At 45.4% G+C, this 230,686-nt stretch carries 235 protein-coding genes, 1 tRNA gene and 1 riboswitch (2 of these 237 running past the window's edge); of the genes, 174 read left to right on the plus strand and 62 right to left on the minus strand.

The genetic code is table 11. From position 1 onward, the window contains the following. The 5 genes from kdpB to BN6539_RS04805 form a co-directional block, all read left to right on the plus strand. Positions 1-1,526, plus strand: the 3' portion of a protein-coding gene (gene kdpB / locus BN6539_RS04785) for a potassium-transporting ATPase subunit KdpB (protein WP_067534479.1). 544 nt of this gene lie to the left of the window's left edge; only the last 1,526 of its 2,070 coding nucleotides appear in the window; its start codon lies off the left edge, out of view; it ends in the stop codon at positions 1,524-1,526. A gap of 26 nt (positions 1,527-1,552) precedes the next feature. Beyond that, positions 1,553-2,158 carry a potassium-transporting ATPase subunit KdpC gene (gene kdpC / locus BN6539_RS04790; protein ID WP_067534483.1) on the plus strand — a complete coding sequence of 202 codons (606 nt, stop codon included), beginning with the start codon at positions 1,553-1,555 and terminating at the stop codon, positions 2,156-2,158. A gap of 111 nt (positions 2,159-2,269) precedes the next feature. Continuing rightward, a complete protein-coding gene (locus tag BN6539_RS04795) occupies positions 2,270-4,969 on the plus strand; it encodes a sensor histidine kinase (protein ID WP_067534486.1) in 2,700 nt (899 codons plus the stop codon). Further along, the gene (locus BN6539_RS04800; protein WP_067534489.1) at positions 4,962-5,660 is read left to right on the plus strand and encodes a response regulator; all 699 of its coding nucleotides are present in this window, start codon (positions 4,962-4,964) and stop codon (positions 5,658-5,660) included. Before BN6539_RS04795 ends, BN6539_RS04800 begins: the two co-directional genes overlap by 8 nt. 162 nt (positions 5,661-5,822) lie before the next feature. Beyond that, a complete protein-coding gene (locus tag BN6539_RS04805; protein ID WP_067534492.1) occupies positions 5,823-7,112 on the plus strand; it encodes an ATP-binding protein in 1,290 nt (429 codons plus the stop codon). A gap of 246 nt (positions 7,113-7,358) precedes the next feature. Here BN6539_RS04805 and BN6539_RS04810 read toward each other — a convergent pair whose 3' ends face one another. The 8 genes from BN6539_RS04810 to BN6539_RS04845 all read right to left on the minus strand — a co-directional run bounded on the left by BN6539_RS04810 (position 7,359) and on the right by BN6539_RS04845 (position 13,994). After that, entirely contained in the window at positions 7,359-7,775 is a 417-nt protein-coding gene (locus BN6539_RS04810) for an aspartate carbamoyltransferase regulatory subunit (RefSeq protein ID WP_067534495.1), read from the minus strand. 28 nt (positions 7,776-7,803) lie between these two features. Beyond that, positions 7,804-8,733 carry an aspartate carbamoyltransferase gene (gene pyrB / locus BN6539_RS04815; RefSeq protein ID WP_067534498.1) on the minus strand — a complete coding sequence of 310 codons (930 nt, stop codon included), beginning with the start codon at positions 8,731-8,733 and terminating at the stop codon, positions 7,804-7,806. After that, positions 8,734-9,372 carry an orotate phosphoribosyltransferase gene (gene pyrE, locus BN6539_RS04820; protein ID WP_067534500.1) on the minus strand — a complete coding sequence of 213 codons (639 nt, stop codon included), beginning with the start codon at positions 9,370-9,372 and terminating at the stop codon, positions 8,734-8,736. A 19-nt stretch (positions 9,373-9,391) separates the two neighbouring features. Continuing rightward, positions 9,392-10,090, minus strand: a complete 699-nt coding sequence (gene pyrF / locus BN6539_RS04825; protein ID WP_067534502.1) for an orotidine-5'-phosphate decarboxylase — start codon at positions 10,088-10,090, stop codon at positions 9,392-9,394. A 160-nt stretch (positions 10,091-10,250) separates the two neighbouring features. After that, entirely contained in the window at positions 10,251-11,162 is a 912-nt protein-coding gene (locus tag BN6539_RS04830) for a dihydroorotate dehydrogenase (protein WP_067534505.1), read from the minus strand. Continuing rightward, complete coding sequence (locus tag BN6539_RS04835) at positions 11,156-11,884, minus strand: dihydroorotate dehydrogenase electron transfer subunit (protein WP_067534508.1); 729 nt, start codon at positions 11,882-11,884, stop codon at positions 11,156-11,158. The genes BN6539_RS04830 and BN6539_RS04835 overlap by 7 nt, the downstream gene beginning before the upstream one ends. Continuing rightward, positions 11,865-13,145: a dihydroorotase gene (locus BN6539_RS04840; RefSeq protein ID WP_067534511.1), complete on the minus strand. Its 1,281-nt coding sequence runs from the start codon at positions 13,143-13,145 to the stop codon at positions 11,865-11,867. The genes BN6539_RS04835 and BN6539_RS04840 overlap by 20 nt, the downstream gene beginning before the upstream one ends. 393 nt (positions 13,146-13,538) lie before the next feature. Then, positions 13,539-13,994: a PadR family transcriptional regulator gene (locus tag BN6539_RS04845; RefSeq protein WP_067534514.1), complete on the minus strand. Its 456-nt coding sequence runs from the start codon at positions 13,992-13,994 to the stop codon at positions 13,539-13,541. 256 nt (positions 13,995-14,250) lie between these two features. Here BN6539_RS04845 and BN6539_RS04850 point away from each other — a divergent pair, with 256 nt between their 5' ends. Both BN6539_RS04850 and BN6539_RS04855 read left to right on the plus strand, forming a co-directional pair. Continuing rightward, entirely contained in the window at positions 14,251-15,291 is a 1,041-nt protein-coding gene (locus BN6539_RS04850) for an amidase domain-containing protein (RefSeq protein ID WP_182435572.1), read from the plus strand. A gap of 35 nt (positions 15,292-15,326) precedes the next feature. Beyond that, a complete protein-coding gene (locus tag BN6539_RS04855) occupies positions 15,327-15,788 on the plus strand; it encodes a hypothetical protein (RefSeq protein ID WP_067534520.1) in 462 nt (153 codons plus the stop codon). 104 nt (positions 15,789-15,892) lie between these two features. On the opposite strand, the gene BN6539_RS04860 is transcribed toward BN6539_RS04855, so the two are convergent. Genes BN6539_RS04860 through BN6539_RS04870 form a run of 3 tightly spaced genes read right to left on the minus strand, consistent with a single transcriptional unit; the run spans position 15,893 to position 17,410 of the window. Then, on the minus strand, positions 15,893-16,165 hold the full coding sequence (locus BN6539_RS04860) for a type II toxin-antitoxin system Phd/YefM family antitoxin (protein ID WP_067534523.1): 273 nt from the start codon (positions 16,163-16,165) through the stop codon (positions 15,893-15,895). 23 nt (positions 16,166-16,188) lie between these two features. Then, the gene (locus BN6539_RS04865; protein WP_067534526.1) at positions 16,189-16,740 is read right to left on the minus strand and encodes a GNAT family N-acetyltransferase; all 552 of its coding nucleotides are present in this window, start codon (positions 16,738-16,740) and stop codon (positions 16,189-16,191) included. 13 nt (positions 16,741-16,753) lie between these two features. Then, positions 16,754-17,410 (minus strand): CvpA family protein, encoded by a 657-nt coding sequence (locus BN6539_RS04870; protein WP_067534529.1) that lies wholly within the window; start codon positions 17,408-17,410, stop codon positions 16,754-16,756. Positions 17,411-17,502: 92 nt separating this feature from the next. On the opposite strand from BN6539_RS04870, the gene BN6539_RS04875 reads away from it, so the two are divergent. The 6 genes from BN6539_RS04875 to BN6539_RS04900 all read left to right on the plus strand — a co-directional run bounded on the left by BN6539_RS04875 (position 17,503) and on the right by BN6539_RS04900 (position 22,308). Continuing rightward, positions 17,503-18,345 (plus strand): hypothetical protein, encoded by an 843-nt coding sequence (locus tag BN6539_RS04875; RefSeq protein ID WP_067534532.1) that lies wholly within the window; start codon positions 17,503-17,505, stop codon positions 18,343-18,345. A 66-nt stretch (positions 18,346-18,411) separates the two neighbouring features. Then, a complete protein-coding gene (gene tadA / locus BN6539_RS04880; protein WP_227142417.1) occupies positions 18,412-18,882 on the plus strand; it encodes a tRNA adenosine(34) deaminase TadA in 471 nt (156 codons plus the stop codon). 3 nt (positions 18,883-18,885) lie between these two features. Then, positions 18,886-19,761 carry an Ig-like domain-containing protein gene (locus BN6539_RS04885; RefSeq protein WP_067534535.1) on the plus strand — a complete coding sequence of 292 codons (876 nt, stop codon included), beginning with the start codon at positions 18,886-18,888 and terminating at the stop codon, positions 19,759-19,761. A 63-nt stretch (positions 19,762-19,824) separates the two neighbouring features. Continuing rightward, positions 19,825-20,769, plus strand: coding sequence for a 4-(cytidine 5'-diphospho)-2-C-methyl-D-erythritol kinase (locus tag BN6539_RS04890; RefSeq protein WP_067534538.1), 945 nt, complete (start codon positions 19,825-19,827; stop codon positions 20,767-20,769). Positions 20,770-20,782: 13 nt separating this feature from the next. After that, complete coding sequence (locus BN6539_RS04895; protein WP_067534541.1) at positions 20,783-21,457, plus strand: GntR family transcriptional regulator; 675 nt, start codon at positions 20,783-20,785, stop codon at positions 21,455-21,457. Positions 21,458-21,909: 452 nt separating this feature from the next. Continuing rightward, on the plus strand, positions 21,910-22,308 hold the full coding sequence (locus BN6539_RS04900) for a hypothetical protein (protein ID WP_067534544.1): 399 nt from the start codon (positions 21,910-21,912) through the stop codon (positions 22,306-22,308). Between the two features lie 371 nt (positions 22,309-22,679). Here BN6539_RS04900 and BN6539_RS04905 read toward each other — a convergent pair whose 3' ends face one another. From BN6539_RS04905 to BN6539_RS04920, 4 genes are all read right to left on the minus strand, one after another. Continuing rightward, positions 22,680-24,557 (minus strand): extracellular solute-binding protein, encoded by a 1,878-nt coding sequence (locus tag BN6539_RS04905; protein ID WP_067534547.1) that lies wholly within the window; start codon positions 24,555-24,557, stop codon positions 22,680-22,682. Continuing rightward, positions 24,544-26,997, minus strand: a complete 2,454-nt coding sequence (locus BN6539_RS04910) for a hybrid sensor histidine kinase/response regulator (protein WP_242869374.1) — start codon at positions 26,995-26,997, stop codon at positions 24,544-24,546. The genes BN6539_RS04905 and BN6539_RS04910 overlap by 14 nt, the downstream gene beginning before the upstream one ends. 253 nt (positions 26,998-27,250) lie before the next feature. Continuing rightward, entirely contained in the window at positions 27,251-27,613 is a 363-nt protein-coding gene (locus BN6539_RS04915; protein ID WP_067534553.1) for a helix-turn-helix domain-containing protein, read from the minus strand. 267 nt (positions 27,614-27,880) lie between these two features. Next, entirely contained in the window at positions 27,881-28,243 is a 363-nt protein-coding gene (locus BN6539_RS04920) for a helix-turn-helix domain-containing protein (protein WP_067534556.1), read from the minus strand. 203 nt (positions 28,244-28,446) lie between these two features. Between BN6539_RS04920 and BN6539_RS04925 the strand changes: the two genes are divergently transcribed. Further along, the gene (locus BN6539_RS04925; RefSeq protein ID WP_067534559.1) at positions 28,447-30,078 is read left to right on the plus strand and encodes a LysM peptidoglycan-binding domain-containing protein; all 1,632 of its coding nucleotides are present in this window, start codon (positions 28,447-28,449) and stop codon (positions 30,076-30,078) included. Positions 30,079-30,196: 118 nt separating this feature from the next. After that, positions 30,197-30,745, plus strand: coding sequence for a stage II sporulation protein R (spoIIR, locus tag BN6539_RS04930; protein WP_182435573.1), 549 nt, complete (start codon positions 30,197-30,199; stop codon positions 30,743-30,745). A 49-nt stretch (positions 30,746-30,794) separates the two neighbouring features. Here spoIIR and BN6539_RS04935 read toward each other — a convergent pair whose 3' ends face one another. Further along, complete coding sequence (locus BN6539_RS04935; RefSeq protein ID WP_082907358.1) at positions 30,795-32,381, minus strand: PucR family transcriptional regulator; 1,587 nt, start codon at positions 32,379-32,381, stop codon at positions 30,795-30,797. Positions 32,382-32,557: 176 nt separating this feature from the next. Between BN6539_RS04935 and BN6539_RS04940 the strand changes: the two genes are divergently transcribed. The 4 genes from BN6539_RS04940 (at position 32,558) to BN6539_RS04955 (ending at position 36,550) form a co-directional block, all read left to right on the plus strand. Further along, positions 32,558-33,844 carry a cytosine permease gene (locus tag BN6539_RS04940; RefSeq protein ID WP_067534568.1) on the plus strand — a complete coding sequence of 429 codons (1,287 nt, stop codon included), beginning with the start codon at positions 32,558-32,560 and terminating at the stop codon, positions 33,842-33,844. Then, positions 33,841-34,950, plus strand: coding sequence for a DUF917 domain-containing protein (locus BN6539_RS04945; RefSeq protein ID WP_067534571.1), 1,110 nt, complete (start codon positions 33,841-33,843; stop codon positions 34,948-34,950). Before BN6539_RS04940 ends, BN6539_RS04945 begins: the two co-directional genes overlap by 4 nt. A gap of 9 nt (positions 34,951-34,959) precedes the next feature. Next, positions 34,960-36,219 (plus strand): Sapep family Mn(2+)-dependent dipeptidase, encoded by a 1,260-nt coding sequence (locus tag BN6539_RS04950; RefSeq protein ID WP_067534574.1) that lies wholly within the window; start codon positions 34,960-34,962, stop codon positions 36,217-36,219. A gap of 70 nt (positions 36,220-36,289) precedes the next feature. After that, positions 36,290-36,550: a thioredoxin family protein gene (locus tag BN6539_RS04955; RefSeq protein WP_067534577.1), complete on the plus strand. Its 261-nt coding sequence runs from the start codon at positions 36,290-36,292 to the stop codon at positions 36,548-36,550. Between the two features lie 53 nt (positions 36,551-36,603). On the opposite strand, the gene BN6539_RS04960 is transcribed toward BN6539_RS04955, so the two are convergent. The 8 genes from BN6539_RS04960 to BN6539_RS04995 all read right to left on the minus strand — a co-directional run bounded on the left by BN6539_RS04960 (position 36,604) and on the right by BN6539_RS04995 (position 46,132). Next, positions 36,604-38,004: an NYN domain-containing protein gene (locus BN6539_RS04960; RefSeq protein ID WP_067534580.1), complete on the minus strand. Its 1,401-nt coding sequence runs from the start codon at positions 38,002-38,004 to the stop codon at positions 36,604-36,606. 242 nt (positions 38,005-38,246) lie between these two features. Continuing rightward, on the minus strand, positions 38,247-38,990 hold the full coding sequence (locus tag BN6539_RS04965; RefSeq protein ID WP_067534583.1) for a D-alanyl-D-alanine carboxypeptidase family protein: 744 nt from the start codon (positions 38,988-38,990) through the stop codon (positions 38,247-38,249). Positions 38,991-38,992: 2 nt separating this feature from the next. Then, complete coding sequence (vanG, locus tag BN6539_RS04970) at positions 38,993-40,036, minus strand: D-alanine--D-serine ligase VanG (protein WP_067534586.1); 1,044 nt, start codon at positions 40,034-40,036, stop codon at positions 38,993-38,995. A 4-nt stretch (positions 40,037-40,040) separates the two neighbouring features. Continuing rightward, positions 40,041-40,862 carry a glycopeptide resistance accessory protein VanW gene (gene vanW / locus BN6539_RS04975; RefSeq protein ID WP_067534589.1) on the minus strand — a complete coding sequence of 274 codons (822 nt, stop codon included), beginning with the start codon at positions 40,860-40,862 and terminating at the stop codon, positions 40,041-40,043. A 157-nt stretch (positions 40,863-41,019) separates the two neighbouring features. Continuing rightward, positions 41,020-42,111, minus strand: a complete 1,092-nt coding sequence (locus BN6539_RS04980; RefSeq protein WP_227142418.1) for a sensor histidine kinase — start codon at positions 42,109-42,111, stop codon at positions 41,020-41,022. Then, the gene (vanR, locus tag BN6539_RS04985; RefSeq protein WP_067534595.1) at positions 42,101-42,796 is read right to left on the minus strand and encodes a VanR-ABDEGLN family response regulator transcription factor; all 696 of its coding nucleotides are present in this window, start codon (positions 42,794-42,796) and stop codon (positions 42,101-42,103) included. Before vanR ends, BN6539_RS04980 begins: the two co-directional genes overlap by 11 nt. A gap of 591 nt (positions 42,797-43,387) precedes the next feature. Then, positions 43,388-44,581 (minus strand): dicarboxylate/amino acid:cation symporter, encoded by a 1,194-nt coding sequence (locus BN6539_RS04990; RefSeq protein WP_067534598.1) that lies wholly within the window; start codon positions 44,579-44,581, stop codon positions 43,388-43,390. A gap of 327 nt (positions 44,582-44,908) precedes the next feature. Next, a complete protein-coding gene (locus tag BN6539_RS04995; RefSeq protein WP_082907359.1) occupies positions 44,909-46,132 on the minus strand; it encodes a S1C family serine protease in 1,224 nt (407 codons plus the stop codon). Between the two features lie 159 nt (positions 46,133-46,291). On the opposite strand from BN6539_RS04995, the gene hslO reads away from it, so the two are divergent. From hslO to BN6539_RS05025, 6 genes are all read left to right on the plus strand, one after another. Next, positions 46,292-47,206, plus strand: coding sequence for an Hsp33 family molecular chaperone HslO (gene hslO / locus BN6539_RS05000; RefSeq protein ID WP_067534601.1), 915 nt, complete (start codon positions 46,292-46,294; stop codon positions 47,204-47,206). A gap of 60 nt (positions 47,207-47,266) precedes the next feature. Then, positions 47,267-48,298, plus strand: a complete 1,032-nt coding sequence (locus BN6539_RS05005) for a D-alanine--D-alanine ligase family protein (protein WP_067534604.1) — start codon at positions 47,267-47,269, stop codon at positions 48,296-48,298. Continuing rightward, positions 48,279-48,695, plus strand: coding sequence for a DUF1934 domain-containing protein (locus BN6539_RS05010; protein WP_207645077.1), 417 nt, complete (start codon positions 48,279-48,281; stop codon positions 48,693-48,695). The genes BN6539_RS05005 and BN6539_RS05010 overlap by 20 nt, the downstream gene beginning before the upstream one ends. Before the next feature lie 157 nt (positions 48,696-48,852). Beyond that, on the plus strand, positions 48,853-50,364 hold the full coding sequence (locus BN6539_RS05015) for a DUF1846 domain-containing protein (protein ID WP_067538085.1): 1,512 nt from the start codon (positions 48,853-48,855) through the stop codon (positions 50,362-50,364). 6 nt (positions 50,365-50,370) lie between these two features. Beyond that, positions 50,371-51,936, plus strand: a complete 1,566-nt coding sequence (locus tag BN6539_RS05020; protein WP_067534610.1) for a ClC family H(+)/Cl(-) exchange transporter — start codon at positions 50,371-50,373, stop codon at positions 51,934-51,936. 547 nt (positions 51,937-52,483) lie between these two features. Beyond that, positions 52,484-53,344, plus strand: a complete 861-nt coding sequence (locus BN6539_RS05025) for a hypothetical protein (RefSeq protein ID WP_067534613.1) — start codon at positions 52,484-52,486, stop codon at positions 53,342-53,344. Positions 53,345-53,430: 86 nt separating this feature from the next. Here the strand turns inward: BN6539_RS05025 and BN6539_RS05030 are convergent, their stop codons facing one another. Beyond that, complete coding sequence (locus tag BN6539_RS05030) at positions 53,431-53,823, minus strand: helix-turn-helix domain-containing protein (RefSeq protein WP_067534616.1); 393 nt, start codon at positions 53,821-53,823, stop codon at positions 53,431-53,433. 233 nt (positions 53,824-54,056) lie between these two features. Here BN6539_RS05030 and BN6539_RS05035 point away from each other — a divergent pair, with 233 nt between their 5' ends. From BN6539_RS05035 to BN6539_RS05045, 3 genes are read left to right on the plus strand one after another with little or no spacing between them, the layout of a single operon-like run. Next, complete coding sequence (locus tag BN6539_RS05035; protein WP_067534619.1) at positions 54,057-54,428, plus strand: helix-turn-helix domain-containing protein; 372 nt, start codon at positions 54,057-54,059, stop codon at positions 54,426-54,428. Further along, positions 54,425-54,988, plus strand: a complete 564-nt coding sequence (locus BN6539_RS05040) for an RNA polymerase sigma factor (RefSeq protein ID WP_067534621.1) — start codon at positions 54,425-54,427, stop codon at positions 54,986-54,988. Before BN6539_RS05035 ends, BN6539_RS05040 begins: the two co-directional genes overlap by 4 nt. After that, positions 54,966-55,688 (plus strand): hypothetical protein, encoded by a 723-nt coding sequence (locus tag BN6539_RS05045; protein WP_067534623.1) that lies wholly within the window; start codon positions 54,966-54,968, stop codon positions 55,686-55,688. Before BN6539_RS05040 ends, BN6539_RS05045 begins: the two co-directional genes overlap by 23 nt. Positions 55,689-55,717: 29 nt before the next feature. Here BN6539_RS05045 and BN6539_RS05050 read toward each other — a convergent pair whose 3' ends face one another. After that, a complete protein-coding gene (locus BN6539_RS05050) occupies positions 55,718-56,146 on the minus strand; it encodes a hypothetical protein (RefSeq protein WP_067534626.1) in 429 nt (142 codons plus the stop codon). Positions 56,147-56,866: 720 nt separating this feature from the next. Further along, positions 56,867-57,295 (minus strand): hypothetical protein, encoded by a 429-nt coding sequence (locus BN6539_RS05055; protein ID WP_067534629.1) that lies wholly within the window; start codon positions 57,293-57,295, stop codon positions 56,867-56,869. 349 nt (positions 57,296-57,644) lie between these two features. Here BN6539_RS05055 and BN6539_RS05060 point away from each other — a divergent pair, with 349 nt between their 5' ends. The 21 genes from BN6539_RS05060 (at position 57,645) to BN6539_RS05160 (ending at position 79,916) form a co-directional block, all read left to right on the plus strand. Next, entirely contained in the window at positions 57,645-58,745 is a 1,101-nt protein-coding gene (locus BN6539_RS05060) for a glucose-6-phosphate isomerase (RefSeq protein WP_067534632.1), read from the plus strand. A 111-nt stretch (positions 58,746-58,856) separates the two neighbouring features. Beyond that, on the plus strand, positions 58,857-59,705 hold the full coding sequence (locus tag BN6539_RS05065) for a 3-hydroxybutyryl-CoA dehydrogenase (protein ID WP_067534635.1): 849 nt from the start codon (positions 58,857-58,859) through the stop codon (positions 59,703-59,705). A 167-nt stretch (positions 59,706-59,872) separates the two neighbouring features. After that, a complete protein-coding gene (locus tag BN6539_RS05070) occupies positions 59,873-60,463 on the plus strand; it encodes a MarR family winged helix-turn-helix transcriptional regulator (protein ID WP_067534638.1) in 591 nt (196 codons plus the stop codon). After that, entirely contained in the window at positions 60,453-61,115 is a 663-nt protein-coding gene (locus BN6539_RS05075) for a TMEM175 family protein (protein ID WP_067534641.1), read from the plus strand. Before BN6539_RS05070 ends, BN6539_RS05075 begins: the two co-directional genes overlap by 11 nt. A gap of 64 nt (positions 61,116-61,179) precedes the next feature. Continuing rightward, positions 61,180-61,695 (plus strand): ferritin, encoded by a 516-nt coding sequence (locus tag BN6539_RS05080; RefSeq protein WP_067534644.1) that lies wholly within the window; start codon positions 61,180-61,182, stop codon positions 61,693-61,695. Between the two features lie 356 nt (positions 61,696-62,051). Next, positions 62,052-63,008 carry a PD-(D/E)XK nuclease family transposase gene (locus BN6539_RS05085; protein WP_067534647.1) on the plus strand — a complete coding sequence of 319 codons (957 nt, stop codon included), beginning with the start codon at positions 62,052-62,054 and terminating at the stop codon, positions 63,006-63,008. A 57-nt stretch (positions 63,009-63,065) separates the two neighbouring features. Further along, a complete protein-coding gene (locus tag BN6539_RS05090; RefSeq protein WP_067534650.1) occupies positions 63,066-63,779 on the plus strand; it encodes a LytR/AlgR family response regulator transcription factor in 714 nt (237 codons plus the stop codon). Next, positions 63,779-65,065 carry a sensor histidine kinase gene (locus BN6539_RS05095; protein WP_067534653.1) on the plus strand — a complete coding sequence of 429 codons (1,287 nt, stop codon included), beginning with the start codon at positions 63,779-63,781 and terminating at the stop codon, positions 65,063-65,065. Before BN6539_RS05090 ends, BN6539_RS05095 begins: the two co-directional genes overlap by 1 nt. 84 nt (positions 65,066-65,149) lie before the next feature. Beyond that, positions 65,150-65,917 (plus strand): hypothetical protein, encoded by a 768-nt coding sequence (locus tag BN6539_RS05100; RefSeq protein ID WP_067534656.1) that lies wholly within the window; start codon positions 65,150-65,152, stop codon positions 65,915-65,917. Between the two features lie 217 nt (positions 65,918-66,134). Then, complete coding sequence (rho, locus tag BN6539_RS05105) at positions 66,135-67,412, plus strand: transcription termination factor Rho (protein WP_074038100.1); 1,278 nt, start codon at positions 66,135-66,137, stop codon at positions 67,410-67,412. A 9-nt stretch (positions 67,413-67,421) separates the two neighbouring features. Then, positions 67,422-68,459: a DUF1385 domain-containing protein gene (locus BN6539_RS05110; RefSeq protein WP_067534659.1), complete on the plus strand. Its 1,038-nt coding sequence runs from the start codon at positions 67,422-67,424 to the stop codon at positions 68,457-68,459. Beyond that, positions 68,460-69,371 carry a peptide chain release factor N(5)-glutamine methyltransferase gene (gene prmC, locus BN6539_RS05115; protein WP_067534662.1) on the plus strand — a complete coding sequence of 304 codons (912 nt, stop codon included), beginning with the start codon at positions 68,460-68,462 and terminating at the stop codon, positions 69,369-69,371. A 9-nt stretch (positions 69,372-69,380) separates the two neighbouring features. Further along, positions 69,381-70,712, plus strand: coding sequence for a hypothetical protein (locus BN6539_RS05120; protein WP_067534665.1), 1,332 nt, complete (start codon positions 69,381-69,383; stop codon positions 70,710-70,712). 133 nt (positions 70,713-70,845) lie between these two features. Then, on the plus strand, positions 70,846-71,046 hold the full coding sequence (gene rpmE / locus BN6539_RS05125; protein WP_067534668.1) for a 50S ribosomal protein L31: 201 nt from the start codon (positions 70,846-70,848) through the stop codon (positions 71,044-71,046). 168 nt (positions 71,047-71,214) lie between these two features. Next, complete coding sequence (gene prfA / locus BN6539_RS05130; RefSeq protein ID WP_067534671.1) at positions 71,215-72,279, plus strand: peptide chain release factor 1; 1,065 nt, start codon at positions 71,215-71,217, stop codon at positions 72,277-72,279. Positions 72,280-72,450: 171 nt separating this feature from the next. Continuing rightward, complete coding sequence (locus tag BN6539_RS05135; protein ID WP_067534674.1) at positions 72,451-73,455, plus strand: L-threonylcarbamoyladenylate synthase; 1,005 nt, start codon at positions 72,451-72,453, stop codon at positions 73,453-73,455. Between the two features lie 12 nt (positions 73,456-73,467). Beyond that, positions 73,468-73,899 (plus strand): ribose 5-phosphate isomerase B, encoded by a 432-nt coding sequence (gene rpiB / locus BN6539_RS05140; RefSeq protein ID WP_067534677.1) that lies wholly within the window; start codon positions 73,468-73,470, stop codon positions 73,897-73,899. 19 nt (positions 73,900-73,918) lie between these two features. After that, the gene (gene upp, locus BN6539_RS05145) at positions 73,919-74,548 is read left to right on the plus strand and encodes a uracil phosphoribosyltransferase (RefSeq protein WP_067534680.1); all 630 of its coding nucleotides are present in this window, start codon (positions 73,919-73,921) and stop codon (positions 74,546-74,548) included. Positions 74,549-74,791: 243 nt separating this feature from the next. Then, positions 74,792-76,120: a tyrosine--tRNA ligase gene (gene tyrS, locus BN6539_RS05150; protein WP_067534683.1), complete on the plus strand. Its 1,329-nt coding sequence runs from the start codon at positions 74,792-74,794 to the stop codon at positions 76,118-76,120. A gap of 190 nt (positions 76,121-76,310) precedes the next feature. After that, positions 76,311-78,650, plus strand: coding sequence for an HAD-IC family P-type ATPase (locus BN6539_RS05155; protein ID WP_148484453.1), 2,340 nt, complete (start codon positions 76,311-76,313; stop codon positions 78,648-78,650). A gap of 375 nt (positions 78,651-79,025) precedes the next feature. After that, positions 79,026-79,916 (plus strand): YitT family protein, encoded by an 891-nt coding sequence (locus BN6539_RS05160; protein ID WP_067534686.1) that lies wholly within the window; start codon positions 79,026-79,028, stop codon positions 79,914-79,916. Between the two features lie 66 nt (positions 79,917-79,982). Here BN6539_RS05160 and BN6539_RS05165 read toward each other — a convergent pair whose 3' ends face one another. Both BN6539_RS05165 and BN6539_RS05170 read right to left on the minus strand, forming a co-directional pair. Then, the gene (locus BN6539_RS05165) at positions 79,983-80,687 is read right to left on the minus strand and encodes a queuosine precursor transporter (protein ID WP_067534689.1); all 705 of its coding nucleotides are present in this window, start codon (positions 80,685-80,687) and stop codon (positions 79,983-79,985) included. Beyond that, a complete protein-coding gene (locus tag BN6539_RS05170) occupies positions 80,680-81,393 on the minus strand; it encodes a radical SAM protein (protein ID WP_067534692.1) in 714 nt (237 codons plus the stop codon). Before BN6539_RS05170 ends, BN6539_RS05165 begins: the two co-directional genes overlap by 8 nt. Before the next feature lie 248 nt (positions 81,394-81,641). On the opposite strand from BN6539_RS05170, the gene cysK reads away from it, so the two are divergent. The 4 genes from cysK (at position 81,642) to BN6539_RS05190 (ending at position 85,498) form a co-directional block, all read left to right on the plus strand. Next, positions 81,642-82,568: a cysteine synthase A gene (gene cysK / locus BN6539_RS05175; protein ID WP_067534695.1), complete on the plus strand. Its 927-nt coding sequence runs from the start codon at positions 81,642-81,644 to the stop codon at positions 82,566-82,568. Positions 82,569-82,806: 238 nt separating this feature from the next. After that, positions 82,807-83,235: a 50S ribosomal protein L13 gene (gene rplM, locus BN6539_RS05180; RefSeq protein ID WP_067534698.1), complete on the plus strand. Its 429-nt coding sequence runs from the start codon at positions 82,807-82,809 to the stop codon at positions 83,233-83,235. 19 nt (positions 83,236-83,254) lie between these two features. Beyond that, a complete protein-coding gene (rpsI, locus tag BN6539_RS05185; RefSeq protein ID WP_067534701.1) occupies positions 83,255-83,650 on the plus strand; it encodes a 30S ribosomal protein S9 in 396 nt (131 codons plus the stop codon). A 732-nt stretch (positions 83,651-84,382) separates the two neighbouring features. Then, positions 84,383-85,498 carry a hypothetical protein gene (locus BN6539_RS05190; RefSeq protein WP_207645078.1) on the plus strand — a complete coding sequence of 372 codons (1,116 nt, stop codon included), beginning with the start codon at positions 84,383-84,385 and terminating at the stop codon, positions 85,496-85,498. 593 nt (positions 85,499-86,091) lie between these two features. Here BN6539_RS05190 and BN6539_RS05200 read toward each other — a convergent pair. Continuing rightward, complete coding sequence (locus BN6539_RS05200; protein ID WP_067534709.1) at positions 86,092-86,439, minus strand: aspartate dehydrogenase domain-containing protein; 348 nt, start codon at positions 86,437-86,439, stop codon at positions 86,092-86,094. Between the two features lie 1,041 nt (positions 86,440-87,480). Here BN6539_RS05200 and BN6539_RS05205 point away from each other — a divergent pair. The 11 genes from BN6539_RS05205 (at position 87,481) to BN6539_RS05255 (ending at position 96,162) form a co-directional block, all read left to right on the plus strand. Continuing rightward, a complete protein-coding gene (locus BN6539_RS05205; RefSeq protein WP_067534712.1) occupies positions 87,481-87,783 on the plus strand; it encodes a hypothetical protein in 303 nt (100 codons plus the stop codon). Positions 87,784-88,210: 427 nt separating this feature from the next. Next, positions 88,211-89,539, plus strand: a complete 1,329-nt coding sequence (locus BN6539_RS05210) for a sensor histidine kinase (protein WP_067534715.1) — start codon at positions 88,211-88,213, stop codon at positions 89,537-89,539. Next, a complete protein-coding gene (locus BN6539_RS05215) occupies positions 89,540-90,283 on the plus strand; it encodes a LytR/AlgR family response regulator transcription factor (protein ID WP_067534718.1) in 744 nt (247 codons plus the stop codon). It begins immediately after the preceding gene. A 110-nt stretch (positions 90,284-90,393) separates the two neighbouring features. After that, positions 90,394-91,245 carry an ABC transporter ATP-binding protein gene (locus tag BN6539_RS05220; protein WP_067534721.1) on the plus strand — a complete coding sequence of 284 codons (852 nt, stop codon included), beginning with the start codon at positions 90,394-90,396 and terminating at the stop codon, positions 91,243-91,245. Next, positions 91,242-91,988: an ABC transporter permease gene (locus tag BN6539_RS05225; protein WP_067534724.1), complete on the plus strand. Its 747-nt coding sequence runs from the start codon at positions 91,242-91,244 to the stop codon at positions 91,986-91,988. Before BN6539_RS05220 ends, BN6539_RS05225 begins: the two co-directional genes overlap by 4 nt. Before the next feature lie 16 nt (positions 91,989-92,004). Next, the gene (locus BN6539_RS05230) at positions 92,005-92,274 is read left to right on the plus strand and encodes a hypothetical protein (protein ID WP_067534727.1); all 270 of its coding nucleotides are present in this window, start codon (positions 92,005-92,007) and stop codon (positions 92,272-92,274) included. 169 nt (positions 92,275-92,443) lie between these two features. Further along, the gene (locus BN6539_RS05235; protein WP_082907361.1) at positions 92,444-92,908 is read left to right on the plus strand and encodes a hypothetical protein; all 465 of its coding nucleotides are present in this window, start codon (positions 92,444-92,446) and stop codon (positions 92,906-92,908) included. A gap of 235 nt (positions 92,909-93,143) precedes the next feature. Next, on the plus strand, positions 93,144-93,641 hold the full coding sequence (locus tag BN6539_RS05240) for a pyridoxamine 5'-phosphate oxidase family protein (RefSeq protein WP_067534730.1): 498 nt from the start codon (positions 93,144-93,146) through the stop codon (positions 93,639-93,641). A gap of 12 nt (positions 93,642-93,653) precedes the next feature. Then, on the plus strand, positions 93,654-94,328 hold the full coding sequence (locus tag BN6539_RS05245; protein ID WP_067534733.1) for a FadR/GntR family transcriptional regulator: 675 nt from the start codon (positions 93,654-93,656) through the stop codon (positions 94,326-94,328). Between the two features lie 88 nt (positions 94,329-94,416). Continuing rightward, complete coding sequence (locus BN6539_RS05250) at positions 94,417-95,082, plus strand: CatA-like O-acetyltransferase (protein WP_330385054.1); 666 nt, start codon at positions 94,417-94,419, stop codon at positions 95,080-95,082. A gap of 165 nt (positions 95,083-95,247) precedes the next feature. Beyond that, positions 95,248-96,162, plus strand: a complete 915-nt coding sequence (locus BN6539_RS05255; RefSeq protein WP_067534739.1) for a precorrin-6B methylase — start codon at positions 95,248-95,250, stop codon at positions 96,160-96,162. A gap of 199 nt (positions 96,163-96,361) precedes the next feature. On the opposite strand, the gene BN6539_RS05265 is transcribed toward BN6539_RS05255, so the two are convergent. After that, a complete protein-coding gene (locus BN6539_RS05265; RefSeq protein WP_067534745.1) occupies positions 96,362-98,749 on the minus strand; it encodes a hypothetical protein in 2,388 nt (795 codons plus the stop codon). 250 nt (positions 98,750-98,999) lie between these two features. Between BN6539_RS05265 and BN6539_RS05270 the strand changes: the two genes are divergently transcribed. Then, positions 99,000-99,602 (plus strand): recombinase family protein, encoded by a 603-nt coding sequence (locus BN6539_RS05270; protein ID WP_067534748.1) that lies wholly within the window; start codon positions 99,000-99,002, stop codon positions 99,600-99,602. A gap of 157 nt (positions 99,603-99,759) precedes the next feature. Here BN6539_RS05270 and BN6539_RS05275 read toward each other — a convergent pair whose 3' ends face one another. From BN6539_RS05275 to BN6539_RS05285, 3 genes are all read right to left on the minus strand, one after another. Next, positions 99,760-100,086, minus strand: coding sequence for a TfoX/Sxy family protein (locus BN6539_RS05275; RefSeq protein ID WP_067538091.1), 327 nt, complete (start codon positions 100,084-100,086; stop codon positions 99,760-99,762). Positions 100,087-100,095: 9 nt separating this feature from the next. Beyond that, the gene (locus tag BN6539_RS05280) at positions 100,096-100,359 is read right to left on the minus strand and encodes a DUF3795 domain-containing protein (RefSeq protein ID WP_330385055.1); all 264 of its coding nucleotides are present in this window, start codon (positions 100,357-100,359) and stop codon (positions 100,096-100,098) included. 98 nt (positions 100,360-100,457) lie between these two features. After that, a complete protein-coding gene (locus BN6539_RS05285) occupies positions 100,458-101,363 on the minus strand; it encodes a helix-turn-helix transcriptional regulator (RefSeq protein ID WP_067534751.1) in 906 nt (301 codons plus the stop codon). 383 nt (positions 101,364-101,746) lie between these two features. Between BN6539_RS05285 and BN6539_RS05290 the strand changes: the two genes are divergently transcribed. The 5 genes from BN6539_RS05290 to BN6539_RS05310 all read left to right on the plus strand — a co-directional run bounded on the left by BN6539_RS05290 (position 101,747) and on the right by BN6539_RS05310 (position 109,728). Then, positions 101,747-103,129 carry an MATE family efflux transporter gene (locus BN6539_RS05290; protein WP_067534754.1) on the plus strand — a complete coding sequence of 461 codons (1,383 nt, stop codon included), beginning with the start codon at positions 101,747-101,749 and terminating at the stop codon, positions 103,127-103,129. 77 nt (positions 103,130-103,206) lie between these two features. Further along, entirely contained in the window at positions 103,207-103,866 is a 660-nt protein-coding gene (locus tag BN6539_RS05295) for a DUF1638 domain-containing protein (protein WP_067534757.1), read from the plus strand. After that, positions 103,863-104,300: an Rrf2 family transcriptional regulator gene (locus tag BN6539_RS05300; RefSeq protein ID WP_074038067.1), complete on the plus strand. Its 438-nt coding sequence runs from the start codon at positions 103,863-103,865 to the stop codon at positions 104,298-104,300. Before BN6539_RS05295 ends, BN6539_RS05300 begins: the two co-directional genes overlap by 4 nt. Positions 104,301-104,508: 208 nt before the next feature. Continuing rightward, positions 104,509-108,006, plus strand: coding sequence for a M14 family zinc carboxypeptidase (locus BN6539_RS05305; protein ID WP_067534760.1), 3,498 nt, complete (start codon positions 104,509-104,511; stop codon positions 108,004-108,006). 315 nt (positions 108,007-108,321) lie between these two features. Further along, positions 108,322-109,728, plus strand: a complete 1,407-nt coding sequence (locus BN6539_RS05310) for an alanine/glycine:cation symporter family protein (protein WP_067534764.1) — start codon at positions 108,322-108,324, stop codon at positions 109,726-109,728. An 84-nt stretch (positions 109,729-109,812) separates the two neighbouring features. Here the strand turns inward: BN6539_RS05310 and BN6539_RS05315 are convergent, their stop codons facing one another. Both BN6539_RS05315 and BN6539_RS05320 read right to left on the minus strand, forming a co-directional pair. Then, entirely contained in the window at positions 109,813-110,004 is a 192-nt protein-coding gene (locus tag BN6539_RS05315) for a hypothetical protein (RefSeq protein WP_067534767.1), read from the minus strand. Continuing rightward, complete coding sequence (locus BN6539_RS05320) at positions 110,001-111,446, minus strand: pyridoxal phosphate-dependent decarboxylase family protein (RefSeq protein ID WP_067534770.1); 1,446 nt, start codon at positions 111,444-111,446, stop codon at positions 110,001-110,003. Before BN6539_RS05320 ends, BN6539_RS05315 begins: the two co-directional genes overlap by 4 nt. 121 nt (positions 111,447-111,567) lie before the next feature. Between BN6539_RS05320 and BN6539_RS05325 the strand changes: the two genes are divergently transcribed. The 19 genes from BN6539_RS05325 to BN6539_RS05410 all read left to right on the plus strand — a co-directional run bounded on the left by BN6539_RS05325 (position 111,568) and on the right by BN6539_RS05410 (position 130,410). Then, positions 111,568-112,476 carry a LysR family transcriptional regulator gene (locus BN6539_RS05325; protein WP_242869375.1) on the plus strand — a complete coding sequence of 303 codons (909 nt, stop codon included), beginning with the start codon at positions 111,568-111,570 and terminating at the stop codon, positions 112,474-112,476. Between the two features lie 68 nt (positions 112,477-112,544). After that, entirely contained in the window at positions 112,545-113,108 is a 564-nt protein-coding gene (locus BN6539_RS05330; protein WP_067534776.1) for a cysteine hydrolase family protein, read from the plus strand. A gap of 237 nt (positions 113,109-113,345) precedes the next feature. Beyond that, positions 113,346-113,543 carry a hypothetical protein gene (locus tag BN6539_RS22700; protein WP_067534779.1) on the plus strand — a complete coding sequence of 66 codons (198 nt, stop codon included), beginning with the start codon at positions 113,346-113,348 and terminating at the stop codon, positions 113,541-113,543. A 137-nt stretch (positions 113,544-113,680) separates the two neighbouring features. Then, positions 113,681-113,790, plus strand: a riboswitch (TPP riboswitch). Positions 113,791-113,910: 120 nt separating this feature from the next. Continuing rightward, positions 113,911-114,732: a hydroxyethylthiazole kinase gene (gene thiM / locus BN6539_RS05340; RefSeq protein ID WP_067534782.1), complete on the plus strand. Its 822-nt coding sequence runs from the start codon at positions 113,911-113,913 to the stop codon at positions 114,730-114,732. Then, a complete protein-coding gene (thiE, locus tag BN6539_RS05345) occupies positions 114,719-115,366 on the plus strand; it encodes a thiamine phosphate synthase (RefSeq protein WP_067534785.1) in 648 nt (215 codons plus the stop codon). Before thiM ends, thiE begins: the two co-directional genes overlap by 14 nt. Next, positions 115,363-116,004, plus strand: a complete 642-nt coding sequence (locus BN6539_RS05350; protein ID WP_067534788.1) for an HAD family hydrolase — start codon at positions 115,363-115,365, stop codon at positions 116,002-116,004. Before thiE ends, BN6539_RS05350 begins: the two co-directional genes overlap by 4 nt. 189 nt (positions 116,005-116,193) lie before the next feature. Beyond that, a complete protein-coding gene (gene thiD / locus BN6539_RS05355) occupies positions 116,194-117,003 on the plus strand; it encodes a bifunctional hydroxymethylpyrimidine kinase/phosphomethylpyrimidine kinase (RefSeq protein WP_330385056.1) in 810 nt (269 codons plus the stop codon). Beyond that, complete coding sequence (gene cytX / locus BN6539_RS05360; RefSeq protein ID WP_067538101.1) at positions 116,996-118,201, plus strand: putative hydroxymethylpyrimidine transporter CytX; 1,206 nt, start codon at positions 116,996-116,998, stop codon at positions 118,199-118,201. The genes thiD and cytX overlap by 8 nt, the downstream gene beginning before the upstream one ends. 83 nt (positions 118,202-118,284) lie before the next feature. Next, complete coding sequence (locus tag BN6539_RS05365) at positions 118,285-118,818, plus strand: nitroreductase family protein (protein ID WP_227142425.1); 534 nt, start codon at positions 118,285-118,287, stop codon at positions 118,816-118,818. A 133-nt stretch (positions 118,819-118,951) separates the two neighbouring features. Beyond that, positions 118,952-119,095 (plus strand): hypothetical protein, encoded by a 144-nt coding sequence (locus tag BN6539_RS22705; protein WP_207645079.1) that lies wholly within the window; start codon positions 118,952-118,954, stop codon positions 119,093-119,095. A 165-nt stretch (positions 119,096-119,260) separates the two neighbouring features. Then, a complete protein-coding gene (locus tag BN6539_RS05370; protein ID WP_067534794.1) occupies positions 119,261-120,493 on the plus strand; it encodes an MFS transporter in 1,233 nt (410 codons plus the stop codon). A gap of 178 nt (positions 120,494-120,671) precedes the next feature. Next, positions 120,672-121,550, plus strand: a complete 879-nt coding sequence (locus tag BN6539_RS05375) for a hypothetical protein (protein ID WP_067534797.1) — start codon at positions 120,672-120,674, stop codon at positions 121,548-121,550. Positions 121,551-121,559: 9 nt separating this feature from the next. Further along, positions 121,560-121,787, plus strand: a complete 228-nt coding sequence (locus BN6539_RS05380) for a helix-turn-helix domain-containing protein (RefSeq protein WP_067534800.1) — start codon at positions 121,560-121,562, stop codon at positions 121,785-121,787. Then, a complete protein-coding gene (locus tag BN6539_RS05385) occupies positions 121,780-122,583 on the plus strand; it encodes a hypothetical protein (protein ID WP_067534803.1) in 804 nt (267 codons plus the stop codon). Before BN6539_RS05380 ends, BN6539_RS05385 begins: the two co-directional genes overlap by 8 nt. A 208-nt stretch (positions 122,584-122,791) precedes the next feature. Then, entirely contained in the window at positions 122,792-124,144 is a 1,353-nt protein-coding gene (locus BN6539_RS05390) for an MATE family efflux transporter (protein ID WP_082907464.1), read from the plus strand. Positions 124,145-124,221: 77 nt separating this feature from the next. After that, positions 124,222-125,592 carry a PhoH family protein gene (locus tag BN6539_RS05395; RefSeq protein WP_067534809.1) on the plus strand — a complete coding sequence of 457 codons (1,371 nt, stop codon included), beginning with the start codon at positions 124,222-124,224 and terminating at the stop codon, positions 125,590-125,592. 545 nt (positions 125,593-126,137) lie between these two features. Beyond that, entirely contained in the window at positions 126,138-127,544 is a 1,407-nt protein-coding gene (locus BN6539_RS05400; protein WP_067534812.1) for a hypothetical protein, read from the plus strand. An 8-nt stretch (positions 127,545-127,552) separates the two neighbouring features. Then, entirely contained in the window at positions 127,553-128,419 is an 867-nt protein-coding gene (locus tag BN6539_RS05405; protein WP_067534815.1) for an ABC transporter ATP-binding protein, read from the plus strand. Positions 128,420-128,421: 2 nt separating this feature from the next. After that, the gene (locus tag BN6539_RS05410) at positions 128,422-130,410 is read left to right on the plus strand and encodes a flagellar export protein FliJ (RefSeq protein WP_067534818.1); all 1,989 of its coding nucleotides are present in this window, start codon (positions 128,422-128,424) and stop codon (positions 130,408-130,410) included. Between the two features lie 9 nt (positions 130,411-130,419). On the opposite strand, the gene BN6539_RS05415 is transcribed toward BN6539_RS05410, so the two are convergent. The 4 genes from BN6539_RS05415 to BN6539_RS05430 form a co-directional block, all read right to left on the minus strand. Further along, positions 130,420-130,902, minus strand: a complete 483-nt coding sequence (locus BN6539_RS05415) for a GNAT family N-acetyltransferase (RefSeq protein ID WP_067534821.1) — start codon at positions 130,900-130,902, stop codon at positions 130,420-130,422. Between the two features lie 2 nt (positions 130,903-130,904). Then, positions 130,905-131,510: a lactate utilization protein gene (locus BN6539_RS05420; RefSeq protein ID WP_067534824.1), complete on the minus strand. Its 606-nt coding sequence runs from the start codon at positions 131,508-131,510 to the stop codon at positions 130,905-130,907. An 84-nt stretch (positions 131,511-131,594) separates the two neighbouring features. Beyond that, positions 131,595-132,890, minus strand: a complete 1,296-nt coding sequence (locus BN6539_RS05425) for a YjiH family protein (RefSeq protein ID WP_067534827.1) — start codon at positions 132,888-132,890, stop codon at positions 131,595-131,597. A gap of 36 nt (positions 132,891-132,926) precedes the next feature. Next, a complete protein-coding gene (locus tag BN6539_RS05430; RefSeq protein WP_067534830.1) occupies positions 132,927-134,300 on the minus strand; it encodes an FAD-dependent oxidoreductase in 1,374 nt (457 codons plus the stop codon). A 154-nt stretch (positions 134,301-134,454) separates the two neighbouring features. On the opposite strand from BN6539_RS05430, the gene BN6539_RS05435 reads away from it, so the two are divergent. After that, positions 134,455-135,339 carry a LysR family transcriptional regulator gene (locus BN6539_RS05435; protein WP_067534832.1) on the plus strand — a complete coding sequence of 295 codons (885 nt, stop codon included), beginning with the start codon at positions 134,455-134,457 and terminating at the stop codon, positions 135,337-135,339. A 14-nt stretch (positions 135,340-135,353) separates the two neighbouring features. Here the strand turns inward: BN6539_RS05435 and BN6539_RS05440 are convergent, their stop codons facing one another. Next, positions 135,354-136,154 carry an EcsC family protein gene (locus BN6539_RS05440; RefSeq protein ID WP_242869376.1) on the minus strand — a complete coding sequence of 267 codons (801 nt, stop codon included), beginning with the start codon at positions 136,152-136,154 and terminating at the stop codon, positions 135,354-135,356. Positions 136,155-136,267: 113 nt separating this feature from the next. Between BN6539_RS05440 and BN6539_RS05445 the strand changes: the two genes are divergently transcribed. The 10 genes from BN6539_RS05445 (at position 136,268) to BN6539_RS05490 (ending at position 145,633) form a co-directional block, all read left to right on the plus strand. After that, the gene (locus BN6539_RS05445) at positions 136,268-136,630 is read left to right on the plus strand and encodes a VOC family protein (RefSeq protein ID WP_067534839.1); all 363 of its coding nucleotides are present in this window, start codon (positions 136,268-136,270) and stop codon (positions 136,628-136,630) included. Positions 136,631-137,377: 747 nt separating this feature from the next. Further along, positions 137,378-137,755 (plus strand): GntR family transcriptional regulator, encoded by a 378-nt coding sequence (locus BN6539_RS05450; protein ID WP_067534842.1) that lies wholly within the window; start codon positions 137,378-137,380, stop codon positions 137,753-137,755. A gap of 86 nt (positions 137,756-137,841) precedes the next feature. Continuing rightward, positions 137,842-138,696, plus strand: coding sequence for an ABC transporter ATP-binding protein (locus tag BN6539_RS05455; RefSeq protein WP_067534845.1), 855 nt, complete (start codon positions 137,842-137,844; stop codon positions 138,694-138,696). A gap of 1 nt (position 138,697) precedes the next feature. Then, positions 138,698-139,309 carry an ABC-2 transporter permease gene (locus tag BN6539_RS05460; protein WP_067534846.1) on the plus strand — a complete coding sequence of 204 codons (612 nt, stop codon included), beginning with the start codon at positions 138,698-138,700 and terminating at the stop codon, positions 139,307-139,309. A 137-nt stretch (positions 139,310-139,446) separates the two neighbouring features. Then, positions 139,447-140,145: a response regulator transcription factor gene (locus BN6539_RS05465; protein ID WP_067534850.1), complete on the plus strand. Its 699-nt coding sequence runs from the start codon at positions 139,447-139,449 to the stop codon at positions 140,143-140,145. Beyond that, entirely contained in the window at positions 140,138-141,580 is a 1,443-nt protein-coding gene (locus BN6539_RS05470; RefSeq protein WP_067534851.1) for a HAMP domain-containing sensor histidine kinase, read from the plus strand. The genes BN6539_RS05465 and BN6539_RS05470 overlap by 8 nt, the downstream gene beginning before the upstream one ends. Beyond that, positions 141,580-142,065, plus strand: coding sequence for a DUF4358 domain-containing protein (locus tag BN6539_RS05475; RefSeq protein WP_067534856.1), 486 nt, complete (start codon positions 141,580-141,582; stop codon positions 142,063-142,065). The genes BN6539_RS05470 and BN6539_RS05475 overlap by 1 nt, the downstream gene beginning before the upstream one ends. A 13-nt stretch (positions 142,066-142,078) precedes the next feature. Continuing rightward, positions 142,079-143,077, plus strand: a complete 999-nt coding sequence (locus BN6539_RS05480; RefSeq protein ID WP_067534857.1) for a transglutaminase domain-containing protein — start codon at positions 142,079-142,081, stop codon at positions 143,075-143,077. Beyond that, on the plus strand, positions 143,064-144,473 hold the full coding sequence (locus BN6539_RS05485; protein ID WP_067534864.1) for an MBOAT family O-acyltransferase: 1,410 nt from the start codon (positions 143,064-143,066) through the stop codon (positions 144,471-144,473). The genes BN6539_RS05480 and BN6539_RS05485 overlap by 14 nt, the downstream gene beginning before the upstream one ends. Before the next feature lie 8 nt (positions 144,474-144,481). Then, positions 144,482-145,633: a DHHW family protein gene (locus tag BN6539_RS05490; RefSeq protein WP_082907364.1), complete on the plus strand. Its 1,152-nt coding sequence runs from the start codon at positions 144,482-144,484 to the stop codon at positions 145,631-145,633. Positions 145,634-145,716: 83 nt separating this feature from the next. Here BN6539_RS05490 and BN6539_RS05495 read toward each other — a convergent pair whose 3' ends face one another. Both BN6539_RS05495 and BN6539_RS05500 read right to left on the minus strand, forming a co-directional pair. Next, positions 145,717-146,892, minus strand: coding sequence for a cation diffusion facilitator family transporter (locus BN6539_RS05495; RefSeq protein ID WP_067534869.1), 1,176 nt, complete (start codon positions 146,890-146,892; stop codon positions 145,717-145,719). After that, positions 146,885-147,136 carry a TIGR03905 family TSCPD domain-containing protein gene (locus BN6539_RS05500; RefSeq protein ID WP_067534872.1) on the minus strand — a complete coding sequence of 84 codons (252 nt, stop codon included), beginning with the start codon at positions 147,134-147,136 and terminating at the stop codon, positions 146,885-146,887. The genes BN6539_RS05495 and BN6539_RS05500 overlap by 8 nt, the downstream gene beginning before the upstream one ends. A gap of 147 nt (positions 147,137-147,283) precedes the next feature. On the opposite strand from BN6539_RS05500, the gene BN6539_RS05505 reads away from it, so the two are divergent. The 14 genes from BN6539_RS05505 to BN6539_RS05570 all read left to right on the plus strand — a co-directional run bounded on the left by BN6539_RS05505 (position 147,284) and on the right by BN6539_RS05570 (position 159,067). Continuing rightward, complete coding sequence (locus BN6539_RS05505) at positions 147,284-148,012, plus strand: beta/alpha barrel domain-containing protein (RefSeq protein ID WP_067534877.1); 729 nt, start codon at positions 147,284-147,286, stop codon at positions 148,010-148,012. Between the two features lie 196 nt (positions 148,013-148,208). Then, positions 148,209-149,390, plus strand: a complete 1,182-nt coding sequence (locus BN6539_RS05510) for a M20 family metallopeptidase (RefSeq protein WP_067534880.1) — start codon at positions 148,209-148,211, stop codon at positions 149,388-149,390. A gap of 195 nt (positions 149,391-149,585) precedes the next feature. Next, positions 149,586-149,661, plus strand: a tRNA-Lys gene (locus BN6539_RS05515). Positions 149,662-150,052: 391 nt separating this feature from the next. Beyond that, complete coding sequence (locus BN6539_RS05520; protein WP_187375457.1) at positions 150,053-150,625, plus strand: TetR/AcrR family transcriptional regulator; 573 nt, start codon at positions 150,053-150,055, stop codon at positions 150,623-150,625. A 168-nt stretch (positions 150,626-150,793) separates the two neighbouring features. After that, complete coding sequence (locus BN6539_RS05525) at positions 150,794-151,720, plus strand: DAPG hydrolase family protein (protein ID WP_067534886.1); 927 nt, start codon at positions 150,794-150,796, stop codon at positions 151,718-151,720. Positions 151,721-151,738: 18 nt separating this feature from the next. Continuing rightward, on the plus strand, positions 151,739-152,587 hold the full coding sequence (locus tag BN6539_RS05530) for a BKACE family enzyme (RefSeq protein WP_067534889.1): 849 nt from the start codon (positions 151,739-151,741) through the stop codon (positions 152,585-152,587). Positions 152,588-152,652: 65 nt separating this feature from the next. Next, positions 152,653-153,282, plus strand: coding sequence for a GntT/GntP/DsdX family permease (locus BN6539_RS05535; protein WP_067534890.1), 630 nt, complete (start codon positions 152,653-152,655; stop codon positions 153,280-153,282). A gap of 4 nt (positions 153,283-153,286) precedes the next feature. Then, positions 153,287-153,541, plus strand: coding sequence for a hypothetical protein (locus tag BN6539_RS05540; protein WP_067534894.1), 255 nt, complete (start codon positions 153,287-153,289; stop codon positions 153,539-153,541). Between the two features lie 11 nt (positions 153,542-153,552). Next, positions 153,553-154,017 (plus strand): hypothetical protein, encoded by a 465-nt coding sequence (locus BN6539_RS05545; protein WP_067534897.1) that lies wholly within the window; start codon positions 153,553-153,555, stop codon positions 154,015-154,017. Between the two features lie 345 nt (positions 154,018-154,362). Further along, the gene (locus BN6539_RS05550; protein WP_067534900.1) at positions 154,363-154,962 is read left to right on the plus strand and encodes a hypothetical protein; all 600 of its coding nucleotides are present in this window, start codon (positions 154,363-154,365) and stop codon (positions 154,960-154,962) included. A gap of 281 nt (positions 154,963-155,243) precedes the next feature. Beyond that, positions 155,244-156,158, plus strand: a complete 915-nt coding sequence (locus BN6539_RS05555; RefSeq protein ID WP_067534902.1) for a helix-turn-helix domain-containing protein — start codon at positions 155,244-155,246, stop codon at positions 156,156-156,158. Positions 156,159-156,499: 341 nt separating this feature from the next. After that, the gene (locus BN6539_RS05560; protein WP_067534906.1) at positions 156,500-157,093 is read left to right on the plus strand and encodes a recombinase family protein; all 594 of its coding nucleotides are present in this window, start codon (positions 156,500-156,502) and stop codon (positions 157,091-157,093) included. A gap of 151 nt (positions 157,094-157,244) precedes the next feature. Then, positions 157,245-157,493, plus strand: coding sequence for a hypothetical protein (locus BN6539_RS05565; protein WP_067534908.1), 249 nt, complete (start codon positions 157,245-157,247; stop codon positions 157,491-157,493). A gap of 143 nt (positions 157,494-157,636) precedes the next feature. Continuing rightward, positions 157,637-159,067 (plus strand): MFS transporter, encoded by a 1,431-nt coding sequence (locus BN6539_RS05570; RefSeq protein WP_067534910.1) that lies wholly within the window; start codon positions 157,637-157,639, stop codon positions 159,065-159,067. Here BN6539_RS05570 and BN6539_RS05575 read toward each other — a convergent pair. Both BN6539_RS05575 and BN6539_RS05580 read right to left on the minus strand, forming a co-directional pair. Continuing rightward, complete coding sequence (locus BN6539_RS05575) at positions 159,042-159,473, minus strand: MarR family winged helix-turn-helix transcriptional regulator (protein ID WP_067534912.1); 432 nt, start codon at positions 159,471-159,473, stop codon at positions 159,042-159,044. The genes BN6539_RS05570 and BN6539_RS05575 overlap by 26 nt on opposite strands. Before the next feature lie 18 nt (positions 159,474-159,491). After that, positions 159,492-160,418, minus strand: coding sequence for a cation diffusion facilitator family transporter (locus BN6539_RS05580; RefSeq protein WP_067534915.1), 927 nt, complete (start codon positions 160,416-160,418; stop codon positions 159,492-159,494). Between the two features lie 212 nt (positions 160,419-160,630). On the opposite strand from BN6539_RS05580, the gene BN6539_RS05585 reads away from it, so the two are divergent. The 7 genes from BN6539_RS05585 (at position 160,631) to BN6539_RS05615 (ending at position 165,519) form a co-directional block, all read left to right on the plus strand. Further along, positions 160,631-161,752, plus strand: coding sequence for a helix-turn-helix domain-containing protein (locus BN6539_RS05585; RefSeq protein ID WP_067534919.1), 1,122 nt, complete (start codon positions 160,631-160,633; stop codon positions 161,750-161,752). Further along, positions 161,749-161,952: a PLDc N-terminal domain-containing protein gene (locus BN6539_RS05590; protein WP_067534923.1), complete on the plus strand. Its 204-nt coding sequence runs from the start codon at positions 161,749-161,751 to the stop codon at positions 161,950-161,952. Before BN6539_RS05585 ends, BN6539_RS05590 begins: the two co-directional genes overlap by 4 nt. Then, entirely contained in the window at positions 161,949-162,860 is a 912-nt protein-coding gene (locus BN6539_RS05595; RefSeq protein WP_067534927.1) for an ABC transporter ATP-binding protein, read from the plus strand. Before BN6539_RS05590 ends, BN6539_RS05595 begins: the two co-directional genes overlap by 4 nt. Then, a complete protein-coding gene (locus BN6539_RS05600) occupies positions 162,857-163,621 on the plus strand; it encodes an ABC transporter permease (RefSeq protein WP_067534929.1) in 765 nt (254 codons plus the stop codon). Before BN6539_RS05595 ends, BN6539_RS05600 begins: the two co-directional genes overlap by 4 nt. A 129-nt stretch (positions 163,622-163,750) precedes the next feature. Further along, positions 163,751-164,263 carry an NUDIX hydrolase gene (locus tag BN6539_RS05605; RefSeq protein WP_067534933.1) on the plus strand — a complete coding sequence of 171 codons (513 nt, stop codon included), beginning with the start codon at positions 163,751-163,753 and terminating at the stop codon, positions 164,261-164,263. 77 nt (positions 164,264-164,340) lie between these two features. Beyond that, complete coding sequence (locus tag BN6539_RS05610) at positions 164,341-164,793, plus strand: helix-turn-helix transcriptional regulator (RefSeq protein ID WP_067534935.1); 453 nt, start codon at positions 164,341-164,343, stop codon at positions 164,791-164,793. A gap of 63 nt (positions 164,794-164,856) precedes the next feature. Beyond that, positions 164,857-165,519: a hypothetical protein gene (locus BN6539_RS05615; RefSeq protein WP_242869377.1), complete on the plus strand. Its 663-nt coding sequence runs from the start codon at positions 164,857-164,859 to the stop codon at positions 165,517-165,519. Here BN6539_RS05615 and BN6539_RS05620 read toward each other — a convergent pair. Then, the gene (locus tag BN6539_RS05620) at positions 165,507-166,454 is read right to left on the minus strand and encodes an AEC family transporter (protein WP_067534941.1); all 948 of its coding nucleotides are present in this window, start codon (positions 166,452-166,454) and stop codon (positions 165,507-165,509) included. The genes BN6539_RS05615 and BN6539_RS05620 overlap by 13 nt on opposite strands. 163 nt (positions 166,455-166,617) lie before the next feature. On the opposite strand from BN6539_RS05620, the gene BN6539_RS23095 reads away from it, so the two are divergent. The 9 genes from BN6539_RS23095 (at position 166,618) to BN6539_RS05660 (ending at position 178,841) form a co-directional block, all read left to right on the plus strand. Beyond that, a complete protein-coding gene (locus BN6539_RS23095) occupies positions 166,618-166,746 on the plus strand; it encodes a hypothetical protein (protein WP_264473524.1) in 129 nt (42 codons plus the stop codon). A gap of 180 nt (positions 166,747-166,926) precedes the next feature. Continuing rightward, on the plus strand, positions 166,927-167,508 hold the full coding sequence (locus BN6539_RS05625; RefSeq protein ID WP_067534943.1) for a hypothetical protein: 582 nt from the start codon (positions 166,927-166,929) through the stop codon (positions 167,506-167,508). A gap of 20 nt (positions 167,509-167,528) precedes the next feature. Then, positions 167,529-169,130 (plus strand): zinc ribbon domain-containing protein, encoded by a 1,602-nt coding sequence (locus BN6539_RS05630; RefSeq protein ID WP_067534946.1) that lies wholly within the window; start codon positions 167,529-167,531, stop codon positions 169,128-169,130. A gap of 12 nt (positions 169,131-169,142) precedes the next feature. Next, positions 169,143-171,992, plus strand: coding sequence for a UPF0182 family membrane protein (locus BN6539_RS05635; protein ID WP_067534949.1), 2,850 nt, complete (start codon positions 169,143-169,145; stop codon positions 171,990-171,992). An 83-nt stretch (positions 171,993-172,075) separates the two neighbouring features. Beyond that, entirely contained in the window at positions 172,076-173,995 is a 1,920-nt protein-coding gene (locus tag BN6539_RS05640; RefSeq protein WP_067534952.1) for a type I glutamate--ammonia ligase, read from the plus strand. A 16-nt stretch (positions 173,996-174,011) separates the two neighbouring features. After that, the gene (gene serS / locus BN6539_RS05645) at positions 174,012-175,283 is read left to right on the plus strand and encodes a serine--tRNA ligase (protein WP_067534954.1); all 1,272 of its coding nucleotides are present in this window, start codon (positions 174,012-174,014) and stop codon (positions 175,281-175,283) included. An 18-nt stretch (positions 175,284-175,301) separates the two neighbouring features. Further along, a complete protein-coding gene (locus BN6539_RS05650; RefSeq protein WP_067534957.1) occupies positions 175,302-176,393 on the plus strand; it encodes a putative NPN-dependent ornithine cyclodeaminase in 1,092 nt (363 codons plus the stop codon). A 31-nt stretch (positions 176,394-176,424) separates the two neighbouring features. After that, positions 176,425-177,960 (plus strand): cardiolipin synthase, encoded by a 1,536-nt coding sequence (gene cls / locus BN6539_RS05655; RefSeq protein ID WP_067534960.1) that lies wholly within the window; start codon positions 176,425-176,427, stop codon positions 177,958-177,960. 53 nt (positions 177,961-178,013) lie between these two features. Further along, complete coding sequence (locus BN6539_RS05660) at positions 178,014-178,841, plus strand: methyltransferase domain-containing protein (protein ID WP_067534963.1); 828 nt, start codon at positions 178,014-178,016, stop codon at positions 178,839-178,841. 62 nt (positions 178,842-178,903) lie between these two features. Here the strand turns inward: BN6539_RS05660 and BN6539_RS05665 are convergent, their stop codons facing one another. Further along, complete coding sequence (locus tag BN6539_RS05665) at positions 178,904-179,842, minus strand: LysR family transcriptional regulator (RefSeq protein ID WP_067534966.1); 939 nt, start codon at positions 179,840-179,842, stop codon at positions 178,904-178,906. A gap of 210 nt (positions 179,843-180,052) precedes the next feature. Between BN6539_RS05665 and BN6539_RS05670 the strand changes: the two genes are divergently transcribed. The 10 genes from BN6539_RS05670 (at position 180,053) to BN6539_RS05710 (ending at position 189,957) form a co-directional block, all read left to right on the plus strand. Continuing rightward, entirely contained in the window at positions 180,053-182,101 is a 2,049-nt protein-coding gene (locus BN6539_RS05670; protein ID WP_082907367.1) for a hydantoinase/oxoprolinase family protein, read from the plus strand. A 3-nt stretch (positions 182,102-182,104) separates the two neighbouring features. Next, a complete protein-coding gene (locus BN6539_RS05675; RefSeq protein ID WP_067534972.1) occupies positions 182,105-183,763 on the plus strand; it encodes a hydantoinase B/oxoprolinase family protein in 1,659 nt (552 codons plus the stop codon). 28 nt (positions 183,764-183,791) lie between these two features. Beyond that, positions 183,792-185,219 carry a Na+/H+ antiporter NhaC gene (gene nhaC, locus BN6539_RS05680; protein WP_067534975.1) on the plus strand — a complete coding sequence of 476 codons (1,428 nt, stop codon included), beginning with the start codon at positions 183,792-183,794 and terminating at the stop codon, positions 185,217-185,219. Between the two features lie 206 nt (positions 185,220-185,425). Continuing rightward, entirely contained in the window at positions 185,426-185,665 is a 240-nt protein-coding gene (locus BN6539_RS22270) for a hypothetical protein (protein ID WP_147363164.1), read from the plus strand. Continuing rightward, a complete protein-coding gene (locus BN6539_RS05685) occupies positions 185,625-186,023 on the plus strand; it encodes an Rpn family recombination-promoting nuclease/putative transposase (protein WP_147363165.1) in 399 nt (132 codons plus the stop codon). The genes BN6539_RS22270 and BN6539_RS05685 overlap by 41 nt, the downstream gene beginning before the upstream one ends. A gap of 65 nt (positions 186,024-186,088) precedes the next feature. Continuing rightward, complete coding sequence (locus BN6539_RS05690; protein WP_148484454.1) at positions 186,089-186,328, plus strand: hypothetical protein; 240 nt, start codon at positions 186,089-186,091, stop codon at positions 186,326-186,328. 208 nt (positions 186,329-186,536) lie between these two features. Then, positions 186,537-186,800 (plus strand): CD3324 family protein, encoded by a 264-nt coding sequence (locus BN6539_RS05695; protein WP_067534984.1) that lies wholly within the window; start codon positions 186,537-186,539, stop codon positions 186,798-186,800. A gap of 219 nt (positions 186,801-187,019) precedes the next feature. After that, the gene (locus BN6539_RS05700) at positions 187,020-188,354 is read left to right on the plus strand and encodes a hypothetical protein (RefSeq protein ID WP_067534986.1); all 1,335 of its coding nucleotides are present in this window, start codon (positions 187,020-187,022) and stop codon (positions 188,352-188,354) included. Beyond that, positions 188,351-188,965, plus strand: a complete 615-nt coding sequence (locus BN6539_RS05705; RefSeq protein ID WP_067534988.1) for a CatB-related O-acetyltransferase — start codon at positions 188,351-188,353, stop codon at positions 188,963-188,965. The genes BN6539_RS05700 and BN6539_RS05705 overlap by 4 nt, the downstream gene beginning before the upstream one ends. Before the next feature lie 119 nt (positions 188,966-189,084). Next, positions 189,085-189,957 (plus strand): Rpn family recombination-promoting nuclease/putative transposase, encoded by an 873-nt coding sequence (locus BN6539_RS05710; RefSeq protein WP_207645080.1) that lies wholly within the window; start codon positions 189,085-189,087, stop codon positions 189,955-189,957. Positions 189,958-190,101: 144 nt separating this feature from the next. On the opposite strand, the gene BN6539_RS05715 is transcribed toward BN6539_RS05710, so the two are convergent. The 3 genes from BN6539_RS05715 to BN6539_RS05725 form a co-directional block, all read right to left on the minus strand. Further along, positions 190,102-191,640, minus strand: a complete 1,539-nt coding sequence (locus BN6539_RS05715) for a sodium/proline symporter (protein ID WP_067534994.1) — start codon at positions 191,638-191,640, stop codon at positions 190,102-190,104. A 152-nt stretch (positions 191,641-191,792) separates the two neighbouring features. Beyond that, complete coding sequence (locus tag BN6539_RS05720) at positions 191,793-192,254, minus strand: GyrI-like domain-containing protein (RefSeq protein ID WP_067534999.1); 462 nt, start codon at positions 192,252-192,254, stop codon at positions 191,793-191,795. A 65-nt stretch (positions 192,255-192,319) separates the two neighbouring features. Beyond that, positions 192,320-193,228: a helix-turn-helix transcriptional regulator gene (locus tag BN6539_RS05725; protein ID WP_067535002.1), complete on the minus strand. Its 909-nt coding sequence runs from the start codon at positions 193,226-193,228 to the stop codon at positions 192,320-192,322. Positions 193,229-193,480: 252 nt separating this feature from the next. Between BN6539_RS05725 and BN6539_RS05730 the strand changes: the two genes are divergently transcribed. Next, positions 193,481-194,314, plus strand: a complete 834-nt coding sequence (locus BN6539_RS05730) for a helix-turn-helix transcriptional regulator (protein ID WP_067535005.1) — start codon at positions 193,481-193,483, stop codon at positions 194,312-194,314. Positions 194,315-194,397: 83 nt separating this feature from the next. Then, a complete protein-coding gene (locus tag BN6539_RS05735; protein WP_067535006.1) occupies positions 194,398-194,865 on the plus strand; it encodes a VOC family protein in 468 nt (155 codons plus the stop codon). 73 nt (positions 194,866-194,938) lie between these two features. Here the strand turns inward: BN6539_RS05735 and BN6539_RS05740 are convergent, their stop codons facing one another. After that, on the minus strand, positions 194,939-195,532 hold the full coding sequence (locus BN6539_RS05740) for a TetR/AcrR family transcriptional regulator (RefSeq protein WP_067535008.1): 594 nt from the start codon (positions 195,530-195,532) through the stop codon (positions 194,939-194,941). Positions 195,533-195,547: 15 nt separating this feature from the next. After that, positions 195,548-196,429: an SPL family radical SAM protein gene (locus BN6539_RS05745; protein ID WP_067535011.1), complete on the minus strand. Its 882-nt coding sequence runs from the start codon at positions 196,427-196,429 to the stop codon at positions 195,548-195,550. Positions 196,430-196,508: 79 nt separating this feature from the next. Here BN6539_RS05745 and BN6539_RS05750 point away from each other — a divergent pair, with 79 nt between their 5' ends. The 5 genes from BN6539_RS05750 (at position 196,509) to BN6539_RS05770 (ending at position 200,358) form a co-directional block, all read left to right on the plus strand. Further along, on the plus strand, positions 196,509-197,930 hold the full coding sequence (locus BN6539_RS05750) for an aminotransferase class I/II-fold pyridoxal phosphate-dependent enzyme (RefSeq protein ID WP_067535013.1): 1,422 nt from the start codon (positions 196,509-196,511) through the stop codon (positions 197,928-197,930). Further along, the gene (locus BN6539_RS05755) at positions 197,930-198,289 is read left to right on the plus strand and encodes a DUF6054 family protein (protein WP_067535016.1); all 360 of its coding nucleotides are present in this window, start codon (positions 197,930-197,932) and stop codon (positions 198,287-198,289) included. Before BN6539_RS05750 ends, BN6539_RS05755 begins: the two co-directional genes overlap by 1 nt. Positions 198,290-198,420: 131 nt before the next feature. Further along, entirely contained in the window at positions 198,421-198,783 is a 363-nt protein-coding gene (locus BN6539_RS05760; RefSeq protein WP_067535019.1) for a DUF6054 family protein, read from the plus strand. After that, the gene (locus BN6539_RS05765) at positions 198,784-199,443 is read left to right on the plus strand and encodes a hypothetical protein (RefSeq protein WP_067535022.1); all 660 of its coding nucleotides are present in this window, start codon (positions 198,784-198,786) and stop codon (positions 199,441-199,443) included. It abuts the gene before it with no gap. 21 nt (positions 199,444-199,464) lie between these two features. Further along, on the plus strand, positions 199,465-200,358 hold the full coding sequence (locus tag BN6539_RS05770) for a tetratricopeptide repeat protein (protein WP_067535025.1): 894 nt from the start codon (positions 199,465-199,467) through the stop codon (positions 200,356-200,358). 69 nt (positions 200,359-200,427) lie between these two features. Here BN6539_RS05770 and BN6539_RS22890 read toward each other — a convergent pair whose 3' ends face one another. Then, positions 200,428-202,008 carry a hypothetical protein gene (locus BN6539_RS22890; RefSeq protein ID WP_067535028.1) on the minus strand — a complete coding sequence of 527 codons (1,581 nt, stop codon included), beginning with the start codon at positions 202,006-202,008 and terminating at the stop codon, positions 200,428-200,430. Beyond that, entirely contained in the window at positions 202,001-202,708 is a 708-nt protein-coding gene (locus BN6539_RS05780; RefSeq protein ID WP_067535031.1) for an ABC transporter ATP-binding protein, read from the minus strand. Before BN6539_RS05780 ends, BN6539_RS22890 begins: the two co-directional genes overlap by 8 nt. Positions 202,709-202,885: 177 nt before the next feature. Here BN6539_RS05780 and BN6539_RS05785 point away from each other — a divergent pair, with 177 nt between their 5' ends. From BN6539_RS05785 to BN6539_RS05805, 5 genes are all read left to right on the plus strand, one after another. Beyond that, on the plus strand, positions 202,886-203,470 hold the full coding sequence (locus BN6539_RS05785) for a TetR/AcrR family transcriptional regulator (protein ID WP_067535034.1): 585 nt from the start codon (positions 202,886-202,888) through the stop codon (positions 203,468-203,470). Between the two features lie 30 nt (positions 203,471-203,500). Continuing rightward, positions 203,501-204,151: a nitroreductase family protein gene (locus BN6539_RS05790; RefSeq protein WP_067535038.1), complete on the plus strand. Its 651-nt coding sequence runs from the start codon at positions 203,501-203,503 to the stop codon at positions 204,149-204,151. Positions 204,152-204,356: 205 nt separating this feature from the next. Then, positions 204,357-204,851: a MarR family winged helix-turn-helix transcriptional regulator gene (locus BN6539_RS05795; protein WP_067535041.1), complete on the plus strand. Its 495-nt coding sequence runs from the start codon at positions 204,357-204,359 to the stop codon at positions 204,849-204,851. 29 nt (positions 204,852-204,880) lie between these two features. Continuing rightward, positions 204,881-206,314: an MDR family MFS transporter gene (locus BN6539_RS05800; RefSeq protein WP_197492873.1), complete on the plus strand. Its 1,434-nt coding sequence runs from the start codon at positions 204,881-204,883 to the stop codon at positions 206,312-206,314. 11 nt (positions 206,315-206,325) lie between these two features. Next, entirely contained in the window at positions 206,326-206,826 is a 501-nt protein-coding gene (locus tag BN6539_RS05805) for a CBS domain-containing protein (RefSeq protein WP_067535046.1), read from the plus strand. A 57-nt stretch (positions 206,827-206,883) separates the two neighbouring features. On the opposite strand, the gene BN6539_RS05810 is transcribed toward BN6539_RS05805, so the two are convergent. From BN6539_RS05810 to BN6539_RS05820, 3 genes are all read right to left on the minus strand, one after another. Continuing rightward, positions 206,884-208,710, minus strand: coding sequence for a heavy metal translocating P-type ATPase (locus BN6539_RS05810; RefSeq protein ID WP_067535049.1), 1,827 nt, complete (start codon positions 208,708-208,710; stop codon positions 206,884-206,886). 146 nt (positions 208,711-208,856) lie between these two features. Further along, the gene (locus BN6539_RS05815) at positions 208,857-209,075 is read right to left on the minus strand and encodes a cation transporter (protein WP_067535051.1); all 219 of its coding nucleotides are present in this window, start codon (positions 209,073-209,075) and stop codon (positions 208,857-208,859) included. Positions 209,076-209,077: 2 nt separating this feature from the next. Next, positions 209,078-209,443: an ArsR/SmtB family transcription factor gene (locus BN6539_RS05820; RefSeq protein WP_067535053.1), complete on the minus strand. Its 366-nt coding sequence runs from the start codon at positions 209,441-209,443 to the stop codon at positions 209,078-209,080. Positions 209,444-210,021: 578 nt separating this feature from the next. Between BN6539_RS05820 and relB the strand changes: the two genes are divergently transcribed. Further along, the gene (gene relB, locus BN6539_RS05830; protein WP_067535057.1) at positions 210,022-210,243 is read left to right on the plus strand and encodes a type II toxin-antitoxin system RelB family antitoxin; all 222 of its coding nucleotides are present in this window, start codon (positions 210,022-210,024) and stop codon (positions 210,241-210,243) included. Between the two features lie 73 nt (positions 210,244-210,316). Then, entirely contained in the window at positions 210,317-210,508 is a 192-nt protein-coding gene (locus BN6539_RS21790) for a type II toxin-antitoxin system RelE family toxin (RefSeq protein ID WP_408606571.1), read from the plus strand. Between the two features lie 91 nt (positions 210,509-210,599). Here BN6539_RS21790 and BN6539_RS05835 read toward each other — a convergent pair whose 3' ends face one another. Then, on the minus strand, positions 210,600-210,974 hold the full coding sequence (locus BN6539_RS05835; protein ID WP_330385057.1) for a winged helix-turn-helix transcriptional regulator: 375 nt from the start codon (positions 210,972-210,974) through the stop codon (positions 210,600-210,602). Positions 210,975-211,222: 248 nt separating this feature from the next. Here BN6539_RS05835 and rsxC point away from each other — a divergent pair, with 248 nt between their 5' ends. The 11 genes from rsxC to BN6539_RS05885 all read left to right on the plus strand — a co-directional run bounded on the left by rsxC (position 211,223) and on the right by BN6539_RS05885 (position 218,599). Then, entirely contained in the window at positions 211,223-212,539 is a 1,317-nt protein-coding gene (gene rsxC / locus BN6539_RS05840) for an electron transport complex subunit RsxC (protein WP_067535063.1), read from the plus strand. Next, positions 212,539-213,519, plus strand: a complete 981-nt coding sequence (locus BN6539_RS05845; RefSeq protein ID WP_067535067.1) for an RnfABCDGE type electron transport complex subunit D — start codon at positions 212,539-212,541, stop codon at positions 213,517-213,519. The genes rsxC and BN6539_RS05845 overlap by 1 nt, the downstream gene beginning before the upstream one ends. Next, a complete protein-coding gene (locus tag BN6539_RS05850) occupies positions 213,516-214,088 on the plus strand; it encodes an FMN-binding protein (RefSeq protein ID WP_067535070.1) in 573 nt (190 codons plus the stop codon). Before BN6539_RS05845 ends, BN6539_RS05850 begins: the two co-directional genes overlap by 4 nt. After that, a complete protein-coding gene (gene rsxE, locus BN6539_RS05855; RefSeq protein ID WP_067535073.1) occupies positions 214,088-214,789 on the plus strand; it encodes an electron transport complex subunit RsxE in 702 nt (233 codons plus the stop codon). Before BN6539_RS05850 ends, rsxE begins: the two co-directional genes overlap by 1 nt. Beyond that, on the plus strand, positions 214,783-215,358 hold the full coding sequence (locus tag BN6539_RS05860; protein ID WP_067535075.1) for an electron transport complex protein RnfA: 576 nt from the start codon (positions 214,783-214,785) through the stop codon (positions 215,356-215,358). Before rsxE ends, BN6539_RS05860 begins: the two co-directional genes overlap by 7 nt. Positions 215,359-215,373: 15 nt before the next feature. Continuing rightward, positions 215,374-216,216 (plus strand): RnfABCDGE type electron transport complex subunit B, encoded by an 843-nt coding sequence (locus BN6539_RS05865; RefSeq protein WP_067535078.1) that lies wholly within the window; start codon positions 215,374-215,376, stop codon positions 216,214-216,216. 306 nt (positions 216,217-216,522) lie between these two features. After that, positions 216,523-216,663 (plus strand): hypothetical protein, encoded by a 141-nt coding sequence (locus BN6539_RS22710; protein WP_207645081.1) that lies wholly within the window; start codon positions 216,523-216,525, stop codon positions 216,661-216,663. Further along, positions 216,656-217,075 (plus strand): hypothetical protein, encoded by a 420-nt coding sequence (locus tag BN6539_RS05870; RefSeq protein ID WP_207645082.1) that lies wholly within the window; start codon positions 216,656-216,658, stop codon positions 217,073-217,075. Before BN6539_RS22710 ends, BN6539_RS05870 begins: the two co-directional genes overlap by 8 nt. 13 nt (positions 217,076-217,088) lie before the next feature. Further along, positions 217,089-217,379 carry a DUF2089 family protein gene (locus BN6539_RS05875; RefSeq protein ID WP_067535082.1) on the plus strand — a complete coding sequence of 97 codons (291 nt, stop codon included), beginning with the start codon at positions 217,089-217,091 and terminating at the stop codon, positions 217,377-217,379. 1 nt (position 217,380) lies between these two features. Beyond that, on the plus strand, positions 217,381-217,947 hold the full coding sequence (locus BN6539_RS05880) for a hypothetical protein (protein ID WP_067535084.1): 567 nt from the start codon (positions 217,381-217,383) through the stop codon (positions 217,945-217,947). Between the two features lie 13 nt (positions 217,948-217,960). Continuing rightward, positions 217,961-218,599 carry a hypothetical protein gene (locus BN6539_RS05885; RefSeq protein WP_067535087.1) on the plus strand — a complete coding sequence of 213 codons (639 nt, stop codon included), beginning with the start codon at positions 217,961-217,963 and terminating at the stop codon, positions 218,597-218,599. A gap of 188 nt (positions 218,600-218,787) precedes the next feature. Here BN6539_RS05885 and BN6539_RS05890 read toward each other — a convergent pair whose 3' ends face one another. After that, a complete protein-coding gene (locus tag BN6539_RS05890; protein ID WP_067535089.1) occupies positions 218,788-220,458 on the minus strand; it encodes a helix-turn-helix domain-containing protein in 1,671 nt (556 codons plus the stop codon). A gap of 197 nt (positions 220,459-220,655) precedes the next feature. Between BN6539_RS05890 and BN6539_RS05895 the strand changes: the two genes are divergently transcribed. Genes BN6539_RS05895 through BN6539_RS05905 form a run of 3 tightly spaced genes read left to right on the plus strand, consistent with a single transcriptional unit; the run spans position 220,656 to position 223,948 of the window. Further along, positions 220,656-221,705: a M29 family metallopeptidase gene (locus tag BN6539_RS05895; RefSeq protein WP_067535092.1), complete on the plus strand. Its 1,050-nt coding sequence runs from the start codon at positions 220,656-220,658 to the stop codon at positions 221,703-221,705. 20 nt (positions 221,706-221,725) lie between these two features. Next, positions 221,726-222,613, plus strand: a complete 888-nt coding sequence (gene pepI / locus BN6539_RS05900; protein WP_067535095.1) for a proline iminopeptidase — start codon at positions 221,726-221,728, stop codon at positions 222,611-222,613. Between the two features lie 30 nt (positions 222,614-222,643). Next, positions 222,644-223,948 carry a cytosine permease gene (locus BN6539_RS05905; protein WP_067535097.1) on the plus strand — a complete coding sequence of 435 codons (1,305 nt, stop codon included), beginning with the start codon at positions 222,644-222,646 and terminating at the stop codon, positions 223,946-223,948. 70 nt (positions 223,949-224,018) lie between these two features. Here the strand turns inward: BN6539_RS05905 and BN6539_RS05910 are convergent, their stop codons facing one another. The 3 genes from BN6539_RS05910 to abc-f form a co-directional block, all read right to left on the minus strand. Continuing rightward, complete coding sequence (locus tag BN6539_RS05910) at positions 224,019-225,287, minus strand: alkyl/aryl-sulfatase (RefSeq protein WP_067535100.1); 1,269 nt, start codon at positions 225,285-225,287, stop codon at positions 224,019-224,021. Between the two features lie 36 nt (positions 225,288-225,323). Then, a complete protein-coding gene (locus tag BN6539_RS05915; RefSeq protein ID WP_067535103.1) occupies positions 225,324-225,875 on the minus strand; it encodes a zinc dependent phospholipase C family protein in 552 nt (183 codons plus the stop codon). 116 nt (positions 225,876-225,991) lie between these two features. Continuing rightward, positions 225,992-227,476, minus strand: a complete 1,485-nt coding sequence (gene abc-f, locus BN6539_RS05920) for a ribosomal protection-like ABC-F family protein (RefSeq protein WP_067535106.1) — start codon at positions 227,474-227,476, stop codon at positions 225,992-225,994. A gap of 583 nt (positions 227,477-228,059) precedes the next feature. On the opposite strand from abc-f, the gene BN6539_RS05925 reads away from it, so the two are divergent. The 6 genes in view from BN6539_RS05925 to BN6539_RS05950 are tightly spaced (at most 5 nt apart) and all read left to right on the plus strand, a layout consistent with a single transcriptional unit that may run on beyond the window. Further along, positions 228,060-228,620 (plus strand): DUF3990 domain-containing protein, encoded by a 561-nt coding sequence (locus tag BN6539_RS05925; protein WP_242869378.1) that lies wholly within the window; start codon positions 228,060-228,062, stop codon positions 228,618-228,620. Next, entirely contained in the window at positions 228,621-228,860 is a 240-nt protein-coding gene (locus BN6539_RS05930; protein ID WP_067535112.1) for a hypothetical protein, read from the plus strand. Between the two features lie 5 nt (positions 228,861-228,865). Continuing rightward, positions 228,866-229,081 (plus strand): DUF3791 domain-containing protein, encoded by a 216-nt coding sequence (locus BN6539_RS05935; protein WP_067535114.1) that lies wholly within the window; start codon positions 228,866-228,868, stop codon positions 229,079-229,081. Then, positions 229,071-229,772 carry a 5'-methylthioadenosine/adenosylhomocysteine nucleosidase gene (locus BN6539_RS05940; RefSeq protein WP_067535117.1) on the plus strand — a complete coding sequence of 234 codons (702 nt, stop codon included), beginning with the start codon at positions 229,071-229,073 and terminating at the stop codon, positions 229,770-229,772. The genes BN6539_RS05935 and BN6539_RS05940 overlap by 11 nt, the downstream gene beginning before the upstream one ends. A gap of 4 nt (positions 229,773-229,776) precedes the next feature. After that, the gene (locus tag BN6539_RS05945) at positions 229,777-230,193 is read left to right on the plus strand and encodes a regulatory YrvL family protein (protein WP_082907370.1); all 417 of its coding nucleotides are present in this window, start codon (positions 229,777-229,779) and stop codon (positions 230,191-230,193) included. A 5-nt stretch (positions 230,194-230,198) separates the two neighbouring features. Then, positions 230,199-230,686, plus strand: partial view of a GNAT family N-acetyltransferase gene (locus BN6539_RS05950; RefSeq protein ID WP_067535120.1) — the 5' portion only. It continues 37 nt past the right edge of the window; the window shows 488 of its 525 coding nt (coding positions 1-488); the start codon lies at positions 230,199-230,201; its stop codon lies beyond the right edge, outside the window.

Raw genomic sequence — 230,686 nt, forward strand, 5'->3', positions numbered from 1 at the left:
AGGTTTTGTCAGACTGGATCATTTTCAGAGTGACCAGTGAACCGGGACAGAGCTTTATGGATAAGATGATCGCTATGGTCGAAGGCGCGTCCAGAAAGAAGACGCCCAACGAATTAGCCCTGCAGATTTTCCTGGTGGCGCTTTCTATCATATTTATTCTGGTTACGCTGTCACTGTATACCTATTCCCTTTTCTCTGCAAGGCAGGCGGGAATCGACAATCCGACATCTGTAACCACCTTGGTTGCGCTGCTGGTCTGCCTGGCGCCTACAACCATTGGAGCCCTGCTCTCTGCTATTGGTATTGCCGGCATGAGCAGGCTGAATCAGGCCAACGTTTTGGCCATGAGCGGCCGTGCCATTGAAGCGGCCGGCGATGTGGACATTTTGATGCTGGATAAGACCGGAACCATTACCTTGGGCAACAGACAGGCGGATACCTTTGTGCCGGTGGACGGCACGTCAGAAGAAGAGCTGGCTGATGCAGCCCAGCTGTCCTCTTTGCCTGATGAAACGCCGGAGGGCAGGAGTATCGTAGTTCTGGCAAAGGAGAAATTCGGCATCAGAGAGAGAAATCTCAGCGACAAGAAGTTTACCTTTATTCCCTTCACTGCCAAGACTAGAATGAGTGGTGTGGATTATGACGATCATGAAATTCGCAAAGGGGCGGCTGATGCGATTCGAGACTACATAATAGCCAGAGGCGGCACTTACAGCAAGGAATGTGAGGAGGTGGTTACAAAGATTGCCGAACAGGGAGGCACGCCCCTTGTTGTCAGCAAGAACCATAAAATTCTTGGCGTCATCCACCTGAAAGATATCATCAAAAAAGGCGTGAGAGATAAATTTGCAGATCTGCGCAAGATGGGCATCAAGACCATTATGATTACAGGTGATAATCCTTTGACGGCAGCGGCCATAGCGGCAGAAGCCGGCGTAGATGACTTTCTGGCAGAAGCTACGCCAGAGAGTAAGCTGAATATGATTCGCGACTATCAGACCAAAGGCCATCTGGTAGCCATGACCGGTGACGGCACCAACGACGCCCCGGCCTTGGCGCAGGCTGACGTGGCCGTAGCGATGAACACAGGTACACAGGCGGCAAAGGAAGCAGGCAACATGGTTGACCTGGATTCCTCTCCCACGAAGCTAATCGATATCGTTCGTATCGGTAAACAGCTTTTGATGACGAGAGGGAGCCTGACCACTTTTTCCATTGCCAACGATGTTGCGAAGTACTTTGCAATTATCCCGGCTCTGTTCATGGGACTGTACCCGGGACTGTCAGCCTTAAACATCATGGGGCTGGAATCTCCATTGAGCGCAGTATTGGCTGCAATCATCTACAACGCGCTAGTCATTATCGCTCTGATTCCACTGGCGTTAAAGGGTGTAGCATATCGGGAAGTGTCCGCTGGCAAATTGCTGACCAGAAACCTGTTGATTTACGGACTTGGGGGTATCGTCACGCCGTTCATCTGTATCAAGCTGATCGATATGCTGCTGGCGGCTCTGGGATTAATATAAGTAATACCATTAGGGAGGAATTAATTATGAAAACTTTCAAATCAGTATTACCAAAGGCCGCGATGATTTTCATCATATTTTCTGTGGTCTGTGGTATCGTGTATACAGGAGTCGTCACGGGTCTTGCACAACTGCTTTTCCCTGATAAAGCCAACGGGAGCATTATCGAGGTCAACGGCGTAAAGTATGGGTCTGAGCTGTTAGCGCAGCAGTACAGCGATGAAAAGTACATGTGGGGACGAATCATGAACGTGGACGTATCCACCTATACGGACAAAGACGGCAACCGCCTGATGTATGCGGCGCCATCTAATAAAAGTCCTGCCAGCGATGCGTATGAACAGATGGTAGCGGAAAGGGTAAACAAGATTCGCGCAGCCAACCCGAAAATGCAGGACACGCCGATTCCTGTAGACCTGGTAACCTGTTCAGGAAGTGGTCTTGATCCAGGCATTTCACCGGCAGCAGCAGAATATCAGATTCCGAGACTTGCAGAAGAGAATAAGATGACAGAAGAGCAGGTGCAGACGATAATTGATAAATGCTCTGAGGGTAAGTTCTTAGGTATTTTTGGCGAGAAGACCGTCAACGTATTAAAAGTCAATTTAATGCTGGACGGGATTTTAAAATAGATTCTTGAAGAGGGACATATGGAGCCGGTATTCTAGGCGAGAGTGACTTAGAAATACCGATTGCACGTGGCTCTCTTCGTGGTATACTATAAACGTCTGGAGGAGGCACATATGGAAGAAATAAGGGTAAACCCGGATAAACTATTAGAAACCATAAGAAGAGAAGACGAGAAACAGCAGTCTGGGCACTTGAAAATATTCTTTGGATATGCCGCTGGCGTAGGAAAGACTTATACCATGTTAAAGGCTGCCCAGGCGGCAAAGAATCGAGGTATTGACGTTATTGCAGGGTATGTTGAACCTCATGCCCGGCCGGAGACTCTGGAACTGATGAAAGGTTTGGAATCCCTGCCAACTCTTGAAATTAAACACAAAAACATGACTCTGCGAGAATTTGATCTGGATCAGGCATTAGCAAGGAACCCTCAACTCATTCTCGTAGATGAACTGGCTCATACCAATGCCGACGGCTGCAGACACGAAAAACGATATAAAGATATAGAAGAGCTGTTGAAAGCGGGGATCGACGTTTATACGACGGTCAACGTGCAGCACATCGAAAGCCTCAACGATTTGGTGGCGGCTATTACCGGAGTTTCGGTGCAGGAAAGGATTCCTGATTCCGTCTTTGATGAGGCGGACCAAGTGGAACTAGTGGATATTGAACCGGAGGATTTAATTAACCGCCTCAATGCAGGGAAAATCTATAGAGATGAACAAGCTCAACGAGCTTTGATAAACTTTTTCAGTATAGAGAACCTTACGTCTCTGCGTGAAATTGCATTGCGCCGGTGCGCAGACCGAATGAACAAGCTGGCGGAGCGAGTTAGGAATGTGACCAATGCCGAGTACTACAACGACGAGCACATTTTGGTCTGCCTCTCAGCCTCGCCGTCCAATAAAAAAATTATCCGCACAGCGGCCAGAATGGCCAGTGCCTTCAAAGGGACGCTGACAGCCCTCTTCGTTGAAACACCAGGATTTTCGGCTGTCAATGAAGAGGATAAAAAACGCTTGCGGGACCATATTCGTTTGGCGACACAGCTTGGAGCAAAAGTCGAGACAGTGTATGGAGACGACATTTCTCTGCAGATTGCGGAGTTTGCCCGTTTGTCAGGCGTTTCTAAGATCGTTATGGGCAGATATAGCGCGAAGAAGAAATATTTATTCAGCAAGCAAACTCTGACGGACAAACTCATAGAGGCTGCACCCGGCTTGGAAATCTATGTAATTCCGGATAAAGACGCGCCTTACTATAAACCGCAGAGGCCGGCGCGGCGTTCAGGTAAATTTATTCTTCCTGATACACTGAAGAGCCTGGCTATTTTAGCGGCTTCTACCCTGCTGGGATTTGCTTTCTACGATATGGGATTCAGTGAAGCCAATATCATCATGATCTATATTTTAGGGGTCGTGTTTACCTCCCTGTTTACAAGCAGCAAAGGCTATAGCCTGGTCAGTTCTGTGGTCAGCGTATTGATTTTTAACTTTTTCTTTACCAATCCCAGGTTTACTTTTACTGCCTATGATAACGGCTATCCCGTAACGTTTTTGGTCATGCTGATTACTGCGTTTATCACCAGCACTTTAGTAGTGAAGCTTAAACAGTATGCGAGACAGGCGGTGAGGACGGCCTATCGCACCAAAATCCTGTTGGAGACAAATCAGATGCTGCAGAGCAACAAACCGAGAAGAGAGATTGTAGAGATTATTTCAACCCAGTTGACAAAATTGCTGAAGCGGGATATCGTTTTCTATTTGGCTGGGGAGGAGAAACTGGGGGAACCTGTGGCCTTTCTGGCGGAAGATAGTGACGACGAAGAAGACAAAAGTTTTCTCAGCGATAACGAAAAGGCTGTCGCTGCCTGGACATTTAAGAATAACAAGCATGCGGGGGCGACGACGGACACTTTGAGCAGTGCAAAATGTCTCTATCTGGCGGTGCGTATCAACAGCAAGGTGTACGGTGTGGTGGGGATTGCGATTGATGGAAAACCTTTAGATCCCTTTGAGAACAACATCACCCTTTCCATCCTGGGAGAATGTGCCATGGCGCTGGAAAACGAACGAGTCATGAGGGAAAAAGCGGAGGCGGATCTTCTGGCAAAGAACGAGAAGTTACGAGCAAATCTGCTCAGATCCATCTCTCACGACCTGCGCACACCGCTGACCTCTATTTCTGGTAACGCTGGTATTCTTATGACCAATTATCACACCATCTGCGAAGAGAAGAAACTTACATTATATACGGCAATCTATGACGACTCTATGTGGCTGATTAATCTGGTGGAAAACCTATTGTCGGTGACCAGACTGGAGGATGGCTCCATGCAGCTCAATACCAATGCGGAGCTGATTGACGAAGTGATAGATGAGGCGCTGCAGCATATAGACCGCAAAAGTGTGCTGCACAAAATCACCGTCAACAGACCGGATGAGTTTCTCATGGCAAAGATGGACGCCAGACTGATTATACAGGTAATCATCAACGTTGTGGACAATGCGATCAAGTATACCCCGGAGGGTTCTGAAATTGACATTACCACGGCAAAGAGCGGCGGTGACATCGTGGTCAGTATTGCAGACAATGGCAAAGGTATTGCTGACGACGCCAAGAAAAGAATCTTTGATATGTTTTATACTGCTAATATGGAAATTGCTGACAGTCACAGAAGCTTGGGGCTGGGCCTGGCTCTATGCAAATCTATTATTAACGCCCACGGCGGAGAAATTACCGTATTAGATAACAAGCCGAAAGGTGCGATTTTCCGATTCACGCTTCCGGCAGAGGAGGTAACCTTACATGAATAAACCTTTGATCTTGGTCGTAGAAGACGATGCGGCTATTCGAAATTTAATTACGACGACTTTGGAAACCCACGATTACAGGTACCATGTCGCGCCAAATGGGGAGTCGGCCATTTTGGAGGCTTCCTCATATAATCCTGACGTGGTGCTGCTGGATTTGGGACTGCCTGATGTAGACGGCATTGAAATTATTAAAAAAATCAGGGGATGGTCGCTGATGCCGATTATTGTAATCAGTGCCAGGTCCGAAGATATGGATAAAATAGTAGCGCTGGATGCGGGGGCCGACGACTATCTGACAAAGCCTTTTTCTGTGGAAGAACTGCTGGCAAGACTGAGGGTGACTTTGAGACGATTAAATTACGTTCGCGGAAACCAAGAGGTGCAGAATGCCGTCTTTGTAAATGGTGATCTGAAAATTGACTATGCGGCGGGCTGTGTTTATCTGGGGAAGGAGGAGCTGCATCTGACCCCGATAGAATATAAGCTGCTCTGTCTGCTCTCTAGGAATGTGGGCAAGGTTCTCACCCATACATTTATCACAAAAGAGATATGGGGAAGCGCTTGGGATAACGACGTGGCTTCCCTGCGCGTTTTTATGGCAACGCTGCGAAAAAAGTTAGAGAAAAACCCGTCTTCGCCTCAATATATTCAGACTCATGTAGGCGTGGGTTATCGAATGCTGCGGGTGTGAAAAGTGGTGAAAAGCATTTAAAACTGCATCGTATTAATGAATATATCTGTCTGGTTAGGCTATAATGTTCAATAGAAACTTGATTATCAGATTTTGATGATGTATAATTAGTGAATATAAAAGCCTTTATGGGCGGAAATTTTCAATGAATGGGTGATTGAGATGAATATTAAACGTGACAGTTATTTACAGCAGCTGATTTCCTATCGCTTTGATGGATTGGTAAAGGTCATAACCGGTATCCGCCGCTGTGGCAAGTCATATCTTTTAAAAAACATATACCGAGATTATCTGATTGGAGACGGAGTTAAAGAGGGACAGATTATTTCTATAGAACTTGATCTTGCAAAAGATATAAAGTATCGTAATCCCCTGGAGCTCGCTTCCTATGTAAGAAGCAGAGTGGAAGGAAAGAAAGAGGAATACTATCTCTTTGTAGATGAAATTCAAATGTCAGATAAGGTGGCGAACCCTTACAATAAAGATGGAGAGAAGATTACATTTTATGATGCGTTAAATGATCTTCGCAGTCTGTCTAATTTAGACGTTTATGTAACGGGCAGTAACTCCAAAATGTTGTCAAGCGATATATTGACGGAGTTTAGAGGGCGAAGTGATGAAATACGTGTTCATCCGTTAAGCTTTTCTGAATACTATTCGACAGTTGGAGGCGATAAGAATGAAGCATTTGATGATTATGCTTTTTATGGAGGCATGCCTCTAATTCTTTCACGACCAAATGACGCGGCAAAGATGAACTATCTGAAATCACTATTTACGGAAGTGTACATTAAAGATATTGTAGAGAGAAAACACATTGAGAGACAGGACGTATTGGAGCAGATTTTAGATTTACTCTGTTCTTCTATCGGCTCGCTGACAAATCCTGCTAAGATAGCAGATACGCTGCAGTCAAAACAGACGAAAGGTGCTTCGTCAAACACAATTCGCGCTTATATCGGACATTTAGAGGACGCCTTTTTATTCTCTGAAAGTAAGAGATATGATGTAAAGGGGAAATCTTATTTTGACTCACCAAATAAATATTATTGCGAAGATTTGGGACTGCGAAACGCTCGTATTGGCTTTCGCCAACAGGAGATGACACATATCATGGAGAATATCATCTACAACGAATTGATAAATCGTCAATTCTCCGTTGATGTTGGAGTGGTATATGCAAGAAGTGTTAATGAGAATGGCAATTCCGTTCGTACGCCGAGAGAGATAGACTTTGTTGTCAATTCCGGCGGCAAGAGAACTTATATCCAATCAGCTTATGCAATGGTCACGGAAGATAAAGCAGAAATAGAACTTCGTCCGTTTGCACTTACGGGGGATTCATTCCCGAAGATGGTAGTGAGAAAAGATATCGGAAAACGGTGGTATGATGATAAGGGAATCTTGAACATCAGTCTGATCGACTTCCTGTTAGATAAATCAGTTATTTAGGCGGAGGCTGGTTAACATCTTCAGATGAAAGTGTTAAAAACTACTTGGATATAATGGTGTTGATTCGCCAACCATACACATGAAATCAAAAGGGAATCAAGTTATAAAAGCTGATAGCGAGTTATTGAATGCTGCGGGTGTGAAAAGTGGTTTAAAAAATCGGATGATAAGTTTTTGCAACAATAATAGTCAAACATTTTTAGAGAGGCCTGGAAAATTCCTGGCCTCTCAATCATTTATCTATATTTATTTATGTTCTGCATCGCAATATGCGCATCTGTAGACTTTCTTGTCCTTATTGACCAGTTTAAATTTCTGAACGATTTCCTGTTCAATGGAAGTGATACATCTCGGGTTCTTACATTTGATGACGTTTGTCAGCGTTTCTGGCAGTTCAAGGCGCTTTTTCTCATAGAGTTTTCCGTCTTTGACGATATTGACTGTGATATTGCTGTCGATGTACCCTAGGACGTCCAGATCCAGGTCGATGAGCTGGTCGATTTTGATGATGTCCTTTTTGCCGTATTTTGAGCTGTCTGCGTTCTGAATGACAGCGACACAGTTATTCAGCTTTTCCAGTTTCAGCAGCTCGTAAATCTGCATGCTTTTTCCTGCCTTGATGTGGTCTAAAACGATACCGGTGCTTACTCCATCTATATTCATATTCAATCCTCACTTTCTAATTATTCGTTTACGCTTCTCTTTTGATTCCCAGTAAGTTCAGAATCAATGCCATTCTGATGTGTTTTCCGCAGAGAGCCTGGAAGAAATAGCATGCTCTCGGATCGTCGTCCACTTCTACAGAAATTTCATTTACTCGAGGCAGCGGGTGCATGATGGTCAGGTCTTCCTTCGCGGCCTGCAGCTTTTCCAGGTCTAGTATGTAGCTGTCCTTCAGTCTTACATAATCTTCTTCGTTGAAGAATCGTTCTCTCTGTACTCTGGTCATGTAGAGGATATCCAGCTCTTCCATTGCGTCTTCCAGTCTTTCGACTTCTTTCCACTCAGCTCCGGCAGCGTCCATCTTCTCTTTTACATAAGCGGGAACCTGCAGTTCGTTTGGTGAAATCAGGACGAACTTGACGTTTTCATATCTGAGCATTGCTTCAATGAGCGAGTGAACGGTTCTGCCGAACTTCAGGTCTCCGCAGAGTCCTACTGTCATGTCAGAGAGTCTTCCCTTTTTCCTTTTGATGGTCAGAAGGTCGGTCAAGGTTTGTGTCGGATGGAAGTGCCCGCCGTCGCCGCCGTTGATGATCGGTACTGTTGTTTTCTGAGAGGCGACCACTGGCGCGCCTTCTTTTGGATGTCTCATGGCGATGATATCTGCGTAGCAGCCTACAGTTCTGATTGTGTCGCTTACGCTTTCGCCTTTTGCGGCAGAACTGGAGCTGGCTTCAGAGAATCCGAGGACGCTTCCGCCCAGTTCCAGCATTGCAGCTTCGAAGCTGAGTCTGGTTCTGGTGCTCGGCTCAAAGAAGAGGGTGGCTAATTTCTTGTGAGCGCAGATGTCCTCATAGGCAGCATGGTTTTCTACGATATCGTCTGCAACTTTAATTAAATCGTCGATTTCTTCTACTGACAGGTCAGTAATGTTGATTAGATTTCTGATTTCACTCATTTATTTATCTCCCTTCATCCATCCTTCATCTGAAGGATTGTTTCTAAACTTGATAATTCTTTCTTTGTCTTCTGCTTTGATGTAGCCGGTTTCTGCAGCGACTTCTACCAGAGCGTCCAGGTCGCAGAGGCTGACATTTTTTACGCTGGCTGCGGCAAAGCGGTCCAGGCCTTTCTGCATGCCGTATGTAAAGATGCTGGCAATGCCCAGAACCTCAGCGCCGGCTGCCCGCAGGACTTCTACGGTGTCGATGGCCGATCCGCCAGTGGAAATCAGATCCTCGATGACGACGACCTTCTGGCCAGGCAGCAGTTTTCCTTCAATCTGATTGGTGCGGCCGTGATCTTTAGCGGAACCTCTCACATAACCCATAGGAATACCCATCAGGTGTCCTACGATAGCTGCGTGAGCGATGCCCGCCGTGCTGGTGCCCATGACGACCTCGCATGCCGGATAATGCTCTTTGATGGTTTCTACCAGGCTGTTTTCCACCAGGGTTCTCACCTCTGGCGCTGTCAGGGTCAATCTGTTGTCACAGTAAATCGGGCTTTTGATGCCGCTGGCCCAAGTAAAGGGCTCTTCCGGTCTCAAGAAGACTGCCTCGATGGACAGAAGACCTTTTGCAATTTCCGTTTTCATCTTCTCTACCTCGCTATTTCTATCCTAAAAATTCGTTTAAACATCTTTCGTATGCGCTGACCGGGTCGTCAGCTTTGGTAATCGGCCTTCCCACTACGATGTAGTCGGAGCCGATTTTTTTCGCGCCTTCCGGCGTGGTGATGCGTACCTGATCGTCTTTGGCCGCATCGGCAAAACGGACACCCGGCGTTACAGTTAAGAATTCGCCGCCGCAGGCTTCGTGGATTTTGCCGGCTTCCAGAGGGGAGCAGACGACGCCGTCCAGACCCGCTTCTTTTGCGTTCTGTGCGTATTTGATGACCACTTTGTCCAGGTCTTCATTGATCAAAAGCTCCTCTTGCATTCTCTCCTGGCTGGTGGAGGTCAGCTGAGTGACGGCGATCAAAAGGGGTCTCGTGCCGTCTTCTCTTGTCAGACCGCGAAGGGCGGCTTCCATCATCTCCTTTGTACCGGCGGCGTGGAGGTTGCACATATCCACATCCAGCTTGGAGAGGGCGGCCATGGCCTTTTCTACGGTGTTGGGAATGTCGTGAAGCTTCAAATCGAGGAAGATCTGATGGCCTCTCTCTTTGATTTCTCTTACGATGGCAGGCCCTTCGCTGTAAAACAGCTCCATGCCGATCTTCACGTAGGGCTTTCTGCCAGTGAATTTGTCTAAAAATTGCAGTGTGGCTTCCTTAGAAGGGAAGTCGCAGGCTATGATGACGTCTTTGCTCATTATATGTATCCTCCTTTGCTTGTCTTTTTCGTCGATAGCTGTGTTGCGCGGCATGTCTGCGATTCATGCACTCCGAGTACATTCCGCCTCTCGCCATGCCGTGCGCTTTGCTCTCGGCGAAAAATCCTGCGTAATATATTTATATAAACTAACGATTTGTCTATTTTATGATTCCAATCATGTCACTCAGTTTTTCGATGCCCAGTTCTTCACATACCCTCGGTAGGTCTTCGATAATTTCTTTGCATGCGTAGGGATTGACCAGGTTTGCCGCGCCGATCTGTACGGCAGTGGCGCCTGCCATCATCATCTCGATGACATCTCTGGCAGAGCTGACGCCGCCCATGCCGATGACGGGAATTTTGACCGCATTGGCAACCTGATAGACCATTCTTACGGCTACCGGGAAGATTGCTGGGCCGGAAAAGCCGCCCATCTTGTTTGCAATCACCGGTTTTCTCGTTTTGATGTCGATGCGCATGCCCAAAATGGTATTGATCAGGCTGATGCCGTCGGCTCCTGCATCTTCGCAGGCTTTGGCGATTTCCACGATATCTGTCACATTGGGGCTCAGCTTGATGTAGACCGGTTTTGTTGTCACCGCTTTGACTGCGCGGGTGACTTCGGCTGCGCTCTCTGCACAGACACCGTAAGCCATGCCGCCGTTGTGGACATTGGGACAGCTGACGTTGACCTCCAGAATGCCCACTTGTGATTCTTTGTCCATGGCTCTGGCGCATGCCGTATACTCTTCGATGGAAAAGCCGCTGATATTGGCGATCAGTGGTTTCTTGTAGATCTTTGCCAGGTTGGGAAGTTCTTCTTTGCAGACAGCTTCCACGCCCGGATTCTGCAGCCCCACGGAGTTGATGAGTCCGCCGGTACATTCTGCAATCCTTGGCAGAGGATTGCCCAGGCGGGCGTCTTTGGTGGTTCCCTTAAAGGAGATGGATCCCAGTATATTGATATCGTAGATTTCAGCAAATTCTCTGCCGTATCCAAAGGTACCGCTGGCAGGGATTACCGGATTATCCAGGGTGATACCGCTTAAAGTTACTTTTGTATCTACCATTTTATTTCCTCCTTATATAGAACCGGTCCGTCTTTGCAAATTCGCTTGTAGCCATATTTCGTCTCACAGGTACAGCCCATGCAGGCGCCGAATCCGCAGGCCATTCTCGCTTCAAAGCTGAACTGGCCGTCTGGCGCGGCATCGTAAACCGCTTTCAGCATCGGTTCTGGTCCGCAGGTGTAGACGTAGTCAAAGGTCATGTCCCGCATGGCGTCAGTGACAAAGCCTTTGATTCCAGCAGATCCATCCACGGTGGTGATGACTGGCTCAATTCCTAGTACCTGAAATTCTTTGGTCAGAATGATGTCATCTTTTCCGTTGAACCCGGTGACGACCTGGGGAATGATTCCTCTGTCAACCAGGTTTTCTGCCAAGCCGTAAAGGGGAGGCACGCCGATGCCGCCGCCGACCAAAAGAGGCTGCTTGCCGCCTTTTGTCGTGTCAAAACCGTTTCCCAGGGGCATTAAAACGTCCAGAAATTCACCTCTCTGCATCTCGGCCAGCGCTTTCGTCCCTTCGCCCACCACCTTGAAGATGATGGTGAGGAAATCAGGACCGAAGCTGTAAATGGAAATCGGTCTGCGCAGATAAAAGCCGTCCAGCTTGATGTTGATGAACTGTCCTGGTGCGCTGATTTCACTGCAGTCACCTGTCAGGGTCATGGCGAAAATGGCGTTTTGAATTTTCTTTAAGTGATCTATTTTAAGCAGTTGTCTCTTCATATCTAATCTCTCCTTCTACCAGGGTCATGATGATGCGTCCGTCCACTTCCCAGCCGGTAAATGGCGTCGACTTGCCCATGCTGGCGAACTCCGCCGGATCTATAGTGTAATGTCTTGTCAGGTCGATTACTGTCAGATCTGCAGGCTGTCCGTCTTCAATGGTGCCGCCAGAAAGGCCGAAACGCCTGCGCGGATTTACCGACATGAGTTCAATCAGTTTTTCCAGGGAAATGATGCCCTTCTTCACAAGATAGGTGTAGAGGATTGGGAAGCTGGTTTCCAGGCCGACGATGCCGAAAGCGCTTTTTTCCAGGCCCCTTGCCTTTTCTTCTGCACTGTGGGGGGCGTGGTCTGTGGCGATCATGTCTATAGTACCGTCCTGAATGCCGGCGATCAAAGCGTCGCGGTCTTTCGCATCTCTCAGTGGCGGGTTCATCTTGAACCGCCCGTCTTCTTGCAGGTCTGCATCGGATAGAACCAGGTAGTGCGGTCCTGTCTCGCAGGTGACGTCGATGCCTTTTGCCTTGGCGCGTCGGATAATGTCAACCGTCTCTTTTGTTGAAATGTGACAAACGTGATAACCGGCACCAGTCTTTTCGGCAAGCTCTACGTCCCGTTCCACCTGTTTCCATTCGCTTTCGGAGCAGATACCCTTGTGGCCGTGTTCCCTGGCGTAAGTGCCATCGTGGATATAGCCGCCGTCCAGGAGACTTTCGTCCTCGCAGTGGGCGACGATCAGCTTGTTCAGCTTCTTTGCCCGCTCCATAGCAGATTCCATCAAGTCGCCTGTCTGTACACCTTTGCCGTCGTCGGAAAAGGCGCAGACGTGGGGCTCTAGTTCTTCCATATCTGCGAGGGCGCTGCGTCCGTTCTGTTCCATGGTGATGGTGCCATAAGGAATGACCTTGACCTTTGCATTGTCTTTGATGAGGTCTAGCTGAATTTGCAGAGCTTCCAAGGTGGAAGGGACTGGATTCAGATTGGGCATCGGGCAGATGCAGGTGTAGCCCCCCCGGGCTGCCGCCGCTGTACCTGTGGCAATGGTCTCTTTATAAAAAAAGCCAGGTTCACGCAAATGCACATGTACATCTGTGAAACCCGGCACAATGACCTTGCCAGTGCAGTCAACGACGCTGTCTGCACTTTCGATATTTAAAGAGCTTAAGGAATTAACAAAAACTTTACCGTCAGAGACAAAAACGTCTCTCTTTTCGAATCCTCTTGGTGTAAAAACAGTACCATTTTTGAATAAAGTTGTCATGGATTTCCGGCTCCTTTCTTCATATTAAAATTATTTTTGCTCAAATCTTCAATATTTTAGCATGGATTTGCAGTTGTGTCAATAGGATTAAGGAAAGTTTCCAAAAATGTCTCCGAAGGGTGCATGCCGCACGCCACCGCGTGTCTGTCAAAAACTCCGTGATGAGGGCGAAGGAAAGGGCTGTGGTGCTGCGTTTACCCGTCATTTTATGAAATAAGCCCAAAAACGCCTAAACATTCCGGCAGATGAGAGCCTGTGACGGCAGCCTGGGCAGGAACTGCGACGAAGTTTCAACGGTTACAGCAGGCGTTGCAGGTACTCTCCCTTTGCAGCCCGCAGTTTTTGTCTTGGCCTTTGTCGTGGTGGAGAATGTCTGTATAGTTATACGGCATCTCAGGACTCTTCAAAGTGGATGATTATGCCCCCCCAGGCACAGTCTGGCTTCAGCTTGATATACTCTTTTATGGATTCTTCTGAATACTTGATGAATATCCGCGCTTCTCCCTCCGTAAAATCAAGATCGCTGGGGAGTATCCGTTCGATGCCTACGGTAATCTCATGATAGTCTTTCAGCAAACCTGCTAGACGTTCCTTGCCTGCATCCTCAAGATGATAATAGACGCAGACACGGCGTTTGTCGATGGACATCGCCCTGTCGGAAGTGTAGCTATTCTTGAACAACTTGTAAAAAGTAGGGTACAGCGTGCTCTCTGTTACAATCACATTGTCGCGGGATTGTTTTTTAATCAGGGTGGTCAATTGATAGCCGTACAGGTCTTGGTTTTGTAAAAGAAACAGGACCATCATCTCAACTGTTTCTATTTTGAAATTATTTCGGCTTCGTGCCATTTTTGGCGCCTCTGATTTATATATACATAATATATTATAAAGGAATATATATTGCATATTGACAAAAAAGTATGAATACTGTAAAATATAGAAAAATGGGAAAATTGCAAAAGCATTAATGGGAGGGATGTGTATGATTGTACATAAAAAGAGTTTTTCAAAAATAATGCAGTGATTAGGACCCACGATGACATGTATTTAAGAAAAACTCTCATGATAATTGTAACATAAATAAGCAATGAAAGGGCAAAAGAAAATGAAAAAATTTATAACGTGTATAATAACCGTTGTAATGGTTCTGGCGACTGCATTTCCAATTTACGCAACGGATGTAAAAGAAGAAAAAGAAGTATCGTTCAGAGAAATTCAGGCAACGATTGAAGATTATTTTATTAAAAATGACATTAACATGAGCGTTGAGTCTAAGGAATTCTATGACTATGCGGTAGAAGAACTATTAGGCGTCGGGGACGTGGGCATTAAAGAATTAGACACCTACAACTTAATCCTTGAATATATGGCGGAATTCAAGAATGTGTATGGGGATTACTTAATCTGTGAGAGTATTTTGTCACAAGAAGAGGCCGATAAAGAGTTAATCGCTGATATACTAAATAGCAATGATTGTCTCTCTTACAATATGCAAAATGGTCAAATTACCTTTGGTTTAACGGAACGCTTTAAGGAGACCACCATTGGTGATATTATTGTGAGAAATATGATTGCGGCATATGAGACAGATAAGGTAAATATCACACCTATGGCAATAAATTCATATACGCCGTCAAAAGCTGCTACATATGCCAGGCTACATGCAAACGGACAAAATGTACTTTACCCATACTATGCAGGACAAGATTGCACCAATTTTGTGTCTCAGTGTTTAAGCGCGGGGGGATTGCCAATGGCAGGTACAAACACTAGAACTGGTGTTTATAGTTCTACTTCCAATTGGTATTGCAAATGTACAGAATCATCTAGTTATGATCCTGATAAAGGAAGAAAATATGCAGTAACTACATCATGGATAAGAGTTGCTGATTTTAATACTTATTTTACTGGGAAAGCTAAGTCTAAGACAAAGAAAACAACAGCTTCGGCATTAAATAGTAGTTGCGCAGTAGGTGATGTGGTTCAAGTTTTAAGTGCAGCGGGTACTCCAGAACACACTGTAATAATCAGTAAAAAAACAAATGGAGCGGCATATTACTGTGGACACTCTAACAGTGCGACAGATAAGGCTGTAAGTAACCTTTTCTCAGGTGGTAAAAAGGTTTTACTGTTTGATTTAACATGAACGATATTTAAAATGATAAAAGAGGAGTGCAGGCAATGAATAGTAGTAAGACTTACAAAAATAAAATGACTGAAAGCTCTTTTAAGTTAGTATTTATTTTGATGATACTTTCTACACTACTACCGTGGTTTGAAAGAGGTGACTATGCTTCATATTTTTGGGGATTTGAGGTGGTGATGGAACATTATTTGTGGATACCTTTTGTTTATCTTATCCTATTCATTTGGGTGCTTATTGACAGACCGAAGCTTTACTACATTGTGCTTGCTCAAGTTTCCTTTTTAGGCATTTTAGGAATGTATACCTATTCTGTTCTTTATCTAAAAAGGTATCTATGCAATATCTATGGGTCTGATGTGGGGATGGACTTGGATTATGGACTAGCCAGTACGATGATATCGTTTTGGCTCTCATCGTTCTTAGTTATTGTTGCATTTATTCTTTTTCAATTTTATCTTAAACAGAGAAAGAATTGCAACAAGAAAATTAGACGCTAACAACTAAAAATAAGTTATGTAAGTTGAAATATGATCAATTCTAGAGGGCTGTTGCTTAACATGGGACAGCCCTCTTAAATTTGACTTATGATATTGAGAATCACTCATTTTGCCGCCTCATCAAGGGCATTTCTCAGTATTTCATCCGCTTCTTCAATGAAATATCCCTTTTTTCCACGAAGACGGTTTTCTTCCACTTCCAATAACTTTTCTCGGAGTTGCAACATCTGTTCGCGTTTATTGAATGTAGCGATATCCATCATAACGGCATCACCTTCGCCATTCCTTGTCAGATAAATAGGTTCTGAGGTTTCTCTGCAAAGGCTAACCACTCCATTATAATCATTTCGGATAGAAGCCGACGGTTTGATAATCATATTTGCACCGCTCCATAACAAAATTATATCAATTCGTTCTCTAAGCCAATCTTTTTCTGCAAACCACAATAATCCTCTCTCAATATCGCCATGATGTGTACGTCGTGATACTTTCCCATCTTCTTGCAGGCGCCGCGGGCGCAGCCCTCGTGCTGAAAGCCCATGGACTCGTAGAGGCGGCGGGCGGGTTCGTTGCCCGTGTAGTAGTCCAGATAGACCCGGTGAAAGGTGTCTTCTTTGAAGGCTCTGTCGAGAACCCACTGGAGCGCCTGACGGCCATAGCCTTTGCCGCGCAGGGCGGGATCGCCGATATAGATGCGGTAAACCTCCAGGGAATCCAGCTTGCGGCTGATTCCGTTCAGGTAGATCCTGCCTAGAAGCTGGCCCTCTGCATCTGTAATCGTATATTGCTCCTTCTCTAGATCTGCATCGTTCAATACAAAGTCTCTGACCACTTCTTCGTAGGTCTGTCCGTCAGGTATACTGAAAAATTTGGTGACTTCCGGGGTTTGCTCCCACTGATAGAACTGCTGGCAGTCCGCTAGTACAGATGGGCGCACTTGAATCTTTTCCATTGTATGATCCTTTCTACGAGAAGAAGTCCCGTACTAAAATTAACAACACATTATTATTGTAGAGGAAACCGGCAATGTAGGAGTCGTCCATCGACTTGACAATCGACTCTGACAGCTCCGGCCAGATTAAACCCAAAATAGGGACCAGCAGGGCGAAAAGAAGAAACACGTAGATCAGTCCTCTGACGCCGCCGAAGAGAAATCCCATAAAGCCATCGAAAAAGCCGACCACGCCGCCATGGTATTTGCGCGAAAATAACCGTACGAGACCAAAGGCGACTAACTTGATACCGAAAACGATGCAAAGAAAGGCGATGACAGTCATCAACGTAGACGTGATTGCTGCCGAAGTGCCGTATAAAAAGGTATCCGAGGCGTCGTTAACCCAATCGCTGAACAGATCCGGCATAGCCTGATAGGGGCTGCTGTCCTCCATTGAATTTTGCATATTTTCTAGCACGTAGCGGTTAATCGCATCGTCTGTGGTTGTGTAATCGATTAAAAGCCCTTTGACTGTATCGCAGAGGATAAAACCGGCGATGATGCACACAAACCACTGCATGAAACTAACCACAGTCCGCGCAACCCCTTTCTTCGCTCCCATGATGGTGGAAAAAAGAAGGATGCCGCAGATGACGATGTCTGTAATAATCCCTGATCCCAAGTCCATATATTATCTCCATTATTCGAATAGGTTGTTTTTTTTTACATATATTATATTACTAAAATTATCTTTAAAATGCAATACAAGGAGAATGTGTTATGGGCGGAGATTACAGGAAATTTACAGTAGAAATGCAGCTTATGAACGATGAATACAGACTTTGGAGGAGCGGAATTGACGGCAGCACATGCATTGTGGAATCCTATAAAGATAAAAGATCCCTATATTTTGCAGTTTCAAATCTTTTGCCGTCAGCCAGCCTGCTGTCCCAAGGGAACAGGGAATATCGCCTGATTTTGATGGGCGTGGACGAGGGAGAAATTATTCATCGGGATTTCGGATCTTTTTTTGTCGACCAAAAAGGAGACGGCAGCTTTTTTAAGAAGTTCACTGGTCCGACGTTAGAATGCTATACCCATTGCCTGCTGGTTTCTGCAGATCGTGCTGACGGCGGCATTGAAACAATCATGTCTGGGGAGATGCCTTTTTTTCAGAAACCAGAAGAAGAAGTAACAGAAGCGACTGCGATGCCATGTCAATTCGACGAGACCTGGAAAAGTATTTTTGATAACGTCAGCGATAAAAATGCCGTAGCGGCATTTTCGGAGAGCATGGATGAAACGGGTGCAAAGTGGTATCGAATCAGCAGCGGAAGCCAGATTCCAGCGCCTCTCACTAACTGCAGAGATCAAGTAGAGAAATACGGACACTACATAGTGGGACAAAGGGAGTCTTCCTATTATATCGGTATTCCCGGCAGGTTTTTGCAGGGAGAACAGCCGCTGCGCGAACAAAAATGCTTTGTTTTGTGGCAGCCCATTCGCGGAGGGGAAAAGTTCTTCAAGGACTTGTCAGAACTGACAGAAAAACTGCAGGAGGAAATCTTTGGATATTGGATCGGGGGAATCGATGGAGAAAGCGGCATGATTACACCTCTCTAGTTGCACAAAATTCAATACAAAAAACTGTTGAATACTGTATGGAATTGTGGTAACATTGAAAGGTATATGAATAAGTTTATGATAGAAGCCCTGGGGGAAGCAGAAAAAGCTTTCGCCATAGGGGAAATCCCTATCGGGGCTGTAATAGAAAAAGATGGACAAATTGTAGGCAGAGGTCATAACTTGACGGAGTCCATGAAGGACCCTACCGCTCATGCGGAGATGATGGCTATTCGGCAAGCGGCTCGCAACTTGGGCGGTTGGCGGCTCATCGGCTGTAATTTGTACGTTACAGTAGAGCCCTGCACCATGTGTGCAGGCGCCATGGTCTGGGCTAGAATAGACAATTTATATATCGGGGCGATGGACCCCAAAGCGGGGGCCTGCGGATCAGTATTCAATATCGTCAGCGATGACAGGCTGAATCACAGAATCAATGTAGAAACAGGAATCATGGAAGAAGAATGCAGCAAGATCATGAAAGCATTTTTCGCCCAGCTTAGAAATAGAAAGAAAAACAACAAATCGGAGGAGTAGGACATGAAAAGAATAGGCGCTATCGTATGCCTTGCAGCACTAATTGTAACAATGACAGCTTCTGTCTGCTTTGGCGCACAGTCACTAAAAGTGGTGAAAAACTATCCGCAGGACGGACAGACGAATACCACCAAGGACAACATGTGTGTAAAGCTGTGGTTCAACAACGATATGGACGGAAAGGATATGGAGAAAATAAACAAGGATTGCTTTTCCATTACTGATCCAAAGGGAAAGAAAATTCCAATCAAGGTTTATTACAACAATCCAAAGGACAAGAAACAGATCATGGTACTGGCGGATACGGCCAAGATCAACACCACCAAGGATATCCTGGACAATACCAAGTATACGCTGACCATATCAGGGAAACTGCAGGATAAAGCAGGGAATACCCTGGGAGAGGATCAGAAGGTTTCCTTCACGACTTTGAATCAGGGCCAGAGCACCAAAATATACATGATTATGATGGTCGTCATGATGGGCGGAATGTTCATCTTCTCTTCACGTCAGATGAAGAAGCAGGCTGCAAAACAGCAAGAAGAAGGCAAGATAAAAGAAGAGCCGTTTAATCCATATAAAGAAGCAAAGAAGACTGGGAAATCCGTAGACGAGGTCATTGCAATCCACGAAAAAGAGATGGCAAAGAAAGCCGCCAAGGAAGCAAAGAAGGCATCTCGTAAAAATAATGACGACGACGATGATGATTACGAAGACGAGGACAATGGCAACTACAAAGTAAAGGGTCCGAAACCGGTTTCTGCTGGCGGAAGCAGCTTTATCACAGGCCGAAAAGCCATAGCTGAAGCAAAAAGGGCAGAAGAAGAAAGACTTGAAAAAAGAAGAGCCGCAAACGCTAAAAAGAAAAAGAAAAAATAATTTATTCAAAATGAGCGGCTTACCGCTCATTTTGTACGTAAAATTACGGATAAAGAGGAACACATGGAAGAAATTAAGATATTGTCTTTTGCAAAGATAAATCTCTCCATCGATGTTACTGGAATTACGGAAGACGGCATGCATACTGTCGATATGATCATGCACCAGATATCTTTTCACGACGATGTGAAAGTCAGATTTATATCTGATCACACGAAGAACAGGGGCGATATTGATATCAAAGTGTCCACCAACCGTTATTATCTGCCAGTAGATGAGAGGAATCTGGCCTACAAAGCGGCGGCTTTGACGTCGTCTCTGTATGCAGACAAAGTACCTGGCGGACGAGTGGAAATTGATATTTTTAAAAGGATCCCAGTGGCAGCAGGACTTGCCGGCGGCAGTGGAAACGGTGCAGCCGTGCTCCACGGCTTAAACCAGTTGTGGAACCTGGACTTAGATTTACCGGAACTGTGCAGCCTGGGAGCAAGACTCGGTTCAGACGTTCCTTTCTGCGTCATGGGTCAGGCAGGGTACAACTTCTGTCTGCCAAAGAGTATACGCAAGGATAAGCTTGCAGTTTCATGCGCTAGGGCGACAGGAACGGGGACTGCGCTGACGCCTCTGAGAGGCATTAAACGATCCCTGGTCATTGCCAAACCGCCTATGGGCGTTTCTACGGCAGAGGTCTATCGGGAAATCGATCATTGCGAGATAAGCAAACGCCCCGATAACGACGCTTTGGCCAAGGGCATAATGAACAAAAATTTCACTTTGATTTATGACAATTGCATCAATGTTTTGGAAAATTATACGCTGCGGGCATATCCGGAGGTAAAGAAGTTAAAAGCGCTATTATCACAGAATGCGAGAGCAGAAAAAGTATTGATGAGTGGCAGCGGACCGACGGTATTTGCTGTATTTGACAGTATTTCCGGCGCAAAAGAAGCCTGTGAAATGCTCCGAAAACACCGTTATGAAGCTTACTGGACAAAAACCACAAAATAAATAGGAGATTGATATGTTAAACTTTGATTTACAGAACCACAGACCATTAAGAGAAATTGTGTATGAGCAGCTGAAAATGCAGATTCTTACTGGAAAAATCACACCGGGAACTAGAATGATGGAAGTTGAACTTGCCGATGAAATGGGCGTCAGCAGAACCCCTGTCAGAGAAGCTATCAGAAAACTGGAGAAGGAAGGTCTGGTTACCATTGAACCGAGAAGAGGGGCCTACGCATCTGATATCTCTGTAAAGGATATGTTGGATACACTGGAAGTGAGAGAGGATCTGGAAGGTCTTGCGGCAGCCCTTGCCGCGGAGAGAATGAGTGAGGAACAGATTGGAGATTTGGTCAAAATCACCCAAGGTTACAGCGAAGCAATCAATAACAGCGATACAGAAAAAATCATTCATTACGATGAAATGTTTCATAAACATATCGTTTCCTGCAGTGGAAACAAGACTTTGATTCACCTCAGCGAAACAGTGCAGGAGCTGGCGTTGAGATTCCGTTATCTTTATTATGATGATTTTTCAAGATACGAAAATATGCCGGTGGAGCATAGAGAAATCATCGATGCGATTACCAGCGGCGATGCAGAAGCGGCAAGACTGGTTGCAGATAACCATGTGAAAAAGCTGAAGGATTTCGTGGTCAAAGAGGGCGAGGATGTCTTTAAGCACCTGTAAACATACATATTAAAAGAACGAGCGTAAAAGCAGAACGTGAAGGATATGACCCGGCAGAGATGCCGGGTTTTTTGGTGATGAAGTATGCAGTGATTGTTTCCTGATCTGTTCTGCTGACAGGGCTGTGAGTTTTGCAATGTCTGTTTCGCTAAAGCTATGATTTTCATTACTGTAGATATATTGAAATAAAAAGAGACGAAAGTTAATCTAATAAATTTGGTAAAACCAACTAGTCCGGATTCGGACTAGTTGGTTTTTGTCAGAAAGACTCAAGACGGTGGACAAAATCCACGGCACTGCAGTAAATTGTAAATAGTGATGTAGTGGTATAAAAGGAAATTTCTTAAAAATTCTTAAAATTAACGAGCTGTGCAATAGATTATGGTATAATGACAACATAGTAGTTTAGAAACTTATTTTTTCTCAAATAACTGGAGATTGGAGGAGATTATATGAGCAAGAATTTGAAGACTTTGCTGATTGTTGGGGCAATCATTGCAGCAATCATCTGCACTTTGATCATTTATAGCGTGAATCAAGACCCCTCTGTCATTCCGAAGCCGGGGAGGTATTCCAGTAGTGATGGGGCGCTGAATGTGAGCGCTATGTCAGACTATGCTGGAAATTTTGTTCTGGAACAGGAGAGCAGGTGCATTGTGGATTCGTGTGGCACGTTGGTGAAATCTTACACCGTAGAACATAGCTTATTCTATGGTGACATTCTCGTCATTGACTGGTTGAGAGATAAGAAGTTAAAATTTAAAGTGGATTCGGAAACGAAATTATCGGTACTGGCGGACTGTGGCATCTTCGAGAAGGGACAGGTGTTTACCCTGCAGGAGGAAACCTGATCTTGACAGTGACTACAAAAAAGCGCTAAAAAAGAATAGGATTTCGCCTTCAGATTTTTACTGATTTTTTACTTCTTCTTTGAGAATTCTTTCATTCGCGCGCTCATGATGGCTTGCTGTCTTTCGCTGAATCCGGCAGCTGCCTGTTTAGGATCATAGAATTCAATCAAAAGTGTCTGAACAATTTCCTCTTCCTGCTCATGACTTCTTGAGAAATTTGAGGCGCAAGAGGGAGCAGAGCTACAACGTTCCTCTTGACTGGAGAGTTCCTGCGGGTGAAAGCGGAAGAAATTTTTATTCAAAAGAAAGCCTGGAAGGTGAGGCCGTGGAAATCATCCATGGCCTCATCTTCCACTTTTGCAGCCTTCACTTTAGTGATTTAATTGGATGCGCAGTTTATCTGGTGCAAGCTTTTTTTCAGTGGTGATATACTTTCTCAGGGCATCGGTTAAGGTGATGCCTGCTTCCTTCTCATCAAATTGTCCTTTCGGAAAAGCGCCGGCAATATAGGAAATGGTATATGTAGCCTCTGGTTTTAATTTACTCCCGTCTTCCAGGGTCACAGCGGATACGCGTTCTCCCTCATCACGGTTCAAATGGTAAGCCAGTCTGAGACCGGATACGGCAAAGGGATGGAAGCGGCTGACTTTGCCATCTGCCTGTTCTGTTTCCGATGTCGCTCCGTATTCCAGCAGGGAGAGTAATTCTTTCCCAGTCATCGATGTGCGGACGGTCGTCAGCGGTACATCCATCAGAGGCTGTGCGATGCGGGTGATATCATCCTCTACGATAGATCCCTTGTATAGCTTTGTTCGAATGCCGCCCACGGGATCATATCCGTCTACCTCCGATATGCCGATCAGGGAGACATCCGTGTTCGTAGCAGCGCGCAGTGCATCAGCTTTCAGACAGCCGGTCTGCAGTATGGTGAAGTCATCAGAAGCCTCACCCAGAGACTGTACCGACGGAGGCCCCTGCTTCAGAACCAGGCTGCATCTGTCCAAAATCTCTTCACTGCTGAGCTCTCCGCGGATGAAAGCACCAATATCTGTATCTAATACAGATGAAAACATATCATAGGTAGGCCGCATGATATAGCGTCCGCTTTCAATCTGCGTGTGTATCTGCGCCAATGCTGGATCATCTGGAATTTCTGCATCTATCGTAGCAGGCATCATACCCAGACCATCCTCCACTAAAAGTTCCTGCCCCTCCTCTGAGGCGATAAAATTCATAATCTCCATCGCAGCAGAAAGCTTCTTCTCGTTTCCAGGCTGCTGAAGATCTTTGTTCGCTCCGAAGAAATAGCCCAGATTCAGAAGCCACCCCTGTCCGTCAGTCATACTGAAATGAGGCATAAAACAGAAAGTATCTTTGCTGCTGCTGTTAAGGGTCCTTATATGGTCAATTTCCCCACCACCGATGGCGACCTCCCTGTTTGCAATTGCCTCGATGTTTTCGTTAAACGGTACGCTCATATCTTCCTGTTTGATGGCACCGATGTCCATCATGTGCTGCATATTCTCAAAAGCAGTCTTCATCGGATTTAAAGAAACGGTTTCTCCCGACATGAGCTTATTATGCCAGATCTGACCATCTACCTGTGTTAGCGTATCCAGCGCTGAAAAGACACTGTATTGATAAATTTGATAACTCTGTGAGGCAGAATCAAAGTAGCAGTTGCGAAGTCCCCGGATTCCAGTTCGGTTAATTTTTTGTACTAAAGCGACAAATTCCTCATAATTCTCGGGCACCCGCCAGTTATTTTCCTCAAACAACGTTTTATTGTATATATTGCAATTAAAACTCAAGGGTCCGGGAATCAGAGTGATATGGCCGTTTTCGTCCGCCTGCAGCAGATTTGCATTGAAGTTAACTGGGAACGGCTGTGTGGACAGATCGATCAGCTGATCGGACATGTTGACCTTTGGAATATGCCCCGCTTTTACCATGAGTAAGTCTCCGAAATCATGATGCTCTATATCGGCGACATGCTCGCTGATACGATACTGACCGGTATAACAGTCCTGGACCAACCTGATGTTAGGAAAGCGCTCCGCTGCGGCGGCAGCGAAATGATCCAGTTTGGAATTGCAGGTGATGGTGATCGTCACCTTGTCCATGTCAGACTGCGAGACGCCCAGCAGGTCTTCATCAACCTCTGCAGCCTTCGTAGAGCAACCTGCAGAGATGACTATCATAGTCAGCAGGCATACAGCAGTGAAAAATCCTTTTTTATAACGTTTCATTTTTTTCTACCTCGTTTTCAGCAATCAATCTGGTAATTTCCTTCAGGATCACATTCATATCCAGCGGTTTGGCAAAATGAGCATTCATGCCAACCTGCTTCGCAAGTACAATATCATCCGCAAATGCATCGGCTGTCATTGCAAAAACCAACACTTGATCCGCATCGGCTCGGTTCATGTGCCGGATGGCCTTTGTCGCTTCATAGCCATTCATGACAGGCATTTGTATGTCCATCAGAATCATCGCATAGTATCCTGACGGAGAGCATTCAAAGCGTTCCACAGCTTCCCGTCCGTCTCGGGCAGTATCAACTACAGCACCGGTGTCAGACAGGATTTCCTCAGCAATCTCCAGGTTAATCGCATTGTCATCCACCAGTAAAATGTTTTTGCCTAAAAGCACATTTTGTTCAGAAGCTGCCACGGGCTGTCCTTGATTGCAGTGAAGGTAGTACTTCTGAATGTTATGGTAAATCGTCGACTTGAAAAAAGGTTTTTGGATGAATCCGTTGATTCCCGCTTCATCCGCGTCCTTTTCTATGCCAGACCAATCATAAGCACTGATAATCAAAATCGGAACCTCTTCGCCCACAATTGATCGAATCTCTCTTGCTGTATCGGTTCCTTCCAGATCTGACATCCGCCAATCCAAGAAGATAATCTGATAACCGTCCCCGGTCTTGAGTGCTGCATCTGCCTTTTTGACAGCTTCCAGGCCGCCGAATGCAACATCCGCCCTTGCCCCGAGTTCCCGCAAATAATCAGCAGCTGAACGGCAGGTATCGGCATCATCATCTGCCACTAATACATGAATTTCTGGAAGCGTCATCTCTTCTGACGCATCGGCGATAGGGAGATCCATTTCTACCGTAAATATGCTCCCTTTGCCCAGCTCGCTCTCTACGGAGATGGAACCCTCCATCATAGTTACAATCATCTTCGTAATGGCAAGACCCAGTCCGCTTCCCTCAATTTTGTCGATTTTGCTATCCCGCTCTCTCGTAAATGAGGTAAACAGGTTCTTCTGAAATTCGGGAGAGATGCCGATACCGCTATCTGCGACTTTCAATGTGAGGTGGACAGCGCCTTCTTCTGCTGCAGGTTCTTCCGTCACGTCAAGGCTGATGCTGCCGCCTTCAGGGGTGAACTTTACGGCATTGCCCAGTAGATTGATCATGACCTGGTTCAGGCGCAGGGAATCGAAGATCAGATTCTCGTGCTGTATATTATGAAGCCGTATATTAAACACCTGCATTTTCTGAAGAACTGCTGGCTGAGTAATATTCACCAGGTTCTGCATCAGTTCTACCAGAGAAGCGGTATCTTTATTAAGTACCATTTTGCCGCTTTCAATTTTGGACATATCCAGAATGTCATTGATCAGACCTACGAGCAGCTGACCCGATAAGTTGATTTTTTTCAGGCAGTCTGTCACCTTTTCTCTTTCTTCTATATGATCCTGCGCAATCTTTGTCATACCGATGATGGCATTCATCGGCGTTCGGATATCATGAGACATATTGGAAAGAAATTGACTTTTTGAGCGATTGGCGCTTTCGGCCGCCTTGCGTGCTGCAGCCTCCGCTCGCAGCACTTTCTTTGTCGAATCCGAATAGAGCAGGACAAAAGCGATTACGATCAAGGCTCCGATCAGAAACATGCACAGAAATGTGATCATAGATGACTGCATCAACCGGCCGCTGACTACGTCCACAGGCACCATCGTGACAAGCTGCCAGTCATCGACGCCCACGGATGTATAGTTCAAATAATATTCCTCGTTATCCAGATGGAAGGTCATCAGTTCCTGCTGTCCGCTGCGTATATTGCTGCGAAGGGAATCGAGGGATCCGCGTTTAAACTCTGCCGCTTCCAGGCTGTTTATCATATTATATCCGTCTATTATGTCTGCCTGGCTGGAACGGAAAAGGGCGACTCCATCCTGATGAACGATGTACATCATCACTTTACCGTCATATGCATGGATATTTAGCATGTCAAAAAGATTCTGACTATTATAGACGACGCCTAATGCGCAGATCTTTTTTCCATTGACGATCCGCTTTTCGACGGGAATCAAAAATATCAGGCTGCCCTCTGTGGAAAGCATGTTGTCCAGGATGATTGGCTGCTTATTCGTGAGCAGTTTTTCTGTAACTTCTTTGCTCCAAAGCAAAGAAAAGGATTTCCCTTTGTCATAGTACATCGCGTCCTCGTCCACAAGACACAAGGAATCAAATCCCAGATCTTCTTTCTTTTCTTTAATATAGCTGTCGAGTTCCGTCCAGTCATCACTGGATGAATTTATCAGATATTGATAAAAGACGGTCAGCATATTCCACTGATCACGAGACTGCTTTTCGATTGATGAGGCAATCTGCGCAGACAGTTCGTTTAAATGCTGCGAGCCTTCTTCATATGTAGTGCTGCGAATCAGCATAGAATTGAAGACAAGCGTAATAATTACAATTGCCGCAAAAATAATGATAAGGAATTTTCGCCAATGTTTAAGTAAAAGCTTTTTCATAATATGTATCCAATCTGTCTTTTTTATAAAATGTATACAAAACTATTATAATGAAGAAAAGGCAGAAAAGCAATAGCGCAATTCAGATATAGACGACAGCAAAAAAGCTATGGCTCCGCTGATTCCTGCACCAGCGGAGCCATAGCTCTCCCGCACCTTGCCTGCTTTACCTCTTCTTCGAAAATTCTTTCATCAATTCACTCATAATCGCCTGTTGTCTTTCACTAAAACCGACAGCCGCCTGCTTTGGATCGTGGAATTCAAATACCAGCGAGTGTATAATCCCTTTCTGTGATTCTGTCAGGCCTTCTACAGATACCATCTCCTTTTTTTCAAAGCCGACCAGATAGTCCAGAGAAACATTGTATAGCGCTGCAATGCTCATCAAAACATCCAAAGTGGGCAGTTTTAAATTATTCTCATAACTGCTGATGACAGGCTTGCTGCGGCCGATTATCTTGCCCATTGCTTCTTGAGAAAGGTGGTGCTGTTCCCGCAATTCTCTCAAGCGTTTTCCAAAGTCAAACATAGGATCACCTCCTTAAAATCCAGTTCTCAGATAAAAAACAATTTACTACATAAAAGTTCCAAAAACGCGAATATACTGCGAATTATGTTTTTAATACGAAAACATTTGCGCCGTCGATTATAATTAACTTTTGTTCTTTAAAATAATAAAATTATAGCGAACCTGCAAAGGAATAAATATGCTGCAGTCAATTGTTAACATGAAGGGGCTATCGCATTTACTGAATTTTTCACCAGCAGCGATAGCCCCTCCGTTTATTGTCTTTTACTATTTCTTTTTCGAAAACTCCTTCATTAACGCACTCATAATGGCCTGTTGTCTTTCGCTAAAACCGACGGCAGCTTGCTTTGTATCGTGGAATTCAAATAGAATTGTATCAACAATTCCTTTTTGTGATTCTGTAAGGCCATCTACAGAAACCATTTCCTTTTTCTCGAACCCGACAAGGTAGTCCAAAGAAACATTGTACAGTGCGGCAATGTTGATTAAAACATCCAGGCTTGGAAGTTTTAAATTATTTTCATAGCTGCTGACGACAGGTTTACTGCGGCCAATTATTTTGCCCATGGCTTCTTGGGAAAGATGTCGCTGCTCCCTGAGCTCACGCAGGCGTTGTCCAAAGTCGAACATAGAATCACCTCCTTAAGAACATGTTTGTATATATAACAATGTACTACATTATAGTTTCTGAATCGAGAATATATGATAAAATGAATTCTTGAAACGAAAACATTTTTGTTGTGTTCAATTTTCGTTATTTTGCACGTTGTGGTTCTATTCATTCCCCTTTTGGCATACCCTTTAACAGGAACATCTTTGAAGGGAGAAAAGCCATGACATACGAGAACGATATACCTGAGTACGCCCTGCAGCCAGCCAGAGCACCTAAGACGATCGAGGCAGAAGCTATTTACAATACAGAAAAAATTGTTTATCCGGCGGAGGAACAGACCGTAAGCTACCAGTTTGAAGAGGATATACTGGTACCAGATACGAAGCCGGATATGAGGGAAATACTTTTGATGGATGCAGCGTGCGATATCATGCCGGCAGAGAAAAAAGTATCTCCCAAAACAGATGATCTGCTGAATATCACAGGAGCTATTACCATTCAGACGATCTATGATTCAGAATCAGACGATAAGGAACCGGTAGCCATTACATCAAAGGTACCGTATAAATATCAGTGGAGCCTCAATCCGCTGGACCAGGCGGAAGGTGTATTTGCCTGCAGAGTGAAAGCTCTGGAATACATGATTATCAACGAACGTAAATTCCGTGTCAAAATTACCCTGGAATTTTCGGGACAGCTGTTTTGCGAGAGAGAATTCCAATTTTTTGATGGGCTGAGAGATGAACAGCTTGAAATGAAAAGAGCAGAGGCGTCTTTAACCTGCTTGGAGCTGATAAAAAAAGATGAAGTGTCTATAGACGAGACGTTCAAGGGAAAGGACTCCAATTTCAGACCGGAATACATATTAAAACAGGACTTCACAATTACGGAGAACTATCGTCAGGTGACGACAGAAAAAGTGGTCATCAACGGATTCGTATTCTGCAGTCTTTTGTACTCTGCAACGGACCCGTCAGAAGAGGAGCCCAAATCTGCCATCTGCCAGCACAACCAGAGAATTGAGTTTACCCAATTCGTGCCTATCGAAAAAGAACATCGCGGCAAGAACTGGAATTCAGTGAAGACCTTCTTTAACAGCAAGGACTTGGCCGTAGTTATCGAGCATGACGAAGAAAATCCTGACGAGATTCATTTCCGCATCAAAGGCGACGTGCAGACCAGGGTAGAACTCTATGAGAGCAGACGCAGAGATATGATTGTCGACGCCTACCATAGAGAAAAGAATTTTGCTTACGAGTTTTCCACGAAAAAAGTTTCCAATATTTCCGATGCAGCCATGTCGGAAACCTCTATCAGAGAAATTGTCAATCTGCCAGAAGGAGCAAAGGCATCAGAGGCCGTCTACTGTAACGCCAAGATTCTCGAATGTGAATGCGCCTGCGAAAGAGGCAAGGTTATCGTGACGGGAACAGCTTCCTGCTGTGCTCTATGGAAGGACCAGGACGACTGCTTCAAAGCGGCAAGAATCGTTCCTGATTTCAGGGGATCGGTGGATATGGAAAAAGCTGTTACAGGTCAGAAAGCCTGCTGCAGACCACTCATAAAATCTGCCTGGGTTGAACTGATTAACGAAAAGCAAATCGAAATTAACTGTACCATCATGCTGGGCGTGGAGACCTATGACGAAGGAGAAGTGGTGCTCCTGGAGAAGCCGCACTTTGTCGATAAACCGAAAGAAAAAGAGTATCCGATGGTCATCGTCACGATGAAGCAAGGAGAAACTCTCTGGGAACTGGCAAAACGCTACCGCACGACAGAAGATCATATCAGAACAGCCAACAATCTGGAGGAAGAGCCGGAATGCGGGCAGCGGCTACTGATCGTCAAATAGTGTGTCTATAAGGCGACCAAAATGAACTAGTCCTAATTCAGACTAATTAGTTTTAAAAAAAGATGTATATATTATGAATTCCTGTCCATACTTGTTTCAGAAAGGACAGGAATTTTTTATGAGAACTACATTATTACAAAGAGAATTAATCCTTTGGCTCATCTTTTTTCTGCTGGTGTCTGCCACGGGGACTTATTACATAAATCATACGCCCAATGATCATCCGGGGATGATCAGACTACACGTGATCGCAAACAGTGACTCGAAAGAAGATCAGGCGCTGAAGCTGGCGGTCAGAGATGGTATCCTGGAATTTATGGACGGGCAGGACAGCATTGACGATGCGCGCCAGTACATCAACGACAATATCGATGAGATCGAGCAGATTTCTGAGAAAATCATCGAAGAGAACGGATACGATTATCCTGTAAGAGCAAAGCTTGGAGTCAGCTTCATTCCGCAGAAGAGTTACGAAGACTTGACCCTGCCGGCTGGAAACTACGAGGCGCTGAAAGTTACGTTGGGCAAGGGAGACGGCCACAATTGGTGGTGTGTGATTTTTCCTCAGTTATGTCTGGTGGGAAAGAAAGATAAAAAAGATAAGATCATCTTAAAGTCAAAGGTAAAAGAAATCATGAAAAAGCAATTAAAAAAGTCCTCTCATTAACAGAGGAGGACAGAGACAGGGACCAATTGCAGTCCCTGTTTTTTTGTGCTTAGCCTGCAAGAATGCGCTTAAGCGCCACGGCGATATATATATCAAAGGACATGGGAAATTTGCCGAAATCCATGTTGAGCAGATTTTTAATCCTTGCCAGCCTGTACTGAATCGTGTTGCGGTGCACGTATAGCAGTTCTGCAGTCTTCTTTACTTCTGCACCTCCATCGAGGAAATAGGTAGTCAGGGTGAGCAACAGATCCTCCTCGGTTTCCCGGATAATTGGCGAAAGCATCTGCAGATATTTTTCTGTTTCGCCATCCAGAGAACTGATAATGGCTTTGCATCTGCCGGCAAAGTCGATTTCACTTTTATTAAAAAAGGATTTGCGAGGATAAATTTTCATCGCTGTCTCGATGTGTTCCGTGTAGCTGATATAAAGCTCTCTGACTTGGGAAGCTGCGTCAACATTGGAGAAGAGTGCGTAGTTCTGCACCGACTCAAAACGCTGAATTTCCCGGGCCACTTCTTCCAGCAGAATATGATCTTTTGCCAGATCACTGCTGTAGGAAAAGAGAAAGATGACATAATTGGCGAAAGAATCGATAATTGCGCTTTTTGCGATATCATAGAACCGCTCGCGCAGATTTCTAATAAACGTGTCTTTCCCTGTCTTTTCGGCAGTTTCTTTATTGAAACGCAAAATTGCAAAAGCATCGTATTCGGACAGATCAATCAGATGGTCCTGGCATATGTGCCGGGTTAAGTCCAGGTCGCCTTCGATCAAAGCTGGAATCAGAGATTCCTTGGCCGTCAGATTCAGATTGTAATTCCAAACGGCCGCAAATAGTTGAATGATTTCCACTACCTGCTCCATAATTACAGTGGTTAATCTGTTATTTTTGCTCACGGCTAACAGAGAAAGGCGGGCGCCGTCTTTGTTGGTAAAAGGGTGGCGAAAGTAGCGATAGAGGCGACCATTTTTTTCTGCGGTTCTATATTTACCAGCGTGATTGTCGTTAAACTGTGTTAAAACGTCAGAGAAATTTACTGCGTTAGTCTTAGGCCAGTAGGAATACCCAATCAGATTGTCGTCAGCATCGCAGAGAAAAAAGGAAGCCTTTGCATAGTCGGAGGCCAGGGACAGGGGACTATTTATGGTGCGGTTTGAAGGAGAGAGCTGAGACAAACGTTCCATAGTATTGTCCACAAAGAAATTTCTGTTTTTTTTGTCCATAAAAACAGCCTCCATCACTTCACTGATGACGTCGCTGTACCGCAGACCCATATCGGCGCCGGGCAGGACGATGATCGGAAAGTTCAGCCGGTTGGCCGTTTCTATTAACTTATCGTCAATCCTTTCTAAAATGCGGTCAGCGTAGAACAAGACCAGGCCGACTTCGCCGCATTTCTTATATTCTTCCAAAGCCCTGCATTGTGCATCTACATCATCTTTGATCGAGTAGAGGGCGGACAGCAGCAATTCGTTAGAAATAGAATAACTGTCGCCAGGAGTGTCGAATTCAACGACAGAAACTGTATTGACAATGCTGTCCAGCCCTTTTTCTCCTGCAATGACGCTGCCCAGGGACAGTGAGGGCAGCTGCAGACAGTCTTTGATCGTAACGCTCATCCATTTCTCCATTTCTTTTTTGTTATTATGGTAACACAGCCCGGCTGGGAAAACAAGGGGGCGATGTGCAGGTGCACAAGATGAAACGGTGGATTTTGATGATGTGTTGAATGACAGGAGAAACTTCACAGTGTTAAAATACAGAAAATTTGAAAAGTAATAGTTATTGCATCGAGAAGGAGGGAAAAATGGAAAAGAAGAACAATGCAGAAGCCAATGCGCTGACTCCCATCGGGAAAAATGAGCGAAAAAGCTGGATTTCTATGGCTTTTGTGCAAGCTGGAATCTGCGTATGCGTACCTTCATTTTTGGAAGGTGCGTTGTTGGCGGAAGCAATGCCGGTATGGCCTGCGATTATTTCTGGTACGTTAGGATATGTGATTGTCGTGGTCGTCATGTCAATTTTGGGTATGATGGGCTGTGATTTGGGAATGGCATCGTGTACGCTGACAAAATCCACCTTTGGTGACAAAGGCGGCCGATATATCGTCAGCTTGATTTTTGCAATCAATCTGATCGGCTGGTTTGGGATACAGAACGGCGTCTGCGGTGAAGCCTTCACCAATTTTATGAGCGAGTATGCGGGAATTGAAGTTCCCCTGGTCGTATCGAATATCCTATGGGGGATCATCATGCTGCTGACAGCAGTTTTCGGCATGAGCGCTTTAGAGAAGCTGGACTATGTGTCTATTCCATTTCTGATCGTAGTCATGGCCTTGGGAACCTACCTGGCAATCAAAGAATACGGCATGTCCGGTATGGGTAAAGAGGTGACCCAGACGATGAGCTTTTTAGGCGGCGTCGGACTGTCCTTTAACTTTTATGCGGTAGGCACTATCACCGCGGCCGATATTACCAGGTTTCAGAAGTCGAGAAAAGATACGATCAAATCTGTCGTCTGGGGTGTTTTCCCGATGGGGGTTATCACCTTGGTCCTGGGCGTACTGCTGACCAAGATTGCTGATAATTACGATATCAGCATGGTACTGATTGCCGTAGGGATTCCGGTTTTCGGAGTGCTGGCACTGATTTTGTCTACCTGGACCACGAATTCCACCAATGCTTACAGTGCAGGACTGGATATCGTCATGGCCTTGGGCGTGCCGGATCACAGAAGACGGGAGGTTACCATCATCGCAGGACTGGTAGGAACCGTTCTCGGCGCGGTGGGAATTCTCAATCATATCGAAGGCTTTCTAAGCTTCCTGTCCTTCCTGGTCTGCCCGGTGGGCGGGGTCATGATGGCGGACTACTGGATCGTCGGCAAAGGAAAAGCCGAGAACTGGCATCCTGTCAAAGGATTTAACTGGACGGGGGTAGCTTCCTGGGCCTTGGGGGCAATTATCGCTTACCTGTTCAAAATCGAGTATTTGGGGATTCTGGCGGGATTCGTCATCTATCTGATCGTTGAAAAATTTGTGCCGTCCCAGTCGAGAGGGGCTGACGGCAGATTGAAAGAGGAGAAAGCATCATGAAAACATTAACGAAACAAAACATTATCGACATTCTTTACGGCTGCACCGTTTTAGGGACAGGCGGCGGCGGAAATCTGGAAGAGGGTCTTGCTATGATGGAGCAGGATTTCCAGGAAGGTAGGCAGCTGCGCCTTGCAGATCTGGATGAACTGCCAGATGACGCTTATATTGCCACTCCTTACGGCTGCGGCGCGCCGCCTGCCTTAGACGCAGAGGAAGATGAAAAATACAAGAGACTTCCTCATCTGGACTATCCGGCATCGATATTGGCCTTCAGAAGCTTGGAAGAGCACTTCGGAGAAAAATTCTTTGCTGTCTCCTCCACAGAGCTGGGCGGCGCAAACACGGCAGAAGCTTTACATACAGCGTGTCAGTTGGATCTGCCTCTGATGGACGCAGACCCGGCAGGAAGATCGGTGCCGGAACTGCAGCATTCCACTTATTTTGTCAAGAACAAGCCGATTACGCCTATGGCAGTAGCTACCGACTACGGCGATGTGGTAATTTTAAAAGACGCCGTGGACGATTTCAGAGCAGAGGAAATTACAAGAGCCATCGCAGTAGTCAGCAATTCGATGGTAGGTGTGGCTGACCACCCGATGAAGGGCAAGGACTATAAAGAGTCCATCATTCCGGGCGCCATCAGTTACGCCATGAAAATTGGAGAGATACTCAGAGAGGAACGTGAAGCAGGCAGAAGTGGAGAAGCGGTGGCAAAGGCCATCACAGAGGCCATGAACGGCAAATTCCTGTTCAAAGGAAGTGTGGAAAAAACCCCTTGGGAGCAGAGAGACGGCTTTAACTATGGGGAAATCTATCTCAGCGGAAAAGACGATTACGACGGCGAAGCGTATAAAATTTGCTTTAAAAACGAAAATATTATATCATATAAGAATGACGAGGTGGACGTAGTGGTTCCCGATTTGATCTGCATGGTAGATCAGGACGGCAAGCCGCTGACGACGCCAAACTTTGAAGAGGGTATGGAACTGAACATCTTTGCACTGCCGGCGCCGGAAATCTGGACCACAGAGGCAGGTCTTGCATGTTTCGGCCCAAAACACTTTGGACTGGAGGTTCCGTATATCCCTTTTAGTGAAAAATAGAGGTGTAATATGGCTTATATCAAAGAAGACAACATGCTGCAGGATCTGAAAGGACTGGTTTCCATTGAGAGCGTCAGTGGGCAGCCAGAAGGGGAACTGCCTTTCGGCGAAGGACCCCATCTTGCGCTGGAATACTGTTTGGATCTATGCAGCAAATTGGGATTCCGCACAGGACGATGTGAAAACTACATGGGTTATGCTGAAATCGGCGAAGGCGACAAGCTGATGGGGATTTTAGTCCACCTGGACGTGGTCCCCGCCGGTCCCGGCTGGACGGTGGAACCTTTTGATGCCACGATCAAAGGAGATCGTATCTACGGACGCGGTGTGATCGACGACAAAGGCCCTGCCATTGCGGCGATTTATGCGATGAAGGAACTTGCAGACAGCGGAAAACCTTTGGGTAAACGAGTGCGGATTATCTTCGGCTGTTCCGAGGAGACGGGTGAGTGGAAGGATATGGAGTACTACAAGGCACATGAGGAGCTGCCTGATTTCGGGTTTACGCCTGACGCTGACTTTCCGCTGATCTACGCAGAAAAAGGAATTCTGGATTTAATCCTGCGGATGCCGAAGGCGCAATCTGATCTCGTATCCGCGGAAGGCGGTGAAGCGCCCAACATGGTGGCCGGCAAATGCGAGGCTGTCTATTTGGACGAGGACGGCATGGAGCACGCTTTGATGAGAGAAGGAAAGTCTGCCCACGGCAGCATGCCTTGGCTGGGTGAAAACGCCATCGGCCTGGTGATGAAAGAGATGAAGGGCAGATTTGCAGAATTTTACAACGAGACAATCGGCCAAACCTACGACGGTTCGCTGCTGAACTGTAAACTGTCCGATGAACAGAGCGGCGATATCACCATCAACCCCGGCGTAATCAAAATGGACGAGGACTGGGTTTACCTGGCCCTGGATATCCGCTATCCGATCAGCTTTACGGAAGAAGAAGTCACCAGGCGCATTACTGAGCGAGTGGAGCCATATGGGGTAGAAGTCCATGTGGCGGGCGGTGAACGATCCGTCTTCCTCGACAAAGACAGTGAATTTATTCAGGGACTGTTGGCTGCATATCGCGAAATTACAAATGACGACAGCGAGCCGATGGTCATGGGCGGCGGCACTTATGCCAGAGCCATGGATAACATCGTCGCATTCGGACCGGTTTTCCCTGGCAGGGAGTGCACGGAGCACCAGCCGGACGAGTATATTTTGATCGAGGACCTTTATAAGGCGAGAGAAATCTATCGATTGGCCATCGAGAGAGCTTAGGGACTAGCGGGCGTTTACTTTTTCTTGTCCGGGGTATCATATATCTATCACAACGCAGGAGGAAATTTTCATGAAGAACGTTTTGATGATGATCCTGGAAAGCTGCCCCTATTGCCAGCAGGCATTGGAGATGATGGACCAGCTGAAGGAAACACACCCGGAATACAAGGATGTAGAAGTGCGCATCGCTGACGAAGAGCAGGAAAGCGCTCTGGCTGATACGCTGGACTACTATTACGTACCGACCTACTATGTGGATGGAAAGAAAATTCACGAAGGAGTTCCGACTTTGGAAAAGGTACAGGCCGTTTACGAAGAAGCACTAAAATAAAAGGAGCTGCAAAGGCTCCTTTTCTATTTGTCTTAGGCTGCTTGTCTGGACTGCTATTTCCAGGAATTCAGTTCCACATGTACATCGCCGTTGTCATCAATGGCGAGGCGCATGGACTTGATGTATTTATCGTAAAATTGCTTTTTTTCCTCTTCGGATAAGGTTACTCTGGTGGCCTGCAGAATATGGCTCATCAGGTCTTTTACATTGAACTTTACTGTGAAATCCAAATATTTTCGCGTCTCTAGTACCAAGGCGTTGATGATAATTTCCTCATTATCACCTGAATAGAAATCATCGAGGAAACAATAAAAAATTCCAGAAGTCGCCAGGGCGGTTTTCATATCCGGACCGCATTTTTCCCGTTCGATCATAACTAGAAAATGAGCGTCTGGCAGGGCAGAAATCAACCCCCAATAGTCTGAATCACTGGAAACGATGATAAAAGAATCTGTATTGTTCTGATAAAACTCTTTGCAGGCATCGGCGGTGAGACGGATGTCCACCAATGATTTATTCTGTTTGATTCGTTCGATGACGATGTGCTCAATGGGTACGTGGACATACTGCTTTAGAATGGCCCAGGCGTCAGTAGTATGTACGTCGTCAAAGAGAACGACGCGGGCAATTTTTTCTAATATATCTGTTTCCAGGTGGTTAAAGACGGCGCACAATTTATAAGGGTCGGAGTTCTCACAGTCCACGACGACCACGGTGCGGCCGCTGTCTTCGAGGAATTGATAGATATTGTCCTTGGTGCGGCTGCCGGCGTCAGATACTTTGCTGAAGTCTTCAAATTTATCAAAATTCCATTCATATAATAAAGTTACGAATTTTTTGTCGTTATATAGAATATTTCCTTGATCTGTCGGTGGCCAGTTCATATACATGCGGTAGGGATAAAAGTTTTTATTCATATAATACAGGTTGGCGGCAACTTTAGTGCCTTCTTCGGTCAATCCGTTGGGCATGATGAAGATTTCCCTCAAATACTGCCAGTTGAGCCACATTGGGAAAAAATCTTTACAGTTGTTGATTCTGTCCATGATCAGACGGTTAATATCAATGATGTAGTGTACCAACTTGCTGTGTGTCTTGACAATGTGAATGTGATCCTGTTCTAGCTGCGTGATTGCATCGATGGGTATCAGCTCAGGCATAGACATCAGACCTTTGTATTCAAAGGTCATTTTTTCGTTAATATAACCGAAATTTCTTTCTATGGCCGTTCTCAGCATACATAAGTTGCGTATGATGCGGGCGCTTTTCTCTTTCTCTAATCTTTCGTATACCTCTGGCCTTGGCGAACCGAATTCGTTCTGAAATATCTTCTCCGGTACGCCAAGAAGATAGGCGACAGTGGATACGATGGTATAGGTGTTTTTAAAATAGATATCGGTAGTCGTCTCGCTTTGACTCTGTAAAATGCTGGCTTCGTTCAAATCTCTGTTCATTCTTTCCCTCCTTATATTATAGTTTTTAAAGTTTATCTTCTCGATATTACAGTACAGATGAAATATATTATAGTGATAATGTAATATTGCAATTTATTATAACATACTTCCACCACTTTTCTGTGAAAAATATGGCAAATTGACCTAAAATTCTGCTGCTGTGATAAAAATTTACGTGAGAGACGATGGAAAAGAAATTACAGAGAAAAGAGTATTAAAAAACCGGCGCCTTGGCGTCGGTTTTATTCCCAGACAGTCACGATACAGCCGTCTATGTTGTTTCCTGAAACTTCCACAATGGCGTTGTCGGATACCTGCATTTCTGAGACTGCTTCATTGGCGTAAGAAATCTGAATCTGCCGCGCTCCGCATCGCAGCTTCAATGCCTTTGCTCCTGCAGGAAACGCTTTGAGATATTCGATATATTCCTCCAGGCACAAACCCAAGTTTTCCATGACTTCGGAGTGAGGATAACCCACATATCTAAAGTGCCAAGGCTCGCAGGCAATGCGAGTGACGGTCTCTTTTTCCCTTGTATAACGTTGAATGAAACCGTACTTGGAGGCCAGCTTGCGAAACTCGGCGCATATTCCCTTGTTAGGAAAATCCGGACAGATAAAATCTATGTAATCGGCCTTTTCTCCTAAATCAATGGCCAGCCCGCTCTGGTGTTCGCTGCAGCCGGGCTTTGCGACAAACTTCTCTGTGAATTCTGTCCCATTCTCCGTCAGAGAGTCTCTGTAGATTTCTTCTTGTTCTGCCAGCGGGCGGTAACCGCTGACGGGAACAATGCTGTCAGCGGCGTCAATAGTCTTTAAAATCTGCCGGAGGCAGGCGGAGGCTTTGATGTGCAGCAGAACCGATGGAAACTGATCTAAAATCGGAACACAGGGCGGCTTCTCATCATTCTGCAGAGGCCAGAGTCCGTTGACCAGGATCAGATTTCCTTTATATTTATCCCCTTTTGAAAATTTAATGGTTCTCATAGTTATATCTCCAGACTGATTAGTTTTTCTACTATGGCAGCATAATCCAAACCGACGCCCTGCAGCATGCTAGGATAGCGGCTGCAATCCGTGCAGCCAGGTATGGTGTTGACTTCGTTGAACACAATCTCCCCTGACGGTGTTAGAAACATGTCAACCCGGGCAAAACCGCTGCAGTCCAACGCTCTGTAGATCTTTGCAGCTGCCTTGCGAACGCGTTCTTCCGTATCAGCATCGATTCGAGCAGGCATGTGGATCTTCGCTGTCCTCTGTGTGTATTTTTCTTTGTAGTCGAAGAAGCCGTGAGACAATTCGATTTCATCAACTCTGCCGAGGATCAATTCGTCGTTGCCTAGAACGGCGCAGCCCACCTCAAAGCCTTCGATGTTTTCCTCCACGATGATTTCGCTGTCGTAGCGGAACGCCAAATCTACAGCATCGGCCAATTGTGCTTTTTCTGTAATTTTACTGATACCGAAAGAGGAACCAGCACGCAGCGGTTTTACAAAGAGAGGATAAGTCAAGGATTTTGTTTCTTCGTACAGTCTTTCCGCGGTCGGCTTGCGGTCAAAGAAAGCTGCCTTCGGAACCTGGATGCCTGCCAGACTGACAATTTGATGTGCGCGGTACTTATCCATACAAAGGGCAGATGAAAGAGCCCCGCAGCCTATGATGGGAACTCCGGCCATTTCGGCTAATCCCTGTACGCTGCCGTCTTCGCCGTTCTTTCCGTGGAGTACAGGGAAGACCGCATCAACATAGGTAAAGGAAAGCCCTTTTTCCGTCAGTTCTCCTATTCCATGAACAGAGCGGTCAGGAGAAAGAAAAGCTGGTGTGCACTGCCTGCGGTTTTGATGCCAGGTGTCCGCTAAAATATTTTCATAGTCTCCATTGTAGCGCAGCCACTGGCCGTCTTTGGTAATCCCCATAGCCAGTATATTGTATTTATCTGCATTGATGTGGGTCAGTACGGCATAAGCCGACTTCAGCGAAATTGGATATTCAGGAGAACAGCCTCCAAACAAAACTAAGATATTCTTTTTCATATAATCAAACCCCTTCTGATATTTCTATATTGACTGGTAACGGATAATCGATGATGCAGGTATTTTCATAAAGCCTTTCTTCCTCGGTCTGTCCCGAAACTCTGCTGGTACGTTGACGCATTACGATAGACTTCTCAACGACTTTGCCTTTTTCTCTCACATATCTGAGAGACTGATTGTAAATTTTGTAGTCAAAACATCTTGTGCTGTCAGACAGAATTTTTCCATACATTGTTTTGCTGTCAAAATCGATGACAATCTGATAGGTATGGGTCGTGTCGTTTTTTACTTTCAAATCCAGCCAGCCCTCTGCTACAGTTGCGTCCACACCGGCTAAGTATTTTGACTCTGTGGGCGGTATGGCTTCGACTTCGTGACCGTGTCGTTCGACGATGGTCAATTGTGTGTGCAGAAACATCCAGTAAAGCATATTGCTGAATTGACATAAGCCGCCTCCGTATTCTCCCGTAATTTCCCCATTTACTAAACTGAGGCCATCGCGATAAGGCTCTTTTTTGTCAGCCTTTCTGGTAACGTAACAAAAGGAAAATACTTCCCCTGGACGGATAATAAGACCATTGATTTTTTTTGCCGCCAGTTTCAGGTTGTGCACTTTGTTAAATTGGTACTTCATATCAAAACCGCTGTTTTGGTTGAGCATTTGTGAATCAGTTTCGAATATCTCATGGGCCAGGCGTGCTTTTTTCTGTGTCTGTGCGTAAGTGTTTTTATCAAGACGCATTCCCACATAAAAGAATATCTTCCTCTGCGCCTGTCTGATTGGCAGCAGCCAGGGAAACCTTTCTGTCACTCTTTTTCTAGTCATTTCATTCCTCCTATAAAAAATCCACTGTCTCGGTACAGCTTTATCATACCAAGACAGTGGATTTTGTTCTTATCATTAGACCTATGAAATTGTGACTATTTTCTGAGCAAAATCTTACGATTTTCTAATACCCTGAGAAATACCGTCCATTTTCACTTTACGAAAGGGGGAGAGAAACGTCGAACCGAATAATATCGTTTTCGCTGAAGGCGCGAATGGTTCCGCCGTGGAGTTCGACGATTTCTTTCGCGATAGCAAGTCCCAAACCGGCGCCGCCGCTGCCGGAGGATCTGGATGTGTCTAAACGATAAAATTGTTCAAAAATTCTGGAGAGTTTTTCTTTTGATATGGTATCGCCATCGTTCTCAAAGGTGAGCAGGACGTTGTTGATGCCCGTCTTTGCTGTAATTCGAATAGAAGAATTTTCAAAACTGTAATTGACGGCGTTGCGCAGCAGATTATCGAAAACTCTCTGCAGCTTATCTGGATCGCAGCGCATCATGATTCCATCCGCTACATTGAGCTGACATTCCAGACGTTTTTCTTTCAGCATGGGCTGGAATTCGTAGAGCAGTTGATCCAGCATCAGTGACAGGTTGATCTGTTTCTTTTCCAGCGATATATGAGAAAGATTGAATCTGGTAATTTCAAAGAACTCATTGATTAAGTCGTCCAGTCTTTCTGACTTGTCCAGCGCAATAGAAAGATAACGCTGCCGTATTTCTTCTGAAATCTGCTGTTCATCGTGGAGTAAGGTCAAATAGCCAATTACCGATGTAATCGGCGTCTTTAAATCGTGAGCAAGGTAAGTAACCAGATCGTTTTTCCGCTGTTCAGCTTCTCTGGCTGCACGCTGGTTGTTTAAGGCAGTCATTTTGATCTGGTTCAATTCTCCCTCTAGTTCTGATAGCTGAGGAGAGAGGGTGATTAATTGATCGTCGTGGCTGGCAACCGTTTTTGTCGCATCGACCAATTCTTGAAAGTAACGGAAAGGCTGCGTCCAGTAATGGCGGATGATCAGAATGTATCCGCCTCCAAAATAGAGGAGCATGAACCACTCTCGCCGCAGTTGCGCCCAGTTGGCAAGCTGGTAGATCGGATTTTCCTGCTGCCAGGTGAAAAACCCGAAAACAATCACCGCAACAAAATAGGCGGCGATGCCGATAAAGGTATATGCAATCAAAGTGATGAGCATTCGCTGCATCAACTGTCTTGACAGCCTCTTTGATAATGTTTTTTCACTCTTCAATTTTATATCCCACTCCCCACACAGTTTTTATAAATTTCGGATGCTTGGCAGGTTCCTTTAGTTTTTCCCGCAGCCGGCCGATATGTGCCATGACGGTATTGTTGCTGTTCTCCAGGTACTTTTCACCCCAGACCTCTTCGAACAGCTCTTCGGAGGAAACGACCTTGCCTTTATGATCGCAGAGGTACCACAGTATGGAAAACTCCAGCGGTGTCAAACTCAATTCCTGATCGTAAAGGGTGCAGGAATGGGTATCTTTGCTGATGACTAATCCTCTGATATCGTACATTTGCGATTCAATGTGATTGACCTGGTTGTAACTCTTGTAGCGCCGCAGCTGTGTCTTAACGCGAGCCATCAGCTCCAGCGGATTAAAAGGTTTTGTGATATAATCGTCGGCCCCCAGGGTCAGTCCCATGATTTTGTCCATGTCTTCTACCTTCGCAGTCAGCATGATAACTGGAAAAAAGTATTTCTCCCTGATCCGCTGCAGAATCTTAAAGCCGTCGATATCCGGCAGCATCACGTCCAGCACGGCCATGTCAACGTCGTTTTCAGCGATGCAGTTTAACGCATCGCTGCCATTGTAAAATTTATATACTTCATAGCCGTCGTTTTTTAGATAAACTTCAATCAGATCGGCTATCTCCTTTTCGTCGTCTACAATTAAAATCTTTTCTTTCATACATCTCCCTTTCTCTAACATAGAACATATCGTCCGAAGAGCGTATTTCCATGTCTTTTACCCTTGATTTTTACATTTTAACATGAAAGTTCGTTTTGGACAATATGGGGACGGTACCAGGTATTAGATACAGAAGACGGCAGTTGCACAACAAACACGATGGAAGATCAGATGTGGGTTGCTTTAACGAAAATGAAGCAGGGGCGAAAAATTCTGCACAGAACTGTCAAATTAAAATAAGCAGCCTGTTGGCTAGTTTCTCAACTAGCCGCAGGCTGCTTTTGTGTTTATAGCATGGGAAATATCGTCCGAAATCAAGTAATCTGCCATAAATTCTTGTCTTTTGATTAATTTAGGCACTTTTTTAAGAAATAGAAGCCTGTTTTTAACTAATTACCCATAAAATGTAAAAAGTGCCAATGGACTGTAAAGTTATATAGTGATAAACTTTTGCATTAAAACAACATTTTTTAGCGATATCCAGACCAATCAGAGCTTTTTGCCTCTCGGAAGAGGCTGATGCAAGCTCAAATCTGCCATAAATGCTTGTTTTTTAATCAATTCTGGCACTTTTGCCGGATTTAAGCCGATTTATAATATTCCCCCGTCCAGTTTCTGCGGTTTCAGATCGTGTTTCTCTACATAACCGGTGAGCATCAGGGTCAGAGCGCCGTCGCCGGTGATGTTGCAAGCTGTGCCGAAGCTGTCCTGCAGGGCGAAGATAGCCAGCATCAGCGCCGTACCGGTCTCGTCGAAGTTCAGTACGCCCATAATCAAACCTAAGGAAGCCATGACGGTTCCGCCTGGAACGCCAGGTGCGCCAATCGCGAAAATACCCAGCAGCATACAGAAGAGTATCATCGTTCCTACAGTAGGAAGTTCACCGTAGAGAATTTTTGAAACTGTCATGACAAAGAAGACCTCTGTCAAAACAGAACCGCACAGGTGAATATTGGCAAAGAGGGGAATCCCGAAGTCCACCATATCTTTTCGCAGAGCCTTAGACTTTCTGGCGCCGTTCAGCGCCACTGCCAGGGTTGCAGCTGAGGACATGGTGCCGACAGCCGTCAAGTAGGCCGGACCGTAGTGTCTGATTACCTCAAAGGGACTTTTCTTTGAATAAGCGCCGGCTAATCCGTAGAGAAGCGCCAGCCATAAGTAGTGACCAGCCATTACAATTAAGATGACTTCAATAAAGACTGGAAGCTGTTTGGTGATTGTCCCTTCATATGCCAAAGCACAGAATGAAAATCCGATGAAAAACGGCAGCAGCGGAATAATTATTTTTGTGACAATTGCCAGCACCACCCGCTGAAATTCCTCAAGTAGATTGGCTAGATTGATTGACTTTGTCCACGATACAGCAAGACCTAAGAACACCGATAATACCAAAGCGCTCATCACAGGCATAATCTGCGGAATGTCCAGTTGGAATACCGCCTCCGGCAGATCCTTCAGACCTTCTACGTTAGAAACGATAGAAAGATTTGGAATCAGCCCGTATCCGGCAGCGGTACTGAAAAAGGCGGCGCCGATGGAAGAGAGATAAGCGATAACAACTGCGATGCCCAGTATCTTGGAGGCGTTGTTTCCCAGCCGTGTAATGGAAGGTGCGATAAAGCCAATGATAATCAGAGGCACACTGAAAGTAATTATCTGTCCCAGGACATATTTAATTGTGACTACGACCTGCATAAAATCTTTGCCCGCATATAGGCCGACCAGGATTCCGATGACGATACCCAAGAGCAGCCTGAAAGGAAGATTGCTAAATAGTTTTTTCATATTTTACTCCTAAACAATTTGAATTAACGCAAAGATTATACACAGATATAGGACGTTTGAAACATAAAAAACGAGTGCATGACGGAGCAGCGCTCCTATGCACGCATGTCGCCCGCAAGTGGTGACGCTTCGTAAGGTACGTTTCTTGCCTTTTCGCCCCAGCTTAGCTGACCTGGCGAATCGGACCGCGAAAGGCGCGTTAGCGACTGGAGGAGTGAGCAAAGCGAAGGATGAAACATACGGAAATACGTCCTCCCGACGATATTTCCTATGCTATAAAAAAGAGGAGCCGCGTATTTGCGGGACTCCCCATGAAGAAATTTTTATTTATTGAGTTGACTCAGTCAATTTGACTTTCAAATCTACAGTTTTGTTGTTGCGTATTACGGTTAGCTTTACTGTTTCACCAGGCTTATGCTCAGACAGAGCTGACTGCAGATCCGAGGAAGTCTCGATCTTGGTGTCTTCCAGGTAGTAAATCATATCTCCAGCCTGCAAGCCAGCGCTTTTGGCATTGGAACCGGTTACTTCCTGAATATAAACGCCAGTCATTTTTACGCCGTATTGTAATGCAGTCTCTGCATCCGAAATGTCTGCAATTTTAACACCAATTGCCGCCCGACCTGTCACGCGGCCATTTTCAATCAGATCCTTGGCGATAGATGCCGCCTCTTTGATTGGAATGGCGAATCCAAGGCCTTCTACATCAGAACCGGTGGATTTTGCGACGACGATGCCGACCAGATTTCCGTACTGGTCAAAGAGTCCGCCGCCGGAGTTGCCCGGATTGATGGAGGCGTCCGTCTGCAGTAAGGTTAAGTTTTTGTTTCCAACGGTCAATTCTCTGTCAAGGGCGCTGATGATGCCGGTGGAGGCGCTGCCGCCCAATTCTCCCAGCGGGTTGCCGATGGCAACGACCAGGGAGCCGACGGATAATTCGGAGCTATCGCCGTAAGTTGCAGCAGTCAGATTATTCGCTTTGATTTTGATGACCGCGATGTCGTTCTGAGAGTCCATGCCCACCAAAGTCGCTTCTAGTTCCGTGCCGTCCTTTAGTGTTACCATAATTTTGTTGGAACCCTCAACGACATGTGCACAGGTGAGGATATAGCCCTTTGTGTCGACGATAACGCCGCTTCCGGCGCCTTCAGTCACGTAATTCTGCATCCAGTTATCTCGTGATACAGCTTCTGTCTTAATTTCAACGACAGCGTTTTCGTTCTGTGCGATGATTTCCTGTACGGATTTTTCGCTGCCAGTGGCCTTTGCCAGAGTGTAGTTCGTTGCGGATACGGTCTTTGATGTGCCGCCGACGCCCATGTTTGAGGCGAGGGTGTATCCCGCAATGGTCAGGCCGGAGGTTGCAATCATACAGATGATTAAAGTAATAATAAATGCCTTCCGGGTAATGTATTTCGGTTCTTTCTTTTTTGGAATTGCGTATTCATAATCGGATCCCTGATAGGATTGATGCTCTGTCTTGTCTGTAGAATCACCTACCATAATGAAATTTGGCGATCGATTGTCAAAATTGTTATCCCAATTATCCATTTTGTTACCTGCCTTTCCTTCTTTGTTTGATTTTATCCTGATTATGAACAAATTATAACGCGTAATTGTGGTTTTTCTGTGTTAAAATTGTCAAGGATGTGATAAAATATAGCATTGGATATATGAAATGTGAGAAACGAAAGGTATGAGATATAAAAAATGAGCAAAGTAATTACAGCAATGGACAAAAGCAAGTCTTTCAGAGTGTATCTTACCATTTCTACGGACATGGTAGAAGAGGCGCGCAAGATTCACAACACTACGCCTCTTGCCACCGCCGCACTGGGCAGAGTGCTGACTGGCGCCGGGCTGATGGGACTTATGCTGAAAAACGAAAACGACAAGCTGACGGTACAATTTAAAGGCGACGGTCCGGCAAAAGAAATTTTGGCTACTGCTTATAAAAATGGAAGCGTCAAAGGGTATATCTCCAATCCAAACCTGGATCTTCCTCTGAAGGCGGACGGACATCTGGACGTAGGCGGCGCCCTGGGAATCGGAGAACTGACTGTCATCAAAGATCTTGGCCTGAAGGAACCTTATTTGGGCAGGATTTCTTTAGTTTCAGGAGAAATTGCGGACGACCTGACCGCATATTATTATATATCAGAGCAGCAAAACTCATCTGTAGCCCTGGGCGTAAAGATTGCCAGAGACTGCAGTGTTCTCTGTTCCGGCGGGATGATTATCCAGATGCTGCCTGACGCCCAGGAGGCGGCTGTGGACGCCTTAGAAACCATGCTGGGCAAGATGCAGCCTTTGACTACGACCATAGAGGAAGTGATGCTGCGGTCAGCTGGCAAAAGCGAAGAGGGTGTGGCCTGTGAACTGATGGATGAACTGTTCAAAGAAATGCCAGAAGAATTTGCCGTGGAGAAATTAGAGGCCATACAGATGAAATGGCAATGCGACTGCTGCGAAGAGCGTCTGGAACAGGCTCTGATGACCATCGGCAGGACAGACCTGAAAGAAATCATTGACGAAGACGGCCAGGCGGAGCTGGTATGCCAGTTCTGCGAGAAGAAATACTATTTTGATAAAGAGCACTTAGAGAGACTATATCGCCAGTTATAAGATTCTGCATACAACGCCGTCCGGCGGCAGGATTTTATCGTATAAAATGAGGAGACATTTATGAGAAAAATAGGTGTATTATTTGGCGGAAAATCAGGAGAACACGAAGTCTCTCTGCTATCCGCAACCTCTGTCATCGAAGCGTTAGACAGGGAAAAGTACGATGTTGTCATGATCGGCATTACAAAGAGCGGCCAATGGAAACTATATGAGGGCGATGTGCACAACTTGGCAGACGGCTCCTGGGAGAAGACAGCGGCCGACATCGAAGTCAGCGATTTAAAGAAATTAGCCGATTTTGCACTGCCAGTCCTGCACGGACCATATGGGGAAGATGGAACCATCCAGGGACTTTTTGAGATGCTGGACGTTCCTTATGCAGGCTGCGGCGTCTTATCTTCTGCCCTATGCATGGATAAGGTTTCCGCCAAGAAGATCTTTGAGCGAATGGGACTGCCGACGGCCAGGTATAAGCTGGTTTACGCGGAAGACGTCAAGGAGGATCTTGAAAGCGTGGTCAAAGAGGTGGAGGCGGAACTTCCATACACCCTCTTTGTCAAACCTTCGAATATGGGCTCCAGCGTGGGCATCTCAAAGGTGAGGAACACAGAGGAACTGCGCGCGGCTTTGGCTCTGGCAGGAAAGTATGACAGAAGAATTATTATAGAAGAAGGTATCAATTGCCGGGAAGTGGAAACCGGCGTCATTGGCAATCACAAGCCGGAGGTAGCCGCCGTGGGGGAAATCGTCGCCAAGCTGGATTTCTACGACTACACGGCCAAATACACGGACGATGCAGGCACGGAATTATCGATTCCGGCAAAGCTGCCAGCCTCCACTTACGAGGAAATCCGCACATTGGCTAAAAAAGCATACATGGCCTTGGACTGCAGCGGTTTTGCCAGAATCGATTTCTTTCTAGACAAGGATACAGGTCAAGTGTACATCAATGAAATAAATACGATTCCCGGCTTTACAAAGTACAGCATGTTTCCGTTAATGTGGAAAGAGGCTGGCGTCTCCTTCCGGGAGTTAGTTGAAAGGATTGTGGATTTGGGTTATGAAAGATATTATGCTAAAAATAACCGGTAAACAATTTTCCGGAGATATTTCAGAAGACCAGATGGAATTTATAACAGAAGGAAAACTCTACGAAAAAGGGGATTCGACGTACTTGATTTATGACGAGAGCGAGTTTTCCGGGTTTCCGGGCTGCAAGACGACTTTGAAGCTGACCGGGGACTGTATTCGCATGAAGAGAATTGGCAGCGAGGTAGGTTTTGGAATGGAATTTATCTTTGAAAAGGGTAAGCGTTTCAACAGCAAGTATCACACGCCTTATGGCAATTTGGACATGGAGGTTTTGACCAACGACGTGGTCAACAATCTCACAGAAGAAGGGTTTGGCGACATCAATATCGATTATCATGTCAGCCTCAATGGAATGGCAGAAGGCAGAAATAGATTAAAGATTGAGGTCATGCAGTAGCAGTGACCAGTGGAAACAGGGGAGGTAAACAAAATGGACAAAAAGAAAAGGCTGATCGCACAGATTATCATAGTTGGAATTATCGCAGCGATGGTAGTTACATCTATTCTTTGGGCAATCATGCTGTCAGTATAAGATTACAATGGGAGGAATCATGTTGAAAAAAGGTTTTGACGCAGAGAAATACATAGAAGAGCAGTCTAAGTTTATTTTGGAAAGGATTAACCGGGGAAATGCAGAAAGGCTGTATTTGGAATTCGGCGGTAAGCTGGTTCACGATAAGCACGCTATGAGAGTTCTTCCGGGATTTGATGAGAATGCAAAGATCGAACTTTTGCAGAAGCTGAAGGACAAGGCAGAAATCATCATCTGCATCTACGCCGGTGACATCACGACCAATAAGACGCGCCACGATTTTGGCATTACATATGATCTGGAGGTCCTGAGACTGATCGACACGTTCCGGCACTATGACTTGAAGATTAACAGTGTGGTCGTAACAAGATACGAAGATGTACCGTCGGTCAATATGTTTATCAATAAGCTGGAGCGCAGAGGCATCAAAACCTATAAACACAGATTTACCAAAGGCTATCCGACGGATGTGGACACCATCGTCAGCGACGAAGGTTATGGCGCCAATCCGTACATCGAAGTATCAAAACCACTGGTGGTCGTTACCGGTCCCGGAGGCGGAAGCGGAAAGCTGGCGACCAGCCTTTCTCAGCTTTATCATGATTTTAAGCGGGGAACCAAAGCCAGGTACGCCAAATTTGAAACGTTCCCGATTTGGAACCTGTCACTGAAGCATCCGGTCAATATCGCCTATGAGGCCGCCACTGCGGACCTCAAAGACGTCAACATGATCGACTCTTTTCACTTGGAGGCTTACGGAGAGATGGCTGTCAATTACAACCGCGACTTGGAAGTCTTTCCAGTAGTAAAGAGAATTATCGAGAAAATTACGGGAGAGGAGTCCGAGTACAAATCCCCTACCGATATGGGCGTCAACCGAGTTGGCTTTGCCATTGTTGACGACGATGTCTGTCGTGAGTCGGCCTGCCAGGAAATCATCAGAAGATACCTGATCGCAGAGTGTGACTATAAGAAGGGCAAGATTTCAGAAAGTTCCTTGGAGCGGGCCAAGCTTCTGATGAAAGAAGTCGGCAAAGACGTCAGCGACCGAAAGGTGGTACAGCCGGCCAGAGATTATGCCGACAAGAAGCGTGACTGCGACAAGCGTTATGAGAATGTGGTGGTCATGGCGATCGAAATGCCAGATGGAACGATAATCACTGGAAGAAGCTCCCGCAGAATGGTTGCGGCGGCGGCGGCAGTTCTTAACGCCATCAAAAAATTATCCGGGATTGCCGACGACATGCTGATTATTACGCCGCAGGTATTAGAGTCCACACAGAAATTAAAAATTAATTACTTAGAGTCTGATCGGACAAGTCTGAACTGTGAAGAGGTTCTCATGGCGCTGACTATTTCAGGAACGCAGAATCCTTCTGCCTATGTGGCAATCAGCAAACTGCCGCTGCTGAAGGGCTGCAAGGCCCATTGCACAGCTATCCTCAGTGACAGGGACGAACAGACTCTGAGAGCGCTCGGCATCAATGTGACCTCAGATCCGGAATATGTAACGACGAACTTGTATAATAATTAATTGAAGATGAAAAATAAGACAAAAATAACCCTTGAAAGGTTTTCGACAAATCAATATAGGATGATCCTGGAAGGTATCGGCGTCGGTTTTTTGACTGGCTTGCTCGTCTCCGTTTTCCGTTTAGGGTTAGAAAAAGCAGAGTCTCTCAGAGACTCTGTTCTTGATGCGGCAAAGACGGGTGGGCAGATGCTGATTCTGGCTTTTGCGGCTCTGCTATGCGCTTATCTCGTGGTTTGCTATTGCGGCCGCAAAGTTCCGCTGGCTGGAGGATCGGGAATTCCTCAAGTCAAAGGAGAGATGAAAGGGCAGATTGAGCAAAATTGGTGGCAGATCATTCTGGCTAAATTCGCTGGCGGAATCGGCGCCATCGGAGCGGGTCTGTCCTTGGGCCGTGAGGGTCCCAGTATTCAACTGGGCGCTATGGTGGGAAAAGGGTTTTCCAGGCTGACGAATAAACTGAGAACGGAGGAAAAAATGCTCATGACCTGTGGTGCAGGCGCCGGCCTTGCGGGCGCTTTCAGTGCGCCTCTGGCAGGAGTTGTCTTTTCCCTTGAAGAGCTGCACAAGAACTTTTCGACTGATATTCTGCTGTCGACCATGGCAGCGTCGGTCACATCAGATTTCGTTTCCTCCTATATCTTCGGACTGAGTCCAGTCTTTGGACTTCATATTGCGGGACGACTGCCGCTGTCCCGGTACTGGATGGTGATTCTCTTAGGTCTGGTATTAGGAGTCTTTGGGGTATTTTACAACTGGATGACCTCTTTTGTTCAGGACCTTTATGACAAGCTGCCGCGCAAATTCATGCGGGTGGCCGTGCCCTTTCTCTGTGTCGCCGTGTTGGCGGCTTGTTATCCCTATGTCCTGGGCAGCGGTCACGGAATTGTTGCAGAAGTGGCGAGAGGCGATTTTGCCATCAAGGCTTTACTGATTTTGCTGGCAGTAAAATTTCTCTTTTCTATCGTCAGCTTCGGATCAGGGGTTCCGGGCGGCATCTTTTTGCCCTTGCTGGTGCTGGGAGCCATCACTGGCGGCTTGTTTGCTGCTGCCGTCGGCGATCTGGCTGGATACGGTGATATTTACCTGGCCAACTTTGTCATACTGGGAATGGCAGGGTATTTTACAGCCATCGTCAGAGCGCCTATTACAGGGGTGCTGCTGATTACAGAAATGACAGGCGACTTTAAAAATTTCCTCTCCCTATCCATTGTTGCTCTGGTATCTTATTTGGCTGCCGACATTCTCAAAGGACAGCCGATTTACGATCAGCTGCTCCATCGTATGCTCTCCAAGGATGCGGACTACGGGACGACGGAAGAGACGAGAAGCCATAAGGTTCTCTTGGAAAGTGACGTTTACATAGGCTGTCCCATGGACGGTGAAAAAATAGAAGAGATGCTTCTTCCGCCAGGCTGCCTGGTGGTATCCGTTCAACGGGATAAGCGGGAAATTGTTCCCAGCGGCAGTACGATATTGCAGGGTGGAGATAAACTGATCTTGCTCTGCTCTCAATCTTTCGTCAAAGTGGTGGAAGAGAAGCTAAATAATATTTGCAAGAGTATCAGACAGTGATTACTATACGGACCTCGCGTTTCGGCGCGAGGTTTTGCAGTTTTTGGGAATCGCTATTTGCGGAGAACGTGGGATATCGCGCTTCTCCTGCTTTTGCTGGTTTGCTGTACGTCTCTAACCGCGCATGACATTTGCTGAATTTCCTCAAATTCGGCGCTGCTCGAGGATATGATCATTATCGCGCGTGGAAATGACTTTTTTTAAGAAGGTTCGGCATATTATTGAACTTACCCATTTCTATGTGCGTGGCTATTGCAATTTTATAGGATAATCGGCACGTAGACTCCCTTTTACAAAAAAATATTGGATAGCTTCTAGCAGATGAGTACAAGCGTGCCGAATTAGCAGCATTTTAGTATTTGCCAGGCACAATATTTGTTAAGATACAAAAAAATGCCGAACTGATGAACTATTTGCGTTATCCATGCGAACAAATCAAAAATATGTTAAAAAATACATATCACGTTGACAAAATATAATTAAAAAGGTAAAATATATATAAACTTACAAAATTTAACAAATTAGAGAAAGCTGAAAGGAAGTTCAAGTGAGAGATTTTACGAAAGCATTGGAGCAAGAAGTAAAACGAACCAACAAATTGCTAGAAACGAGCGGGCAATTTATGGAGTCCGCCCCAAAAGGGCATTTGTCTATCAGAAAAAGGGTTCATCAGATCAGTTATTACTGGGAAATTGATGAAAAACGAAAAGGGCGTAGACATAATAGACAGATCAATATTACGAAAGATAAAAATATGATACTTAAGCTAACGGAGAAAGCAATTCAGAAGGAAGTAAACAGGCGCTGCAATAGGAATCTTAAGGTTTTGGAAATACTGCAGGACAGCTATCAACCCTTGGATGTGGCTGAAATAGCAAAGGGTCTGCCTCCCAAGTATCAAAATGTACTATTGATGAGAAAGAAAAGGTTAGTAGAAGAGCGCTTGACCGCGCCATATTCAAAATGCCCATTTAATGAAAAGTATCATACACATGAGACGGATTATGGCGAACTAGTGCGATCTAAATCTGAACAGATTTTGGCAAATACATTGTTTGCCTATGGCATTCCTTTTCATTACGAGGAGGAGTTTTTGTATACTGTAGGAAACAGAGGACGGATTTATTCTGACTTCACTATATTTCTGCCCGATGGAAAAATTTTGATTTGGGAGCATTTGGGGCTCTTAAATAGTGAGAAATACTGTTATGATAATGTTAAGAAGCTGAACATTTATCAGATGAACGGTTTCTCGCTTGGAGATAATTTTATTATTACTATGGATGATAACAAAGGAAATTTCAGCAGTGGGGTTATTAACGAAATAATTAAAACACAAATCCTTCCTCTATTTGATGGTGTCAAAATAGATCGGCAGAAAATTATAGCAGGTATCAGACCAATGTAAACCGCCTTGCATAGATAAAGGGAACGGCCAACTGCTTGTGGCCGTTCCCCTGTGTGGGTAATTAATTTGTAGTATTTATGAGCGCTTTATGCTACGGGAATAGCACCTGGTATTCCATTAGCGGTTTCTTGTTCGAGCAAGGTCATTGCCCTTTCCATTAAACACCCTTGAGCATAGGGCGAGAGTTGATAGAATATATCAACCAGTGAGATTGACTGATCCTTGCATTTGTCAGAAAATATTACATCGGTAAGAAGCTTTGTGCCCTCCGACTGTAATATCGTATCCACTCTGACATGGTAAAAGTCAGCCAAATCTACAATTGTATCCGCGCCTGGGATTTTTCTTCCCAGTTCATAAAGTGCATAAGTACTTCGACACATGTGGATCCCGTCTGCTACTTCAGTTTGTGTATATCCGAAGACGTTCCTTAAATATCTCATGTTCTTTGCCACTTGCATCTGCGTTTCTATTTTCACTGCATCATCCTCCTAGTTTATCCATTTTTATTTCGACACAAAACCCACACATATTATATAGAGCGTTTTAAAATCGAAAAAGTTTCACTTTTTGTAATTTTTTTTCGAAAAATGTCGATTTTTTGCAAAAATTCCCTTCCTAGTTATGGTAATATCCCCTGGCGGTTTATTTAAAAGACTTTAAACTACACATAAACTATTAGTGATTGCAAACACGATTAGGGGGAAATCAAGTGAAACGCGAATTTGAGTTAAAGCATCTCGACCAGATCGAGATGGGCCGTAGAATTAGGAAACAGAGAGAGTTTTTGGATTTTACGAGAGAAGACCTGGCAGGTTACCTAGGTGTGTCGAGTAAGTTTATAGCAGATATAGAGTATGGTGAAAAAGGCATATCGATTAGAAAGTTGTATATGCTGTCACAGATTCTTGAAGTTTCAGCGGACTATATTTTAGCAGGTGAAAGGTATGGCAATGCTGTGGATGTAGAACGGGACCGGTTAAAGGAAGAAATTCTTGAGCCGCTGAAGATTTGCAATACGCAACAACTAAAGTGTATGGAGCAGATTGCAAAATTTTATGTAGAGGCGTTAAAAGAGAGATGAAGTTATCAAAAGAAGAGCTGATGAAGCGGCATGACATTTTGTGCGAGAAATACATTTTAATCAAAGACTTTGTTTCTAACTTGGGAGTCCCAGAAAATTATAGAGAAGATTTAATTCAAGAAATTTTCGTGGCAGCATATATCAATATACACAAACTAAACGATATGGACAGACTCAACGCATGGTTATATCGGATTTCGTATCGCAAAATGATTCTGTTTGGCAAAGCCCACAGAGTTCGTTTTGAAAAAGAGATATCTTATCCGGACTACTACGGTGAGTCAGGCATCGAGTCAGAGGAAGACAAATATGTTTGGAGCGCAATGGATAATTGTTTAACAGATGAAGAATTATGTGAAATGATCAATAGCCTCAAACCACCCGCACCATATATTATCAAGCTTCGATTTGAAATGGGTTTCAACTTAAAAGAGATTTCGGATTTGCTGGATATGAAGTATAATACAGTAAAGACGATTGAACGCAGAGCATTTAAAAGGCTGAAAGTGATGATTGAGGAAAGGGGTTATAGAAAGCATGATGGAAAAGAAGCACAGTGAAAAGCAGGATGATTCCTATTATGATGCGTTAATTAAACAGAGGATTGGAGAAGCGCTGAGAAACCAGTCGAAAAAGGAAAGGCTGGATCTTGCTCAATTGGAGGCCTGGGTAGAAGCAGATCGTCAGAGACGCAGGGCCAAAGTAAAACGAGTGCTTGCCATAGCAAGCTGTTTTATTATAATCTGCGCGGGTACGTTCAGTTTTAAATTTGCTTTTGACGATGATGCTGTCGCAACAGCAGGGAAAAACGATAACAAGGTTAATGAGGAAGGGAATAATGTTGTAGTCAAAAATAACGGAGAGGATGTTGAGGATAACATTGGCGCTGAAGAAATATTATGTAAAAATTGGGACAGTGTAATAGCCGCGAAAGAAAGTTATCCCCAATTATTAATTCCTAATTACATACCAGGCGGATATGATTTTGAGACTTTGAGCATTGTTGACAATGAATTAATTAAAAAGTATAAATACTATTTTGCAAACGGTAATGAGACTTTAGAAATTAAAGAAACTGTAGGTGAGGAAGAAAAGATTTACTATAATTATGACAGAAAAATTGGTAAAGAGGATTGTGAAATATATATCACCGAGCGTAGAGAAAAGACTGCATCATGTAAAGTGAATGAAGTTTCTATAACTATCATAGGTGAAGTCTCCGACGAAGATATAATTTCCATCATTGCAAGATTAGAGTAACTAAAAGGAGATGGTTTTCATCTCCTTTTTTAAAACGGTTCAGAATAACTTGTTCTTTTGTACTCTATTCCTGAATCATAACTATCAGTGCTTACGCATTTTATTCTATAAACAACGCCTTTTTTTACCGTCCAAGTATCATAAGTAACCACATCAGTAGAATTTGTTCCTCTGTAATAATGTGCACTTCCAGCGACGTCTGTAGCGGTAACCCATCCAGAGTTTGTCTTCTTTTGTAATACGATTGCTACGACATAACTATCTGCTTTAGCTGTAAAGTCTACATTAACAGAGGCCGCTGCTTTTGTATCACTTATACGTTTTGTTGCAAAACCAACAGAGGCGGTTGCATATGTACTGGCATCCCCATTACCAATACTATCTGCAAAACTGAAGGTTGCGGTGAGACCCATTGTTAGAACAAGAACTAATAGTAAACACAGTGTCTTTTTTTTCATTTCTTTCTCCTTTATTTCTTTCATTAAAGTGATAACTAACAGAAATTGCATTCCGTGCAAGAGAATAAAGCAAAAAAACGCTTTTATCAATATGGACTGAAATCGCTGAAACGAGCTGTTCTAAATACGGTCATTTTGATTTAAAGGAACTTCACCTGAAAAGGTTGTAACAACTGGGATGCAGCCGTTTTTGCGGCCATTTCTAATTTAATTTTTTATGTGCAGTTTAATGAAGGGAAAGTACGTTATGACTGTCCTTTATTGGACAGATAGTAGTTGCAAAAAAAGAGAATGTTTTTATAATAATCATTGTGGTTTAATTTAACTGTAAGCCAGTCGATGTTTTTCTATTATTTTAATTAGACGCGTCAGAACCGCTTTGCTGAAATACTGACAGAGAAATCGGGAAGGTTTGATGTTGTACAAACAATGCATCTTGGACCAGTGGTCTGGGGCCATGGATTTGCGATTGTAACACGAGATGCAATATTGTAAAAAAACGCATTTCAGTTTAATATAGTTTTGCATAAGTGATTAAACGATATAATAAAAAACTTAGGTATAATTATGGTGATCTGGTTGTTACACGTGATATGGGTACTACTGCCGTTTGTGAAACCAAACAAGGAATCATATACATTATTGGAGACTAACGGATACTGAGTTAATAAGTACGATGAATGCATTAAAATAGGGGGAATCCCCCCCTATCATTTCTGTTTAAAACGGATCAGAGTAAGTTCTATCTGTGAAACTTAGACCATTGTCATAGCTGTCTGTGCTAACACATTTAATTCTATAGACTACCCCTTTTTTCACAGTCCACGTATCGTAAGTTAATATGCTGTATTTGTTACTCCCTCTATAATAATGAACACTGTTAGAAACATCCGTTGCAGTCACCCATCCACTACTCGTCTTTTTTTGTAGTACAATTGCGACTACATAATCGTCTGCTTTTGCTGTAAATTGTACATCGACCGAAGCAGATGCCTTTGTATCACTGTTGCGCTTTGTTGCAAAGACTACACCAGCGGTGCTATATGTACTGGCATCCCCATTACCAATATCATCTGCAAAACTGAGCGTCGCGGTAAGTCCCATTGTTAGAACAAAAACTAATAGTAAACACAGTGTCTTTTTTTTCATTTTCTTTCCCCTTTGTTTTTCTTATTAAAGCAATAACGTATTAAATTGCGTTCCGAGCATGAGAATAAAACAAAAATATACTTTTATCAATGTGCCCTATAGGCGCTGAATTTTGCTGTTACAAATACGCTCATTTTAGTTTAAAAGAACTTAACCTGGAGCCAGGCAAGCTGTGAAACTGCTTGAATAGGCGAACTGAATCGAATCGATATTTTATCCTATTGAGATAGAGTGTTTTAAAATACCTATGTTTGATTTTTTGATAGAAGAAAATCGCGTGCAAAAGCGCGCGCATATTGCAAAAATCCCCATTTCAGTTTAATATAGTTTTATAAGGGAGGGAAAACACATGAATTTGAATATAGACAAAACTAACATAGAGAAGCTTGACCTCGATTCGCTGCAGGCGAAATCCAATGACGCCTTGGACATGTTATGGAACGTCGCCTGGCTGAAAAACGCAATGAACAAGCTGGACCGCGCCAGTGTTGAGAGCCTGCAGGAGACGGCAGGCAAAATCTGCAGCCAATGTGAAGTGGCGGTGATTGTTGCCACAGGCGATACCGCAAAGATGATCAAAGCCTGCACGTCGGCTATACAGCAAAGAGAGGCTTGTGCAGATGTTATCGTGTTCGGCGATAGTTTTTCTCCAGCCGAATATGCAGAAGTGATGACAGACCTGGAGAAAAAAGACTTCGTGCTCATTTCTGTTGCGCCGGAACTGGAAACGGTGGCTATGAGAGGCGCATTCGTATGTCTGAAACAGCTTTTAGTTACAAAATACGGCTCGGAGAAAGCGATTGACAGAATCTATGCCGTCGCAGGCAAGAGGAGTCAGTTAATCGCAGAAGATGCGGCTGAAAACGATTACCCGCTGATCTCGTATCCTGACAATGTGCCTGCAATTTATGGCGCTAACACGGCAGCGGCGCTGCTGCCGATGGCGGTCAAGGGGGCGGACCTTTCGGAGTACTTGGACGGATTCTACGATATGCTGGCATCACCGCAGTGGGATATAAACGGGGCAGATTACGGCATTGCGAGAGCCGCCTACAGAATCGCCGGCGGGACAAAAGAGCATTTTTTGATCTGGCAGAATCAGCTTGCAGACTTTGGTAAGTGGGAAGAGAACTTCTTTGACGGTATCCAAAAGAGAAGCCTGAAAATGCCTGTGGACAGCAAAATAGACAGCGCAGATGCCTTTGATACGCAGATTATTATAGAGGAAGATCAAGAAGATATCATGATGCCGTATTTTGAAGGGTGCCATGAAGATGGCTCTCTGAATTTGCTTTTAAACGCCGCTGCAGGGAAGTATTTTTTTGAAAACAGTGAGAAGAAAACAGGGGTACAGATCTCCTTAGAACGGCTTGATTCCTACAATTTGGGACAGCTTATGGCATTTGCCCAGCTCTCCAACGGAATTACAGAATTTTTGTTAAATAATTAGGGTTTACATTATTTGATTCTGTGTTATAATGAAAGTAACGGTAATAAGTTAATTTTTTAACAAAACTTACTCATAAGAAATCAACGTACAATATAGTAGGAGGTTATCACAATGAAGAAAATTGGTGTATTAGGAACGGGCACAATGGGTGCCGGAATCATTCAGGTACTTGCACAGAATGGTTATGAAGTTGTACTGAGAGCTAGAAGACAGACTTCAGTAGACAAAGGTCTTGCTACAGTAGAGAAGAACTTAGACAAGATGATCAAGAAAGAAAAGATCACAGAAGCTGACAAAGCTGAGATCATGGGCAGAGTACAGGGATCAACTGATATCAGCATCGTAAAAGACGCTGACTTGATTATCGAAGCTGCAACAGAAGACGCAGAAGCAAAGAAAGCTCTGTTTGCTGAACTTGACCAGTTAGTAAAGCCTGAAGCTATCATCGCTACAAACACTTCATCCTTATCCATCACTGATATCGCTGCCGCTACAAACAGACCTGACAAAATTATCGGCATGCACTTCTTTAACCCAGTTCCAGCAATGAAACTTGTTGAAATTATCAAGGGATTGACTACTTCAGAAGAAACTAAGGCTACCATCGTAGAATTAGCTGAGAAGTTAGGAAAGACCCCTGTAGAAGTTGAAGAAGCTCCAGGATTCGTAGTAAACAGAATCTTAATTCCAATGATTAACGAAGGTATTGGAATCTTAGCTGACGGAGTTGCTGATGTAAAGGGTATCGATACGGCAATGAAACTTGGTGCTAACCACCCAATGGGACCTCTTGAACTGGGAGATCTGATCGGACTTGACGTTTGCCTGGCAATCATGGATGTACTTTACACTGAATACGGTGATCCTAAGTACAGAGCACACGTTCTGCTGAGAAAGATGGTAAGAGCCGGCAAGCTGGGAAGAAAGACCGGCATCGGTTTCTACGATTATTCAAAATAAGAGAGACTATCGAATACATAAACAATTGGAACTGCCTTGTGACGAGCAAGGCAGTTTTTTATTTTTCTGAATAAATAAGTCTAGTACTTGACAAAATGCAAAATGATGATATACTGAGAAAAGTAAAGTAGTTGACTATTTTGATGTTAATATAGGAGGTATGGCAAATGCGTAATACGAAAGAAATTGTTTATGAGAGACTGATAAAATTACAGCACTTGCTGCACAGGCAGCAGATGCAGAAATTCGGAGGTATGCGGGGCTCAAAAAATCCGCGCCGGGGGCAGGGCCGGGTACTTTCGATTTTAAAGATGAAACCGGAAATCAGCCAGAAGGAACTGACTTATCTGCTGGATATGAGCAAGCAGGCCTTGGCAGAGCTGTTGGCAAAACTTGAAAGGAACGGTTACATCATAAGAGAACCGTCCGCAGAGGATCGACGGGTATCCAACGTCAAAATCACGCCGGAGGGCATGAAGGCGGCTGAGGGTATGTCGGAAGATCCGCAGGATATGGTTGGCTTGTTGGATTGCCTGAACGAAGAGGAGCTGGAAGCTTTTGGCGAATATCTTGCCCGAATCCTCGCGTGTTTTGAAGAAAGATTTATGAACAAAGAAGCCTTTGCAGAAAGGCGGAAGGCATTTGAAGCTTTTTCCCATGAACAGCCCCATCGCAGAGGGCGCGGAGGGTTTCCCTCTGACGGCAGACCTCTAGGCTATGGCATAAATCATGAGGAAGAGGAAGGCGGTGAAGATTAGAAACAGAATGAGAATTGAAAAAAATAGAATTGAAGCCTTTAGCGACGGCGTCATGGCCATTATTGTCACGATTATGATGCTGAATATTCCCCTGCCCGGCAGTTACAGCAGAGAAAGTCTCACAGCGTTTCTGTTTAACATCGCCGTCTTTTTTGTCAGCTTTATTGTAGTCGGCGCGCAGTGGGTCAAACATCTGCAGTTATTTACAATGTGCAGAGATATTTCAGAAAAAGTGCTGTGGCGAAATCTGCTGCATCTCTTTTTTCTGTCGCTCATGCCACTGTTTACAAAATGGATTATGGAAAACCCGGGACGGGTTTTGCCCGCCATCGCCTATGATGTGCTGTTCGCTGCGGTATTCCTCACCTTTCACCTGCTGCACAATGCGGTCCTGTTGGATAACAAAAGGGTTGACGAATTTCGCAGGCGCCTGCAGAACCAGAATTTAAGAAGACACTTTAGCTGGATTGCATTTTCACTATTTTTTCTATTTGTCATTGCAGTCGTCGCCGCATCATTTTTCGTGCCGGCAGTATCCATTGTTTTCTTTGTCGCTTTGCCAGTGATATCGTCGCTGTTTAACCTGTGGGTGGATGGGCGCGGCGGTTTTAAAAAAGCGTTTTTTCACCGAAAACAGAAGCTCGTAGGATAAATTTTCAGTTACCTTTTGATAAAAGTGGGTATTCTAAGAATATAGACTATTGAGGAGGGATTATATGTTAAACGAAAAAGTTGGAAGCTTACTAAATGTACAGATAAATAAGGAATTTTATTCGGCATATCTTTATTTGGAATTTTCCAATTTCTATAAAGAAAAAGGACTGGACGGGTATGCGAACTGGTATCAGATTCAGGCTAAGGAAGAGATGGATCACGCGCTGCTTATAATGCAGTATCTGCAGAATAACGATTACAAAGTCGTGTTTGAGACCGTCAATCAGCCGAAAGCAGAATTAAAGAATTTTGACGATCCATTAAAAGAGGGATTGGAGCATGAACGCTATGTTACAGGACTGATTAACAACATCTATGGCGCGGCACATGATGCGAAAGACTATCGTACGGTCAAATTTCTCGACTGGTTTGTCGACGAACAGGGTGAGGAAGAAAAGACTGCAATGGACATGATTACCAAATATGAATTATTCGGGCATGATCCAAAAGGTCTGTATTCTCTGGATAGTGAATATAAAGCGAGAGTTTATACCGCCCCGTCGTTAGTATTAGAATAAAACATTTTGAGATGGAGCTGTCTATGCAGATAACTTATTTGCATGGACAGCTCTTTTTAATTCATAGGAAATTGCGTTTGTACGATTTCCCATGATTTAAAAAGTGGGGTGTGCAGAGAAGAATCCCCTCGCCGCCCTAAGAAGGGTGCACTGCCGTTAAAGCAGGCGCCGAAGGAAACTTAGAGTTCCCTAGCGGAGCGGCGCCAGCCACTTTTGTGTGTGTTTCGCTTTCCCCAATTAGCAAAAACTGTGCCGATAATACCATCGAAAATGTTTGAATTTCAACGTTTTCTTCTATTGACTTCCCCATACAAAGGTGTTATCTTGAAGATAACATAAAAGGGAGGAACTGGAAAATGGGGAGTCTATTTGATAATACATATAGAAGCCAGTTTAGTCTGACAAACGATTTGGTCTTTTATCTGATATACGGCGCCGATACAGAAGAATCTAATCGGGCGTTAGCCGCGCTGCTCAACGTAATATTGGATCGAAAAGATGATCCAATCGTAAAGGTTCACGTTTTAAATACGGTCCAAAAGGGATTTAAGCCTGGAGACAAAAGCACCATCATGGATGTGAAGGCTGAGGCTGATTCTGGGGAACTGATCGATGTGGAAATGCAGCGTTATGTGCTGCCCTTTCTGAAGGCGATTCCCGCGGCAGAGACTTCGTTGACTGGCACTGCCGAAACCCCTGAACGGACGGCAAAAGGCGCCTCACGGGCATATCCGGAAAGGTCGCTATTTTATGGTGCGCGTCTTGTAAATTCGTCATTGGCATCAGGAGAAGACTATGATAAAATGAAGAAAAGCATAGTCATTTCTTTTATCGACGGAGTGATTTTTCCGCAGGTTCAATGTCTGCATACAGAGTTTTTGATGCAGGAGAAACAAGCGCATTTTACATTGACGGACAAGCTGTCAATCCATTTCTTAGAGTTGGGAAAGATAGATGGGAAGAAAGACCCTGCCGACATGACACCACTGGAGTGTTTATGCGCCTATATCCGGTTTGCCGGTGACGGGACAAGAGAAGACTATGTGAACAAACTGCTGGAAACAGGAGAGGAGGCTGTTAACATGTCTGAATATGTTTTCAAGAAATTGACAGAAGACGATATAGCCAGAGAAATGTTAGAACGTCAGATTAAGGCCGAGCATGACAATGCTACATGGCTCAAATATGCGAAAGAAGATGGGTATGAGACCGCCATGATTGAGATTGCCCAAAAGATGAAAAGAGCGGGCAAGCCACTGGAGGAAATCAAAGCCTTTACCGGATTAGAGGCAGAAACCATAGAGAAGTTATAGACTGTTTTGCTGTCTTACAAATAGGGAAGCAAATAGAAATGTAGGACGGGAAAAGATATGCTGAAAATTGCTATTTGTGACGATGAGAAATATTATAGAGATAGAATAGAGAACCTCCTGAAAGCGTATTTGCAGGAGCACAATTTAAACGCAGAACTCGTCTTGTTTCAGTCTGGTGAGTCTTTTATTTCTCAGCAAGAAAATCTTGTAAAATACGATATTGTTTTTTTGGATATCAACATGAACGAGATGGATGGAATTGAGACTGCTATGCGGATAAGGCGCTTTTATTCTTCGACCTATATTATTTTTGTGACCGCTTTTATCGATTATGCACTGGAAGGGTACAAAGTGAATGCGGTGCGATATATTATGAAAAATACGTTGGAGATCTCTGTCAGAGAATCCATGGACGCCGTTTTAGAAAAGATGAGACACCTGCAAGTAGGGTTTGACTTTCTGCAGGGCAGACAGAATATCTATATTGACAATTTGCTCTATGTGGAAAGCAAGAAGCACAAAGCGGTTTTTTACTATATGGACGTCTCTATTACCCAGTACGAAATTTACGACAAGCTGGATCATATCGAAGAAGAACTGTCAGAGTACGGATTCTTTCGCATTCATAAGAGTTATCTTGTCAATTTGAAGCACATTCGCAAAGTCAACAATTATGAAGCGGTGCTGGATACTGGAGAGCGCTTGCCGATTCCGCGGCGCAGGTTTCAAGCGGCCAAAGAAGCTTTTGCCGCATACAAAGGAGCGATGTGATGGAATTGGTCATCAAATGCCTGGCTCTTTCCGTAGTGATGAGCTTTAGCTGTAAACTGTTCTTCGAAACACTTATTCCCCTGCGGAAGTGGGAACACCGCTGGATTGAAAAAACGATAATTCCAGCCTTTGTGTCTGCTTTTATGATCATCTCCTTTAGTGAAGTGCCGCCATACATATTTCAAGCGCTGCGGCTGATCTTAGCGATCAGCATTATTACACAGATATATTACAAGATCAGAGTCATGCAAAATGTGATTCTATCGGTGCTTTTTTGTGCGCTGTTCTGGATTACCAACACCCTGGTTCTGGCCTGCGTCTATGCGCTTTCTCTGGAAAGGATGTTAATCTTTGATTTTCAGGAAGACATTGCAGATATCCTGTTTCTCTGTCTGATTGTGTTATTTCATCATCAATATAAAGGGAGGATGGACTCATTGGCAGATACAAAATGGGTTCGCTTCGGTTACTTTCCTATTTTCAGCCTGATTGTCATCATGTCCATCACAATCATGCTGTGGGGTGATGTCAATATAAACAGGAATGCAATTGTTGTAGCTGTTGTGAGCTTTGGTATCATCAATATCCTCGCCATTTATTTTATTGGAAATCTTCTTGAGAAAGAAGCCGAAATGCAGAAAATGCGGTTGAGCCAGGAACGAAACTTGAGTCAGATGAACCTATATAGGAGCATGCAGACCAGCTTTGACCAGCAGCGAAAATATTTGCACGATTACAAAAATCAACTCCTGTGTATTCAAGGCCTGCTAGAGGAGGGGCAGACGGAAGAAACCCTCTGCTATGTAAAAAAACTGACAGGCGGGTTACAGCAGCATACGAACACGATCAACACGAATCACAATGTGGTCAATGTGGTATTGAATCAGAAATATCAGTATGCGCAGAAAAAAGGAATCGCTTTGGTTATGAAAATAGGAGACTTATCCTCGCTGAACCTGGAGGAAGAGGATATTGTCACCCTTCTAGTCAACCTGCTTGACAACGCTATCGAGGCCTGCGATAGATTAAAAGATAACAAAATCATTCAATTCAAGATGATATTAGAAGAAGGACAATTGATTTTATCCGTACGAAACCCGGTAGAAGAGGCGGTTGAGATAAAGGACAAAACCGTATTGACAACGAAAAAGAATCGTGAAAGGCATGGGGTCGGGTTGCACAACATAAATTCTGTGATAGAGAAATACAATGGAACCAGCACGTTACAATGCAGAAACGGATGGTTCACTTTTTCGGCGATGCTGCCGTCTGTTTTTGCAATCTGACCGTCGATTTGTGTCATGGCTGTTGTTCCTGCTGAAATCAAGAAATATAATGATGGCAGCAGAATAGATAGGAGGAACGACAACATGAAAAAATGGATACTTGCCTTAGTGATGGTCTGCCTGTGTCTGACTGGTTGCAGCGGGAGGACGGGTGCTATGAGGCATCAATCGCCGGAAGCTGCTGCGGAGAGTATGATGCAGTCCCTGAAATCACTGGACCTAGAGGCCTTTAATGACTGCACGGATAATTTAGTGAGCAGGGACAGAAGCTGGCTGGGATTTACTACGGCAGAAGAATATCGCGTGTTTAACAGGATTTCGCAGACAGATTTAGTAAAAGGAAAACGGTATGAAGCTGATTTAAAATTTGCAGAAACGATTACAGAGAACCTGAGCTGGGAAATTAAAGATGTAAAACGGAATGGAGATAAGGCGAAGGTTTATCTTGCCATTACAAATACAGACATGACAGATGTAACGGGAAATTATATGATTCACGTCATGGAAAAGATGATTGCAAGCGATGACACTGGCTTAAAACAGATGATAAAGGATCTGTCTGGCATTGAAGATGACAAAGACGGCATGCAGCCGTATCTGGAAGCGGCAAAGGGAGATAAAACCATGGCTGTAACCGTATCCGCAAAGCTAGAAGATCATAAGTGGATATTTCATATCAGCGACGCTTTTATCAATGGGTTTATGGGCAATCTGAATACAGAACATTTTTCTAAAGATGTAGAGAATCGTTTGGAGGAATTGGAAGACCAATATGAACAGAAGATGGAGCAATGGGGTGACGACTTTGAAGACAAGGTGGACAATTGGCTTGCCAGTATATTTGGAGAATAAATAAAAATGCACGAAAAGAAGGGCTTTCGACAAAAAAGCCCTCTTTTATTTTTCCAGATGTTGTATTATAATGGAATAAGATTTGTAGTCCTAGAAAAGTTGTTTTCAAATGTATGAGGCGCTGTCCTCATATCCAGAGAGAATTCCCAAGAGATTAAAAAGACAAAATTCATTAGAAATTACATAGAAAGGAAAGGGCGCTGTTTTGGTGCCTGCAATGAAGATGCCAAGAAAGAAAAAAGAAGAACTATTAGAAGAAGAAAAAGAATGTATGATAGAAGAGCCTGACGCTCCTGAGGAGAAGAAAGAGATTATCTGCTGTGAAGAGGAGGCTGAGAAGCGGGAAAGACCTGTGCGAGAAGAAAAGAAGGAGCAGCCTCGTCCAGAAGTCGAGGGTATTTTGGAAATCGCTGAAGGCGGTTTCGGCTTTCTCAGATTTAATAACTTCTTGACCAGCGATAAGGATGTGTACGTATCGCCGACACAGATCAGACGCTTTAATCTGAAGACGGGGGACCAGATCAAGGGGATTTCCAGGCTGCCCAACGAGGGCGAACGATTTGGTGCGCTGCTGTATGTTTTGACCGTCAACGGAGACGAGCCGGGAGTGGCGATTAGAAGACCCGATTTTGAGGATTTGACGCCGATTTTTCCAAGAGAGAGACTGACACTAGAGGATGGTTCCAGAGATCTGTCCATGAGACTGATTGATTTGATTGCGCCGATCGGAAAAGGCCAAAGGGGTGTTATTGTAGCGCCGCCTAAGGCGGGAAAGACGACTTTGCTCAAGCGAGTCGCCAACAGTATTGAGAAACGACATCCGGAAGCAGAGATGATTGTGCTTTTGATCGACGAAAGACCAGAAGAAGTGACCGACATGAAGCGATCTCTAAACGGAGGTGAGGTCATCTATTCCACCTTTGACGAACTGCCGCAGCACCACGTCAAAGTTGCAGAGATGGTACTGGCTAGAGCGCAGAGATTGGTGGAGCACGGCAAAGATGTGGTCATTCTGCTGGACAGCATCACAAGACTCGCCAGAGCCTATAATCTTGTCGTACCGTCATCTGGCAGAACCCTGTCGGGCGGACTCGATCCAGGCGCCCTTCACAAACCGAAGAAATTCTTTGGCGCTGCTCGAAATATTGAAGAAGGCGGCAGCATCACCATTTTGGCGACAGCCTTGGTAGAAACAGGAAGCCGTATGGACGATGTTATATTTGAGGAATTTAAGGGTACAGGTAATATGGAGCTTCATTTAGACCGCAAGCTGTCTGAAAAGAGAATCTTCCCGGCTATCGATCTGAACAAATCAGGTACCAGGAAAGAAGACCTCTTGATGACGCAGGATGAATTAGAAGCGATTTGGGCAATGAGGCGCCAAATGGCCAATAGTCCGACCCAGGATGTCACAGAGACTATCATCGACAACCTGGCGCACACGAAAAACAATAGTGATTTTGTTCAGATCATAAAGAAGATATTTTTGCAATAGGGGAAAAAGATGGATTTAAGCAAGATTTTTTTGAAAGACGCCTGCCCGACTCCGGTCGGAGGACAGGCCGTCATGGAGGGCATCATGATGCGCGGACTGGAAAGAACGGCCGTTGCAGTCAGACTTCCTGACGGAAAGATACACATGAAGACGCAGCCCAATAAGAAGATGGGAAAGTGGACTAGAATTCCTATTGTCAGGGGCGTCGTCTCTTTTGTCACCTCACTGGTTCAGGGCACGGGTATTTTGATGTATTCGGCTGACGTGCTGGAAGCTAACTGGCCGGAAGAGGAACAAGAGGAAGCGGGCAAGCTGGAGACCTGGATGAATAAGAAGTTCGGAGAGAAGGGTACGTGGAACATCATGATCTATCTCTCTGTCATTCTCGCTTTGGCGATGACCATCGGTATGTTCATTCTGCTGCCGACAGTGGTGGCGAATTTCCTGAAGCCTTTGATTGACAGCGACTTTGTGTTTAATCTGGTGGAAGGAATCATGCGTATCGTGATCTTTGTGGTGTATATCGCCCTGATCAGCCAGATGAAAGACATTAAGACCGTGTTTCAATATCATGGGGCTGAGCACAAGACCATTCACTGCTTCGAAAACAATCTGGAACTGACGCCGCAGAATGCGCAGCAGTTTTATACTCTGCATCCGCGGTGCGGAACTAGTTTTCTGCTCTTCGTCATGGTGATCAGCTTTGTGCTGCACCTCTTTCTGGGCTGGCCGAATTTGGCGCTGCGTATCATTTCCAGACTGCTTTTAGTGCCGCTAGTTGCAGGTCTGTCCTATGAACTTCTTAAGTGGGCTGGACGCAGTGACAACTGGCTGGTCAAAATTCTCAGTATGCCGGGACTTTACCTGCAGAAGCTGACGACCAAGGAACCTTCTGACGATCAGCTGGAGGTAGCAATTGCTGCTACAAAGGCGGTTATGGTTCCTGACGGTACTCCGTACTTTGAAGGCATCTGCGACCTTGATGGGAATTTAGTTGAAGAACGAAAGATTGAACGTAAAAGTAAGAACGAAGTTGTGGAGGAATAGATGAGTCTCTCGGTAAAAGAAATTTTGAATATCGGCAGAAGACAGCTTGAGGAGAGTCACATCGCAGACGCTGCCATCGACTGCAAAATCCTATATTGTTTTTTGATGAATGTGAGCAGTGCCCAACTGATTCTGGAATATCAAAGAATCCTGCCGGACAGCCTTTGTGATGAGTATTTTAAGCTGCTGGACAAGCGGTCCGCCGGCGTGCCCGTGCAATATATTATCGGTACACAGGAGTTTATGGGTCTTACGTTCAAGGTCAATGAGAGCGTGTTGATTCCCCGGCAGGACACGGAGACCCTGGTGGAGGACGCGATCAGTATTATCAGAGAAAACAAGCTGCGCGGAGAAGATTTACTGCCAAAGAAAAAGAAGGAATTCGACGTTCTCGACCTCTGCTGTGGCAGCGGAGCAATCGGCCTTTCTCTGGCTAGTCTCTGCGACAACGTGAAGGTGACTTGTTCGGATATCAGCCGGGAAGCCATCGCCGTAGCCGAGGAAAATGCAGAAAAATTGGGCCTCACGAAGAAAGTCAGCTTTGAATGTGGTAATTTGCTGGTGCCTTTTAAAGGGAAGTTCAAAAATAAGAAATTCGATTTGATTATCTCTAATCCGCCTTACATAAAGACCAGCGTCATACCGACGCTGCAGAAAGAAGTCCGCGACCACGAGCCGATGATGGCTTTGGACGGCGGTCTGGGCGGCCTGGATTTCTATCGGGGCATCATCGCGGATGCGGCGGGCTGCCTCAAGAAAACAGGCGTATTGATGTTTGAAATCGGTCACGATCAGAAGGATGCGGTCAGCGCGCTAATTGAGGAGACTGAGCAGTTCGAGAAAATCACCTGCCATAAGGATCTTGCCGGCCGGGACCGAATTGTCGTCGCAACACTGGCTGGGAAAAAATGAGGAGGGACTATGGTAAAACATACTGGTAAGAATAAGCTAATTGTGATTACAATGATTATATGCATATTATTGGGCGGGATTGCTCTTCCTGCAACGGCTTTGGCGGAGGAAACAGGTACCACAAATACTAATACAATCGTTCCGGGGCCTGTAGCAAAAAGAATCAGAGCTTATCCTAATTGGTCGCAGACAGTATACGCTCCAGAAGGCTCGAAAATCAGAACGTGTAAAATAACTGCAGACAGTCTTTATGACCTCGCATTACGTTCTTATGATGTGGGTGCTGATGAGTTTTATATTGATGTGACGAGTAAAGATGGAGATGTTCATATCTCAGATCTTAAATTTGATGTTACGGAATTACCTCTTGGAGACAGGGGAAAAATGAATTCTTTTGGCATACTCACTGATGCAGGATATTTTCGTCTTACCGGTCTTGGAGCAAGAAAACTGTTCGACGAATATCGTTACCGGGCGGTTATGATGCAAATTGAGTGCAAAAATTTTGCTGAGAATCGGTATACGATAACCATTAAGGCAGAAGACTTGGAAGGAAATGTTGTTACTTCCTTTGATTTTCTTGAAGAAAATGCCACGTTTACCGTAGTGCCAAAGGGGGGAATTGCAAACAAACCTTTGACTTGCCGCGCAACCTCGCATGATAAAGAGGGCAGTGATTTCGTCTGCGTTTCTAATGAGGATGGCACAGTAACATTTCCTGTAACAGATCACGACTTTTATAAAGTATACTACAAGAAAGAATTTCACCAGGGAGAACAGTGTAACTACACCCTTGATGTGATAAACGATGTTGGCGGTTCAATTGATTTGGAGGATACTAATCTATTATCCATCCACCCTGAAGAGGGGTATTATACACAGGCAATAATCGTAAATGGGGTTTCAGTAGCAGTGACAACGCGGCTGAATATCTCAGAAGGAGACGTTATACAGGTCGTTTTTTCAAAAATTGGAGAGACGGTGGATTTAAACCCACCTGCCACTGGCAATGAGACACAGCGAGAGAAAATCAAAAATGGCGTACAGGCGACCAAGATCGATGTGAATGCCTCTTATGCCAAAAGAGGGGTTAAGGTAACCTGGAGGAAATCTAAAGGATATAGGGTGGACTACTATCAAGTTTTTCGCTCGAAGAAACGGACTACGGGATATGGAACTAAGGCAATTTACCAGACAAAAAGTGGAAAAGTCAACACATATATCAATACAAAGTCAATCAAAAAGGGCACTAGATATTACTACAAGATACGTGGTGTTCGCAGCGTAGATGGTAAAAAAATCTATACAAAGTGGTCTAACATTGCTAACCGAAAAGCTTAGTGAGCAAAGAAAAATAATTGTAGGCAAAAAAACACTTGTTTCTGACAGACAAGTATGATATAGTATAAAAGCTGTATTAGATTCAGCAAAAAATTATGCAAAGGTGTGTGCCTGAGCAGGAAAGAGGTAAAGCATGAAGGAAGGAATCCATCCTGATTATAAGGAATGTAAAGTAACTTGCGCATGTGGTAATTCTTTTGTTACAAAGTCAACAAAAGAAGAAATGAGACTTGATGTTTGCTCAGCATGTCATCCGTTCTTTACAGGTCAGCAGAAGTTCATCAACCGTGGTGGACGTGTTGAAAAGTTCAAGAACAAGTATCACATTGACTAATAATCAGAAGCTTAAACCGGAAATTTTAATTTCCGGTTTTTTAATATGAGAATTTATGGTATACTATACAATTAGATAACATTTCATCCAAATTGATAAGCGCGAGCTTCCGTTTGGCTGTATTTTGTCATATAAAATTGTAAATTATTAAAAATTGAGGAGATATAAATGTTTGATAAGTTAGATTTCATTGTTGAAAAATACAAAGAATTGTCCTTGAAGGTTTCTGATCCGGAAGTGATCAATGACCAGCCGCTGTGGCAGAAGCATATTAAGGAAATGGGAGAAATGGAACCCATCGTAAAAGAATACGAGGAATATAAGAAAGCCAAAGAGGAGCTCAAAGACGCCAAGGACATCGTAGAGAATGAAACTGACGAGGAAATGAGAGACCTTGCCAAGATGGAGGTCAATGAGCTGGAGGACAGAATTGAAGAGTTGGAAGGTGAACTGAAGATCTTGCTTCTGCCGAAAGACCCTAACGACGAAAAGAACGTAATTCTGGAAGTCAGAGCTGGTACGGGCGGCGAAGAAGCGGCTTTGTTCGGCCAGGATCTGCTCAGAATGTATATGAGATATGCAGAAAGACATAGATGGAAGACGGAATTGATGGATATCAATGATACGGGAATCGGCGGAATCAAAGAAGCCGTTGTTTTGATTAAGGGCAAGGGCGCTTATTCAAGGCTGAAGTATGAAAGCGGTGTCCACAGGGTACAGCGTGTACCGGAGACGGAATCCGCAGGCAGAGTGCATACCTCTGCGGCTACTGTTGCGGTGCTGCCAGAAGTGGACGACGTAGAAGTGGACTTAAACCCTAGTGACGTCAGAGTAGACGTGTACAGGGCGTCAGGTAACGGCGGACAGTGTGTAAATACCACGGACTCCGCAGTCAGATTGACCCATGAACCGACAGGGCTCGTCGTAACCTGCCAGGATGAAAAATCACAGATTAAGAATAAAGAGAAAGCGTTTAAGGTTCTCAAATCGAGATTATACGATTTGAAGCTGCAGGAGCAGAACAAGGAGATTTCTGCCGCTAGAAAGAGTCAGGTAGGTTCCGGTGACAGAAGCGAGAGAATCAGAACCTATAACTTCCCACAGGGAAGAGTATCCGAACACAGAATCGGTATGACGTTATATAAGCTGGGCGCCATCCTGGACGGAGAGCTGGATGAGATCATCGACGGATTGATTACCAGCGATCAGGCGGAGAAGATGAAGAACTTCTAATGACTGGCTCTTTTTGCCTATTGCTTCGCTTTCTTCGGCTGCAGACTCAATTACGCACTTCAAGTACGCGCATTCGTCTTTGCCTTGAAAGCTGTGCACTAGACAAAAAGTCCTGCGTCATTTAATGAAAGCTGGTTAAAGTTTACCGCGGAAGTCCAAGAATAGAAAATTATGAAAACAAAGATACTGAATGATACAACTGAAGAGATAGAAGAGGCCGCGAAGATTATCGCTGGCGGCGGGTTAGTCGCCTTTCCGACGGAAACGGTTTATGGACTGGGGGCTGATGCTTTGAACAGTCAGGCGGTAGGCAAAGTCTATGCTGCAAAGGGAAGACCGTCCGATAATCCCATGATTGTCCATATATCGTCATACGACGATATGAAGAAATTGACGCCCCAAATTACCAGAGATATGGAAAAACTGATGAAGGTATTTTGGCCAGGTGCAATGACCATGATCGTAGAACGGAATTCTGTGATACCAGATGTGACGACTGGCGGACTGGATACTGTCGGTATCAGGATGCCCGATCATCCTGTGGCATTGAAACTGATAGCAGAAGCGGGATGTCCCATTGCGGCGCCTAGCGCTAACCTTTCTGGCAAACCAAGCCCGACAGCAGCCCAGCATGTTATTGACGATTTAGCAGGACGGGTCGATGCCATCATCTGCAGTGATGATTGCAAATTTGGCATTGAATCTACGGTTATCGATATGACAGGTCAGACACCGATGATTCTGCGTCCGGGCATTATAACAAAAGAAGATTTGGAAACGGCTTTGGGCAAGAAAGTCCTTCTCGATCCGACTCTGAACAAACGGCCGGACAAGTTTAACAACGAAGACTTTCGGCCGAAAGCGCCAGGGATGAAATATAAGCATTATGCGCCTAAGGCGCAGATGATCGTTTATGAAGGGAGAATGGAAGCTGTCGAAGCCGCCATCGATCGTGAGCGGGTTGAGCGGGAGGCATTAGGACAGAAGGTCTGCGTAATCCTCTTTGATGATGCAGAACACAAGGCTGCCGCCCATCAGTTTTTTGCAAAACTGCGAGAAGCTGACAGAGAAGGCGCCGACGTGATTCTGGCTGCCGCCCTGAAAGAAGAGGGCGTCGGTTTTTCCGTCATGAACAGAATGTTAAAATCAGCAGGGTATAATATAAGAAAAGTTTGAAAGGAATTTGTTATGATTATAGCAATGGCAAATGACCACGGTGGATTGGCACTGAAGAAAATAGTAAAAGAACATCTGATAGAAAGGGGATATAAAGTAGTGGACCTCGGAACGCATTCCGAAGAGTCCGTGGATTATCCCATCTATGGAAAAGCCTGTGGAGAAGCAGTTGCCAGCGGCAAAGCGGACCTGGGCATCGTCGTCTGCGGTACAGGAATCGGCATTTCTATAGCCGCCAACAAAGTAAAAGGGATTCGCTGCGGTTTGTGCACTTCTGTAGAAATGGCAGAATTGACGAAAAAGCACAACGATGCCAACATGCTGGCTCTAGGCGGAAGAACGACTGATGCAGAACTGGCCATCAAAATTACCGACACTTGGCTGGATACAGAGTTTGAAGGCGGACGCCACAAGAGAAGAACAGACATGCTAGATGAAATGTAACGATATTGGAGGAAATGTAATGAGCAAAGTATATGTATTCGACCATCCATTAATTCAGCACAAAGTAGCGTTGATGAGACAGACCAACACCAGCGTCAAAGATTTCAGAGAGCTGGCAAGAGAAATTGCCTTGCTTATGGGTTTTGAAGCGACCAGGAATCTTCCCCTGGAAGAGGTTGAAATTGAAACGCCTATCTGTAAGACGAAGGTTAATATGCTGAAAGGGGAAGATATCGCCATTATCCCGATTTTAAGAGCGGGACTGGGATTTGTTGATGGAATGCTGGAGCTGGTGCCCAATGCAAAAGTTGGACATGTCGGCTTATATAGAGACCCGGATACCCATGAACCTGTCGAATATTATTGCAAGCTTCCAAAAGATATAGAAAAGCGGCAGATCTTTGTCGTAGATCCCATGCTGGCAACTGGAGGCAGCGCAGTCGCTGCGATTGACTTCATAAAACAGAGAGGCGGCACCAACATCACATTTATGTGCCTTATCGCTGCACCGGAAGGAATTGAAGCACTGCAGAAAGCGCATCCAGACGTAGACATCTACATTGCGGCCAAAGATGAAAGACTCAATGAAAATGCCTACATTGTCCCAGGACTGGGGGATGCGGGGGATCGGCTGTACGGCACCAAATAAAAGAACTTGTTAAATTTACCTGTGGCGTCGTTGGAGCCCTGCCCCAATTTCTGAAAAAAATTGTTGGCAGGCCTCATGCGAGGAAAACCCAAATCTTTGATTAGATGATTTTTACCGCGGCGTAAACGGAGCTTCTCGTACTAGTTGTACGCTCCGAGGCGCACTTACTGCGGCGCCTAGCCACAATCAAAATTTTCAGCGTTCTTCATTAGAGAAAATATATTATAGAAAGAGGAAAGATAGATGAAAAACTTTATACCGGATAACGTAAGTAAGTACGACAATGTTTATGACGTCCTAAAAGAGAGAGGTTTTATCGAACAGGTAACCGATGAACAAGCCGTCAGAGAGCTTTTGGGAAAAGAGAAGATCAAGTTCTATATTGGTTTTGACCCTACAGCCGATTGCTTGCATGTGGGCCACTTTATGCAGGTAATCATCATGATGTATATGCAGAAGTACGGCCATACTCCGGTAGTTCTTCTGGGAGGCGGTACCGGCATGGTCGGCGACCCGTCGGGAAGACAGGATATGCGTCAGATGATGACGGTAGAAACCATCGACAACAACTGCAACGCGTTCAAGAAACTGTTTGATCAGTTCCTCGATTTTGACGACGAGTGGAAGTATGAAGGAAACGAAGGTGTCTACTCTCCGGGACATCAAAACAGAGATCCGATCCCAGGCAAAGCGATCAGCGTCAATAACGCTTCGTGGCTGAGACCTCTGAATTATGTAGAGTTTGTAAGAGAAGTGGGAACTCACTTTAATGTAAACGAAATGCTGAGAGCAGAATGCTTTAAACAGAGAATGGCGGACGGATTGTCCTTCTTCGAATTTAACTATATGCTGATGCAGGGCTATGACTTCACCGTCATGGCGAGAGACTTCGGTGTCAAGATGCAGTTCGGCGGCAACGACCAGTGGTCTAACATTCTGGCGGGCAAGAGATTGTCCAGAAAATGGTGTGATATCAATGTAGAGGGTATGACCTTTGCGCTGCTGACCAACAGCGAAGGCCAGAAGATGGGCAAGACCATGAACGGAGCTTTGTGGCTTTCTGCGGATCGAGTTTCCCCGTACGAGTTCTTCCAGTACTGGAGAAACGTGGCGGATGCCGATGTGAATAAGTGCCTGAGAATGCTGACCTTCCTGCCGATGGAGGAAGTGAAGCGACTATCTTCTCTGGAAGGCGCAGAAATTAACGAAGCAAAGGAAATTCTCGCTTACGAAGTGACTAAACTAGTTCATGGCCAAGAAGAAGCCGAAAAAGCGCTGGAAGGCGCGAGAGCTGCCTTTGGCGGCGGCGGAGATGCAGCGAACATTCCGACGACAGAGATGGCTGCTGCTGCCTTTGAAGGCGAAGGGAAAGGTCTGGTCTCCTTGATTAAAGAACTGGGTCTGGTGCCAAGTAATGGAGAAGGTTTCAGAACCATCGAACAGGGAGGGCTTTCTGTCAATGGCGAGAAGGTAACAAATCCAAAGCAGAACGTAACCAAAGATATGTTCCGGGATGGAGAAATTTTGATTCAAAAGGGCAAAAAGAAGTTCCACAAGATCGTAATAAAATAATCGTATCAATAGAGCGGGCCGTCTGCAAAAGCGGCCCGTTTTTTCTGTACATAAAATTGCGCTATAGACGAATTTCTGTATCCATCTTTGAGGATTCAGACAATTGGTTTAGCGTCGATGTGGAAATCCCTGTTTAATCTTGGAGAATTTTATGATAAAATAAGACAATAAACAAAAGGAGACAGGCAAAATGTTGGGATTAACAAACAGAGAAGCAGCGGACCGGCGGCAGCAGGGCCTTGGCAATGAGCAGGTCAACTCGTCGACCCGGACAGTCAAAGAAATTGTCAAAGATAACGTATTTACCTATTTCAACTTGATTTTCACCGTCCTTGCGGTGCTCCTGATCGTGGTAGGCTCCTTTAAGGATCTTTCCTTTATGCTCATCGTATTAGCCAATACGGCAATCGGTATTGCACAGGAAATCAAATCAAAGAATACTTTGGATAAACTGAAACTTCTGAAGATGCCCAAGGCTCACGTGATAAGGGACGGCAAAGAGACTACTGTAGCGGTGGAGGAACTGGTCTTGTCTGACTGTGTGATTTTGCGGGCGGGAAGCCAGATTCCGGCTGACGCAAAGGTGGTCAGCGGCAGCATTCAGGTCAATGAAGCACTGATTACCGGTGAAGCTGATGAAATCACGAAAGGCCAGGATGCGCAGCTTTTGTCAGGCAGTTTTGTCGTGTCTGGCGAATGTGCGGCAGTTCTGACCGCGGTTGGGCGTGATTCTTACATATCAAAACTGACTATCGAGGCCACAAAAGATAAAGGCGGCGAGCAGTCGGAGATGATTAAATCTTTGGACAGACTTGTCAAAGCCGTTGGAATCATCATCATACCTGTGGGTATTATCTTGTTCGTGCAGCAGTGCTATATTCTGAACGACAGCTTTTCTGAAAGTGTAACCTCCATGGTTGCCGCCGTTCTGGGAATGATTCCGGAGGGGCTATATATGACGGCTAGTATTGCTATGGTTGTCAGCGCAATGCGTTTGGCTCGAAAAGACGTACTCGTTCAGAACATGCGGTGCATCGAAACCTTGGCCAGAGTTGACGTCTTGTGTGTGGACAAGACGGGAACCATCACGGAAAATGAGATGAAAGTGGATAGTTTTGACCTGATTTACGACGGTATCAGCAAAGAAGAGATGGCATTGCTTATTGGCGATATGGCGCAAAGTCAGAATTCCGATAACATTACCATGGCTGCACTGCAAGCCTATTTTGATAAGACCAGCGGGAGACATCCTAATACGGTCTGCCCCTTTTCATCAAAATACAAGTACTGCGGAGCCAGCTACAGCGACGGCAATTTCGTGCTGGGTGCGCCGGAGTTTGTTCTGCGGGAGGGATTTGACCAATTTGAAGAGCAGATTAACAGTATCGGTGAACAGGGCTATCGTGTTCTGGCTTTTGCTAAGGTCGCGGACGTGCCGGAAGGCCAGCCTCTCCAGGGACAGGCACAGTTGTTGGCTTTGGTTTACCTGACCAATCCAATACGAAAATCGGCGCCGGAAACTTTTGAATATTTTGCGGATAATGGCGTAGATATCAAAGTAATCTCAGGTGATAATCCGGTTACAGTTTCCAACGTTGCGCTGCAAGCTGGAATCAAGGACGCGGATATGTATATTGATGCGAGGCAGTTGGTCAATCAGCGGGCGATTTATGAAGCCGTGGAACGATATACGGTCTTTGGCAGAGTGACGCCGGAGCAAAAGCGTCAGTTTGTCAAAGCATTAAAGAAACAGGGCAGGACGGTGGGAATGACTGGCGACGGCGTCAACGATATTCTGGCTCTGCGCGATGCCGATTGTTCCATCGCCATGGCGTCTGGCAGTGAGGCGGCCTCTAATGCGGCCCAGCTGGTGCTGCTGGATTCTGACTTTTCAAAGATGCCTTCGGTCGTCGGTGAAGGCAGGCGGGTAGTAAACAATATAGAAAAGACAGCCAGCTTGTTTTTGACGAAAAATATTTTTTCCCTGCTGCTGGCTCTATTCTCTATGATTAGTGTACTGTCTTACCCGTTAAAACCGTCGCAGATTACTTTGATCAGTATGTTCACCATCGGAATGCCGTCCTTCGTGCTTTCCTTGGAACCTAACACCAACTTGATCAAAGGCACCTTCTTCGGCAACGTCTTTAAGATGGCTACACCGGCGGGAATCACCACCTTTATCAGCGTCAGTTCCCTGGTGGTCTTTGGGCAGGTATTTGAAATTGATCCGGTGTGTATCTCCACGGCCTGCACCATATTGGTAGGTCTGGTCGGATTTATGATATTGGGCAAAGTCGCGAAACCTGCCAACGGTCTGCATATTGCCTTGATTACAATCATGGTCTGCGGCATGGCTTTCTGTACGATTTTCATGCCGGATTTGTTTGGCATTAACAGTATCTCTGGCCAAGCGGCGATGTTGTTGGTGGTATTTCTCATTGCGACGGAGGCGCTGTTCCGGTATATCTATAAGTTCACCAGTCTGTGCGGGCGGATTCTGAACAGGAGGCCGCGCAGGAAAAAGAAATAATATAAACAGCTTTGAGAATGGCCGGCATGGCGGGGTGATAGAAACCCTGCTGTGCCGTTTTTTTGTTTGCATGCATTAAGGTTGCTGGCAACCTTTTGCGAGAGCAGAATTGCTAACCCAAATGAGTAAAAACTGGAACAAGAGGGATAACTATATTTAGTAAAAGCTGACCTTATCAGCGCTGCATGCGATTGCTTCTTAAAGCAAAGAACTAAAAAATGTTTGAATGCATAAAAAATATACCTAAAATTGCAAATAAATTGTTGATAAAGCACAAAAAATAATGCTATAATGTTTTGTGTTATTTATTGCCTGCAGAAAAAGGAGCGCCCTTTTGCTGGCATGACAGCATTATAACGGAGAGGGAATGTGAAAATGAAAAAAATTATAATCAACTATATCGGCATTTTGATGGGTTTAGCCCTGGCAGCCTTTGGTGTGGTAGCCTTTATATTGCCTAACGGCATCATGATCGGTAGCGCTACAGGTATTGGCAGGCTCATACAGCATTTTTACGGAATTCCGGTGTCTTATACGGTAGCGGTAGTGAATGGTCTGCTCTTTGCCCTGGGGTTTGCAGTGCTGGGAAAGAAATTTGCGCTGTCTATTGTAGTCAGCACCTTCGCCTATCCGATGTTTATCAATTTTTTCGAAAGATTGGATTTTTTAGCGGACCTTACGGACAACGCTTTACTGGCAGCCATTTATGGCGGCGTCCTAATCGGAGTGGGACTGGGTATTGTCATCAAATCGGGGGCGTCTACTGGCGGTACGGATATCGTGGCTATTATTTTTAACCGCAAGCTGGGTATTCCAGTCGGGCTGCCCATGTATCTCATCGACTTTTCAATTCTGGTATCTCAGGTCTTTTTTGCCAAAGGCAGCGAAGAGGTGCTTTTGGGCATTATGATGACGTTTCTATATTCTATGGTTGCTGACAAAGTAGTCGTAGCAGGAGGCAGCGCGGTACAGCTGGTAATCATCAGCCAAAAGTACGAAGAAATCCGCAGGCGTTTGGCGGAGTTGGTGGTCGGTAACACCGTCTTTTATGGGGAAAGCGGATATTTGGGAAATAGGCGGGATATCTTGCTGTGTGTAATTTCGGGACGGGAGTTGAATCGGGTGCAGAACGAAATTCTCGCTCTCGACCCTGAGGCTTTTATGACGATAAACAGTGTCAAAGAGGTAAAGGGACGTGGGTTTTCCTTTGAGAGGGGAAAAGCAAAACAGATTCGCAGCGAAAAGGCGAAATTATCGAGAACTTAGATATAGATAGTTTGCAAAAACGAACTAGTCCGATTTCGGACTAGTTCGTTTTTGCGACAGAATATACTATTCGTTTATGCGGTTTTGATCCTTCAGGCGACGTGCGACGTAGACGGCTGGCGTATCCAAAAGACTAGTCACGATATAGATGACGTAGCTGGAAATGCAGATGTTAATTAGAGTCGGCAGGCTGTGTACACCTGCAAAGGCTCCGAAGGTAAACAGCACCGTGTTCATCAGCTGTGATACCAGGGTAGAGCCGTTGTTGCGGATCCAAAGTCCTTTCTTTGCATCGCCGAAGAGTTTGGTAGTATGTTTCCAGATCGTGTGGTAGGCGAAGACGTCAAAGACCTGTACGATGCCGTAGACGGCGATGCTGACCAGCATGAGGCGCGGCGTGTTGGAAAAGACCGACCTGATGGCGGGCATGGCCCAGTCGTTGCCGTTAGGCTCATAGAGGAACCAGGACTGACTGATTAAAATGAAGGCGACACTGACGACAATGCCCATGCGGACTGCCTTGTTGGCATACTTCTTTCCTTCGGTTTCGCTGAGGATATCAGTGACCAAAAATGTAGAGGCGAAGAGCACGTTGCCTAAGGTCTGCTCCATGCCAAAGGCGTCCACCAGGATCAAGACTTCGATGTTGGCGGAAATGGTGGCGATGACGGTCCACATGTAGAGGCCGGTTCTGCCAAAGAATTTGTAAAACAGCACCACAGCGCTGTAGATACAGACCAGGCTGCAGAACAGGATGATTTCGTTACGCATTGGATTCACCTCCTACGCCGAAGTCGGTATTTTCCAGCAAAATATCCACACGGGAATTCCCCATATATTTAGGATACAGTTCCTTGAGAAAAACCTCGATAACGGCGGGATCAGGTTTGATCGGTTTGCCATTCTCCACCATGATGTTGATGCAGACCCGTTCAAAGTGGGTAAGGCCGGTCTCGATATCCCGCTCCATGGTTTCCCGGTTTTGGCCGGGCAGCCCGAAGAGCAGGCAGCATTCGTCAAAGTCTGCGGCAATTTCAGCCGGATCACTGGCAGTGATGCCCTTGTCCAAATAACTCTCCCGAAAAAGGGCATCAAAGGTTTCCACGCCGATTTTGACTTTTACCAGGATGTTCAAACTGGCGAAGGAGGCCCGAAGGGCTTTGATGGCAGATCGGTCCTTCCAGTGACATTCGAAGTGAATCTCTTTGATGCCTTTGCTGATGCAGATTTTCCGGATCAGATCCATGGTCTGCTGATCAAGGTCCGAAAAACTTCCGGAGTTGATGACCTCCAGCTTTTGATAGATTCCAGAGACTTTTGCCAGTTCTACCTGATTTAATTCGTAGTTTGCCAGTTCATCGGTGCAAAAGTCCAGGTGATAGTCGCAGAATCTGCATCTGCGCCAGGAGCAGCCGCGGCCCCGGAGCAGGACGATTTCCCGCGGATTTTTTTCTTTGATGATGGAATAACGCTCCATTTATCCTCCTCTCCTCGTGACGAACAAAAAATGCGCACGGAAACCGCACGCAATAAAGTGTCTATATTGGTTCCGTAGTTTTGTTTATAGACAGGATGGTCACGAACTGTCTGATGTAATTTACCTGTCTAATATAGCATATTTCCTGGCTGCTGTCAAAAATGTACGAGCAGGGTTGGTGACATAAAACGTCTCTTATGGTATACTATGCGTTAGACTAAATCATTTTTGATTGGAGAAGAAACGCAATGATATATCAAAATGTGCTGGAAGCCATGGGCCACACGCCTATGATTCAGTTAAATAAAATGCCAGATCCTGAAGGCGCCAGAGTGCTGGTAAAATTTGAGGGGCTGAATGTGGGCGGCTCTGTTAAGACGAGAACGGCCTTCAATATGATTACGAAAGCAGAAGAAGACGGTATTCTAAAACCGGACTCTGTCATCGTAGAGCCGACCAGCGGAAATCAGGGTATCGGCCTGGCTTTGGTAGGCGCTGTAAAGGGCTACGAAACCATCATTATCATGCCGGACTCTGTCAGCCAGGAGAGACGAATGTTGGTGGAACACTACGGGGCAACGGTCATTCTGGTTCACGATGCGGGCAATATCGGCGACTGCATTGAAGAATGTGTCGAGAAAGCGACCCAGATGGCGGCGGAAAATCCGAAAGTATTTGTGCCGCAGCAGTTTGAAAACGAAGCAAACCCTATGGTACACAGGCATCATACGGGGCTAGAAATCTTGGAGCAGGTGGCAGGTCCAATCGATGGATTTTGCTCCGGCATCGGAACGGGCGGCACCATTACAGGCATCGGGGAAACCTTGAAAGCGCTGAATCCGCAGATTGAAATCTGGGCGGTGGAGCCTGAAAATGCGGCGATTCTTGCAGGTGGTACGGTCAGCAATCATATTCAGATGGGCATCGGTGACGGTGTCATTCCTGCTGTGTTGAACCAGCAGATTTATGACGATATCTATATCGTTTCGGATGGGGAGGCACTGCAGACTGCCAAAGATCTGGCTGCAAAAGAAGGCCTCATGTGCGGTATTTCCAGCGGAACCAATGTAGCGGCGGCAATTAAGCTGGCTAAAAAATTGGGCAAAGGTAAAACTGTGGTGACGATTTTGCCCGATACAGCAGAACGATATTTCTCAACGCCGCTGTTCGAATGACAATATGTCAGTCAATATGAGAGGTGAATGCGAAAAAAGTGTTGCATTCACCTTGGTTTTGCTATATAATAGTCGTGCATTGTGTTTAAACGATGAATTGTAAGGCAGGACTTTACGAGTCCGGCAGCTTTGCAAGCTAAAAGTTTTTTAGTCATGTCGAAACAGATTCTTTGGGATCCCAGTAGACAGCGCCGAAAAAGATCTGTATGAGATCCCAGTAGGTAGAAAGGAAGAGGAAATGAAATCATACATTGCAAAACCTGCAGAGATTGAACGTAAATGGTACGTCGTCGATGCAGAAGGCAAAACTCTTGGAAGACTTGCTTCTGAAGTAGCTTCCGTTTTAAGAGGAAAGAACAAGCCGATTTATACGCCGCACGTTGACTGCGGAGATTATGTAATCGTAATCAATGCTGAGAAAATTGAAGTGACTGGCAAGAAGAGAAAAGAAAAAATCTACAAGAGACATACTGGATATCCAGGTGGACTCAGAGAGTTGACTTTCGAGAAATTACAGGAAAGAAAGCCAGAAGAAATCATCAAGCACGCGATCAAAGGCATGCTTCCTGATGGAAAGCTTGGCAGACAGATGTTTAAGAAGTTAAAAGTTTATGTTGGACCTGAACATGCACATACTGCTCAGAAGCCAGAAACTTTAGAGATTTAGGGAAAGGGAGGAATAGACCATGGCAAAATTACAATACCAAGGAACAGGTAGAAGAAAACATTCAGTTGCTAGAGTTAGATTAATCCCTGGAACTGGAAAAATCACTGTAAACAAGAAAGACTTAGAAGATTACTTCGGAATGGAAATCGTTAAGAGAGAAGTAAAGAGACCTTTTGACATCGCTGGATGCCCAGGTAAGTTTGACGTAATCGCTACCGTAACAGGCGGCGGATTCACAGGTCAGGCTGGTGCCCTGAGACACGGAATTTCAAGAGCTCTATGCCAGGCAGACAGAGACGCTTACAGAGCGCCACTGAAAGCTGCAGGATTCTTAACAAGAGATTCAAGAATGAAGGAAAGAAAGAAGTACGGATTAAAGAAAGCAAGAAGAGCTTCACAGTTCTCCAAGCGTTAATCGAGACTGTTTTCAAAACAATCTTACAAACTTCAAAAAGATTCAAAACCCTTGCAATTGCAGGGGTTTTTGTTTTATAAAAATCTGCAAGAATTGTTAAAATGCTGTTTACTAGCAACGTACTTGCAACAAATAAAAACCCCAAGTTTTTTGATATACTTTTATTTTTACTCTCGAAGTAAATTATTTAGCAGCTACTCGATAAAGCATTCTAATTTGTTAACTGCATTGAGTAAACCACTCATATCGAGGTGAGTGAAAGCTGCTTCGGTTACATTTCCAATCGAGTGCCCAATAAGCTTTGACCTAATTGTGGAGGGCACACCGAGGTCCGCTAAGAGAGACGCGAAGGTGTGTCTTGTTGAAACGGTGCATAGTTCCAACCAAGAGTTTCCATATCATCAGACGTTATTTCAATTTCGGAGACCTGATCGATTGCAAATAAGAGTAGAAGGCCTGATAGATCGAGTAAAATAGTAATAAAGAAGCCAGCAGTTCTGACTGTTAAAGGTGCGAGGAGAATAAGCCGTCAGGCAGTTTTTAAAATCGCGGAAAGAAAAAATCGAACCAAGATTGTCATAAATACAGTCACAGATAAGGGAACGACTACAGAAACCTTTATAAAAAGATGTTTTAAAAATGAGTCAAAAAAGTATCGAAAATTGAAACATTCTTGAATAAAAGGTATCTTACTAAGTGAAAAGGGTTTTAAGCGCTTAAAATATAAAGTTAATGAAAGAATTGGTTAGAAACGTAAAGAAGTTTAAGATGAGAACAAGAAAGCTTATAGGAACTATTCTATCTGCAACTATGATTTTTACATCTACGACTGTTGGGTTTGCAACTATTAATGAATCATCACAGAGCATTGTTCAAAGAATAGTTAATCAGGAAGCAGTGCGTAGCGAAAAGTATCTGAATAACAGCAAAATAGATGACGCAATTAAAAACAGTACAAATGCATATGTTATATCAAATTCCAATGAAAAGTTTAAATTGCCTAAGCGTGGAAGTTCCTTTGTTAGTGTTACTTTGAATGACGCAGGTTCTGAAATAAAGATGACCTTACCAAAAGAAGTTGAAAAGTCAAAAGGGGTATTAGCTGACAATGGATCTGTTGTGTATGGTTCACCCAATGATTCAGTAGTTGTAACTACACAAGTTTTAGAGAACTTCGAAGAGAATGAGGTTCTCAACTCATTAAGAACGTTAGTTACAATAAAGAATGAAACTGCCCCGACACAATATTTATACAATTTCAATATGCCTGACGGCTATAAAATGGTTAAAGATTATGATTTACATGATGAATATGATGAATATGATTGTGGTGCTGTTTTTATCCTAAATCAAAATGGCGATATTGTCAGCACAATTGAGCCGGCTTGGGCAAAAGATGCCAAGGGTGAGCAAGTAAAAACCGAGTACATAATTAGAGAGAATACTTTATTGCAAACAGTAGAGTTTGATGAAAATAGCGAATTTCCAATTACTGCAGATCCAACAGTACACCCTACAAAATATAGTTACTATTATCTGACTAAAGATCAGGTAAAAACTATGAAAGATCGTTACGCAGAACTGGGAACTTTAGGATATTTCTATACAAATATGCTTTCGGTATGTGCGGCATACAAGTCACCTATACTAGGTGTAGGGACATCGATATACTTTATCAATGTTATTTATGCTATAATAAAGAAGAACACCTGGAATGCATTTTATGTTAACTTTAAACAAAATTTTGCTCGGATACAGGTCGCATGGAATTGGAGAAACGGAGGGAAAAATAGTGGATATGTATTGGGTAAAACAAGTTGCTCCTATGTATCGGGGATTCCGATGTAGATATGAATAGGAAATTGAAGCCGCCGACCATCAGATTAATTGTCGCCATATGCACCTTAATTTTTGTAATGATATGTCTGTTCGTGAGTATGATTAAGTCTGGCGATCTGATCAAGGAGAATGTGCAATTTCTTTTGCGTACAGGCGGGATATTAATATTACTTTTTATATTCTTGTTTGTGGTTGATTATTTAATTATGACAATGCGGCAACGAAAAAAACAAGATGTTGATAGAAAGCTCTAAGACATTAGATTTATGTGATATTGTAGGGATTAATCTTCGCAATATTACTTTTTAAACAGCTATAAGAAAAATTTTATTTATAAGCAAAGAAAAGATAGCTGAAATATTTTAAAAGCATATACTATCTCTTTCATTTGGATGTACTCCCTTGAAACAAATAAAGGAGAATAGGCAAACAGATATTAGAAGTTTAATTTTTATCAATGATCTTAATGATTATTTCAACTCATTATATACAAAAAGACTCACCTATCTCTTTAGGCAAGTCTTTTTGTATGTTAACATCTCTGCTAAAAATGAATAGAAATAGACTGGCGATGCTAAGTTGTTTAAGAAAGACACAACACTTCAACTCGTTAAAATTTGGTTCTTTGAATATATCTTAAACTCCATGTAAACATGCTCTGAATAGACTCTGATGTTTACGTTATCGTCGTTGTGCGGTATATTGGGTTCGCCTGTGATTTTGATATAAGTATTCTCGGGACCAACTGTCGCTAGTGAAGTTGAGACGCCGATGTTAATCATTTTTGGAAGTAATTTAATCGCTTCTGCAGCAGTTCCTTCGAATAGCGTGCCTTTTACGCCTGTTGCTTCAATTTCAGGTTTGTAAACAGGAGTATCTTTATAGGAACCGGCCCATCTGTTTAGGGTTAGTTCGGATTTGGTACCGCCTATTAAACTGATAGACTGCATTGCATCAAATGCGCCAATTGTTTCTGATGAAAAATAAATTTTAACATTGTTTAGTAAAACGATTTCTTTTGCTTTTTATAAAAGTCTTGGTCTGCAAATGCTCCAATGGAAAGTGCCATAAATGAAATCTTGTTTTTGAGCACATCGATACAGTCTTTACGGTTTTGCAGCTGCATTTTGCTAAAAGTTCATCTGGCTTTTCATCAATTTTCCCCAGAATGCATGTCAGAGTGATATTCGTTCTACTTTTTTCTTCAAATATAAAACGATAGAGAATCCGAAGACGAAGAAGAAGATAGTGGAGCTTGAGTTTTCAACTCGTGTGGATTTCTATGAGAGTGGCTCATTTAGAGCGTTTTATAAAGCAGATACACCTAATGTGACAATTAAGACTTCTGTAACATCCATGGTGTTAACGAATACGGCCAAAAGTGTTAAATCTGCTACTGGTAAATATCCGACCTCGTCTTTGACATATGCTTTTCAACAAATCTAAAAACGGGTACTGATATATCTATAAGTACGAGTGCCCAACTGCCAGGTGCTGGATTTACGGCTTCTATGGGGTCACATATTTATTATTACAGGACTGTTAAAGAAACAGGAACTATTAATCTATTCTAAAGAGGCAATATGTCATAGGGGGTGAATGCATGAACGCACGTATTATGAAGTATATTGGCATTGCAATAATGACTCTTGCACATCCAGTGGGTTATTTCTTTTAAAATTTTATTATCTTGGAGCCATTGGCTTATTCAATAGAGTGTCCATTTGAAGAAAGTGCTATGTTAAAGGGTGTTGGCTCCTTGAATTCTTTCTGGTAGGATTAAGTCTGTTTATAATGGGTATTCTCAGGGAACACAAAGACAAATAGCTCACTCCGCTAAGAAGATAACGGATATTTTCTGCCAGCAGATTATCTGTTGGCAGTTTTTTAGTATAGAATGTCGAGAAATGTAGAGCTTTTCATACATATTTTCCACTTGATTTGTGTTACACTGTGTTTACAGTAAGTTACATAAGAAAAGGGGAATTTTTATGAGATTGAAGAGCAGGGGAATGATCGTGTTATTATTATCTAAAGTGGTTGATTTAATCACTGCAATTGTAATCAGCTTCGTGGAAGCTGTAGAAGCTTTTGAGTACAGCGTGGCGAAACAGGGGATTGAAACGCAAGGCTCAAATGTAAAAAGGGAAAAAGTGTACTGCCATACCAATTCAATGGCAGCTGTGAAATGGACTTCAAAGAAAAACTTGAGTTATATAACAAAAGCCAATAGAGATCTCGCTGAAACAGAAAGTTGTCAGAAACAAGGTTATGCTGTGTTCAAAGGGGGATAGAAATATAGATCTATTACATAAAGATGTGTTACAGGTTGGAATAAACAAGGAGGTGAAGACTGCTTATAAATTAGAGACTACGTAACAAAAGTTGGGAACCATAGTGAATGAAAAAGTACTGCGAATATTGGAACGATGACTTTCATCAAAGGCGGCCGATGATGCGGCTGAAATAGTGAGATAAAAGGATAATGGCATCGGAAACAATAGTAAGCGTTACTTTGCTGAACGAAATTTAAGTGCCTCCCTATCAAAAAAGGATATGGGTTTATAATAAATGCTTCTTTAGAGGCTTTCGCGTGGGACGAGCTTGCCGGGCTCTCCTTTCGCGGAGGTCTCTTTTTTTGCGTTATTCATAGCCAGGACGGAACGGTTTATGATAAAATATTTCCAGACCTTATTTTATTGAAACAAAAGGAGCCGCCAGATGTTTTTATATATTGCCATTGCAATCGTCAACTTATGCTCAGAATTCAGTTTTTTCTATATGTACTATGCCTTGCAGGCGAAACGCTTTCACATAGCAAAGATGATGCTGCTGATCGTAGTTCCAACGATTATCATTTTGTTCATCTCACCATTGCCGAAGTTTCTGCTGGCGCATTTTGGAATCAGTACGCTCTTGACTGCGCATGTGATCAATCTTGCGCTCAATCTGTTGTTTCTGATAGCAGTGGGAGAAAGAGATATCAAAAAAACCGCATTCTACACCTTGTTTTCCTACATGCTGTGGTTCATCTTCTCCCTTGGATTTGCAGGATTCCTGGACTTTTGCACAAGCAGATGGAACCCTTCTGTATATTTTTCATACCTTCTGAACATCCTGTTCAGCTTTTTGCTGGTCTGGGTGATGAGCAAGGCGATTCCCAAATACGATCTCTGCAGGATCACAGCCTATCTGCAGAGCCAAATTGACACCTGGCCCAAGACCATCGTGCTGTATCCGGCTTTTCTCTTTTTCACGACCATCATGGATTCTGTCAGGAGCGAGGACGTTGCCTACAGCATCACACTGTTTCTGACTTGTATGGTAGTTCTTTTCGTGTTGCTGGCTGTCCTGCGCAGCACTTCCGCCCGCATCAATATGGAAGACAAGGAACGAGCGCAGCAAACAGTCATCGACCAACAGAACCTGTATATTCAGAGCCTGGAGGAGATCCATCAAAACACACGCAGGCTGCGGCATGATTACAAAAACATGATTACATCCCTTTACCTGCAGTCCAAAGAAGGAAACCTGCAGGAAATTGAAGATGCCATGGGGAAAATCCTGGAGGATTTTGATATGGACATTGGCAGGAAGATGAATCTGACCAACCAGCTGGCGAACATACAAGTCATGGAGTTGAAAAGCCTTTTGCTGAACAAAATCACGATAATCAACCGACTCCATAATGGCTTTCGCTTCGAAGTCCTTTATCCGGTAGACGATCTGATCATCCCGAAGATGGATTTGGTCCGCGCTCTGGGCATTCTGCTGGACAACGCAATGGAAGAGGTCAGCGGCAACGGCGGAGATATCAGCCTGATGATATTGAGGGAGGAAAGGCTGCTGACTTTTGTGGTAGACAACAGCCTGCACCATGAAGTCAGCATGGCGGAGCTGTATCGAGAGGGCTATACGACCAAAGGAGAGGGCAGAGGGCTCGGGCTCAGCAGCTACAGAAAGCTGATTGACAAATACAGCAACGTTTCGTCTCAGACCGTGATTCAAGAGGGAAGGCTGATACAGGAACTGCAGATCGAGGTGAAATAAATGATTGAAATTTACATTTGTGATGACGAGGACGTCATCAGAGAAAATATTGAGCAGATTATTGCAAATCGAATCATCATTGAAGACTACGACATGAGAATAAAATGCAGTGTGGGAGTACCCGCGGATCTGATTGCACATCTGGAGGAATCGAACCAGAGACGTAATTTATATTTCCTGGATGTGGAACTGAACTGTCAGGACTACGACGGCTTCCTCCTGGGCAAAAAAATAAGGAGCCTTGATCCCCATGGCACCATCGTCTATATCACCAGCTACAAAGATCTTGCCTACAAGACCTTTCAGTATCACGTGGAAGCCTTCGACTATATCGTCAAAGGGGAGGAAAAACAGATGCAGGCGTCTGTTGCAAAGTGCCTGTCTTCCTTTGCGAGAAGAGTGGAGAGTGAAAATGGTGAAGAGGGACAGTTCTATACAGTGAGGACTGGTGATATCATCCGGCATATACCCCTCGCTGAAATCAATTTCTTTGAGACTTCATCGAAGCCGCATTTCATCGTCCTCCACGGGGACCACCAGCGAATTGAGTTTCTGGGCAGTCTGCAGGACATCGAAGTAGAACTGGGGGATCAGTTCATCAGAACACATCGCTCCTATCTGATCGCCGTAGACAAGATTGAGAGCATCGACCTGAAGCACAACCAGGTGATGGTGGGCGGAGAAGCCTGCCTCGTCTCGAAGAAGGAAAAGTCCAGACTCCTTGCACGAATCAACCGTTCATGAGATACCGTTCAGGAAGCAGAAGCGGCCGTTTAGGAACTATGCAACAAATTCCTTTTTGAAAATGCTATGATTCTCCCATAAAAGAAAGAATTTGACGGGAGGAAATAGAAATGTACGAAGAAATGATCAAGCTGGAACGTATTTCCAAGACCTTCAATACGGAACCGGTGCTCAAGGGCATCGACGCAGAACTTCACGCTGGAGAAATATTGGGGTTTCTCGGCCCCAGCGGCGCCGGGAAAACGACCACCATCAAAATCATCACCGGGCAGCTGCGGCAGACCGCAGGAGAAGCTTTTATCCTGGGCATCAACTGCCGCAATATCGACGAAACGATTTATGAACAGATCGGCATCGTGACGGATAGCAGCGGATGTTATGAGTACCTAAGTGTTTACAAAAATCTGGAGTATTTCGCCAAGCTGCTGAAGGTCAGCAAAGAGCGGATTACAGAGGTGCTCTGCCAGGTGGGACTTGCGGAGCACAGCAGGAAACTGGCGGGGAAATTATCTAAAGGACAGCGGCAGCGCCTCGTGCTGGCGAGAGCCGTTTTGCACAAACCGAAGGTTTTGTTTTTGGATGAACCCACGTCAGGACTGGATCCGTCTACAGCACAGGAAATTCACAAGATGCTGCTGCAGCTGAAGCGTGAGGGCATGGCGATTTTTTTGACGACCCACAACATGGAAGAGGCAGCCAAGCTCTGTGACCATGTGGCTTTGCTCAATGAGGGCGTCATTGTGGAGTATGGCAGGCCGAAAGAAATCTGTTTGAAATACAACAAGCAAAAACGGTATGCCGTCCACTTGAGCGACAACTCCGATCATGTGCTGGAGCAGACGCAGGAAAGCATCATGCAAATGGGAAGGTGGATGGAAGAAAACAAAATTGAATCTCTTCATTCCTGCGAGCCGACGTTGGAAAAGGTATTTCTCGAGGTTACGGGGAGGGAGTTATCATGAAGACCATGCATTTGAACAAAGTCATCGCTATCGCACAGGTGAAGCTGAAAGCTTTTATGGGAAAAAACTGCATCATCATGCCGCTTTTCAGCATCGGCTTCACCCTTTTGATGAAATATCTTTATAGCAGCATGTCCACGGGGGCTTCGTCCCCAGAGTATCTAAACGCCTATGTTCTGGGCATGGGGCTGGTGATGAATCTGGGCATGTGCGGAATATATTGCCCCAGCCTGCTTCTGGCGGAAGAGAAAGAGAAAAATACGCTGCGGGTGCTGATGACTTCTTCCGTAAACAGTTTGGAGTTTTTTGCCGGAAGCGTTCTGCCGGTATTTTTCATCACCGTGCTGATCAACTTTCTACTGATTCCAATCAGCGGCTTTGCCATGGATGGCGGGCAGCTGGGACTCTTTGCTCTGGTTTCAGTGATTGCATCGCTGACCAGCTGTATCATCGGAATGATCCTCGGTATCTTTGCGAAGAACCAGGTCAGTGCGGGAACCATTACCACCCCGGTTTTGCTGCTCCTCGTCATGGTGCCTATTTTCGGAGACGTCGTTGAGGCCCTGTCAGGCCTGTCAGAATATGTGTTTACGGGCATCGTGATGGATATGATCATGACCATGGGGGACGGGGCGAAGAAGGTTCTTGATAGCGGCAGCATTGTGGTCATGGCCTGTGAAGTTATTTTAGCAGTTTTGCTGTTCCTGTTTTTCTACAAGAGAAACGGCTTTGAGCGGGACTAGAGGCGAAGGAGGAACTATGAATTCAAAATCAAAAGTATTTCAGGGTATCGTGCTGGTCGCACTGAGTCTTACATTTATCGGGTACTATTTTTCCCTGTACAGAGGCTATGAAAGCAATATTGCCCACTATGGCAGGCAGATTGTTGTTCTCGCCTGTGCCAGCATGGTTCTATTTGGGAAAAAAGGCAAATTTGATAACCGCTTCTTAAATGGTCTGACGATAGTGAATGCCGTGCTGCTCGTGGCTTGGGCCGTCACGGAAGGTGTACAGATCTTGATGAATTGAACAAAACGGGCGTTGATATTTCAGCGTCCGTGTCTTTTTTTGCGCTAATCGTCTGTAAAACTTTCAGAAAACGCTTTCCGATTTGCTGGAACTTTATAGAATATTAAGATATAATATAAGTAATCGATATGATTCTTTGTTTTATGAATTATGAGGGGGTTAGCTTGTCATGATGCGTATTCTGAAAAAACACAAGGGGTTTCTTATTGTGCTTCTTATCCTTTTGCTTGCATTTGGTGTCTATCGAGTGTATTCCTGGATACAAGGCGAACCGAGAGAAGATTTGCTCTACACGCAGGAATATATCCCTGGAACAAGGAATATCAAAGGCGATGTAGACATAGAAAAGTGGGAAGCCTTAGGAGAAGAATTTTCCATCGGTGCAAATAAAGAAGGTTATGCGGTATTCAAGAATCCTCGGAAAGCGATGAATGCAATTTGCAGTGACTATAAAGCCGGAATCAGGGCCATGCAGAAAGAAGGAGCGCCAATGGGCTTTCGCAGCAATTACAGTTCTTATATCGATTACGAACTGGCAGTATCGGGTGATGCAGAGACAAACAGGCAGGCAAATATTGTAGCGGGCTTTGTGGATATTTACGAAAACAGCTTTGTGCCCATAGAACCAGAATAATTTACTTTGAATTTTAAATCGAATATGGTATAATGAACGCACGATCCTACAGCGTTGCTGCAAGGAAACGTTCATTGAATCATGTGCTGCGATTGCATTTTTAGCGGAATGCACATGGTATACTATTTACGAAATTAATTGTTTTACCGCCGGGTAACGTCTATGATTCTCTCCATTAGGCCATTGAAGGAGGAACTATAGGCGTTTTATTTTATCAAAAGAAAGAGGTGCCAATATGTTTAGAAACATGCGTCGAAGCAAACAGGTTTTATCACAGGAAGACAGTATCGCCGTTCTAGAAAAAGCAACGTCCGGGGTACTGGCGGTTTCCGGGGATGACAATTATCCTTATGCTGTACCCGTAAGCTTTGTCTATGCAGATGGAAAAATCTTCTTCCACTGTGCTAAAAGCGGACATAAGCTGGATGCCATCGCCAGAAACAGCAAAGTGTCGTTCTGCGTCATCGACGAGGACAAAATCGTGCCAGAAGAATATACGACATATTTCCGCAGTGTCATCGCTTTTGGAAAAGCCCGCATTCTGGAGGAAGAGGCAGAAAAGAGAAGTGCCATCGAAAAGCTGGCTGCAAAGTATACGCCGGATGATGAGGCCGGACGCCTTGCAGAAATTGACAAAGAATTCAAGGCGCTATGCATGGTAGAAATCGCCATTGAACACTTGAGCGGCAAAGAGGCCATCGAGTTCGTCAAGGCGAAACAGAAGCAATCATAAGGTCGTGTGTTTATGAAAAACAACAAGATGCTTTCACAGAGTATTGCGGATACGCTGATTTCCATGATAACCATAGAGAAACGATTTGCTGCCGGAGACAAATTGCCCAACGAAAATGAACTTGCTGCCGAACTAAGCGTCAGTCGGACGACAATCAGAGAGGCGATCAAAACACTGGCAGCCCGCGATATCGTAGAAATCCAGCGGGGAAGAGGGACTTTCGTGACCAAGGGCGCTTTGGCGCAAAAGCAGGAGATGGAGCAACTTACGGCCATCAAGGTCAACGCGAAAGATCTCTATGAGATGCGTCTGATCTTTGAGCCGGAAGCAGCTTATTTAGCAGCAGAGCGTGGAACGGAGACCGAAATAAGACGGATTTTGGAATATGGACGGAAAGTAGAAGAACAGATCCGCGCAGAGCAGGATCGGACTGAGAACGAGCAGGCTTTTCACAAAGCCATCGCCCAGGCGACACACAACGAGTTCATGAATCAATTGATGCCGATTCTCTTTCAGGCGATCTCAAAGGGTGTCACTCTCTCAGAACAGAGTGACAAGGCCATTGACGATACGCTGAATGACCACAGAACGATTATGGAATTCCTGCAGCAGCGCAATGCCGAGGGGGCAAAAAATGCTATGAAAATCCATATTTTGCACGCCATCAAAGAATTACATATCGATTAGACTGAAAGAGGACTTGCGAGAAGAAGCAAGTCCTCTTTATTCGATACATCATACGCCCCATTGACATCATATGACGCATAGAGGTATAATGACTCCAAAGAAACATCAAAATGATATTTATGGAGGAACGATGATGCAGGAAATTGATTTAACGTCGTGGAAGAGAGCGACTCACTATCAAGTGTTCAGAAACAGTGCACAGCCACAGTATTGCGTAAGCTTTGAACTGGATATTACAAACTTTTTGACAAAAATCAGGGAACGAGGTTATTCTTTTACCTTTGCCTTTGTCTATGCCGTCTCAAAGTGTGCCAACGAAATTGAAGAGTTTCGTTACCGGTTTCACGAGGGAAAGCCGGTGATTTATGAGAAAATCAACACGTCTTTTACATATCTGGAGCAGGAGACGGAATTGTTCAAAGTGGTCAACGTTGAAATGCAGGATACAATGGAAGCATATGTCACCCTGGCAGAACGCATCGAGAAGAATCAGAGCGTGTACTTCACAGGGCCGATGGCTGATGATATCTTTCAGTTCTCGCCTTTTCCCTGGGTATCTTTTACCCATATTTCTCATACGGATTCCGGCAATCGGGATCAAGCGACGCCGTTATTTGACTGGGGAAAGTTCTACGAGCGGTCAGGGAAGATCTTGCTGCCTTTTTCTGTCCAGGTTCATCACTCTTTTGTCGACGGTATCCACATCGGCAAATTGTCGCAGCATCTGCAAAAATACCTGGATGAATTTGCGTAGAATCGCAAGAAATTGTGGAAATATTCGGAAATCCTGTGTATAATTGAAGTATACGACAAACGCCAATCCAGCCGTAGGCTGGGGCGCTTTAGCATAAATTCTGTCTAGCAAATCGCCTTGCGGCTCTTTGGACAGAATGTCATACGACAGAGAAAGGATGAGCTTATGGAAAAACAACTTTTTACAAATGAGATAATTTTGTCTTGGCTTCAGTATTTTGCAGAGAACACACCTGTGGATCTGGAGCAGATCAAGATGATGGATATTACGAAGAGAAACAAAAATCTGATACCGACCGTAGAGTCGCACAAAGCGGTGCTGGCTTTTATGGAGGCTGGAGATCCGGAAATCTTTTATCACATGTGGAACGCCGGATTAGGGGACTGCGAAGTCTGGTACAACGAGGGGTCCGAGCCGACCGGAGAGATCAAGCACGACAAGGTCAGCGACATGATTAACCGGGGCATCAACGAATCTGCCGGGATGCTGGTGGTCAATCCAAATGCCCGCAATACCTATAAGCTGGGGCTGGACAGTTTGAATTTCCGCCAGGGCTCGTCGCGCCGCATGGGCAGCGAGATTCGGTCTGTCATTCTGAGCAAAATGCACATCAGTCATGAGGACACGGTCTGTGTCATCAATGGCGAAAGCATCGCCCTTGAAGCGGCTTTTATGGCAAGTGAAGGTACAGTCATCGCTGTTGAATATAACCAGAAAGAACGGGATGCCATGGAGGATAACATCGGTTATTTTGACCTGCGCAATGTCACCGTCATCGACCATGTAGATGAGGAGGCTCTGAAAGATATGCCAGTGCCTTCGGTCGCATTCCTGGTGGCTTCTGCCAGCATGGAGCAGGAAATCGAGTGCCTGCTCAAGCTGAATCCGCTGATTAATATCGTCGTCTACACGTTGGATTTCGTAGTCGCAGGCAACATGTGCAGCTTGCTTGAACGGTACGGCATCAAAGAGGCAGAGGTCATTCAGATCGCGGTGTCAAAACTGGGACCGAAAAATGCCTTTGACCTGCAGCCTGCGCCGTGGATCATCTCCGGCAAAGCGGAAACAAAAAATATTTAATCAGAGCGGAGTTGAGGCTTCGCTCCTGGCAGTAAAAAAGCAGGTATGAAAGTATCTGCTTTTTCTTTACATTTTCCATATGCGATATTCCCTGGCAAAAGAATTTGACTATCCGAGAAATTTAAGAGTTCTTGTCGTGAAGAGCAAAGGAAAACCCGCAGAACTAAGCCTGCAGGTCTATTCATAGCGTGGATCTTTCCTATTTAGCGATTCTGACCGCCTTGTTGGACCACTTGGTATAAACTTTTCCACCGTCGATTTTTCTGACACCTCTTACTTTGTAGTAGTATCTGGTGCCTTTTTTCAAAGCCTTCGTATTTTTGTAACTCCTCTGAGTGCCTTTCTTTGTGGTATAAAATGCTTCTTTTCCATATCCGCTGTTTTTCTTTGTGGAACGGAATACCTGATAGTAGTCCACTTTGTAACCGGCAGATTTCTTCCACTTGACAGTGATGGAATTCTTCTTGGCAGACGACCACGCCTTGATGGTCGTAGCTTTCACGCCAGCTTTGATTCTGCTGAGTCTTGCTTTCTCCTGCTCTGCGAGGATCTTGTCAGCCTCTTCTGCTGCCAGGATGGCATAGGCTGAGAAATGTCCTGTGCTGAAGGTATAAGTACCGTCAACGTTTTTGGTGCCGTCAACTTTGTGGTATACGCCTTCATCATCAATGTATACGCATACGACTTTCTTGTCCTTCAAGACTGCTGGAAACGCTAAGGTTACTTTTACATTGCCGCCCTTGAAGTCGGTGATGCTGCCGTTTTCCGTTAAGACCTTCAGCTTAACCTGAACCTGAGTGTCGTCTTCTTTTACCTTTTCCACGATGATGGAGACAGTGCCCGTGGTTGTTTTCTCTGCTATTGCTTCTGCCGCCTTCTGGTCAAAAACGACCTCCGCTGTATCCGTTTTGAAGATTATGTCTGCACTGGTCTTTTCAACGAGAGCCTTGACTGTTTCTGCGGGGAGTTTGATCTCTGCAGCCTTAGCGTCTGCTTTTGTCGTGGTCGCATCGATGATAACTTCTTTAGACTCGTTTGTAACAGCCTTGTCCACGATCTTGTCAGCGGTAATTTTGTCAACGGTTGCGGTCGCCTTACCGTCCGTTCCAGACGTAGTCGTTATGTCTGCTGTCGTGGTCTTCTCTGTCACATTGTTGGTAACGTTGTCATTCGGCATTACTGTACCGCCACCGCCTACTGGGGGAACGGCCTTTACTTTACTACGGAAATAGGTATTCGTTTTATATGCAGATATGTCGGTTTCTCCTGCGAATGGAGAATTTTCAACAGCTGCGGCGCTGTCTCTATCATTTCCGACGAAAATTTCGACTTTCTTGCCTGCTGACGGAGTAACCGTGGCAGATGTTAAGGCGCCGATACTGCCGGAGGTACCCGTTGCCACAACATCAGAATCCCCTTTAATAGCCAGAGAACCCTTTGACCAAATTCCCAGATCTGCAGTCGATTCTGCTTTTACGGTACTATCTGCAATTTCCAGTGTGCTCCCGCTGAACAATGCAGGATAGTAACTCTTCGCTGTAACGTCTGCATTTCGTATGGTCAGCGCGTTAGTAGCCAAAATAGCGTTTTCCTCTCCACTTTTACTTTCCACCTTTACAATGCTATCTGAAATCTCAATAGCATTCTTGCTGTTTAATGTGGGCCATACACTTTTAGCCGTTATTGATGAGTTGTTTTTTATCGTAAGCGTATCGTCTGCAAAAATTGCATTGCTTTGAACAGTGTCCAGATTGACAGTTGAATGATCGAATGTTACACTGCTTCCTGCAATGGCGGTATCATAATAATAGCTAGGAATGCCCGGTGTACCTGCAGGTGTAACAGAACCGGTGATGCTGCTGTCTGTGATTGTAACAACTCCGCTAGTATTTATCGCTTGCAAAGAATTTGTTACTTCCATTTTGGAGTTTTTAATCGTTATATTTTGATCTGGTATAACGGCAATGGAATCTAAATTTTCTCCTGTAATTGTAACTGCATCAAGTATAATTGTCGACGCAGAGCGGATGCCCGCGCTTGAGAAGTAAATATTATCAGAAGAGAATCTGCTCGCAGCCCAATCTTTGATGGTCAGGACAGCATCCTTGATTGAGACTGCCCCGTTTGCGTCTAGGGCGTCATGTGTTGTAGCTCGATTTGAACGGTTTGTGTTGATGTTCAAATTTCCAGAACCGGAAATATGCAGTGTGCCGTCTGTCATAATTCCTCCGCCAAGAGCCGTATTTTCGCCGTCGCCAATCACATTTTCCCCAACAAGGACGATATTCAAGTTACAGTTTGCTCTGATTCCAACATTTATTCCATAGAACGTTGGTCCATTATCCGGTCCACCGGCGTTGATAACTGCATTGGTCAATGTAAGGGTTCCTTCTGCAGGCTCGTAAACCGCTGTACCGTCTCCGCACTGTACAGCGTTGTCTGCAGCAGTTATGATATTAGTACCATTTACCCAGATTTGATTTGAATCCGCTGCTTCCGCATGAACATCCGTCGCGGGAATAAGAGGGAGCATCATCATAACTGCCAGCAGACATGCACCTCCCTTTTTCATCCATTTCTTTATCATTCCTTCTCGTTCTCCTTTCGTTTGATCTGTATTACTCATACAGCACCGTTTGTAAAAAAGTATACCTTTACCTCATCATCCCAATTTCACTATAAAGCATAAAAACTCGCTTGTTTCCTCTTTCAAACAGTGTAAAATATAAAGTGGCAGTTAGTCATGCAAAATAGTTGCTTAAAGGCATACCTTTACAAAACCAGACAGTTTCCCTAAGATTCCTCTTGTATACAGACACAGGAGGTGTTTTTATTTTATGGAACAACAGTTTTATGGCTACATGAGAGTATCAAGCGTGGAGCAGAATGTAGAGCGTCAAAGACAGGAGTTGGTGCGCTGGGGTATTGTGGAAAAGCATATCTATACTGACAAGGTATCCGGCAGGGACTTCAACCGCCCAAGTTACCAAAATATGCGGAAGAAGCTGAAAAAAGGAGATGTACTTGTGATAAAATCCATTGACCGCTTGGGACGTAATTATGAGGAGATACAAAGTGAGTGGCGGTATATTGTAAAGGAGATAAAGGCAGATATAGTAATTATCGATATGCCTATTCTCGATACCCGTACCAACAAGGACCTGATAGGCACGCTCATCTCTGATATCGTCCTACAGCTTTTATCCTATGTGGCACAGGCAGAACGGGAGTTCAACCACCAAAGGCAGGCGGAGGGTATTGCTATCGCACGGGCGAAAGGTAAGCATTTAGGCAGACCGCGAAAGCCCTATCCTGCTGATTTTGATACCTGCTTCAAATCATGGCAAGACGGACATCTAACTTTTGAAAAGATGGCTGAACGGCTTCATTTGACAGAAGGGGAGCTTCGCTGGCTCGTACGACGCAGAAATAAAGAATAAAATGGATTAAAAAGGCTTGCCAGACATACTGCATTGTATGAAAGCAAGCCCTTTCTTTATTATGTAGGAAATATCAAAGAACGTACCTTGACAAGCGCCGCCTCTTGCGGGCAACATGTGGAAATAGGAATCTTTGATTCCGTCATTTCCACGTTCCTTATAGGCCTTTTTTCTTTTTTTGCCTGGGCATGGGCAGTTCCTGGTAAGTTGCTGCAATAAATCGGCTCATCAGGTCGTAGTCATCTACTTTATCGATGAGAAAATGGGGTTTGGCACCCTCATAGGGAGGCGCTTCCTCGCAGCCTGGATAAAGCAGTGCACCTGCTTCGGTCTTTTTGATGTACAGCTGATTGTCGCAGATGACGCCGATGAATTTTCCGTTGCAGTAAACGCCGTACTCGCCAAACATCTTCTTATAGGAGATTTCTCCGGCGCCGCGCATTTGATCGCAGACGTAATCTACATAATCTAAAGTTGAGGACATGACTGACACCTACCCTTCCAACCAAAGTCTGCATTGCTCGATCCGCTTTCCATCATCGCCCTGTGCTTCGTCGTAGGCGAACTGATTGAGGAGTGCACAGGGAAAGTCCTTGCATTGTCCGCAGTGGTCGTGCTCCTTTTGTTCACAACACGACTTTATGGGACAGCTCTCACCCCAGAAAGGCTTGTCCATATGTACACATCCCGGGCAATTCATCTGCTCGCGATATTCGCAGTCTCTGCATCTTAATCCACATCTCGATTCTATCATCATTGTTCCCTCCTTTTTCTGCTATATTACCATAAGCAACATGACAACTGTCTGTCATGTTGCTTTCTCTTCTGCTGCTATTTGTGCATGAGGAATAACGGTCAGTCATCCATCTGCAAAATAGCCTTTGCGGCTCTGTATCGATCGTCCCGAAGGTCTGCTGGCTCCAAAATACGGACCAGATCTCCAAAACTGAATACCCACTCGCGCATGTTTTCATAGCTGGCAAAATCTTGTTCAAGCAGCAGCTCGCCATTTTCACGGGTAGAAAAGGAATCTATGCCATATTCTTCAATCAGCCTGTATTTTGCTGCTGGTGAAAAGAGGGCCTTTAGATGGATTTTGTTGGTGGTAAAGTAGTTTTCCAGGTTCAGCTTCACTGCGGGAACCGTGCGGGGGAGATAGGACTCTTCTGTTAATTCTAAATCCCAGAGACGATTCAGCTTGAAGAGACGGTAATCCATTCTATCCAGACAGTAGGCAAAGACGTACCAGGCAGACCATCTGAATACCAGATGATAGGGTTCGACTTTGCGTCTCTGCTCTCCCTTTTGATAATAATACTGAAATCTAATGATATTTTGCGTGGAAATAGCCTGTTTGATCGCTTCAATTTTCTGGGTGAGTGGGATTTGATAATGTGAAGCCAAGTCGATGATAATCGTATCCTTTGGGGAGACTCGATGCTCTTTGCTAGAGAACTTGTCGAGAAGTTTTGCCTGATTTGAGGCGCGAGATACTGTATCGATCCCCTTCAGCCCGGCTAGTATAGTTTGCAGTTCGTCTTCTGTAAACAGAGATTTGTCAATTTTATACCCGTCTGCGATGGAGATGCCGCCGCCATATCCCTGATGGGTAATCAAAGGGATACCAGCCTTGCAGATATCTTCAATATCCCGATTGATGGTTCGCCTGGACACTTCAAAACGCTCCGCCAGCTCCGGCGCAGTGATCTTATCTTGCTGCAATAAAATTGTAATGATGCCGATCAGGCGATCGATTTTCATGTTGTTATCCTCCCTGGCAGGATGATCTTATTTTGGTGTCCCTGTTAATAATATTTAATCATATTATACATGCCCTGCCCGAGCCAGACAAGAAGAATCAGTAGGTCTTATTGCGCGTCTAAGGGCGTTCTTTGATGGCAGGCAGTCTGCATAGTCTGCAAAGGAGCACGGCGGAAAAAATGTGCAAGACATTTCTGGGAACCAAGACGATTGCGGACTACAAGAGGGAGTTTGGCGGACTGACGAAGGGAGAGGGATGCAGCGCTGACAAGTATACAAAGTAAATATTGTTACTGCTCTTGTATCTTTGGAATCAGAGGAATATAATGCTAGAGGCGTATAGAGATTAGATTAAGAAACTGAATGAAATTTGAGAGGACTTTATGGAAGAAGAACGACAAAAGAAATCATTTGAAATTGATATGGTCAGAGGACCAGTACTGAAGAAGATGCTGATGTTTTCTCTGCCTCTGATGTGCTCCAGTATTCTGCAGCTATTGTTTAACGCGGCAGACATCATCGTAGTCGGACGTTTTGCAGGAGATAACTCTTTGGCGGCAGTGGGGTCAAACACCTCTCTGATTACGCTGATGACTAATCTGTTTATTGGGCTGTCCATCGGCGCCAATGTCACTGTTGCCAAGTATTACGGTGCAAAGAGAGAACGAGAACTGAAAGACACGGTACATACCGCTATGACGCTCAGTATCATTAGCGGCATTCTGCTCACTATTTTGGGACTCATCGGAGCCAGACAGGTCTTACTCTGGATGAAAGCCCCAGAAGAAGTCATGGATCTTGCGGCTACCTATCTGCGGGTATACTTCCTCGGAATGACTGGCATGATGGTCTATAACTTCGGCAGCGCAATCTTGCGGGCCGTGGGAGATACACGCAGACCGCTGTATTATCTGGCCTTTTCGGGCGTCATCAACGTGGTGCTGAACCTGTTTTTTGTCATCGTACTGAAAATGGATGTGGCTGGTGTAGGCATGGCGACTGCTATTTCACAGTGGGTTTCGGCGATATTGATCTTTCGCTGTCTGACCAAGGTAGACAGTGGGATTCGCGTGGTTCCGCGGGATTTGCGTATTCACAAAGATAAATTGGCGGCTATATTCCAAATTGGGCTGCCGGCCGGCGTACAGGGTGTGATTTTTTCTCTGACCAATGTACTGATCCAGGCCTCTGTAAACTCCTTTGGCGCTATTATCGTTGCGGGAAATTCAGCAGCGGCAAATTTGGAAGGATTCATCTATTTTGCCATGAATGCCTTTTACCAGGCGACCATTTCCTTTACCAGTCAGAATGTAGGCGCAAGGCGGATCAAGCGGATTGACAAGGTGATTACCAGGGGCGAGCTCTGTGTTGTTGCGGTAGGGTTAGGTTTGGGACTGCTGACGGTGACTTTCGGCCGAACGTTATTGAGTATTTACTCGCCTAGCGACGCGGTCATTGACGCCGGCATGGAGAGGCTGAAAATTATCGCTATGACCTATGCTCTTTGTGGTGCCATGGATGTCATGGTGGGCTCCCTCCGAGGAATGGGCTGTTCCGTTACACCGATGCTGGTCTCCCTGGTAGGCGTTTGTGGCATCAGAATCATATGGCTTGCAACCATCTTTCAGATACCAAAATTTCATACTATGAACATGCTTTTCCTCACATATCCCCTTACCTGGATATTGACACTGACCGCCCATGTCATCACATTCCTGATTGTAAGAAAGAGACTGCGCGAACAGGCTGTGGCTAGGCTGCTTTAACGAAAGGGGATACTGACAATTCTCCTTGACAATTCTAAAACCTGTAACTATAATGATTACAGGATAAGGAGGCGCATATGGCTGGGATTATTATGACCTGCAGTTCTCTCAGGAGACATGTCGATGCTGCACAGAAAAAGGAGAATACCGCATACGAAGTTTACGAACTCGACAGCAGACTTCATGCAGAACCGAAAGAGATGCGGGCTGCTGTCTTTGAAGCGATGAAGAATTTGCCCGAGCAGGTGGACACGGTGCTTTTGTCCATGGGCCTTTGCGGCGGTTCCGTGTCCGAGAGACCGTTGCCGGTAAGAGTGATCATGCCCAAGGTAGATGACTGCATCACGCTGCTGATGCACACCGATGAAAAATGGCATCCCAATCTCAAGAGGAGCGGTCATATGTATCTGACCGATACCGTAGACAGTGATTTGTCCATCATAAATATAAGGAATCGATTAGTGGAGCGATACGGTGAGAAAAAGGGTCTGATGGTTTTTGATATATGGTTTGAGTCCTATCAGAGCGTGGATATCATCGATACGGGCGTGTACGACTGCTACAGTAGCGATTATGTGACAAGAGCAAAGGCAAATGCGGATTTGATCCAGTGCCCGATCTGTTATGTGGAGGGCAGCAATCTTTTGCTGGAAAAACTGGTCTCAGGCAGATGGGATCATCAATTTCTGATCGGGGAAGCAGGCGATATATTCAGAGAGGAGGATTTTGTGCTGTGAGAATCAACACCAAATTTCCGATGGCGATCCATATCCTGGCAGTCGCTGCCCTGAACGTGGACGACACGATGCCGTCTACCTCAGAGCTCATCGCAAAGAGTGTGGGTACAAATCCGGTAGTCGTCAGAAGGCTGTCTTCCCAACTGAAAACGGCGGGACTCATCTGTGCAAGGGCTGGTGTTGCCGGTCTCAGTCTTGCAAAAGACGCTGAAGAAATTTCCCTTTTAGACATCTACAAAGCAGTAAGGGAAGAAGATGAGGTCATCTTTGACGTACATCAAAACCCGTCCGAGAAATGCTGGGTGGGCCACAATATTCAAGGTGCTTTAGAGACGCCTTTTGCAGAGGCGCAGAGAGCACTGGAGAACGCTTTGGAAAGCTACAGATTGTCCGATATCACTGTAGAAATACAGAGATGCTCCGGACGCGAGTAAATAGAGGACGCTTCAAATTAGACGTTGGAAATCCAACGTCTAATGTCGTTTTTTGGGCAAATAAACATTCTTTAGTAATAGAATGCTGAATAATGGGAAAATTCAAATTTCTGTATTGACAGAGCATATATGGAGCAGTTATACTCAAGCTGACGAATATTTTATTTGTGATATTTTATTGCCACTTTAGTTTGAAATGGAGGTAAACATGGACTGTTTTAGACGAAAAAGAACGAGAAGTAAGATCCTGACAATGGTACTTACCATTACAATGGTGATGTCCTCTTTTGTTATGGCAGTTCCTGCTTTCGCCGCTGACCAGACCGCGCCGCAGGACGCGATAGTATTTGATAATACAGGGGCAGGCGAAGACGCAATTTCACTTTTGGATGCCAGATCTTTCACGGCAAAAGTAAAAGTGGATATGACTAAGGAAGAACTTGAAAAAGCAATCACAGACGGAGCCTTTCAGTGGACGCTGAGCAGGGGTGCAGGGATGCAGGACGCATCGATGTTCCCATACCAGTATCTGGGCGGCAAGCTGGAGGATTGGAAGTGCGAAAAGACAGAGGCTCAGGAACGGGGACCGCTTTTCGAAAACATCAAACAGACCGCAGTGGCCGAGGGGGATGCCGTGTATCTGCAGCTATCCTTTGATGCGAAGACCATGTTCGGTTATAACGGTGTTGACGGAAGAGGCCGCAAGGTAGTCAGGAACAAAGTTCTGGACTATACTGGCGAATACACTCTCGCCTGTACTAACGGCGATGTGAAGCTGGGTGAAACTTCTGTATGGGTCAGACCATACGATTCTTTCTACACACAGAGCCAGGTTGACAAGAAGATGGACGAGCTGGCAGCAAGAGCCAACGCAGCAGGCATTTATGGCAAAGTAGAACAAATCGGCACTTCCTCCGCAGGATATCCGATGAGAGCCATCTTTGTTTCAGCTTCATCGAGCGATCTGTCCAACTCTCAGGCATTGTCAAAGAGAGCGGAGTCGGAGCCTGCTAAAGTGCAGTCTGAAATCAAAAACGGAAGCCTCAAGTACAAAGTGCCGGTGATGTACAGCAATGTCCATGCAGATGAAATCATCGGGCCGGATTCTTGCCTCGATTTTGTTGAAGCGCTGGTAGAAGCTGCTGAAGGCGACGGCAAAATCCCATATACCAAGATTACAGGACTGACAAGCGCCGGAACTGCCGCTGTGAAATCAGAAATGGCAGAGAGGGGCAAAGTGTGGTCTGAACTGATCAAAGACAAAGTGACGGGTGTCGGTTACATCCGCGGTAATGGTAAAGTTGAGCCAACGTCATCATCATCCGGCGCGTCCTCCTATTCGAGAACCAGCGATGCAACGGTAAATATGACAGATGAAGAGATGGCAAAATACTACAACATGAAAGACACTGACCTCAATGTGAAAGACGTTCTCGATGATATTTTCTTTATCGTAGTACCGTCAGAAAACGTTGACGGAAGAACCAACTTCACCCGTACCAATTCTAACTATTTTGACCTGAACAGAGACAATACTTATCAGACCCAGGCAGAAACCCAGGCGATGACTGCTTTGATCGCGAAGTGGAACCCGGTTTCTTTCCACGAAATCCATGGATTCTATGAGCAGTTCCAGGTAGAGCCTTGTTCGCCGACCCACGAGCCAAATGCAGAATACGATCTGTTTATGGATACCGCGTTGGCACAGGGAGAGAACTTCGGTTCTACAGCAATCGCAAACAACGAGAAGATCAACAGTTTCCAGGTTCCGATGCGCGATTATCTGGAAGTAGATAAGAGCGGAAAGAAGAACTGGATTCCATTTGACGACATGTCCACAAGCTATACGCCGCAGTACGCATTCCTCCATGGCGTGAATGCATTTACGGTTGAAGTTCCCTATGGAAGCCAGGAAGCTGTCGATGCCATCAAATATGGTTTCATCGGCAACGCAGCCTTCGTAGCAGAGAACAAAGACCGGATGTTTACAAATCAACTGGAATTTTACCGCAGAGGAATGGAAAACATCGACTCTGATGCCATTCGTCCTTGGTATGTGAGCCAGAGCGACGAAATCGGAGCAGAAGCAGACGTATTCCGTAAGAAGTATAAGGAAAACGATAACTTCTTCCCGGAATATTACATCATTCCGATGACATCCTCCAAGCAGCAGGATATGAAAGCTGCAAAAGAGATGGTAGAATATCTGCTGAGAAACGACGTCAAACTGAAAAAATTGACGGCGGATGTGAAAATCAACGGCGTTACCTATGTGAAAGGTTCTATCGTCGTAGACATGCATCAGGCCAAGCGGAATATGGCTAATGCAGCCCTTTACACCAACGTGGTTATCACCGATTGGAACGATCTCTACTCCGAACCGCTGACTGCGTTCTCCCAGTTAAGAGGTTTCGACATGGCCGTCATCACCAAGAAAGGCGCGATCAAATCTTCGAACATGCAGTCTGTCACCAAAGCGCCGACCATCAAATCTGCAAAATCCGGCAGCGGAAACTATACGATTTTGAGGAACAACAGTGTCGATGCAATTCAGGTGGTCAACGCGCTGCTCAAGAAAGGCAAATCTGTTGGAATGGTAACGTCAGGCACTTACAAAGGAGAGTTCCTGGTATCCACGGCAGATTTCAATTCTGTAAAGAATCAGTACATCCTGAAAGGATACTCTGTAAAGACAGCGCCGAAGGCAAAGGTCATCAAGAAGTCTGTAAAGGTTTACATTCCTGGCAGAACAGCATCACCGTTTGAGTCCAACGAACAGGGAGCCTACGGCGTGAAAAACTACTCTGACAGACTGAATACCAGCCTCGGATGGGATCTCTTTGCCTATGGAAAGCAGATGGGATTCACCATCGTCAGCGATCCTGCGAAGGCTGATGTCATCGTTGGAAACCGCAGCCTGACAGATGCAGAAATAAATCTGGTAAAAGAGGGCAAACCTTATGTCGGCTACACGGCAAACGCCCTGAAGGCTGCCAAGGCTATGGGTATCGGCGTGGAATATGTGGACGGAGGCGGTTATGACGCCCTGACCACTGTGACTTACGAAAGCGACAGCTTGATTACAGCAAAATATAAAAAAGAAAAAGACTTTATCATGTACGGATACGGCGGCAACTACATTACCAGCGTTCCAGAGGGCGCCAAAGTTCTGGTCAAGACCACGTCCGATTATCCGATTGAAGGCTTCATGTCTTCTGCACATATCGAAAAGTACAAGAATACAGTACAGGCCATCGACTATGCGAAGAATGGCATGAAGGTCACCCTGTTTGCCAACACTTTGACCAACAAAGCACACCAGCAGGACGATTACCGTTTTGCAGCAAATGCCATCTACGAAAAGATGCTGGGTGAGGATTTTGCAAACGCGAAGACCATCAAAGGCGTGAAGAATACGACGATCTCGGCAAAATCAGCAAAGGCAGAAAAGGGAATCAAAGTATCCTGGAAAAAGAGCGGCAGCTACAAGGTGGATAAATACCAGGTTTACAGAAGCACAAAAAAGAGCAGCTATGGAACCAAAGCGTACTATGTGACGAAGAACGCGAAGACCGTTTCTTTCACGGACAGCAAGAGTCTGAAGAAAGGAACTCGTTACTACTACAAAGTTCGCGGTGTGAGAAAGATTGACGGAAAGACTTATTACACTAAATGGTCCAACCAGGCGAACAGAGTCTATAAATAGAAATAAGATATATGACAGCGGCAGGGAGCCGGCGGACAATCGCCGGCTCCCTGCTATTTTGTTTTTTTGAAGACAGTAAACAATAAAAAAACATTTTTGTTGTATGAAGAATTGCCATATGATATAATGATTCCGTTCGTCTTACGGCGTTGCCATTCTGCTGCAAGGAAGCGTTCATTGAATCACGAACTCTGATTATTTAGGCAGTGGAACATTCGTGGTATAATTATCGAGCTGTTTTGACAGAATCGTTATAAAGAAACACACAATATATTTAGGATGTATTTAGAATTGAATGAGGAGAGGACAAACTATATGGAGAGATTTATTGATGCCTTTACGGCGTGGTCAGACGAGGTAGACGGTTGGATCTACAGTAACGTTCTTTTTTGGCTGTTGATTGTCACAGGCTTGTTTTTTACAGTTCGTACAAAATTTGTGCAGCTTAGATTGTTTCCGGAAGGAATCAGAGTTTTGACAGAGAAGAGCCACGACGGCGGAATTTCATCTTTTAGAGCTTTGATGATCGCTACTGCATCCAGGGTAGGTACGGGCAATATTTCCGGTGTTGCAACTGCCATTGTTGCCGGCGGTCCGGGTGCGGTATTCTGGATGTGGATCATGGCCATCATCGGTTCAGCGTCAGCCTTTATCGAATCGACCTTAGCGCAGATTTATAAGCAGAAAGAAGGCGAAATTTATAAAGGAGGGCCTGCATACTACATTGAAAGAGCGATGAACGCAAGATGGCTGGGCGTTCTTTTTGCTGTAATACTGGTTCTGACTTTTGCCTTTGGATTCAACGGGCTGCAGTCTTATAACATCGCTTCGTCTTTAGAACATTATGTAGGCGGCAATTACCAGATGGCGGCGTTAATCGCAGGCGGTATACTGGCTTTGATTTCTGCATTCCTGTTTTTTGGAGGCGCACAGAAAATCAGTATCGTATCCTCTATTTTAGTTCCCATCATGGCATGCATTTATATCATGATTGGGCTGATCATCACCTTTGCCCATGTGGGAGAGCTGCCTGCAATTTTTGGCGAGATTTTCAGACAGGCTTTTGATTTCAAATCGATTTTCGGCGGGTTTGCCGGTTCCTGTATGGTCTGGGGCGTGAAGAGAGGACTGTTCAGCAATGAAGCAGGTATGGGCTCCGCCCCAAATGCTGCGGCGTCTGCAGATGTCAGCCACCCTGTCAAACAGGGGCTTGTTCAGGTCATCTCTGTATTTATCGACACCATCGTCATCTGCTCTACGACGGTATTTATCGTGCTCTGTACAGGACAGTATACGGTAGGCGGCGATTTGAACGGCATTCCGCTGGTACAGCAGTCTGTACAGTCCATGTTCGGAGAGGTGGGCGTAGGCATCATTACTGTATCTGTGGCGTTGTTTGCCTTTACATCCCTCATCGGAAATTACTTTTATGCGGAGTTCAACATCAAATTTATCAGCGAGAACAAATTGTTTCTCACTGTATTCAGAATTTTGGCAGTGCTGATGGTATTTGTCGGCGCCAATGCAAACCTGGAAATCGCCTGGAATATGGCTGATATTTTGATGGCCGGTATGGCGCTTGTGAACATCATCGCTATGTTCTGCCTCGGCGGCATCGCCATCAAAGCACTGGACGACTATGTTTCCCAGAAGCGGGAAGGCAGGAATCCTGTATTTAAGGCTGCCAGCATCGGACTTCACAATACTGACGTTTGGAAATAGAAGATTTATAAATGGAAAAAGACGCTCCAATGTGGCAGCGTCTTTTTCTTATGCATTTATTCAATTTATTAGGATTTATCATTGTCACCTTGCTGATGCTCTTGTGATCCGTACGGGGCAGACCGTGAAGACAATTGCAGCGGCAATATCTACTGCAAACAGAAGATAGCTGACTGTTTTACTGACTTCTGCAAGACAGATTATGAAAGTTACTGTTACGACGACAATCAAACTTATCAACATGGTCCAGGCATATATAGAGGTATTGTTTTTCATGATGCATTCCTTTCTCTTTCGAATTCTATCGTTAACTTGCGGGCAATTTTGTCGAGAAGCTGTACAGTAGTTCGCATATCTGTTTCATTTGCCTCAGGATGAAGTGCACAGATTCTCAAGACTTTTCTGCCATTCAGTTCTGTTGTCAGAACTCCGGCATAGCCATCTTGCAGCATCTCTTTTGAAATTTGCTGGTTGAGGGCATCGATTTCTATTTCGGAGAGGCCGGGAGGTGCATAGCGGAAATTGACAATCGCCTGCTGTGCCGGACATATGACTTCCCAGCGTGGATGTTTCCTAATTTCATCCTCCGCCCATTGGGCTAACTGAAAACCGTGTTCGACGATATCACTGATTGTATCTGTTCCCAAGACTTGTAACGTCAGCCATAGCTTTAAGCTGCGAGCCGGCCTGGTTAATTCAGGTCCGTAGTCCCAATAGTTAACTTGTTCGTCATTTGCAGCGGCATCTTTGAGATATTCCGGACAAGTATGGAAACTGTCTGTCAAAGTCTTTTTGTCTTTTACGAGAATGGCGCTGCAGCTGTAAGTCTGCAGCAGCCACTTATGCGCATCCCAGCTGATACTGTCTGCTCGTTCGATTCCCTGCAGACGATGCCGATATTTAGAAGAGGCCAGCACAGATGCGCCGTATGCGCCGTCTACATGCATCCAGATATGATGTTTCTCACAGAGAGCTGCGATTTCGTTAAAAGGATCGATACTTCCAGTATTGGTACTTCCAGCGTTGGCAATCACTGCAAATGGAATTTTACCCGCTGCAAGATCTTCTGACACAGCATGTTTCAGCAGAGTGATATTTATGCGGAAATCAGAATCTGTTGGGATTTTTCTGATTTGATCTGTCCTCAGTCCGATAATGCGCAAGCCCTTCGATACAGAAGAATGGGTCTGCTCTGAGACATAGGCTGTCCCCAGGGGATATTGAAACTCTGACAGCTTTGCATTTCTGGCAGCAGTGAGGGCTGTGAGATTTGCCATAGAGCCGCCAGAAACAAATAAGCCGCCGCTGGTATCGGGATAACCTGCCTGCCTGCACATCCAGGCGATAACCTCCTGCTCAATGCAGGCTGCGGCTGATGACTGCATCCAGCTGCCTGCATGAGGGTCGTAAGCACTGGTCATAATGTCACCGAGCCATGAGAGCAGTGAAGCTGGGCTGGGTACGAATCCGAACCAGCGAGGGTGCTGCATGATTACTTGATTGGCGTAAACATCCTCCACCATTTCGTCCATGACAGCTTCTACGGCCCGTCCTTTTCTGGGGATTCCGCAGAGACGCAGCTTTGCAATGGTCTCATTGCTGGCAGTCTGCATGATCTTGTTGGACTTGATATCACTTTGTACGTCCATATAAGACTGTACGAATTTAATCATCGCGTTGAGCAATGGTTCTTGTTGTAGTTGTTGTTTTTGCTCCATATTATTAACTCCTTGAAAATTTGGAAGCAATGCATTGACTTCTTTCTAAATTTAAGATACCATGAGAACATGAATTTGTAAAACTAATGGTTTTTATAGAATGATTTAAAAAAAATAATGGGTGAGAAAATTGGAGATCAGGAACATCAGGACATTTTTACGAGTGGCTGAGCTGCAGAGTTTTACAAAGGCTGCAGAGCAGATGGGTTATTCTCAGGCAGCGGTTACGGTGCAGATCAAGCAGCTGGAAGAAGAGCTGGGAACGCAGCTCTTTGATCGAATTGGGAAACATATCAAATTAACAGAACACGGCATGCAGTTTATGGACCATGGAATGAAGGTGATGAAGGCTGCAGAGGACGCAAGCACCTTTGTCCATAAAGAGGAGACCCCCGCCGGGAAACTACGCATCGGTTCCATTGCATCATTGTCGATGGGCGTGCTGCCTCCGGTCCTGCTGGAATTCAGAACCCTGTGTCCACAGATAGAGACCAGTATTGAGACATCGAGACGCGTCACAGAATTGTTAGATATGATGCGGCAGAATGACGTTGATTTCCTTTATTTTCTGGATCGAAAGATTTATTCTCCAGACTGGATCAAGGTATTTGAGCGGCCGGAAACCATCATCTTTGTTACCTACCCTTCCCATCCGCTGGCGGACAAAGAGGACGTGCCCATTGAACGGCTCCTCGAGGAGCCGATGATTCTCACGACAAGGGGTGTCAGCTACTGTGATGATCTGGAACAGTTGTTGGCAGCACAGGGGTTGGAGTTACATCCTTTTTTAGAAATTGGGGATACGGATGTCATCATAAAGCTTCTGCAGCAAAAGGCAGGCATTTCTTTTCTGCCACAGTACCTGGTGCAGGAACACCTCGAGGCAGGGAATTTAGCTATCATATCTACCGATATTCCGGTTATTCAGATGTGGAGCCAGTTGATTTATCATAAGAATAAATGGGTCACTCCACAGATGAAGATTTTTATTGATCTTATCAAAAAGTATGCGGGCGCAGAACCGCATTGATTATGATTTGAAAATACACTGAACTGCTCGGTCAAGACGTGCTACAATGAAGAAAAGGAGAGAATATTATGGAACTATTTAACAATCATACAGCGCTGATCATCATCGACATGCAGAAAGCCTTTGTAGAACCGGGTGCACCGCTCTGTGTCAAAGGTGCAAAAGCCACCGTGCCCGCCTGTGCCAAGACAATTGAAGAGGCGAGGACGGCAGGCAGCCCTGTCATCTGGGTCAAGCGCCACTACAGATCTGACGGCAGCGATGTGGAGTTTACCCGTTATCAGACCTGGGAAGAGGGAGGCAGACCTCTAGCTCATGGTTCTAAAGGCATCGGAGGCGCTGAAGAGGCAGAGGGACTTGAGCGCAAGCCTGGCGATTACGTCGTCATCAAACCTCGCTGGAGCGGCTTTTTCCAGACAGAGCTGGATCTGATTCTGCGGCGTCTTCACATCGACACCGTAGTTCTCATCGGTACCACCACGCCAAACTGTGTCCGCACCACCTGCTATGACGCCATCGCTTTGGACTACAAAACCATCGTCATCGAGAGATGTTGTTCCTCTAATACAGAAGAAATCCAGAGAGTCAATATGGAGGATATGGAGAGAATCGGCGCGGTAATCCTTCGATAAAGATTTGATGCGATTGCTTGGTGGGACGTATACGGGATGGGGGTATGAATTGAGCATTCTTTACAATAAAGTTAGGTTTTTTGATGCTGTCCAAAAGGTTTCGCATAACGCTGCGGCGGTGGCAGACGCCATATCGATCCATACACCTTGAGATAAGACATGATTCACTGAAGAATTCAAAAATTTACTTCGCTCGGTTACTTTTGTGGATTGTGGACGGCCTTTGCATCGGAGAATTTGATAGAAAAAGTAACCGGAACCAGATATACCCCCCTGTTGAAGCCTTCTGACAGTGAACTGGTTATGCGAGAATGTGCAGATGTTCCCAAAAAGCATAACCTTATCGTTTTTGAAGCAGAACCGGAGCAATTGTCCTTCCCGGTAATGGCACAAAATAAATTGCGCGCCTTCATTATACAAAAGGAGATATTATAAATTTAGTAGCCCGAATACGTAATCGAAATATCTGTGTTCAATAGACCTGGTCACAAAGTATGAGTCTTGTTTCATGGACTTGCAGTGAATAATCCTTCGATAGAGGTTGCATTTTTAGGACATCGTTGTATAATAGAAACATATTCAAGGGGAGCCTGCGCGAAAGCGGGCTGAGAGTAAGCTGTATGGCTTTTACCCATAACCTGATTTGGATAATGCCAACGTAGGGAAATATTACGTGACTTTTAAACTGCGTATTTGCCAGGGGTTTGGCGAATACGCAGTTTTTGTTCTGCTTCTAGTCACATGCTAATTTTCCTGTGCAAATGTGGCTTGTTAAACACCTAATGAAAAGGAGAGGAAAACCATGTTAAAAGAAAGATTTGACCATTTGAGAGCGGACGGTGCACTGGTACACAACATTACCAACTATGTGACGGTTAACGATGTGGCTAACGTCCTGCTTGCCTGTGGCGGCAGCCCGATTATGGCTGACGACATCGACGACGCGCCGGAAATCACAGCAATCTGCGGCGGGCTCGCTATCAATATCGGAACCCTGAACAAAAATACCATTCCTTCCATGTTTGCGGCCGGCAAAAAAGCCAATGAGCTGGGACATAAAGTGCTTTTGGACCCCGTAGGCGCCGGGGCAAGTACCATTAGAACCCAGACCGCATACAAACTGATGGACGAAATTCATTTTGACGCAATTCGCGGAAACATCTCAGAAATCAAGACCCTGGCAACTGGTGAGGGAACCACCAAAGGCGTAGACGCTGATGTAGCAGATGCGGTGACAGAAGAAACCTTGGAGCAGACCATCGAATTCGCCAAGGCTTTTGCTGCAAAGACGGGCAGCATTATCGCCATCACCGGAGCTATTGACCTGGTGGCCGATGAAAGCAAATGCTATGTCATCAGGAACGGCAGACCGGAAATGGGGCTGATTACGGGAACTGGCTGCCAGCTGTCTGCTTTGATGTGCGCTTTCCTCGTAGCGAACCCGGAGGAACCGTTAGAAGCAGCGGCGGCTGCAGTCTGCGCCATGGGGCTTGCCGGTGAAATCGCTTATGCGCGCCTGGAAGAAGGCGACGGCAACGCGACGTACCGCAACAAAATCATCGACGCCATCTATAATATGGACGGCGCACAGTTAGAAGAAGGGGCGAAATATGAAATTAGATAAGAAGGATCTGCTGCTCTATGCAGTGACAGACCGGCATTGGCTGGCGAAAGACGAGACTCTCTACAGTGTGGTAGAAAAAGCACTGAAGGGCGGGGCGACTTTTATGCAGCTGCGAGAGAAGAACCTGGAAGAAGAAGCGTTCATAGAAGAAGCGAGAGAAATCAAGGCCTTATGCGCCCGCTACACTGTGCCTTTTGTCATCAACGATAACGTGGATATCGCTGTGTCCATGGATGCCGACGGTGTGCACGTGGGACAAAGCGATATGGAGGCTGGTGATGTCAGAGCGAAGATTGGCCCGGATAAGATTCTGGGCGTGTCGGCCCATACTGTGGAACAGGCAAAACTGGCGGAGGCCCAAGGAGCGGACTATTTAGGCGTAGGAGCGGTTTTTCCAACGGGATCAAAGGATGATGCTGATGAGGTTCCACACGACACCTTAAGGGCCATCTGCGATGCCGTAAATATACCGGTCATCGCCATCGGAGGCATAACAGAGGAAAATACGCCGGAACTTTCCGGCAGCGGAATCTGTGGAATTGCTGTTATCAGCGCCATCTTTGGGCAGAAGGACATTGAGAAGGCGACAATGCGTCTGAGAGCAGTGACGAAAGAAATGGTGGAAAAGAAATGATAAGAGGGGCAATTTTTGATGTGGACGGCACGCTGCTGGACACCATGCCGATCTGGACCAATTCGGGTGCCAATTATCTGGCATCGCTGGGTATCGAAGCAGAAGAAGGGCTGGGCAACAAATTGTTTGCCATGACAGTAGACATGGGCGCAGTATATTTGAAAGAAACTTACGGTCTGACGCAGTCCTGCCGGGAAATCGCCAAGGGCATCAACGGTATCGTGGAAGGTCATTATTTTGCGGACGCCGGGTTCAAGCCCGGGGCGCGAGAACTTTTGGAGCGTATGAAGGCGGCGGAAATTCCCATGGCCATTGCCACATCTACTGAGAAGTACTGTATCGAGGCAGCTTTTGAACGGCTGGGATACAAGGATTATTTTGATATCATTCTGACCTGCGGCGAAGTAGGCGCCAGCAAATCCAACCCGAAGATTTTTTTTGAGGCCATTGCGGAATTGGGTACACCGATTGAAGATACCTGGCTCTTTGAGGACGGCCTCTACTCAATCAAAACCGCCAAGGCGGAGGGCTTTAAAATCGTTGGCGTTTATGACAAGGTCAGTGAGGCGGATCAAGAAGAAATTAAACGGTACGCAGATGTCTATGTAAGAGATCTGACCGAATTCACCCTGGTATAAACCAGGTTTCCACGGCGGTAGACTGGGGGCACCACTTTCTGTCGCTCTTGCAGTCTGTTTCGCCAATCACACATGGGCAGGACCTCGTGTTCTTGGGAAACAGTTGCATAAGGCCTTCCATCAGTTTGTGCGGTTAGGCTCCGCACAAACTGTGGCAAGCGCCATTATAAAATTAATGCTTATGGAGGAATGATGAAAAAGAAGACAGCATTAACAATCGCAGGCAGCGATTCCTGCGGAGGCGCCGGCATCCAGGCAGATATCAAGACGATGACTGTAAATGGCGTATACGCCATGAGTGCAATCACCGCACTGACTGCCCAGAATACGACCGGCGTAAGTGATATATTGGAGGCAACTCCTGAGTTTTTGGCAGCACAACTGGACGCCGTGTTTACTGATATCTATCCGGATGCAGTAAAAATCGGAATGGTCTCTTCCAAGACTTTGATTGAAACCATAGCAGAAAAACTGCGGCAGTATGGGGCAAAGAACATTGTTCTCGATCCGGTCATGGTCGCCACCAGCGGATCAAAGCTTATTTCTGACGATGCGGTGGAGACGCTGTGCAGTGCACTGATCCCGCTTGCTGCAGTCATTACACCCAATATCCCAGAGGCTGAGGTTCTCTCAGGCATGAACATTGAGACTGAAGCTGACATGGAGAAAGCGGCAGCGGCAATTTACGGTAAGTATGGCTGCAGTGTTCTCTGCAAGGGCGGCCACCAGATCAGCGACGCCAACGATCTGCTCTTTGACGGACAAAAAAGCAAATGGTTCTACGGCCAAAGAATCGACAATCCAAATACACACGGAACGGGCTGCACCCTTTCCAGCGCCATTGCTTCCGGTCTGGCCAAGGGATTGCCATTGGAGACGGCGGTTAAAGAGGCGAAGGACTATATCTCTGGCGCTCTCTCCGCGATGCTGGACTTGGGGCAGGGCTGCGGTCCGATGGATCACGCCTATATGCTTGAAAGCGGTGATGTCTGTGAGTGAGAAAAGGACTTCGATATTTGCTAACGGTCTCATCTGGTTTGGGGCAGGCGTTTCCATCGCAGAAATCCTTACCGGCACCTACTTTGCGCCGCTGGGATTTTCGAAAGGCCTGCTAGCAATCCTGATCGGTCATATCATCGGCTGCGTGATGCTGTTTTTAGCCGGTTATATCGGTGCGCAGACGAGAAAAAGCGCCATGGAGACAGCAAAGATGAGTTTTGGAAACAAGGGCGGTCTGCTCTTTTCCATATTGAATGTTTTACAGTTAGTAGGCTGGACAGCTATCATGATTTACGATGGCGCCCTGGCGGCAAACGGCGTGCTTCATACAGGAGCCTGGATCTGGTGCCTGGTCATCGGCGTGCTGATTATCCTCTGGATTATGATCGGCATCACCAACCTGGGCAAGATCAACACCGTGGCTATGGCTGCTTTGTTTGTTCTGACCCTGGTACTTTGCAAGGTCATCTTCTTTGACGCGGGCGGCATCGCCATGGCGCCAAATGACAGCCTGTCTTTTGGCGCGGCTGTGGAGCTGGCCGTTGCCATGCCGCTGTCCTGGCTGCCTTTGATCAGCGACTACACCAGGGAGGCGGAGAAGCCTTTTGCCGCCACCATGACCAGCACCGTAGTCTATGGACTAGTCAGCACCTGGATGTATGTCATCGGTATGGGAGCGGCGATTTTTACGGGCGAATACGATATCGCACAGATCATGGTCAAAGCGGGCCTGGGCATCGCAGGGCTTTTGATCGTCGTATTCTCCACGGTGACGACCACCTTCCTGGACGCTTATTCTGCCGGCATTTCTGCGGAGTCCATCTTTGCCAGATGGAACGGAAAGTGGATCGCCGTGGCTGTGACCATCCTGGGAACCATCTGCGCGATTCTGTTCCCGATGGACGACATTAGCGACTTCCTCTATCTGATCGGTTCAGTCTTTGCGCCGATGATCGCGATCCTCATTGCGGATTTCTTTGTGCTGCGTCATAACCACATCAAAGAGAGCTTCAACTGGAGCAATCTAGTCGTGTGGGCCTGCGGCTTTGTCATTTACAGATATCTGATGACAGTGGATATTCCTTGCGGAAACACTTTGCCGGCGGTCGTGATCACCCTGGTTCTCGCGGTAGTGGCAGACAAAGTCCTGCCTTCTGGGGCAGCAAAATCCGTGTCGGATGGAGAAAAAGCGGCATAAGAGCAACAAAAAAACTGCACAGCCTGTCTCAAAGGTGTATAATAGAGAATATCGAACTACGAATCCATGAGGAAAGATTGGAGATGATTTTTTTGAAAACGAAAGAAGCTGTTGCAAGAAGATGCTCCTGCAGAGCATACAAACCATATCAAATTTCAGAAAAGGAATTGAACATTGTGCTCCAGTGTGGCAATGCTGCGCCGGTAGGCATGGGGAAATTTGAAACGCTGAAGTTCACAGTCATTCAGAATAGAGAGCTGCTGGACAAAATTGATGCGGAGGGGAGCAAGTTCTTTGGCGATCCCAACGTGCATCCTCTATACGGCGCGCCGACGCTGATTCTGGTTTCCGGCAAAGCGGACGACGTGGAGCTTTCCATGTGCAACGCGTCCTGTGTTGTGGAAAACATGGCCATCACAGCTACGGATATCGGTCTGGGCTCCTGCTACATCAGAGGGAATATCAAAGCCATCACCTATAACAAGGAGCTTTGTGAAGCCATGAAAGTTCCGGAAGGGTTCGTCCCTTGTGCGGGCATCATACTGGGCTACCCGGTGAAAGAGCCGGAAGAGAGAGAATTGACCATGGACAAAATCCAGGTAGAATATGTGAGGTAATGACGAGAAGAGCGCTGCGGATGAGAATTCGTGGCGCTTTTGAACATTAAGAGTGGCGTTGCATCAAATAAGTATAGGTTTGATTTTGACTTACCTAAAGGTTCTACTCTGATGAAAGATTATGATTATGCGTATGATGAATTATAAGATGAGTGTTTTTCCGATGGACGACTTACTTACGGAAGGGAAAATTATTTTAGCACTGCGTGCCGCTCTCATAGTTGTTTTTGGAATTGATTCTGCAGTTTCAAAAATCAGAAAGCGTACTCGTGATTGAAAAGGCAGCAAAACAGAAAAACGACAGAATAAGAAAAAAGAAAATAAAGTCGGAAGATGTATTCTTGTGTTGGCCGTCCCCCCTCATACAAATTCCCTTTGCAAAACCAGCGCAGACTGGTATAATCATTAGGTAGGAATATTTTGGAGCAACCGGAGGAAGGACATGGGGAAATTACTCAATTTTAAATACGCCTGTACACAGGGGACGTATTGGATGATATATGGAGTTGTAGGCAGTTTTGCATCGGTTTTTTTGTTAGCGCGAGGTTATTCTAACTCCGAAATCGGGGTCATACTGGCTGTGGCAAACGTAGTAGCTGTTGTTCTGCAGCCGCTGGTCGCTGATTTTGCCGATCGATCAAAGAAGATAACACTGATTGGGATTATTCAGCTGATGACCATCATCATGATTTTGATGATGGCGGGACTGTGTGTCCTTCAAAAGAAGACCCTTGCTCTGTCTTTGATCTTTCTCATGCTCATCGCATGGCATACCATATTGCAGCCGTTGATCAATTCACTGAGTTTTAAGCTGGAAGAATGCGGCATACATATCAGTTTTGGCGTAGCCAGAGGCGTGGGCTCTTTGGCGTATTCGGCTTTAGTTGGCGTTTTGGGTACCATGGTAGAAACTTATGGCGTCATGGTCATGCCCATCACCGGTGAAGTGGTTCTCGTCATGCTGCTCATCAGCCTGGCTTTGACTAAGTCACAATATAACAAGGTAAAGGCGGTCAACACAGAGGAGGGCGTCATCGACGTCAAATTAAAAGAGGAGACTGTAGAAGAAATCAATCTGGTTGACTTTATCAAGAGAAACAAGATGTTTTTGGTAGTGAACATCGGCGTCATCGGTGTCTATTTCAGCAATCAGATTCTCAATAACTATATGATTCAGGTCGTATCCGACGTAGGAGGCGACAGCGAAGATATGGGAAGGATCCTCTCCCTGATGGCCTTCCTGGAAATACCGGTCATGTTCTGCTTTGACAACCTGCGCAAACGCTTCACCTGTCAGCTGATGCTGAAAGTATCAGCCGTAGGTTTTGTCGTCAAAATTGCCATGTGTTATATTGCTACTACCGTGACTATGGTATATATTGCACAGCTGTTCCAACTGATTTCTTTCGGCCTGTTTCTGCCTGCTATGGTACATTTCATCGACGAGATGATGAGCAAAGGAGAAGCCGTCAAAGGGCAGGCGCTGTTCACCATGATGGTCACTGTGACTACGATGATTTCCAGTCTCTTCGGCGGCATCATTCTGGATATCAGCGGTGCAAAGATGCTGACCTTGGTTGCAACCGTCGTCACAACCATCGGCGCTTTAATTATCATCGGATCAGTAGATCGGGTAAAAAAACAAGAGAACGAAAAGGGCAAAGGATTGAGCTAAGAGAATAACTGTCTCAACACGATGTAACACGGAGGGAAATTGAATTTTTCGGATTTCTGCTCCGTTTTTTGTTGTCTTTATACCAATGCGAAGAAAAAATTATTGACAAACAATAATTCTGTGGTATTCTTAAATTAACAATTATCGTAAAACAATAATTGATGTACAGGAGGTCACCATGAATCAGGATATTTTTACGTTTCCTTTCGGACAGATTGGAGAAGCCTTGCGCGCGTTATCACTGGCCAGTTCAGCGGGAAACATTGCGGCAATGATCATTTATCTGTTGATTTCTATTTTGCCAGTGCTTTATTTGGTTGATAGAGTTGCCAGACAGAAGAAGGAACCCGATGCTATCGATATTCTTCTGATTATGATGTCGGTGATGCTCTTTATCATGATGTACTTGATGGTGAATCCCGGTTATGTCAACAGCAATCTCTATGGAGCGATGCCTGGCAAAGGCGGGGCTCTTGCGATGACCTTCTGGTCTATGGTGGTCGGCTATGCAGTGCTGAAATGCATGAAGGCGTCAGTGGGCACTGATGAGAAGAAGCTGGCAAAGTATCTGAAGCTAATTTTGACTGCAGTTGCCGTAACCATCGTTGCCGAAATTGTTTTAGGTATCTTTACAGAGGTGGTACCAGCCGCAAGGGGCGTTCGGGAGGTGGATCAGCTTTTAAACAGCGACTACAATACAACGGTGTTTCTATGGATTAAATATTTTGCGGATAAGATACCCTCGGTTTTAAATATCTTCGTCATCGTCCACGCCATCAAAATGGTCGATCAGCTGCGGGCAGACAGGTACAGCCAGGAGACCATTTCTGCAGCGGAAAAATTGAGCCGGATTTGCCGTATCTCCGTCACCGTGATGATAATAACTTCCATCGCTGTAAATCTGTCTCAATTTCTGATCTGGACAAAAGTATACAAAGCGAATTATGTAGTCGATATTCCTCTCTTTTCCATCGCTATGTGTATCGCCGTCCTCCTTCTGTCAAAGTTCATTGCATCAGACAAGGCCTTGAAGGAAGATAACGATATGATAATCTAGGAGGCGACGATGGCAATCAAAATCTATTTGGACGAGGTGCTGAAGAAGAATAACATGACTTCGAAGGAATTGTGTAAACTGGTGGGCATTACGGAAGCCAATTTGTCCATCCTGCGCAGCGGTAAGGCCAAGGGTATTCGTTTTCACACCATAAACAGAGTCTGCTATTTCCTGCACTGTGATGTGGGGGATATTCTCAAATTTGACGGCGTATTGGAGGAAGAGGAAGATGAATAAAAAAGGATATTGGGCAGCCTTGAGTCTGGTTCTGATGATATCGCTGTTAACCGGCTGCAGGCTGGCAGATAAGGAAAAAGGGCAGACCAGCGAAGATCTATTGATTGGATTCTTTGTGACCTTGGATTATATAGGCAGCGAAGATGAGCATGGCCGAGAGAGAGGACCAATCTACGGTAAAGAGAAGGGCGACACGTATCAGTTTGAGGATCTAAAAGGGTATGGCATGTATTTCAAAATGTACGACGATGCGGTCAGCGGAGTCAGCGATGGAGAAATCAGGGAGCTCAAAATAACCGGCGGAGATCAGTTCAGCCTGGAGGGCACCTTGTATGTGGAAGGCGGGAAGAAGCACTCTATGTATGCAAACGCTGTTTATCAGACCTCCGATGGCAAGGTCTATCTGATGCCGGGGCAGACTGGCTGCAGTGCAGAATTTGACGAAGAAGGAGATGCATTGTACCAGGACATGAAATATGAGTCCAGTGAGGGCTTTAAGACCAAGCACGGTGAATTAAAAAAATTCAGCTATAAGATCAACATGAAGAGCGCACCCAATTTACAGAAAATCGTCATCAAGCAGTTTGACAAAGGGGACAATGTGATAAGCACAACGGCGATGAATGCGGATTCCATCAGAAAGCAGGTCAAGAAATTGAAAAACGCCAGTTATATCATGGTTGAGTACTATACCAAAGGAAGGGTGGAACGGAAAATCTGCGAAGGTGATACCATCGAATACAGCCATACGAAAAAAGACGGCGTCATCATCATAAAAGATATTACAATTGTTTAAAATAGATACAAAAACCGCAATTGAGGAGTTTTGCCACGAGGCAGGCTCCTTTTTTAACGCTTGCCGCAAACTATCGCGGCAACAGCCGCTGCGGCATGCTTGCATAGTAAATCTGACATTCAGCAGATTTTTCTTTTATAAGAAACATCTCTGCTCGGACAGTCCCAACTAAGTCAAAAAGTGGTATACTAGTAACATGAATAAAAGTATGAAAAAGAATATAACACAATATGAAAAAATGACAGAAAGTCCTCTGACGCCGCTGATTGTCAGTCTGGCAGTGCCAACGACGATCACCATGCTGATCAGCAGTCTCTACAATTTGGCCGATACCTATTTTGTCAGCCAGCTGGGCGCCAGCGCCAGCGGCGCGACGGGCATCGTATTCACCCTCATGGCTGTCTTACAGGCCTTTGGCTTCATGTATGGACAGGGCGCGGGCAGCAACATCAGCAGAAAACTAGGTGCTAAGGATGTGGAAAGCGCAGGCCGCTTTGCATCCAGCAGTTTCTTTCTGGCAATAGGGACAGGGCTGTTGATCAGCTGTTTTGGACTGTTGTTTCTTGAACCGCTGCTCCGCTTTTTGGGAAGTACGGAGACTATCTTACCTTATTCCAAAGCGTATGGCATGTGTATTCTCACGGCTGCGCCTCTCTACATTTCCAGTTATGTGATGAACAACATCCTGCGCTACGAAGGGCGGGCCGCCCTGGCGATGATTGGGCTTTTGACGGGGGCGCTGCTGAACATTGGATTGGACCCGCTGTTTATCTTTGTCTTCCATATGGGAATCATGGGTGCGGGCATCGCCACGGCTCTATCCCAGTGCATCAGCTTCAGCATTCTTCTGAGCATGTTTCTCAGAAAAAAGACCCAGAGTAAAATCTCTATTCATTGCGTTTCGAAGAGACGTGACGATTATCTTAACATCCTCAAAACCGGCTTTCCAAGTTTGGTACGTCAAAGTCTGAACAGTGTTTCCTCCATGCTGCTCAATAAACAGGCCGCCCTTTATGGCGACGTGGCAATTGCAGCTATGAGCATCGTGGGAAGATGCTGCATGACGATTTTCAGCATTGGCATCGGCATCGGTCAGGGATTTCAGCCGGTAGCAGGCTTTAACTACGGAGCTGGGAAGTACAGTCGTGTAAAAAAGAGCTGCAAGATTACTTTTGTCATCAGTTTTGCGGCCATCGCAGTCCTGTCTCTCAGTTGTATCGCTGCATCGGATTACATCATCAATCATTTCTGTGACGAAAAAGGGGTAGGCGCTATCGGCACTTTTTCCCTTCGAATGCAGTGTATGGCCATTATGCTGGCGCCAATTACCATGTCTGCCAACATGCTGTTTCAAAGTACGGGCCATGCGGCAAGAGCGACAGTTACGGCAGCAATGAGAAGCGGCATCTGCTTTATCCCTCTGATTCTGATTCTGCCGCAGTTTCTTGGACTGCGCGGCATTCAGATTGCACAGCCTTTGGCGGACCTCATCACCGCAATGATTTCCGTTCCCTTAATTATGGACTTCTTTAAACGTATGCCGAAGGAAGATTTAACATAAACTTAATGGAAAAGCGCTGAGGCATATGTCATGATAAGAGCAGGTACATGCAAGAGGTGCAGAGGGAGGAATAGACGATGAAAAAAACTTATGTTTTAGATACCAATGTGCTGATACAGGCACCGGATGCAATCTATAGATTTAAAGAAAACGACCTGGTAATCCCATTGATGGTCTTAGAAGAATTAGACGGACTCAAGAAAGCTGAGGGCGAAAAAGGTCTCAATGCCAGGGCTTCTATCAGAGAGCTGGAAAGCTTGAGACAGACAGGTGATCTTTTGACCGGAGTGCAGCTGAAGGACGGCGGCAGACTGCGCATTGAATCCAACTGTGTCAATGTGGATCTGCCGGAGGAACTGCCGGATTCAAAGGCAGATAATCGCATTCTCAGGGTTTGTAAAGCTCTTTGCGATAGCGGAGAGAATGTAATTTTGGTCACGAAGGATATAGTTTTGCGGGTAAAAGCCTCCATGATCGATATCCCCGCCGAGGATTTCGAAAGCGAACAAGTGGTCCGCGGTGAGCATCAGTATACCGGTCGAATTGAATGTTTTGCTCCGGAAGAAGAATTTCGCTATTTTTCGAAAAAAGGCATGGCAAAAGACGTCCTTTACCTGGTCGATGAAGAGGGTCAGAGGAGGCAGCCGGAACTATATGAGAATCAATTTGTCATCATCAAAGCAGATCAGTCGAGAAAGAAAACGCAGCTGGGTAGAATTGAAGGAAACAAAGTCGTTCCCCTGGAATTTAAGAAGGCAAAACCGTACGGCGTGGAGCCGAGAAGCGCAGGGCAGTATTTTCTGCAGGAAGCGTTGATGATGCCCAGTGAGAAAGCGCCGTTGGTCATCGTAAAAGGCATGGCTGGAACAGCTAAAACTTTTTACTCTTTGGCCGTAGGCCTTGAGAAAGCGCTGAACAGCACAGAAGAGGAATACCGAAGGATTTTGGTCAGCCGGCCCAACGCGCAGTTTGACGAGGAGATCGGCTTTCTGCCGGGTGATGAACAGGATAAGATTGCCCCGCTGCTGAGACCGATCCTCGACAATCTGGAACAGCTGATTGACTCTGATGAGGAGGAACGCTACAAAAATGAACTGGAGCTGAGCGGTAAGGTGGATGAAGTCTTTGACCGAGGCATTATACAGGCGGAAGCTTTGAACTTTATTCGAGGCCGCTCCATCGTAAAAACCTATTTAATCATTGACGAGGCCCAGAATACGACGCCGAATCAAATCAAGGGCATTATTACTCGCGCAGGCAGGGGCACGAAGATTATTTTGCTGGGCGACCCTTTCCAGATTGACAAACCGTTTCTTGACGAGAGAACCAACGGTCTCAGCTATGCGGCGGAACATATGAAAGGCAGCAAGTACTGCTGTCAGATTACCATGACCGCCGATGAATGTGAACGATCGAATTTAGCGACTGACGCAGCAGAAAGATTGTAATGGAAAAAGCAGTCCATCAGATGTTGATGGGCTGCTTTTGACTTCAGCCATTGTGTAAATATGAACTACAATGTACTCTGCAGCACAAACCCTTTTACCATAGTGTTCCTATGTTTACATTTACTTATAGCATTATTGCAGAAAAGAAATGAACGAATATTTTGAAAACGATTGACCTGTTGAGATTGAAATGACATAATATTAATATGTATTACATAAACATGTATTGCGGAATAATTCTAGTGCAATAAAATTAATTGGAGTGTTTATTGAGATAAGGGTGCGGGGCAAAAGAAATTGACAGAGGTTGGACGTGTTCGGTTTACAGGGGCAGCCTCGGACAATCAGTTCACTAAAAGTGCCAACAAGACAGGCGTGTCGGGAACGTTTACTGCCTCGGATTCCTATGATTTCTATATTATAACCCTGCACAGTACGCATAAGTTCTCTTGCGAAGGCGGATCAGGAAGTTTTTATACCCAGATGTAGGGCATTGGCGGGAGAGCGTACCATGAATCAGCCGTCATTGTATTGTGGAGGTACCTATGAAAAAAGTAATTATAATTGGCATACTTGCGCTTTGTGTCTTGGGTTATATCATTTATTCCTATAGTCAGCCTGCATCCCTCTCTGTAGATATAGCAGGAACCTCGACAGATGCAGTGGTGCAGGGCGCTAATGATTCTCTAACGTTTTCGGCAGGAGAGACAGGCGTGCTGCGTATAAAAGACGGGAACCTCCTCTTTTTTGATTATAAATCGAGAAAAGATTATGTCATCTGCAGCAGAGCTAACTGCAGGCATAACGACGACAGCTGCAGCGGCTGGTATGAAGGTTATCGTGGAGCCTTGGGTCTCGCAGAATATGGGGAGAAGCTTTATTGCCTTATCAGCAATTCGGAGAAGAATGTATACGAGCTTGTTCAAATGAACCTGGATGGGAACCATCGGAAGGTTATTACAGAAATTGATCGGGGTGACGGTGCACCGGGAAAGTGGGAGGCGGATTTGAATCTGTCGTCTACATATTATGCGGGGCATAAAGTGATTACGATCTTAAACTGGCATTATAACCCGGCAGACAGCGATGAAGAGGACATACAGACTCAGCAGTGTATCGCAGTAGACCTGCAGTCGGGAGAAATCACGGAGGTCACGCCGAGACAGAAGGAACCAGTGCAGTGTTTCATTGAGGCAGTCTCAAAAAATCACAGTGCCATTGAAGTTTGCGGGTATCAGGAGCAGCCTTTGACACAAAGAGAATTCTACGAGCAGTATGAACAGGGCGCTTTTGCAAAAAATGACCGGATTATGAAAGCTAAAGATCCTTATGAAGGTTATCAGGACTGGTATTTTGATGAAACGCCCCAGTGGTATCGGTACCTTCTCTTCGATTTAAAACAGGAAGATACCAGTATAATAAAGAAAGGTTTCCTGAAAAAAGTCAGAAACGAGGACGGTGAAGTAAGGGCCTTTGTACCGCCTTTTTATATCAGTGGTTTGTACGAAGACGATTTGATCACAGAAGAAATTGAAGAAGAAATGATTGAAGACGAAGGATATCTTGGTTTTGTAAAGAACCGGGTTTATCGATGGGATTTGAAAAAGGATCAAAAAGAACTGTTGCTTGACCTGGAGAACGGCTATGTTTTCGATGCAGGCGGGGTAGATGTCAGCAGCATCATAGAAGGAGACACGCTGCTTTTCTTGAAGAGAAAACCAAACGGCAAAGCTGACTATTACAGGTATTCTCTGAAAACGGGAAAGGAGGAGCTGCTGTATGAGGCGGAGCGAAATGTCCCGTACCGAATCGTAGGGGAAACGAAGCGTTCTTTTCTCTATTATACCGCAGACGACACAAAGAAGTCCATGTATATGATGGACAAGGAGGACTATTATAAAGGGGATTTTGAAGGTTCCGTCAGATTGAAGGAACTGGATGAGTATTTTTAGGAGATACCATGAAACTTGAAGTGAAAGAATTGTGTAAGAATTATGGCAGGAAAGAGGCGCTGAAAAGCGTCTCGTTTTCCCTTACGCCGGGAATCTATGGACTTTTGGGACCCAATGGCGCCGGAAAATCGACGCTGATCAGCATACTGACAGGAAATTTAAAAGCGGACAGCGGCAAGGTCTGCCTTGATGGCGAAGATGTCGATAAGATGGGGGAAGCTTACCGAAAAATACTGGGATATATGCCTCAGCAGCAGGCTTTATACCCGGCCTTCAGAGTTAGAGCATTCTTGGACTATATGGCAGCTTTGAAAGGAATGGAAAAGAAGGAAGCCAGAGCGCAGATTCCCGCCATATTAGAAATGGTGGAGCTTTCAGAATATGCCGGAAGTAAAATCAAAACCCTTTCCGGCGGTATGAAACAGCGGCTTTTGATCGCGCAGGCGATTCTAAATGATCCTGACATCATCATTTTAGATGAGCCGACGGCAGGACTGGACCCAAAGCAGAGAATCGCGGTCCGTAATCTGATTTCGCGTATTGCCGTCAATAAGATTGTTCTGATCGCTACCCATGTAGTTTCAGATGTGGAATTTATTGCAAAGGAGCTTATCCTCATGGGGGAAGGGAAGATCCTCCGAAAAGCACGCAAGGATGAGATTCTAAACCACATGCGCTCACTGGTATATGAGACGGAACTGACGGAAGAGCAGTACGGCGGCCTGCCGTCTGCCTGGTGCATTGCGGGGATTTCCCAGCTGGAGGAAAAGCTGTTTGTCAGGATTATCACAGAAAATCCTGATCCCGTGTGGAATTGCAAAGAAGTCAGACCGTCTCTGGAAGATGTATACCTATATTATTTCGGAGGGCTTTAATTGTGGCAAATTTGATAACAGGTGAATGGAAGAAACTCTTTCAGTGGAAGTTTCTCTTGATATTGCTCCCGCTGGTGTTTCTTCTAAACGGCGTGTTGCTGTCTAATCAGATTACAAGAGATTTCGATGAAAATCAAAATATAGACAGATGGATAATAAACGAGGCTGAACCGGTTTCTTACGTAGACTTTCTGCAGAGTATTGATGAGCAAGCAGAGAAAATGCAGGATGCGGCCGTCTTTAATGGAAGCTATTTTAACAGGGAAAGTCTTGAAAAAACGAGAAGTGTATACAGCCGTCTTCACGGTATACGGCCGGAAACGGATTATCCGACGGGAATGCGGTACGTGACGGACTATCACATGACAGATGTCTTCCTGTTTCTTACTGTCATTGCGTTACTGATTCGGCTGATGCTGCAGGAACGGGCAGAAGGCTTGCTTCATTTAATAAAGCCGACAAAAAATGGCAGAGGGCGGTTGATCGGGGCCAAGTATCTGACATTAGTTACTGTGGTGTTTTTGCTTGTTGTCTTATTTTATGGAACCAATTATCTTGTGGCAGGCGCCATGGATCTGTTGGGAAGGGGAGATGCTGCCATCCAGTCATTGGACGGATATATGGCAAGCCCTTTCGCAATCAGCATCAATACATATTTTTATCTGTTTCTTCTCTGTAAGTGGATAGCTGTGACGGCTGTAAGCAGTGTGTTTTTTCTTTTCTGTATCTGCTGCCGCAATCAGGTCTATTCGATACTGTGCATTGTGACAGCTTTTACCGGTGAGCTGCTGCTATGGCTGAGCATAGAGGATTATTCCTGGCTCAGTCCGATTCGCCAGTTGAATCTGGCTGCTATCATGGATACTTCACATTATTTTAATGACTACATCAATTTTAATTTTTTCGGAATCCCAGTCTCTTCCGTAACTGCGGGCCTTCTGACAGTGGTTACTGCAGTCGTGGTCTCACTGCTGCTGTCAGTAAGGCTGTTCTCGTCAGAAGCTTCCGTTGAAGCAAAGAAAAACCAGTGGCTCCATCCTTTTAATAGGAAAAAATCCACGACGAAACTTTCTGCCAGCCTGCTTCAGGGGGAGTGTAAAAAGCTATTCCTGATGCAGCGGGGATTGTTTCTTCTGGCGCTGCTTCTTGTGATACAGGTAATCTCTTATTGGGATAGTCCATTTTTTACGGACAAAGAGGAGGCATATTATCAGAAGTATTCACAGATTCTCGAGGGAGAGCTATCAGAGGAGAAGGCTGAATGGATAAAAACGGAAGAAGAGCGATTTGAAGCTTTGTCAGTGAAGCTTGAGGAACAGTACCAGCGCCATGAGCAGGGAGAAATCAGCTCTGCCGTCTTGGAATATTATGTTTCCGAACTGACACCGGAACAAGCCGAATTGAATGGCTTTAAAAGAGCGAAAGAACAATATCAATATCTGCAGGAACAGTTTGTAAAGGATGAGAACGTTGCTTATCTATATCAAACAGGATGGAACCAGCTTTTGGGGCCGGAAGGAAGGCAGGCAGAAGTGCTTGATTTTGCAAAACTGTTCTTGATACTTCTGCTTGCGTTATCAACTCTGGGGACCATTGAAAAGACGTCTTCTGTAGAACTGCTGATTCGGCCCTCTGCAAAGGGAAGCAACGCCGTGAACCGTGTAAAATTCAAGTTGTGCACGGCGTATGCTTTCGCTGCGGCGGCAATTGTATTTATATGGAGACCGCTGCAAATTGCAGATTATTATTCGTTGTCTGGAATTAATTACAGCTTGCGGAGTCTGATGATCTTTTCGCAGACTAAATGGCCGGTATCCGTAGGGCTGTATTTAGGTGTCATTTATTTGTTAAAAGCAGCGTCGGCTGTCTTTGCCGGACAACTTATTTTCTGCCTGTCTCGGAAATGCAGGCAGGAGAGTACGGTCTTTTTTTTGGGAGGTATCATCTTTCTGATTCCTTCCGCAGCAGTATGGTTTTATTGTGGCTTGTGATTCTGGATATTACAGCGTTTTGACCATGTCATACCAGACTGCGCCGCCGTGGACGGAGGCGGATATTCCCTGTTTCTCAAAGCCGAACCTGGCATAATAGTGAATCAAGTGCTCCTTGCATGTCAAAGCCATGGAGGTCATGTCTAACTGCCTGGCAGTTTCTACGGCAGCATTGAGCATTTGTTCGGCAACACCCTGCTTTTGCCAGGCGGCGGCTGTCATGACAGATAGCACCGCGCACACTGTTCCCATGGGTACCTTTTCCATTTCAAAGATGTCATCGTCGATGACGGGCGTCGCCATGGGAATCATACAGACAACACCTACAATCTCTCCTTCTGCTTCCCCGACGATAAAGTAGTCGGGATAATTGGCAAGCCTCCAGGTATACTTCTCTTTTGAAGCAGCTTCTTCTGGCGGAAAACATTCCGCTTCAATTGCTGAAATTTTGTCCAGGTCAGTGATTTGCGCTTTTCTGATTTTCAATTCCATAATTAATACCCCGCACTTTCTTCGATTAAGATGACTTCCATTTCAGATGACATCATTTTCTTGTAGTGAATAACCATCGCATTGCAAATTCTTTCCTCGCTATTGCAGTCGTAGCAGCGGTTTCCTTTGACTGCGCAAGGGGTCTTGCAGTCCAGCCGTTTCCCATTGAGAGGTGCGGCTACATTACGGGCGCGGTCGATGGCCTGATGGAGGTTTTCGACGATTTTGTTGGTGCCCGCGATGAAGTAAACCTTTTCGTGACCGTAAAGGGTAGAGGCCAGACGGTTGCCTGCACCGTCGATATTGACCATTTCGCCGTCCTCACTGATGGCATTGACCGATGAAAGATAGATGGCAGTGTCCATCGCTTTTTTTCGTGTGTCTTCTGCCGTCAAACCATCGGCAGGATGCCAGTGCCAATAGACTTCGTTGTGGGTCGACAGGGTTTGGAAAGAACCCATTTCTTCCATGGTCATAGAACCGCCGATGCCGACGGTAGTGCTGTCGATCTGCTGGTTGAGATAGCGATCAGCCTCTTCCAGTGTTTGAAAGACCGAGACTTTGTAGCCGTTCTTTTCCAGAGACTGCGTTGTTTTTGTGAGATTCATCGATTCTTACCTCCTTGGATATATAGCAGTTATATATTATCTAAGTATACCATAAACCAAGGCCTGGCTGCAATTGAATGCTGCCTATAAGAAAAGATGTCCCACGATGGATGCCAGTGCAACGATGCAAACCACACGTTCAATCCAAATAATAAAAAGTTTTCCTAGCGAGACATCGATATTGCTTGGCAGGATGCAGGGAATTGTACCTGTAAAAAAGACAATTTCGCCAATTGCAAGCACGCCTACGACAAAGCGGGATACGATGGAAGCTGCACTGGAAGCAACGACCATGGAAGTGACCGGTTCTGCTACAGTGATTGCGGCAGCTTGGGCGACTGCCATCTCGTCAGGAATCATGGTCAGCTTGGTCAATGGATAAAACAACCAGGCGATGTAGTCGAAGACATCAGTAAAATTGACCAAAAGCAAGGTGATGGTACCCAAAGACATCATCAAAGGCAGCAGATTCATTATGGCGATCATACCGCCTTTGAAGTTGCCCCATAGACTGGCAAATAAATTCGGAGCGTTCTGTGCCTGGATCAATCCTGCCTGCCAAGCCTGCTTCAGCAGGCTGCCCTTTTCGTGGGCTTCTTCTACGTATTCAGCATTTTCCCAGCAGGTTTCCGGCACTTTGCAAAGAGGCCAGAGACGCACGGTGATAGCTGTCGTCAAGAAGGTGATGATCAAAGCAGACCAGAAGAAGAGACCCCAATGGGGCATCAGTCCCAGCAGATTGGCGGCGATAACCAGGAACGGCATGGACACCGTAGCAAACCCGGTTACAAGGATTGCCGCTTCTTTGTGTGTGAATTTTCCTTCACGATAGAGGTTATCCGTAGCTACGATACCTACGGAAAAGCTGCCAATAAAGGAAGCTACAGCAATAATTGCCGCCCGACCTGGCAGCTTCCACAGCGGTCGCATAATGGGTCTGACCAAGACGCCAAAGAAGTCGAGAATTCCGTAGTCCGTGATAAAAGTCAGAAGCAGGCAGCCGATCGGTACGGTCAGAGCGCCAGGTATGATTACCTTTGGAAACAGCATCTCAAAGACTGCTGTATTGACTGCTTCTGAACATAAGGAAAATGCTCCTGCGACAGCACACAAGACACCGATAAATTTTAACAGGGTAAAGATCACATCCATAGCAGATCTGTTCCAGGTTTTGTTGATAAAGGGCAGGATCGCGCCGGCGATGATGATCGCTAGGGAGACAGCCAGGGCTGCTGTGGGCAGGTTGGTGGAAATCGAAGTAACCAACTGATCGATTAAAATTGAACTTCGGCCGTTTACTGTGACAGGGACGAAAAATAGAATCAGACCTGCACCACTTCCGATGAAAAACTTAAGTATATTTTGATATTTACTTTCCATTATGTGCTCCTTTCTATTGGGATACTCCGAAGAGTGTTATCCCAGATAGACGCCTTGCTTCTTCAACTGCGTCTGTACCTTTTTTATGTCTACATCTCTCACTTTCACATCATCTGCAGCAGCAACAGCAGCGGCGACTCCGGCGGCCTGTCCATATGCAAAGCAGTGTGTAACCAAGTTCGTCATGCTGTTGACTGTCAGTTCCGAAGAGAAGCATCTTCCGGCGACTAAAAGTCCGTCTACTGTTATTGGAACTAGTACGCCGTATGGGATTTTTGAAGGAACCTGGGGCATAGCGGGATTGACGGTAGAGGGAATCACAGCGATGTGATTGTCACACTCCTTTTGGCCGTACAGATCCTCCATTTCCAGATGATGAAGACCAAGAATCCGGCGGCTGCCTCTGGTTCCCAGTTGTGGCGCGGTGTCATAAAGCCAGATATTTTCTAATCCGGGAATTTTGTTTGTGCGGATATAGTCCATGACATCGACAATGGTTCTTCTTACTAAAGTTTCAACGGCAGTGATATCTTTTACTTTGATACTGCTGTAACCGAGAACCCAGTTATCTACCCAAACAACATCATTTCTCGATGTTGGGAATATTTTCAGGGCGTATCCTGCAATTTGCTGTAAATTCTGTTCATGTTTTTTTAGCTGCTGCGGGTTTGTTGCTGCGTAATCGGCATAACGTTCATAGTCTGCACCACCGAATCTGTATACCAGAGCCAGTGAAGCCGTTCGGCTGACATCGTGAAGGATGTCTGTGTCTCTTGAAGCTGCCTGCATGCTTGACAAATCAATTTCGAACTCAGCGCCGGCCGATGCGAAGATGTCTCCATCGCCGCTGCAGTCGATCACCGTTTTCGCCATGACTGCCTTACGGCCTTCCTTGCTCTCAAAGCATACCCCTTTAACCGTACCGGCATCCGTGATCGCTCTGCAGCAGAGACTGTGGAGGTATAAATTGACACCGGCTTCTTCTATCATTTGAGAGAGAACGATTTTCATCAGATCGGGGTCTACATATCCTCCATAACATACCTCGTTGTTCCAAGTCATGTTGAAATATTTTTTCCATTTTTCCATGTGGGATGAATCTGTAGAACCGGTAATGGATTTGTCAGGTCCGCAGACGCCTCCAAGGGCTGTAAGACGTTCCATGATTTCCAGCATGATACCGCGAATCATAATGGTTTTTCCTGCACTCATGGATGGGATTAAGATCACTTCGCCTCCGGTAGGCATTCCGCCCAGTTGTCCATATCTCTCCAAAAGCACAGTCTTGGCACCGGCCCGGGCGGCGGCAATGGCAGCAGCACTTCCAGCTGACCCGCCGCCTACGACTAGTACATCGGCCTCCTCCAAGATTTCAATATTTCGTTCTTCTTCTAAATAATACTTTTCCATAAAAAATTCCTCCTTGATTTCTTTCCTAATTTAAAATATAAAGCAAAGTGGTGATAATGGGAAATACTAAAAAAATCATATAATTATAACTTTTTAGTTATTTTAATTGAAGGGCTGACCGGGTTATGTTATGATGACCTCAGAGGTGAACTTTATGAACGAAAAAGATTATGTGTATTTTCGAGAAGTAGCAAAATGTCTCAATTACACAAAAGCAGCTGAAAACCTGTATATCTCTCAGCCGGCCTTGACAAAGAGAATTGGCGATATCGAAAGAAAACTGGGAATTACATTATTCTATCGCACGAAACATAGTGTGACGCTTACACCGGCTGGAAGAATTTTGCTGGATGGATATCCAAAGATTACCACCAGCTTTCAAAACCTGATGGACAAAGCAAAGCTGGCAAATGAAGGGAAAATCGGAACAATCAGAATCGGTCTGCAGGAAGGCCAGAATTTGGACGAAGATTTAGTGTACGAGCTGAAGCGATTCAAGGAAAAATATCCGAATATTGAAGTGATGATCGCTTGTCATCCATATAACCAATTGCTGAAAATGCTGGAGACTGGCGAAATTGATTTTGGCTTTTCCCTATACTTTGATGCTGCTGACTACAACGCGTTAGAGGTCAAGGTGATAAAAGAAATGGAAAGTTACATCGTTGTTTCCGCTGATAATGAGATGTGTGCTTCTGATCAGATGGATTTTGAAGAACTGAACAATCATACGCTGCTGATTGTTGGCAGCGGCGTGGTTTCCTCTGGAGCATGGTTTGTAAAAAAACAATGCAGAGAGAATCACATTAATCCCGCGAAAATCAAATTGATTGACCGTTATTCCACTCTGCATTTGCTGCTGGTTTTGAACGAAGGCTTTGCTTTCATGAATCAGAACACTTGGTTTACGGATTCTAAACTGCGATTTTTCCCGATGCCGAAAGGAAATACTGTGACACGGGTTGCTTCTTGGCGAGGAAACAATGATAATCCAGTGTTATCGATACTCCTTGAGGAAATACATCTCTTTGGCAAATGATTACGACAATTTTGTCAGCAGGCATCGTCTGGAAAAGGATCCGTTTCATTGTCAGTCAGAAAACGCCTGTGATATTTTAGTTTCGCGTATTTGAGCACTTTCTGCAGATAAATGGTGTTATAGGCGCCGCCCACTGCGCCAACAATGGGAATCCCCTGCAGGAATTTGAGATAAAGCAGCTCCTTGGACATGGTTGCAGAAGTGATTTTGATCTGTCGGCCTTGATCATAATCTTGAGGCCAGGCGGACTGTTCAATGAATTCGTTGAGCTGCTGGTCTCCTTGCGCCAGATCATCACCGTAAGATAAAGCTGTCTCAACCATTTTGAGTATGAAATATTTCTCTTCTGGGGTATCATAGCTGTATCCAAAATTCAGCGCGACTTCGTAGACGCTCTTGAGAAGGACGCCGACAAATACAGGGATATCGGGAAGTCCGATGCCCAAGGCTCCCAGGCCTACCCCCTCAACGCTGGAAAGCAGCAGATTTTTTGTGTTAGCCGTATCGGTTTTCCTGGAAAACTTTCGCAGTGATTTCTTGTCCTCTTTCAGTTCTACCGCATAAGAATTGATCTTGAACTGTCTCTCCAGTTCTTCTTTTTTGTATGTTTTTTCTAGCACGCCCGTGCCCTTTTCGAAGATCGTTTCAAAAGCTTTCGCAAAGGCGGCATCGAGGGTGCCCTGTAATTTTTCGGGAACCTTGTCTTCAAGAATTTGGTTTAACTTGCTGTCCTTTTTGCGAGTTCCTTTCTCAAGAAAGGTCTGTTCTTGCTTGAGCAGCCTGCTCCATTCCTTCTCCCTCGGTGTGATTTTCACTAGTATAAACCCCCTTTTTGTGATAAGATATCATATGCATTCCCTGCGGAATAGAGAAGTATGATGAATACGTTCATTTTACCATTATATTAATCAGAAAGTGAGGAGTTTACATGAAATTTACGATGTATCACAGCTGTATTACAGTTTTAAATTTAGAAAAATCCATAGAGTTTTACGAGAAGGCCCTTGGGCTTTCGGAGATCAGGCGCATGGAAGGCGACGACTATAAAATTGTGTTCTTGGGAACGGAAGGAAATCCGTGTCAGTTAGAGCTGACCTGGTATGCGGACAGAAAAGAGCCTTATGACCTGGGTGACAATGAAATTCATGTCGGCTTTAGAGTGGACGACTTTGATGCTGCCAAGAAGTATCACGAAGAGATGGGTTGCATCTGCTTTGACAACTCCAATCTTGGAGTCTACTTTATTGAAGATCCGGATGGATATTGGATGGAGATTATTCCTACCAGATAGAAAACGATAGAATGTGATGACCCCGCTGAACACCAGTCAAACTGGAAGGTCGGCGGGGTTTTATATTGAATAAAAGCCGGGCCTTGGCGCCCGCCGTTACGTAGAATCGGCAAAAAACACTGTTTCTGTTATGCAGGCCCGGTCTGAACCCCGGCCGATGCGTAATCGAGCCGAGCCTTGGCGCCCGCCGTTACGCAGAATTGGCAAAAAACACTGTTACTGTTAAGCAGATCCGGTCTGGAACCCGGCCGATGCGTAACCAGGCCGAGCCTTGGCGCCCGCCGTTACGCAGAATCGGCGAAAAACACTGTTTCTGTTAAGCAGATCCGGTCTGGAACCCGGCCGATGCGTAATCGAGCCGAGCCTTAACCCTCGCCGTTACGCAGAATCGGCGAAAAACACTGTTTCTGTTAAGCAGGTGGGGTCTGAACCCCGGCCGATGCGTAACTGGGCCGAGCCTTGGCGCCCGCCGTTACGCAGAATCGGCGAAAAACGCCATTTCTGTTACGCAGGCCCGATTTGGAACCTAGCCGATGCGTAACCGAGCCGAGCCTTGGCGTCCGCCGTTACGCAGAATCGGCGAAAAACACTGTTTCTGTTAAACAGACCCGGTCTGAACCCCAGCCGATGCGTAACCGACTCGAGCTCTGGACGCCTGCAGGCGAAAAAATCAAAAATACATATTGACAAACTGTTATATCTATATATACTGTATATATACAGTGAAACGACAAAGGAGGCCAAACTTTGGATATCATTATCAGTAATTCTAGCAGTCAGCCGATCTATGAACAGATCTGCACACAGATCAAGAATCAGATTATTTCTGAAAAGTTGGCAGAAGGGGACGCTCTTCCGTCAATCAGATCACTGGCAAAGGACTTGAAAATCAGTGTCATTACGACGAAGCGTGCCTATGACGAACTTGAGCAAGAGGGGTTCATATATACAGTCGCTGGAAAGGGATGCTTTGTAGCAGAAAGAAACGTGGAACTCATCAGAGAGGGGAATCTCAAGAAAATCGAGCTTCTGATGGAAGAGATTTTAGCGCTGGGAGCGTCATGTAACTTGAGCAGTGATGAACTGATTGAGATGTTTCGATTGATGTCTGCGGGCAACGCGTAGTCAATTGAGCAAGGGCTCTCACAGCATAAAGTCTGCCATACCGCGCCTTTCACTTGCGGGACAGACCATCATATGGAGGAATAGTAATGGGATACGAAAATGCGATAGAACTAAAAAATGTGACAAAAGAGTTTAAAGGTTTTAAATTGGACAATATCAGTTTTGATTTGCCGAAAGGCTGTATTTTGGGGCTGGTAGGAGAAAATGGAGCTGGGAAAAGCACAACGATTAACTTGATTATGAACTCCTTGAAGAAAGATAGCGGAGAGATTTCCGTCATGGGAGTTGATAACGCTTCCGGAGATTTTGCAGAACTGAAAGAGGATATCGGGGTAGTCCTGGATGAAGCTTATTTTCCTATGGTCATCAACGCTGAAGTAGTCAACAAGATGATGAAAGCGACCTATACCAGATGGGATGAAGAAGTGTTCTTTGGCTATATACACAGGTTTGATCTTCCGCAGAAAAAACCGTTTAAGGAGTTTTCCAGGGGGATGAAGATGAAGCTTGCGATCGCAGTGGCACTGTCCCACGATCCAAAGCTTTTAGTCCTGGATGAAGCGACCAGCGGACTGGATCCCATCGTGAGAGATGAAATCCTTGAAATCTTTTACGATTTTACGAGAGATCCAGAACATTCCGTTCTGATTTCCTCACATATTCTCAGCGATTTAGAGAAACTCTGTGATTATGTGGCATTTATTCATAAAGGAAAGCTGTTGTTCTGCGAGGGAAAAGATGAATTGCTGGAGAAATACGGTGTCATCAGGTGTTCCCGAAGCCAGCTGGCAGATATTCCGTCGGGGGCGGTCAAAGGCAAGCGGATTAGTGACTATGGCGCTGAGTGCCTGGTTGAAAGAAACCTGGTTTCAAACTCCTTCAACATTGAAAAGGCAAGCGTTGAAGACATAATTTTATATATGGTGAAAGGGGATAAATAAAATGAGAGGACTTGTATTAAAAGATTCCTATGTACTGCTGAAGCAGATGAAGTTGTTTGGCATATTGATGCTGGCTATGGCGGTGATACCGAACACCTTTACACGGGGGTTTGCAATCATGTATGCGTCAATGCTGCCAATCACGGCTATAGCCTTTGATGAGCAGGCGAAATGGGATTATTACGCAAATATGATGCCGTACAAAAAAAGGGATATGGCTTTGTCTAAATACGTCATCGGCATGGTGTTCACTTTGGTGGTCTGTGTGGTTGAAGTGCTGGCCATTATCGTAACGGCGGCTGTCAAAAATCAATCGTCTGTGCTCATGCAGGAGGAACTGATGATTGTGCCTCTTGTAGCCGCTGCAGCCATGATCCTCATGTCTGTCAATCTTCCCATTATCATGAAAATGGGTGCAGAGCGGGGACGGATGGTGTATATACTGCTTACTGTCTTTGTTGCAGTAGCCGTGGTAGGCACCGTAGAAGTTGACAGCCCCCTTTGGCAGATGGACGAGAATCTGCTCATGATAGGGCTTGTGGCGATTGCCATTGCAGCGCTATTGATATCCATGGCGATTTCTGTCAAATTATACAACAACAAACGCTACTAGTCCCATCTTCCGTTATCAAAGACCCTCCGGGGTCTTTTTGTAATTCTTAAAAATTCTTAATTCTCACGATATCTATATATTTTTTCAGTGATACGGTATAAAATGTATGTGCAAAAGGGAACAGAAAGGACATTTTTATGGAACAGAACAGAATTTTAATTGTTGATGATGACCCCAATATCAGAGAGGTCTTGTCAGTTTTGCTCGGAAGTGAAGGCTATTCTGTGGACCAGGCGGAAGATGGAGAAGAGGCCCTTAAGAAAGTAGATAAAGACAAAAATATAGACTTAGTAATATTGGATATTATGATGCCTGGGATGTCAGGCGTAGAAGTCTGCGCATACATCAGAAAGAAGTCTCCCGTTCCGGTGCTTTTCCTAACGGCAAAGTCACAGGATCAGGACAAGGTAGAAGCCTATACCGAAGGCGGCGATGACTACCTGGTAAAGCCTTTTTCGCAGACGGAGCTGTTGATGAAGGTCAAATCTTTGCTGCGCCGCTATAAAGAATATCAGGGAAAATCAGCCCCGAAGGCCAGGCCGACCATCGGCGGCAACATTTCCATCGACACAAAGACCAGATCTGCCCTAAAAGGTGATCGGAAGATCGCTTTGACAGATAAAGAATTTGACATTCTGCAGTTTTTTATGGAACACAAGGGTGAGATTGTGGAGAACAAGGACCTTTACGAAGGCGTCTGGGGAGAAAAGTATCTCCCTTCCGCAGGAAACACCATCATGGTACATGTGCTGAACTTGAGAAAGAAACTAGAAGAAGACGTGAACAATCCGAAGATTATCAAAACCGTATGGGGAAAGGGGTATAAGGTTGAATAGGAAAAAAAGATTTATTTCTCTCAATCTCAAGATGACGGTAGCGATTCTGGCCGGCATCGTTTTGGCATTTGGCATGTATCTTTTCTGTACGTGGTTTGAAACGCATATTACCAATACTTATTATACCAGCGATAAGGCGATAGAAAAAAACGTGGGGGCTGTTTATGACGACCTGGAAAGCTACATCAAAAAATACAACGTCGAAGCCACGGACCGAGACGCTCTGACCAATTGGCTGAACGAACAGAAGTATACTTACTTCTTTATATACAATGACGAAACCAATGTTTTTGAGAAAGGCTGGTGGGGCAGTTCCAATTCAGATAATCAGAATGATCCCCTGGCAAATGAAGACGCACCGATAAATAATGATTTGAGCAGCAGCGATATCAAAGGCGACATGGTGACAGAGGATACATTTCTGACAGATGCCAAAAACCGAATTATTGAGTTTGCAGACGGCAGATATTACGTCTTTATAGATGTGTATAAGGAACAGCATTTTCATGAGATCATGGTTCTGGTGACCGTGGTGCTCTGTTTTCTCACTTTATTGGCAACAATTCTGATCTACAACAAGAGGACGTTGAACCGTATCATTACATTAGCATCTGAAGTACAGCAGGTCAGTGATGGAAAACTGGACTACGAAATTCACTCCTTCCACAATGATGAAATTGGCACGTTGTCTACTAGTGTGGATAATATGAGAAACTCCATCATTCAAAAACATCAGAACGAAAAAGAGGCCTGGGAGGCAAATACACAGCTGATTACAGCGATGTCCCACGATATCAGGACGCCTCTCACATCCATGATCGGCTACCTCGATATCATTGAAGGAAAGAAATACAAATCACAGGAGGAACTGGACAAATATATCGCTTCCTGCAGGGATAAGTCTTTTCAGTTGAAGGATCTATCGGATAAATTGTTTCAGTATTTTCTGGTCTTCGGCAATCAGGGCAGTGACAGAACCCTGGAGAGCTATGATGCCGGCATCCTGTTCCAGCAGCTGCTGGCAGAGCACTGCGCAGAGGCCATCAGTTACGATTACAAGGTGGATTTCCAATATACGATACCAGAGGAAGTCAATGTGATGACAGATATATCCGGCCTGCGGAGACTCTTCGACAATGTATTTTCTAACATTATGAAATACGGCGACAAAAGAGAAGACATTCGCGTGGAAGCTGCGCTCAATGGGACAATCGTCAAAATTGTCGTTGAAAATCATATTCTGGAGCAGGCGAAGAAGGTTGAGAGCACGCGCATCGGCTTGAAGACCTGTGAACGAATCTGCAGCGATTTGCAGGGAATATTCCGCTATACAGAGGAAGAGCATATCTTTACGGTAGAAATAACTTTTCCAATGGCGATAGAGACGACAAAGGACAACAAAGAAGAAGCAAAGGAAGCGAGGAGCAAGAATTAATGAAAAAAAGAGCAATTGTTTTTACATTGACTGCTGTTTTACTGCTGGCACTTACAGCCTGCGGAAATCAGAATGACTCTGTAAAATGTGTGAAAGCTGTGGAGACGGCTTTGGAAAAAGTAAAGTCAGCGGACATCGACACCACAGTTAACTATGACGAAGATGCTTATGGCGAAAATTTTGAGAGGCTGTATAATTTCTCCAAGGAGCAAGTGGACGACGGGGTAATCGCTTATGCATCCAGCGGAGGCAGTGCAGATGAAATTTCTGTCGTCCACGTAGCAGACAGCAGTGATGTAAACGGCATCAAAAAATATATGGAAGCCAGACTGGAGAAACGTCTGCAGGATTTTCAAAACTACAAGCCGGAGGAAGTATCAAAAATTGAAAACGGTAAAGTAGTGGTGCAGCAGCAATATGTAATTTTAGTTATTTCTAATAAAGCAGATGATATCATCAATGCGATGAGAGAGGTATTGCGTTAAAAGGGAGCAGAGTATGGAGAAGAAGAATAAGGTATTTATCATTGTATGCATTGCGATGCAAGTGACTTTGATTGTGGGGGTAGCCGTTTTGTTCGTACAGAACACGAAACTGGCAGATACCGTAAAGCAGTACGTAGCGTCAGCAGGAGATATTCACGACATCTACGATGACAGCAAAGTGGTTGAAGCTTATCAGTCCGGCAAGACAGACGGACTGAACGAACAGGAAAAATATGTTTTGGAGAAGGCGAAGGAGGTCATTAAGGAAAATATCAAAGACGGCATGTCAGATTACGAAAAAGAAAAAGCAATTTATGACTGGCAGGTAGCGTATGTGGCATATAATGATCAAAACCTGGCACCGATTTCTGCGGGCGACCAGTACAGTCACTTGCCTTATGGCGTTCTCAAATATCACCAGGCTATTTGCGTCGGAAATGCAACTACCTTTAAGTTGTTTATGGATCTGCTGGGGATTGAAAATCAGATTATCCACTCAACGGAAGAAGGGGAGCACGCCTGGAATCTGGTTAAGCTTGACGGGGATTGGTATCACAGCGATGTGACCTTCGACGGAGGAGCAAATGGAAAGCCTGCTTACACCAATTTTAATGTTCCAGACAGTGTAAAAGATGACGGCAGTTACCCTTGGAACCACGAGGTCATTCCGGCGGCAGACGGCACCAAGTATTGTTATCTCGCCAATGAAGCGAAAGAACTGAAAGACGTCTATGCCCTGCCAAAATACATAAAGCAGCAGCTGGATAAGGGGATAAAGACGATTACCTTTACATTAAAGAATTCTGCCGGCTACACCCAGAATGTGGCAGATTACATTACCTCAGCCTTTGCCAATGGTGATGGTGATCTATATACAAATCCAACGCTGCCTATCGGTTCTAAAAATGTCTACGTAATTACCGTGGATAGTTTTAACGACGAAGGCGAAGCAGACGCTGCCAGTCAGAAAATTATAAACAAACTGCAGGAGATTATCGATGGTCTTCAGTAGTACTGTATTTTTATTTACTTTTCTTCCAGCCGTATTATTCGTCTACTATCTATGCCCGGGAAGATGGCGCAATGCTTTTCTCTTGGCGGCAAGCCTGGTATTCTATGGCTGGGGGGAACCGCGATATATTATAGTCATGGTCCTATCCATTCTGTTCAATTATGGAAGCGGTCTGGTTATGGGTCATCTAAAAGGCGGGACTAGGCCGTCGCGGCTGACACTTGCTTTTTCAGTAGCTGGGAATCTTTTGATTCTCGGCTGCTTTAAATACGCGGATTTTTTAATCGAGAATATAAATGAACTCATCGGCTCATCTTTTGGGCTGCTGCAGCTTACACTGCCAATCGGCATCTCTTTTTACACTTTTCAGGCGATGTCCTATGTAATTGACGTCTATCGGGGTAAAGTGCGCCCGCAGCGCAATATATTAGATTTTGCAACCTATATCACCCTTTTTCCGCAGCTGATCGCCGGACCCATCGTCAGATATGTTACCGTTGAAGAGCAGCTGCGTTCTCGAAAGTACAGTTTGGAACAGGGCGCTGAAGGGGTACGCAGATTTATCATCGGTCTGGGCAAAAAAGTGCTGTTAGCCAATCAGGCTGGTTTGCTCTGGACGGAAATTTCATCTATGAACATGGAGCATTTGCCCGCTGTTACAGCTTGGCTGGGTGCGATTGCCTTTACTTTTCAGATTTACTTTGATTTTTCGGGCTACTCGGATATGGCCATCGGGTTGGGCAAGCTCCTGGGCTTTGAATTCTTAGAGAACTTCAACTACCCTTATATAGCAAAGAGCATTACAGAGTTTTGGCGCAGATGGCATATTTCCCTCAGCACCTGGTTTAAAGAGTACCTTTATATTCCTCTGGGGGGAAACAGAAAAGGTCTCGTCAGGCAATGTGTCAACATCATGATTGTGTGGGCGCTGACAGGCTTCTGGCACGGCGCCAGTTGGAACTTTCTCTGGTGGGGTATCTATTTTGGTCTGCTGTTGATTCTGGAAAAGGTTTTGCTGCTGAAATATCTGGCGAAACTTCCTGCTTGGATACAGCATCTTTACGCCCTTTTCCTCATCGTCTTGGGTTGGGTGATCTTTGCAGAAAGTTCAGGTTTGTCTTTTCTTACCTATCTCAGGGCCATGTTTGGCTCTATGGGTTTTGCAGATCAGAGATCGCTGTACTTTCTGATGACCAGCGGAGCCAGCCTCTGCATTATGGCCCTAGCTTCTACAGGGTTACCAAAGCGGATAGCCGGAAAAGGGCTGCAGAAGCTGTCCGGGAAACCGACGATTTACGTGGCGGCGAAGAATGTTTTTTTGCTGCTGATTCTTCTGCTGTCCACAGCTTTTCTCGTAAGCGATACCTATAACCCATTTCTTTACTTTAGATTTTAGGAGGTCACATGATGAAAAAAATAGATAATCTGACGACGATCATTTTGTTCGCTGTGTTCCTCCTTACCCTGGGAATTGGCGGCTGGATGCTGAGAGATCAGTCTTTTTCTGAAAATGAAAACCGATATCTGCAGCAGAAACCACAGATTTCGGCAGCGAGTATTTTGTCAGGAGAGTTTGAAGAGACATTCCAGAATTATCAAGACGATCAATTTCCCTTTCGGAATAGCTGGATTACTTTAAAGACTGCATCCAAGCTGGCTCTGTTCAGTAAAGATTTAAACGGTGTGTATTTGGGCAAAGACGGATATCTGATTGAAAAGATTTCTGAAGAAGATGCAGACAGGGAATTGTTTACGGCCAATTTGCAGACAATTAAGGAATTCTGCCAGAGTCTGCCGGAGGGAATATCAAAATCCGTCATTTTAGTGCCGACGACGGCTGCCATCATGAACAGAAAATTGCCCACAGGCGCGAGACCTTTTGACGAAACCTCTTTTGCTGAGGAAGCGGCAGAGCAATTGAAAAATCTCAATTATGTCGACTTGTATGCCGCTTTTAAGGGAGAAAAAGGCAGTCAGATCTATTACAAGACCGACCACCACTGGACGACAGAAGGCGCTCGTTTGGCTTATGGTGCATGGAGGCGGAAGATGGGAAAATCAGACGCCTCATTAAAAGAACTGAAGAAAGAGGTGCTGTCCAGCGATTTCCAAGGTACGCTCTATTCAAAGGTGCTTTGGGACGACGGAACCAGAGACCAGGTCACTGCTTATATCGGTTCTGCACAGGAGAACTGGCATGTCATTGCCGATAATAAAGACATCGGAGGTATTTATCAGAAAAAGTATGTCAACGAAAAAGATAAGTATGCTGTATTTTTTGGCGGCAATTACGGCAGATTGGAAATAAAAACTGGCAAAAAGACTGGAAGAAATCTTCTAATTATCAAGGATTCTTTTGCCAACGCCTTCGCACCTTTTGCGGCGGAAGATTTTGATCAGGTCTGCATGGTGGATCTGCGGTATTTCAGTGGAAATTTAGAAGCATATCTGAAAGAAAATCATATTACGGACCTGCTGGTCTTGTACAGTATGTCAGATATGACGAAAGACAAAAACATTTCTGTGCTGCAAAATGGAGGAGATATTCTCTCCTAGTACTGACACAGTACGGATACACATCGATATACATTGGCAATAGAAAACTGCCCATCTTTGTATGAGGGCAGTTTTTCATTGCATTAAATTTGACTGGTGTAAGGTTTATCAAAGTTGATGACGACGAAGTAATTGTCGCCTTCTGTCTTGACAGCCTTTTGGAAAGCCTCGTGTATTTCTTTCAATGACAGCGTGCAGTTAGAAGCTACTACCGTATCAAAGATGACATTGGTATGGGTGGGGCCGGTGACGATCCGCAGATCGTGAATGTTGGATACGCCGTCGATTTGTGCAGCGACTTCACTGGTCAGCTGCACCATTTTTTTGACAACCGGGTCGTTGGTTCTGACAGGGTCCAGGTGTCCGGTAATTTCGATATGCAGCTTTTTAGCCATCTCTCTTTCTATATTGTCGATCATATCGTGGCTCTCCATCATATCGGCCTCCGCGTCGACTTCGATGTGGATGGATGCGAAAATTCTGCCGGGGCCGTAGTTGTGCACTACCAAATCGTGTATGCCCAGGACGCCGTCATAGGACAGGGCCATATCGCTGATGGCGTTCACCAGTTCAGGATCAGGAGCCTCACCCAGCAGCGGGCTCATGGTCTCTTTGACCAGGCCGATGCCGGACCAGATGATGAAGAGCGCTACCAGGCAGCCCATGTAGCCGTCGATCTGCAGCCCGGTCAGTTTGCCGACGATGATGCTGATCAGAACCACGGTGGTGGCGATTACGTCGTTTCTGCTGTCTGTACCAGTGGCTGTCAAAGTAAGGGAATTAATTCTCTTGCCGATATTAATATTGAACAGCGCCTGCCAAATTTTGATGGCGATTGCAAGCAGCAGTACGACGATAATGGACCAGCTGAATTCCAGCGGGGAAGGATGCATAATCTTGTCTGCAGAAGACTTGATCAGTTCAATACCCACGACCACGATGAGGACAGAAACGATCATACCTGAAATATATTCGATTCTGGCGTGACCGTAAGGATGCTCCTTGTCTTCAGGCAGGGAGGACAGCTTAAACCCTGCCAGGGTGATGATGGAAGAGGATGCGTCTGCCAGGTTGTTGATTCCATCGGCGATGATGGCAATACTGCCTGAGATGGCGCCTACGAGGATTTTGGCAGCACAGAGGATGACATTTGACAGAATGCCTACGACTCCCGCAAATTTTCCGTAGCGCTCCCGGACCTGTGGATCCTTTGTGTTCTCGTAGTCTTTGACAAATATCCTGCAAAGGAAATTATTCATTTCTCATTGCCTCTTCCATCGCTTTGATGAGTTGGTCCGGACATGAGGTGGATTTGAAGCCACATTTGATGCCAGAGAGCTTTGCCTTGATTTCTTCATATGTCTGACCTTCTACCAAAGCGCTGATGCCCTGCAGGTTTCCATTACAGCCACCGTGAAAAACGGCATTCTTAAGCACATTTCCGTCCATATCGACGTCGATATATACGGAACAAGTACCCTTTGTTTTATATCTGTAAGCCATGTTCACTATGTCTCCTTTCATTTATTCAAATAATACAAGTATAACACAAAAAACAAACAATATGAAAGGAAAAATCATTTGAATTCATTTCTTGTACGGTGTATAATGATTTATCGTTATTTAGGATACTGATTATGGAGGGGTCTAATGGGAGATAAAGAAATACCAAGAATAAGTGGGACCTTGCGAGCCAAATCACTGCAGATACCGGAAGTAATCTGGCAGGCGAAAGGCATCGTAGTCATGGGGCGCAGAATGAAATCCGTATTGTTTTCAACAGACATCGCAATTATTCGAAATTGCAACGCAGATGCAGTGCTGGCCGTTTACCCGTTTACACCGCAGCAAATTATTTCGCAATCGATAATCAACGCTTCGTCAATCCCCGTCTTAGTCGGTGTTGGCGGCGGTATGACCAACGGTTTTCGTTCCGCTTTGATTGCTAAGGACGCAGAAGCACAGGGGGCTTTTGGCGTTGTGGTGAACGCGCCGATGAGCAATGAGAACATCGCTTTGATCAGAAAGGTAATTGATATACCGATTATCGCCACGGTCATAAATGATAATGTAGACATCGATGCCAGACTTGAGGCGGGGGTTTCAATACTCAACGTTTCTGCAGCCTCAAAGACATCGCAGCTGGTGAGGGACATCAGAGCGGAATACCCAAAAGTACCGATCATCGCCACGGGAGGGCCGACTGACGAAACGATTCTGGAGACCATCCGCGCTGGAGCCAATACAATCAGCTATACGCCGCCTTCGACGGCAGAAATCTTTGGAGACGTGATGGACTCTTATCGTGAAGCTTCGGAGGGAGTAGAAAGTCCGCCGGAGGAGGATCAGCAGCTGATTAATATGTTGGAGCTGCTTTAGACCGTACATAACTATTTATGAACTTAGCGCTGCCCAATCATTGGGGGCGCTTTGCTATATAAAGGAGAAGATGATAAAAGCGTGTTCATATCATGCGGAATTGGTTATAAAGCTTGTCTTGACTGGCAGAGCAGGATTGGCTAAAATGATGAGTAGATAGGGAAAGTCAGCACGGTTCACCATGGGAGGGTTTACAATGAGAGAACGTTTTATAGAGGAGTTAAAAAAGGTAGATGTCGCAAAGCTGACCTCGGATATGATTAAAATCCCCAGCTATTCTTTTATGGAGAATCAAGAGCAGGAAATTGCACAATATATCTACGATGTTTTTCAGTTAGAAGGTATTGAAAGCGAGTTAGTGGAAATCAAACCAGGCAGATATAATGTATATGGCAGAATTGCAGGCGGCGGAAAGGGCAGATCTTTGATGCTCTCTGGTCACATCGACACAGTGCCTGCCTACGACATGGCGGATGCTTTCAGTGGGCGCATTGCAGAAGGTAAAATCTATGGAAGAGGAGCCTGCGATATGAAAGGTCCTGTGGCGGCGATGATGGCCGTTCTCATCGCTTTTCGGCGTGCAGGAATCACTCTGCCTGGCGATGTGGTCTTTGCCGGCCTTGCCGATGAAGAGGAGCAGGGCAGAGGCGTAGAATATCTGGTCAACAATGGCCCGATTTGTGAGGGCACTATCATGGGAGAACCGACGGATATGAAGATTGCCATCGGTCACAAGGGTTTGGAGTGGATTGACGTCAAGGTCAAAGGGCACAAGGTTCATGGAGGCGATAAGGAACACGGCATCAACGCCATCGAAATGGCCGCCCGTTTTATCAATAGAATCTATGAGGAATATGTACCGCTGCTGAACACGAGAGAATATCCGGTACTTGGAGTGCCGACGATTAATATCGGCCGCATCGAAGGGGGAGACCAGCCCAGCACTGTGGCAGGCGAGTGTCTGATTAAGCTGGACAGACGCTGTGTTCCAACCGAAACCATCTCGCAGGTTTACGAAGAACTGAATCTGCTTTGCCAGGCGCTGCATCAAGAGGATGCCAGGTTTGAGGCTGACGTGAACGACGTCTTTGCAGGCGAAAATTTGCTGCCCCACGTTCCTTTCTGTATCGACGAGGATGACCCGCTGGTTTTGTCTGTACAGTCAGCTATGGCTGAAACCCTCTGGAGCGGAGAAGTTACCGCTTTTCCTGCCTGGAGCGATGCCGGTGCAATCAGCAGTGTGACAGACAGCAAATGCATCGTCATGGGACCGGGAGATCTGGGTGTTGCCCACTCTATTCACGAGTATATCAAAATAGAAGATATCGAAAATGCGGCAAGAGTCTATGGTTTGACGGCTATCGGTTATTGCAGATAAAGCTTTAATTATGAGGGACCGTTAAAGTCTGACGGTCCCAATCCATAATCTGGATGAGTATAAAATCTTCCGTTTTGATCAATGCTATTCTACGGAAATAAAAAAATCCATTTTTGGACAAATTGTTGTTGACAATGTATGCATAAAATGGTAAGATATCAAATGTGCCAAAGAGCACAGAACTGAATAAGATGTGCACCAATAGCTCAGCTGGTAGAGCACCTGACTCTTAATCAGGGTGTCCAGGGTTCGAACCCCTGTTGGTGTACCACATAAAAACAGATACCATTTGGTATCTGTTTTTCTATGTCTGTAATTAGGAACGGGAGTTCGAACCCGAAAGGGCGTGACTGCGAAGCGAGACAGTCTGGTGGACTGGCGAGTAAGGAGCGGTCCAACGTTCACTTCATTCACTCCTACGGTCACATCCGTTCCCTTCGCTGTCCGTTTTCGCATTGCGACTAAAGTCGCGCGAAAAAGGCAAGCCGACCGAAGGGGGAGGTGCGGGACGGCAGGCGTGCGGAGGCAAGGCTGCGAAGCCCCTGTGGGTACAATAAAAAAATATGAACTTTAATACGACCATTATAAATAAGATTGCAGTTTTTTAATCAGTTGTCATGTGGTACAATATGAACAAGATTGTTTTCAGGAGGAAGCATGGTGTGAATAGAAAAGAACATAATCGAATGATGACGATCCGAACGATTGAAGACACGTTTATGCAGCTCTATAAGAAAAAAGGATTGGAAAAAATTACTATACACGAGTTGTGTGAAACTGCAGGCATATCCAGAACCAATTTATATAGGTATTATGATGACAAATACCAAATTTTACAGACTATTGAAGATAGGCTTCTTGAAAATATCGAAGAAATTAATAAATCAGATTATTTTATTAATCAGTTAGAAAATGATATTGAAAAGAAATTACCTTTGCTCTATAAAACAGTTTGTTATATTGATGAAAATAGAGACTATTTTGCAACTTTGCTCGGTAGAAATGGAGATCCGTCCTTTGTGTTTAAATGGAAATCTTGTATGAGAAAAAATTTGAAGAGTAAAACGGCAAAATCAAAAGTATTTGATTACGATTTGGATGTTGTGGTGGAGATCATGGTGTCATCCTTCATCGGTATATATACATTTTGGTTAATAGAAAAACCAGAATTGTCATGTGAGAGCATTACTAAAATCTGCGGGGATATCCTATATGGGAAAATTTACAAAATATAAATATTAAAAGGAAAAACGATAACACGAGTACGGCACATTATGTTACAAAAGATACGCCACTGTAACATAATGGGTCGTACTCTTTTTGTTTGTACTTTCATTTAATGAGGAAATGTATAAAATGAACTTACTAATATTCAATCAGCAGAATTGAGAAAGGAGTATATCATGTCTAGATTTCCCACTATTACAAATGAATATTTACAAAGCAGAGAAAGATTTGAATTATCAGAGGAGGAGAAGAAAAGCCCATTAGCTGAAATTTTTAATCGTCCAATGCCAGAAATTGATCAGCGCAGATTGGACATTTTAAATGGAGGAATGGCAAATCCTCAGTTGGCACTTAAAATTGAGAACAGGAGCGATATGTTTCTGCCAGGCGATCAATCGATGGAAGAAGGATATTGCGTAATGGAAGATGGTTCAGGATTCGTTGCAAACAGACAATTCTTCCCAAATGCAACCCCGGAGATGTTTGATTGGTGGTTCAGCTGGCATTCGCTTGAGACAATCCGTTTGGCTATGTGGTTCCCTACGGAACATATGGAATGTATTTGTAAAGATCCTTATCCATTTACAGATGCAAGTGGTATATCATTGAAAACGCGTAATTGGAATAAAGAACATTTTCCAGTGGAAGGGTTTCATGGTGTACATGACAAAGGTGACGTGTGCATTAGATTTTTTTCTCCGGAGGAGTATGGCTTGGACATGTTAAAGGTAATGGTTTCGCCAGTAAAGGCACATGCAATGGCAACGTGTTTATGGATGAGTGGCTTGCTTGATTTTATTTACGGACCCGAAAAAGCAGCAAAAATCAAGACTGAAGATCCAGATCACAAAGTTCCCTTTAATACATTTCTACATACAATTAGACCGGTTGAAGGAGGCTGCGAACTTAGAAGTCGTTTCTGGGTGGGAAAGACAATCAAAGACGGCGAGGTTGTAACTGTTGATATGCCTGAAGAATTTGACATGGAAGAGAATGTATGGTTAATGTACCGACATACTGTACAAGAGTTCCTTAATCTTTCTACATTTCTTCCAGAGGTATATAACATGTACCATGGTAAAGTTGACGCTCCCGGCAAATAAAAGGAAGGTACCTTACGAATGGGAGATTTGAAAAACAAGAGGATCATTACTGTTGCAACTACAGGTGCCTGGCCCCAAAAAGAAGATAACCCTAATGTGCCGTTGCAGCCAGAAGAAATTGCTGAAGAAATCTACCAGTGCTGGAAAATAGGCGCAGCCGTAGCACATGTTCATATTCGAGACAAAGATGGAAATGATTCGATGGAAGTCAGAATTTTTAAGGACGTGATGGATTTACTACATGAAAATCATCCTGATTGTGATATTATCATAAACCTTACCGCAGCCGGTGGAATCACTAATTCACAAGAAAACCGAATGGCGCCGTTCAAAACGTTAAAACCTGAGATGGCGAGCTTCGACTGCGGAACTATGAACTGGATGCACAGCGGAGTTTTTAACAACAATCCTGCATTTTTGACGAAGATGGGTATAGCCATGCAGGAAAGTGGTGTAAAGCCTGAAGTCGAGGTGTTTGATGCAGGAATGATTTATGATGCGGCACATTATTTGAAAAAAGGTGTTCTTAAGGCACCGCTTCATTTCCAGTTTTGTATGGGATGCGCTGGCGGGATTGGCGCAACCATGGACGAGCTTTTGTTTATGAAAAAAATCATGGACAAGACTGTGCCTGGTTCAACATGGAGTGCATTCGGTATTGGAAAAGGTGCGATGGAAGTAATGTTTGCGGCAATTGCAGCAGGAGGAAACATTCGCGTTGGTATGGAAGACAACGTAATGTATAGTAAAGGCCAACTGGCTGAAAGTAACATGCAGCTCATTGCAAGAGCAAGACGTGTAATTGAAGAATATGGCTGTGAAGTAGCGACATCGGATGAGGCACGTGTGCTTCTTAGTTTAAAATAGGGGCTGTGAATAAAAAATAATCTTGTAGCAATCATACTGCAGGATTTTAGAAAGTGAGGAAAAAAATGACGTTAGGATTAATTGGAATCATTATTGGTTTCTGTATTATTTTGTTTCTAACCTTTAAAAATGTTAACACAATTATATTGGCTCCAATCGCTTGTGTAGTTGTTGCAATTTTTAACCAACTGAATCCCGTAGAAGCATTCACTGATACATATGTTTCAGGTATGATGTCAGTATTGGGCATGCTGTTGCCTATAATTTTGCTAGGCACTATTTTGGGAAAGGTATATACTCAGACTGGCGCTGCAGAATCCCTGGCTGATGGATTTATCAAAGCATTCGTTGACCGTGCACAGGGAGAAAATAAAGTACGTGTTGCAGTGGCAATTATCGTTGTACTATCTGTTTTACTTTGCCTGGGTGGCATCGATGGATTCATTGTTCTCTATACGACCTTTCCGATTGTTGTACGCGTATGGAAAAGACTGAATATGCCACGAAAGTATATTCCAGGCATGCTAATGTTTGCTACAGCAGCGTCAGTCTGCCCTGGTGCACCTTGTTGTACAGAATGTCATTCCAATGTCTATTTTGCATACATCGTCAACAGCAGGTCTTATTCCAGGTATCGTTGCAACTTTAATTATCGGAGTTGGAGCTTGGGCGATAACTTCTGTTCTATGTATTAGGGATATGAGAAAAGGCGCGCATTTCGAGTACGGTGATATGCCATCTGTCCCCGAGTTTGATGGAGACAAAAAACCAAACTTTTTTATCGCGTTGCTGCCAATGATTGTAGTGTTCATTCTCTTTGCTTTTGTTAAACTAGATATTTCTATTGCACTTTCCGCAGGTATTGTTGTTGCATTAGTATTGATGGAAAATTCGTCAAATATGTGGGATTACCTGAAGGGACAAAGCGAGGTGGGAAGATTCTTGCCACAGTAAACGAAGGTGCAATGACATCTGCAGGCGCGTTGTTCAATATTTCTGTTATCTCAGGATTCGCTGCCGTTGTTGCCGCTACAACGGCATTTCAGACAATGGCAGGAAGCACTGTTAATCTGCCAATACATCCGATCTTAATTGTTGTAGTTGCAATCGTCATTTTGGTGGCATTAACAAGTTCCCCACCAGCGGGGATGACGATCATTCTGCCGATTTTAGCATCAGCGCTTTTAGCAGGCGGATCAGCGGCAAATGCAGGAATATTGACGCCAGAGATGATTCATAGGGTAGCTACAATCGCATCTGTTTCTTTTGAAACCTTGCCGTTTAACGGCATGATTGTTATTATTCTTTCTATGACAAAACTGAGCCATAAAGAAGGATACATGCCGATGTTCCTTATTTTATGTATTCTTCCATTAATTGCAGCAATTGTCGCAGCGTTAATATATATCGTTGCGCCTAGCTTAAGTTAGTAAAGATATACTAGGTGCATTTTTCTGAATAAAATGACGGATGTCTATAAAGTCTTCTGCTAATTGTTGGCGTCCTTTGGCGGGTATCCAGAAAGTAAATCAAAGCTACCATTATCCCCAACCTCTTTATTTTTCTATCGGGGAAGGTTCTGCTGGTTGGTTTTCGGTAATAGAAAAACAGGAAGTCTATAGATATATAATAACTATAAAACATCATTTATAGATGTACATATAGGTAATGTACATTGACGCCGTGTATGAAAACTGGTACAATATAAATAATCAGAAAATTCAAATGATACATAAGGGTATTTAGTTCACATAAGACAAAGGGGTGTGATAATCATGAAGCGAGGTTTTTGTATTTTTGCAGCTGTTTTGATGGCAATGTCGATACCTGTATTTGCAGGAGTAAGTGAGAACAGCGCGAATACCGCCGAATTTGAACTCCATCACAATGCGGAGCCAAACATTGTCGACACTGACTGCGTGGATTTTGCCGCAGCCAAAACTTCGACAGCGCCAGCAAAAGTCAATGGCATCCGCCCGTCTATTTTCACCAGGACCATGGAGATGAAAGACAGAAAGACAGGCAAAACAGTCGCGAAGCTCAAATATCAGATCCAAGTGGATTTTTATGAGAGCGGATCCTTCAGAACTTTTTATGGGGCCAGTTCGCCGATGCTGATTATCGAGGACGCCATAGTCCCGATGAAACTGGCCAATACAGCAGAGGGCGTCAAATCTACGACTGACAGATACCCTAGCACATCTCTGACATATAATTATTCGACAAACCTCTGTACCACAGAGCCTGTCTCAGCAAAGGTCGGCAAGCTGCTTACCGGCGCTGGATTCAGCGCAACAGAAGACCGGAATCCGTATTATATAGGAACGGTGTTTGACACTGGAACCATCGACCTGTATTATCAACCGAGCAAATAAGATACAAAACTGCCAGCCGCGTGCCGGCAGTTTTTAAGTGGAATATTATCACGGGCTTACCAGATCTGACCGTGGAGATGATTTTCATCAGGCAGATGCTGTTCCCGTTTTGATGCTCTTTACTAATTTTCTTTGTACCGCTGACATACCCCTGGCCTCCTTACACTCATTGTACCACATTTTGCTGCCCGATTAAAAAGTTCAGTATGTGGTAAATAAGAATATAGAATCGCAACTTGTCCATTTCGGTCAAGAATTTTTTTTACAGATGAGGTAAACTGATGCAGCAGGAAAAAGATAAGGAAAAAATAGCAGCGGTGCAGCGGATGCAGGACTATATCAACAATCATGCAGAGTCAGAGGACTTTGACTTTGGCGAGGTATATGAAACGGCCGCGTATTCGAGACGTCATGCCGATCGAATCTTCAAGGAATTGACGGGGAAGACGCCCCAGGAGTATGTCACTGCAGTTCGCTTGTCAAAGGGTGCGGCAAAGCTTGCTGCTACCACGGACAGTGTCTTAGAAATCGCCCTGGACAGCAGTTTTCAGTCCCATGAAGGATTTTCCAGAGCGTTCAAACACTTGTTTCGGGCATCACCGCGGGAATACAGAAGGGGCGAGCGGGCGATACCGCTGTTTATCCAATATCCTGTCAGTCATTATCACGCATTGGTAAACTACAAGGAGGAAATGAAAATGGACAAGAATGTAAGCTTATGTATGGTTACACCCAAAGATAGACCGAAGAGAAAGTTACTCTATCTGCCGTCAAAAAAGGCAGAAGAATATTTATCTTATTGTGAGGAAATGGGCTGCGAATGGGAAGGTTTGCTGAACAGCATCAGCGAAAGATTTGATACGGCCGCCTTAATTGAACTGCCGGACTTTCTGGTAAAACCGGGTTTTTCTAAAATTGCAGCAGGAATTGAAGTGCCTATGGATTGTCAGTGCAGTCTGCCGGAAGGTTACGAAACAGCGGAACTCGAACCGTGCACAATGCTCTATTTTCAGAGCGAGCCTTATGAAGATGAACAGGATTTCTGCCAGGCGATTGAAAGCACTTATGGAGCCATTGAGAAATATGAGTCTCAGCGTTATGGCTACGACTTCGCGTATGATCTGGCGCCGAGCTTTAACTTCGGTGCAGAAGCTGCGACAGGTGCAAAGATTGCGGTGCCGGCAAAGAAGCTGTAGCTGATTCTATGGAATTGCATAGCATAGTCTAATACGAGTTGGATTGTTTCATTGCAGAAGCAATCCAACTCTTTATTGTCTTAAAACGAAATGTTGGAATCGACCAGTAGAAGCGGAATTGTGCCGGCGTTACAAAAGTCGATAACTTTATGTGGAAATAACGCAGCATCAAATCATTTTGCTGACCAAAGCTGAATCAGATTATTTTTAATCGGATTCAGTTTTTTAGTGGAATTATATTTCTCTGCCTTGCAGTTAAACATTAAAATAGCATTTAGGTGCAATAATAACAGATGCCAGGAGCCTTGCTCAGCTATAAATGAACGAAGGAGGTAGAGAAAATGAAAAAGATATATGGTTATATAAGAGTATCGACCAAAGATCAAAATGAAGATCGACAAAAGATTGCTTTGGCGCAGTTTCCGGTACCGTCAGAAAACATTTTTATGGATAAGCTCAGCGGAAAAGATTTTAATAGACCACAGTACAAGAGATTGGTGAAAAAACTGCGAAAGGGGGATATGCTGGTGATAAAATCCATCGATCGGCTAGGGCGAAATTATGAAGAAATATTAAATCAGTGGCGAATCATCACGAAAGAGAAAATGGCCGACGTGGTCGTGCTGGACATGCCGTTATTGGATACCAGACAGACTGGCAGAAATTTGACTGGCACTTTTGTAGCTGATTTGGTTTTGCAGATTTTATCTTACGTGGCCCAGACAGAGCGTGAGAACATCAAGCAGCGTCAGATGGAGGGCATTGCGGCGGCGAAGATGCGCGGCGTTCGCTTTGGAAGGCCGAGAAAAAATGTGCCTGGCGATTTCTACAGTATTAAATTAGAATGGGAGGACAAGAAAGTTTCATCGAGAGAGGCAGCCAGACGGTTGGGCGTGTCGCAGGATACTTTCCTTCGCTGGGTTCATGGGAGATAGTGTTTTGCAGGAAAAAGTAGGAAATTTCGTTCCTGTATTATATAGACAAAAATCGATAGAAACTTACATAATTCTTACTGCAATTTATTATAAACCACCTGAATGAAAAAGTCTGCTTTATCGTTCAGAATTTCCTCAGGAGGTGAACCGGATGAAAGGAACCATGCACAAATCAGGTCTGCTCGAATATATTGCAGAGAAAGCCGGCTGCGGCTATCTCTCTGACCTGCACAGCAAAAAAAGATCTTATCTGATCTATAAAGTCATAGCAGAGATTGCGCCTTCTGATTATGATTTAAAAGAGTGGCAGGATGCAGTGCGGTATATTACGGCCCAAATGGTTTCTTTTGAAGACAGCGGCCAAGCGGCAGAATATTTGTTGCATCACTTAAAAGCTTGACAACAAGACAGCGTCCTCACGATAACGAATGATAAGTTCGATATTGTGAGGTTTTTTTTATGTATCAACTTGCGTTCCCAATCATAACGTGCTAACATAATATACAGCGTGCTGTATATTATGGCGCAAAAGGAGGTCTTAACATGAACCACTCTTTTTTGAAATCAAAATGGAGTATTTTTATAGTAACGAGTATGGCAAATCTTGGCGTATCCTTTGCCATAAACAGCTTGAATCTTGCGCTGCCACTCATTCGAGAGGAATTTGGCGTCAGCCAGTCTGATGTCAGTTGGCTGGCGCTGGTCTATTCTCTGCTGCCCAGCTGTATGCTGCTGTTGTTTGGAAGGCTGGCGGATATCTGTGGGTATCGGAGACAATACATCTTTGGCTTTGGTTTTTTTACTGTCGTTTCCATGCTGGCGCCAATGCTGTCTTTTAACCTGCAGACTTTAATTGTCTTTCGGGCGCTGCAGGGCATCGGCTACAGTATTCTGATTTCCATCACCCAGGCTACAATTTTTAAAACCTTTCCGGAAAATGAACGAGGAAAGGCGCTGGGTATCAATTCTGTCTTTGTCTCCGTCGGTTTTGCAGCGGGGCCGACCATCGGCGGCGTGCTGCTGAATTTTTTTACCTGGCACGCCATTTTCTACTTCTGTGCGATTTTCAGTGTCCTCGGTCTGATCGGAACGCTGCTGGCTATGGAAGATGATACTACGGAGAAAGAAGGTCGGCCTAAGATGGACGCACTGGGCGGTCTGTTCTTTATGATTTTTATCGGTGCGCTGTCCGTAGGCATTAACTTTGTCGACGATTGGGGACTGTCATGGAGGATCGTCTTTTTGTTTGCCATTTCAGCAGCGGGACTAATTCTCTTCCTCCTGCGCGAAAGACATGCGGAGCATCCGCTTTTGCCGCTGACAATCTTTCGCAATCGGACATTTACCTTGGCAAACTGTACCTGTATGCTGTCCTACCTGACTCAGCAGCTGACCACATATCTGTATCCTTTCTTTCTGGCAGACGTTATGATGATGTCTGCTTATCATTCCGGGCTGGTCATGCTGACGGCGCCGGTGACGATGATGATTTTTTCGCCAGTGGGCGGGGATCTTTCTGATAAAAAAGGTACGAAGCTGCCAGCCGTATTAGGATTGTCTCTCATTATTTTCAGTTGTTTAGGAACCGCCTTTTTCCATCAGGGGCAAAATCTGTTTTACGTGATTGCAGTACTGGCCTCTATGGGCGCGGGAAATGGGCTCAGTGTGTCGGCCATCAACAGCTCTATATTGGGGTCAGTGGACACCAGCATGTCGGGAGCAGCATCAGGAACCTTGGCTACCATGAGAAATATTGGAAATACCCTTGGTATAGCGATTGGAAGTGTGATGCTGACCATGAGAGAAGTACATTATCGTTCCGCGGGATTGTCTGAGGTCAGCGGGTATTTGAAAGCGCAGCGGGATATTTTTCTCTTCGGCGCTTTGACAGCAGTTGCTGCCATCTGCCTGATTTTGCTCATTCACGATAAAAAGAAAAAGCAGAAGGTTACCCTTTCTGCTTCACAATGTTAGCCAGTGCGAGATCTAAAAGATGTTCAAACTGTTCTTTTTCATCGGCACTCATACCGGAGAGAATCTTTGCTCCAGTATGGGTGCCGTTTTGTTTTACTTGCGTGATTAAATCATTCCCCAGATCGGTCAGATGAACAACACTGCAGCGTCCGTCTTTTGTTGAGGGGGTCATGGAAAGCGCCTCTTTTTCGCATAGACGTTTCACGATACCGCTGGCCGTCTGATGTGTAATGCTGAGATAATTGCTCAAGTTCCGTATGGACGAGCCGGGATTTTCGACGAAATAAATCAAAGCGTCTGCCTGCTCTGCCGTCAAATTAATATTGCGCAGATTGTCGTTTCTATTGGCGATAATTGTTTTCCCTAATGTTAGTATTTTCCTTGCAAAGAGATACTCTGTGTTCATGACCTTCACTGCCCTTTCTTATTTTATCTCCACTGTCGTTGTAAATTCGATGTCTGGCAGAAGCTCAAAGTAAAAGTCCGTATACCTTTGTGCCAGAGCGTGAATGCAGTCGTTCTGTATGATTTTAAAACGGGAGATGGAGATTTCGTCTCGATCAAAGGTGATATAGACGCTGATCCATAGTTTTCGACCAGTCCTAACTATGTCATAATACAACTTTTCGTAGCCGTAATTGTACAAAATAGGCTCCACGGTTTCCTTTATATCCTCTACGGTTTCCTCTTCTGGCGGAATGAGGAACAGGTCCCGCAGTCCGGTAACGACGGCTTTGATTGGCGCCGGTATCATGAAAATTGAGAGTACTACGGTGATAATCTGGTCAAGATAAGGAATGACGGCGTCGAACCACTGTGCTGTGACGATGATCGGCAGGAAGAAGGCGATGGTCATCCCCATAGATACAATACTGTCTATCTGCCAGCCGCGCATTTCCATCGCCACTAATGGTGAATTGACTACCTTATTTTTGTTTTTTAAATAGATGAAAACGGCTACCCCCAAGATTGAGGCCGCCAGTTCAAAATAGGCGACAGTATGAAAGGATACCGATCTTCCGCCGTGAAACATGATTTCAATGTTATTGGCAATCAAACCTAAGGTAACGGCCGTCATCGTGACGCCTTTGACCACGACGAACATGGACTCTATTTGCAGATAACCGAAGGGATGTTTTTCGTTAGATGGTTTGTATAAGAGTGGAATCAGAAAGATGGACGGGAGCAGCATAATAAATTCCACGGCATCGTAAACCGCATCCAGCAAAACTGCCTGGGAACTGGTATAGATAGCCATAATCAGTTCGATTATGACAAAAAACAAATTTCCGTACAGTGAAACGGTCATGGCGGATTTTTCCTTTTTCTGCGTTTTTTTCCCTACGTGCATAGTCTCTCCTCCTTTCTGTTGGTAATCCCATTGCTCTATAATACGCTATTTCAAAGGATTTGACAAGAAAGGGAAAGTAAACCTTGGGTTTACTGCTTCTAAACAGAAACTGAAAATGTCAACTGCTGGTTGACTTTTTTAACTAAAGTCAACTTGCTCCCCATTGTTATTTTCGAACCGGAAGGCTACAATAACATTAGGAGGTAGGGGATATGAAAGAAATAAACATTGCACAGACAATTATTGATAAGCGAAAGGAGAAGGGGATTACCCAAGAAGATTTGGCAGAGTATATCGGTGTATCGAAAGCTTCTGTATCAAAGTGGGAAACTGGACAGAGTTATCCGGATATTACACTTTTACCGCAGCTGGCAGCTTTTTTTAATATCAGCATCGATGAGCTGATGGACTACTCTCCCCAACTGACGGGACCGGATATTAAAAAACTGTACCACAAGTTGTCGAAGGACTTCAGTGAAAAACCTTTTGAAGAGGTCTACAGAGAGTATGAGGCACTGCTAAAAAAATATTACTCCTGCTTTCCGTTCCTATTGCAGATGTGTGTTCTGCTTGTCAATCATTATATGCTGGCAGAAGGGAAGGTGCGTCAGGAGGAGCTTTTAGAGAAGAGCATCGAACTCTGCCTGCGCATTAAACGGGAGAATGACGATATGAGCATGGCAACACAAGCTAACCAGCTGCACGGAATCTGTCTTTTGATGCTGAACAGACCTGCAGAGGTGGTGGATCTGCTGGAAACCGATGAGCGTTATCTTACAAGCTCTCACAGCGGTATTTTGGCAAATGCTTATTTGGCGATGGGAAAAAAGGAGAGAGCGGAAGAAGTACTGCAGGGAGATATCTACAGTCATCTGATGACCATAATTAATGAAATTCCCATGCTGCTTAGCACTAGTATGAATCAGCCGCAGAAAGCAGAACAGATCATTGAGCGGATGTTTTCTATGATTGAGCTGTTCAATATAGAGAGATTGAATTTTAATGCGGTATTGATTCTTTGCCTGGCTGCAGGTGAAACTTATATCACCTTAGGCCAGCCGGAAAAGGCCATGGAGTATCTGAGGAAGTATACCGATATCTGCTGCAATTTGCAGATGCCCATGAGAATTCGCGGTGATGATTTCTTTGACCACATCGACGCTACCTTGAACAAATTGGAGATTGGAAGTGAGGCGCCCAGAGATGAGAGTCTGATTCGCGAAAGCATGTTCTGTGCGCTGAGGGAAAATCCAGCCTTCTCACAGCTGGCAGAATTACCGGAATTTCAATATTTATTAAAGCGATTAGAGAGATATAGGGGGGAAGAAAAATGAACTTACAGACAGAATACTTACCATTCTTAATACCAGTGATTATTATTGAACTTGCACTGATGATTACAGCGCTGATTCACGTCGTCAGACACGATCACTACAAATTTGGCAATAAACCGATTTGGATTATCGTAGTTGTATTGATTCAGATCATCGGCCCTATCGTATACTTTGTATTTGGAAGGAGCGATGAGGAATGAACGCATTAGAGATACGAAACTTACAGAAAAGTTTTGGCTCCCATGTGGTCTTAGATAACCTTACCATGACAGTACGAGAAGGAGAGGTCTTTGGTTTCATCGGACAGAACGGCGCAGGCAAGACGACGACGATGAAAGCTATTTTAGGATTATTACAGGCTGACGGTGGAGAAATAGAAATCTTTGGAAAAAGAGTACATTACGGACAGACCGCAACGAACAAGATGATCGGTTACCTGCCGGATGTCCCGGCGTTCTATAGTTATATGCGCCCTGGCGAATATTTGAAACTGTGCGGAGAAATCTGCGGGATGAGTCAAGGCGAAACGAAAGTGAAAAGCCAGGAACTTTTGGAGATGGTCGGTTTGACGGAGAGTGTCAAGAAAAAAATTGGTGGATTTTCAAGAGGCATGAAGCAGAGGTTAGGTCTGGCCCAGGCATTGTTGGCAGAACCCAGACTGCTGATCTGCGATGAACCGACCAGCGCGCTGGACCCGGCGGGAAGAAAAGAAATCCTTGACATCATGAGACAGGTAAAGGGCAGGACTACGGTGGTTTTCTCCACGCATGTACTATCTGATGTGGAACGAATCTGTGACACAGTAGCAGTCCTTCATAAAGGGAAGATTGCCCTGTCAGGCCCCCTTTCGGAGATCAAAGCAAAACATAGGGCGGATACGCTGCAGATCGAATTTACTGATCCGGCAGAGATTTTACAGCTGCAGTCAAAGCTCGGCAGTTCTTTAAAAGCAGAAGCCGACGGCTGTATTCTAAATATCAAGACAGCGAATTTGAAGCAGACGGAAGCGGAAGTACTTGCGATTTTATCCGCGCAGAATTTGATGCCTGTCAGGCTGGAAATTACAGAGCCAACTTTGGAGAACTTGTTTATGGAGGTGATAAAATGACGGGCTATGGAGCATTTGTGAAGAAAGAATTCATGGAGTTTTATCGTTCACATAAGTTGTTGATCATATTGGCGGTATTTCTGCTTTTGGGGATGATGAACCCTCTCACTGCGAAGATTACACCGCAGCTTGTAGAAAACTTCATGCCTGAAGGAATGATCGTCAATTTGGGCGAACCTACTGCATTTGATTCCTGGATGCAGTTTTACAAGAATGTGCCGCAGCTGGGTTTGGTCGTTTTGGTCATTCTGTTCAGCGGTATGATGAGCCAGGAGTATTCCAAAGGAACGCTGATTAATATGCTGACAAAAGGTCTTGCCCGCAGGTCCGTGATTCTTTCTAAGCTTACGGTGGCACTGGTCATGTGGACTGCGGCTTACGTTATTTGCACAGGCATATCCTGGGCGTATACCGCTTACTTTTGGAAAGGAGAGATTCTGCACGATCTCTTTTCCGCGGCAGTACTGGTCTGGATTTACGGAATCCTCCTTCTTGCCGTAGGCCTTTTCGGCAGCGTGTTGTGTAAGAATGCCTATGGAAACCTGTTGATTACAGGGGGCTTTGTCGGAGTGCAGTTCTTATTGAACATCATACCAGATGCTATCAAATACAATCCGCTGGCCCTTGTGTCAAGAAATATGGAATTGATCGAAGGCAGCTTGAAGTTTGAAGAACTTCTCTTCCCGATCGCTGTCTCGGCAGGATTGGCAATCGCTTTTGTAATCGCTGCTTGCGCAGTATTCAATAGAAAGACACTTTGACACATTATTGAAAACAGATCATTAGAATCTCCAGATCCTCTTGCGCAGAGCTGGGGATTCTTTTAATGTAAGGGCGGACGCAGACATGCTGATAAAATTGTGATATACTAACTTCATGGAGGAAGAGCGATGGAACTTTGGGATGTTTATAATGAAGAAAGAATCAGGACTGGCAGAACCATGGTCAGAGGAAGGCAGATGAAGCCAGGCGATTATCATCTGATCGTGCATATTGCCATAATCAATTCACAAGGGCAAATGCTGATACAGCGGCGTCAGCTGACAAAGAAAGGCTGGGCAGGAAAATGGGATATTTCTGTTGGCGGCTGCGCAATGAAAGGTGAAAGCAGTAAACAGGCTGCGCAAAGGGAACTGCAGGAGGAATTAGGCATCGACCTCTGCTTCGAAGAAAAAAGGGCGGCCTTTACCATCAACTTTAAAGAAGGCTTTGATGACATCTATATCTTCAATGGCGACTACGATTTGAGCGAGCTATCTTTACAGGAAAACGAGGTTCTGGCTGTGAAGTGGGTCAAGAGTGACGAAATCATGGATATGATTGACAGGGACGAGTTTGTTCCCTATCCGAAAAGTTATATTCGGTTAATCTTCGATACTGCCAGCAGACCGGTGTATTTATAAGATATTCGCTGTCTGTGGGGAATACAAAGAAAGATTCCTATGTTAAGATCATTTTAACGAGGGAAGGAGGCAGTATTATGGATCAGAAACGAATTGGACGTTTTATCGCACAGCTGAGGAAAGAGGCGGCAATGACGCAAGAAGAATTGGGTTCGGCCATCGGCGTCACAAACAAAACCATATCGCGATGGGAAAATGGGAACTATATGCCTGATATCGTGCTGATGAAAGAATTATGTGACGTCTTCCAGATTAATATCAATGAACTGCTCAGTGGAGAACGGCTCAGCAATGAGAATTTTCGTCAGAAGGCAGAAGAAAATATCATACTATCATTCGACCAAATAAAAAATGTACGAAAGGAAAAGTGCATCAGTGATCTTTTCTGCGGAGCAGGAACGGGCATTCTGGTATCCACTTTGTATGCGCCAGACGGTACACGAAAATTAATCGTCGGGATCGCTGCTCTGGCGATGATTGGCATCGGCTGGTACTTTCGCTCAAAATATCACAAATTTATCGGTCTCTGATTCATTTAGGAACATTTGGGGGTATCAATACTTTGAGAAATATCTTACAAGGGAATGAGAATCATGAAAAAAGAATTAAGCTATTTTAGAATTGGTAAGTGCTTTGGGGGCAATCAGGACTGGTTCCGCGACCCTATGATGAGGTTGGGCGGGTGCGCCGCAGCGACGGCCTGCGATTTGTGCGTTTACCTAGCTCTGTACCAGAATAAAAAACACCTTTGTCCATATGAGGCAGGGACATTAGATAAGAAACAATATATTGGGTTTTCAAAAATTATGAAACCTTATTTAAAGCCGCGCAGAGAAGGCGTCAATCGGTTGGAACTATATATAGACGGTTTTGGACAATATTTGAAGGATCGGGAAGAAAATAGCGTGGCGTTGTCGGGCTTTGACGGCGCTGCACCGCTGAAAGAGGCGGCAGCTGTTATCAAAGGACAGATTGACAGGGGGATGCCGGTACCCTACTTGTTACTCAAACACAAGGATCCGCTTCTCAAGGATTTCGTCTGGCACTGGTTTTTATTGGTAGGTTACGAGGACTTTGAGGATACGTTTATGGTTAAAACTGTCACCTACGGTGAATACCAGTGGATGGATTTTAAAAATTTGTGGAACACTGGGTATCCAGAGAAAGGCGGCCTCATCATTGTGGAAGCGCGCCCTTGGGATTCTGCCAGGCAAATCGCCTGGAGGGAATTTGGCGCAGAATATTATAAGAAATGAAAAGATTTTAATATGAACAGCCACAGTGTCAGCGTAAAAGCGCTGAAAAAGGTGGTCAGCATGACGGTGCTGCTGGTTAGGGTGCCGTCATGCCCCATGTTTTTGGCCATAACGTAACAACTGACGGTGGACGGCGAACCGCACATAATCAAAGCGGCTACGAGCTTATCCTCCCGGAATCCTAAGGCAACGGCTACAGGCACAAAGAGGCAGACCAGTCCGGCCAGCTTGATAAATGTGCTGAGACCGGCAGTTTTAATGCTGGATAACGCTTTTTTGATATCAAAGGAGGCGCCCATGGCCATCAATCCCAACGGCGTAGCGATTCTGGCTACATTTTCTACGGTTTTATCGATAATCGACGGAACCGGAATCTGTATCAGCGACCAGATCAGTCCTGCTAGAATTCCCAAAATAATGGGGTTTGTGATGATGCCCTTTCCTGTTTTGAGAAAGAGCTTCTTGTCCAGGGGTTCCCGTTCCGGCTTGAAAAAAGCTAGAACAATAACCGCCAGGATGTTGTAAAGCGGAACGGAACCGATAATCATCAAAGGCGTCATACCGGCGTTGCCGTAGATATTCTCTACCAAGGTGATACCTAAAATTGCTGCACTGCTGCGATAGGCTACTTGAATGAATTCACCCTGCACGGACTTGTCTTTCAGGATATAGGAGACGGCGGTTACAATAACGATACTTCCGGCAGTGGTCAGAAAACAGTAAAGCACGTATTTCGTATCCCATACCTGATAAAAGTCCTCTTGATACAGATCTTTAAAGACCAGGACGGGTAAAGCAATTTTGAAGACGAAAGCGTTCATTTTTTTTACGAAATTTTCGTCAAAGAGTTTGAATTTCATAAATATCATTCCCAAAATCATCAGCAAAAAGACCGGGATGGTAGCGTTGAGACAGAAGATCAAGTTTTCTAACATGGCCATATCCTTTCAATCATAGGGTAATTATGATACATTTTACTCCTATCAAAGGGAATTGTAAATTGATAACCAGAGAGTAACTAAAACTAAAATTAAAAATTTTCCATTAATACTTTACTGCTCCTTGAACACAATAATTAGTGTGAGGAGGGATGAAAAAATGGCTAAAAATAATCAGAAGAACAACCAGAAGAACAATCAGCAGAACAATAACAATCAGAACAACCAGAACAATAACAACCAGAACAACCAGCAGAAAAACAACAATAACAACAAGAGCGAGTATTAATTACGGCAGAAGCAAAAAGAGTCGGGCTGATACCAGTCTTATCGGTAAGAGCGGTTTCATTCCGCTCTTTTTGTTTAGAAAAAGCCCGAAAAAGTGGCATTTCGGTTTGCCATCGGAGCAGATTTATTGTATAATATTATGAAATGTGACTCCAGTCCATTTAAGGAGGAAATGCGAAGAATGAATGCGATAGGCCAATTTGGCAGATTCATAACTGAATATCAGAATCCCATACAAATTGTCCTGATTATCATTGTCCTGGCGGGAGCAATTTATGCGGCAGTAAAAGCCGTGGCTCACGGCAGAGAAAAAAAGGACATCCTATCACAGATCAACGAAACGGTTACAGAAATCAACACAGCAGTAAATAATCTAAATGAGCAAAAAGCAGATGTCATATACATAGACAACCGGGTACCAGGACAGGCCCCATATCAATCCAGTTCAGAAGTACAGAAAGAGCATATTGTAAAGGATACGCCACAAAGTGACGATGGCAACAGGGATGCAGAAAAGCCATGTGAAAAGACGGAAAAAGTTACTGATGAAGTTTGTCCGCAGATGCCGGCAGATGAGCCTGATGATGCGGAGGAAACTCGAGAGGAACCAGGACAGGCACCTGATGAGGAAACCTCAGCAGAGGATTTAAGTTGCGAAGAAGACGCATACTTTCCAAAGAAATATTTCAGTCGTGACTGTGCTGTTTCAAAAAATGGCAAAACCTATACCATAGAAGAATTGAACGAGCAGATTAAAGAATAGAATTTGGGTAGGAGGCAGTTATGTATTGTAAAAATTGTGGAAAACTACTAGAAGAGGGAGATAAGTTTTGCAGCGGTTGCGGAACGAAGGTAGAGGAAACGGCCTTTGCCCAACCTAAGCCAGTTTCAGAGGGATGTAAGGACCCTGCAGACGATAAACCGAAGAAGAGAATTCACATTGAAGAATTTAATTGGGATCTGGACGGTTATCCGACCAGCCAGACAAAGAAGACAGAAGAGATAGACTTTAATTGGGCCTCAGTGCTGGAGGAAAAACAGCGCAGAGCTTATGGACAGGCATTGTCCGGCAAACCAGCAGAGTCAATTGCCCCTGATGAAAAAGTGCCAGAGGAAAAGTCTTTGGAAGACGAAATCTTTGGAGACTTACAAAAACAAGGGCATGATGAGAAGACGAAGGTCTTTGGAAATACAGAGAAATCTGGAAGAATTGATAAATTTTATACATTTAACAAGAAAAATGAGGCTTTTCAGGCTCTATTAGATGAGGAATATGAAAGAATCAAAAATGGAGAAGAACCGCTGGCTGACGAAAAGCTGGCCTTTGCCAGAAGAGACAGCGTTTCTAAAGAAGCAGTCTTAGACCGAATTTTGGAAAAGACAGATGGAGAGCTTCCCGTATCGCAGAAAGAGGAGGTTCACCAGCCGCCATCAAATTTGATCGGCGTCACTTGGGCACAGACGCCAGATTGTGTAATTACTGCAGAAGCAGCATCTTTGGCAGGTTTAGATAAAAAGAGAGTGACAGAAGAAGCGCCGCCTGCAGATGTTGAAGCTTCCTGTCCCCCCAGCGAAGAAGAATCGAAAGCGCAGCCAGACCCAGGGCGCAAGCTTACTTTTGACGACGTTTTTGGCCCTGATGACAGGGATCCTGATGAGAAACCAAAGAAAAAGAGGAAAGCGCTGAAGGTAATCGCAATTATTCTATGCATTTTAGTCGTTTTAGAACTGGCGGCAATCGGCATTCAGCATTTTGCACCTGACTCTGCGGCAGGAAAAATGGTGAACCGGGGATTTCAATACGTGCTGGATTTATTTGGCGGTGATGATGAGAAAGAGAAGGAGAGAGACAAAATTGGCGGAAACCATGATATTTCTGCTACTGAAGCCTTGATTAAGGCCAACGAAGGGAAGAACAAGAACGTGGCTGAAATCACAGAGGACCCGGAGCTGCTATTTTCAGACAACAAGGATTACGGATATGAAGACTTCGGAAATTCCTATACCTTTGCCGATTCGCCGTGGTATACTGCTAAAGACGGCACTTCTGTCACCTACGGCAACGAGATTATTGGAACAATCATACAGTATTACTCTTCCTGGGTAGACATTGCGAACGGCAAGAATAAAAAGGTTTTTAACTTCATAGATGAGACTTCAGAGTTTTATACAGAGATAGAATCCATAGAGCCAAAGACAGACGTTCAATACGGCATCGACAAACTGGCCATTGGAGAGATTCGGGCAAATGGATCCGGCTTTTATGTGCTGACGGATATCACAAAGGTGTCAAGTGATCAGAAAAAAGATACAGTAGAACATCACATCGTGTATTTGGAACCAGAAAAAGAGACGATGAAAATCATTGAGATTAAAAGAATTTAGGAGGACGATTCATTGGAAAAAAAGAGCTCAAACGGGCAGCGAAAATTAAGTGTAATTGTTATGTTTATCATCATAATAGTGGCATTGTTTCTATTATTGATAAACTTCATTACCGACTGGCTGTGGTTTAAGGAGATGGGATATGTAAGCGTATTCTTCAAGCAGTTGTTTACTGAACTGAAGGTAGGCGTGCCAATCTTCATCGTTTTGACAGTCATAGTCAATGTCTATCTAAAAAGATTGAAAAAGAATTATTTTGCGAAGATTGCTTCAAATGAAGCGACAGATATGAAAAAGCTGAACCTGCAGACCAATCTCATTTCATTGGGATTTGGCCTGGTCTCCGCTTTTTATGCAATTTCAAACCTTTGGTTTGAGATTCTGCAGTACGCAAACAGTACAGATTTTAATGTCAAAGATCCGCTGTTCCATTTGGATATCTCGTTTTATATCTTTAAACTGGATTTCCTAAAACAGTTAAACGAGATGCTGATCGGCGCAGTGCTGCTGATCATAGTGGTGACGGTGATATACTATGCCATTTTGATGACGGTTCATACGCCAAACATATTTGAAGAAGAGGCAGAGCCGATTAATGACGACGAAAGATATGCCGGAAGCAGCAATCCATTTGAAGGCATGGGCGGCGACAATCCTTTTGGCAAGGCCTTTGAAGCCTTTGGCAAGAAAATGCAGCGTGAACCGAAACCGAAGCGGCATGTCGATGACAGCAACTTCAAACAGCTGATGCACATCGCATCAGGACAGCTATCCTTTTTGGGTGTCGTCTTTTTCATCATGATTGCACTGAACTTTTTCTTAAAGCAGTTCGATCTGCTTCATGCACATACAGGCGCTGTTTATGGAGCTGGTTTTACTGACGTAAACGTCACATTATGGGTTTACAGAGCCTTAGTTGTGTTAGCCCTGTTTGGCGCAGTTACCGTAGTGCATCATATTAGAAAAAAACAATTTAAGAAAATATTTACCGTTCCTGTCATTATGATCGTCGTAGGTGTGGTAGGCATCGGAGCAAGCTATTTGGTACAGAACTTTGTCGTTTCTCCGGATGAAATTAATAAGGAAGACAAATATCTCGAGAGAAATATCGAATATACCCAGTATGCATATGAGCTTGACGACGTATCTGTCAAGTCCTTTGCAGCAGATAACAAACTGACCAGCGAAGACATCAATGCCAATACAGAGACTGTCAGAAATATTAGAATTAACGATTATGAGCCGGTCAACACCTTCTACAACCAGACGCAGAGTATCAGACAGTACTACAAATTTAACGACGTCGATGTAGACCGTTATATGGTCAACGGAAAATATACCCAGACCTACATGTCCATGAGAGAAATTGATGAAGAAAAAATCAATGATACCTGGCTCAACCGACACCTGAAGTATACCCATGGGTATGGTGTAACCTTATCCCGTGTTGACGCCGTAACGGCCAGCGGCCAGCCGGATGTCATGATTAAAAACATTCCGCCTGAATCAAAGGTGAACGAGATTCAGATTGAACGGCCAGAGATTTACTTCGGCGAGTTGTCGAAGGACTATATCCTGGTAAACACCAGTGAAGACGAATTTGACTACCCATCCGGAGACTCCAACAAGTACACTCAGTACCAAGGCAAGGCTGGTATTGAGATGAACCTCCTCAACAGAGTGATGTTCGCTATCAGAGAACGAAGCCTTAAAATTTTGGTTTCGTCTAATATCAAGAGTGATTCCAAGATCATCATCAACAGAAACGTCATGGAGAGAGTCAATAAGATCATGCCTTACTTGAGCTACGAAAGTGATCCTTACTCGGTAGTGGCTGACGGCAAGCTTTACTGGATGCTGGACGCATATACCACTAGCTCTTATTATCCGTACTCTGAGCCGTATGACGGCAAGGTGGGCGGTACCAACTATATCCGAAATTCTGTAAAAGTTGTAGTTGACGCCTACAATGGCGACGTGAACTTTTACGTTGTAGACGAAAACGATCCGATGGCAAAGACCTATCAGAAGATTTATCCGCAGCTGTTTAAGTCCGTGGATAAAATGCCGGATAGTCTGAAAGCCCATATCAGATATCCGAATACCTTATTTGAAATTCAGGCTGGCGTTTACAGCCGTTACCACATGGAAGACGTCAAGGTATTCTACCAGAACGAGGACGTTTGGGATATCGCTAACGAGATTTACGGCAAAGACGAAAAGAGAATGGATCCGAACTACTATATCGTTAAGCTTCCAGGCGAAGACAACGCTGAGTTTATTAACTCCATCCCTTACACGCCAAAATCGAAGCAGAACATGACGGCGTTAATGGTAGCGCGAAACGATGGAAATCATTACGGTGAACTAGTCGTATATCGATTCCCAAAGAGCAAGACCGTCTACGGCCCGATGCAGATTGAGGCGCAGATCAACCAGAATACGGAGATTTCAGGAGACTTCACCCTTTGGAGTTCCAGAGGATCTTCATATAAGAGGGGGAACCTCTTCGTAATCCCGATTGAATCCTCTCTGCTCTACGTAGAACCGGTTTATCTGGAAGCTTCCAATTCGGCAATTCCAGAAGTCAAGAGAGTTATCGTAGCATATGACGATAAGATTGCTTACGAACCGACTTTAGGTGAAGCGCTAGAATCTTTATTTGGAGAAGACGCCAACGGCGGCAGCTCTGCCAGCACTGGCGGCGATGATAAAACCAGCGGTACGACCAGCAAATCTGACTGGATTAAGAAAGCTTCACAGGCTTATGATAATGCACAGAATGCATTGAAGAGCGGCGATTGGGCAAAATATGGGCAGTATATGGAAGAATTGGAGAATGCCCTTAATAAATTGAGCTAGAAGTGAATATGTTTTAATGAATTGGGACATTCAGATTGAATGTCCCAAAACCAATATATAATGAAATGAAAAGGAGGACGAATATGCTGGACTATGATTTAGACAAGATGCTGTTCAGAATACCCGCAGAGAAACACTCTGCAAAGGAGATTACAGAAATTTTAGAGGATCATCCAGAAGTCCAATTCGTTTCCCTGGTTGGAATCGACATCGGCGGCCACGATACCGACGAAAAGATTCCGGTAAAGTTATTCTTAGAAGATATAGACAAAGTGCTGACAAACGGTGTTCAGACAGACGGCTCCAGCGTTGCCCTGCCATTGATAGCAGAGTTGAACAATGCGAAAGTTGATATCATCCCTGACCTGGGTGTGCATTGGTATGTAGACTATAACTTCCGGAACAGGGGATATAAGACTGGACTTCCAATTGGAACGCTGAGAATTCCATCCTTCCTCGTCCATAACGAGGACTTTGAGGTTGGATCAAGGGTCATTCTCAGAGATGCCCTCCGCCATTTTAAAGAGGAACTGATGAGAGAACTGAAAGCACATCCTTATGTGTTCCAGTATATCAAAGGTGTTGACAGTGTTGATGACATTGAGGAATTGGCAATTACCAGCGCTACTGAACTGGAATTCTGGGTCAAGACGCCGGATGACAAGGGCGACAGAGAACAGCTCTTTACTGCACAGGTCTTGAAGGAGCAGTACTGGAAGAGAACCTACGGCGAAGTGAGAACTGCCTTGGAGGAAACACTGATGTTTCTCGATAAATACGGTTTCCAGGTGGAGATGGGACATAAAGAGGTCGGCGGCGTCAAAGCCAGGATGGGCAACAGCGGCCACTACGATCACGTTATGGAGCAGCTGGAAATTGACTGGAAATATGCGGATGCCATTCAGGCGGCGGACAATGAAAACCAGGTTAAGTATGTGGTAAGAGATATCTTCACCAAACACGGACTGGATGTGACTTTTATGGCAAAGCCATTTGAAGGTGTTGCCGGAAGCGGCGAGCATACCCATCTGGGCCTGGCGGCAAAGCTGAAAAACGGCAAGACTGTCAGTCTGTTTGCACCTGACGACTTTAACAAAGATTTCATGAACCCTCTTGGGTATGGCGCCCTCATGGGTGTCCTCAAGAATTATGAGGTGATCAACCCATTTGTAAGTTCCACCAACGATGCCTTTAACAGGCTCAAGCCGGGTTACGAAGCGCCAGTCTGTATCGTCACTTCTCTGGGAAGAGCCGTCGATGAGCCTTCAAGAAACAGAACCGTATTAGTCGGCCTGATCAGAGACTCCAAGAATCCCATGTCCACTAGATTTGAGCTGCGGGCGCCGAACCCGAAGAGCAACACCTATTTGGTCATCGCTGCTTCATATCTGGCTATTCTTGATGGAATCAAAGCAGTACTGGCAGCGGGCAAAGGCCCGTCAGAACTGGAGAAATCACTGTCAAAGAAATACGGCGACGAGGATTTCTATTTGGAAAGAGACAGGGAATACAGAAGTGAAGACGACGTCTTCGAGGATTTCACTGAGGAAGAAAGAAATAAGCTCTTCGGGCAGGCGCCGAGTACCGTATGGCAGAATCTGACCGCCTTTGACAGATACCCTGAGAAACTGAATATCTTCAAGGAAGGCGATGTGATGCCCGAAATTGTCTTGGAATCCTACAGAGAACAGACACTGTCTCAGTGGCGGACAGAGCTGCACGACCGTATCATTCCGCAGACGATGGATTTTATCAGAGGCTGCAAGAAGGTACACAGTGATGACGATTTCTCAGACTATGACATTAAAAACTGGCTGGAGATTGACAAAATCAGACATCAGATTGCTAAGGATACGATTACAGAAAAGTGCCTGCTGACTAGAGCTAAGGACGCTTTGGACCACAGCCGCTATGACGAGGCATCGGATCTGCAGTTGGAAATTCAGAAGAAAGTCAATGAACTGGCAGCGTTATATATTACATACAAGAAGAATTTATTATAAACAGAGGAGTTAAAAAATGTTAGACATTAAACGAATCAGAGAAGACTTTGAAGGCGTGAAGGAACGCGTTGCATTCAGAGGAAAAGGCGATTTCGGCATAGATAATGTAAAAAAATATGACGAAGAGAGAAGGGCGCTACTGGCAGATGTAGAAGCCATGAAGAACAGACAGAATACTGTATCGAGAGAAATTCCGAAGATGAAAAAAGAAGGCCAGGATACTACTGCAATCATGGCTGAAATGAAAGAACTGTCAGGCAAGATCAAAGAGATGGACGGCAGACTTTCCGAGATAGAAGAGAATTTAAAGATCGCCCTTCTTAACGTGCCGAATACGCCTTACAAAGACGTGCAGTACGGTGAAGACGACGCTTCCAATGTGGAGATGAGAAAATTTGAAGAGCCTACGAAATTTGATTTTGAACCGAAGGCGCACTGGGATATCGGAGAGAATCTCGATATCCTGGACTTCGAAAGAGCTGCAAAGATTTCGGGCACCAGATTTACCGTATATAAAGGTCTGGGTGCGAGATTAGAGAGAGCTGTAATCTCTTTCATGCTGGATCTGCACACCATCGACCAGGATTATACAGAAATCCTGCCTCCGTTTATGGTCAACAGAGCGGCTATGACTGGAACCGGTCAGCTTCCAAAGTTTGAGGAAGATATGTTCTACGTACCGCAGAAGGATTTTTTCCTGATTCCGACAGCAGAAGTACCAGTGACCAACCTGCGCGGAAATGAAATCATGGAAGAAGCAGAACTGCCGGTGTACTACACCGCTTACACCCCTTGCTTCAGAGCAGAGGCGGGATCTGCCGGCAGGGATACGAGAGGGCTGATTAGGCAGCACCAGTTCAACAAGGTGGAACTGGTCAAGTTTGTAGAACCGGAGACCTCCTACGATGAGCTGGAAAAACTCACTGCTGATGCTGAGGAAGTGCTGAAGATTTTGAACATCCCGTATAGAGTGGTCAGACTCAGCTCCGGAGACTTGGGTTTTTCTTCGGCGATGACCTACGATATCGAAGTTTGGATGCCAAGCTATGGCAGATACGTGGAGATTTCTTCCTGCAGTAACTTTGAAGATTTCCAGGCCAGAAGAGCTAACATCAGATTCAGAAGAGGCAAAGAAAAACCTGAGTTTGTACACACCTTAAACGGATCTGGTCTGGCGGTGGGTCGAACTGTTGCGGCTATTTTAGAAAATTACCAGCAGGCTGACGGCAGTGTGGTGATACCAGAAGCCTTAAGAAAATATATGGGAGTTGACAAGATTACAAAGTAATCTTGGAGTCGAAGAAACATGTTTAAGATACCAAAATATATCGAACCGGATTTTACACAGGAAAAGTTTGTAAAGGCGCCAGACGTGGTTCTGGCGGCCGCGCCGGTGGATAAGGCGGCGCCAGCAGGCTTTCACGCCACCTCCATCTATCCGGAATATTTTAAGATCGGAGGCAGATGGCTGCTGGCAGAAGACAGCCGCATGGACTGTGTTCCCGTCTATGAAGCAGGAAAGATCTTTGTCCGGGAGTTTCGCAATGTAAAGAAGGGCGACAGGGTCGTTCTGGGACGTACTGAAAATTGCGAAGACGGCATTTACGTTCACGCAGACTGTTTCGAAAAGGAGGCGCGCGGTCAGGCTGGCGCTTTTGCCTTCCGCCAGAGCCGGAGCCGGGAAACCGGATTTAGTTACGATTATAAGCAACTGATACAGCTGCTCAAACACGAGAGAGAACACGACGGTTATATCCTCTGGGTCCTGGGCCCGGCCTGCTCTTTTGACGCACAGGCCAGAGAGTGCTTTGCCAGCTTGGTAGAGAACGGTTATGTAAGCGCGCTGCTGGCTGGAAACGCTCTCGCTACCCATGATCTTGAGGGCGGTTATCTGGGTACAGCCTTGGGTATGGATATCCGTACCCAGGAGTCCTATCCTAACGGGCACTACAATCATCTGGATGCCATCAACAGAATCAACACCTATGGTTCAATTCCGGCATTTATCGAAGGAGAGAACATCAAAGACGGCATCATTCGCGCTTGCGTAGAGAATAATGTGCCTTTTGTTCTCAACGGATCCATCCGTGACGACGGACCATTGCCGGAGGTATATGAGCACACTTACGATGGACAGGACACCATTCGTTCTCACGTGAGAAAAGCTACGACCGTCATCGGCATGGCCACGGTACTACACACCATTGCCACGGGGAATATGACGCCGACTTACAGAGTGCTTTCTGATGGCACGATCAGACCGGTATACTTTTATATGGTTGACACCTCGGAATTCGCCGCCAACAAGCTGGGTGACCGCGGAAGCCTGTCGGCAAAGGGCATTGTGACTAATGTACAGGACTTTATGATGAACGTTTGCAAAGGACTTGGATTGTAATCCAGGTCCTTTGCTGAAAGGGATAGATTTTATGATTACAGCGCTAGGGAAAGCAATCAACAAAATATTCAACAGGCTGACGATTACGGTAGCTTTAATCCTGGTACAGCTGGGATGGTTTGCAGTCCTGCTCTTTAAATTGGCTGACTACGCCAGCTGGATTTCTGTTCTCTTTACCGTCCTGGCAGCGCTGATGGCGCTGTTCGTCATTTGGAGAGACGATAATCCTGCATACAAGATGGGCTGGATACTTCTGATCTGCCTGATGCCTATTTTGGGGGCCGCCATGTACGCCTTTTTTGGCAATAAACGTCCTGCGAAATCCTTGAAGTGGAGAATCGATCCCCAGGAGGCTCTGCACAGGGACGACTTAAAGCAGGAAGAAGATCTGGGGGAAATCATGAACACCAGACTGCTGGACACGGTCAATTACATAGCGCAGAAGGGACCCTATCCGGCATGGACGGATACGAAGAGCAAATATTATGCGGTGGGAGACGAGGTCTATCCGGACATTTTGGCAGATTTAAAAAAGGCGGAGCACTTTATCTTCATGGAGTACTTTATCATTGCAGAGGGGAAGATGTGGGACGGCATCTTTGCAATTTTAAAAGAAAAGGCGGCGGCTGGAGTGGACGTGCGTATTACATTTGACGATGTGGGCAGCATCAATAAGACGCCGAAACGGTTTATCAGCAGTTTGGCGCAGCACGGGATCAAAGTGCTGCCATTTAATCCGCTTACACCCATTGCATCTTTGATCTACAACAATCGGGATCACCGGAAGATTTTAGTTATCGACGGTTATATCGGCTATTCCGGCGGGTTTAATATCGCTGACGAATATATTAATGAAGTCGTCCGCTTCGGCCATTGGAAGGATACCGGCATCCGCCTGGAGGGTCATGCCGTCTGGAACTTTACAGTCATGTTCCTCAATATGTGGAACGCCTTCAAGAAGACGGAAGAGGATTATGAAACGTTCAGGCCGCACATCTGCCACCCTGAAGAATTCGGCAGTGACGGTATCATTCAGCCTTACTCTGATTCTCCTCTGGATGACGAGAACATGGGTGAAAACGTCTATCTGGAGATTCTCAGCCAAGCCGAGGATTACGTCTATATTTTCACTCCTTACCTGATTATCGATAACGAGATGCAGACGGCCTTGTCTTTGGCCGCCAAAAGAGGAGTGGATGTCAGAATCGTTACGCCGGCCATTCCTGATAAGAAAATGGTCTTCCGCTTGACCAGATCCTATTACAGGCCGCTGATTAAAGCTGGGGTCCGAATATACGAATACACGCCAGGTTTTATTCATGCTAAAAGCTATCTCAGCGATGACAGAATCGGCGTTGTGGGCACCATCAATATGGACTATCGCAGCCTGTTTTTACATTTTGAATGCGGTACTTTGATGATCGGCTGTGAAGCACTCTACGACCTGAAAAGGGATTGTGTAAATACCTTTTCTCTCTCTAAGGAAATTCACCACGAGGATTGCAGACGGGGCTTTTTCGGCGTCCTCTTTGACGGCGTGCTCCGCGTACTGAGCCCGTTACTGTGATCTTAAATTCAGATGGTTAAAACGTGCCGCATGATATTCTTTAAGGGGGAATTATGAACAAAGTAGACAAGTTTTATGAGGTAAAGAATCTGCTGCAGTGCCCGATTTGCGGCAAAAAAGTCAGATTTCACGCCGGCGGTTTGGTCTGCAAGCGAGAACACCGCTTTGACATTTCGACCAAAGGTTATGTCAACCTGCTGCAGAGCAGTAAACCGCTGAAGGGTTATGATCTGGGCTTTTTTGAAAGCCGTCAGCGTTTTTTTCAGGCAGGCTACTACGATCATATTGCAGAGGCTGTCATTTCTGCGGTATTGTCTCACCATCCTCTGGAGGTGGTTTTGGACGCAGGCTGCGGAGAAGGATTTTATTCCAGAGCCTTGTGTCAGCGGACTGAGGCCCAGGTACTGGCCTTTGATATCGCATCTGACGCTGTCAAAGTAGCAGCAAGAAGTCCTGCGCTCGTCAAATGGCTGGTAGCGGATATCACCCATATTCCAGTTAAGGATGGTCTCGTCGATTGTATTTTAGATGTCTTTACCCCGGCAAATTATGGAGAGTTTGGCAGAGTCCTCAAAGAGGATGGCATTGTCGTCAAAGTAGTTCCTGGCGATCATCATCTGAAAGAGCTGCGAGAAGCGGCCCGCAATCAGATCAGAAAGAAGGAATATGCAAATGATGAAGTCCTCGATTATTTCGCGGATCATTTTGAAGTAGTAAGTTCAGTAACAGCCACGAAGACAATGACCATTGCAGCTGATGACTTGAAGGATTTGATTCAGATGACGCCTTTGCTCTTTGATGTGGATAAGGCAGCCGTCGACATCAGCAAAATCCGGGAGATTACCGTAGAAGGCGAAGTGCTGGTGGGCCGGAGGAAATAAGTGACTTGTCTGCGGTTAAGGTAAAAAAGATATTTGTGAGAAAGCGGAGCAAAAGGTCAGAGTTAACCTTTTGCTCCGCTCTTTTGATTAGAAAAGTAAGGTTCACTTTTCGTCGGTGCCTTTGCTGCAGAGGAAAAATACCCGCAGGCAAAGTCGTGAAATTTCTTCATAGCAGGAGTAAAGACCAGGTTTTTGCGCCAGACCAGTCCCAAAATTCTTTTCTTCTTCGGTCTTGTAATGGCAAGGGCCGTTACCTGATCAGACTCCACACTTTCGGCCGAAGTCCTTGTAGTGATGGAGACGCCGTAATTCTCGACGACCATCTGGTCGCGCAAGGTATAGTCGCATTCCATGATGCTGTCCGGGACAAACCCTGCGGCCTCGCAGATAGTAGAGATAAACTGCTGCAAGTTGGTGCTTTTGCTCAAGTTGATAAAAGGCTCAGCTCTGCATTCTGACAAATCAACTGACCTTTTGCCAGCCAGGGGATGGGATTTGTTGACCAGCAGCACCATGTCGTCTTCATAGAGAACTTTGCTTGTTAGGTTTTCGTTGTCTAAACCGTTGAGAGCGCCCAGATAGATATCGATAGTCCCATTCAGCAGCGCTTTGATGTGGTTGCTGCCTTCCATGGAGTAACGGTCCATTTTGATCGACGGGTGGGCCTCGCTGAAACCGCGCAGCAGATCTTTCCAGATATAGGGACTGAGAATCCCCAGAGCCAAGTGGCGGTCGTCATTTCCCTTCAGTGTAGAAAGCGTCCGCTGGCCGTTTTCCAGAGCAGTAAAAATCTGTTCCACGTAGGGAAGATAAGCCGCGCCGTAAGGAGATATTTTGATATTGCGGCCCTGCCTGATGAAAAGAGGCACGCCCAACTCGTTTTCTAGCTTCTTGATGGTGGAGCTGAGGGAAGGCTGGGAGATATGCAAGGCGGCAGCCGTCTTTGAGACGTGTTCAGTCCGCGCCAGCATCAAAAAGTACTTCAGTTGCAGCAATTCCATAAAAACCTCCAAAAGATAGATTTGCGTTTATGTATATATAATTGATTATATCTTGGACTGCATAAAAAAACAATGATATCTTTAGTGTACGACAAACTGCAAGCCAGCCAGAGGCTGGACAGTTTCAGCATAAATTCTGCCAGGCAGATTACCTTCGGTTCTTTGGACAGAACGTCATAGTAAACTATTATCGTAAGAAAGGAAGGCGTCATGAAGAATAGATCCATTCGCATCGGTGTAGATGTAGGCGGCACCAATACGGACATCTGCGCCATCGATGAATACAGCGGGGAACTGATGGTGTACAAACTGCCGTCCTCTCTCCACGATCAGTCAGATGCTGTGGTTGCTGGCATCAAAGTCGTTGCAGAGCAGCATCGGTTTGACGGCAGTGAAGTCAGTCGTTTCATGCATGGGACGACGGTAGCTACCAATGCGATCCTGGAGGGACGGGGAGCAAAAACCGCATTGATTACTACAGGGGGATTTCGTGATTTGCTGGAAATCGGCAGACAGAAACGACCCGACCTCTATGACCTGCAGGCAGACAAGGTCAGGACGTTGATCAATCGCAGCCTTCGCTTTGAAGTTGAGGAGCGGATGGACTACAAGGGGCAGGTGGTCAGGCCGATTGATCGGTGTGCAGTCAGGGAACTGCTGGAAAAAATCAAAGACAGCGGCGCAGAATCCGTTGCCGTCATGCTCCTCAACGCATACCTGAATCCGGAAAACGAAAGGCTGCTCAGAGAAGAGATTGAGGAGGCGCTGCCAGAGGTGTTCCTGACCATCTCCAGTGATCTCTCCAAACAGTTCCGCGAGTACGAGCGGCTCTGCGGAACAGTGCTCAACTCCTTTGTCGGACCGGAAGTAAAAAAATACATGAACAACCTGAAGGAAACTCTCGGGAAAATCGGTATTCAGAACGCCTACATCAATCATTCTAACGGCGGACTCATGTCCATCGCCGAGTCCATGCAGTTTCCGATCAAAACGGGCTTATCAGGGCCTGCGGCCGGCGTGGTGGGAGCGCAGTATATTACCGCGCTCATCGGAGAAGAAGATCTGATTACTATCGACATCGGCGGTACCAGTACGGATATCAGTCTGGTAGCAGGCGGCAGATTCGAGGCTTCAGACGAAAAAACCATCAGCGGTTATCCGGTGCGGATTCCTGCTATTGATATTTCTACCATTGGCGCTGGCGGCGGCAGCATCGGATGGATTGACAGCGGTAAGATCTTGAAAGTAGGTCCGCAGAGTGCCGGTGCAAATCCCGGCCCTGCCTGTTATGACCTGGGCGGAAGGGAAGCGACCATAACAGATGCCAGGGTGCTGCTGGGGCATCTGAATGGGGAGAGCTTGCTTGCAGGCAGGCTGCATATCAAAAAAGAAAATTCCCAGGCGGCGGTGCAGAGACTGGCGGAGCAGATAGACATGGAACTTCTGGAGACGGCAAAGGGCATCATCGCAGTGAGCAATTCTAACATTGTCAAGGAGATTAAGAATGTCACTGTGGCAAAGGGCTACAACCCGAGCGATTTCTGCCTGGTAGCCTTTGGCGGCTCCGGCCCGCTTCATGCGGCAGAACTGATGGAAGAGATGATGATTCAAAAAGCCCTGATTCCGAAGACACCGGGACTTTTGGCTGCCTATGGACTTTTGACGGAAAACATGCGCAGAGATTTTGTACAGACCAAAGTCACAGACCTGCACGGAGACAGTTTTGCTGTATTAAGGAAAGAATTCTGTATTTTGGAAACTGAGGCGGCGGCCTGGTTTGACAGTGAAGAAATCCCTGCAGAAAAACGCGCACTGGAATACTTTCTCGATATGAGATACAAAGGGCAGAATCACGAGATTCGTGTGCCTTTGGACATGAAAGAGGTCAAAGACAGCGGAGCGATTGCAGAAGCCTTTATCAAAGCTTATGAGAGACTTTATTCTTTCAGCACGGACGACATGATGCAGATTGTCAACTTCGGCTTATCTGCCGTGGGAGACATCGTCTATCCGGTGATTACAGAGGAGGAATTTGCAGGATCAGACGCATCAAATGCCATCATTGGCAGCCGTTGGGTTTATCAGGGCGACGGCGTTTTTGCCGATTATCCCCTCTACGACAGGGCAGCTTTGCGGAATGGGAACGTGGTCAAGGGACCGGCCATTGTAGAACAGATGGACAGTACGACTTTGATTCTAGTGGGGCAGAAGGCGACAGTAGATCAGTATCTAAACATGGTCATCGAGAGGGAGGCATAGAGGATGAAAGAAATTAATTCCATTACGCTGGAGATTATCGCCAACAGCATGACTTCTATTGCGGAGCAGATGGGGGTCATTCTTGCAAAGACAGGATACAGCACCAATATTAAGGAGCGAAAGGATCTTTCGGTGGCGATTTTCAGTCCTGAGGGCAAGCTGCTGTCTTTGGCACAGCATATCCCCCTTCACTTCAGTTCTCTCTCAGGCGCGGTAGAGGTTTTGACGGAGAAGTATGATCTGGCGAATGTCCACGAGGGAGACATCTTCATCGCCAACGATCCCTATACGGGAGGAGGTTCTCACCTGCCGGATATCGTCTTGCTGCGGCCGGTGTTCTATGAAGAGAAGCTAATCGCCTACATGGTCAACACGGGACATCATGCTGATAGAAGTAGGAAGGGAACGACGATATATGACGAAGGCATGCGGATTCCAGTGGTCAAGCTCTACGACCGGGGCAAATTGGTAAAGGACGTCTCTGACCTGATCATGCTCAACTTCCAGATGAAATATGAGCGCCAGGGCGATTTGAACGCACAAGTCATCACCAATCAGTACGGCGCGGACAAATTGACAGAGTTAGTAGAAAAAATCGGTCTGGACACTTATGAAGCGTTCTGCGAGAAGTGGCTGGACTACGGCAGACGCAAAGCAAAGGCCGCCGTGGCATCTTTACCTGACGGAACATACGAATTTGCAGACTATATGGACGACGACGGTGCGGGACATCAGGATCTGCTGATTAAAACGACGGTACTCGTCAAAGGGGAAGATATCACCTTTGACTTTCGGGGAACCTGCCCACAGGTCAGCGGGCCTTATAACTGCGTCCCCTGTGCTCTGAAAGCCACGGTCTATTATTCCCTGATGTCGATCATGGACAAGACCATTCCTGCAAACTCTGGTTTTTTTGACAGCATCCACATCCTAGCAGAGCCTGGCAGCCTGGTCTGGGCAGAAGAACCGGCGCCAGTGGCAGACAGGGAGACGACCTCACAGAGAATCGCAGATGTCATCTTCGGCGCTTTTGCCAAAATGGATCCGAAGATGGTCACGGCGGCCGGTAACGGAGCGATGTCCTTTTTCTCCTTTGCCGGAACAGACGCCAGATTTGAAAGGCCGTATATCTACGTGGAGACCATTGGCGGCGGCGCGGGCGCCAGATATAACAAAGACGGGCTGGATGCCGTCCACGTCCATATGACCAATACTTCCAATCTGCCGGTAGAAGCATTGGAGATGGAATACCCTCTGATGGTAGAAAAATACGCCCTTCACGAAAACAGCGGCGGTGCAGGAAAATATCGAGGAGGCATGGGTATCGTCAGAACCATACGGATTCTGGAAGAAAGCCGAGACACGATGTTAGTGGCAGCAGCCACAGAGAGATCCCGCAGAGCGCCGTGGGGTCTTTGCGGCGGTGACAGTGGCGGAACCGCGGCGGTGAGGATCTATCGCGATGGGCAGATCATATCAGACAATCCAAAGCCGAGAAACGTAAAACTGCAGGCAGATGACATCGTGGAAATGGTGACAGCCGGCGCCGGCGGCTACGGGCCTGCAGCAGAAAGAAATCCTCAAGTTGTAAAAAGAGAGTATGAGGAAGGCATTGTCGATGAGAAATGGATTGCAGATGCCGGAATTGTTAGTGAAATTTGAGACGGCATGCCGTCTATGAGGTGACAATATGGAAACAAATACGAGAAAATTAGTCAGCCTGCCGATGGCGCTGCTGACCCTGGTCATTGTAGCGGGTATCATGTCTGTGGGACTGGCGGTACTGAAACTCAATACGATGGTAACCTTTATCCTGGCTTTGGTGGCGGTGTGTATTGTCGCTATCTGCCTGGGCATGAAACTGGAACGCCTGCAGGAGATCATTCTAAGCGGCTTTCGTAAGTTCGCTCTGACAGGTATGATTCTCATTTCTGTGGGCATGGTGGTGGGAACCTGGATCATTTCGGGTATCGTCCCTTCGATCATTTACTATGGGCTGCAGATTTTTACGCCGTCCTCTTTCCTTGCGGTAGGTTTTTTGATCTGCTGCATCATATCGTTCTTTACGGGTTCCTCCTATGCATCTCTTGGCACCATGGGCGTAGCGTTTATGGCAATCGGCTACGGGATGGAAATCAATCCGGGCCTGGTCGCCGGCATGGCGGTGTCTGGCGCAGTCTTTGGCGATAAGATGTCGCCCTTTTCTGATACGACCAACATGGCGCCGGCGGCTTCAGGCACCGATATCTTTGCCCATATCAAATCCATGTTTTATACGGTGATTCCCTCTTTTGTTATCACGACGGTCTTGTACTTCATCATGGGATTGAAGTTTAATGCTGCTTCGGAGGAATCTCTGCAGAGCATCAAAGCCATCGTGGTTGCCCTTGACGAGAGTTTTACGATTTCGCCGCTACTGTTGATTGTACCGGTGTTCACCATCATCCTCGTCGCAAAGAAGATTCCGGCCATGATTGCCTTGATCATCGGCGCACTGGCGGGCGTTATCGCAGCGCTGATTGCACAGCCGCAGTTCAGCTTTAACGAAGTGGTGACAGCCATGTCTGTGGGATTTGTCGGGGAGTTTGAAGAGGAAGCACTGGCCTCATTGCTGAACAGAGGCGGTATTTCGGCCATGATGTCCACCATTGTCTACTGCATCTTTGCTCTTGAACTGGGTGAATTGATGTATGAAATGGGAGTGCTCTCGGTGATTTTGGATAAAGTGAAGGACAGAATTTTGAAGCCGTGCAATTTGATTATCGCCACACTGATCTCCTGCCTGGCTACGGTCATGCTGACAACATCACAGTACATGGCTATTTTGCTGCCGGGAGAAGTGTTCCGCTCATCCTATGAGAAGGCCAACATGGCGCCATACGTGCTGTCCAGGACTTTAGAAGACGGCGGTACGATTTTTTCCTTCCTGGTACCGTGGTCGGCAGCAGCCATATACAGCTCCGGTGTGTTGGGTGTTTCCACGCTGCAGTATCTGCCCTATGCCTTCCTGCCGCTGCTCTGCCCCGTCTTTGCCATTCTCTGTGCCGTTACGGGCATCGGAGTTTTTGACCGCGAGGGGAAAAGTCTGCGGGGCAAGACTACGAGGAACGCTGCTTAAATAAAATAGGTTTCAAAGGCGCGTTCAATATCCATATTTTTTTAGTTTGTTGGAATAATGAAGAGCCGGTAAGGGATATGCCGGCTCTTTAAATTGCACTGAAATTATCTTTTGTTGTGTAGTTATTCTCATAGACCTAAATGTAAATTGATGTAAAATAAAAATGTAATAATTTTATATTAATTGAAAAAGGAGGAACCATACATATGGAAACCATAGACACCAAGGGTGGACTTCTGACGGCAACACCAGAAGCGAGGGCATCTCTTCGCAGAGAGTATAAAGACAGTGTTTTTCGGCTACTGTTTAATAACAAGGAAACTGTAATCAATCTGTACAATGCGATTGCGGGGGAAAGAATACACCACGGAAACCCAGGTGAACTTTACGACCATAGAGGATGCCGTGTTCAAAACAGAAAAGAACGATATCGCTTTTCTGCTTGAAAATACTTTTGTCGTATTGCTTGAGCATCAATCTTCGCCTAACAAAAATATGACGACCAGAGATTTGATCTATTATTCGACGATTCTGCAGAGGATGTATGGGATGAGCGCTTTTTTGAAGGAGAGATGCGTCAAAATTCCCCGCCCCGAATTCATCGTTCTATATAACGGCGTGAGGGAGATGCCTGATTACCAAGAGATGAAACTGTCTGATAATTTTTATGACCATGAGGAAGAAACTGGTTTACAACTGACCGTAAAAGTGTACAATATAAATAACGAGTGCATAACGGAGCGATGCTCCTATGCACTGATGTCGCCCGCAAGGGGGCGACGCTTTGCAAGGTACGTTCTTTGAAACATACGGAAATACGTCCTTTGGACGATATTTCCTATGTTATTAATAACAGAAGGAATCTTGAGGTGATGGAACGATGCAGGACTTTACAGGAGTACAGTCAGTTTGTCGGTATTGTACGAGAGTATGCGGAAACGCAAAAACTGAGTGACAGCGTTATGGCCGAAATCCTGCAGAAGTGCAGGGCGGAAAACATACTGAAGGAGTTCCTGGAAAAATACGGAACGGAGGTCATCGGGATGTTGTTCGAAGTGTTGACAGATTTGAACTGGTGGAAATCGCCGAACTTACTGATTTGCCGTTAGATGAGATTGAGGGGCTGTAATGCTTCTAAGTAATATGGAAGAGAAACAAGGTGGTGATAAAATGTGTAGGAACGAGAAAAGGCGAAACGATGTATGGCTCCATGCAAAGCCAGTATGATGAGCGACACTTGCATGGAGTAGATCGGCGTCGCTGAAACGAGATTGCTGGCTTTGCTGCTTGAAAGAAATAATCGAGGAGGAAGCCAACATGAAATATACAAATGCAACCCTGATTCTTCCGGATGAATTGGTAGAGGAACTGCAGAAATACATACAGGCAGGATATCTCTATGTTCCGGCAAAAGGAGAAAGGCGTAAATCCTGGGGAGAGTTATCCGGTTATCGCAAAGAACTGGATCAGCGAAACGCTGCTATATTGTCAGAGTACCGTCGCGGTATTTCTGCTGAGGCGTTGGCTGACCGCTATTGCCTTTCAATTTATGCAATCAGGAAAATCATATATCAGAAATAGTAAGACTCCTGTACACTGGTCAATAGGCCCAAGTGTGCAGGGGTTTTTTGCTTTTCGGGGGCAGGAGCTGCGTGAACCGGTTATGAAGAAATGAATTGACTGCATCATTTGGGAAAAACAGCCAGCTTTCATATAGTATACAGAACAGGTCTGCCTTATTTTGTATATTGAGAGGCGGGTATTCTCCATGTATGATAGAAGACAGAAAGGGGAGATTTGATGAATGTATATATGGGATATGCCTGTGCAGATATTACTCCAGAAGAGCAGGCAGAGATGATCGGTTTTGCCAGACCCGACAATTTATCGAAGGGAATACTGCACCGCTTAGAGGCATCGGTTATGGTTCTGAAATCTACAGAGGAAACCTGCTGCCTTGTAACCATTGACAGTCTGGGCTTCACTGCGGAGCTTTCCAATCTGCTGCGGCAGAAAATCGGGGCGAAATTGTGCACGCCGCCAGAGAAGGTAATGCTCTGTTTTTCCCATACTCACTCGGCTCCAAATGCCGGTACGGAAGACGGAACCTATTATCAGCTTGCCTGTGAGAAAATACTGACCGCAGTATCTGAGGCGGTTTCCGTGATGAATCCCATCAAAGCTGCCTGGGGACTCGGATCTGGTGAAATTGGCGTGAACCGTCGTGGCGATACCGCTTCAGTAGACAACCGCATTGGTATTTTGAAGGTGGTTGACAGCGATTCAGGCACATTGAAGCTGTTGCTGCTGCGAGTCACAGCGCATGCTAACGTACTTTCCAGTGACAATGATCTCATCTCAGCAGACTACTTTGGTGTGACGAGAAAATTATTAAAAGAAAAATACGGCTGTGAAGTGATGATGACACAGGGAGCAGCAGGCGATATCAGACCAAGATATCAGCAGGACAATGCCGCGTTTTTGGAAATACATGCATGGGAAGAACCGCATAAGAAGTATACAGAGGCAGAGAAGAAGAAATACTTTGACCAGAGCAGGGATGCACTGCGCAAAATGGCGGATAGCATAGATCGTGCAGTGGACAGCATCATCGATGACATGATACCACAGTCAATAACCAGACTTGCCATGTTTTCGATGCACAGCAGTTTTGCAGCAGATGTGCCCTCGCTGAAACGTGCAGCTGAGATTGCGCAGGAGGCGGCACAGATGGCGGGCATAGACGGAACCGGCTGGCTGAAGGAAGTACAGCGCCTGCAGGGCCTGCACATTAAAAAGCAGTTTGCCGATGTTGAAATACAGTATTTCTGTATTAACGACGGTTGTTTATGCGGCGCGGCAAATGAGACCATGTGCAGGATGGCTCTGGATGTGACGGACAAGGCAGGGAATCCTCTGCTGCTGTTTGGCGGCTATACCAATGGATGCAGCAGTTATCTTCCCACCGCTGAAGAATACGACAAAGGCGGTTACGAAGTGCTTTGGTCGAATCTGATTTATTATTCCTATCACGGCAGAGTCATGCCGCTGAACAGAGATACAGCCGACCGACTTGTTGCAGCCGTAGTGCAAGGCTGGAAACAGTTTTTATACAGAGGGGAGATTGAAAAATGAAAATATATCCGCGAACAGGAGACTTACAGACCATTTATTTAAAAGATGCAATCAAGAATCCGAATATTATGGTAGGCGAGTATACCATGTACAATGATTTCAGAGATGACCCAACGCTGTTTGAGCACAACAACGTGCTTTATCACTACCCGATTAACGACGATAAACTGATGATCGGCAAGTTTTGCTCCATCGCCTGCGGTGCAAAGTTCCTCTTTAACAGCGCCAATCATACTATGAACTCTTTGTCCACCTATCCCTTTCCTCTTTTCTTTGAAGAATGGGGACTGGATCGTAAAGACGTTGCAAGTTCTTGGGATCACAAGGGGGACATCGTCATTGGAAATGATGTTTGGATCGGCTATGAGGCCGTCGTCATGGCAGGCGTCACCATCGGGGACGGCGCTATCATTGGAACGCGGGCAGTGGTGACAAAAGATGTTCCGCCGTATATGATTGTCGGCGGGATACCGGCCAGACCGATAAAAAAGCGTTTTTCAGAAGAGACCATTGAAAAATTGCTGGACCTGCAGTGGTGGGACTGGCCGAGAGAGAAGCTGGCAGAGAATATTGAGGCGATCAAAAACGGCTGTATTGAACAGATAAAGTGAAGTTTTTTGCCATTGACTTCCCCATATATCCATGATAACGTAAAAGAAAACGGATATGGAATTATATGGGAAAAATCATACAATTTAACAAAAAAACGCAAATGCGTGATCATCTTTCTATGACTAACGATATTATTTTCTTTCTAGTCTATGGTGCGGGCACGAAGGAATCGAATAAGGCCCTGCTTTCTTTACTGAATGTAGTCCTAGAAAGAAAAGATCCTATTACGGAGGTTAAAATAGTCAATACCGTACATAAGGGATTTCATCCAGGGGATAAAGAGACGGTAATGGATGTCAAGGCACGATCGGAGAAGGGAGAGCAATTTAATATAGAGATGCAAGCCTCTGTGCAGTTATTTTTTGGAGAGCGGACGCTTATCTATGGGGCGAGAATGGTGAACTCTTCGTTGGCAAAGGGAGAGGATTATGATACAATGAAAAAAAGTATAGTCATCTCCTTTATTGACGGCGTCATGTTTAAGGATACGCCTAGTTTCCACACGAAGTTTGAATTGAGAGAAAACAGGGAAGGGCTGTTACTGACGGATAGACTGGAGATCTATTTTCTTGAACTTGGGAAGATAGATGACAGTAAAGATCCCGAAGAGATGGAACCATTAGAGCGGTTATGCGCATATCTCAAATTTGCTGGAGACCACAGGAGAGCTGACTATGTAGAAAAGCTGTTAGATACAGGAGAGGAGGCCGTCCTAATGTCGGATCAGGTATTCAGAGAGATAACAGAAGATGAGAGTCTTCAGGATTTATTGTGGCGCAGGGAGATTGCAGAGCACGATTTAGCCACCAAAGTAATGCTTGCGGAAAAAGACGGCGAGCGGATTGGCATTGAGAAAGGCATCGCTGCCTTTATACAGGATTATGTAGAAGACGGAAGGGAAGCGGAAGCAATTATTGAAAAGCTTGTGCTTCGCTTCGATTTGCAAGAGGATGAAGCGCGCCAGTATTATGAAACGTACAGCGATTGTTAATTCTGCCCCTGGTAGTGAGAGCCAGTATGAGCTTATTTGCTGGCGTAAAAGAACAATAATATAAATAGCTAGAGAAAAAAATCAGAGTAGGAACGGAACCTTCTACTCTGATTTTTGTTTCGTGCTGTTTGGTCCACGGATGATCTACTTCCTTATTTCTAAAGCATATGCTTCGTACTCCTGGCCGACCTCTTTTTCTGGAGGCGTTGTCAACAGGCTGACGATGATGTTGACTGCCAGAGCGACCAGGAATGCAGGCAGCAGTTCGTAAATGCCGAAAGCGCCGCCCAGCGGTTTGACTGCGTATTTCCAGACAAAGATCATCACTGCGCCGATTACCATGCCCGCAACAGCACCCTGCTTGTTAGAACGTTTCCAGAAAAGGGCGCAGAGCATGACAGGACCGAAGGTAGCCCCAAAACCTGCCCAGGCAAAAGAGACGATTTCAAAAACGGAGCTGTCCGGGTTAGAAGCGAAAAGCACTGCAATGACAGAGATTGCGATGACCGTACATCTTGCCGTCAGCATGGACTTCTTTTCACTCATATTGATTTTGAGAAAATCCCTAAAGATGTTCTGTGATACGCTGGAGGAGGCCGCCAGAAGCTGGGAGTCAGAGGTTGACATGGTAGCAGCCAGAATACCCGCTAAGATGACGCCGGCGACGAGGGCGGCCAGAGCACCGTGCTGGCTGATCAGTCCTGCAATCCGCACGATGATAGTCTCTGCGTTAGAACCGTCGAGGTATTCTACTGCGCCGGCCTGGGTCATCCCGTAGCCGACGACGCCGATGGTGATGGCAACCGCCAGAGAAATCAGAACCCATATGGTGGCAATTCTTCTGGAAAGTTTCAGCTTTTCCTTGTCCTCGATGGCCATGAAGCGAAGCAGAATATGGGGCATGCCGAAGTACCCGAGTCCCCAGGCCAGCATGGAACATTTTGATAGAAGACCGTAAGGGGATGCACTGCCAGACGTCGGATCATAGGTCTGGCTCAGATTGAGATATCCCGGCAGCGCGCTGGCGTTATCCACGACCGTGCTCCAGCCTCCGGCGGCATTGATCCCGAAACCTAGTACCACGATCAGAGCAATTGACATGACAATGCTTTGGATCAGATCGGTGGTGCTGGCTGCAAGGAAGCCGCCCAGCGTCGTATAACCTACGATGACGATGGCGCTGATGACCATGGCCCAGAAGTAATCGACGCCAAAGAGGCTGCCGAAGAGTTTTCCGCAGGCAGCAAAACCGGATGCTGTATAGGGAATAAAAAACAGGATGATGATGACGGCTGCAATGGCGTTGAGTACGTTTTTATCGTCGTGATAACGCTTCGAGAAAAAATCCGGAATCGTAATGGCATCGATATGATGGGAATAAGTACGAATTCGTTTGGCAACGATGAGCCAGTTGATATAGGTCCCCAGAGCCAGTCCGATGGCGGTCCAGGCAGCGTCAGCGATTCCCGTAAGGTAAGCGACGCCGGGCAGTCCCATCAGAAGCCAGCTGCTCATATCAGAGGCTTCGGCGCTCATGGCGGTGACAAAGGGACCCAGCTTTCTGCCGCCGAGATAAAAATCACCGACATTGTTGTTCTTCTTTGAAAAATAGACGCCTACGCCAAGAACGAAAAGCAAGTAGACGACGATTGCAATCGTGATGCAGACTTGTGATGTATTCATAATGAACGTTCTCCTTTCAATCAGAATCCATTGTAACACAAACAGAATTAGACTGAAATACAGAATAAAGTCTAAACTATTACCAGATAAAATAAAAATAAGCACTGAAATTTCAATGCTTATTAGTTAGACGATTTATTATACTAAAAATATTATTTTTTTAATCCGACGTAGATATGGATTTCGGCGTCACCGTCCATGCAGTCATCCTGATACTCTTCAAAGTCGCTGATGAAAGTGCGGGGCAGGTCCATGGACCATATTTCCATCCAGCAGTTTGCTACTGCGGTATGCATATCGCCCTTGACGACGAACTTGGCGTATCTGCCGGCTGGAATGGTTTTGACGATGGTATCTTTTGGCATCGTTTCGGATTCAGCGGCTTCACAGGCGACCATGATGGTATAATCATCCATGGCTCCGCCAGCGTAGTCTGTGTAGATACCGAGGGCTTTGTCACTGGTCTTGTTCTCTATTTGCGCATAAACACCTTCCCCATAAAACTTTTCCCAAAGCCCGCCGATGACGGCGCCCATTTCGGGAGACTGATTATTGGTTCTGGCGGCGAGACCGACGACTCTTTTTTCTTCTAAATTGACAATTTCGTAATTCATTTGTTTCTCCTATCTTTCTTTTGATAGGCTTATCTTAACATCGATAACATGACATCAGTGTGTCATCAATTTTTGTTTTTCAAACTAATTTCTGCGGCCAGTTCGCAGAGTTCTCTTCGCAAGTTTTTTGGTTCCGCCAGTTCGGCCTGATTGCCGAAACTGAGAACCCAACTGAAGAGGCTGAATTTGTCAAAGGCCTGATATGTGACCAGCAGCTTTCCGTCTGACTGTTCCTCTATGGTATCGATGCCAAACTCATCTATAATGCGCCATTTCATTGCCGGTTCAAACAAAATTTTTGCTTCAAATGAAGGCGGGAAAACTGTTTCGCTGGAGAGGTCGGGCGCCTGCACCGGTTTTGGATCAAATAACGTTTCTTCTTTTGTCAGATTCATCATCCTGCCCAGCTTGAACAGTCTGAAACCCTGTTTTTCCAGGCAGAATCCCCAGACATACCAGGAGGACCAGTGAAACACCAGATAGTAGGGTTCAATTTGGCGCTGACTTCCTCCTTTTTGGGAGTAATATTCGAATTTTAGCAGTTGGGCCTGCTCGATCGCGTCTTGGATCAGCCCGATCTTCGGCGCGACAGAGGACTTCTGCTGGGATGACAGATCAATCAGAATGTGGTCGTTATTGGCCAGGATATCGGAACTGCCTGCGGAGAGCTTTTCCATCAGCTGCTGGTAGCGATTTGTGCCGCTGACGCTGTCCAGACTGCGTAGACCTGCCAAGATGGACTTCATTTCACCTGAAGTCAGGAGAGTGCGGTCCATACGGTAACCGTCCATAATGGAAATACCGCCGTCCCTTCCCTGCTGGGTGACCAGAGGGATGCCGGCCATGCATAAATCTTCGATATCCCTGTTTATGGTGCGGCGGGATACTTCGAATTTTTCAGCCAGAAATGGCGCTGTCACCTTTTCCTGCTGCAGCAAAATAGATAGAATTCCGATGAGGCGGTCAATTTTCATAAATAGATTCTCCTTCTTGTCAGTGAAACTGTGAAATCATTGCACCATATGCTCTAAGCGCTGTCTTCGGCTTCGCCTCGCCAATCGCTAAGAGGCACTGGGCACCTGTCTTACCTCGATTCTGTCTTCGCTCTCGCTCGCCAATCATCGGGTAAGGACATTGTATCATGACTCCATGGCATTTGCCAATAATAAGAAGTTGTGGCGATTTCGAACATCGTATATAATTGCAGTAATAGAGAGGAGCTGCCCATGAGTAAAATCAATTTTCATTTCGCCTATACTGCCATGACGGCAGATCCATTTATGACGGATGCGACTTACATCAACGTCCTGCCTTCTCCGGCGCTGGAACCATATATCCGCTGCTTTTGGGGTTCAGAACAGGATTTTGACCCTGCCAGATCGGCCATATATAGAAACACCTTGATTGTTCCTGACACTTGCTTTGATTTGATGCTCTTGAAAGACAATGAGAGAGGCACTTATCGAATGACTTTTGTGGGTATGAGCAGCACCTACAGCATCGACCAATGGAGAGAAGATGAGAGAAAGATGTCTCTCTTTGCCATTCGTTTTCCTTTCTGGGCTATGCATCTAATTGGTGCGGACCATTATAAAGGTACGATGGATCAGCTTTTGCCTGCAGAAGAGTTTTTTCCCGATGCGCAGGCCCTCTGTGAGCAAATCTTTGATGTGACTGCTTTTTCGGAGAGGGTTCGCCTAGCCGAGCGGTATATAGAAAAACGGATTGCAGACAGCAGGCCTAACTCGCAATTTCTTAATGGCGCAGAACTGATGGTGAGACAGAAGGGAAACGTGACCCTGGATGATATCTCCGGTCATCTGGGATACAGCCATCGGCAGACACAGCGGATTTTTCGCGAAATGACAGGTCTTTCGCCGAAACAAATGGCGGATTTAGTCCGCTATCAGTCACTATGGCAGGAGCTATTGCGTTCAGGAGACTTGAACTATCAGGATATGGTGCACAAGTATGGCTATGCGGATCAGTCACATTTGATCAGCCATTTTAAAAAGTACCATTCTATGACACCGCGGGAAGCCGTCAAAAGAATTCTATAACAGACGGTAAAAGATGTCGCTTTTTTCCTATTTTCCGTTTTAGAAAGATGATAAAATTATAAAAACGACAAGGAGGAGATACAATGATTTTTGCATGTTTATTATCTGTGAAAGATATCAATAAGGCGAGGGCCTTTTATGAAGAAATATTTGATCTTAAAGTGGATGCCGACTTTGGCATAAATGTGGGGTTCGACTGCGGGCTGGCCTTGCAGCAGGATTTTAGCTGGCTTACAGGGATTCCGTCAGAAGAAATCAAGGACAGGGAGAACAGCTTTGAGGTTTATTTTGAAATGCAGGATTTTGACGAGTTCGTGGAAAAGCTGAAGAAAAGGAATGATATTCGCTTGCTTCATGACGTCAAAGAGCACGGCTGGGGACAGCGCGTCATTCGTTTCTACGATTTGGACAACCATCTCATCGAGGTCGGCGAAAGTATGAAGTCCGTTATAGAAAAGTTCATGGATCAGGGGATGACCTTGGAAGAAGTGGCAAAGAGAATTGACGGAACCGTCACGGATGTGGAAAAAATGCTGCGTGCAGCAGAATAATGACTGAAATAGAATCATCATTTGAGGGCGGGGGCGGAGGCTCCGCCCTTGCTTTTTTTGTATTTTCTCAGGGCTATGCATCGCAGTCTTTGTACACTGCCAGCATCATAGGCAGGACGCGTTTCGCATACTGCGCCAGGGAATAATCGCCGTTGCACAGGCACCAGTCGTACATCAGCCCCCGCTCCAGCATGGCGTAGGTCTTGATGATCTCGTTGATAGAAAGGTCGCGGCGCAGCTCGCCCTTTTGCTGGCCTTCCTGCAAGATTTTCCGCAGCAGCTTATAGTAGGTGCGGTCCTGGTCGAGGAGGTGGCGGTCGCCCCTGGTGATGAGCTGGGAAGAGAAGAGACGAGCCAGCAGATCTACAGAGATGGAATTCTCTATCATCAAAAACAACTCCTGATTGAGGTAAATCAATTGGTCTATGGCGCTGTCGTCTCCTTGCAGCGTCTCTTTTAATTCCTCATATTTTTCATCGAAGAGAAAGGAGAGGGAGGAGAGCAGCGCGTCCTTTCCGTCAAAATAGTGATAGAACGAACCCTTTGACGTGCCGGATTCTTCAACAATTTCGTCCACCGTCGTATCGTCGTACCCCTGGTCGTAGAACAGCTTCCAGGCGGCGGAAATAATTTTGCCCTTGGTATTTCTCGTATTTTTCTTTGCCATGTGTCGTTGTCCTTTCTAAAACAGGGAGAGCTGTACGCCCTCGTCCTTCTTTGGCGGCATGTAATTATGGGACAGGGTGTGTGCCTTTTTGATTTTTGCGAGGCGTTTGTAGAACGCCGTCCGATATTCCTGATCCAGCCGCCCCTCTCTATATAAATCGCGAAAGATCGGATCCAATCTGGGATACTCTAATCTGATAAAATCAAAAAAAGAGCGTCTCGTCCGTCCGCGAAGGCCGAGAAGGCCGGGCAGGGCGTAGGAAACCTTTGCATCTTCACCGTGAGAGTAAAGGGCGTTCAGATTTTCGTCAGAGTCGGTCAGATAGGGGATGATCGGCATCATGTGCAGCCCTCGTGACGCATCGGTCTTTGCAAATTCTTTGAGCATCTGAAAACGCCTGAGCGACGGGACGCCGCCCGGCTCAATTTTCTGCCTGACATTCTCATCCATGCAGGTGATGGTCGCCGCTACGTTGACATAGGTGATACTGGCAAGCTCGGCAATCAGGTCAAAGTCACGCAGAATCAGATCGGATTTTGTGGAGATGATGCAGGGCGTCCTGTATTTGATCAACAGCTTCAAGATATCTGGCATCATTTTGCGCTCTTTTTCGATGGGCTGATAGCTGTCGGTGACGCCGCCGATGTTGACGATTTCCCGTTTCCAGGAAGGGCTGGCAAGCTGCTTCTCAAGCTGTTCGACGACATTGGTTTTGATGTAGATGGTGTCAAAGAAATCATTATCGGGCATGTAGTCCTGGGTATACAGGGCGAAACAGTATTCGCACTTGTGCGCGCAGCCGCGATAGATATTCAGATCCCAGCTATAAGGCAGTCTGCGGCTGTGTAGTTTGTTTAGCGCCTGTTTACAAGTGATTTCACGAAAATGAGATGACATTTAATGCTTTCTTCCTCCCTGAATAAATGTTAGAATAAGTATAAGTATACCACAGTTGATAAATTTTAGGGAGAAGAACATGGAAAAGAAAGGCGTCTGCCAGTTTTTGTTAGATCATGCGGCACATGAACCCATATCCTTTCATATGCCGGGGCATAAAGGGGCGGCAATCTATCGCGAAAATGGATACGGCAGGTTTTTGGACCAGATGATGGACTGCGATATCACAGAGATTCCCGGAGCGGACAATCTCTTTCAGACAGAAGGCATTATCAAAGAGACCATGGAACGTTACCGCAGGTTGTATGGAGCTGAGGAAAGTTATCTTTTGATTAACGGCAGCAGTGCGGGTCTGATTGCGGCGATCCTGACCTGCGTACCAAAGGGCGGAGAGCTGATCCTTGCGCGGAACTGTCATAAGTCTATTTTCAACGCCATTTCCATGGCAGGCGCGCAGCCGGTGTACGCTTATCCAGAGGTAATTGCCGACGATGGGATTTCGGGTGAGATCACCGCTGACGAAATACGTTGCTGCCTGACGGCGCATCCTGGCTGCAGCGCAGTGATTCTGCCCAGCCCAAACTATTATGGCGTCTGCAGTGACATCAAAGCCATCGCCCAGGTGGTTCACGATGCGGGCAAACTCCTCATCGTCGATCAGGCTCACGGCGCCCACCTGAAGTTCTTTGACAAATACATCGGGGGCAATGCCAAAGCTGCAGAAAATCTGGGCGCGGACATTGTCATCGACAGCGTTCACAAGACGTTAGCCTCCTACACCCAGAGCGCTATTGTCAACCTCTGTTCGGACAAAGTTGACAAGTATGCCTTTGAGGACAAGCTGCAGCTGATTGAGAGCACCAGTCCATCCTACCTTTTGATGGCATCTCTGGATATTAATGCAGATCTGTTGGAACAAAAAGGAGAAGATTTGATTCGCCAGTGGGAGGAAAATTTACGGTTTTTTTATGAAAAAGCTGCCCGGATCGAAGGGTTGAGAGTGATGAAACATCCCCTTCTCGACCATACGAAAATCAACCTGGACATGAGCGCCTATGGTATCGACGGGTTGGAGCTGGAAGCGCTTTTGATGGAGCGGAATATCTTCGTAGAGTTGGTGACAGGGAATATCGTCATGTGTATGACAGGAATCGGCAATAAACGATGCGACTTCGACAGATTGCTGTCTGCTCTGCGGGAAATCGCCTCTAATCGCCAAATAGCGATAAACTCTGCACCGGCAAAACAGCGTCTGACGCAGAAAAAATTGGTGCAGAAACCTTTGCCGCAACAGAAAGAACGCATCAAATTGGAAAAAGCGGCGGGCAGAGTCTCGGCATCGTCAATCATTCCTTATCCGCCGGGAATCCCGATTATCTGTCCGGGCGAAGTCATCGACCAGGAGATTTTGACCTATGTAAAGGATTTGCGGACGAAAGGGGAGAAAGTGATCGGTATTGACGACCTGGGCAGAGTGGTAGTCGGAAAGGAGAGGCGGTAATGGCAGAGATTTGTATGGCGGGAGCAGGCAGTGTGATTGAAACTGCGGAGCTTATCAAAACAGAAATGTTAGAAAGGGGAAAAGTACCTCCCGATTTGAGAGCGGAAGTATATCATGTGCAGGACGGCGTAGGCGTTGCGTTATTCGTATTTGAACGATATTATATGAGGACAAGTGGATTTACCAGCCTTACCGTAGCAGTTACCGGTGACAATGAGGCGGTCTATGTAGACGGCATCGGTGCCGGTGGCGGTGGGATGATGGAGGCAATTTGGAGTACAGAAGACAAACTGCTGAAAACGCTGATAGAGATTTTAAAAGAACGTGGTTTTGAAGAGCTTATACAAGAGGAAAAGTGAGAAAGGTTTAAAATGAGGAGATTGGATAAATAAAAATGTTTATCGAGTAGGAAGTTCTGCGAGGAATATTTCGCTTTATGGGGCGAAGTCATCGACCAGGGCAGAGTGGTAGTCGGAAAGGAGAGTATCTGATGGCTAAGATTTGTATGGCGGGAGCAGGCAGTGTGATTGAAACTGCAGAGTATATAAAAAAAGAGATGCTGGAAAGGGGAGGTATATCCCCTGAACTCAAAGACGAAGTGAGCCATATTCAAGACGGCGTTGGTATTGATTTGATCGTCTTTGAGCGATACTATATGAGAAATGGGAGTTATGCTAGTTTGAGCGTAGCGATTACCGGCGATGATGAGGCAGTTTATGTAGACGGTATCGGTGCCGGCGGAGGCGGCGGTATCTTTAATATATCCTGGGGCAGTGAAACTGATTTCACAGATCTGCTGGCAGAGATTTTGGAGGAGCGGGGCTTTAAGGCACTCGCGGAGGAGGAACACTGAATGATAGAAATCTACAAGGATCAATCCTTAATGAGCAGGGACATCCCCTTTGGAATCCTGGATGTGCAGTATCCGGATCGGTCGGCATGGGATCTCGCGGGGTTTGCAGCGATGCGGGATCAAGAACTTGCCGCCATCAAAAGCCAGGCGGAAACCTACGACCGCAAGGCGGAGTTTTCGGAAGACCCCTATTTCCGTTATTTTCGGAAACACAAGAAGACCTATCCTGTCATGGCGCAATTGGAAAGTTTTTTGTTAAAAGACCGCCCTTTTCCAGAGTACAATCCTATCAACCAGGTGGCATTTCTGACGGAATTAAAGACACGCATGCTGACCGGTACCCATGATGCAGACAAAATTGAAGGGGCGCTGGTCTTGTTTGAGGCGGCGGAGGAAATTTCTTTTGTCGGCATGGGCGGGCGTGATAAACACAGCTATAAAGGTGACTTGACCGGCAGGGATGATGGCGGCGTGATTCTGACCATGATTTCCGGTCCCGACGAGAAAACGTGTCTGACAGAGGAGACGCGTCATCCCGTTTACATGGTCTTTGCACCGGAGGGATTGGCTGCCGTCCAGGTGGAAGACTGCCTCAATCAAATGGAATTTTATATCAAAACCTTAGCGCCGAGGGCGGAAATCGTGCGCAGAATCGTATAACCGCAGTTAATGGAGGATTAGATGATGAGTAAAGATACAGAGAAAATAGTTAGAGAGTTGCAGGAATTCATGGATCAGTTTAAGGATTTGTCAGAGGAAGAGGCGAGGGGGAAAGTAGATGAATTTCTGAAGCAATATAACGATAAATTAGCGGCAGTGGATCCAGTGGAAAAAGACCAGTGGTATTATCTGGATCTTGCAATGGAGGCTGAGGATGTCAAAGTGGCCAGGAAAAATGCCCAGAAAGCGCTGACGATTGACCCCTATTGTACTGACGCGGAACTGCTATTGATCGACCTGATGGACATCACGCCGGAAGAAGCAAAGAAGCGCTTTGAGAAGTTAATCAAAAAGACAGAGAAGCATTTGGAGGAGGAAGGGTACTTTGCGGAAGAAAATATCGGCAGTTTCTATATGATGCATGAAACCAGACCATATATTCGCGCGCTGGGAACCTATATGGACGATCTGATTGGACTGGGTAAGTTCAGAGCGGCTATCCGTGCAGGGTTGAATATCATCAGGCTCAATGAAAACGACAACCTGGGAATTCGTTATGACTTGATGGCTCTGTACGCTTTTATGGAGGACGTATCCTCTGCGGAAGCTCTTCTTGCGGCCTACGAGGAGGAAAGCGCAGGTATGCTGTTTCCTTTGATTCTGCTCTACTATAAAATGGACGATTACACCAAAGCCCGTAAATACTTGAAGCTGTTAGCGGGAAAAAATCCGGATTTGAAAAAATTGATGATGGAGGAATTGACTGATGAGGAGCTGGATCAAAATGCTATGCCCTTTGGTTATGCCATGGACACCATTGGCGAGTTGATGGATGTCATCAACAGAGATATGTTTTTGATCGATAGTTCCGTGGGCGGCATGCTGTGGATAAAGAGCGAGTTGTCCAAGATGTAGCAGCGGTTGAAAAAAGCCGGCGTATCAACGACTGAAAATGTTGGTGCGCCGGCTTTGATATGTAACAGGTTATCTCAGCTTAAATGTCTTCGGTGCGTACTTATAGGCAAAAACCAATGAAAGGATGACGTATAAGATAGCAAACCCTACCATGCAGGACCCGAAAGCGATTGTCGGCAGTTTGATGTACATAAAGGCGAAGGGAATGATGTAAGTGATGTAATTGACAATGGCATAAGTAACGCTTTTTGACTGCAGTTCCACGTTATATGGCTGCAGCAGGTAGTACATGACCAGGTGGTGGACGGAAAAGAACACCGACATGGAAATGATGGCGAGGAACAGCATCAAATAGTTCAGCGGATTATCCGTGCCGCCCGACAGATACAGTACCAGAGGCAGACCAAGGGCGATGAGCATCGCTGGCAGCAAATTGATGGCGACCAAAGTGCGCAGCCGCTGCCGGAACAACTGCAGAATCGCTTCAGGCTGACGATAAAAACGATAGGTGAGCATGCTGTGATCGCAGTTCATGAACATAGCCTGGGTGACATATTGTCCGCGGTTGACAAAATACATGATTAACAAGGCCAGCGGCAGAGAGTTTAACATCATCCGATTAGCTCTTGCTGCGACTTCTGGACTGATAAAAATCATGACCAAGGCAGTGACAAGGAATACGCCGATACCGATGGAAAAATTGCGGGCAGATCTGGTCAGCAGCTTTCGGTGACGCTTTACGAAAATTTCGTGAAGGTAACCGTAACCGCTTTTATTGCTGTTGACTTTGACGGAGCTGTCCAGCTGTTTCTTTTGGAAGGTATCAATATTGGCCTGTCTGACTGCTTCGCTGTAGCCGAAGAAGATGTTGTTGTCCGAGAGCAGCTCCTTATAGATCCTGCGGTATCCCTGGAATCTCCAAAGATATACGCTGCCCGCGAGACCAAAGACTATGACGGGCACCATCAAAATATAAAATAATGTTTCGCTGAGATTCAGGTTTATCAGCGGGAGCCCGTAGGCGCAGAGCAATATTGCGAATATGGCTATCCAAATTCTTGGCGAAGGTTTGTTTTCGTTATATGTTTTTCGGCCTGTCCGCTGAGATTGCCACAACAAAAAACTGTGAAAACAGATCTTGCTGAAGACGACAAAAAATGCCATGAGTATACAAGTCGGCAAACGCAATCCGACGAGAAGGCCGCAGACGATAAACGATGCGCCCAGACCCAGCAGTGATTTTAATAGAAAATATCCGTAATTAGACAGTACATATTCCCTGGGATCCATCTTCAGCAGGAACATGGCATAGTATTTATCCTTTGTAGGATTAAAGAGGTGTGAATTCATAATGACACCGATCAGGGTCATCAGCAGAAAAATGTGCAGTACAATGGCTGCGGTATCTGCTTGATACAAGGTGGCCGGCAGATAGATCAACAGGGCCACATAGACAGGCTTTGTGACAAAGACGTTAGCGAGTTCTAGTATAACGCTGACGATGCCCGCAAATAGCTTCAGGCCGCGGCTCCTGTAAAGAACAGCGGGAAGCAGCTTCTTGATCAGAGGAATCTGCTTCAGGGAAAAGATGATGCCGTTAACCCTGTATGTATTTTTCAATGCGAAGGCTTTTTTGAACGTTTTAAACATTGTCTTCCCCTTTCAGAATGCCGATGACTCGCTCCTTCAGTCCCGATTCAGTTAAGTTTGTCTTATCGATCTCTTCTAAAACGCCATTATTGAGAATTACGATTTCATCACAGAGGCTGACCGCTAGGTCCATGATATGGGTGGAGAAGATGATGATGTGGTCGCTTTTGATTTGGCGCAGAAGGTCCTTCATCTGTTCCGCCACCAGCACGTCGAAGGAAGTGAGCGGTTCGTCCAAGAGTAGAATACCAGCGTTGCCGATAATATTGACCAGCATCTGCATCTTGTTCTTCATGCCATGGGAATAGTCTTTCATCAGCTTGTCGCGGTCTGCTTCTTCAATATCCATGAAGGTAAAGTATTCGTCAATGGTCTTGGGTTCTTTTATTTTGGACCCATTAATGTCCAGAAAAAATTTTAGGAATTCTCGCCCTGTCAAAAATTCAGGAACAGCAGGAGTGGAGAGGACGTAGCCAATATCGTCAGGGCTTGCATTCCTCTCGGCGCCGTCTTCCTCAATGACAAAGGAGCCGCCGTCGATGGGAAGATCTTCGTCAATACAATTAAACAAAGTGGTTTTGCCTGCGCCGTTCTTACCTAAAAGACCGTAAATTTTTCCTGTTTCAAAGGTAAAGGTAATATCCTTTAAAACTTCCTTGCTTTCGAAGTTTTTCTGTAAGTTGATTATCTTTAATTTCATCATCATTCTCCTGGATTTCTATTTTTGTTCACTCATTATATTATAGTGGATTTCGGCGCACAAGTAAAATGTTTGTTAAACATTTTCATCTATGTTGACACATGTTAATATGGATGCTATTATAGCTATATTAACATGTGTTAATATAGTTTGATACTGAGAAGGAAGGGCAAAAATGTGAAAGAAAAACCATATCACCATGGAAACCTGCAGACTGAACTGATAGAAGAGGGCCTAGCCCTGATTCACGAAAAGGGCAGAGGGGATTTTTCCTTGAGGAAATTATCTAAGAGAGTAGGCGTGTCTCCTACGGCCTGCTACAATCATTTTGCAAATGTTGATGAACTGTTGGCTGAAATGAAAAATTATGTGACGAAGAAATTTTGTGACGCTTTATTAGAGGATATAGACGAAAGTGAAATGGCAACTGCGGCGATCAGAATGGGAAAATCATATGTCAATTTCTTTGCATGTAATCCACATTACTTTACGTTTATCTATGATAACGAAGAGTACCGGATCAATCTGACCGAAGCTGCTTTTGAAGGAGATTTTGCTCCATTTAACATTTTTAAGGAAACAGCTGTAAAGTGTATGGAACACCATCATATTGACAAAAAAAGATATCGAGATAACCTATTAGTCATGTGGGCGACGGTGCACGGCCTGGCCGCAATGGCCAATATGAGAGGTTTTCATTATGGGGGAGACTGGGGTCTGCTGACTGAAACATTACTGGATACGAAGATTAATTTGCTATGACAAATTATCTGAAAAGAAAGGGGAAATAACATGACAATTATAGAGGCAATGGAAGCTCGACATGCAGTAAGGCGTTATAAAGACAAAGAAATAGCAGCCAGCGCAGTTGAAGGGCTGCAGGAAGAAATCAACAGATGCAACCAGGAGGGCTCACTAACCATACAGATGATTTTAAATGATAAAGATGTATTCAAAGGTTTGATGGCCTACAGCGTAGGCTTTCGCGGCGTATCCAATTATATCGCCTTGGCAGGCCCTGCGGATGAGAAGCTGGAAGAAAAGCTAGGATATTATGGACAACGCATCGCTCTAAAGGCTCAACAGTTAGGCCTGAACACTTGCTGGGCAGCAGCTACCTATAAGAGGGGGAACTGTAAGGCCGTCGTGGGAGATCATGAAGAACTGATCTGCGTCCTGGCCTTAGGATATGGAGCGACGCAGGGGGTTCCCCATAAGTCGAAAGCCATGTCAGAGCTCTGCAACCTGGAGGATGATATGCCGGAATGGTTTCGAAAGGGGATGGAGGCTGTGCTGCTTGCACCAACAGCCATGAACAGACAAAACTTTTTTCTCACATTAAACGGTGAGGATGTAACTTTTGAAGTAAAAGAAAGTAAATACAGCAAGATAGACTTGGGCATTATCAAATATCACTTCGAAGTCGGATCGGGCTCTCTGTAAACGAATGGCTGCTGAGAAAATACAGCGGTCCAGCGGCGGCATTGGAACTTTTAAGTTCTTATGCCGCCGATTTTTACAATATAGGAAATATCATTTAAAGAACGTATTTCCACGTTTTTTATGAGCATTGACATTTGACTTTATTTGTAGTATTATACTTAGCGCACTAATTATTAGTTAGCTAAGTAAATTTGGAGGAAAAGAGATGAGTTGCGAAAAGGTATACTACAGTGATCTGTTCAAGAAAATTGCCAACGGCCAGAAAGCTATGCTGAATCACGGAGTGGCCCAGAACGACATTACTTATGTACAGTCGCTGGTACTGCTATTTCTCAATAATATGCGCTGTCAATTTGGGTCAGACCATGAGGTCAGCCAGAAGGATGTGGAAGATTACTTACTGCTGAAGGGTTCCACCGTAACCCGCCTTTTGTCACGCATGGAAGAGAGTGAATTGATTCAAAGAGTGCGCAGTCAAAAGGACTGCCGCAGTAATTATCTGGTCATGACAGAAAAAGGAGAGTCTTTTGTACCTGTATTTTATCAGGTGTTAGACAATGTGGAACAGTTGATGACAGACGGCTTCAGTCAAGAAGAAAAAGAGACGCTGATGACGCTGCTGCAGCGGGTTCTTAAAAATATAATAAACGCGGAAATAACGGGATCAAAGATTCCTATTTCCACAAAAAAGCAGATTTAGAAAGTTCTGCTGTGCTGGGAGGGAAAAAGTTGAAAGAAAAAAATTTATCGCAAGTTCCAAAATCAGGTGTTACAAAAAGAGAAATTATGATTATCGCAATTGTTGTCGGCGGTGCCTTTATCGCCATTCTCAATCAGACGGTCTTGTCGCCGGCGCTGCCGAAACTGATGGAAACGTTCCAAATTAATGCAGGGACCGCCCAATGGGTGACAACCATCTATATGCTTGTCAATGGGATTATGGTGCCGGTTACCGCCTATTTAATTGATCGGTTTGCGACAAAACTGCTGTTCATCATATCCATGGCAGTATTTATCGTCGGCACTTTGGTGACTGGCATGGCCGGTTCCTTTCCTATTTTGATCATAGGCAGAATCATGCAGGCCATGGGAGCCGGTATTCAGTTGCCTCTGGTAGCTTACGTACCGATGCTGGTATTTCCGCGAGAAAAGCGAGGCACGGCCATGGGTATGGCCGGCATCGTCATGAGCTGTGCGCCGGCTATCGGCCCAGTCTTTGCCGGTTGGATTATCGACCGCTTTGGCTGGAGAATGATGTTCTATTCGATCATCCCTCTAGCTATCGTTATTTTGGTTCTCAGCATCTTCTTGCTGGAAAACGTAGGCGAACGGAAGCGACCTCACCTGGATCTGCTGTCCATCGTGTTGTCATCCTTTGCTTTTGGCGGTTTGTTGTACGGCTTTTCCAGTGCAAGCACGAAGGGGTGGGGCAGTCCGCTGGTCATCCTGCCGCTGCTCATAGGGGCCGCTGCCTTTATCTGGTTTATTCGCAGACAGTTTCATCTGGATGAACCGCTGCTTGAACTGAGAATTTTAAAGACGCCGGTCTTTGCCTGTTCGGCAGCGATTGTGACCATTATTAATTCCGCTCTATCTGTGGGAAGTATCGTATTGCCTATTTACTTACAGAGCGTAAAAGGATTTTCTGCTTTTACGACTGGTATGCTGATGATGCCGGGAGCCGTTGCCTCAATTTTCATGAGCCCCATCAGTGGTCTGCTCTTTGATAAATTCGGACCGAGAGGAATTTCTATTATCGGACTGACCGCACTGACAGGCTCTTTGACTGCCTTGGCCTTTATCGGACCGACCACTTCGGTTCTGCTGTTGATTGTCATTTATGTCTTGCAGTCTTTTGGTCAGACCATTGCCAATATGCCGGTCAATACTTGGGGAATCAACTCTTTGAAAAACGAGTACATTGCTCATGGCAACGCCATCAGTAACACGGGACGCCAGGTAGGCGGCTCTATCAGTACAGCCTTGATTATCACAATTATGACCATGGTAACCAGCTCCAGCAAGGCGCCGACGTCGCTGCTTCAGACTGCCAGCGGAGTAAGAGCTGCCTATGCCGCATCTGCCTGCGTAGCTGCTGTGGCCCTCATCCTGGCTGTCTTAAAAGTACGCAAGGGCGGCGAAGCGCCTTTGGAAGAAGAATAAGGAGGAGTGTAATGAAAGCGCCAATCGGAAAGATTATGGATACAGATGTCTACACCTGTCCAGTGACAGCAACTTTGGGAGACGTGGTAAAGCTGCTGGTAGAAAAAGAAGTTGGCGGCCTGACAGTCGTCGATGAAGAGCGGCATGTAACTGGCTTTATCAGCGACGGCGACATCATGCGGGCCGTTTCAAAACAGAAGACGCGCTCTATTTATGGAGGCGACTCCGTCATGGTTCTCTACGACGATGAAACCTTTGAGCAGAAAGTCGCTGAGTTTAAACAGCGGAATGTGATGGATCTGGCCACACGCAAGGTCTTTTGTGTGACGGAAAATCATCCTATCGACGAGGTTGCCAGGATTCTGTCAAAGAAAAAGTTTAAGAAGATACCGATTATAGACCAGGAAGGCAAACTGGTGGGCATCGCCCGCAGAGCGACAATTATGCGCTATATCTTCAACATGTTATTTGATCTGCAGTTAGATCAAATAACAAAAGATCCAGTAAAATAAAAAAGGGCAGACACATAGCTGATGTTAAATCAACTGTATGTCTGCCCTGTCACGTTTTTAGAGTTTCAGCGCTCTCATTGCGTTGAGGATGGCGATAAAAGCGACCCCCACATCGGCGAACACGGCATCCCACATGGTAGCCATGCCCAATGCGCCCAGAGCCATGATGGCAAATTTGACAGCAAGCGCAAAGATGACGTTCTGCTTGCAGATGCGTAAGGTCTTGCGGGCAATCCTTGTCACCGTGACAAGCTTTGAGATGTCGTCGGCCATGATTACCACGTCAGATGCTTCAATTGCTGCATCTGAACCGAAAGCGCCCATGGCGATTCCCACATCAGCACGAGCCAGAACCGGGGCGTCATTAATGCCGTCACCGACAAAAACCAGACGGCCTTTCTGACTGGTGTGCAGGACGCTTTCCAGTGAAGTGACTTTGTCTTCTGGCAGCAGCTCAGAAAGTACATTGGTGATACCGATTTCTGATGCGACAGCTTCTGCGATTTCCTGTCTGTCTCCTGTCAGCATGATGGTCTGTTCCGCTCCAAGATGCATGAGGTCTTTAATGGTTGCGGCGCTGTTCTCTCTGATGGTATCTGCAACCACGATGTATCCCAGATAAGTACCGCCGTAGACGACGTGAACCACAGAACCGATTTCGGCCGGGGCATTAAACTTTACGTCCAGATCCTGCATCAGGCGGCTGTTGCCGCAGTAAATTTTCTTTCCTTTATATATTCCTGAAACGCCTTTCCCGGAAATTTCTTCATAATTTGTCACCTGGCTGCTGTCCACCTTGCCAAAGTGCTGGACGATGGAGAGGGCAATCGGATGATTTGACAAGCTTTCGCCATGGGCTGCGATTTCCAGCAGATGGTCTTCTGTCGCATCTGCCATCGTATGAACTTTTGTCACTGCAAATTTGCCTGTAGTCAGCGTGCCCGTCTTATCAAAAGCGAAGGCTTTGACGTGTGCCAATGCTTCCAGGTAATTACTGCCTTTGACTAAAATTCCCTGCTTTGACGCGGAACCGACGCCGGCGAATAAACTGAGCGGTACAGAAATGACCAGGGCGCAAGGGCAAGAGATGACCAGGAAGATCATCGCCCTGTAGAGCCAGTCGTCAAAGTGCTGTCCACTGAGGAGGAGGGGAGGAACTAGCGCTAATAAAATGGCTAACCCTACCACGATTGGCGTGTAGTAATGGGCAAACTTTGTAATAAATTTTTCTACTGAAGCTTTCCGGCTGCCGGAATTCTCGACTAAATCCAGCACCTTGGCAACAGTAGAATCCTCATATAATTTCGTAACCTTGACTTTGAGAACACCTGTCAAGTTGATGGTACCGCTGATAATCTCATTGTCAATCCCCACATCCCTTGGCACGGATTCTCCTGTCAGTGCAGCAGTATCCAGGGATGAATTACCTTCAATGACGATGCCGTCCACTGGAATCTTTTCCCCCGGTTTTACCAGAATCAAATCGCCGAGGGCCAGTTCTTCCGGTTCGACTGTAATCTCTTTCCCGTCAACCAGTTTGTTCGCAAACTCCGCTTTGATATCCATCAAGTCGGCAATGGATTTTCGGGAGTTGTTAACGGCGTAGTGCTCAAAAAACTCTCCCACCTGATAGAAAAGCATGACAGCTACCGCCTCGGGATAATCCCGGCAGTATGCTGCCCCCAGAGAGGCGATGGTCATCAGAAAATTCTCATCTAAGAGCTGGCCGCGGACGATGCCCATGACAGCTTCAATGATAGTCCTGTATCCGGCGATGACATAGGCTGCGATAAAAAACCAGATGATATCCGTTGCATATCCACCAATAAACAAAGCAGCAGCAGCGAAAATCTTGACCAAATCAAATTTTTGCGATTTCGTCATTGTGATATCCCCCTTTTCATTATAACATAGGAAATATCGTCCAAAGGACGTATTTCCGTATGTTTCAAAGAACGTACCTTGCGAAGAGTCGCCCCTTGCGGGCGACATGAGTGCATAGGAGCGACGCTCCGTTATGCACTCGTTTTCTATTTTACGATTTTACAGCCTCGGTCTACTTTTTTAATCGCCTTCTGCGCATCGTCAAGAATCAACTCGAATTTGTCTTCAGCAGCTTCGATTGTCATCTTCTGTGACATGAAGCTGATGGTGCAGGATTCCACATCGTCCATCTTGTTGATAGCGGTTTCCATCTTTGCTGCGCAGTTTGCACAATCCAAGTTTTCCAGTTTGTAAGTTTTTTTCATTGTCAGTACCTCTCTTTACAATTTAAATCGAATATGATGTCTACGATGTGATGTACCAATCTGGCTTCGTCTGTATCGGCCAAAGTGTAATACACTTCTTTGCCGCACTTTCGATAAGTGAGAAGTCCAGCCTGCTTCAGTACTCTTAAGTGATGCGATACGGCAGGAGAAGACATCTCGATGGCAGCGGCAATGTTGGCAACACAATCTTCTGTGTGGCACAGGAGCCAGAGGATTTTCACCCGAGTGGGATCGCTGATCAAAGCAAAGGTTTCGGCAGTCTTATCAAAGACATCCTGGCAGGGCATGTTTTGAATAAAAGCGGAAGTCTTATTGCCGTGATCGTGTGGCAGGTGTATCTCTTTCATTTCTTGCACATCCTTTCGTTTGGCTTAAACAATTAAATATTTGTTTAAACGTTATATAAATAATATTCCACTAAAAGGGAAAATAAAACATCTAAATTAAAAATTTTATTAAATCATATTTATGGCACGGCAAACGCATGATAACATTTTTCGCCTTCATTTTCATTTTTTTGCTTGTTACAGGCACATTTTTTGATTATTGTAAACCAATCCGCCTTCATTTTTGAATTCTGGTGTCCTACTTGCGCGAAGGTGGTAAAGAATCCCGCTATATCAAGAGTATTCCTCTTTTTATCAGGCTGCTTTTCGTCAAATTTATAAAATATACCATTATGTGGAAGTTTATGTATTGGAATCTGGCGTTTGCAAAGGGAGTTGCGCAAGTAAACTTAAAAAAATTAAAAATGAAGGCGGGAATGTTGGCTTAAGCAGCATTTTATGCCATCATGCCCAGTATTTTTGAAAAATGAAGGCGCGCTATTTTACTTTCATGGTTTTGCCGTGATATTTATGGTAAAGGCATTTGACAAAATCGTCGATTCGTAATACGGTGTATTACAAAGAAGGGGGATGAGAATATGACAATTTCATTACGATTAAGTGAAGAGGATTCCATGTTGATTAAAAAATATGCGGAGATGCATAACATTTCAGTTTCAGAACTTGTACGACAGTCTGTCTTTGATCGTATTGAAGAGGAGTATGATTTAAAGGCTTATGATAATGCATTGGCTGAATACCAAGCAGATTCCATCACTTATTCTCTCGATGAGGTGGAAAAGGAATTGGGACTGAGATGAAATAAAAAGTGGAATTTTCGAAAACAGCGCTGAAGGAGCTAAAAAACTAGATAAGTATACACCAAAATTAGTTTTGGCATGGGTACGGAAAAACTTGGAAAATTGTACAGAGCCTCGTCAATATGGAAAAGGGCTTACCGCTGACAGAAGCGGACAATGGAGGTATCGTGCAGGTGATTACCGTTTGATTGCACAGATAGAGGATGACAGAGTGATTATCCTGCTCCTCGCTATTGGACATAGAGAAAAAGTATACGATATTTGAGCCCTTGTTATCAGACGGAGAACCATTCTTACTTACATAAAGCAAAAACCACTCTCAAGTTGCAGACGGAGTGGTTTCTTATTTTGTCCTCTTATTCATCGTGCTCTGGTGTCTGCGAATTGACGAGATTCTGATAATAAGCTCCGAACTGTCCCATGGAATCGAGAATGGGGCGCAGGGTTTCACCTAATGGGGATAATGCGTACTCCACCCTTGGCGGTACTTCCGGATAGACGGTACGCTGGATGATACCGTCTGCCTCCATGGATCGCAGGCTGTCGGTGAGCACTTTCTGACTGATGCCTGTGAGCGACTTCTGCAGTTCTTTGAACCTCCATGGACGATCAAGAAGGTTGCGGATGATCAGCAGTTTCCATTTGCTGCCGATCAGTTGTACGGTGGTGGCGACCGGGCAGATTGGCAATTCTTCTTTCTTTATCATGATGAACAGACCTCTTTCCTTCATATTATATTAGATTATAATTCCTGACTGTCAAGAAGACAAGGATTTTTGACATTTTGATGTATACATCTGCATATGCTTTGGAGGAGAGTGAATCCAAAGCAAACAGATGGAATGGTTCTAGGGTAATTTTGGAACCTGCGAAGAGTTAAAAATATGTCAAAATTTTAATGATTTTTGTCGTTCTTTGTAGTATAATGTATTGCGTATGATTATTAGACAACTATTTTTTAGAAAGGAAGGTTTCAAATATGAGTTCAAATGCAAAGCATTTACATAGCATCGACGCCGGACACTATAAGAACACGGCGAAATGTGAAACCGAAGTTATGCCAATTCCTGACGTTGTCAAGATCTCAATGTCACAGCATATTGGTGCGCCTTGTAAGCCTTTAGTAGCGAAAGGTGATGCGGTCAAGGTCGGACAACTTATCGGCGATACAGATGCATTCGTAAGTGCACCTATTCACTCAAGCGTATCCGGAACCGTTGCAGGCATTGAAACACAGCGTTCTGCCACAGGCGGAAACGACACGTTGGTTGTGATTGAAACTGACAAAAAACAAGAGATGTGGGAGGAAATTAAAGTTCCTCAGGTAAATGATCTGGCTAGTTTTGTTAAGGCCGTCAGAGACAGTGGTCTCGTAGGATTGGGCGGCGCTTCATTCCCGACACACATCAAGTACAACCCAAAGAATCTCGACGAAGTACATACTTTAATCGTCAATGGTGCGGAATGTGAGCCGTTCATCACTTCTGACCACAGGACAATGCTTGAAGATACTCAGGACATTATCGACGGGATGAAATTGATCATGGACTACATCGGACTTGATGAAGGATATATTGGAATCGAGGAAAACAAGCCTGATGCAATCGAAAAGCTGGATAAGATGTTTGCTGAACAAGGTCTCACGAACATGCATACGTTCAAGCTGCAGGCCAGATATCCAAAAGGAGCGGAGCGTGTTCTTGTTTATGAAATCACTGGCAAGCCTATGGCAGCAGGCGTACTTCCTGCAGACCTAGGGGTCATTCTATCTAATGTAACATCTGTTGCATTTGTAGGACAGTATTTCAGGACCGGCGTACCTCTCATCCAGAAGAGAATGACAGTAGACGGCGACGCAGTAGCAGCGCCGAAGAACATTATCGCTCCAATCGGCGCACAGATTCACGATGTCATTGATTTCTGCGGCGGATACAAATCAGATCCAAGGAAGATTTTGATGGGTGGACCGATGATGGGCAGAGCGATTTTCTCCGACGAGATGCCAATCGTAAAAAACAATAATGCGATTCTTGCATTCTCAAAGGAAAAGTCATATATTCCTGAAGAAACTGCATGTATCAACTGCGGAAGATGTCATCACGCATGTCCGTTTAATCTGCTTCCTACAGCACTGGCAGAGGCGTATGAGCGCAGAGATGCACAGAAGCTCGCTGATCTGCAGGTAATGCAGTGTATGGAATGCGGAAGCTGTTCATACGTATGTCCTGCAAGAAGACCTCTGGGCTTCATGAACAAGCTTGGAAAGGCTGTTGTAAAGGAGGCTGGAATTAAATAATGGATAAAAAATACTATGGTAATTTAGCAGTATCCTCAGCACCGCACTTGGTCACCGGCCTGGATACTACAAAGACAATGGCAATGGTATTGATTGCCTTGTTACCTTCTTTTTTAGTAAGTATATATGTTTTCGGTTTCAGAGTTATCGCATTAACTCTCGTATGTGTAGCCGCCAGCATAGGATTTGAGTGGCTGTACAATAAACTGATGCACAAGAGACAGACTGTGGGCGACCTCAGTGCGGCCGTGACAGGCCTTTTGATCGCATTCAACGTTCCGTCCAGTTTCCCTTATTGGATGGCGATTATCGGATGTTTTGTAGCAATTATTATCGTAAAGCAGATTTATGGCGGTCTCGGAAGAAACGTCGTTAACCCTGCCATCACGGCAAGAATCGTATTATTTATCTCCTTTGCAACTGAAATGACGACATGGCCTACTCCATCGATGTCAACAGTTGATGCGGCAACAAGCGCAACGCCGCTGGGCGTGCTGCAGGAAGGCAACGTAGCGGACCTGCCTGCAAATATGGAGATGTTCCTCGGATTCATCGGCGGATCAGTAGGCGAAGTCAGCGCCGTCGCATTACTTCTGGGCGGCCTCTTCCTGATTTGGAAGAAGATCATTTCGCCGATCATTCCAGTTTGCTTCATCGGAACCGTATTCGTATTCGCATTTGTTTATTATGCAATCGTAGGCGGTGACGTAAGCGCACTCAATATGGCAGTCTTCCACATTTGCGCAGGAGGCGTTATGCTGGGAGCCTTCTTCATGGCAACCGATTATGTCACTTCCCCGATCATGCCTTTAGGCAAGGTGATCATGGGCATTGGCTGCGGACTGCTGACAATGATCATCAGACTTTGGGGTGCATATCCAGAAGGCGTTTCCTTCTCCATCCTGCTGATGAACATCTTGACTCCGCTGATCGATCAGTTGTGCATCAAATTAACTTATGGAGGTGCAAAGAAAAAATGAAAAACAACAACACATTTAAAGAATACGTTGCACCGATCGTAGTTCTTGTATGCATCTGTCTGGTTATTACAGCTGCTTTAGCGGCTACATACGGTGTGGCAAAACCAATTATCGACGAAAATACGATCAAAGCTGCAAATGAAGCTAGAGCGGAACTTCTTCCTGCGGCAGATACTTTTACTAAGTATACAGGAAAGCTGGTAACGGAAGAAAAAGATAAGGTTTACGTTGAGGAATGTTACGTTGCTGATAACGGCAGCGGAATGGTCGTTACAGTCGTAACGAAGTCATTTGGCGGCGCACTGACCGAGATGATCGGTATCGACAGCAATGGTGCGATTACAGGCGTTAAGGTAACTGCTCATGCAGATACGCCGGGCCTTGGAACAAAAGCCCATGCGCCTGAACACTTAAAGCAGTACAAGGGTCTTACAGAATTAACATCGACGGCGGCAAAGGATGATTCCAGCGTAACCTACATTACTGGAGCCACGATTTCTTCTAACGCGGTTCACTATGGTGTATATTGTGCATTAGACCAGTACAAAGCAATGGGAGGTGTGCAATAATGGAAAAGAAAGCAAGTAAATTGAGCATCCTTACCAAAGGTATCATCAAAGAAAACCCTGTACTGGTATTACTGTTAGGTACTTGTCCGACACTGGCGACAACCTCCTCAGCAATTAACGGTATCGGTATGGGCGTTTCTGCGACAGCGGTACTGATTTGCTCCAATATCGTTATTTCACTACTTAGAAAAATTATTCCTGACAAGGTGAGAATCCCGTGCTACATCGTAGTTATCGCAGGATTTGTAACCGTTGTTCAGCTGTTGTTGCAGGCTTTCGTGCCTTCCCTCTACGCTTCACTGGGATTATTCATTCCTCTGATCGTAGTAAACTGTATCATTCTGGGAAGAGCCGAAATGTTTGCCAGCAAGAACAACGCCTTTGATTCCGCCCTCGACGGTATCGGCATGGGTATTGGATTTACCCTCGCGCTTGGTGCAATGGGTCTGATCAGAGAGTTCTTCGGTTCCGGTACTGCTTTTGGAATCAACGTTCTGACGGATATCATCCCTGGCATGGGAATCTTTAACCTGGCTCCAGGCGGATTCTTTGTTTTCGCAATTCTGATTGCTGCTGTAAACTTCTTTACAAAAGGCAAAGGACTGAAGAAGAAGGAATTTGGCTGTGACGGATGCGCAATGTCCGCAATGTGCGGCGGCGCAAGAAAAGAATGTGAGAAAGGAGCTGACAAAGTATGCTAATAGTAACAACAGTGATGAGTATGATCTTGGTAAACAACTATGTATTGGCGCAGTTCCTGGGTATCTGTCCATTCTTAGGTGTATCAAAGAAACTCGACTCCGCAGTAGGCATGGGCGTTGCCGTTATCTTCGTAATGGTTCTGGCCACGATTGCCACATGGCCGATCATGAAACTGCTCAACAGTTTTGAGATCGGTTACTTACAGACTGTAGTATTCATCCTCGTAATCGCTGCATTAGTACAGCTGATTGAAATGATGATGAAAAAATATATCCCTTCCCTGCACAAAGCGCTGGGCGTTTATCTGCCATTGATTACAACAAACTGTGCAGTACTGGGTGTCTGCATCTCTAATATCGACGCTGGTTATGGTTATGTTTTATCAATCTTCAATGCTGCAGGTGCAGGAATCGGTTTCTTACTGGCAATGGTGCTATTTGCCGGTGTAAGAGGCAAATTAGAGAACGAAGACGGTGTTCCTTATGCATTTAGAGGAGTTCCTCTTACATTAATTACTGCTGCTATGTTATCCCTGGGCTTCATGGGCTTCAGCGGATTATTCCAGTAGAGAAGGAGGATAGGAATGTTAACACCAATTTTAATCGTAGTGGCAATGGGATTTGTTGCTGCGGCGATACTGACTATCGCTTCAAAGGTATTCTTTGTACCTGTTGATGAAACTTTTGCATTGCTCCGTGCAGAACTGCCAGGCGCGAACTGTGGCGCCTGCGGATATGCGGGCTGCGATGACTATGCGAATGCGCTTACTGAAGACCACAGTCTGAGCTGCTCAAAGTGCCCCGTAGGCGGCGCTGAGGTTGCAGATAAGCTGGCGGCTGTCCTGGGTGTTGAATCCGGTTCTGCTGACAAGCAGGTAGCAATGGTAATGTGTAACGGTACGAAAGAAGCGGCGAAGACCATCATGGAATATGACGGCATCAAAACTTGTGCCGCTGCAAAGCAGTTCTTTGGCGGACTGAGCGCGTGTCCTTATGGATGTATCGGTCTCGGTGACTGTGAAGCTGCTTGTGATTTTGACGCCATCCATATCTGCGACGGCGTGGCAGTTGTCAACAGAGATAATTGTGTGGGATGCGGTGTCTGCGCAAAGACTTGCCCTAACGCAGTTATCAAGATTCAGAGCGCTAAGAACCTGGTTGTGGTTCAGTGCAAATCTGAAGCAAAAGGCGCTGTAACTAGAAAAGCTTGCTCCAACGGATGTATCGGATGTAAGAAGTGCGAAAAGGCTTGTAAGTTTGATGCGATCACTGTGGAAAACAATGTTGCCCGCATCGATCCAGAGAAATGCAAAAACTGCGGACTCTGTGCAAAAGAATGTCCAACTGGCGCAATCAACAACATGAGAGTAAAAAAAGCACCGGCAAAACCGGCCGCTCCAAAAGCGGAAGCTGCGAAAGAAGCATAAACTGCATATTTGAATTTTTAGGCTGTCCTTATCGGGGCAGCCTTTTTCAATTTCCTATGAGTTTAAAAGGGGGGTGCAGAGAGGATTCCCCTCGCCGCATTAGCGTAGTGGCGTCCGCCGCTTTTTATGGAATCTCATTCGAGAAAGGTTAAATAAAATTGCAATTTATTTTTAGTATTGACTTTAATAAAATTGAGTGTTATATTTAAATAAATTAAAAAAAGGGGTGGGACGAATGATAATTTTTTTAGCATTTACATCAATTTTCATTTTTATTGGGGTTGCAGCGCTAACGATACTAGCAGAATGGCAGATGATAAAACTTCAGAAAAAGTGGAAATGGGTAATTCCAGCGGCGATTACTATCCTTGCGATCTTCTCTTCCATCCAATTCAGTTGGATTTCCCACAGCAGCAGTGGTATAAGAAGCGTCTCAGTCATGATTGAAGACGATCAATTTGGAGAAATCCAGACTGCTGCAGATCACGAGAAGCACATGCATGCTATAGGATATCTGGTGAATGGGGAAACAGAGAAGGATTTGGAGTATATAGCGCTGGAATACAAAGAAGGGGAGCTAGTCGGAAGTGAAGAGGCGATGCAGTATAAGAAACAGATCGACAATGCTATGCGCTCCTTTACGAAGGGGTTCACTGGCAGTACAGTATCACTTGAGGAACTGAGAGATGAGCAGGACAAAATCAGTGAGACAGTTAAAACCTTTTCCCTAAAAAATTATTTTATCGCATTTGCATTTCATGCAATCTGTCCGCTGATTCTTTGGCTTATGGTCCTGGGTGACAGACTGCAGAGAAAAAATAGAAACCAGTTAGACAAGACACGTCTGGAAGATTTGTAAGGGGGAAAAAAGAATGACGATTAGAGTAGTGCCATCTTGGATGGAAAATTTAGAAGAGGAGGATATCACGTTTATCAAGAACTTTATGTTGGTAAGCGGTTCGTTAAAGGAAATGGCTGCAAAATACGATGTGACGTATCCTACGGTTCGTCTGCGTCTGGATCGCTTGATTGACAGGATAAAGATGACGGACGATCAGGAAGCGGAACCCTATGTGAAACTGATCAAACGTCTTGCTTTAGAGGATCGATTAGACTTTGAGACTGCTAAACTTTTGATTAGTGAATATAAAAAGGAGCGATAATATGTTATACGTTTTGAGTTTGATTGGTATGAGCATATTGCTGATTCTGTTACAGCTATGGTTGTCCTCCAAAAAAAGTGTATTTCCAGGGCTGGCGCTCATCGCGGCTGCATGGGTCGTTTTTTTATCCCTGACTGTTTGGGCATATAGCTTGGACGTGCCGACAAAAGAAGAAAAATTGACATGCAGTTTGGACAAGGGAAGGACCGCAGAAGCAACAGTTACATGGAGTGAAGATCATGAGATAATTGCAGTGACAGATATATCGATCAAGGATGAAGAAGGGACTTTGATTGATGAAATCGCATGGGGAGAGTATAGATTGAAGGATGTGCAGAAAGAGTTAAAAGGGGATTATGCAATTACAATGGATACGCCCACCACATGGAAAGATGGGATGGACGATGGAGTGAAATTCGGTTATACTACTTTTTCGAAGAATATTTTCTTGTGGGATTTAGGAATCGTCACTCTGCCCTTGTTGCTGATTCATTTGACAAGAAGATTTCAGCTTCGTCATAAAAGGCAGAGAGAAGAACTTGAGAAAATGAATATTCAGGAACTGTAGAAAGGGGGATTTTATGGAAGACAAATTTGAGATAATAACCATTTTGATATTGCTTGTTTTCAATGTGATAGTCTTTGGAATATTGGAATTTTATTTGGCGGGGCGTAAAAACAAATGGATTGGCTTGCTAATTCCAGTCCTAAGCTTGTCATTTTTAGTACCGTTATCCATAGAATTTATAGACGAGTTCTCTGAAATACCGGTGTGGGAAAATTCTTATGGGGATGAGACCTTGGACGATGTAAAGATATATTTTGGCGTGATTGATGATGGATCAGGGAGCCCTGCAGCTTTCAGCGATCTCCAGGTTAAAGATAGAAACAGCGGGGAAAAGAAGTGGTATCCTATGGAATTCGATCAGCAGGGGAACTTGATTGGGGGGAAAGAAGCACTCAAATACAAGGCTAGTATTGAAGATCTATCACAAACAGACGGTTTCTTCACTGGAAAATCCTTGTCGCCAAAAGCTATGAAATGGGAGTACGTTAAAGGTGGGGAAGGCGGAAGGTATAGACGTCAGCTTATATTAGCAACGCTTTATATCGCCGTGGTTGTATTTTATTTTATCATCTACTGGCGCATGCGCAAGCGGGTATGCAGAAGAGAAACCATAGCGTCAATAGAGAAGAGACGTAAAATCGAATCATTATAGGGGGAATCATGATCTCACAGTTAACAGTCTAGCTCATCATCCTGCTCGTATTCATCCTGACTTGGGCAGGGATTATAACAATAGGGGTATTGTTAGTAAGACACTTTATCAGGAAGCAAAAAAAGTAATCTGCATCAGCTTTGAGCCGGACGTCACTGGGTCCGGCTCTGTTATTTCTACAGACGCGCTTATAGCAGCCACCTGCGCTTCAGCAGCAGGTGGTATTTGAGAATTTCGTTGCCGTCATCGAGGGGTGCGGCGCCGATTTTTTCTCGTATCTGATGAAGGCGGTATTTGATGGTATTTGGGTGCAGATACATCTGGCGTGCCGTCCGCCCCAGGTTGCAGTTATTTTCGTAGTAACACTCTAACGTGTCCATCAGTTCTCCGCTATGTTTTCCCAGTTTTTCACTGAGCTGGAAAAGTTCATCCCTGCAGAGCTGGTCAAAAGTATCAATGTCGCGGATATCCAGAAAATAATAGATGCCTAGCACCCCTTTGCCGTAGATGCCGTTATGTCTGTTCAGCTTTGAGAGGATACCCTGGATTTTGTCGGCGGATTGCAGACTGAGAGGCAGGCTAAAGAGACCTTGGACGAACTCTCCCTGATAGATGTCCACATAGTCGATATCAGGCAGAAATAATAGTTCCTCCTGAATCATGGAGCAAGTCTCGGAGAGCGTTCTATTGCAAGCCGTTTCTGACAGATCGCTGTAATGCAGGATGAACAAAATCTCCCGATCTGGCGCGATAACATAGGAATCCGCATTGCTGTGGATGGACAGCCAGTTGGACAGACGCTTGACCTTGATTAAGACATCTTTGAAATCGCAGAGACTATTTTTCTTGAAAGAAAGTTTGATTTTGCAGAGACTGTGCCTGCCATGGATGTGGATGTTCTTTTTATAAGCGGTGGCGAGAAGTTCTTCATCCTCTTTCCCGCATAAAATATCATAGTAGAAGGATTCCATGGAACTGTATACGTTTAAATCACTGCTGATACGAAGATTTCTTATGTAATGGATTGCCAGAATTTGTGCCGCGTATTCGAGGATGGAAACGACAAAATTGTCATCATCAGAGGAGGCCTTGTCTCTCCAGACGATGAAGTAATAGGGCGTCACGCCCTGTGCGCTGACTCGGTAGAGCAGTTGAGAATACCCCTTGCCGTTTACAGTCAGCACGGATTTGCTGATATTTTGATCGGAAAGCCTAATTTGCTTTTTTATATCTCGCAGGTAGGCCTTTGAAGAGGCTGTCTGCAGACTCCTCCGCAGGGACTCCTCCTCTGGATTTTTTGAGGCAAAGGCATCGGTCAAAAGGTATTCATTGAGTAGGGCTACAGGACTTCCGAGTATCTCGTTCAATTTTTCGATCAGACTGTGGACACTATCTTCTTCCATCAGCGTTGCTTTGATTTCATTCTGAATTTTTTCTATTTTATCCAGATATTCAGACCTGGTGTGCAGCAATTTATCGTAAAGGGCAGATAAAATTTGGCTGTAAGCGATGGTGTCTGGAATAATCAGCACTGCGATTTCCAGGCTGTCTGCAATTTCCACAACCGCAGGTGTAATTAATTCCTGCTTTCCCAAAGCGCAGTGTACGCCCAGGGCGGAAGCGTTGTTACAGCTCAGGCTTTTCAGAATTTCAATTACATTGGCAGGCGCGCTACACATATTCAACGTAGAGAGGATCAGCTCCCCGCCGGTAAGCCAGTCCGTATTTGGTGAACCGATTTCTAAAATATTGATATTAGTGACCAGCCGCAGCTTTTGAAAACGTTCAGAGTGGGTTTTCTCTTGTATCCCATATTGTGTCAGCAGTGAAATCACAGAACTTAACGTTATATTGATCATAAAGTCACTCCCTTCTATATGGCGTTATCATATCAAAATACAAATTCATTTACAATGGCATAAGTTTGCCATTTATTTTTTTGTCCGCTGTAGACAAAATTCGCTGTATTTCTTGTCTTTTCGGGATATTGTCCGCAGGCCTTTATTGGTTTAATATGGTAGAAAATTAAAGCTCGCCAATGAAACGGAGGTATATCATGTACGAATACGAATTGACAAACGCCTGTTTAAAACTTCTCAGGGACAGTTTTAAACTGCAAAAGGATGAAACAGTAGTAATTACAGTGGACACCAAGTCCAATCAGGAAGTGGCAGAAGCAACTGCGGAGGCGGCAGTCATCCTGGGTGCAAAGCCTGTGGTCATCAATATCAAAGCGACGAGAGGAAATGGAAAAGCGGGCGATCCAGACCTGCCGATTGAAACTCTGGTGGGAGCCATCAAAGGTGCAGATGCATGGGTGGAATATAATTATGAATGGCTTTTCTATTCCACAGTCTACGACAGAGCCATGGAGGAGAATAAGGAACTGAAATACATGTGCCTGGTCGGGGCTACACCGGAAATGATCATCAACAATATTGGCAAAATTGATATTCCGGTCCTGGCTGATCTGATTCACAAGGTCACTGACGTGACAGAAGAAGCGGTGCATGTGAAGATCACCAGCCCATCTGGATCTGACGTGGAATTTGATAACAAAAAAGGCAGGGAATTTGGTGTGGCAGACGGTTTAGTGGAAAAAGGAATCGCCAAGATGCTCATCGGACAGATTGGCTGGGCACCAGAGTTTGAAACGATTAACGGCGTCATTGTCGCAGATGGATCTATCAACCCGCCGTGTGGGATCGTGGATGCACCGGTAAAAATTTATGTAGAAAACGGAAAGGTAGTCAATGTGGAGGGCGGACAGTCGGCACAGGAGTTTTATCAGTGGATGAAATCCTTTGACGATCCGAACATGTTCAACGTGGCCCACCTCTGCTACGGCCTCGGACCTTATGCCCAGCTGACCGGCGAAGTCTGCGAGGATGAGAGAGTATGGGGCTGTGTAGAATGGGGATTCGGCAACATCGGCGCCTGTCTGACCATTCCTGACATTCCGGAGGGGATTCCGGCAGCATCCCATTCCGATGTCATCTGTCTCAATTCCTCTGTCTGGTTAGACGGCGTGCAATTCCTGGACGAAGGTAAGGTTGTCGGCCCCAATGAAGAAATCGTCGCTCTCGCAAGACAATTGGGGAAATAAACAGGTAAGGAGGCCGCAAAATGAAAATTACAGAAGGTTATATGCCGTTTAAAGAGGGACAGACCTATTACCGCATTACGGGAGAATGCAAAGGGGATAAAAAACCGCTGGTCCTGCTCCACGGTGGTCCCGGATCGACCCACAATTACTTTGAGGTATTAGATGAAGTGGCAGAACGCGATGACCGGGCCTTGATCATGTATGACCAGATCGGCTGCGGAAATTCCTACATCGAGGGACATCCGGAATATTTCAACGCAGAGACTTGGATTGAAGAATTGATGCAGTTGAGAGTGCATCTGGATTTGCCTGAGATTCACCTGATGGGGCAGTCCTGGGGCGGCATGCAGGCAATCTGGTACGCCATCGAATATCAGCCGGCAGGTGTGAAATCCTATATTCTTTCCTCAACGCTTTCTTCCGCCAAGCTGTGGGAGGAAGAACAACACAGGAGAATTTCCTATATGGAAACCTGCTATCAGGACGCTTTTGCCAAGGCAGAAAAGACGGGAAATTACGAGGGCAAAGATTACCAGAAAGCCCTGGACGTATTTATGAGCAGACATTGTATGCCTACAATTAACGATGATTCCCCAGAATGCCTGACCAGAGAGAAGAAATCAGGAGCAGAGGCCTACCTGGTGGGATGGGGGCCAAATGAATTCACGCCAACTGGCACTCTGGGCGGATATGAATTTACAGACAGACTCTGTGAAATAAAGACGCCTTGCCTGATTACTGACGGCCAGAGAGATCTCTGTTCCCCGTTCATCGCAAAGACTATGTACGACCGCCTGCCTGACGCAGAGTGGGAACTATTCCAATACAGCAGACACCTGCCATTTGTCGAGGAGCGAGAAAAGTATATGGACGTGTTGATTGGCTGGATGAACAAAAACGACAGATAATCTGTCGCTGTTAAGAAAGAAGGAAGAAATATGACGAGCAGCAATAATAAGTCTAAGACGGAGAACGTCGCGTTAGGAAGGATTGATTTATCTGAAAGAAAAAGCTGGCTGTCTATCGGGTTCATCTGGTCAGGTATTTTGATCTGTGTACCGGCATTGATGGTGGGCGGCATGGTGGGTACCAGCATGACCATCGGCAAAGCCATTTTCTCTATGCTCTTGGGATATATCTGTATCCTTGTATTTATGATCCCGCTGGGCATCAGCAGTGCAGATCTGGGTCTCCCGACGGTAATGAATGCTTCCAGGAGCTTTGGCATCGGGGGATCGAGAGTCATCGTTTCCATTATCATTGCAATATCGATGGTAGGCTGGTTCGGCTTTCAGGCCAATGTCTGCGGAAATTCCTTTTCACAGATTATGGGAGACTATCTGGGCATTTCGATTCCAGTATGGGTCAGTTCTATCATCTGGGGAGCCATTATGCTGATGACGGCAGTGTTGGGCATCGGCATGATTCGTTATCTGAACATGGTGGCAGTACCGCTGCTGCTGTTTGGTCTGCTTTATGGCCTCTACTATGGTCTGGTGCAGATGGATGGCGCCACTGTTCTGTCCGCTTATGAACCGCAGCAGGAAATGTCTGTTTTGACGGGCATGAATCTGACCATGTCGGGGTTCATCACGGGAGCCGTCACAGCAGGAGACTACACCAGGTATGCGAGGAGCAGGGGGGATACAGTAAAGGCCTGTCTTGTTGGCGTCGTTCCGGCGGGTATTGCCGTGCTGGGTATCGGCGCAATCCTGGCAGTCATCGCTGGAACAGGAGACCTGACTATCGTGCTGTCCAACACCAATCTTCCAGTATTAGGACTGCTGATCCTAGTCTTTGCTACATGGACTACAGCTACCAGTTCAGCTTACGCAGGCGGTATTGCCGGGGTCAATGTGTTGAAGCTGAAAGACGACAAGCGGGCGATGCTCACACTGATTCTGGGGATAGTCGGTATCGGTCTTGCAGCAGGAGGAATTATCGATCATTTTGTAGAGTTCCTGAACTTTTTGACCAATATGACGCCGCCCGTTGCAGGGGTTCTCGTAGCAGAGTATTTCGTGTTCTGCAAAGGGAAGGCGGAGCATTGGAAACCGACAAAGGGTGGAAATATCGTTGGAATCGTCGCCTGGCTATGCGGGGTCGTCGGATCCATGCTTCTCGGAAGCTTCTTTGTGCCTTCAATCAACGCCATCATCATTTCTTTCGTCATCTACCTTGTGCTGCGGCATTTTGTGCCAATCAAAGCAGAAGACGAAGTGGAATTAGCAGATGCCAACTGAACATAAAATTAGCAATAGCAAAAAGACAGGTTAGGAATTCCATGCATTTCCTGCCTGTCTTTCATTGGACTTATTCTGTTAATTCCCTTGCACTGGCGAGGTAGTAATGACGTCCGTTGGCGCTGGTCTCATACTCTGCCAGATATCTCAACGCGGAGGCCTTGAGTGCCTTAGCTTCTGTGACTTCTTGTGCACTATCTAAAAGCAGATCGCAGAGTTCTAATGTCCACTGGTACTCCTCTGTGATGAGGGCTTCTTTCGCTGCGCCCAGCACGGACTTGCTCCCTCCCATGAGAGCGATGGTTTTCACGGCCTTTTCCTCTGGCGGTAACGGATGCAGATGGGTCGGATTGCCATCGAACCAACCCAGATAGGCCGCATAGATAGCGCGAACCGTCCATTCCGCACATCCGTAGAATTCACCCAAATAAGGCAGAGACGCGTATTCCGGTTGCAGTCTTATTTCTGCAGCCAGATGGTCAGCGGATTTGCCCTGGTTCATGCCCACAAGCGTTCTGGTCAGAATATCGTCAATGGCCTTTCGGAAGTTCTGCAGGGTTTCTTGAATCTGTGCGCTGCCGATGACGGCGGCAGTATGCCCCGGCAGCAGATATTTGCAACGGTAAGAGGCCAGCTTATCAAGACTATGAAGCCACTGAGCCAGATCGCGGTACTGTCCGCCCCGAATGGCGTAGAGATTTGGAAAACAGCCGTAATAAGTATCGCCGCAACAGAGAACTTTTTTCTCCGGCAGCCATATCATGATCTGATCCTCTGTCTCACCGGGAACTCTGGTCAGTTCTAACTTGATGCCGTCTATCTCCCGCACGACTTGATCCTGTTGGTATACTGTAGTCGGAGGAACAAAGACGCGCTGTTCGCCATAGGCGATTCCTTCGCGGCGTCCGATGCCCTGAGAGATGTTTTCTCCATCAGTGAGGTTGTAACCGAACTGCCGGCTCCCTCGCTGGTTTTGGATATCCTGCAGCATTGCCGTCCCTTCCAGGGATGGTGTAATCGGTGAAAAGGCGATTACTTCCGGATTGCTTTCCATAAAAGCGCCGGCGCCGCCGCGGTGGTCCGGATGCCCGTGGGTGTAGATTATCGTAGAAATCCTTTTCCTTATCTTCTCTTCGATGAACTGTAAGAGAATTTTGCCTCTCTCAAGAGAGTCCAAGGTGTCGATCAGGATGACACTGGATTCTCCTTCAATGCAGATGGAATTGCTATGGCCCAGGCCTGTTATATGCCAGATACCCTTTGTGATTTCTGTATAGTTCTCTTGAAAATTCTCTTCTGTAAAGTCACGCAGCCTTTGGCTGCCGTTATCAACTAACATGATATTTCCTCCCCTAAAGATGATTTGAATTCTATCCTATAGTCTAGGGCAGTTTATATCTAATGTCAAATGACAAGCTTCGACCACTGTCTGAAGAATATAGCGGCAGTCCTCAAGGGTTCCGCGGCTTTCCATCATGTAAGCCGCGTGGCGGGCATCCAATTGTTTAGCGGAAAGCTGCGAGGAAGGCTGCTCTACGGAAATCGCAGAAGCGAGGTTTCTGTGAAGGAATTTTGCCAAGGTTTGGTGCAGCTGATGTTCATATTCCACGTGATCTTTCAGCGAATATTGAAATGCCTCATTGTGAGGTCTGGTAAAGGAATCTGCAAGATAGTGGGTCAGAATCCCTGTCTGATACCAAGTGAACCGCCTGCCAGCATGCCGTTTCTCCAGGGCGCTTTTCATAAAGGTTTTCCGATATGTGAAGCTGTGCCCTGAGAAACGACTGCCGCCAGCATCGGTTATATATGAAAACGGATTGATATCCGGTATTAGATTGCCCAGGATAAACAGGATCTTATTGAGTTTGCCAAGCTGCATGGCGCCTGCCAGGTTCTTGGAGAGATAATAGTGGTCTTTTGTTTCCATCCCATGTGCCCCTTTCGCCATTGATTACTTGACATTTTAGCCGTCCACTGCGATGGAATGTTGACCTGATTGTAATGGTTTGTTGAAGAACTTCTGTAGATTTTGCTCACATTGGTTCACAGGATGCGAATTCTGGTGGCAACGTTTTCACAGAAAGCGTTATCGTGCTCGACAAAGAGCATGGTCGGCTTATAAGTCAGAAGCAGATCTTCGATCTGCATGCGTGAGATGACGTCGATGTAATTGAGTGGTTCATCCCAGATATACAGATGGGCTTCTTCGCAGAGACTGGCCGCAATGAGCACCTTTTTTTTCTGACCGTCGCTGTAATCTTCGATCCTTTTCTCAAATTGTATCCTGGCAAAGTCCAGCTTCCGCAGAATGGCCTTGAAGAGGGTTGCGTCGATACTTCGTGCTGCAGCGTAATCATCCAGGGTTCCTGAAAGTCCCGAAGTTCCCTGCGGTACGTAGGATATTTTCAGACCGCTGCCGATACGCATCGTCCCGTCGAAAGGTACGTCAAAGCCGCAGATCAGCTTGACGACGCTGGATTTGCCGCAGCCGTTCCTGCCCTGCAGGGCGATACGCTCACCTCTTTTGACATCAAAAGTCAGATTGCCGAAGACCGGGGTTTCCCCATATCTGACAGAAACGTCTTCAAAGGTGATAAGGGGATCGGTATGGAAGGAGAGGGGATGAATCTTCAGACTGTCAGCCCTTTCTATATTTTTGAGCAGCTTGGATTTCTCCTCGATGGCATCCTGTTTCCGCTTCTGCACTGCCAGGGAGCGCTTCATCATTTTGGCAGCCTGAGCGCCGATATGGCCCTTATCCGGTTTGACGCCGGCATCGCGGTCACTGTTGCGGCTCTTCCGTTTCTCAATGGTATCTGACCAGCGGGCAGTTCTGCGGGCAGCAGATTCCATGGCTTTGATGTTTTTGACCAGCTTCTCATTTTCGGCGGTTTCAAAGCTGTCCTGCAGTTGTTTGTTGTAGTACCAGGTTGAAAAATTACCTTTCTGAATCTCAATATTGGTTTTGTTGATGGAAAGAATGTGGTCAATGCAGGCGTCGAGAAAGGTTCTGTCATGGGAGACGAGAATGAAGCCCTTCTTACGCTGCAGATAGTCACTGACGATTTGCCTCGCATGCTGATCCAGATGATTGGTCGGCTCATCGATCAAAAGGAAGTTGTTTTCCTTCAGAAAGAGGGCTGCCAGCAGGACTTTGGTCCGCTCACCGCTTGACAGGGTGCCGAAGGGACGGTACAACACTTCTTCAGAAACAGCAAGCTCGTTCAGCTCTTTTGCAAGCCGCCAATACTCGTAGGCTGGAACGACCTGCTCTACCACCTCGATGGTGGTAACTGATTGATCGGCCACTTCAAAGGGAAAATAATCAAAATGCACCTTTGATGAAATCTGCCCGCTGTATTCGTACTTCCCCAAGAGAAGATTGAGAAAAGTGGTCTTCCCCCGGCCGTTTCTACCGGTAAAACCCAGCTTCCAGTTTGTGTCGATCTGAAAGCTGACGTTCTCAAAAATATTGTCATAACTGCCATCGTAGGCAAAGGTTAGATTGTTTACACTGATTAAAGACATAAATACACCTCCATACTTGTTAAATGCAATGAAAAAAGCTGCGAGGAAAGTTTTCCCGCAGCTGAAAGCATCATAAACAAAGGCGCAAAAATGCCTTGATAATCTATATTAGCTGATCAGATTCGTAAACTTTCTCGCAGTTTTGCATGACGAAACAAGCGGGGTTCTCTGCCGCTACCATAAATTTCTATCATGCATATGAAACTTAGCAAGAAAAATTACGCATCTTTTCACCTCAAATCTTTTTATATTTCTTAGAGCATTATAACAAAGAAGACGGCGCAGTGCAAGGGGAGTTTGCGGAAAGAACACGGCAAACGCATGAAAGGTGTTTCAACCAGTCTGCAGGTGCAATTTTTACTGTATAGCGTTTATCTTTTAAATTAAGTATAATTTATTGGAATAAAATGTAAATCTTGTCGAGTTTGGAGCGATTTTATGTTATTTTTAACCCGTTTTGGCGACAATTCATGGAATTTACCAGGTTTTTTTATACTCATTTTTGCAAAAACGGTCCTCTATAGTAAAATTGCTGCTGTAGCCGAACCAACTCTGCTTACAAGCTGTTTTTCATGCGTCTGCCGTGGCGGAAAGAATTGCTTTCAGGGGGGTTATTGTTTATAATACAACTATAGAAGGGATGTGTCTTATGTATATTTATCATGGCAGCAATATGGTTGTAGAATGTCCGATGCTGGTACAGCAAAACCGAACATTGGATTTTGGCAACGGACTTTACACCACCACGAACAAAATGCAAGCATTAAATTTTGCTGAAAAAGTTACGAATCGAAGGGAAACTGGCGAAATTACAGTGAGCGTTTATAATCTGAATAAGGCAAAAGCGTTAAGGGAGCTTGAAGTGCTTTATTTTGATAAACCTGACGAAGCGTGGCTCGATTTTGTCGCAAAGAATCGAGCAGGAACCTACTCTGAAAAATTGTATGATTTAGTTTGCGGCCCAGTTGCCAACGACGATGTATACCAAACCTTAGCTTTATATGAAACAGGGGTCTTGTCAAGAGAACAGACCTTGCAGGCATTGAAAATTAAGAAATTGTTTGATCAATATGTCTGGAAAACAGAAAAAGCTCTAAGCTATTTTAACTTTGTGGGAACTTTATCGCTGCAGGAGGTGAAATAGATGGATAAAAAATGTTTTGACGGCATCATGCTCTTAATCGTTCCTGAAGTAATTAATCTGATTATAGAGGAAGGTGGCTATGACGAACGAACGGCAACTTTAAGATTTTATGAATCTAAGTTATATTCTTTACTTGAGAAAGAGGATACCAAGCTTTGGCATCTCAGTGCTTTATCGCTATATTCGCTGTTTGATGAAGAAATTAAAACGGGGAAGATTACTTTTCCTGAAGGGGCGTGAGTTGCATGAGTAAGGAAGGTAAGTTTTTGATTTACTGTATCGAACGGTATAAACTGGAGAAGAGAATGACTGGACGAGAAACCGTAGAACTATTTGAAACGTACGGAGTATCAGATTATATTATAAAGTATTATGAAGCACTGCATACCACAGGTGACAAATATATTATTGAGGATATTGATGAATACATTAACAAAAGGAAGGAAAGATATGAAACATAAAATTGGAATTATCTGTGCCGGGGAAGCTGAAATCAACCCGGTTTTGTCGTATCTTACAAATGAGAAAACCACAGAAAAAGCGATGCTCAAGTTCTACGAAGGGCAGATAGAGGGAATCGACGTAGTCGCACTGGCCTGCGGCGTCTGCAAAGTAAATGCCGCTATCGCAGCGCAGATTTTGATCGACACCTTTGGCTGCAATGTAATGATTAACGGCGGAACTTGCGGGGGCATGGATCATGGCCTGCACGTATTCGATACAGTGGTGGCTACAGAATCCGCTTACTGGGATGTGTCAGGTGATATTTTGACAGAATATCATCCGTTTATGAAATCTATCTATTTTGCATCGGATCAGAAACTGGTGGGTCTGGCGAGAAAGGCGGCAGATCAAAGCGCCCAAAAGGTGGTCTTTGGAAGGATGATGACTGGAGAGATTTTCATCGACCAGGAAAAGCGGGCAGAAATCAACCAGATACATAAACCGCTGGCTGTGGACATGGAGACTGGCGCCATCGCACATGTGTGCTACGTCAATCAGATTCCGTTTATCGCTGTCCGCACCATCACCGATACAGGAGAAGAAAGCGGCATCGATACCTTTGACCAAAACTGCGATAAAGCGTCGGAACTGTCGGCAGGGTTCATCAGGAAAGTAATTAGAGAGATGAGGGTAATGGTTGGAGAGTAGGACTTTGAAAGAAAGAATAAAGAAGTTGTGTACAGCCGCCATAGCCTACGGCCTAATTGTTGGAATTATCGTCGCAATTGTCGCCATGATCGCCTATTTTGGCGGCGCAGTCATGAAAGTTTTCGGTTTTGAATATGAGTCGCCCGGCAGCATCGTCTTGTTCTTCCTATTCACGGCCATTGCAGGCTTTCCAGCGGAAACCATCGCAAAAGCATTTCCAAGAGCACTGTTGTCCTTGGAAAAAATAACAGTTAGAGGGGCGAAAGTATTATTTGTAATATTAGACACTGCTGTGACGGCAGTGTCGATGGCTATTGTAGACTATTTTATGGATAGCGTTACAGCAACAGATGCCTCCATTTTGGCAATCAGTCTGATTTTGGCGCTGCTGTCCAGGGAAGATTTTGACGAGAGGGAGTGAGAACTATGAATTTTGTAAGAATGACATCTGCAGAAGATCCCATGTACGAAGTGGCCAGGGCCCTTTACAAGATGAGCTTTCCGGCGCACGAACAGAGGGAGGAAGGCGGCCAAAGACAAATCATGGACACACCGGACTACCACTTTGATTTGATCTACGATGGAGAAGTCTTTGCGGGGATGATTCTGTACTGGCAGACGGAGGGCTTTCTCTATGTGGAGCATTTCTGCATTGACCCCGGGCAACGCAATCAGCGTTATGGGCAGCGCGCCTTGGAACTGCTGAAAGAAAAGGGAAAGACGCTCATTTTGGAAATCGACCCGCCGACAGATGAGATGACAAAGAGGCGGCAAGGTTTCTATGAACGGGCAGGATTTCATGTAAACAGCTTCTCCCACGTCCATCCGCCTTACCGCCAGGGGAACCAGGGACACGACCTGGTGGTCATGTCCTGGCCGTCAAAGCTGGAGCAGGCCGTCTACGAAGAATTCGA

This window comes from Emergencia timonensis (genome assembly GCF_900086585.1).
Lineage (GTDB): Bacteria > Bacillota > Clostridia > Peptostreptococcales > Anaerovoracaceae > Senimuribacter > Senimuribacter timonensis.

Bases quoted from the DNA above. Each gene is read 5' to 3' on its own strand.
- kdpC (WP_067534483.1), top strand. From the start codon at position 1,553: ATGAAAACTTTCAAATCAGTATTACCAAAGGCCGCGATGATTTTCATC.
- BN6539_RS04795 (WP_067534486.1), top strand. From the start codon at position 2,270: ATGGAAGAAATAAGGGTAAACCCGGATAAACTATTAGAAACCATAAGA.
- BN6539_RS04800 (WP_067534489.1), top strand. From the start codon at position 4,962: ATGAATAAACCTTTGATCTTGGTCGTAGAAGACGATGCGGCTATTCGA.
- BN6539_RS04805 (WP_067534492.1), top strand. From the start codon at position 5,823: ATGAATATTAAACGTGACAGTTATTTACAGCAGCTGATTTCCTATCGC.
- BN6539_RS04810 (WP_067534495.1), bottom strand. From the start codon at position 7,775: ATGAATATAGATGGAGTAAGCACCGGTATCGTTTTAGACCACATCAAG.
- pyrB (WP_067534498.1), bottom strand. From the start codon at position 8,733: ATGAGTGAAATCAGAAATCTAATCAACATTACTGACCTGTCAGTAGAA.
- pyrE (WP_067534500.1), bottom strand. From the start codon at position 9,372: ATGAAAACGGAAATTGCAAAAGGTCTTCTGTCCATCGAGGCAGTCTTC.
- pyrF (WP_067534502.1), bottom strand. From the start codon at position 10,090: ATGAGCAAAGACGTCATCATAGCCTGCGACTTCCCTTCTAAGGAAGCC.
- BN6539_RS04830 (WP_067534505.1), bottom strand. From the start codon at position 11,162: ATGGTAGATACAAAAGTAACTTTAAGCGGTATCACCCTGGATAATCCG.
- BN6539_RS04835 (WP_067534508.1), bottom strand. From the start codon at position 11,884: ATGAAGAGACAACTGCTTAAAATAGATCACTTAAAGAAAATTCAAAAC.
- BN6539_RS04840 (WP_067534511.1), bottom strand. From the start codon at position 13,145: ATGACAACTTTATTCAAAAATGGTACTGTTTTTACACCAAGAGGATTC.
- BN6539_RS04845 (WP_067534514.1), bottom strand. From the start codon at position 13,994: ATGGCACGAAGCCGAAATAATTTCAAAATAGAAACAGTTGAGATGATG.
- BN6539_RS04850 (WP_182435572.1), top strand. From the start codon at position 14,251: ATGAAAAAATTTATAACGTGTATAATAACCGTTGTAATGGTTCTGGCG.
- BN6539_RS04855 (WP_067534520.1), top strand. From the start codon at position 15,327: ATGAATAGTAGTAAGACTTACAAAAATAAAATGACTGAAAGCTCTTTT.
- BN6539_RS04860 (WP_067534523.1), bottom strand. From the start codon at position 16,165: ATGATTATCAAACCGTCGGCTTCTATCCGAAATGATTATAATGGAGTG.
- BN6539_RS04865 (WP_067534526.1), bottom strand. From the start codon at position 16,740: ATGGAAAAGATTCAAGTGCGCCCATCTGTACTAGCGGACTGCCAGCAG.
- BN6539_RS04870 (WP_067534529.1), bottom strand. From the start codon at position 17,410: ATGGACTTGGGATCAGGGATTATTACAGACATCGTCATCTGCGGCATC.
- BN6539_RS04875 (WP_067534532.1), top strand. From the start codon at position 17,503: ATGGGCGGAGATTACAGGAAATTTACAGTAGAAATGCAGCTTATGAAC.
- tadA (WP_227142417.1), top strand. From the start codon at position 18,412: ATGAATAAGTTTATGATAGAAGCCCTGGGGGAAGCAGAAAAAGCTTTC.
- BN6539_RS04885 (WP_067534535.1), top strand. From the start codon at position 18,886: ATGAAAAGAATAGGCGCTATCGTATGCCTTGCAGCACTAATTGTAACA.
- BN6539_RS04890 (WP_067534538.1), top strand. From the start codon at position 19,825: ATGGAAGAAATTAAGATATTGTCTTTTGCAAAGATAAATCTCTCCATC.
- BN6539_RS04895 (WP_067534541.1), top strand. From the start codon at position 20,783: ATGTTAAACTTTGATTTACAGAACCACAGACCATTAAGAGAAATTGTG.
- BN6539_RS04900 (WP_067534544.1), top strand. From the start codon at position 21,910: ATGAGCAAGAATTTGAAGACTTTGCTGATTGTTGGGGCAATCATTGCA.
- BN6539_RS04905 (WP_067534547.1), bottom strand. From the start codon at position 24,557: ATGAAACGTTATAAAAAAGGATTTTTCACTGCTGTATGCCTGCTGACT.
- BN6539_RS04910 (WP_242869374.1), bottom strand. From the start codon at position 26,997: ATGCTGATTCGCAGCACTACATATGAAGAAGGCTCGCAGCATTTAAAC.
- BN6539_RS04915 (WP_067534553.1), bottom strand. From the start codon at position 27,613: ATGTTTGACTTTGGAAAACGCTTGAGAGAATTGCGGGAACAGCACCAC.
- BN6539_RS04920 (WP_067534556.1), bottom strand. From the start codon at position 28,243: ATGTTCGACTTTGGACAACGCCTGCGTGAGCTCAGGGAGCAGCGACAT.
- BN6539_RS04925 (WP_067534559.1), top strand. From the start codon at position 28,447: ATGACATACGAGAACGATATACCTGAGTACGCCCTGCAGCCAGCCAGA.
- spoIIR (WP_182435573.1), top strand. From the start codon at position 30,197: ATGAGAACTACATTATTACAAAGAGAATTAATCCTTTGGCTCATCTTT.
- BN6539_RS04935 (WP_082907358.1), bottom strand. From the start codon at position 32,381: ATGGAGAAATGGATGAGCGTTACGATCAAAGACTGTCTGCAGCTGCCC.
- BN6539_RS04940 (WP_067534568.1), top strand. From the start codon at position 32,558: ATGGAAAAGAAGAACAATGCAGAAGCCAATGCGCTGACTCCCATCGGG.
- BN6539_RS04945 (WP_067534571.1), top strand. From the start codon at position 33,841: ATGAAAACATTAACGAAACAAAACATTATCGACATTCTTTACGGCTGC.
- BN6539_RS04950 (WP_067534574.1), top strand. From the start codon at position 34,960: ATGGCTTATATCAAAGAAGACAACATGCTGCAGGATCTGAAAGGACTG.
- BN6539_RS04955 (WP_067534577.1), top strand. From the start codon at position 36,290: ATGAAGAACGTTTTGATGATGATCCTGGAAAGCTGCCCCTATTGCCAG.
- BN6539_RS04960 (WP_067534580.1), bottom strand. From the start codon at position 38,004: ATGAACAGAGATTTGAACGAAGCCAGCATTTTACAGAGTCAAAGCGAG.
- BN6539_RS04965 (WP_067534583.1), bottom strand. From the start codon at position 38,990: ATGAGAACCATTAAATTTTCAAAAGGGGATAAATATAAAGGAAATCTG.
- vanG (WP_067534586.1), bottom strand. From the start codon at position 40,036: ATGAAAAAGAATATCTTAGTTTTGTTTGGAGGCTGTTCTCCTGAATAT.
- vanW (WP_067534589.1), bottom strand. From the start codon at position 40,862: ATGACTAGAAAAAGAGTGACAGAAAGGTTTCCCTGGCTGCTGCCAATC.
- vanR (WP_067534595.1), bottom strand. From the start codon at position 42,796: ATGAAAGAAAAGATTTTAATTGTAGACGACGAAAAGGAGATAGCCGAT.
- BN6539_RS04990 (WP_067534598.1), bottom strand. From the start codon at position 44,581: ATGAAAAAACTATTTAGCAATCTTCCTTTCAGGCTGCTCTTGGGTATC.
- BN6539_RS04995 (WP_082907359.1), bottom strand. From the start codon at position 46,132: ATGGATAATTGGGATAACAATTTTGACAATCGATCGCCAAATTTCATT.
- hslO (WP_067534601.1), top strand. From the start codon at position 46,292: ATGAGCAAAGTAATTACAGCAATGGACAAAAGCAAGTCTTTCAGAGTG.
- BN6539_RS05005 (WP_067534604.1), top strand. From the start codon at position 47,267: ATGAGAAAAATAGGTGTATTATTTGGCGGAAAATCAGGAGAACACGAA.
- BN6539_RS05010 (WP_207645077.1), top strand. From the start codon at position 48,279: ATGCTAAAAATAACCGGTAAACAATTTTCCGGAGATATTTCAGAAGAC.
- BN6539_RS05020 (WP_067534610.1), top strand. From the start codon at position 50,371: ATGAAAAATAAGACAAAAATAACCCTTGAAAGGTTTTCGACAAATCAA.
- BN6539_RS05040 (WP_067534621.1), top strand. From the start codon at position 54,425: ATGAAGTTATCAAAAGAAGAGCTGATGAAGCGGCATGACATTTTGTGC.
- BN6539_RS05045 (WP_067534623.1), top strand. From the start codon at position 54,966: ATGATGGAAAAGAAGCACAGTGAAAAGCAGGATGATTCCTATTATGAT.
- BN6539_RS05050 (WP_067534626.1), bottom strand. From the start codon at position 56,146: ATGAAAAAAAAGACACTGTGTTTACTATTAGTTCTTGTTCTAACAATG.
- BN6539_RS05055 (WP_067534629.1), bottom strand. From the start codon at position 57,295: ATGAAAAAAAAGACACTGTGTTTACTATTAGTTTTTGTTCTAACAATG.
- BN6539_RS05060 (WP_067534632.1), top strand. From the start codon at position 57,645: ATGAATTTGAATATAGACAAAACTAACATAGAGAAGCTTGACCTCGAT.
- BN6539_RS05065 (WP_067534635.1), top strand. From the start codon at position 58,857: ATGAAGAAAATTGGTGTATTAGGAACGGGCACAATGGGTGCCGGAATC.
- BN6539_RS05070 (WP_067534638.1), top strand. From the start codon at position 59,873: ATGCGTAATACGAAAGAAATTGTTTATGAGAGACTGATAAAATTACAG.
- BN6539_RS05080 (WP_067534644.1), top strand. From the start codon at position 61,180: ATGTTAAACGAAAAAGTTGGAAGCTTACTAAATGTACAGATAAATAAG.
- BN6539_RS05085 (WP_067534647.1), top strand. From the start codon at position 62,052: ATGGGGAGTCTATTTGATAATACATATAGAAGCCAGTTTAGTCTGACA.
- BN6539_RS05090 (WP_067534650.1), top strand. From the start codon at position 63,066: ATGCTGAAAATTGCTATTTGTGACGATGAGAAATATTATAGAGATAGA.
- BN6539_RS05095 (WP_067534653.1), top strand. From the start codon at position 63,779: ATGGAATTGGTCATCAAATGCCTGGCTCTTTCCGTAGTGATGAGCTTT.
- BN6539_RS05100 (WP_067534656.1), top strand. From the start codon at position 65,150: ATGAAAAAATGGATACTTGCCTTAGTGATGGTCTGCCTGTGTCTGACT.
- rho (WP_074038100.1), top strand. From the start codon at position 66,135: ATGAAGATGCCAAGAAAGAAAAAAGAAGAACTATTAGAAGAAGAAAAA.
- BN6539_RS05110 (WP_067534659.1), top strand. From the start codon at position 67,422: ATGGATTTAAGCAAGATTTTTTTGAAAGACGCCTGCCCGACTCCGGTC.
- prmC (WP_067534662.1), top strand. From the start codon at position 68,460: ATGAGTCTCTCGGTAAAAGAAATTTTGAATATCGGCAGAAGACAGCTT.
- BN6539_RS05120 (WP_067534665.1), top strand. From the start codon at position 69,381: ATGGTAAAACATACTGGTAAGAATAAGCTAATTGTGATTACAATGATT.
- rpmE (WP_067534668.1), top strand. From the start codon at position 70,846: ATGAAGGAAGGAATCCATCCTGATTATAAGGAATGTAAAGTAACTTGC.
- prfA (WP_067534671.1), top strand. From the start codon at position 71,215: ATGTTTGATAAGTTAGATTTCATTGTTGAAAAATACAAAGAATTGTCC.
- BN6539_RS05135 (WP_067534674.1), top strand. From the start codon at position 72,451: ATGAAAACAAAGATACTGAATGATACAACTGAAGAGATAGAAGAGGCC.
- rpiB (WP_067534677.1), top strand. From the start codon at position 73,468: ATGATTATAGCAATGGCAAATGACCACGGTGGATTGGCACTGAAGAAA.
- upp (WP_067534680.1), top strand. From the start codon at position 73,919: ATGAGCAAAGTATATGTATTCGACCATCCATTAATTCAGCACAAAGTA.
- tyrS (WP_067534683.1), top strand. From the start codon at position 74,792: ATGAAAAACTTTATACCGGATAACGTAAGTAAGTACGACAATGTTTAT.
- BN6539_RS05155 (WP_148484453.1), top strand. From the start codon at position 76,311: ATGTTGGGATTAACAAACAGAGAAGCAGCGGACCGGCGGCAGCAGGGC.
- BN6539_RS05160 (WP_067534686.1), top strand. From the start codon at position 79,026: ATGAAAAAAATTATAATCAACTATATCGGCATTTTGATGGGTTTAGCC.
- BN6539_RS05165 (WP_067534689.1), bottom strand. From the start codon at position 80,687: ATGCGTAACGAAATCATCCTGTTCTGCAGCCTGGTCTGTATCTACAGC.
- BN6539_RS05170 (WP_067534692.1), bottom strand. From the start codon at position 81,393: ATGGAGCGTTATTCCATCATCAAAGAAAAAAATCCGCGGGAAATCGTC.
- cysK (WP_067534695.1), top strand. From the start codon at position 81,642: ATGATATATCAAAATGTGCTGGAAGCCATGGGCCACACGCCTATGATT.
- rplM (WP_067534698.1), top strand. From the start codon at position 82,807: ATGAAATCATACATTGCAAAACCTGCAGAGATTGAACGTAAATGGTAC.
- rpsI (WP_067534701.1), top strand. From the start codon at position 83,255: ATGGCAAAATTACAATACCAAGGAACAGGTAGAAGAAAACATTCAGTT.
- BN6539_RS05190 (WP_207645078.1), top strand. From the start codon at position 84,383: ATGAAAGAATTGGTTAGAAACGTAAAGAAGTTTAAGATGAGAACAAGA.
- BN6539_RS05200 (WP_067534709.1), bottom strand. From the start codon at position 86,439: ATGCAGTCTATCAGTTTAATAGGCGGTACCAAATCCGAACTAACCCTA.
- BN6539_RS05205 (WP_067534712.1), top strand. From the start codon at position 87,481: ATGAGATTGAAGAGCAGGGGAATGATCGTGTTATTATTATCTAAAGTG.
- BN6539_RS05210 (WP_067534715.1), top strand. From the start codon at position 88,211: ATGTTTTTATATATTGCCATTGCAATCGTCAACTTATGCTCAGAATTC.
- BN6539_RS05215 (WP_067534718.1), top strand. From the start codon at position 89,540: ATGATTGAAATTTACATTTGTGATGACGAGGACGTCATCAGAGAAAAT.
- BN6539_RS05220 (WP_067534721.1), top strand. From the start codon at position 90,394: ATGTACGAAGAAATGATCAAGCTGGAACGTATTTCCAAGACCTTCAAT.
- BN6539_RS05225 (WP_067534724.1), top strand. From the start codon at position 91,242: ATGAAGACCATGCATTTGAACAAAGTCATCGCTATCGCACAGGTGAAG.
- BN6539_RS05230 (WP_067534727.1), top strand. From the start codon at position 92,005: ATGAATTCAAAATCAAAAGTATTTCAGGGTATCGTGCTGGTCGCACTG.
- BN6539_RS05235 (WP_082907361.1), top strand. From the start codon at position 92,444: ATGATGCGTATTCTGAAAAAACACAAGGGGTTTCTTATTGTGCTTCTT.
- BN6539_RS05240 (WP_067534730.1), top strand. From the start codon at position 93,144: ATGTTTAGAAACATGCGTCGAAGCAAACAGGTTTTATCACAGGAAGAC.
- BN6539_RS05245 (WP_067534733.1), top strand. From the start codon at position 93,654: ATGAAAAACAACAAGATGCTTTCACAGAGTATTGCGGATACGCTGATT.
- BN6539_RS05250 (WP_330385054.1), top strand. From the start codon at position 94,417: ATGACTCCAAAGAAACATCAAAATGATATTTATGGAGGAACGATGATG.
- BN6539_RS05255 (WP_067534739.1), top strand. From the start codon at position 95,248: ATGGAAAAACAACTTTTTACAAATGAGATAATTTTGTCTTGGCTTCAG.
- BN6539_RS05265 (WP_067534745.1), bottom strand. From the start codon at position 98,749: ATGATAAAGAAATGGATGAAAAAGGGAGGTGCATGTCTGCTGGCAGTT.
- BN6539_RS05270 (WP_067534748.1), top strand. From the start codon at position 99,000: ATGGAACAACAGTTTTATGGCTACATGAGAGTATCAAGCGTGGAGCAG.
- BN6539_RS05275 (WP_067538091.1), bottom strand. From the start codon at position 100,086: ATGTCCTCAACTTTAGATTATGTAGATTACGTCTGCGATCAAATGCGC.
- BN6539_RS05280 (WP_330385055.1), bottom strand. From the start codon at position 100,359: ATGATGATAGAATCGAGATGTGGATTAAGATGCAGAGACTGCGAATAT.
- BN6539_RS05285 (WP_067534751.1), bottom strand. From the start codon at position 101,363: ATGAAAATCGATCGCCTGATCGGCATCATTACAATTTTATTGCAGCAA.
- BN6539_RS05290 (WP_067534754.1), top strand. From the start codon at position 101,747: ATGGAAGAAGAACGACAAAAGAAATCATTTGAAATTGATATGGTCAGA.
- BN6539_RS05295 (WP_067534757.1), top strand. From the start codon at position 103,207: ATGGCTGGGATTATTATGACCTGCAGTTCTCTCAGGAGACATGTCGAT.
- BN6539_RS05305 (WP_067534760.1), top strand. From the start codon at position 104,509: ATGGACTGTTTTAGACGAAAAAGAACGAGAAGTAAGATCCTGACAATG.
- BN6539_RS05310 (WP_067534764.1), top strand. From the start codon at position 108,322: ATGGAGAGATTTATTGATGCCTTTACGGCGTGGTCAGACGAGGTAGAC.
- BN6539_RS05315 (WP_067534767.1), bottom strand. From the start codon at position 110,004: ATGAAAAACAATACCTCTATATATGCCTGGACCATGTTGATAAGTTTG.
- BN6539_RS05320 (WP_067534770.1), bottom strand. From the start codon at position 111,446: ATGGAGCAAAAACAACAACTACAACAAGAACCATTGCTCAACGCGATG.
- BN6539_RS05330 (WP_067534776.1), top strand. From the start codon at position 112,545: ATGGAACTATTTAACAATCATACAGCGCTGATCATCATCGACATGCAG.
- thiM (WP_067534782.1), top strand. From the start codon at position 113,911: ATGTTAAAAGAAAGATTTGACCATTTGAGAGCGGACGGTGCACTGGTA.
- thiE (WP_067534785.1), top strand. From the start codon at position 114,719: ATGAAATTAGATAAGAAGGATCTGCTGCTCTATGCAGTGACAGACCGG.
- BN6539_RS05350 (WP_067534788.1), top strand. From the start codon at position 115,363: ATGATAAGAGGGGCAATTTTTGATGTGGACGGCACGCTGCTGGACACC.
- thiD (WP_330385056.1), top strand. From the start codon at position 116,194: ATGATGAAAAAGAAGACAGCATTAACAATCGCAGGCAGCGATTCCTGC.
- BN6539_RS05365 (WP_227142425.1), top strand. From the start codon at position 118,285: ATGATTTTTTTGAAAACGAAAGAAGCTGTTGCAAGAAGATGCTCCTGC.
- BN6539_RS22705 (WP_207645079.1), top strand. From the start codon at position 118,952: ATGATGAATTATAAGATGAGTGTTTTTCCGATGGACGACTTACTTACG.
- BN6539_RS05370 (WP_067534794.1), top strand. From the start codon at position 119,261: ATGGGGAAATTACTCAATTTTAAATACGCCTGTACACAGGGGACGTAT.
- BN6539_RS05375 (WP_067534797.1), top strand. From the start codon at position 120,672: ATGAATCAGGATATTTTTACGTTTCCTTTCGGACAGATTGGAGAAGCC.
- BN6539_RS05380 (WP_067534800.1), top strand. From the start codon at position 121,560: ATGGCAATCAAAATCTATTTGGACGAGGTGCTGAAGAAGAATAACATG.
- BN6539_RS05385 (WP_067534803.1), top strand. From the start codon at position 121,780: ATGAATAAAAAAGGATATTGGGCAGCCTTGAGTCTGGTTCTGATGATA.
- BN6539_RS05390 (WP_082907464.1), top strand. From the start codon at position 122,792: ATGAAAAAGAATATAACACAATATGAAAAAATGACAGAAAGTCCTCTG.
- BN6539_RS05395 (WP_067534809.1), top strand. From the start codon at position 124,222: ATGAAAAAAACTTATGTTTTAGATACCAATGTGCTGATACAGGCACCG.
- BN6539_RS05400 (WP_067534812.1), top strand. From the start codon at position 126,138: ATGAAAAAAGTAATTATAATTGGCATACTTGCGCTTTGTGTCTTGGGT.
- BN6539_RS05405 (WP_067534815.1), top strand. From the start codon at position 127,553: ATGAAACTTGAAGTGAAAGAATTGTGTAAGAATTATGGCAGGAAAGAG.
- BN6539_RS05415 (WP_067534821.1), bottom strand. From the start codon at position 130,902: ATGGAATTGAAAATCAGAAAAGCGCAAATCACTGACCTGGACAAAATT.
- BN6539_RS05420 (WP_067534824.1), bottom strand. From the start codon at position 131,510: ATGAATCTCACAAAAACAACGCAGTCTCTGGAAAAGAACGGCTACAAA.
- BN6539_RS05425 (WP_067534827.1), bottom strand. From the start codon at position 132,890: ATGGAAAGTAAATATCAAAATATACTTAAGTTTTTCATCGGAAGTGGT.
- BN6539_RS05430 (WP_067534830.1), bottom strand. From the start codon at position 134,300: ATGGAAAAGTATTATTTAGAAGAAGAACGAAATATTGAAATCTTGGAG.
- BN6539_RS05435 (WP_067534832.1), top strand. From the start codon at position 134,455: ATGAACGAAAAAGATTATGTGTATTTTCGAGAAGTAGCAAAATGTCTC.
- BN6539_RS05445 (WP_067534839.1), top strand. From the start codon at position 136,268: ATGAAATTTACGATGTATCACAGCTGTATTACAGTTTTAAATTTAGAA.
- BN6539_RS05455 (WP_067534845.1), top strand. From the start codon at position 137,842: ATGGGATACGAAAATGCGATAGAACTAAAAAATGTGACAAAAGAGTTT.
- BN6539_RS05460 (WP_067534846.1), top strand. From the start codon at position 138,698: ATGAGAGGACTTGTATTAAAAGATTCCTATGTACTGCTGAAGCAGATG.
- BN6539_RS05465 (WP_067534850.1), top strand. From the start codon at position 139,447: ATGGAACAGAACAGAATTTTAATTGTTGATGATGACCCCAATATCAGA.
- BN6539_RS05475 (WP_067534856.1), top strand. From the start codon at position 141,580: ATGAAAAAAAGAGCAATTGTTTTTACATTGACTGCTGTTTTACTGCTG.
- BN6539_RS05480 (WP_067534857.1), top strand. From the start codon at position 142,079: ATGGAGAAGAAGAATAAGGTATTTATCATTGTATGCATTGCGATGCAA.
- BN6539_RS05485 (WP_067534864.1), top strand. From the start codon at position 143,064: ATGGTCTTCAGTAGTACTGTATTTTTATTTACTTTTCTTCCAGCCGTA.
- BN6539_RS05490 (WP_082907364.1), top strand. From the start codon at position 144,482: ATGATGAAAAAAATAGATAATCTGACGACGATCATTTTGTTCGCTGTG.
- BN6539_RS05495 (WP_067534869.1), bottom strand. From the start codon at position 146,892: ATGAATAATTTCCTTTGCAGGATATTTGTCAAAGACTACGAGAACACA.
- BN6539_RS05500 (WP_067534872.1), bottom strand. From the start codon at position 147,136: ATGGCTTACAGATATAAAACAAAGGGTACTTGTTCCGTATATATCGAC.
- BN6539_RS05505 (WP_067534877.1), top strand. From the start codon at position 147,284: ATGGGAGATAAAGAAATACCAAGAATAAGTGGGACCTTGCGAGCCAAA.
- BN6539_RS05510 (WP_067534880.1), top strand. From the start codon at position 148,209: ATGAGAGAACGTTTTATAGAGGAGTTAAAAAAGGTAGATGTCGCAAAG.
- BN6539_RS05525 (WP_067534886.1), top strand. From the start codon at position 150,794: ATGTCTAGATTTCCCACTATTACAAATGAATATTTACAAAGCAGAGAA.
- BN6539_RS05530 (WP_067534889.1), top strand. From the start codon at position 151,739: ATGGGAGATTTGAAAAACAAGAGGATCATTACTGTTGCAACTACAGGT.
- BN6539_RS05535 (WP_067534890.1), top strand. From the start codon at position 152,653: ATGACGTTAGGATTAATTGGAATCATTATTGGTTTCTGTATTATTTTG.
- BN6539_RS05540 (WP_067534894.1), top strand. From the start codon at position 153,287: ATGAGAAAAGGCGCGCATTTCGAGTACGGTGATATGCCATCTGTCCCC.
- BN6539_RS05545 (WP_067534897.1), top strand. From the start codon at position 153,553: ATGACATCTGCAGGCGCGTTGTTCAATATTTCTGTTATCTCAGGATTC.
- BN6539_RS05550 (WP_067534900.1), top strand. From the start codon at position 154,363: ATGAAGCGAGGTTTTTGTATTTTTGCAGCTGTTTTGATGGCAATGTCG.
- BN6539_RS05555 (WP_067534902.1), top strand. From the start codon at position 155,244: ATGCAGCAGGAAAAAGATAAGGAAAAAATAGCAGCGGTGCAGCGGATG.
- BN6539_RS05560 (WP_067534906.1), top strand. From the start codon at position 156,500: ATGAAAAAGATATATGGTTATATAAGAGTATCGACCAAAGATCAAAAT.
- BN6539_RS05565 (WP_067534908.1), top strand. From the start codon at position 157,245: ATGAAAGGAACCATGCACAAATCAGGTCTGCTCGAATATATTGCAGAG.
- BN6539_RS05570 (WP_067534910.1), top strand. From the start codon at position 157,637: ATGAACCACTCTTTTTTGAAATCAAAATGGAGTATTTTTATAGTAACG.
- BN6539_RS05575 (WP_067534912.1), bottom strand. From the start codon at position 159,473: ATGAACACAGAGTATCTCTTTGCAAGGAAAATACTAACATTAGGGAAA.
- BN6539_RS05580 (WP_067534915.1), bottom strand. From the start codon at position 160,418: ATGCACGTAGGGAAAAAAACGCAGAAAAAGGAAAAATCCGCCATGACC.
- BN6539_RS05585 (WP_067534919.1), top strand. From the start codon at position 160,631: ATGAAAGAAATAAACATTGCACAGACAATTATTGATAAGCGAAAGGAG.
- BN6539_RS05590 (WP_067534923.1), top strand. From the start codon at position 161,749: ATGAACTTACAGACAGAATACTTACCATTCTTAATACCAGTGATTATT.
- BN6539_RS05595 (WP_067534927.1), top strand. From the start codon at position 161,949: ATGAACGCATTAGAGATACGAAACTTACAGAAAAGTTTTGGCTCCCAT.
- BN6539_RS05600 (WP_067534929.1), top strand. From the start codon at position 162,857: ATGACGGGCTATGGAGCATTTGTGAAGAAAGAATTCATGGAGTTTTAT.
- BN6539_RS05605 (WP_067534933.1), top strand. From the start codon at position 163,751: ATGGAACTTTGGGATGTTTATAATGAAGAAAGAATCAGGACTGGCAGA.
- BN6539_RS05610 (WP_067534935.1), top strand. From the start codon at position 164,341: ATGGATCAGAAACGAATTGGACGTTTTATCGCACAGCTGAGGAAAGAG.
- BN6539_RS05615 (WP_242869377.1), top strand. From the start codon at position 164,857: ATGAAAAAAGAATTAAGCTATTTTAGAATTGGTAAGTGCTTTGGGGGC.
- BN6539_RS05620 (WP_067534941.1), bottom strand. From the start codon at position 166,454: ATGTTAGAAAACTTGATCTTCTGTCTCAACGCTACCATCCCGGTCTTT.
- BN6539_RS23095 (WP_264473524.1), top strand. From the start codon at position 166,618: ATGGCTAAAAATAATCAGAAGAACAACCAGAAGAACAATCAGCAGAAC.
- BN6539_RS05625 (WP_067534943.1), top strand. From the start codon at position 166,927: ATGAATGCGATAGGCCAATTTGGCAGATTCATAACTGAATATCAGAAT.
- BN6539_RS05630 (WP_067534946.1), top strand. From the start codon at position 167,529: ATGTATTGTAAAAATTGTGGAAAACTACTAGAAGAGGGAGATAAGTTT.
- BN6539_RS05640 (WP_067534952.1), top strand. From the start codon at position 172,076: ATGCTGGACTATGATTTAGACAAGATGCTGTTCAGAATACCCGCAGAG.
- serS (WP_067534954.1), top strand. From the start codon at position 174,012: ATGTTAGACATTAAACGAATCAGAGAAGACTTTGAAGGCGTGAAGGAA.
- BN6539_RS05650 (WP_067534957.1), top strand. From the start codon at position 175,302: ATGTTTAAGATACCAAAATATATCGAACCGGATTTTACACAGGAAAAG.
- cls (WP_067534960.1), top strand. From the start codon at position 176,425: ATGATTACAGCGCTAGGGAAAGCAATCAACAAAATATTCAACAGGCTG.
- BN6539_RS05660 (WP_067534963.1), top strand. From the start codon at position 178,014: ATGAACAAAGTAGACAAGTTTTATGAGGTAAAGAATCTGCTGCAGTGC.
- BN6539_RS05665 (WP_067534966.1), bottom strand. From the start codon at position 179,842: ATGGAATTGCTGCAACTGAAGTACTTTTTGATGCTGGCGCGGACTGAA.
- BN6539_RS05670 (WP_082907367.1), top strand. From the start codon at position 180,053: ATGAAGAATAGATCCATTCGCATCGGTGTAGATGTAGGCGGCACCAAT.
- BN6539_RS05675 (WP_067534972.1), top strand. From the start codon at position 182,105: ATGAAAGAAATTAATTCCATTACGCTGGAGATTATCGCCAACAGCATG.
- nhaC (WP_067534975.1), top strand. From the start codon at position 183,792: ATGGAAACAAATACGAGAAAATTAGTCAGCCTGCCGATGGCGCTGCTG.
- BN6539_RS22270 (WP_147363164.1), top strand. From the start codon at position 185,426: ATGGAAACCATAGACACCAAGGGTGGACTTCTGACGGCAACACCAGAA.
- BN6539_RS05695 (WP_067534984.1), top strand. From the start codon at position 186,537: ATGAAATATACAAATGCAACCCTGATTCTTCCGGATGAATTGGTAGAG.
- BN6539_RS05700 (WP_067534986.1), top strand. From the start codon at position 187,020: ATGAATGTATATATGGGATATGCCTGTGCAGATATTACTCCAGAAGAG.
- BN6539_RS05705 (WP_067534988.1), top strand. From the start codon at position 188,351: ATGAAAATATATCCGCGAACAGGAGACTTACAGACCATTTATTTAAAA.
- BN6539_RS05710 (WP_207645080.1), top strand. From the start codon at position 189,085: ATGACTAACGATATTATTTTCTTTCTAGTCTATGGTGCGGGCACGAAG.
- BN6539_RS05715 (WP_067534994.1), bottom strand. From the start codon at position 191,640: ATGAATACATCACAAGTCTGCATCACGATTGCAATCGTCGTCTACTTG.
- BN6539_RS05720 (WP_067534999.1), bottom strand. From the start codon at position 192,254: ATGAATTACGAAATTGTCAATTTAGAAGAAAAAAGAGTCGTCGGTCTC.
- BN6539_RS05725 (WP_067535002.1), bottom strand. From the start codon at position 193,228: ATGAAAATTGACCGCCTCATCGGAATTCTATCTATTTTGCTGCAGCAG.
- BN6539_RS05730 (WP_067535005.1), top strand. From the start codon at position 193,481: ATGAGTAAAATCAATTTTCATTTCGCCTATACTGCCATGACGGCAGAT.
- BN6539_RS05735 (WP_067535006.1), top strand. From the start codon at position 194,398: ATGATTTTTGCATGTTTATTATCTGTGAAAGATATCAATAAGGCGAGG.
- BN6539_RS05740 (WP_067535008.1), bottom strand. From the start codon at position 195,532: ATGGCAAAGAAAAATACGAGAAATACCAAGGGCAAAATTATTTCCGCC.
- BN6539_RS05745 (WP_067535011.1), bottom strand. From the start codon at position 196,429: ATGTCATCTCATTTTCGTGAAATCACTTGTAAACAGGCGCTAAACAAA.
- BN6539_RS05750 (WP_067535013.1), top strand. From the start codon at position 196,509: ATGGAAAAGAAAGGCGTCTGCCAGTTTTTGTTAGATCATGCGGCACAT.
- BN6539_RS05755 (WP_067535016.1), top strand. From the start codon at position 197,930: ATGGCAGAGATTTGTATGGCGGGAGCAGGCAGTGTGATTGAAACTGCG.
- BN6539_RS05760 (WP_067535019.1), top strand. From the start codon at position 198,421: ATGGCTAAGATTTGTATGGCGGGAGCAGGCAGTGTGATTGAAACTGCA.
- BN6539_RS05765 (WP_067535022.1), top strand. From the start codon at position 198,784: ATGATAGAAATCTACAAGGATCAATCCTTAATGAGCAGGGACATCCCC.
- BN6539_RS05770 (WP_067535025.1), top strand. From the start codon at position 199,465: ATGATGAGTAAAGATACAGAGAAAATAGTTAGAGAGTTGCAGGAATTC.
- BN6539_RS22890 (WP_067535028.1), bottom strand. From the start codon at position 202,008: ATGTTTAAAACGTTCAAAAAAGCCTTCGCATTGAAAAATACATACAGG.
- BN6539_RS05780 (WP_067535031.1), bottom strand. From the start codon at position 202,708: ATGAAATTAAAGATAATCAACTTACAGAAAAACTTCGAAAGCAAGGAA.
- BN6539_RS05790 (WP_067535038.1), top strand. From the start codon at position 203,501: ATGACAATTATAGAGGCAATGGAAGCTCGACATGCAGTAAGGCGTTAT.
- BN6539_RS05795 (WP_067535041.1), top strand. From the start codon at position 204,357: ATGAGTTGCGAAAAGGTATACTACAGTGATCTGTTCAAGAAAATTGCC.
- BN6539_RS05805 (WP_067535046.1), top strand. From the start codon at position 206,326: ATGAAAGCGCCAATCGGAAAGATTATGGATACAGATGTCTACACCTGT.
- BN6539_RS05810 (WP_067535049.1), bottom strand. From the start codon at position 208,710: ATGACGAAATCGCAAAAATTTGATTTGGTCAAGATTTTCGCTGCTGCT.
- BN6539_RS05815 (WP_067535051.1), bottom strand. From the start codon at position 209,075: ATGAAAAAAACTTACAAACTGGAAAACTTGGATTGTGCAAACTGCGCA.
- BN6539_RS05820 (WP_067535053.1), bottom strand. From the start codon at position 209,443: ATGAAAGAGATACACCTGCCACACGATCACGGCAATAAGACTTCCGCT.
- relB (WP_067535057.1), top strand. From the start codon at position 210,022: ATGACAATTTCATTACGATTAAGTGAAGAGGATTCCATGTTGATTAAA.
- BN6539_RS05835 (WP_330385057.1), bottom strand. From the start codon at position 210,974: ATGAAGGAAAGAGGTCTGTTCATCATGATAAAGAAAGAAGAATTGCCA.
- rsxC (WP_067535063.1), top strand. From the start codon at position 211,223: ATGAGTTCAAATGCAAAGCATTTACATAGCATCGACGCCGGACACTAT.
- BN6539_RS05845 (WP_067535067.1), top strand. From the start codon at position 212,539: ATGGATAAAAAATACTATGGTAATTTAGCAGTATCCTCAGCACCGCAC.
- BN6539_RS05850 (WP_067535070.1), top strand. From the start codon at position 213,516: ATGAAAAACAACAACACATTTAAAGAATACGTTGCACCGATCGTAGTT.
- rsxE (WP_067535073.1), top strand. From the start codon at position 214,088: ATGGAAAAGAAAGCAAGTAAATTGAGCATCCTTACCAAAGGTATCATC.
- BN6539_RS05860 (WP_067535075.1), top strand. From the start codon at position 214,783: ATGCTAATAGTAACAACAGTGATGAGTATGATCTTGGTAAACAACTAT.
- BN6539_RS05865 (WP_067535078.1), top strand. From the start codon at position 215,374: ATGTTAACACCAATTTTAATCGTAGTGGCAATGGGATTTGTTGCTGCG.
- BN6539_RS22710 (WP_207645081.1), top strand. From the start codon at position 216,523: ATGGCAGATGATAAAACTTCAGAAAAAGTGGAAATGGGTAATTCCAGC.
- BN6539_RS05870 (WP_207645082.1), top strand. From the start codon at position 216,656: ATGATTGAAGACGATCAATTTGGAGAAATCCAGACTGCTGCAGATCAC.
- BN6539_RS05875 (WP_067535082.1), top strand. From the start codon at position 217,089: ATGACGATTAGAGTAGTGCCATCTTGGATGGAAAATTTAGAAGAGGAG.
- BN6539_RS05880 (WP_067535084.1), top strand. From the start codon at position 217,381: ATGTTATACGTTTTGAGTTTGATTGGTATGAGCATATTGCTGATTCTG.
- BN6539_RS05885 (WP_067535087.1), top strand. From the start codon at position 217,961: ATGGAAGACAAATTTGAGATAATAACCATTTTGATATTGCTTGTTTTC.
- BN6539_RS05890 (WP_067535089.1), bottom strand. From the start codon at position 220,458: ATGATCAATATAACGTTAAGTTCTGTGATTTCACTGCTGACACAATAT.
- BN6539_RS05895 (WP_067535092.1), top strand. From the start codon at position 220,656: ATGTACGAATACGAATTGACAAACGCCTGTTTAAAACTTCTCAGGGAC.
- pepI (WP_067535095.1), top strand. From the start codon at position 221,726: ATGAAAATTACAGAAGGTTATATGCCGTTTAAAGAGGGACAGACCTAT.
- BN6539_RS05905 (WP_067535097.1), top strand. From the start codon at position 222,644: ATGACGAGCAGCAATAATAAGTCTAAGACGGAGAACGTCGCGTTAGGA.
- BN6539_RS05910 (WP_067535100.1), bottom strand. From the start codon at position 225,287: ATGTTAGTTGATAACGGCAGCCAAAGGCTGCGTGACTTTACAGAAGAG.
- BN6539_RS05915 (WP_067535103.1), bottom strand. From the start codon at position 225,875: ATGGAAACAAAAGACCACTATTATCTCTCCAAGAACCTGGCAGGCGCC.
- abc-f (WP_067535106.1), bottom strand. From the start codon at position 227,476: ATGTCTTTAATCAGTGTAAACAATCTAACCTTTGCCTACGATGGCAGT.
- BN6539_RS05930 (WP_067535112.1), top strand. From the start codon at position 228,621: ATGGATAAAAAATGTTTTGACGGCATCATGCTCTTAATCGTTCCTGAA.
- BN6539_RS05935 (WP_067535114.1), top strand. From the start codon at position 228,866: ATGAGTAAGGAAGGTAAGTTTTTGATTTACTGTATCGAACGGTATAAA.
- BN6539_RS05940 (WP_067535117.1), top strand. From the start codon at position 229,071: ATGAAACATAAAATTGGAATTATCTGTGCCGGGGAAGCTGAAATCAAC.